This is a genomic window from Prauserella oleivorans (assembly GCF_042685745.1).
Classification (GTDB): Bacteria; Actinomycetota; Actinomycetes; order Mycobacteriales; family Pseudonocardiaceae; genus Prauserella_A; species Prauserella_A oleivorans.
The window spans coordinates 4,836,639-5,061,131 of the sequence record NZ_JBHUNT010000001.1; the positions used below are offsets into that span (position 1 = coordinate 4,836,639).

Sequence of the window (224,493 nt, forward strand, 5' to 3'; positions counted from 1 at the left end):
GCGTCCTGGTCTCTTCGGAGAGCCGCAGCAGACGCAGCAACATGGTCGGGACGAACTGGGCATGCGTGACGCGGTAGCGGTCGATCGCCTCCAGGACCAGCTCCGGATCGAACTTCTCCAGGCACACGACCGTGCCGCCGAGCTGGGTGACCGCGAGGACGAACCGGAACGGTGCCGTGTGGTAGGTCGGCGCCGGGGAGAGGTACACCGTGTCCCCGTCCAGGTCGAACAGCTCGGTGTAGCGCCCGAGGTGCGGCGGCGCGTCAGCTGGGTGGATGTCGCTGCCTGGATGCAGGATGCCCTTCGGCGTGCCGGTGGTGCCGGAGCTGAACATCATGCGGCCACCCAGCCGCTCGCGGGGAAGTGGATCGGCCGGCATGGCCTCGATCGCGGCCTCGTAGTCAGGCAGAGTTCCGTCGCCATCGATCGCCAGCGTCGGTGGTGCCTCGGGCACCCCGCGGAGCGCCGTCTGGCTCGCCGGACCCGCCAGCAGTAGCTCCGCGCCGGACGCCCGCAACACCTCGGAGAGCTCACGCGCGCCGAGATGCCAGTTGACCGGCGCCAGGCATCGCCCCGACCGGGCCGCCGCCCAGATCATCTCCGCCCATTCGAGCCGGTTCTCGCAGGCCACGGCGACGGTCGCGGTCGGCGACAGCCCGTAGGAGTCGAACACCCGGGCCAGCTGAACGGATCGCCGGTCGAGGTCGGCGTAGCTGATGCTCCGGCCCGAACCGGCCATGACCATCGCCTGGTGTGCCGGCTTGTCGACGGCGTGTACTCCGGGATACATCGTCAGACGGCTCGGCCTGCCGCCGCCTCTTCCTCCCGCGTACGCCCGAGCAGGCCGATCAACTCCTCGTGCAGTTCGAACCACACGGTGTGGTAGCTGTCCATGATCGGTCGAGCGACATACTGGTGCTCCCCCGCCCGAATCTGCTCCAGCGCGGCCACGAATCGCGGCGGGTAGTGCGCCAGCCTCGGTGCCTCGGCGACGATCCGGTCGAGCAAGGGCATGAACTCGCTGTGCAAGGCGTCCAGCTTGGCCAGCACGCCGGCGTCGTAATCGGGATCGGAATGGTCGTTGGGTTGGCCGTCATCACGCATCTGCCACGAGGTGATGATCGACTTGAAGCCGGTGTTGTGCCGGTCGAATTCGTGATACAAGCCTTCGAGGCGCTGCTGGTCGATCTGGCCGCGCTCGGCGACGAGCAGCGCGGCCAGCCGCTCCCGCCCCTCCGGCGTGAGCCGGGCACTCGACCCCTTCTGGACACAGAAGCCGGCGGCGACGGCGGAGACCAGCAGGTCGCCACACGCGTCCTCGGTGTGCTGCAGCGAACCCGGCAGGTCATCGGGCTTGACCCTGCCCTTCAACCGGAGAAGCTGCAGCAGCGACAGCTCCAGTTCCTCGGCGCTTCGCGGGATGGACGTGCGCGTCATTGCGTAGCCGCTCCTCACCGTGACATTTGGTCTATTTCACGACTATTGATGGTACGTGTGTTCGTTCCGGGAAGCTAGGCCGGCACGAAGTCGGCCTTGAGCCTGCGCTTGTCGAGCTTGCCCATGGCCGAACGCGGCAGCGACGGGACGAACTCGACGGATCGCGGGCACTTGTAGTGCGCCAGGCGCTCCCGGCAGAAGGTCAGGACGTCCGCGGGGTCCGGCGGCGTCCGTGGGTCACGAGGCACGACCACAGCCTTGAGCTCCTCCCCCATCTCCGGATGGGGGACACCGATGCACGCCACCTCCTCGATCTCCGGGTGCGTGGCAAGCACGAGCTCCGACTCGGCGGGGTAGATGTTGACCCCACCCGACACGATCATGTCCGAGAACCGGTCGGTGATGTAGACGTAGCCGTCCTCGTCGATGTATCCGACCTCCCCGAGAGTGAAGACTCCCGGTTCGAGATGGACACTGCGCTGCTTCTCCGGCGCCTGGTGGTAGACGATCCCACGCCCGGTGGTGTCCCGGAAGTACAAGCGACCTTCGGTACCGGATGGAAGCTCACGACCGTTCTCGTCGACGACCAAGGCCTCGAACGGCGGCACGGGCCTGCCCACGGAACCGACGTGGTCGAGCCATTCGGTCGCACTGATCAGGCAGGTGGTGCCCACCTCACTGGCACCGTAGCTCTCCCAGATGACCTCGCCCCACCACGCGATCATGGACCGCTTCACGTCAGCCGGGCACTTCGAACCGACCTGGAGGACGTAGCGCAGGGACGAGACGTCGTAGCGCTCGCGCACGTCCGACGGAAGCGAGAGCAGCCGGATGAAATGCGTCGGAACCATGACCGTGCTGCCGATCCGGTACCGCTCGATCGAGGTCAGCACCGTCTCGGCGTCGAACCGGCCGAGCACGGTCACCGGCACCCCGGCGACCAGCAGGCGCGTGCTCACTAGCGGCCCACTGTGGTACATCGGCCCCACGACCAGATGCGGACCGTACCCGGCCCACGAGTTCCTGCCCAGTCGCTCGACGTGCTCCGCGATGTCGGCCCCACCGACGAACGAGGTCGGCGGCAACTCGGTGCCCTTGGGCGCGCCGGTGGTACCGGACGTGTAGACGAGCGCAGGCAACGGCGTCCGGTCGACCGGAGGTTCGGAGTCGGCCGCCGAGCCCAGCCAGTCCTCCCACGAGCGCGCGCCCTCGACGACACCGCCGCGGGTGACGACCAAGGAGACCCCGGCGGCGCGGGCTGCGTCGACCGCTCGCTGCGCGGTCGACGCATCCGCCAGCACGACGTCCACTCCGGCATCGGAGAAGATGTACGCCGCCTCGTCCGCCGTGAGGTGGAAATTCACCGGCACCGCCGAGCATCCGGCGAGCGTCGCTGCGACGTAGCACAGCAGGGTTTCGGCGGAGTTCTCCGCGAAGACGGCGACCCGCCGAGCCGGGCGGAACCGCACGTCCAGCAGCCCGTTGATCATTTGCCTGAGCAGCCGATCGACCTCGCTCCAGGTCATTTCCCGGTCGGCCGAACGAAGCGCGATCTCGGCAGGCCGCTGCCGGGCCAGCACCGCGGCGAAGGTCATCCCCAACTCCTCGTTGATCGGAACGGCTCTCCCGCAGATTAGTCTACAACTGAACTATTGTCCATTGGATCTTTTCGTTAGCGGCCGGCGATCACACGCTCGAGCTCGCGCGACTTTCCGGGCCGGCCACGGTCGGCCGAGACCGCGCTGACGCTGATGTATCCGCGCGCCAGGGCCGCGGTGTCGCTGTTCGGACTCAGCCGCGGCGCGGGCTCCACCGCCCCGTAGGCCAGCTGATACGTGTCCGCACCCGACTTGCGGTACGAGAACCGGTCCAGTGCGACCCCGCCGACGTCGGTCCACCGCGGCTCCGGCTCCACACCGGGAACCACATCCGGACCGTTCACGTTGAGCAGCACCTGATCGCGCACGAGGTGCCGGCTCACGCCACCGGCGAGTACCCGCTCCACCAAACCTGTCGCGTAGGTCGCTACCGTTCGGTAGGTGTCCACTGAAGGGACGCTCGTCGCCCGAGTGCCGGCACTCACCGCGATCGCCGGCGCCCCGTGCTCGAGGGCCGCGGTCGCGGCGCCGACGGTCCCCGACAGGTTGACCGACAGGTCGGTGTTGGCCCCGGAGTTGATGCCCGAGAGCACAAGGTCCGGGCCGCCCGACCAGCCGACCCGGTCGGCGAGGAGCGTGCCCAGCGCGAGATCCACGGCATCGGCGGGAGTGACCGACGCCGAGGCTGGCTCACAGGACTCCGCGCCCTGGCAGACGCCGAGCACCACGCCACGACTGGGCGCCGTCGAGCAGTCGGCGGCATACTCGTCCGGCATGTCGGCGGGCGGCGCCACGGTGACCTGCGCCGCGGCCGCCGAAGCCCGGCTTCGACCACTCTGCTGCCCCCACGGGCCGACCACGACCACGTCCGCTCCGGCCCGGCAGAGCGACTTGCGGAGCTCGTACAACCCCCGGCCGTCGGCCCCATCCGGACGGGCCGCCTGCACGGAGTCGTCGTTCGCCAGCAGAATGCGCACGCCGGCCAGTGGCGGGGCGTTCACGTCGCCGTCCACCGCGCCGGCCTGCGGTACCGAGCCGCCTGCCGCCAGCACGCCGGCAAGCGCCGTCGCGAGCAGCGTCTTCCTCGTGTTCATCATGAGCACCGACACTAGTAACTCTAGTTTTAGAGTAGTTGTCGTTCAGGCGAAGAACAGCCGAAGCGCCTGGACGACCGCGCGGCCACTCACGTCCGGGAACGCCGCAGAGTAAACTGTCGAGTAACCGACCACCACCCGAGACAGACCCGACTGGGGGATCAGCGCCCATGGCCACACGCAAGGCGGCCGACACCGCCACACCGGACACGATGACCGACCCTGTGGACTGGGCTCACCACTACTGGCAGGAACACGGGCTCCAGGGGGACGAACAGCGATTCCTGGCCATGTCGTCGCTCCTCCGGTACCAGCGGCTGGTCGTGGACGCGGTGGAGGAGGCCCTGCGGGCCCACAAGCTGAACCTCACCGACTACCTGGTGCTCATGACCCTCCAGCTGTCGGAGAACGGCACCCGGCTGATCAGCAACCTCGCCCGCAGCCTCATGGTGCACGCGACCACCGCGACCCTGGCCACCGACCGCCTGCAGAAGCGGCGACTGATCAGCCGCACCCCCACACCCCACCGACCGACGGGCCACGTGCATCACGATCACGGCCACCGGACGCAAGCTGGTACACAAGGCGACGATCACACTGAGCGAGATCGGCTTCGGCATGGGCGACGCGAAGCCGGAGGCCGTTGAAGGACTGGTCGGCCTGCTGGCCGAGCTCCGGACCGCGGCCGGCGACACCGGGCGCTGAGGACAGCGAGCACAGGCAACAACCCTCTGGCGCATTACTCTAGCTCCAATTACTCTTGCGTTAGAGTAAATTCCGTCGGAGGGAGTGGCCTGTGCACGCAAGGCTTTCTGCGGGACAGGACGCCGTCACCTCGGTCGAACAGGCGCTGGCGGCCGAGCTGGCGGCCGTGCCGGCAGGAAGCGAGCAGGCGGAGGCGGCCGAGGAACTGGGCGCCGCGCTGCTCCGTCGCGCCTCGCTGGACGATCAGGTAGCGCAACGACGGGATCGCCACGCCGCCGAGCTGCACGCCCGAATCGAGGCGGTGCTGCCCGGAGCCACCGGGGCGGTGGACACGCTGCTCGAGGCGCTCAGCAGCAACGCCGACGCGTTGTCCGTCCGAGCGCTCTCGGACCCGGACGTGGCGGAAACGCTCCGCGGCATCGCGTCCGTGCTGGTGGAGACGGAGCTACCGGAGGTCGCACCGCACCGGTCCGGGAACGCGACACGGGACGAGTCGACCGCGTACCGCGCGGCGGCAGCACCGAGCGTGACCGAGGAGCAACTGCTGGCGTGCCTGCGTGCACAGAGCGGGCCAGGCGTCACCATCCACCGGATCACCGGGCTTCGTATGCTGTCGGGAGGCTTCTCGAAGGAGATGCTCGCCGCCACGGTCGAGCACTCCGAGGGCAGCGACGACATCGTCATCCGCAAGGTGGCTGCCGGGCGGACGGCGCACACCCTGGGCGGGGAGTTCGCCGCCCTGGCGTTCGCCTGGCGGGGTGGGGTTCCGGTCGCGGAACCGCTATGGCTGGACGAGCAGGCCTTGGGTACGCCCGCCTTCGCCACCCGGAAGGCGGCCGGGGGGTGCCTGGGCGACGTCTGGGGGCCCACTGGGCCCGTCGACCGGGAAGCGGGAACCGCGATCGCGGCGGCACTGGCGCGGCTGCATTCGCTCGATACCGCCGGTCTGACGGACGCACCGCTGCCGCCGATGGTCACCCGCCGAGAGATCATCGCCGCGATCGAGGAACGACGGGACGTGCTGGATGCCGTCTCCACTCCGTCGACACCCTTCGCCACGATGTTCGCGCTCGTCCTGGGCTGGCTCCGCGCACACGCTCCGGCCGACGTTCGCGACCCGGTTCTGGTCCATGGTGACTTCGGCCTGCACAACCTCCTGCTGGACGGCACCAAGCTCACCGCGGTACTGGACTGGGAACGCGCTCACCTGGGCCACCCCGCCGAGGATCTCACCTACTTGCGTCCGAGCATCGAACCCGTACTCGGCTGGGAGGGGTTCCTGGAGGCTTACCAGGCGGCCGGTGGCAAACCTCCGGATGCCGACCGGCTCACGTTCTACACGGTGTGGCACGACATCTGGCGCGGCATCTCGGCATATCGGATGCGCGCCAAGTTCCTCGCCGACCCCAGCAGGATTTCCGATGCGATGGCCGGTCTGCTCATGTCACCCAGATTCCTGCTGCGCGCGGTCCGTACCGCCTTCCACCTCTGACGGGGGCTCCATGCTGACCGACTTGGACGAGACGCTGTTCCACCAGTTCCCGCAGCCGCTCTCGGTCGTCGCCACAAGCGACCACCGCTTCTTCGACCGGTTCTGGTTCTGCGGAGCGGACCCGGCAGGCGGTGCGGCGTTCTTCGCCGGCTTCGGCCGCTATCCGAACATGGGCACCCGCGACGGTTTCCTGTCCGTGCTGGACGGCGAGACCCAGCACAACCTTCGCGTCTCGACCCAGGCGCCGGCCGCCGACGAGCGGCTGGCCGGGACGGCCGGACCACTCCGGGTCGAGGTTCTGGAGCCGTACCGGCACATCGCCCTGACACTCGACGCGCCGGAGGTGAGGGCGGAGCTGGAGTTCCGCACGTCGCTCGCGCCGCGGTTGGAACGACAGCACACCGAACTGCGCAACGGCCGGGTTCTCCAGGATCAGCAGCGCTACGTCCAGGTCGGCCGATGGAACGGCGTCATCTCCGTGGGCGATCGACGCCATGAGATCGCCGACTGGTGGGGAGACCGTGACCACGCCTGGGGCGTGCGCGTCGACGTCGGCGGTCTGGAGCCACCCGACATGAGCGAGCGGACACGCAGCTTGACAGTGTGGTGCAGCTTCTCCACCGCGTCCTGCCACGGGATGTTCCAGCTTCGTGAGTACGCCGACCGGCGACCGACCTACCTCGACGGCACGCTCTACCGCGATGGTGAACCCGTGGACGTGACGGGCATCGACCACGAGATCGACTTCGTGCCCGGGACGGCGAACTACCGGCGAGCCACCATCCGGCTTCACCTCGCGGACGGCACGACGACCGAGATCGTCGCGGAGCCGCTCACCAAGAGCGCGTGGGCCGGCCGGGGTGGCGGGTACAGCCGCGGGTTCCGTGACGGCAAGGGGTTCGGCGCGCGGCGGGGCGAGGTCGTCGAGTACGACGTGTACGACGTGGGTGACGCCACCCAGGTCTTCCTGGACGGCGCACCGGTCCCAGCGGGCCACCGCGAGCAGATGGCGCGGCTGACCGTCGACGGCGAACCGGGCGTGGGCCATCTCCCGATCATGGACCGGAGCGGCCGGCTTCCGGGGTGAACCGGGAACCCGACCTCGTTCGCTGCGTCGTTCGGTCAGCGGCGTGGGCCGGTGAACGCCTCGACCAGCCACGGTCGCTGACGCTCCAGCTGGTGTCGCAGATACTCCCGCCCGGCCGCGCGGGCGGGGTCGTCGCGGTCCGGCAGCGCCGCGATCAACGTGTCCAGGGCACTCCGCAGGCACCTGGCCTCCGCGCCGAGCCTGCCGACCGTCGTCGGGGCATCCAGCTCCCCTGCCGCACGCAACGCCGCCTCCACCACCCGGCGCGGCTCGTCGGGCAGGGTCGGCGCCCAGGTCTCGAGCAGCGCACGGAGCTCGGAGTTGTCCGCGGCCAGCGCGGGCTCCTCGTGCTCGACCCGGCTTCGCACCATCCGGAGCAGCTGGGCCACGGTGCGGCACAGGCTCGCCGTGTAGCCGTCGTCGTCGGCGCTGACCTTCGGGGCGATGTCCCGCTCGATGGTGGTGATGGTCGCCGCCAGCACCTCCGGAACCGTTGGCTCGATCATGTGGTGGTCCCCGTTTCCGGTGCGAACCCGCAGGCCGCCCCGAGCTTGAGCTGACTGCGGTACTGCACCTCGGTCGCGTTCCACACCAGCCGGATGCTGCTCGCACCCGCGCGGACGCGGTGAGCGCTGTGGTGGGCGTAGCAGAACTGGATCAGTCCGTAGCAGGCCCGGTAGTACGCGAGCCGCTCCGGCGAGATGTCGATGCCCGTCCGCGCCCGGTAGTACTCCAGCGCCTCCGGCCAGCCCCACAGCCTGCGTCCGTCCCGGACGATTTCCGGCACCATTTCCTGCACCTGCGCGAAGTCGTACGCCGGATCGCCGAGCCGCCACAGCTCCCAGTCGCTCATCGCGACGATCCGCCCGTCGTCCGACCAGACCTCCTCGCCGTGCCCGTTCGTGCCCTTGCACAATGCGATGCAGGGGGAATCGGTGGGTGCGCTGTCGCGTAGCTGGGAGAGCGCCTCGGTCACGGCGGGGGACGGCTCTAACCGGAAAGTGGCGAGCCAGGTCTCGATGTCGTCCAGCAGTGCCGTCGCACAATGCTTCACAGACTCGGGCACCGTGCCGATCTCATCGAAACCAAGCGCGCGCCAGTCCGTGGTGTGGACGAGCGCGAGCTTGTCCAGATGTTCCTTGGAAGCAGCGATCTTACGGTCGTCGTCTGCCGGGTCGTCGCTGGACAGAAACGGCAGGTACCAGTTCCCGTCGATCTTGGTGCGGACGTAGGCCGGGCGCCCGTCCGGCTGCCAGCGTGGGTCCTCCTCCATCCACAGCGCTCGGGCCGCCGGCACGGCGCTGCCCGCGAGCCTCCGGTAGACCTCGTACTCCTCGCGAAGCGGCATGGGAATCACGGTACCGTCGGGCAGATCACGTCTGACCACAAACGACATGTCCGATGCGGTGCCGTCCCGGACGACGCGCGCGTCGACGATCCATGTCTCGCGCGACACTCCACGGGAAACGCGGCCGACCCGCTCGATCGACACCTCGTCGACGTCGTCCCGGAGGCGATGGCGAAACCACGTGCCGACGTCGGTCACGTTCTCCAGCCGCATCACAACTGCCGCCGCTGTCCACTCGATGCCGCCTCGAGCACGGCGTCGAGCAACCTGTGCCTGCGGACACCGTGATCGAAGCCGGGCAACGTGGTGCTGCCCTTGTGGAGATCCTCGAGCAGGACCGTGTAGGCGTTGGCGAGATTGGTCGCGGGATCAGCCGGACGCTCCCGGTACGCCGGCACGAGGTGGTACTCGTCCGGGACGGAAAGCTCGACGAGTTCGCGGTCGTCACCCCGCGCGCCGCGCAGGACGACGGGTGCCAGTTGCAGGTGGCCGTGCTCCCCCGTGATGACCAGGTCGCCCTCGGTGCCGTTGATCTCCCAATGGAAATTGGTGCCGCGCGACCGGCCACCCCGGAAGTGCACGGACGCGACGGCACCTCCTTCGAGCACGCCGTGCACGGCGACCTGGTCGTCGGCGGTCTTCTCGACGATCTCGCCGGAGACCCGGTCACGCACACGAGGGCGCCGGTTCGCCAGGACCGCGCCGATTTCGGTGAACTCGCCGAGACAGAGGGTCAGGGCATCGGTCACATGTCCGAACGGGATCGCCAGCATCGTCGAGCCGCCGTCCCGATCGAGCACGTACGCTGTCCGGGAGTCGGCCTTTTCGCCCCACGACATCCCGGACGCCACCACGGTGGTGGACAGCACCTCACCGACCCAACCGGAGGCGAGGATATCTTTGAGGTATCGGATCAGGGGCGCCGACCGAGCTTGCAGACCGACGAAGGCCCGCACACCCTTGTCGCGTGCCGCGGTGGCGAGCGACTCCGCCTCGGCGGCGGATGTCGCGAGCGGCCACTCGCAGTAGACGTCCTTGCCCGCGTCGACCGCCGCGATCACGGCGTCGTAGTGTTTGGCCGCCTGTACGGCCACGACGACGAGATCGACATCGGGGCAGCGGGCGAGGTCCACCGCCGACCCGAAGGTCGACGGTACGCCGTAGCGCTCCCCCGCCGCCTTCGCCGACGCCGCCGAACTTCCCGCCAGCGCGGTCACTTCGTACCCCTCCACAGCGGCCAGCGCCGGCACGTGGGCCTGCGCTGCCCAGCCGCCGGACGCGCTCAATCCCACGAGGCCGACCCGCACGGGCCGCCGTTCCCGGTCGTTCGAATTCTCCGCCATCGCCCCATCCGGCATCGGTTGTCAGCAAAGGGACACTGTCCCGGCCACGGCACAAAACTCGAGTGCCGTCGTTCCGCTCGCCCAAAGCGGCACAATTAGTCTACGATTAGAGTAGATGTTCTCGCAATCAGGCATCCGGCAGGGAAGGGCGGCACGTCGTGGCGGCACGAAAGAACACAGGGTCTGCCGGCGCAACCGACGAGACAGAGACGATCACGGACCCGGTCGAGTGGGCGAACCACTACTGGTCCAAGTTCGATCTCGGCACGCATCAGGAGGCGTTTCTCGCCATGAGCTCGACGCTGCGCCTCCATCGGCTGATGACCGACACCGTGGAAACGGCGCTGCGTGCCTACAGTCTCAACCTGACAGACTACCTGGTGCTCATGACGCTCGAACTGAGCGACAACGGTACCCGGCTGCTCAGCCGCTTGGCCTGGAACCTGCTCGTGCACGCCACCACCATCACGCTCGCCACGGACCGACTGGAGGGCAGGGGACTGCTGTACCGGCACCCGCACCCGACCGACCGGCGCGCAACATGCGTGACGATCACCGACGAAGGGCGGGAGCTCACGCGAAAGGCCACCGACGCACTCCGCGAGGTGAAGTTCGGTCTGACCGGCAGCACCCTTGCCCAGCAGCAGAGGCTGCTCGCCGTGCTCGGCGCATTGCGTTCGGCCGCAGGCGATATCGACCGCGCTCACTGACACCTACCCGGCGGGCTGACCGACGCGGCGTCGCAACCGTGCCGCCTTGCCCGCCATCCCCGCCGCGACAACGGCCACGAGCCTTCCCTCAGCCACACACGTCGCGAGGAAGCGCCGTCCGTCGTCCTCCTCCACAGTGACATCGGCGTCCGGCACGACCTCGCCGAAAACCTGGAGTTTCAAGCCGAATTGATCACTCCACACGTAGGGCAGGAACTCCTCGCCACACGGCATGCCGAGCATGTCCCTGGCCACCACTCGTGCCTGCTCCCCTGCGTTCGTCCAATGCTCCACGCGACGATGGCGGCCGTCCGGCCCGAGCCACGCCGCGACGTCACCCACCGCCCACACGTCCGCGACGGTGGTACGCCCACGCTCGTCGCACAGCACACCGTCGCCGACCTCGATACCGCTGCCCGCCAGCCAGTCCGACTCAGGAACGGAACCAATGCCGACGACCACGACATCGGAGTCGATATCGGCACCATCGGTCAACGTGGCCCGCAGCTTGCGTCCGGACCGCACCAGTTCGGCCACCCCGGTGCCGCACCGCAGGTCGACGCCTGCCTTCCTGTGCCAGCGGGCCACCAGCTCCCCGAGCCTCTCCCCCAGCGCGCCCGCCAACGGGGTCGGCTGGGGCTCGACGAGATGGACCGTCAGCCCCAGCTCGCGCAGACTCGCCGCCACCTCGCACCCGATGAAGCCTGCCCCGACGACGAGCGCGGCGCCTGCTTCGTCCAGCCCTTGCCGCAACGCGAGGCAGTCGTCCAGGGAGCGCAGCGTGTGCACGCCGGGCAGGGACTCGCCGCCCGGGAGAGCGCGAGCGCGCAGTCCGGTCGCGACGACCAGGCGGTCGTAGCGGAGTGTGTCGCCGTCGGCCAGCAGGATGTGCTTTCGCCGCGGCTCCACCGCGGTCACCGCCGAACCCAGGCGGAGGGTGATGTCGTGATCGGCGAAGAACGCGTCGTCCCGCAACCGGATGTCGGCAAGCGAGCGGGTGCCCCTCAGGACCTCCTTCGACAGCGGTGGTCGATCGTAGGGTGGCGTGGATTCCGCCCCGACGAGCACCAGGCCGCCGTCGTATCCGGCTCTGCGCAGCTCTTCGGCGACGCGGACACCGGCGAGGCCGGCACCGACGACGACGACCGTCACCGTGCGGCGCCCGCGTTGAGCGTGCAGCGTCCGTTGGTCAGCACGACCGTGCCGTCGTCCTTGCGGGTCCGGAACACCGCCTCACCGTCACCGGTCCCCCAGATGTCCACGTGGAGGGTGTCGCCGGGCAGGACCGGAGCGGCGAACCGCGCGTCCATGCTCCGCAGGCCCTGAGCGTCCCCGCCGGCCAGGGCATGCAACAGGGCGCGGCCGGTGAAGCCGTACGTGCACAGCCCGTGCAGGATCGGCCGCTCGAAACCGGCGCGGCGCGCGAAGGCCGGATCGGAGTGCAACGGGTTGCGGTCACCCGAGAGCCGGTAGAGCAACGCCTGGTCCGCACGCGTCGAGTAGGTGACGGTGTGGTCGGGCGACCGCTCCGGCGCCTCCCAGGTAGAGCTGGGGCCACGGTCGCCTCCCCAGCCGCCGGCCCCGCCGATGAAGAGCGCGGAACGGGTGCGGAACATCGCCTCGCCGGTGTCCTCGTCGACGGACTCCGACTCGGTCACGACCAAGGCGGCCTTGCCCTTGTCGAACATGTCGGCGATGCGCGTGGTGGTGAGGACGGCACCCTTCGGGGGCAGCGGCCGCAGCACCTCCACGCCCTGCTCGGCGTGTACCAGCTTGGCCCAGTCGAACGTGCCGAACCTCTTGAAGATCCCCGGGTCCATGCTCAGCACCACCGGGTATGTCGGCAGCACCTGCTGCTCGGTGCCCTTGGTGTTCTCGGTGGTGTAGGCCAGCTCGTCGACACCCGCACCGACTCCCAGCGCATACAGGATGCAGTCCTTGCTCTCCCAGGTGGTGCGCCGTGGGCCCGACTCGGCGCCGATCGCGTCCGGATCCAATGCCATCGAAACAGCGTCCCTTCGTGATGTCGTGTCTCAGCCGCGGTTCGGGGGACCGAGGTGGTCGCACTCACCCGGTTCGAGTCGCCGCAGGATTCGCGGGCTCTCCCCCACGTACATGCGTTCACCCTCGATGAGCCCGCCCACATCGATCGGCCACACGATGAGTGCCCGGTACTCGACGAGATACCAGGCCGCGGGTTCGACCTCGTCCTCGGCGGCGAAACCGCGACTCGTCAGCAGCTCGCCCGTATAGGCGTGCCGAAAGATCCCTTCGGTGGCAACGGTGTCATGCTCGACCAGCACGTTCGAGATCTCGAACTCCAGCCGGTTCTTGCCGATCGCGATCGACGCTTCGTAGAACGCCTTCACCTCGTCGTACCCCTTGGGGCCGACCGAGTCGGAGGCACCCCAGACCTCGTAAACGGGTTGCGGGACCAGTGTCTCCATCAGTGCGGGGACGTCACCCCGGACCTCCTCCCGCACATGCCGGGCGACGATCTCCAGATTCGCGCGCTTGCGCGGGTCCGGCTCGGTGCCGGCCCGGTCCGCCAGCAGTTGCCAGCTGCGTTCCGCGGCGGGGCGGAGTTCGGTGATCATCGTTCACCTCACGCGAAACCGTAGGGCCGGAACGGCCCGTCGAGGAACAACTCGGTGTGCCCGGCTCCGGTCCACCGCCGGCCATCCGGGGCGATCGTCTCGACCCGGGACACGTACTCCTTGCCGATCAACCCCGGTACGGGCGTCCCGTTGTACATCCGGAAATCCAGTGGCTGCCGGGAGAAGTCGAACTCGTCCCACTCGACCGCGGGCTGCTCGGGTCCGTGGTAGGTCCGGAACGATCCCCCGTCGCGCCAGCTGCCAGCCTGGTAACCGAGCGTCGCGGTCACCCACGCGGGCGCCGCCGGGCGTACGTGCTGCACCCACTCGCCACCGTCGGCGTCGGTCAGTGTGATGGTGGCCGCGGCCAGAATCCTCGTGTCGCCGACGAATTCCAGCCGGTGTCGTCCGGCGACCAGCTCGACGCCCTTGCCGTCCCAGCCGAAGTCGAACCGCCCCTCGAACGGGGTGCCGAACGTATCGTTCATCGGCACTTGCGCGCCATCCGGCGACTCGTGGATGGCGTAGAAGCCGGACAGTTCACAGGCGCCGAACAACGTCCAGAACCGCAGTGCCCTCGGCACGCCCTCGGGTTCGGCGGGCGGCAACCATCTCGGGTCCGGCGCCAGTGGGGGCCGCTGGTGGTATAGGCCCCACGAGTGGTCGCGATCGGCGTACCAGGACCCTGGTTCCACCTCGATGCGTTCGCCGTCGACCTTCAGCCAGCCTCGCGCGGTACCGCTCTGGGCGTAGCGGGTCTGGTCGGTGATGGGGCGCCCGCCGCGGGTGGCGAAGTGGTGCGCCTCCTCGAAGGCGGGCGCGGACCCCAGCCAATGCAGGTCGAAGCTGAACCCGGACGGGTTGTCGTCCAGCGTCAACCGGATGTCCCGGTACGGCTCCACGATCTCGATCCGGTACGGGCCGATCTCGGTGGCGCAGTGGTCACGCCAGGTCCGGCTGAACCGGACGGTTCGCTGCACCCCGGCGCGGTTGATACCGGCGTACCCGCCGACGAGGTTGGTGTTGGGATTGATCCGCATTCCCTGGAAGCAGAAGATCTGCCGGTCGGGATTGAACACACCGAAGAAGTAGCCGTCGTCGAAGCCGTGGTCGCTGTCCGCTACGCGACTCAGCGGGTAGGGCGTCTGGTGGACCGGAAGCTCGTCATACGGGCTCAGCATCGCTCACCTCGGCAGTGCGGCGTGGACATGGACGGGACTGCTCACGCCGTGAACCGCAACGGCAGCCGCGCGATGCCGTGCTGTGCGAAGCTCGGCAGGTACTCGACGTCCTCGGGGTCGGCCTCGAGGGCGATCTCCTTCGTCCGCCTCAGCCAGGCGGTGATGCCGACCCGTGTCTCCAGGCGCGCGATGGGCGCGCCGAGACAGAAATGCTCGCCCTTGCCGAACGCGAGGTGATTGCCTTCGCTCGCCCGGTCGAACGACAGCCGATCCGGCTCGTGGAAGTTGCGCTCGTCGCGGTTGGCCGACCCGTAGACCAGGTAGATGTTCGACCCCTTCGGGATCGTCACACCACCGATCTCGACGTCCTCGTTCGCGGTCCGGAAGATGCCCTGGACCGGGGACTCCAGCCGGAGCACTTCCTCCACGACCTTCGGCACGAGCGCGTGGTCGGCGCGGACGGCCGTCATGAGCTCGGGGTCGGTGACCAGCTTGTACATCACTGACGTCAGCAGGTTGGTGGTGGTCTCGTTGCCTGCGACGAGGAACTGGACGAGCATCTGCAGCATCTCGTTCTGCGTCAGCGGGGTCTCGCCGTCGATGCGTGCGCCGACGATGGCCGACAGGAGATCGTCGGTCGGTTCCTCGCGGCGCCGCGCGATCTGCTCGGTGAAGTAGTCGTAGAACTCGTCGACCGCGGCGAACAACTCGGCGATGGTGTCGTCGCTCAGGTTCATACTTCCGGTGCCGGCGACGAACGCGTCCGACCAGCGCTTGAACGTCGGGTGCATCTCGGCGGGCACTCCAAGGATGTCGGCGATGACCGTCATCGGCATCAGGATGGAGAACTGGCTCACCATCTCGGCCTTGCCATCGTCGATGAAGGCGTCGATCAACTCGTTCGCCAGCTGCTCGACGGACGGCTCCATCGCGAGGACCCGGCGAGCGGTGAACGCCCGGTTCACGAGCTTGCGCTGCCGGCTGTGCACCGGCGGATCCGCGTTGAGCAGCACCGCCGACTCACTGATCTCGAGCCTGCGTTGGGCCTGCGCCCGCAACGTCGAACTGGTGTCGGGGTCAGCGACGAGCCTCCTGGCCAGTGGGGTGACCGAACCCGGTCCACTGGCCATCACGGACGAGAACTTCTCGGGCGCTCTGAGCACCGCCACGATGTCGTCGTACCGAGTCAGCGCATAGGCCTGAATCCGCTCGATCCATCGAGGCGCCGCCTCCTCCCGCATCGGCCCGTATGCCAGGTGCGGGCAGCGCGCCATCTCGGGCTTCGCGTCGAAAAGATCGCGAACGGGATCGGTCACCTTCACGAGTCATCCTCCTGGAGAACTGCGGCACGGCGGCTTCGCCGCACGCGCCCAGATTAGTCTAGCGATGGACTGTTTACAAGGCGATTGAATCGCGAGGCCGCGACGCGCGATACTCTGGCTGTAGAGTTTTCGTTTCAACCACAGCGGATCGGAGTCGCTCATGCGCGTGGTCACTGACCTCGACAAGTGCTGCGGAAACGGCCAGTGCGTCATGGACGCACCCGACGTGTTCGACCAGAACGACGATGACGGCACCGTCATCGTGCTTCAGGAGTTCCCCGGCGCGGAACAGGCGGATGCGGTCCGAAACGCCGTCCGCAACTGCCCCACCGAGGCGATCACGGTGCTGGACTCATGACCGACCCGTTTCGCCTCGACGGCGAGGTCGCGATCGTGACCGGCGGCAGCCGGGGCATCGGGCACGCCATCGCGCGGTCGCTGGTGGGCGCCGGCGCCGACGTGCTCATCTGCGGCCGCGACGCCGACCAGGGACGGATAGCGCGGGACGAACTGTCCGGTGCCGCGGGCAAGGTCGAGTTCACGCGTGCCGACGTGACGTCCGAGGACGACGTGACGGCGCTCGTCGACTACTGCCTCGACTCGTTCGGACGGCTGTCGATCCTGGTCAACAACGCGGGCCCGACCGACCTCCTGCACAGCCGCGACGTCGATGGCCCGCTCGGCCAGATCTCGCCGCACAACTGGCACCGCGTCCAGGACAGCGCGCTGACCAGCGCGTACCTGACGACGCGCGCCGCGCTGCCACCCATGATGTCGGCGGGCCGCGGTTCGATCGTCAACATCACCTCGATCGCGGCCGCGCTGGCGATGCCCGGTTTCGCGGCGTACACGGCGGGCAAGGCGGGGGTCGAGGCGATGACCAGGGCAGTCGCGGCGGAATACGGACATCTCGGCATTCGCTGCAACGCGATCCGCGTCGGCACGATCGCCGTGGACCACGAACGCGGACGGCCACGACCGAAGGCCGCGCCACCCAAGATCGGGAAGGACTACCGGAGCGAGGACTGGCGCGCGGCCACCCCGCCCCCGGCGGGCGACCCGGACGACGTCGCCAACGCGGTGCGCTACCTCGTCGCCCCGGCAAGCGCCTACGTCACCGGGATCACCCTGCCGGTGGACGGTGGCCTCGGCTGCCGGTCACTCATGCCCTGGCAGACGCCACGCCCGGAGGCCGGAGCCGAGACCACCTGAGCCCGCCAGACGCGGGCGGGAGCGCTACTTCCCGCCCGCGTTCTGCGCCGCCTGCAAGAAGGTCACCGTCGCCTCCGTCAGGCCGCCGTCGACGTAGAGCACCTGCCCGGTGACGTATCGGGCATCCTTCGAGGCGAAGAAGGACACCACGTCGGCGATGTCCTCGGGCAGCGCACGACGCCCGAGCGGAACGAGGTTGTTGAACCGTCCCTCGCGCTCCGGATCGGCCGACACCTGCGCCGTCCCCTCGGTCCGGACGCCCCCGGGAGCGACCGCGTTGAAACGCACGCCGGTGTGTGCGAACTCCACAGCGCAGAGCTTGGTCAGCGAGACGAGCGCGGCCTTGGACGGGGAGTATGCCCCGGTGCCGGGCGTCGGCACCTTCGCCGCCATCGACGCGATGTTCACCACCGAACCACCGCGGGACGACAGCTGGGAGATCAACAGTTGGGTCAGCAGCAGCGGCGCGACCGCGTTGACGTCCATGACCTTCCGAAACTGCTCGGCCGTGATGTCGGTAAGCCTCACAGGCGGAAAGATCCCGGCGTTGTTGACGAGAACGTCGAGCGAGTCCACCGATGCCGCCAACACGCGCAGGGCGTCGGGATCGGCGACATCACAGACCATCGCCCGGCCGTCGACCTCGGCCGCGACCTCTTTCGCCGCCGCCTCGTCGAGGTCCACCACGATGACATCGCAGCCGTCCGCGGCCAGCCGGCGCGCTATGGCCCGTCCGATTCCCCGTCCGGCGCCGGTCACCAGCGCGTTGCCCATGGAACCACCTTTCTCCACACAGCCGAGGGTGAGGGGTGTCGACTACGCGGGTCATCCCTTGTCGAGGACGACGCGCTTGAGCCGGGTCAGTTGCGTCCGGCAGATCTTCCACCGGCCGTCTTCCTTGCGGTATTCCTCGCGGTAGTGCCCGTACCCTGTGTGGGACTGGTACGTGCTGTCCTCCGGAGTCTCGACGAGGTCGAACATCGGCCACACGCCCCGAGCATGGGTCTCGTCGATGATCTCGATCTCGGGCATATGTCCGTGATGGACGGACATCGCCCCGTCGAAATGCCGTCGAGCCGAATCCACGAACTGCTCCCGGGTCATCGGCTTGCTCGTTGATTCCGCGAAGTCGATCTGCAGGTCGGCCGTGAAGAGCTGGGCGAACTCGTCCCACAGTTTGAGGTCGACGGCCCGGAAGTACCTGGCTTTCAGCTGTTTGATCTCCTCGATCGCCACCAGCCGCCGGACCTGTTCCTCGATGGATGCGTCCACTCCGGTCGTCCTCCTCGTTGACGGACTCAGCGCGACGCGGGCGCCGCCTGTCGACACCGCCGCGCTCACCACGTACTCTAACGTCAAATACTCTACTGTCCAAGTTTTTCGGAAGATCATCGAGCGGTTGAGGAGTGAGCCGGGTTCATGGCGCTGGTGACACGCTTCACGGAGCAGTTCGACGTCCGGCATCCCATCGTGTGCGGCGGCATGACCGCGGTGGGCACCGCCGATCTGATCTCGGCGGTGGCGAACAGTGGCGCGCTGGGGTTCCTCACGGCGCTGACGCAACCCAGCCCGGAAGCCCTTGTGAAGGAGATCAGCCGCTGCCGTGATCTGACCGATCAGCCCTTCGGCGTCAACCTGACCATCCTGCCGAGCATCGACCCCATCCCCTACGACGAGTACCGGGACGCCGCCATCGAATCCGGGATCAGGATCATCGAGACCGCGGGACGGAGTCCGGAACCGCACATGCCGGCGTTCCGAGCGGCCGGGGTGAAGGTGATCCACAAGTGCGTCAGCGTGCGGCACGCGATCAAGGCGGAACAGCTCGGCGTCGACGCTGTCAGCATCGACGGCTTCGAGTGTGCCGGGCACCCCGGCGAGGACGACATCGGCGGCCTCGTCCTGATCCCGGCGGCCACCGCCGCGCTCTCGATACCGGTGATAGCCAGCGGGGGCATCGCGGACGCGCGCGGCCTGGTCGCGGCGCTCGCATTGGGTGCCGACGCGGTGAACATGGGGACCAGGTTCGTAGCAACCGAAGAGGCACCGGTGCACGAGAACGTCAAACGGCAGATCGTCGCCAACGACGAACGCTCCACCAACCTGGTGTTCCGCAAGTTCCGCAACACTGCCCGGGTCGCCAAGAACACGATCTCGGATACCGTGATCGACATCGAGTCCCGGCCCGACAGCACCTTCGACGACGTCGCGGAACTCGTGTCCGGCAAGCGAGGGCGCACCCAGGTGCTCGCCCAGGGACGCATGGACGACGGCATGTGGTGGGCGGGGCAGACCCAGGGCCTCATCGACGACGTGCCGAAGTGCGGCGAGCTCGTCGATCGGATCGTCGCCGAGGCGTGCGAGCTGATCGAGCGCCGGCTCGCCCCGGCAGTGCGGACCGAGCCGTCGGCACCAACCGCGCGGACCGCCGGGTGACCGCGGCGGCGAAGGGCATGGAGGCCACGCTCGATACACAGAACGGCGTGCCGCGGTGGTTCTCGGCCGCGCTCGCACACACTCCCGAGGTTCGGCAGCTGACGAGCGCCGACGGCCTCACGATCACGTACCGGGCGTGGGGTGACCGGACGCGGCCCGGGTTGATCCTCATCCACGGCGCGGGAGCCTCGTCGCGGTGGTGGGACCACATCGCGCCGCACCTCCCGGGTCACCGCGTCGTGGCGCTCGATCTGAGTGGCCACGGAGACAGCGGCCACAGGCCCGCCGGTTACGACGTGGCCGAGTGGGCCGCTGAAGTGTCTGCCGTCGCGGTTGCCGAGGCGCTGGACCGTCCGGTCCTCGTCGGCCACAGCCTAGGCGGGCGCGTGGCGGTGGCTGCCGCCATCGCCGCACCCGAGCGGTTCTCTCGTGTCGTACTCGTCGACACGCCGTCGCGGCACAACACCGTCGTCCGGCTCGGCAACCACCGGGTCTACGCGTGCCCCGACGACGCGATTCAGCGCTTCCGGACGCTACCCGAGCAGCCGAACGTCCTCGACTACATCCGGGGCCATATCGCCCGTCATTCGTTGCGCCCGGTCCGTGGTGGGTGGACGTGGAAGTTCGACCCGCGCATCTTCTCGACGCGGCCACCGCTCGCCCAGGACCTGCCGAAGCTGACCACGCCGGTCGCCCTGGTGCGCTGCGAGCACGGGATGGTGCCGCAACACATGGCCGACGAGATGACGCACCTGGTCGGAGACTCGATGCCCGTGATCCGGATTCCGGGAGCCGGGCACCATCCGATGCTCGACCGCCCCCTGGCCCTGGCGGCAGCGCTCCGTCGGCTGCTCCGGTCGTCGGCCGCCTGACGGCCGGCATCAGCGGCCGGCCGTCAGGTCACGATTCTGCCTCCACAAGAGCAGCCAGCTCCGCATCCCAGTCGGCCGCGTTGTCGTCGTACGGATCCAGTTCGGCAGCGACGTCATACGGGAAGTAGGCGCCGACCATGGCCGCGCTCACTTCGCCCATGCTCACCCACCACGACATCCGGCAGCGCCGTTCGCGATCTCGCCTTGTCATGGACGCAGCATCGCCCCGGCCGGCACCTGACGCAATGGACGGAAGATGAATCGATCGCGAACTCGATAGTCTCTCTCACAGCTATCGATCATGTCGGTCACCTCGCCCGCCCTCAGCCACGGCAGAACTCCGGTCGCCCACCCGTGCGCACCAGCACACACACCGGCTCCTTACTCGTCCGCAAAATAGTCTATCGCACGAGTAATAACGGGGGTAGGCTGGTGACAGGCCTTGACCAGGGGCACAGCGTGCACCGATCGTGAGCAGCGGAGGCGAGGATCGACGTGGGCGAGAGAATCGATGTCGGAGACCGGCTGATCTCGTATCAGGACGTACTGCGCCTGGATACCCGAGAGGTTCCCAAGCACATCAGCCAGGAGTCCCGCGGGAGCTTCGACTTCGACGAAGCGCCGATCGACATCTACATCTCGCGGGAGTGGCACGAGCGCGAGAAGCAGAACCTGTGGAAGCGCGTCTGGCAGCTGGCCTGCCGCGAGGAACACATCCCGGAGGTCGGAGACCACTATGTCTATGAGATCGCCGGCCTGTCGTACCTGATCGTCCGGTCGGCTCCCGATGAGATCCGCGCCTTCCCGAACGCGTGCCTGCACCGGGGCCGCCAGCTGAAGGACTACGCGGGCCGGTGCTCGGAGATCCGGTGTCCGTTCCACGCGATGACCTGGGACCTCGACGGCAACCTCAAGCGCATTCCGGCGCCGTGGGAGTTCGAGCACATCGACCCCGAGAGGTTCACGCTTCCCCAGGTCAGCGTCGGCACGTGGGCCGGCTTCGTCTTCCTCAATCCCGATCCGGACGCCGAGCCACTCAGCACGTTCCTGGGCGATCTACCCGAGCACTTCGCCAAGTGGGACTTCGAGAACAGGTACGTCGAGGTTCACGTCTCGAAGCTGCTGCGCTGCAACTGGAAGGTCGCGCAGGAAGCCTTCATGGAGTGCTGGCACGCCGCGGCGACCCACCCGCAAACCGTGCCCTATGCGGCCTTCGGCGTGTGCCAGGTCGACTGCTACGACAACTTCGCGCGGTTCATCACGCCGTCGGAGGTCGTCGGCCCGATGATGCCGTGGGATCCGAGCACCGAGGACATGCTGCGAGCGACCCTGGACGTCCGAGAGGACGAGGAGCTGCCCGTGCAGCTGGAGCCGGGTGAGACCGCGCGGTCCTTCGTCGTGCGCAACACCCGCGAGAAGTGGCGCGGCTTCCTGGGCGACAAGATCGACGAGTGGGCCGACTGCGAACTGGTCGACAACTTCACCTACACCGTGTTCCCGAACATCATGCCGTGGGGCGGCGTGCACAAGATCTGCTACCGCTTTCGCCCCAACGGGGACGACCACCGGACCTGCATCATGGACGTCTTCTACATCGCCCCCTTCACGGGTGAGCGGCCACCGCCCGCGGACGAGGTGAAGCTTGGCTTCGACGACCCGTTCAGCAGCGTGTCCGCCCTCGGCATCGTCGGCAACATCCTGGACCAGGACTGCTTCAACATGGAGAAGGTGCAGTTCGGCCTGGAGACCACGGCGAAGCCCACGGTCACTTTCGCTTCGTACCAGGAAGACAATCTCAAGTGGATGCAGCGGCTGCTGCGGCGGTATGTGGAGGGGCGCTGACCCATGGCCGGTGGACTGAGGCATCCCTATAGCCGTGACCTGTACGAGCTGGACGAGCAAGGCCGCGTGCGGGTCACCTTGCGCAGCGGTGAAGTCGGCTACTACGGCGCCGACGGACGATGGCTGGACGGGGCCAAGTTCGACGCGGACCCGCACCTGTGCGGATGGGTCAGTGCCCCCCGTAACGCGCACCGCATGAACACGGCATCACACTGACCTGAACCCGGCCCTGCCGTGAGCCGGACGTCGCCGCTCCTGCCGGCCGCCTGTGCGCGAGCGGCGCGCCGGGCTCGTGAGGAGCGCACATGAAGATCGGGCTTCGCTACGACATGCGGGCACCAGACCTGGGTCCCGGTTCGGTGCCTGCCGCCGCTCTGTACGCGGCGGCAGTGGAGCAGGTGCGGTGGGCGGACGAGCGCGGTTTCGACGCCGTGTACGTGTCCGAGCACCATGGCGCGGAGGACGGATACTGCCCGTCGCCGATGGTCCTGGCCTCGGCGATCGCCGGCGCGACGAGCTCGATCACGCTGCACTTCTCCGCACTGTGCATCACCATGCACCACCCGCTGCGGCTCGCCGAGGACCTCGCGGTGCTCGACCTCATCGCCGGGCGCGGCCGTGTCCTCGTCACCGCGGGCATGGGTTACCGCCCGCACGAGTTCGCGATGTTCGGTGTCGACTATGCCGACCGGGCGACCGTGTTCGAGTACAACCTCTCGGCCCTGCGGAAGGCGTGGACGGGCGAGGAGTTCGAGTTCGAGGGCCGGACCGTCCGCGTGACGCCCCGGCCTGCCACGCCCGGTGGCCCGACGCTCTACGTCGGTGGAAACGCCAAGCCCTCCGCCCGGCGCGCAGCCCGGCTCGGTCTGGGTTACCGGCCGGCGAGCAAGGAGCTGTACGAGTACTACGAAGCCGAGTGCGCCCGGCTGGGCCTGCCGGCGCCCGAGCCGTTCCCCGAGCACGGTCCGGCGTTCGTCCACGTGACGGAGGATCCCGACAAGGCTCTGGCGCAGCTCGCACCCCATCTCATGCATGCGGGCACCATGTACGCGCGCTGGGCGACCGAGCGCGGTAGCTCGAGCACCAACGGCTACTGGCGGGAGCTGCAGGGCGTCGAGACGATCAAAGCCGACCCGAGCATGTGGATCGTGACCCCCGACGAGCTCGTCCGGCGCTGCCGCGCCCTTCCACCGGACTACGAACTGCGGCTGCACCCGCTGCTCGGCGGCCTGCCGCCCGAGCTGTCCTGGCGCAGCCTCGAACTGCTCGCCGACACGGTGCTGCCACAACTCAACGCCGGGACCGGTCAACTGACCGAGCCCGGATGATCCGGCCCGGCGCGCAGCTCAGCCGACGAGGAGCGAGCGCAGCCGGTCGAGCTGGTCGTCGGACAGCCCGAGGCCCTTGCGCAGGTAGCCCTCCAGGTCCCCGTAGTCTTTTTCCAGTTGAGCCGTGCCGGCCTCCAGATACGCGGCATCGGCGATCATGGCCGGCCGGAAGAAGTCGTCCGCCCGGTCCCCGAAGAACGCACGCGCGACGTCGAGGGTGGCGCCCGTCGCCTGCATCCGCTCGTTCGTCAGCAGGTAGTCGCGGACGATGTCCGCATCCGACACCCCGGCTAACCGCTGCAGCAGCATCGCGATCCAGCCGGTCCGGTCCTTGCCCTCCGCGCAGTGGAAGACCTGGGGTCCGTCCTCGGCGCTGATCGCGGCGAGGGCCGCCCCGATGCCCGCCCGCTTGTGGGGTGCCGAGACGAAGCCCCGGTAGTGCTCGACCATGGCATCCCGAACGTCGGACGGCGTTCGCAGCCCCCGCACCCTGTCCGGGGGCAACCCGGGGACCGCCAGGTGCCGCCAGATCGCTCCAGCGGGTACCGTGTCCGGCCGCCGATCGATCTCGCCCCGGCCGCGAAGGTCGTGGACCGCCACGATGCCGAGCGCGCCGAGCGTCGCGAGGTCCTCCGGCGAGGGGTCGACGGTGCTGGAGCGAAACACCACGCCCCGGCGCATCGGCCCGTGTGGTGTCACATAGCCCTCGGTACCCGCGAGGTCCCGGAAGTTGGGCACCGATGGGAGCGTGTGCACGATGATGGTGCCGTCCGCATCTCCCGCGCGGAGACCAGATCCGGCCCGCCCGTCGTCGGTCGGCGCCGGATCCGGTGCTGCCGGACGCCCCGCTGTGGATGTCATGTCGCTCCCATGATCACTCGTCGAACGAGTCGAAGCCGAGTGTGTAGCTGGGGTCGCCGCCGTCCCGGGTGCCGGGCAGGTTGTAGCGCGCGCGTCCTCCGTCGAGCACCATCGTCGAGGGCCGGCACTGGTTCCACTCCACGGTGATCCGGCGGCGCCAGACCCGCCACACGCCGTCGCGTTTGAGCAGCTTGTCGAGATAGCGGCCGCCGGTGAGGTATTCGTGCTCGCCCTCGAGCGTTCCCTCGGTCTTGGCCCGCTCGGCATAGTCCTCGCCGAAGAACCGGGCGACCGAGTCCCATCCACCGGGCACCCGGTGATAGCCCAGGAGGTACGACTCGGCGATCGCCCGATCACCGTCGACCTCGACGAGCTCGTTGGTGACGTGGTGGACTCCGTAGCTGGTCTGCTCCTTCAGCCGCGGAATCATGAACTCGGCGAACTCGTGCGCGCTGCCGTCGAAGGACCCGTGGGCGTCGGTCGCGTCGTCGTGATAGACGGACTTGAGCAACTCGATGTCGCACCGGTCGATCGCGCGCGCATAGCGGTGCAGGACCTCCACGATCTGCTGCCGGTCGTACACCAGTTGCAGCATCGCGTCACGGTCGGCGGGTTCCGGGCGAGGTGCGAAGAGCATGTCGTCTCCTGTCGTCGTTGCAGTCCGGTTCACGCCAGCGCGGGCAGCACGTACTCGGCTGCCGCTTCGCCCGCCATCCTGCCGAGCCCGGCCGCACTGGCCAGGGAGCTGCCGGAGCCGGAGTAGGTGGGTCCGACGATGCCGCCGGTGCACTCACCCGCCGCGTAGAGACCGGCGATGAGGTGGCCGTCGACGCCGATCACCCGCGCGTGGTCGTCGATCCGCAGGCCGTACCCGGTATGGGCGATGGCCGTCGGCCGGACCTCCACCGCGTAGAACGGCGGCGTGGCGATCGGGTTGAGGAAGCGGGCGGCTTTCCCGAAGTCGGTGTCCTCCCCCGCCTCCACCAGCTGGTTGTACCGGGCGACAGTCCCGCACAGATCCGGTTCCGGTATGCCCGCGGAGGCGGCGAGCTTGTCGAGGGAGCCCGCGATGTGGACGCGGTCGTGGTCCTTGAACTGCTCCATGACGTCCGCGGTGTAGTGCTTGGGCTTGAACTTCGCGTGGTTGGGCCAGATCTGCTTGTAGGCGTCGCCGTACCGCTCGGCGAGCTCGGGGGGCGGCCGCAACGCGGCGTCGTCGAACACGACGTAGCCGACGTTGTCGCGCGCCTTCATCAGGCTGTCGAGAATCCCGTACGGTGCGGTCTCGTCACAGAAGCGATGACCGTTCTTGTCGAGCAGGATCGTCCAGCCGGGCAGGAACGCCTCGTGCATGGTGTCGACCCCGGGGTTGAGCATCCGCAGGCCGCGATTCTCGCCGGTCAGCTGCGCGCCGAGCTGCTCGGCGAACCGGAGGTGGTCACCGCGCGCCCCGTCCGCACCGATGTAGAACGTCTCCCCCGGCACCCAGGCGATCGGGTAGTGCCTGGCGAGGTAGTCGGGGTTGGCGCCGAAACCGCCGGTGGCCACGACAACGGCGCCGGCGGTCAACGTCTCTCCGCCCGCGCGCACACCGGTCACCCCGCCGCCTTCCCGGACCAGCTCGTCCACGCGGTTGCCGAGGGCGAACTCGATCCCGGCTTCCCGGCAGCGCGGCACGAGCGCGTCCACGATGGCTTGCCCGCCACCCTCGACGCAGTGCCCGCGAGGGCGCCGGTCGTCGCCACTGAAGATGAGCCGCTCGTAGAACGGGACACCGTGGTTCTCGAGCCAGTCGATCGTGTCGCCACTGCGCGAGGCCCATCGCTCAACCGGCCCGGCGGAGACGTCCCAGACGTTGATCGCCATGTACTCCTTGAACAGGTCGTCCTCGCCGTCCTCGATACCGGCCGCGCGCTGCAACCGGCTCCGGCTCCCCATGACGACCCCACCGGAGAGCCGGGTGGAGCCGCCGAGGACGCCCTCGGACTCCACGACGAGCACGTCGCGGCAACCGTTCTCCTTGGCCGTCAAGGCGGCTGCGAGGCCTCCGAGGCCGGAACCGATGACGATGACGTCGAAGTCCGGACTGTTCATCTGGAACTCCTGTCGACAGGCGCCCGCCAGGGCAGGCGGAGATGGGACGAATCGTTGAGGCACGTGATCTCGCGCCGGCCACTGCGGCCGGCGAGCACGCCGGTGACTCCGGTGTAGGTGGGGTGGTGGAAGACGAGCCGCCGGGAGCCGAGGAAGCCGCCGACGAACGCGTTGATGACCGTGCCGTGGGTGACGACGACGACGCGCCGGCCGGGATGCGCGGCGATGATGGCCTCGACGGTGTCAACGGCCTTGCGCCGGATCGCGGCGGCATCGGTGCCGTAGGCCGAGAAGTCTTCCCTCCGGAAGGCGGCCATCAGCTCGTTACCCTCCACCAGCAGGTCCTCGAGGTGCAGGTAGGGATGTCCCTGGTCGAATTCGGCCAACCCCTCGTCGGTCCGCGGCTCCAGATCGAGCCGGTCGGCCAGAACCGCCGCCGTGTCCAGCGCGCGACGCTGGGGCGAGGTGTACAGCGCGTCCCAGGGACCGTGCCGCAGCCGGTCGGCCACCGCGTGAGCCTGTTGCCATCCCGTGGAGCTCAGCCCCGGGTCGTGCCGTTGGTGCGGGCTCGCCGACGGGTCAGGATGAGCGTGCCGCACAAGGGCGAGTTCCACCTGGCAGACCTCCGTGTCCTCCGAACCCGACGGACCAACACTACTCTATAAATCAACTATTGAAGAGTGGTTCTTCCGGACGGACAGCGGTCGCGTTGAGCTCCATGGTCGTCCAGCCTTCGTCCGCGCGATACAGGAACCGGTTCAGCGAGCCGTAGGCAGGTTGGAACAACGACACCTGCTCCGAGCCGAGCAACATCGCGAAGAAGTTGTTGATGACCCCGCCATGGGTCACCGCGACCACCCGGCCACCGAGGCTGTCGCGACGCATCCGCTCCACAACCGACCAGATCCGAGCGCGGAACTCGTCGAGTGTCGTCCCCCAGGGCGACAGGTCACCGGCCAAGTACGCCCGGTACGGGCCGGCCCCGTCCTCCCAGTGCAGGTATTGCTGCGCGTCGCGGTCGAACTCGGCGAGATCCTCGTCGATCACAGGCTCGACGCCGGGCACAAGGATCTCGGCACTTTCCCGGGCGCGCCGCAAGGGTGAGCAGTAGACGACGTCGTACCCGTCGGCTTCGACGAGCCTCCCGGCCTCCGCCATGTGCATCCGGCCCATGGCACTCAACGGAGGGTCACCGCGTTCGGCCGCCACGACGTCGCGCTCCGGTTCCCCGTGCCGCACGAGTGTGAGCATCATCCGACTGCCTCCCTGACACGCCGTGGCGGACAACTTACTCTAACACTAGACATCCGGCGTCGATGCCCGGCGACCGGACAACGCGACGGCACACGGTGCCCGCACTCCTCGAATACCTATCTATTGCCAAATAGTTTATCTGTCGAGTTTAATCCGAGGTGTACGTCACATCTCCAGGAGGATCATCATGGTCGATATCTCGCGCCCGTGGATCGTGGACACACCGATCAGCGAACGGTGGCCGGTGTACACGAGGGCGAACGTCGGAGAGGTGTCGCCGAACGTCACGACGCCCCTGATGTGGAGCATGATCGGCGGTCCACCCGCGGAGCGCGAGTGGAAGCAGGCCCTGGTCGAGTTCGGTGCGTTCGACATCGACGAGTTCCGGCCTGATGTCATCGACATCCAGGGAATGATCCACGGCTACATCTATCTCAACCTCTCGAACGCGCGGACGTTCGGTGCGCGCATGCCCGGCGCCAGCCCGGAGCTCATGGACCGCACGTACCTGGGTGAGGTGGAGGCACCGCCGTACGTCCCGCACCCCGACGACAACAAACCCGAGTACACGGAGCGCATCCTCAAGACGGTGCAGCGTGTCCTCAGCGAGAAGGCCCGGCCCGATGTGCAAGAACACAAGGAAGCCGCGGCGCGGCTGCGCGCGGAGCGCCCGGACCTCACGACTCTCTCGGACGCCGAGCTGGTCGCCCGCGAACGCAAGATCATGGAGGACCCGTACGCGCCCGTGCTCAGGACTCACCTGCGCATGGTCTACGAAGGGTCGGTGGTGACGGGCGCCTTCGATCAGGCCGTTGCCGGGCTCGGCGATCCCAGCCTGGCCATTCGCCTGATGGGCGGACTGGGCGACATCGCCTCCGCGGCGCCGAACCAGGCCATGTGGAACCTGAGCAGGATGGTGAAGGCGGACGCTGAGCTCACCGCGGAGTTCGAGCGCGGCATCGCCGGTCTGGACGCCCGTCTCCGCGCGGGCACCAGCGAGGCGGCGAAGGCGTTCGTCACGGAGTTCGACAAGTTCCTCTACGAGTACGGGTCCCGCTCCACCGACGAGTGGTCTGCCGCACCGAAGTCCTGGGAGACCCACCCCTCGATCCCCCTGGGCATGATCGACCGCATGCGCCTGCAGGACGACGACCGTGAGCCCGCACGACAGGCTGCGAGGCTCCGCGCGGAACGTGAGGAGCTCGTCGCGACGGTCCGCGAGCAGCTCGCGGACAACCCGGAGGCGCTGGGCCAGCTCGAGGCCGTGCTGGCGACAGCCGAGCTCTACTCGCGGGCTCGGGAGCAGAGCAAGAGCAACTGCGTCCGCATGCTGCACGAAGCCCGGCTGCCCATCTGGGAACTCGGCCGGCGGTACGTCGCCAACGGCACCCTCGGCCGTCCCGAGGACATCACCATGCTGCTGGAAAGCGAACTCGATCAGTTCATCAAGGACCCGCAGTCGTTCGTCTCGATCATCGCCGAGCGCTGGGAGTGGTACGACGCCCTGGACGAGCTCGAGCCCCCGTTCTTCGTCAACGGCGAGATCCCGCCCGTCACCACGTGGCCCAAGAAGAAGGATCCCGACCACCAGCCCGCGCAGTCCGGGACAGTGCTGGAGGGGCTCGGGGCGTGTCCCGGCACAGCCACGGGAGTCGCTCGTGTCATCACCGACCCCGAAGACGCACCCGACCTGGAGCCCGGCGAGATCCTCGTGGCACCGATGACGGACCCGGGTTGGACGCCGATCTTCACCTCGGCGGCAGCCGTGGTGGTCAATGTCGGTTCACCGATGAGCCACGCCGCCATCGTGAGCCGCGAGCTGGGTATTCCCTGTGTGCTCGGCGTCCGGGGAGCCACCAAGAAGATCAAGGACGGCACGACGCTCACCGTCGACGGCTCCACCGGCAAGGTCACCGTTCACTGAATCGCACGGATGCCGCGCCGGCGGGGAACCCCTCCCCGCCGGCGCGGCATCCGTCCACCGGGAGTTCGTCAGCCCCCGGTCCGCTTACGCCCTCGCCGGAGGGCGGACCCGGGAGATCACGTCGGCTCCATATTCCCGCAGCACGTCGAGCAGCCCGGCGCGCGTGGGCGCCATCGGGTGCAGTACCACCGAGGTCGCTCCCGCGTCGGCCAGCCGCCCGACCATGTCGAGGTGCTCATCGGTGGCGGCACCGGCCCGAATGCGACTGAACGAACCTTTGACCAGCACGTCGATCGCTGCCGGGTCCCGGCCCTCGGCGGCGGTCAGCTCGTGCAGATCGTCGACGGCGCGCCGCAGCCCGGTCAGCGAGCCGATGCCGGCGGTACTCAGCTCGCCGGCAAGCCCGCCGTCGACGAGCAAGGGCGCCCACCCGCCGCCGTAGCGGGCGACGATGCGGCGTGACCGACGGCTGTTGCCGCCCACCCAGAGTGGCGGCCCCGTCCGCTGGACCGGGTGCGGCCGAAGGGCTGTCTCGATCGGTCCGTGCTCCGTCGGCACCACGGCGGCACCGGACCAGGCGGTGACCAGCGCCGCGACAGCGTTCTCGAACCGGTCCGTCCGGTCCTCGAACGGTGTGCCGAGCACCGCGAACTCCTCGCGAAGATAACCGGCACCAATGCCGAGCACGAGCCGCCCGTTCGAGAGCCGGTCGACGGTGGTGGCCGCCTTCGCGGTGAGCAGCGGATGCCGGTAGGGCACCACGGCGAGGTAGGTCAACAGGCGGATCCGCGTCGTCACCGCGGCGCAGTAGGCCAGCGCTGCGAACGGGTCCAGTGATGCGTGACCGTACGCCCCGAAGACCCACTCGGCGGAGGGCGCTGGATGCTCGGTGAACCCGATCGCATCGAAGCCGGAGCTTTCGGCGACGCGGGCAAACTCCGCGACCTGCTCGGCGTCGACCGCCGTGTCGGCGGACTCGGCGTCATCGAGCGGGAACTGAACGGTGAACCGCACCTGGGTGATACCTCCGACCGCCTCAGCTTCCGGCGTGCCCCGACGCCCACTGGAGCGCGTTGGTGAGCAGGCGCCGGAACGCGGGGTTGGCGAAGGCCGCCGGGCTGTCACCGAACTGCAGGTAGACGATCCGGCTGCGGGGATGCTCACGGATCCACGCCACCACTCCCGAGCCGGCCGGGTGCGTCCACCCGTCGTTCGTGTCCCGCCTGCCGAGCACCGCGTTCCAGGTGGACCACACGGTTCGGTCGGTCAGCGTGGCGTCGGTTCTCAGCAGTGGAGTGATCGACTTCTCGTCGACATCGGCCAGGTACACCTCGTCGGTGATGGTGAACCCGTCCTCCAGTCCCGCGACGACCGGATGTTCAGCGACCGCGCTGACCCGCTGCTCCACGGCATGCCGGTACCCCGAGTCCGGGTGCCCGGGCTCCCGGACGAACCGGAACCGGCCGCCGATGACGGACCCGTACTCCGGCCACGTCGGCCACGCGGCGAGCGCGTGATGCACGAACACGAACCCGTGTCCCCGGTCCACCAGCCGCAGGAAATCCGACCGGAAGCCCTGTGGTGGTTCGATGAGATCCGGCGGCGTGTGGTCCGCCTTGAACCGGTAGCCCGGCATGTCGTACATCAGGTAGGCGTCCCACCGGTCCGGCTCCACGCCGCGGAAGTGCCGCTGCGCCGCCGGTTGTTCCACCTGGGTGCACTCGATACCCGGAAGCGAGTCGAGCATGTCGCCGAAGGCGTTGCGATCGTAGGCATGACCCTTGGTCACCGTCAGAACCTGTCGTATTGGTTCCATGGCACTCCTTCGGGCAGGAACCGCGTCTAGTTCTGGACCCTGGTCAGCAGCCCGCCGTCCACGACGAAGTTGACTCCCGTGCTGAACGAGGCACGCGGGCTGGCGAGAAACGCGACCGCGTCGGCGACCTCCCGCGGGTCACCGTAGCGGCCGAGCGGCAGCTTGCTCTTGACCAGGTCGTAGACCTCCGGCCGGTTATGCCGCACCTCGTCCCACGCGCCACCGTCGAACTCGATCGGCCCGGGAGACACGGTGTTGACCCTGATGCCGTCGGGCGCGTAGGCGCGAGCCAGCGCGCTGGCGTGGTGAATGACGGCCGCCTTGATGGCGCCGAACGACGCCGGGCCGGACGGGATGTCGACGTCGAGTGCGCTCGTCGAGCCGATCGCCACGATCGCACCTTGACCGGACGCCGCCAGGTGGGGTTTCGCCGCCCCGGCGAGCACCGCGAAGGCCTGCAACTCACCGCGTGCGCTCTCCACCCACGAGTCGTCACCCTTGAGACTGCCGGGTGAGGCGTTCGAGACGACGATGTCCAGTCCGCCGAGCGCCCGGGCGCCGTCGGCGACGAAGCTGCGCACGGCGGCGGGGTCGGATACGTCGACGGCCGTGGCGAACACGGTGGCTCCGGTGGCTTCGAGCTCCTCCTGCGCGACGGTGAGCTGCTCCTTGCCGCGTGCGCACAACGCCAGCGAGCACCCTTCCCCAGCGAGTACCTCGGCGATGACCCGACCGATTCCGCGGCTGGCACCCGTGATGAGTGCCCTCCGCCCCGTGAGCCCCAGGTCCATACTCCACCGCCCCGAAAGTCGTGTTCCCAACAGTCTAGTTCACAACTATAGTCGCGATCAGTATCGCCGGAGCAACCATGGAGGACGGGCATGACCGCACAGCTCGTGAAGCCGACCATCGACATCGGGATCGTGACCACCAACCAGGACGCGCTGGTGGAGTTCTACGGGAAGGTGGTCGGCTTTCCCGCCCTGGACGACGTGCCCATGGACGGCTTTCTCGTCAAGCGGTTCCAGGTCGGCGACTGCGTGCTCAAGATCGTCGCGTTCGAGCAGGAGCCCCCGCGCCGGGCGGTTCCTGGAGCGCTGGGCGACTCGACCGGGCTGCGGTACTGGACCGTTTCCGTGTCCAATCTCGATGACGTGCTCGCTCGTGTCCAGGATGCGGGCCAGGAGGTCGTCGACGGACCGACCGAGGTCCGGCCGGGAGTCAGTATCGCGCTGGTCACCGACCCCGACGGCAACCTGGTCGAGTTCGTCAACCGGCCCGCCTAGGTGACCTCGATGGATGTCGGCCTCGTTCTCCCCCAGCTCGGCCCGGTCACGGACATGCGCGTCATCAAAGACGTCGCCCGGCTCGCCGAAGAGATGGGCTTCGCCCACCTGTGGGTGCAGGACCACTTCCTGTACGCCCTGGAGCAGCAGGGCGAGTACGGCGGCAGCGCCGCCGCGCAGCCCGAGGTCTACCAGTCGGTCTACGCACCGCTGGAAGTGCTGGCGGCGGTGGCGGCGTGGACCGAGACCATCGGACTTGGCACCAGTGTCCTCGTCGGCGGCAATCACTGGCCGGTGCAGCTCGCCAACGAGCTCGCCACGATCGATCAGCTGAGCCAGGGCCGGCTCACCGCTGTCGGACTCGGTGTGGGCTGGTCACACGAGGAACATCGAGCCGTCGGCGTGGACCCGCGCACTCGCGGGCGCCGCATCGACGAGTTCCTCGAGGTGCTCACCAAGTGCTGGGCCGACGATCCGGTGGAGCACCACGGAGAGTTCTTCGACGTGCCCCGTTCGATCGTGCGGCCGAAGCCGTACCAGCGGCCCCGGCCCAGACTGATGTCGGGCATGTGGTCGAAGAAGGGCCTGCGCCGCACGGCACTGCACTACGACCTGTGGAATCCAGGCTCCATGCCCATCAGCCAGGCGGCGGCGATGCTGGCGGAGATGAACGAGATGCGGCCCGCGAACCTCACTCCGCTGAACGTCGTCTACCGGGCCGCGCTGCAGTCCACCGCGGGCAAAGTGCTGACCGTCGAGGAGATCGCCGACCGCACCATCGAAGCCGCCGAGGCCGGTTTCGAGGCGGTGATCATCGAAACCAATTTCTGCTCGAACATCACCTCACGCCAGGACTGGCTGGACACGGTCACGTCCTTGCAGCCCATCCTGGACGCGGCGGGCAAGGTGACCTGAGGGCCCGGCACGGTGCGATGCCGGTGTCGGCGAAGCCGGCATCGCACCGCGGTCCGGTCAGGACAGCACACCCGTCTCGAACCACCGCTCCAGCCGTTCCCGCTGGCGCTCACTGACGTACTCGATGCGCGTGGCAGTATCGGTCGACGATCGCGCGTAGATCACGGAAATCGAGCCGTCCCGCTGGCGAAAGACGGCGTCGACCGGGTCACCGGCCTCCTCGAGCCGGCGTAACCGCTCGTCCGGGGCCGGCTCCCACACACCGAGGTGGTGCAGCCCATGGTTGTCGGGCGCGTACACGCCCCCGGAGTGGCATTCGATGACCTCGAGCCGGAACGGACCTTCCCTGGTGTAGGTCACGAGCATGTCCAGTGGTCCGGTCACGCCGCTGACCCGGTCCTCCGCCTCGTGCACGCTGAGCTTCGTCGGTTCGTTGAAGGTGTATCCGAGCCTCGAGGACAGGTCGTCGACAGCCACGCGCAAGTCGGACACGACAATCCCCGCGTGGTAAGGCATGAACGTCATCCGAGCTCCCTTGTTCGCCAATGATCTATCGATAGATAGTAGATTCCACGATAATGTCGCGAAGAGCATCCGGGAACACACAGAGCAGGAGAGTCCACCCATGACGGACGCGCCCACCATCACCCCGGTTGACGAAGTGCCGGCCGGTTCTCGCTTCAGTCGCCTGCTCGCGCTCGAGCCGGGCGAAGTGCGCTGCCCCTTCGGCGCGTACGCGGAACTCCGTGAGACCGGCCCCGTGGTGTGGAGTGAACGCCTGAACGCCTTCGTGGTGAGCCGCTACGAGGACATCCGCGACATCTTGCGGGATCCCGTCACCTTTTCCAGCGCTCATGCGAGCGGCTCCAGCTCCGTCACGTCGCTGGCCCAGCGCGTCATGGACAACCCCGACTTCCCCGACGACGTGCGCCGGCAAGCCGCCCGGCGACTGCGGCTGAGCCAGTCCCCCGTCCTGCTCAACGCCGATCCGCCCGTGCACAAGCGGCACCGGGGCCTGGTGAGTCACGCGTTCACTCCCCGGCGCGTGAACCAGATGGAGCCCATGTTCCAGCGCATCACCGACGAGTTGATCGATGCGTTCGCCGGCAAGGGCAGGGCCGAACTGATCTCCGAGTTCGCGCTGCCCCTCCCAATGACGGTCATCGCCGGAATCCTCGGGGTCCCACCCCGCATGATGCGGACCTTCAAGAAGTGGTCGGGGGCCTTCACCCGTGGTGTCGGTGCCCTGGAGCTGCCCCACGAGGAGATCTGCGAGCTGTTCCGGTCGGTGGGAGAGTTCTACGACTACTTCGGCGAGCAACTCGACATCCGGCGCACCGAGCCTGCGGACGACCTGTTGACCGACCTGCTCGAAGCTCGCCTCGACGGTGAACAGCCGCTGACCCAGGACGAGATTCTGCAGATGCTGGTGCAGTTCCTCATCGGCGGCAACGAAACGACGACGAACCTCATCGCCGGTGTCATGACCCACCTGTTGCGGGACGCCGCGCTACTGGAGCGGGTGACGGCCGACCCCGAGCTCATTCCCAATCTCGTCGAGGAGTGCCTGCGCCTGGAAGCGCCGACGCAGGGCATGTTCCGCACGACCACCACCGACACCGAGATCGGCGGGCGCGCCATACCCGAGAACAGCATGGTGTTTCTCCTCTACGCGTCCGGAAACCGGGACGTACGCGAGTTCGCCGATCCGGACACGGTGGAGCTGACCGAGTCGCGCAAGCATCACCTGGCCTTCGGTCGGGGCGAGCACGTCTGCATCGGAGCGAACCTCGCCCGGCGCGAGACGATCGTCGCCGTCCGAACTCTACTGGGGCGGCTTCACGACATCGCACCGGCAGTCGATCTCGACCAGCTGCAGTACCACCCGACGTTCATTCTCCGTGGCCCGAAGGAACTCCGGATCACCTTCAGCGGGTGACACTGCCAGGCATGCGGACAATTGACTCACACAGCACGTGACAGCCTTGTCGCACAGAGCATCCAGCGTGCGACTACCGACGGCACACGACACATGACCGATCATGCCTGTATCGATTACGGCCCGCGGAGCCGGGAAGGCGACGTCGCGGCCGGACCGTCGCCGACTCGAGAGACGCGGACGAGCGGCCCTGGCACGAAACCCCTACCGAGTGCGATCTTTGTCGCATGAGTGCACGTTCAGCGGGGAACCTGCCGGCGGAGCTGACCAGCTTCGTCGGCAGACGCACTGAGCTCATCCAGGTCAAGGGCCTGCTCGCGTCGGCACGGCTGGTCACGCTGACCGGCATGGGCGGGATCGGCAAGACCCGCCTGGCCCGGAGGCTCGCGAGCGAGGTTCGCCGCACGTTCCCCGACGGAGTGTGGCTCGTCGAGCTGGCCGACCTGCATCAGGGAGGGCTGCTGCCACAGACGGTCAGCGCCGCGCTGGGCATTCGCGACGAGTCGAGCGACCCGGTCGGAACCCTGATCGACCACCTTCGGTCCCGGCGGTGCCTCATCGTGCTGGACAACTGCGAGCACCTGACCGAGCCCTGTGCCGCGCTCATCGGTCAGGTGCTCCAGGCCGCGCCCTGGGTCAAAGTCGTCGCCACGAGCAGGCACGTGCTGGGTGTCGAAGGCGAGCAGATCTTCCCCGTCGCCTCACTCACCCACGAGGCCGCCGACGACGGCCCCAGTGAGGCGATGGAGCTCTTCGAGGAACGGGCGTCGTCGGCCGACCCGAACTTCCGGATCGACGCCGGTAATCGCGCGACTGTCGCCGCCATCTGCCGGCGACTCGAGGGACTTCCCCTCGCCGTCGAACTTGCCGCCGCCAACGTCCGCACGTTCCCCCCGGAGGAGATCCTCGACCGGCTCCAAGAGCCCGAACTGCTGACCGCGAGCGAGCAGACGCGCCCTTCCCGCCACCACACTCTGCGTACGGCGGTCGAGTGGAGCTACCGGCTGTGCACCCGGCAGGAACAGCGCACGTGGGAGCAGCTGTCGGTGTTCTCCGGGGGATTCACCGTCGACGCCGCCCAAGACGTGTGCACCACGCGTGACGATGCCTCGACGGTCACGAATGCCTTGAGGGGACTCGTCGACAAGTCCGTCCTCCGCCGCGTCGACGGCCCCGGCGAACCACGCGCTCGTTACCGGATGCTGGAGCCGGTCCGGCAGTTCGCCGCCGAGAAACTCGCGGCCACACCTGATGTGGACGAGGTCCGCAGACGGCATCGCGACTACTTCCTGGCGCTCGCCCGGCGCAGCGTCCATGACTACTGCAGCTCCCGGGACGTCGAGTGGTACGCGACAACCCGAAGGGAACACCCGAACATTCGCCAGGCGCTCGCGTTCAGCCTGTCGGACCCGAAAGAGCCGGACCTCGCGATCGAGATGGCGACGTTGCTCCGGCCGTTCTGGGAACAGGCGGGGTCCGTTCTCGAGGGGTACCGTTGGCTCCGCAGAGCCCTGGAGCACGCCACGGATCCGACACCGCAACGGGCGTCCGGACTCGCTTCGGCCAGCATTCTCGGCTTCCTGCTGGGAGACGACGAGACTGCGCGACAGCTTCGCGTCGAGCACCTCGAACTGGCGGATCACCTGGGTTGGGATGAGCCGCACACCACCGCGCTCTTCGCGTCCGCACTCGAGGCCTTCGCCGACGGGAACGTCGACACGGCATTCGACGAGGCGGAACGCGCGGTGCGGCAGGGCCTCCGGCACGGCGACACCGGTGCCACCGCGGAGGCAATGGCGCTGTCGGCGCTCTACGCCTTCATCCTCCAAAGCGAACAGGCGGAGGAGACGGCGACGCGCTTCCTCACCTACGCCGAGTCACAGGGGGCACACCTGTTGAAGGCGATCGCGCTGTACCCGCTCGGTGCCGTCCGGTGGCTCAAGGGCGACGTCCCCGCCGCGAGATCGGCCATGCGGGAAGCCATCAAGCTGTACCAGCTGTTCGATCACCCCGGCATGGTCGCCGTCTGCGTGGAAGGACTTGCCTGGTCGGCGGCCCGCACGGAAGCCGACCTGGCGGCGAAGCTGCTCGGCGCGGCCCGATCGATCTGGAAGTACAGCCAGATGCGACTCGCGGAGAAAGCCGTGCAGCAGGTCGGCCAGGGGGTCGAGAACCGGCTCCGGCAAGAGCTCGGCGACCTGGCCTTCGAGCAGCAGTACTCCGCAGGCCAGGAACTGTCCTTCGCCGATGCGATCACCCTCGCGCTGGGCGACCCCAAACAGGCCGGCCGCAACCGCAAGGCCCCCGTCCCCGACGCCGGACTCACGCGACGCGAACGGCAGGTCGCCGCGCTGGTCGCCGCCGGCCTGACCAACAAGGAGATCGCCGCCAAGCTGGTCATCTCCCACCGGACCGCCGACGCCCACATCGAACACATTCGCGCCAAGCTCGGGGTCCGCTCGCGCACCCAGATCGCCCGCTGGTTCAGCGAGCACGCCGACGCCGGCCGCTCCGACGAGCCTGCTCACCGCGAGGCGGCCAGGTAGGCAAGCGCCTCCACGCCGGCGGAGGTGAGCGAGAAACCGTCGCAGGTCGCACGCGGTGACCGCGTCACGAGACCCAGCCGCTCCAGCCGCCCCAACGGTTCGGAGACGCCGGACTCGAGACCGTCCTGATGAGGGGCCGGATCGGGGAGGTCGGCCCAGAGGTCGGTGTGAGCGCAACTCGGTGATCCCGATCTTCTCCAGCTCGAGCATGTCAGCAGTGTTCATGTGTGACCTCCTTGTCAACGCCCTCGATGCTGCCGGGTGGCGCGCGACGCCCCCATTCGTCAAACCACCTACATCGGTACCTATGTTGTGGGTCACACGAGCGTCGCCCGGCGAGCCGAGACGGGTGCCGACCACTCGGCTCAGCACGCGCTGAAGCGCGGCAGGCCGGCGTTCGACCACCGGCCTGCCGCGTCGTGACCCGGCCTCACCGAGACGGTGCGGCCTCCACCACCGGTGTGGGCGGCTGCGGAGCAGCCGACCCGCCACTACGGAATTCGTCGTCGGCCGTCGGGACGTAGTCGAAGTCGAAGGGATTGCGGTTCAGCACGAACCGCAGGATGAGCAGGAACGTCACGAACCCGAGGAGGAGCGTCATCAGCCCCAGCGCCTGAGTGACCAACCACGGGTAGTCCGAGTTCACCGCGATCCAGGAGGGCAACGCCGTCGCCCCGTACACGGTCGCCACCGCCATGGGCATGATCACCAGCATCGCCAGCGCGCGCCAGCCCTGGAGCCGCGCGCGGTACCGATACGCCAGCGTGGCGCCGAGCAGCACACCGGCAGGGTTGCAGGCGATCCACCACCACGGCAGTTCCCACAGAAGGACGAGGGGCTGGTTCCCGTAGTAGTGGTAGGTGTCGAATTTGAGCAGAACTTCTTCGAAAACGATGTCACCGGCGACCGCGGCGGCGAAGAAGAGCCAAATCGACTTCGTGCTCGGCCTGTTCGCCAGGAGCAGGTACTCGAAATAGGCGAAGGCACCGTAGCCGAACCATCCGGCCACGATCCACCACGGCATCTCGCGGCCCATGATCGTGTAGGCATGACCGAGCGGTTCGGTGTCACTCCACGGGAAGTAGACACCACCCATGATGTCGAAGAACACCTCGGGGATGCAGATGAACGCGCCGCCGAGCGCCACCATGAGCGGCAGCAGGGTCCGCTTCTTCACGAAGTGGCGCAGCCCGAGCACCACGCCGCTGAGTCCCACCAGGGTCATCGCGATCGTGACGCCGATGTGGTTTCCGGTCAGATAGGGCTCATCGGGCTTGAGCGGAAGCCCGAAGTGCTCATCGAACTCGACAGTGGGTTCACCCTTCAATGCGGTGATCAACAGCGCCACGGCCGAGAACAGGACCGCACCGGTCCAGGCGGCCCTCCTCGCTCTCGGTGACATTCGCCGATCATCCGAAACCGACTGCGATGTCGTCGTTGACATAGCGTCTCCCAAGGGGTTGTGGACGTCGCACAGCGCGCCTAATTTACTCTATAAATCTACTACCAATCGATAGACTTCCTGCGTTACAGTCTTGTGGGTTAACGGCCCGACATCGACATCGGCGCATTGCGGCCAGCACCCGGAAACGGCCGAGCGACGGTAACGTCGCGGTCACAGTGCGGGCGCCACGTGAGGTATCCACGACCGAGCAGAAGGGCAACGGCATGGCCGAGCGCTACACGTCCGTGTTCACCCCGCTGCGTCTCAACGAGGTCACCATTCCGAATCGCATAGTGCGAACGGCCCACACCACACACCAACCGCTGCGCACGGGTTCCGGACTCATCGACTATCACGTGGCTCGCGCACGTGGCGGCGTCGGCCTGTCGATTCTCGGGGCGTCGTCCGTGCACGCCTCCGCGCCGATGGAGATCGCCTCCCATGAGGACAGCGTGGTACCCCAGTACCAGCGGTTCGCGGACGCCTTGGCGCCCTACGACATGGCGGTGATGCAGCAGCTGTGGCACGGCGGTTCCGCGGCCCACCACAATCCCCTGGGTGGCCCGCCCTGGTCGGCCAGTGACATTCCGAACCCGCGGAGCGGCGTGACTCCGGTCCCCATGACCAAAACCATGATCGACGATGTCGTCGCAGGCTTTGCAGCTGCGGCGGGCCGTGTGCGGCGCGGCGGTCTGCACGGGGTGGAAATCCACGCCGGACACAACTACCTGGTGGCGCAGTTCCTCTCGCCGCTGACGAACCACCGCACCGACGACTACGGAGGCAGCCCGGCCAACCGGCTCCGCTTCCTGACCGAGATCCTCGACGCGGTACGGCGCGAGGTCGGCCCGGATTTCCCCGTGGGCGTCCGGTTTTCGGCTGATGAGGACGTCCCCGGCGGCCTCACTCCCGACGACACGTTGCCGATCGCCCGCGCGATCGAGCCCGAGGTCGACTTCATCGACGTCTCCTTCGGCGGCTACTACCGGTTCCACCGGATGATGGCCACCGCTGACGGCTACGGCCTCGGCTACGAACTGCCCAGCTCCACACGTGTCACCAGGCACCTGTCCGTTCCCACCATCGTCAGCGGCCGGATCATGACGATCGAACACGCCGACCGGATCGTCTCCTCCGGTGACGCCGACATGGTCAGCATGGTCCGCGCTCTCATCGCCGATCCGGAGCTCGTGGCCAAGACCCGCCACGGCGCGGAGGAGCGGATACGTCCCTGCATCGGCACGAACGAGGGATGTGTGGCCGCCCGGCGCGGAAACTTCGGCTGCGTGGTGAACCCGGACGCCGGCCGCGAGCACCAGCAGCCCTCGCCCGCACCTCGAACCGACCGGCCGAAGCGCATCCTCATCGGCGGGGGCGGGCCGGCCGGCCTGGAAGCGGCGCGCACGGCCGCGCTCCGCGGCCACACCGTGGTTCTCCACGAACTGACCGGACGGCTCGGCGGGCAGGTCGCCATCGCGGCGAGCGCGCCCTATCGCGCCGACTTCGGCGCCCACGTGCAGTGGCTCGAGCAGGAGGTCCGCCGGCTCGGAGTGGAGGTCAAGCTGCGGACCCCGCTGGAGCCGGACACCGTCGCCGCGGCCCGGCCGGACGTGGTGGTCGTCGCGACGGGCTCCGCGCCACGGACGGACGGATTCACCGTGATGCGCCCACGGCATCGGTTCTCCCCCGAGCAGCGTCGCCTCGTACGGACGTCGTGGGACGTCTTCGGCTTCGGCGGGCGGCTGGGCCCGGCCTCGCGCGCCGTGGTGTACGACGACGCCGGCGACTTCGAGGGAATCTCGGTGGTGGAGAAGCTGCTCGCCGACTCGGCCGAGATCGTCCTGGTGACCCGTCACGACGCGATCGGCGCCGGCATGCCGGAACCGGCATCGACCGCCCAGGCAGCGCGCGAGCGTCTGGCCGGACATCCTCGGCTCACGGTGCACACCCACGCCATCCTCACCGACATCAGCGTCGAGGCGAAGACTGTCGACGTCGAGTGGCTCGGGTCGGGCCGACGCGCGTGTGTCGACGCGGACGTGGTCGTGGCCGTTGGCACAAACCAGCCGAGCGCCGAGGTCGCGGACGCGGTGCGGGACGGTTTCGAGGGCGACGTGCACGTGATCGGTGACGCACTGACACCGGGACGGCTACGGACGGCGATCGAGCAGGGGGCGCTGATCGGTCGCACGCTGTGACGGCTGCGCGCATGCCCTGGCCGGACCGGCGTTGGTCTCCTCCAGGCACGGCGACAACCCTCATCCACGCGGTACGCACCTGTGCTCGGCCGGGACTGAGATGCCGGTCACTACACCAACGCTGCGCGGGAAACTTCGTGGAGCCGAGGTCTGCGCCTGTGTCAGTCTGGTCGGTGGGCGTTCGACGCCGCACGGCCACGCTGACCGAGCTCTTTCTCCCGAGGTGAACACATGGTGGATACTTCCCGCGCTCACGGCGCGGGGGTGGATCAAGCTCACGCGGCACCGAAGGCCACGCTGCTGATCGGCGTGCTGGTGGCCTCGGCGTTCGTGATGATCCTCAACGAGACGATCCTGAGCGTCGCCCTGCGTGATCTGACGGTGGACCTCAATGTCTCCGCCACCACCGCCCAGTGGCTGACCAGTGGCTTCCTGCTGACGATGGCCGTCGTCATTCCGACCACGGGGTTCCTGCTCGAACGGTTCACGCCGCGACAGATCTTCCTGACCTCGCTGACCCTGTTCAGCGCGGGAACGCTGCTGAGCGGGCTCGCGCCCGGGTTCCCCGTGCTGCTCGCGGGCCGCATCGTGCAGGCCTGCGGTACGGCGGTGATGATCCCGCTGCTCATGACGTCCGTGATGCGGCTGGTGCCGCCGCAGCGCCGCGGCGCCACGATGGGCACGATCTCGATCGTCATCGCCGTCGCTCCCGCACTCGGCCCGACCATCGGCGGCGCCGTGCTCTCGTCCCTGGGCTGGCGCTGGATGTTCTGGGTGGTGCTCCCGCTGTCGATCGCCGCGCTCGCCCTCGGCGCGCTCTGGCTACGCCTGGACAGCGAGACCCGGGCCGTCCCGCTCGATGTGCTGTCGGTGGTGCTGTCGGCGATCGGGTTCGGCGGCGTGCTGTTCGGCCTGTCCTCGATCGGTGAGTCCGCGGGCAGCGCGCACCTGGTCCCGCCGTGGCTGCCGATCGTGATCGGCGCGGCCGCGCTGGCGGTGTTCGCGTGGCGCCAGACGAGGCTCCAGCGCCGCGACCGGGCACTGCTGAACCTGCGCCCGTTCACCTACCGCGACTTCCTGGTGGCGCTCGTACTCACGGGCCTGCTGTTCATGTGCCTCATCGGGGTGGCCGCCATCCTGCTGCCGCTGTATCTGCAGACGGTGTTGGGTACGACGACGTTCGAGAGCGGCCTGGCCGTGTTGCCCGGTGGTCTGATGCTCGGCCTGCTGGGACGTCCGGTGGGCGCGCTGTTCGACCGGTTCGGCCCGCGTCCGCTGGTGATCCCCGGCACGCTGGCCATGGCCGGGGCGCTGTGGCTGTTCACCACGCTCGGGCCGGATTCGTCGATGGCCACCGTGATCGTCTACCACATGGTGTTCATGACGGGCCTCGGCCTCATGATGACGCCGCTGATGACCCAGGCGATGGGCACGCTGTCCGACCACCTCCACTCGCACGGCAGCGCGATCCTGGCCACGCTCCAGCAGGTGGCAGGCGCACTCGGCACGGCGGTGTTCGTCACCGTCGCGGCGGTCGGCAGCGCCGCGAACGCGGCCAGCCCCGATGCCGAGGGCCTGCGCGTCGCGTTCGTCACCGCGGGGGGCATCGGTGTGCTGGCGGTTATTTCGTCCCTGTTCGTCCGCCGCTCCGCGGGCACGGCCACCGCGGGCCACGGACACCACTGACCGGACCTCCAGGCTCCCGCCGCGGGCGGGAGCCCGGTTGTCGTCAGCCGCGGTCCGGGGCGCTGGTCAGATATGTCGCGGACATGTCCTTGTCTCCGTGCTCGCGGGCGCCTTCGGCGAACCGGTTCCGGATCGTGCGGACCAGCGGCAGGTCGAGGCCGTGCTGCTCGGCCGCCTCGGCGATCAGGCGCGCGTCCTTCGCCGCGAGCGTGAGCTTCATCGCCGGGTCGAACGAGCGCTCGAGGATGGCGGCGGCCTTCAGCTGCAGGTACGGCAGGTCGAGCGGGCCGCCCGCGACCGCCTCCAGGAACTGCCGCGGGTCGACGTCGAGGCCCTCGGCCAGGGCGACGGTCTCCGCCGTCGCCTCCACCACGGACATCACCCACGCGTTGGCGACCAGCTTGAGCCTGCTGCCCGCGCCGGCCTCGCCGACCCAGAGCGTCTTCTTGCCGATGGCGTCGAACACCGGCTGGATGCGGTCCCGCACCTGCTCGGGTCCCGAGGCCAGCACGACCAGCTGCGCGTTCTCCGCCGGCTGCTTGGTGCCGAGCACCGGCGCGTCGACGAAGGGCACGCCGTGCTCGTCAGCGAGCGCGCGGAGCCGCGCGGTGGCGTCGATGCCCACCGTGCTGGTCTGGATCCACACGGCGCCGTCGGTGGCGCGGCCGAGAGCGCCCTCCACGGTTCCGGCGACCGTGTCGGCGTCCGCGAGCATGGTGACGATCGCGTCGGCGCCGTCGATCGCGTCCGCCGGATCGTCGACGACGGTCACGCCGTCGCCGGACAGGGGCTCCGCCTTCTCCCGCGAGCGGTTCCACGCCCGCACCTGCAAGCCCGCCCTGGCGAGGTTGCGCGCCATCGGAAACCCCATGATCCCGCCCGCACCGAGGACGGCGACAGTGTCGATGTCGGCCACAGGTCCTTCCTTCCGTCGTAGCGTCACCCAGCCCGGTCCACGCTAGATCGGGAACCGCCGCCTGTCGTGCTGAACACTCACCCAGTGGTCGGTGGTGAACTCCTCGATCGCCCACTCACCGCCGAAGCGGCCGATGCCCGACGCCTTCTCCCCTCCGAACGCGGTGTTGGCGTCGTCGTTCACGGGCGAGTCGTTGACGTGGGTCATGCCCGCGTCCACCCGCCGCGCGAACCGCACGCCGCGGTCGACGTCGCGCGTGAACACCGCACTGGACAGGCCGTACTCGGTGTCGTTGGCGATGCGCAGTGCGTCGTCCTCGCCCTCGGCGCGGATCACCGTGATCACCGGCCCGAACACCTCCTCCCGGGCCGTGGCGACGTCGTTGCCGGCGAGCAGCACGTGCGGCGGCAGCAGCAGGCCGGAGGGGCCACCCGGGTCGCCGCCGAGCACCTGCTCGGCGCCCTCATCGCGAGCGCGGGCGAGCTTGTCCTGGATGCCCTCCAGCTGGCTCGAGTTGATCACCGGGCCGATGTCGGTCACCTCGTCGGAGGGGTCGCCCACTACCAGGGAGCGCACCCGCTCGACGAACCGCTCGACGAAGTCGTCGTGCACGGCGGCGTCGACGATCACCCGGTTGGCGATCATGCAGATCTGGCCGGCGTGGAAGAACGAGCCGAACACGGCGGCGTCGACGGCACGATCGAGGTCGGCGTCGTCGAGCACCACGAGTGGCCCGTTGCCACCCAGCTCGAGCGCCACCTTCTTGATCCCGGCCTTCGCGATGATCCCCTCACCGACCGGGGTCGATCCGGTGAAGGACACGACGCGCGCGGCAGGGTGCTGGACGATCGCGTCGCCGATCTCGCTGCCGGAGCCGATCACGACGTTGAGCAGGCCCGGCGGCAGCCCGGCCTCCTCGAGGATCTTCGCGAGCAGCAGGCCGCCGGTCACCGGCGTGTCGCCCGCCGGTTTGAGCACGACACCGTTGCCGACCGCGAGCGCGGGCGCCACCGACCGGTTCGACAGCTGCATCGGGAAGTTCCACGGGCTGATGACGGCCACCACGCCGACAGGCTGCCGGTAGACGCGGTTCTCCTTGCCCGGAACGTCCGAGGGCAGGATCCGCCCCTCGACGTGGTGCGGCATCGACGCCGCCTCCTGCAGTCCGGTCCGGACGAGGCCCCATTCGAGCTCCGCCTTCGCGCGCGTGCCACCGGACTCGTGGACGATCCAGTGCATGACCTCGTCCTTGCGGGCCTCGAGAATCGCGGCGGCCTCGCGCAGCACGCCGGCTCGCTCGGCCGGGGTGGCCGCCGCCCAGCCGCGCTGGGCCTCCTGTGCGGCCCGGTAGGCCTCGTCCAGGTCGTCGGCGCCGGCCAGCGGGATCTCGGTCAGCGTGTCGCCGCTCCACGGATCCAGGTCGGCCTTGGTCTTGCCGCCGCGGCCGGCTCGCCACCGGCCGGCGATCGGCATCACGTCGAAGCCCTCGTAACGCTCGGGCACACGGGTGCGGGAAGCCATCGTCTGCGTCATACCGTCCGGCTACCCCGGCACGCAGGCGACAACTCACCGGCACGCCGTGCTCCCCGGGACGCGACGGGACACGTCCCTGGGATCCGGTGGTGTCAGGCCAGCTCGAAGCCGCGGTAGTGGGCGGTCGTCGAGCGGCAACCCCACGCCGCACCCGTGACGGCGTGGCCGGTCGCAGGACGGGGCGGTCGTCGCTTGGCCCGCCGTCCGGATCGGACGGTCGCCCGGAACCTCAGCCCGGACGCGGGATCAGCATCCGGAGCAGCCGGGCCATGATGTCGCGCAGTTCCTCGGCGGGATGCGTGACCCAGTACTCGTGAGCGGCCAGGGTCGCGGCCAGCACCGCGTGCCCGGCGCCGATGGCCACCAGATCGTCCGGCCCGGTGCCGCGCCGCGTGGCCACGAACTCGGTCGCGATGCGCCGCCACTCCTGATGCCGCGCCGCCGCCTTCCCCTGCACGGCCGGCACGGTCAGGATCAGCTGCGCCCGGCGCAGCGCCCACGTCCGCTCCGCCGGGGAATGGTGCAGCGCCTCGGGCGCCACGCGGCACAACACCGCGTCGTAGCGCTCGTCCGCCGGCGCGGCGGCCAGCAGCGCGCGAAACCGCGCGAGCTCGGCCGGCGACTCCACCCACAGCACGTCGGCCTTGGTGCCGAAGTACCGGAAGAACGTGCGCCTGCTGACCCCGGCGGCCGCGGCGATGTCGTCCACCGACACGTTCTCGAACCCCCGCGCCAGGAACAGGGTCTGCGCGACCTCGGCGAGCTCGTGCGCGCTGGTCAGCGCGGGACGGCCGCCACGGTCGCGGTCAACGGAGCTGGGCACCCGCCCATCGTGGCACGGTCGTCGCCGGCTTCCGCGTCCCTCGACTTACGGCACTGTGTGCCATAACCTGAGCCAGATACCCGGAGTCAACGACGACACGGAGAACATCATGGGCTCACTCGACAGCAAGGTCGCCTTCATCACCGGAGCAGCACGAGGCCAGGGACGCAGCCACGCCGTGCGCCTCGCCCGCGAGGGCGCCGACATCATCGCGATCGACACCACCGCCAAGGTCAACAGCGTTCCCTATCCGCTGGCGACCGCCGACGACCTCGCCGAGACCGTGCGCCAGGTCGAGGCCACCGGCAGGCGGATCGTCGCCCGCGACGCCGACGTCCGCGACTCGGCAGCCCTCGCCGAGGCCGTCAACGCCGGCGTCGAGCAGTTCGGCCGGCTCGACATCGTGCTCGCCAACGCCGGCATCTCCAGCCCCGCCCCGACGCTCGAGATGAGCGACGAGACCTGGCAGGACATGATCGACATCAACCTCACCGGCGTGTGGAAGTCGCTCAAGGCCTCGGTCCCGCACATCATCGCGGGCGGCCGCGGCGGCTCCGTCGTCATCACCAGCTCGCTCGCCGCGATCTACGCCAACGAGAACACCGCCCACTACTCCGCCGCCAAGGCCGGGCTGGTCATGCTGATGAAGGTGATGGCCAAGGAACTCGCCCCGCACAACATCCGCGTCAACACCATCCACCCCACCACCGTCGCCACGGACATGATCCTCAACGACGCCACCTACCAGCTGTTCCGGCCCGACCTCGACAACCCCACCCGCGCCGACTTCGAGGACGCCGCCCGCACCCTCAACCGCCTCCCCGTGGCCGCGCTCGAACCCGAGGACATCACCAACGCCGTCCTGCACCTCGTCACCGACACCGGCAAGTACGTCACCGGCACCACCCACGTCATCGACGCCGGCGGGGCGCTGTAGCGACGATCCGCGGCAGCGGCGTGGCCACAGTGGACTCTCACGTGCGTCGTCTGTGGACGGTCAGCGCTGGGTGGTGAAGCGCTCCGCCCAGCGTTGGACGGCGGCCGGCCCTGTTCCGTGGTCGTCGAGCCAGCCGTGGACGCCGCAGGGGTGGCTGTCCCAGACGTCGAGCACGGTGGTGATCGCTTCGGGCGGGGCACCGTACGCGCTGCCGGCCACGCCGTTGCCGTACCGGCTGTACACATGGCCGGTGCTGCGCAGACGCGCGACGATCGCGTCGAGGTAGCGCCGGGTGAGCATGTAGTCGGCGATGATGTCGGCCCGCGCGACCCCGGCGCACGCGAGCAGCAGCGCCACCACCACGCCGGTGCGGTCCTTGCCTGCCGCGCAATGGACGAGCAACGGCCCGTCCGCGACGGAAGCCAGCTTCACGATGCCGGCCAGCTTCGGCGCCGCCTGGTCGACGAACACCCGGTAGATCGCGGCGAGATCGTCGCGCGGCAACGTGGCCAGCCGCGCGTCGTCGACGAGTGGCACCGAGTGGACCGTGGTTCCGTCCACGCCCAGCGGGTGCGGGGCCGGAAGCTCACCGGGCGCACGCAGATCGACGACGGTGCGGCATGGCCACTCCGGCAATTCCTCCGGCGGCAGGTCGCCGGCCAGTGGAGCGGCACTGCGATACAGCAACCCACTCCGCGTGCACCGGCCGTCCCCAGCGGGCAGCCCACCGAGGTCACGGACGTTCGGCAGCACATTGTGCACGGCAATCCCCGTCATACCAGCTTCTTCCTCACGTGGGCGCTGACCCGGTCGAGCACGACGACGACCACGAGCACCACCAGCACGATGGTCAGCACGCTGCCGTACTCGAACAAGCGCAACTTCTGATTGAGTTCCATTCCGATCCCGCCCGCACCGACCAGGCCGAGCAGCGAGGCCGCGCGCACGTTCGAGTCGAGCACGAGCAACGCGTAACTCGACAACGTCGGCAGGCTCTGCGGCAACAGCACCCAGCTGATGCGCTGCGCCTTGCTCGCCCCGGCGGCCTCGGCCGCCTGCCAGGCGCGCAGGTCCTCCGCCTCGAAGATGTCCGCGAACAGCCGGGCCAGCCCCGCCGCCGAGCCGACCGCGATCGCCAACGTCCCGGCGAGCGGACCGAGGCCGACGGCCGAGACGAACAGCAGTGCCCACATCAGCTCGGGCACCGCACGGACGAGGTTCACACTCGTGCGCGCACTGTGGTGCAGCCACGCCTGCCCGAACACGGTGCGGGCGGCCAGTAGGCTCCACGGCACTGCGACGAGCACACCGAGCACGGTGCCGACGACCGCGATCGCGAGCGTCTGGCCCATGAGCTCGACGGCGGTGCCGAGTTCGGCGGGGTCCGGCGGAAACAGCCTGCCGAGGAAATCCACGACGTTCGGCACGCCGTCGACGAGCGCCGACAACGAGAGCTGACTGCCCTGCCACGACAGCGCGAACACGATCACGACGGCCGCGACCCCGGTCGTGGTGCGCCACGTCGGGCGCCGGTAGCGGGCGAGCGCCTCGACCTCGGGCCGCTCCTGGGTTCGGGTCCCCATCACGCGCCCACCTCGCTCGGTGCGACCTCCGAGTCGGCGTAGATCCGCGCCAGGTGGTCGTCGGTGACGTCGGCGGCAGGCAGGTCGAACAGCACGCGGCCCGCACGCATGCCGACGAGCCGGTCGGCCGTGCGCCGCGCGAGTGCCACATCGTGCAGGTTCAGCACGGCGGTGAGCGACTCCGCCCGCACCAGCTCGACGATGTCGCCCACGACCCCGGCGGCGAGCACCGGGTCGAGGTTGGCGACCGGTTCGTCGGCGAGCAGCACATCCGGCTGCTGCGCCATCGCCCGCGCGATCGCCACCCGCTGCCGCTGCCCACCCGAGAGCGCATCGACGCGCTTGCGCAACAGTTCGCCCAGGCCCAGTCGGGCGGCCGCCGCCACCGCGATCTCCCGATCGGCACGCCGCACCAGGTGCAGCAGGCTCGGCAGCAACGGTTGGTACACGAGCCGTCCGATGAGCACATTGGACAGTACGGTGGCGCGCTCGACGAGCTGGAACTCCTGGAACACCAGGCCGATGCGCTCGGCGCGGGCGCGCCGGGCCCGCCCGCGCAGGCCGGCGTAGGGCTGCCCGTCGTGCCGCACCTCACCGCGCGTCGGTGGATGCAGCCCGGCCAGGCACCGCATCAGCGTCGACTTTCCGGCTCCACTGCGCCCGAGTACGGCCGCGATCTCGCCGGGCGCGACGCGCAAGCTGACCTCGTGCAGCGCGGCTGTCCCGTCGGGATAGCTGAACGACAGACCGTCGGCCTCGAGCCTGGGCAGGGTCACGATGCCGGTCACTGTCGCGACAACTCCTCGAGGTCCACTCCCAGTTCCCGCGCCGCCTCACGGAACAACGTGAAGTCGGCATCGGTCGCCTTGGCGAACGACTTGGCATGGATGACCTCGAGTGCCTTGCCGTTGTCGCCGTTGACAAGCTCGTCGACCACGGCCCGCTCCACCTCGGGGTCGAGTCCCTTACGCGCAATGATGACGAGCGAGACCGGGATCGGTTCCGATTCGGTGATGATCTTCTGCTGGTCGCCGTCGATGACGCCCTTCTCGACCATCTCCTCGTAGCTGGTCCGCGCATCGGCGGCACAGTCGGCGCTGCCCTGCTTCACGGCCAGCTGCGCGGTGTCATGCCCACCCGCGTACGTGGCCTCGATGTCGGTCTCCGGATTGATCCCGGCCCGCTTGAGCAACAGCTTCGGGATGTAGTTGCCGCTGGTGGAGCCGGGGTCGACGAAGGCGACCGTGCGGCCACGCAGATCGTCGATCGAATCGATGCCGCGGTCGGTACGGCACACCAGCACCGACGAGTACGGCGCTCCCTTCGCCACGACGAGCGGTTTCACTCCGGCCACGGACTGTGCCAGCGGGGTCGGGAACGGGCTGAACGCGGCGATGTCGATGAGCTCGGACCGCATGGCCTCCACGATCGCGAGGTAGTCGCTCGTGAGCGTCGTCTCCACGGGCCGGCCCGCGGCCTTGCTGATCAGGTCGCGCAGCGGTGTGAACTGCTCCTGGAACTCCGGGTTCGCCTCGCCGGGCGGCAGCCCCATCTTGAGCGGACCCCCTGATCCGTCCTCTGAGGACGATGTACCACAGGCACCGAGTGCGAGCAGCGCCAGCACGGAGCACGTCGTGGCCGCGGCGCGGCGCCATCGGTGGGTGAACTTCACGGTGGGGACCTTTCGTCGACGCGATGGCAACGGAGTTCAGAGTCATCTAGATGTATGCACCACAGGCCGCCGGGAATGGACGGGCAGGTGAACGTTCGGCGACCGGACTCCGCCGCGGGCCGGACGACGCTTGTCGTGGCCCCGTCGTCCTCTAGATTTCCGGTGTGAGGTTGCACAGGACCGGATCGCTGCCCTTGTACCGACAGGTGCAGCAGGTACTGCAGGAGCGCATCGAAAGCCGCGCGCTTCTCCCTGGAGATCGCCTGCCGACGGAACACGAGCTCGCCCGGGAGCTGGCCGTGAACCGGCTCACCGTGCGCCAGGCCATCTCCGAGCTGGCTCGGGCCGGCCAGCTCGTGGTGCGGCAGGGAATCGGCACCTTCGTGGCCGAGCCACCCGCGCATTTCGTCGTCACGCTCGGCCCCGAACGGTCGATGGCCGCCGTCGAACACACGACACGCACACTCGAGCAGGAGGGCATGCCGGCGCGCGAGGTGTTCCTGTCCAGTGCGATCGAGGACTGCGCCGAGGCGCGTGAGCAGCTGCGGCTCCCCCGGCGGCGCCTGCGCCGCGTCGACACGCAGTTTCTTGTCGACGGCGAACCGTGGTCGGCCAACACGTACTGGTTAGCGGACACGCGCTTCCGCGGCATCACCGACAGGCTGGTCCACGACGGCTCGGTGTTCCGCGCCTGCGCCGAGCACTACGGCACCGACCTGCGCTACGCCTGGCGGTCCTTCGCGGCGGCCGCCGCGTCGCCGAGGGAGGCCGAGCTGCTGGGCGTCGCCGTCGGCACGCCGGTTCTCGTCCGCGAGGGGCTGAACATCGACTCGTCCGGCACGCCTACGGTGTATGTCACCCGTCGGCTGCGCAGCGACCGCATGCGGTTCGTCCTCCGCTACGAGCACGATCCGATTGTGGAGTAGCCAGGCCCGGCGCGGCACGGTCCCGGTGACGGGCTACGCCACCGGGACCACTCCGTCGTCGCGGGGCCGCCGCCCGGGCGGGGTCAGCCCGCCACGGACCGCGCGTGGGCGGCGTCGAGCAGCCGGGCGAACGCGCCCGGCTGCGGGTCCAGCCGGCCGAAGATCGGTTCGGGCCGGCGGATCTTGGACACCATCAGCAGGATCTGCGCGGCGCCGTGGTCCGGCCGGATCGTGCCTCGGGGTAGCTCGACGACACCGTCGAGATGAAGTCCGAACCGGTCGAGATTGGCCATGATCGTCCCCGGGCCGGGGGCATCAGCACACCCGGACCGACGTCGAAACACCCGACCCCGCGTTCGCTCAGCGCAACGCACGCGTCGACGACTGCGACGTTGGCCGGATCGTCGGTGAGCCGGACAGGCCGGCCGTCGGCGCCGAGACGCTCCGTGTGGCGCGGTGCCCAATGCCACGGCGGGAGCCCGATCACCACGTCGGGTGCGCCCGTCACGTGGACCGCCGGGCCGGCGGGATCGGCCACCTGCCAGTCGATGTCCCCCGCCTCGCCGGCCAGCGTGGCCGCCACCTCCGGGGTGGAGCACACACCGACAGCGTGCCCCACCCCGGTTCGGGCTGCCAGTCTGGTCAGCAGTCGGCCGCTGTCCGCCCACAGGTCGACCACGGCATCGACGTGGCCGATCCGGTGGGCGAGGTAGTCCGCGAGGAACTCCGGCACCGGGTCGCAGACCACGCACGGTTCGCTGCGAAACCAGGACTGGGTCATCGCAGCGAGGACCGGCCCTGCCGCCACCGGGCGTCGGCCCAGTCAGTGACCTCGCAGCGCGCGGGATCGGGGATCTGGCCGGCCGCGTGCAGGAGCGTGCGCCAGTCGGACTCCCAGTGCTCGGACACCGGGTCTGCACCTCGTCCGTACAAGGCCACGGTGACCTCGACCCGGCTGACGCTGACCGGCTTCGCCGCCAGCACGGCCCGGCGTGACGGCGAGTCGACGAACACCGCGTTCGGCGCTCCGATGCGCACACTCACACCAGGGTCGTCGTCCAGCACGGCCGCGATCCGGGCGCCGACGTGGCGCCAGTTGCACGGCACCTCGTGCCGCATGTGCCCGGCGAACCGGTACTCCGCCCAGCTTCCGGTGAAAACCTCCGCACATCGGGGCATCTGCTCCGAGACGGTTTCCGGACCGGCACCGGGCATCGCCACGAACAGCAGCGGGCCGTGCCGGCTCAGCGACACGGGTGCGCGCCGCGAGGGCCTGGCGCCGACGACCTGGCGGATGAACCGGTCGTCGTCCGCCCTGCCGGGCCTGAGCACGTCACTGTCCCTACTGTGTCCACAGGAGACATACGCGCACGCGACCTTCGACCCGTTGCCGCACTGCGCCGGGATGTTCCAGCACGACCCCTGCTGGAAGGCGTTGTAGCCCCCGCCCAGTGAGTCGTCCTCGTGCCGCAGCACGTGGACGCCGTGATCACCGATGGTGGCCGGAAGCACGTCTCCGGGTCGGGGGATCATGTCGGCGACCCCGGCGAGCACCCAGCAACGGCTCCAGATCGCCGTGCTCTCCTCAGCGAAGGGCGGCAGGCCGGATGTGACGGCCGGAAGCCCGAGATCGACGGCGGCGGTCACGGCGAGACCTCGACGGGAGCGCCCGCATCGACCCGCACGCGGTTCAGCTCGGGGTCGTAGTCCTTGCGTCCGCGGTGCAGCACGTGCTCCTCCCCCGGCGCGGGGAGTGGCCCGTCCTGGGAGAACCGGTTCAGCACGCTGGCGACGAGGGTCGAGATGTTGTTGTCGTAGTTGTTGTGCGACAACGAGCCGCAGAACGCGATCGAGCTGAAGGCGAAGCAGGCGCCGCCGTTGGGGGTCTCGTGGAAGGCGATGTCCGATCGCACCCGCGGATGATGTGTTCCGTCGATACCGGCCTGGCTGAAGCCGTAATCCTCCATCACCAGCAGCATGCCCTCGGTGTGCCGGCCCGCCGACGTCGCGGCGACGAGCGTGTGCGGCGGCGAGCCGAGGGTGGTGTCGACGATGTCGATTTCCAGGCCGGCCGCGCCGCCCGACACCAGTCCGAAGTCGCCGAGGCGCTCGTTGTAGTCGATGCCCTCGAACGCCCAGGACACGCGCGGGTTGTTCGACTCCGGCGTGCGGGTGTAGTACGTGCCGATGTCGAAGCCTTCCGCCGACATGCCGGTCCCCGCCACCGGGTGCAGGTATCGACCCACGAAGCGCCACATGCCACCGAGGTCGCCCGTCGACTGGTGGTGGTACTCACCCGGGTCCGCGCGCCAGGTGCGGATACCGGACTCGCACCGGCGCATCTCGGTGACCTCGCCTCGGCCGTAGGCCGGGTGGTAGGTGTGGACCCAGTAGAACCCGTCACCGCCCATGTACATGAAGCGGCCGCCGCGCTCCTTGTAGGCGTGGATGTTGTCGAGGTAGTGCCCGCTGTGGTGCTCGGGGTGCGTTCCGGTGAGCAGCACGTTGTAGCCCTCGATGCGCTCGAGCCCGTCGTAGGCGACGTCCTCGTCGGTGATGACGTCGAAGTCGTAGCCCTTCTCGGTGAGCCAGTCGATGAGGTGCAAGTCCGCCGGGAACTGCCAGGGCGCCTGCTCGAGGAAGTGGTCGTAGCGCGGGCGGAACGACAGCACGGGCCGCAGCCTCGACGACAGGCAGATCTCGGAACCATCGGTGTGCGTGTCGTAAATGGACCCGCCGTACTCGCGGTGCTGGGCGAGGAACATGTTCTGCGCCTGCATGATCGGCACCCGGTAGACGAGGAGTTCCGCGCCGCCCGCGTTGGCCGCGAGGTGTTCGTTGGCGTAGGCCATGTAACTGGTGGTCGAAAGGATGACCGCGATCTTGGCGGTCGGCTTTCCCAGCGGCGGGCGGACGACGGACGGCACGTAGTCCTCGTCGCCCTCCGAGCTGGTCAGCTTGACGGCCCAGACGGCGGACCTCATGTCGGCCGGAACGTCGAACGTGAAGTCGACGTCCCATCGCGCGTCGTCGATGTCGTCGTCGTGGAAGTGGATCGCGCCGTACTGCTCCGGAACCCTGGTCCAGTCGGTCTCCTTGCCGGTCCAGTTGTAGCCGGTCATCGCCCTGGTCGGCAGGTTGATGACCTCACCGTGCAGTTTGTACGGTCCGTCGTCGTACGCCGAGCGGGTCGGGATGTCCCTGCCGAAGTCCCAGGACGCTACCAGGCACGAGGCGATGGAGCCGACCGGACCGGGACCACGCCGCTCGTCCTGTCCACTGTCGGCGCTGAGCTTGAGCCGCTCGATATCCAGCCTGGACAGTGCCGCCGACGCGATCCGCGGGCTGTCGATCTTGCCGTTGTAGTGGCTGCCGATGACCAGACCGTTCGGTACCGACGAGGCGCCGTCCGGTCCGTCGTCGAAGCGGTCCGCGCAGGCGCCGATCACCAGGGGCACCGGAGCGTTGGCCAGGGGGTCGGCGAACACGGCTTCCTTCGGCGTGATCTCCGGGTCGAGCGCGTACCGGATCTGCGGTTCGTGGTACAGCACGGCTTTGCCGGTCGCGGCGTCGTAGGTCGCGGCGACGAACGTCCACGCCCGGTCGCGCACCGGCGCACCCGACGACAGCACCTGGCCGTTGACCCGGAGTTCCAGCTCGCCGTGCTCGTTGATGAACAGCCCGTAGCCGACCCCGTCGAGGTACTTGGCGATGATCGCCTGCGGCCCGGGCCGCCAGTAGCCTTCCGGCTTGTGCGGCATGGTGGGCCAGATGTAGGCCTGCACCGTAAAGCTGTCCACATTGAGCGGTGCGCGGTCCGGCACCATCACGTACGAGCCGCTGTTGATGACCTGCTGCCTGCCGGCATGCGTCCCGTTGAACGACGCGTCCGCCGGGATTTCCTTCAGCCCGGGCCCTGCCGGGTCGGTGTTGCCGTTGATCAACTGGACCAGCTGCGCCTGATACTCGGACGGGCCGTCGCAGTTGACGTAGAACTTGATCTGATCACCCTGCTGCACCGACCACTTGTCCGCGTAGGCAGTGATCCGCATCCAGTCCGGCGCGATGGGGTACTCCGAGCGAGGCGCTCGCCGCCGCGACATCGCACTTCGGGACGACCCCCGATCAGTGGCTGACGCTCGAATTGCTCGTCAACAGCGGCGAATCCGGTCTGTCGATGACCCAACTGCGGATGTCCACGGGCCTCGCCGGCGCGACCCTGACCCGCACCGTGGACAAGCTCATCACGGACGCGCTCGCCTACCGGGAGGTCGACCCCGCGGACCGGCGCCGATCGTTGTCTATGCCTCGGCGGACGGACTGGACCTCTACGCACGCTCGAAGGACGCCGTCGACGCGATCGAACAGTCCCTCGCGGGGTCGGAGTTCGCGCTGTTCGAACCCCCGGCTCGTGCCGAGCCGCGCGAGTGGTGAGCGGGTCCGGCCCACGGTGACACGAACCGCGGACACGGCTACCCAGGCGGCAGACACGGCTACGGGAACGGCAGACACGGTGCCGCGTCAGGTGATGCCCGGCCACCGGCCTTCGGCGGCGAGACGCTTGGTCACCTCGACGATGCCCTCCCGGACGGCCACCACCGCCTCGCGGGGCTCGTAGCTCTCCGTAGCGGTGCGAATGGCGATGTGGCGGCGCAGTACCGGGTCCACGATCCGGCGGACCCCCAGCTCGCGCGGATCGCCGTGGTCCCGGACGACAGACAGCGGCAGGATCGTGCAAGCCTCGCCACCGGCGGCGATGCGGATCATCGTGCCGAGCGACTCGACGTCGGCGACGATCGTCGGCGCCAGCCCCTTGGCGGCGAACGCGCGGTCGACGAGGGCCCGCAGGTTGCTCCGGCCGCCCGGGGTGACCAGCGGTACCGCCCGCAGGTCGAGCAGCGACACCTCCTCCGCCGAGCGCGGAGCCGGATCGGGCCTGCCGATCAGGTACAGCTCCTCGGAGTAGAGCGGCACCTCCGCCGCCCTCGGCGCGTCGTCCTCCCGGAACACCGCGGCCAGATCGAGCCTGCCCGCCAGCAGCAGCTCGTGGATGTAGCCGCTCATCGACTCGAACAGCTGCAGGTGGATGCCGGGGTGGTTGGCCTTGACCCACGAGAACAGGGCCGGCGCGAGCGGTGTCGCGACCGTGGTCGGCAGCCCGACCGCGACCGGGCCGTGCAAGCGGTTGCGGCTGTCGGCGACGTCGCGCGAAAGCCGGTCGAACTGCCGCACGAGCTGCTGGGCGTCGCGGTACAGAGTCGTGCCGGCCGGGGTCGGCAGCACGCCCCGCGGGCCGCGTACCAGCAGTCGCACCCCGAGCCGCGCTTCGAGCTGGGCCATGCGCTGGCTCAGCGCCGGTTGTGACACGTGGAGCCGGCCCGCCGCCCTGGACAGACTGCCGGCATCGACGACGGCGATGAAATCACGCAGGTGGGCGATGTCCACGGTGCTGCCTCGGTGCCGCCTCTCTCAGTGCGCCGCGCGTTCGGCCTCCCGGACGATCCGGCGGGCGCGTTCCACAACCGGACGGTCGATCATCTCACCGTCCACCATCGCCGCGCCATCGGACTCGACGGCGAGCACCTTGCGCGCCCACGCCAGCTCCTCCTCGCCGGGCGCGAAGGCCGCGTGCACGAGCCGAACCTGCGACGGGTGGATGCACAGCTTGCCGCCGAAGCCCCAGGCCTTGGCACGCCGCGACTCCCGGGTGACCGTCCCGGCGTCCCGGATCGCCGTGCTGACCCCGTCGACCGGCTGGGGCAACCCGCACGCCGCCGACCAGCGGACCAGATCGGCGCGGGCGGTGTCGAGCGCGGCATCGTCGGTCACCCCGAGATCGAGCGCGAGATCGACGCTGCCGAACAGCAGTCGCACCACGCCGTCAGCGGCGGCGATTCCGGCCAGGCCGACCAGGCCGCGGGCGGACTCGACGAGCGGGAGCACCGGGACACCGCTCGCCTCGGCGGCGGTGTGCACATCTTCGGCGCTCTCCGCTTTGGGCAGCACGACGGCAGCCGGGGCCAGCTCACTGCAGGCGGCGAGGTCGGCGGCGCTCTCGGCGGTACGGACGCCGTTGACGCGGACGACCACCGGCACACCCGCGTCGGTTGGCCAGTCCCGTAGCAGGGTGGCTCTGGCCTCCGTCTTGGCGTCCGCGGCGACGGCGTCCTCGAGGTCGATCACGACGACATCGGCACCACTGGCGCATGCCTTGGCGAAGCGCTCCGGCCGGGACGCGGGCACGAAGAGCCAGCTCACCGCCGTCGACAGCCGGTCGCCGCTCATGCCACGCCCTCGGCCACGAGCTCGTCGATGTCGGCCTCCGTCATCCCGAGCTCGCCGAGGATGGCCCGCGTGTGCTGTCCCAGCTCCGGTACGGGATCCATCCTCGGCTCGGGCGTGGTCAGCCCGGGCAGTGTGAGCGAGCGGACCGGCCCGGCCGGCGTCCCCACCTCGTGCCAGCGGCCGCGTGCGGCCAGCTGCGGGTGCTCCCACACGTCGGCGACCGAGTTGACGTGCGCGTTCGCGACCGGGATGGCGCTGAGCCGGTCCGTGGCCTCGGTGCTGGTCAGCTCGGAGAACCGTTTCGCGATGACCGCGCCCAGCGCCTCCCGGTGGGCGTTGCGATCGGCGTTGGTGGCGTAGTCCGGATGGTCGGCCAGCTCGGGCCTGCCGAGGAAACGCTCGCAGAACAGGCGCCACTCGCGCTCGTTCTGGATCGCCATCATGACGACCTTGCCGTCGCCCGCCGTGAACGGTCCGTACGGGTAGATGGTCGCGTGCGCGGCACCCGCCCGTGGCGGTGGCTCGGCACCGTCGTAGGCGTAGTACATCGGAAAGCCCATCCATTCCACAGTGGACTCAAGCATCGACACGTCGATGTGCGTGCCCTCGCCGGTCCTCCCCCGTTCCAACAGCGCCGCGAGAATCGAGCTGTAGGCGTACATGCCCGCGGCGATGTCCGAGACGGAGATGCCGACCTTGGCCATGTCGTCGGCCGTGCCGGTGACCGACAGCAGCCCGGCCTCGCTCTGCACCATGAGGTCGTAGGCCTTGCTGGTCTCGTACGGACCGGGCGAGCCGTAGCCGGAGATGTCGCACACGATCAGCCGGGGGTTGGCCTCCCGCAGCTGGTCGGCGCCGAGACCGGCGCGTTTCGCCGCGCCCGGCGCCAGATTCTGGATGAACACGTCCGCGTCGTCGATCAGCCGCCGGAGCACGGCCATGCCGCGGGCGTCCTTGATGTCGAGCGTGAGCGACTCCTTGTTGCGGTTGACCCACACGAAGTGTGAGCTGAGGCCGTGCACGCGGGAGTCGTAGGCGCGGGCGAAGTCACCGACACCCGGACGCTCCACTTTGATCACGCGTGCGCCGAGGTCGGCGAGATGCCGGCTGGCGTACGGGGCGGCGATGGCCTGCTCGAGGGAAACGACGGTCACTCCACGCAGGGGTTGCATGTCCTTCTCTCCGGTGCCGGGAACGACGGTCACACCACAACACTGACGCCCATGACCAGGGCCAGCGACACCACCGACGCCAGGGAGGTCACGAACGTGAGGGCCTTCAGCGCTCCCCGGGTGTTGACCCCGAGCAGCGTCTGGAACATCCAGAAGAAGTTGCTGTTCAACTGCAGCGCGAACAGCGCGCCGGAGCCGATCGCCAGCGCGAGCACCTCGGCGGGGATGCCGAGCCCGCCCATGATGGGGGCGAGAATGCCGGCCGCGGCGATGCCGGCCACCGCGATCGACCCGATGGCGAAGTGCAGCACCGCCGCGACGAGCCAGGCGAGCAGGATCGTCACCAGGGCAGGCACTCCCGCGTCGGCGGAGAAGAGGCCGGACAGGACATCGTCCAGATTGGTCTCCCCGATGACCGCGCCGAGCGAGCCGCCGACACCGGTGACCAGCAGGATCTGGCCCGTCGAGTTGAAGCCCTTCGACATCGTGTCGGCGAGCCGGTCGCCGCCCAGCACCCTGCGCGCCAGCACGTACGCACCGACCAGGCCGAGGAACAGGGCGAACACGGGGTCGCCGAGGAAGGCGACGACGTCGGACTTCACCCCGGCGGCCTCGCTGATGGCGCCGCCTGCGATCAGCAGCAGCGGGACCACGATGGGCAGCAGCGATACGGACAGCCGCGGCAGCGCCCGCACCGGCCGTTCGGTGACCGCGACGCCCGAGCCGCCGGCACCGCCCGTGGTCTCCTCGCCCTGGTCGGTGTCGTCCTCGAAAACGGCGCCCTCCACCTCGTCCTTGGCCTTGTTCCAGAACCCGAGCTTGAGCAGGCGGCTGTACACGAGCATGGTCAGCAGTGCCGTCGCCGGGCCGATCACGAAGCCGTACAGCAGCATCGTGCCCAGCGGGACGTCCAGCAGTCCCGCGATCGCCACGGTGCCCAGGCCGGGCACCACGAACACGTAGCCGACCAGGATGCCCGTGGTCAGCGCGCCGCCCATCATGGCGAGGCCGTTGCGGCCCAGGTGCGGGGCGGCCTGCCGGGCCAGCGGTGCGGCGAGCACCAGCTGAACGTCCACATAGATGGAGGGGAAGATGGTGCTCAGCGCCACCGCGAGGGCATACGGGAGCCTGCGCGGTCCGAGCGCGCTGAGCAGCTTCTCGACCACCTTGCGCAAGGCGCCCAGCGCGTGCAGCAGTGAGCCGAGGAGCACACCGAACCCGATCAGCAGCCCCACTTCGGCCATGATGTCGCCGAAGCCCTCGGCGATCGTCGTGATGGTCTTCTCGAAGCCGAGCCCGGCGGCCAGGCCCAGGTAGAGCGAGCCGATGACGAGCGCGATGACAGGCTCTACCCGCATCACCAAAATCAGCACGATCACCGCGGCGATGGCGATCGCCGCATGCAACACGATCACTGTGTCAAGTCCTCTCGCCAGGTCGCGTTGGGTTCGTCACGACAGGTGCCGCGCTGCTCCAATCACGTCCCTACACGTGTCCTGCGATGTGAGTTCACGTGATCGAAACACAGGTGCGGGAAGCCCGGTAGACGGCGATCGCGAAGAGCGATATAAGCGCCGCTTATGGCTGGCGGAGGCGCCCGAGGCCGTGTCTGCCGCTCAGGTAGCCGTGTCCGCCGCTGGCGTAGCCGTGTCCGCCGCTCGCGAAGCGCACGCCCGGCACGTTCATCGCGCGGGTGGCCGCCGGGCGGTCAGGCCTGGCCAGAAGCGCCCGCCCGTGGGCATACGGCGCGGCGGGCCGGTCAGCGGGCGGTCCAGCCTCCGTCGACGTAGAGGGTGCTGCCGGTGACGTAGGACGACGCGTCGCTGGCCAGGAACACGGCCGCACCAGCGAGTTCGGTGGCCTCTCCCACCCGCGCCTGGGGCACGGCGCTCGTGATGACCTCGCCCCACCGACTGCGCAGCAGCCCGTCGGAGAGGTCGGTCGCGAAGTAGCCGGGCGCGAGGGCGTTGACGCGCACCCCACGGTCCGCCCACTCGACGGCGAGGACCCGGGTGAGCGCCTCGACCCCACCCTTGCTGGCGGCGTAGGCGGCGATCCGCTGGAACCCGGTCGTGCCGTGCACCGACGAGACGTTGACGATGCTGCCGCCGCCCTGCTCCAGCATCCGCCTGCCCACGGCGCGACAGCAGAAGAACGTGCCGTCGAGGTTCACCTCGAGCACGCGCCGCCAGTCGTCGTCGGTCACCGATTCGCTGCGTGTGAAGCTCGGACTGATGCCGGCACAGTTGACGAGGACGTCGATGCGCCCGATGCGGTCGGCGCAGTCCTCGACGAACGCGGCGTCGTCGACCGAGCCGGGCAGCACCACGGTGTCGGGTCCGGTTTCCTGCGCCAGCGAGCGCAGGTCCGCGGCCGTGCGCGACGTCACCGCGAGCCGTGCGCCCGCCCGGGCCAGCGCAAGCGCCATCGCCCGGCCGAGTCCCTTCCCCGCTCCGGTGACCCACGCGGTTTTGCCGGTGAGATCGAACTCGCTCACGCGATCACCGGCAGCGTGCGCAGATCCCGCTTCAGCACCTTGCCCGACGGCGTCCGCGGGAGCTCGTCGAGGAAGTGCACCTCGGCGGGCACCTTGAACTTCGCCAGCCGCTCCCGGCAGAACTCCACCAGCCCGGCCGCGTCGAGCGACGACCCCGGCTTGGTTACGACATAGGCCTTCGGCACCTCGCCCCAGCGCTCGTGGGGAATCCCCACCACCGCCGCCTCGACGACGTCCGGGTGCTCGTACAGCACGCGCTCCACCTCGGGAGTGGCGATGTTCTCGCCGCCCGACACGATCATGTCCTTCTTCCGGTCCTCCACGTAGAGGTAGCCGTCCTCGTCGACCCGTCCGACGTCCCCGGTGTGGAACCAGCCGTCCCGCAGCGCCCGTGCCGTCGCCTCCGGATCCCGCCAGTACCCGGCGAACACCTTCGGGCCGGACAGCGTGATCTCGCCCAGCGCGCCCCGAGGCACCTCGTTGCCCTGATCGTCCACGATCCGTACCTGCGTGTGCACCACCGGCCTGCCGACGGATCCGACTTTGGCCAGCATGTGCTCGGCATCGTTGAAGGTGTCGCCGGACACGGTCTCGGTGAGCCCGTAGGCGTCGGAGAACCAGGTGCCCGGGAACGCGGCGAGGATGCGTTCGATCAGCGGCTCAGGCATCTTCTCGCCACCACCGATGATGAACCGCAGCGACGAGGTGTCCCGGTCGGCCGTGTCCGGCAGTTGCAACAGCGCGTTCATCATCGACGGCGCGAGCCAGACGTTCGTCGGCCACTCGCGTTCGATCGTGTCGAGTACCTCGCGGGCGTCGAACTTCCGGAGCACGATGAGGCTGCCACCCGCGTGCAGCGTGCCGAGCCCGGGCAGGTCGAGCCCGCCGACGTGGTACAGCGGGCCGCACACCAGGGTCGTGTCGGCGCTCGTGAGTCCGAACTCGACAATGTGCCCGAGGTTCTTGAACAGCACGTTCCCGTGGGTGATCCGCACACCTTTCGGCCGTGCCGTGGTGCCCGAGGTGTACATCAGCCGCTGCAGGTGGTCGGCGGCGACCGGTTCCACCGGTACCGACGCACCGCTGTGCCGGGCAAGCAGATCCTCATAGGACACCCAGCCGTCCAGCGGTGCCGCCCCGACCAGCAGTCGCCGCCGGGGAGCGATGCCGTTCACGGCGGCGACGAACTCGCGTTCGCTCACGATCGCGGCCGCCTCGGAGTGGGTGAGAATGTACTCCCACTCCGACGGCGACAGGCGGTAGTTCAGCGGCAGGAACGCGGCTCCGATGCGGTTGAGCGCGAACACCGTCTCGATGAACTCGATGTGGTTGTACAGCAGGACAGCGACGATGTCGCCGGACTCGATGCCGAGGTCGCGAAAGCCCGCTGCGAGGGCGTTGACCCGGTCGAGGAACGTCCGGTTGGTGACCCGCCGATCGCCTTGTGCCAGTACCACCTTGTCCGGGTAGCGGCTCGCGTTGTGGTCGGCGATGCTCGCGAAGTTGTACATCAGCCCTCCCGGGTGTGAAAGCTGTGGAGCTCCCCGCCCGCGTTGCCCCAATGGATCGTGCTGATCATGCCGCCGTCCACGACGAGGTCGGTGCCCGTGACGAAGTCGGCGCCCGGCCCGGCCAGGAACGCCACCGCGCGGGCGATGTCGTCCGGCTCTCCGATCCGGCCCAGCGGCGTGTTGCCCACCGTCGCCGACCGGATCGTCTCGTTCGCCAGCGTGTCCCTGTTCAATCCACTGTGGACCCCGCCTGGGCTGACCGAGTTGATCCGGATGCCCTGTTCGGCCAGTTCCGCCGCGAGTTGCCGGGTCAGCGCCAGCACGCCGCCCTTCGCCGCGGTATAGGACGAGAACCCGTAGCCGGTGTGCCCGGCGATCGACGCGATCTGCACGATCGCGCCACCACCTGCCCGCGCCATGGCCGGGACGACATGGCGCAGCATGATGAAGTACCCAGTGAGGTTGACGTCCAGCACGCGCCGCCACTCCTCGACCGAGGATTCGAGCAGCTTCTTGCGGATGATGATCCCGGCCGCGTTCACCAGCGTGCGTGGTGGTTCGGGCAGCTTGCCGACGACGGTGCGCACGGCCTCGTCGTCGGTTACGTCGACGGTGAACTCCACCGCCCGGCCACCGCGTTCCTCCACCAGCTTCCGGGTCTCGCCGGCACCGTTGAGATCCAGGAGGGCGACCACGGACCCGGTCTCGGCGAGTCGCAAGGCGCACGCTCGCCCGATTCCCGACGCGGCTCCCGTGACGACCGCACAACTCTGAGCAGACATCGATTCTCGCCTTTCAACCCATCGCGTAGCCGCCGTTGACGTCCACCACGGTCCCCGTCATATAGCTCGACGCGGGCGAGGCCAGGAACGCCGCGACACGGGCGATCTCCTCGGGACGCGCCAGCCGTCCGAGCGGGCAGTAGCCCGGGTCGTACCCCCGGCCCGCCACCATCTCCGTGTCCACCACACCCGGGGCGAGGCCGTTGGCCCTGATTCCGTTCGAGGCTTCAGTCTTCGCCAGCCACTTCACCAGCGCGTGGACGGCGCCTTTGCTGGCCACGTAGTGCGGACCGGCCAGCACACCGCCGACCTTGCCCGCCACCGAGCCGAGGCACACCACCTGACCGCCACCGTGACGCAGGAGCGGAAGGGCCGCCTGGATCGTCCACAGTGTGCCTTTGACGTTGACACCCAGCACCTGGTCCACTTCGGACTCGGACAACTCGTCGACCGACACCGTGTCGCCGTACACCGCCGCCGAGGTCACCAGCGCGTCCAGGGCAGGCAGGCTGCCGAACGCCGCCGCCACAGCCGCACGGTCGGTGACGTCGAGCCGCTCGCCCCACGCCTGACCGCCCTCGGCCTTGATCGCCCGCACTGTCTCGCCCGGGTCACGCTGGTCGACGACGGTCACCTCGGCGCCTGCTCGCGCCAGTTCCAGCGCGATCTGGGCACCAATGCCCCGGGCCGCACCGGTGACGACCGCGCGTCGGCCGGCCATGCCGGCCGGCCCCCGCGCGTCGAGCACCCCGGTCACGAGCCCTGGCCGTTGCGCTGCTCGTGTGCCGCGAGCTCCTCCATCAGGACCGGAACGCCGAGCGTGCAGGTGTGGATGCCGAGCACGCTCGTGAGCTCGAGGACCTCCATGATCTCCTCTTTGGTCGCGCCGTAGCCGAGCGCGTTGCGGATGTGCTGCCGCAGGCCGGGCTCGTACAGGTGCGTGGTGGACGCGTCGATCGCGGTGTAGATCAGCTCCCGCACCTTCGGCTCCAGCACGCCCTTGCGCCAGGGCACCGACGAGAAGTTGAGGTAGGCCTCGAAGAACTCCTGGTCGAGGCTGAGCAGTCCCTCCCAGAACTGGTTCCAGTAGCCGCGCTCGGACACGAACTTGTCGCGCAGGGCACGCTGTTCCTCGGTCAATTCCACTGCCGGCATGGGGACCTCCCTATCGTGCGGCCATCTCGGCGCGCCGCTTGTTCGTCGCTTCGACGTCGACCTGCAGACCTTCGGGGTCGTTGACCGGATCCCCGACGACGACCACGCCGTAGTCGCGGTAGGCGCCCTCGATGGTCACGTATTCGTCGCGCACGTCGGCCTTGACGCGCTCCGGATCCCGCTCGGTCGGCGAGCCCCAACCGCCGCCACCATTGGTGAGGTAACGGAAGACGGCGCGCGGCTTGGTGTGCCACACCGGGGTGCTCGCGAAGTAGAAGTACTCCCCGTTCGGGTCGACCCGCTTGGTCTGCGGGTCGAGCATCCCGGCCACCGGCGTGGAGCCCGCGTAGACGTCGTCGCCGGTGGAGATGAGGTCCTTGCTCCGGACGACGTCCACATAGTCCGGCGAGAACACCCACGTCGCGCCCAGTGCTCCGCTCTTGCCGCCGTAGACGCCGACCCCGCTGGGACGTTTCGTGTGCAGCGGGCTCGACCAGTGCTCGGCCTCGGTCAGGTACAGCGTGTCCTTCATGACCGCCGCCCCGCCGCGGTTGGTCCCGGCACCGGCGCTGTCGGCCACGTACTCCTTGCGCAGCACCACCGCCGGCAACTCCGACTCGATGGCCTCCGTGGCCGGGTCGAGGTTGTTCGCCTGGTACATCACCGAATAGCTGTCCGCATCGCCCGCTTCGGTGGCGCCCCAAGGCCCGTGCTCGCCACCGCACTGCGCGGTGGTGACCCACGGCGTCCCGTCCTCGAGGACACCGTTGGCGTTGTGGATGTTCAGCGAGCCGTAGTCACCACCCACGGCCTTGCGGCCCAGCGCCTTCTCCAGCGCCCGGAACAACGCGAGCACCACCGGGCCGGTGCTCTCCCAGTACAGGAAGACCGCACCGTCCGGAGGCGTGGCACTGATGAAGGTGCCAGCAGGAAGGACGATGTCGATGTCCCGGTAGGCACCCGAGGTGAAGGGGGTTTCCGGGTCGATGAGGAACTTCAGCGCGACACCGACCGCGGTCTTCGTGTCCAGGATGCCGGCGTTGATGCTGGTGCGCGCCTGCGGGGACGTGCCGCTGAAGTCGAGCTCCATGTGCGGCCCGGCCTTGGTGATCTTCACCTTGAGCCGGTACTCGATCGAGTCGTCGATGCCATCGCAGTCGATGCCCTCCTCTGCCTCGTACACGCCGTCGGGCAGCTCCAGCAGCGCGGTGCGCATCGCCTCCGCCGACACGTCCGTGCTGTACCGGATCGCACCCAGGTACGCCTCGACGCCGTACCGTTGCACGCTCTCGAGGATCAGCTGCTCGCCCAGAAGCAGGTTCGCGTAGATCGTCTTGATGTCGGGCAGCAGCAGCGCGCAGTAGCGGGCGTTGTCGAAGATGAGGTTGAACGCCGACTTCACCGGCTTGTTGTCCTGGTACAGCAGGGTCGGCGCGATGACGAGGCCGTTCTCGTAGACGTTGCGCTTGGTGCCGCTGAAGCCGGCGGGCACCACGCCACCCATGTCGAGCTGGTGCGCGCGCAGGGTGACGAACGAGATCAGCTTCCCCTCGTGGAAGACCGGCCGGATGAAGCAGATGTCGTTCACGTGGTTGCCGGCGCGATACGGGTCGTTGCAGATGACGACGTCGCCCGGACGCAGGTTCTCCGGGCCGTATTCCTCGATGGTGTTGCGCACGGCCTCGGACATGGTCCCGAGGAACATCGCGAGGCTGTTGCTCACCGACGACATCGGGTAGTTCTGCTCCGGCGGCCCGGAGATGGTCGCCGCGAAGTCGTACCAGTCGCGGAGGATGAGCGAGAAGGCGTTGTTCAGCAGTCCGGTGCACATGTGCTGCACGATGTAGCGCATCCGGCTGGACAGCACCGACGCGGTGAACCGGTCCGCGCCGTAGCGTGCGACGAAATCGGCGTCGCTGAGTTCCTTGAGTGTGTCGGTCATCGATCCGTCCCTTCAGCCTTACGGATGCGCAGCTCACCGAACTCGCCCACGGTGGCCACCTGTCCGGGGACCAGGAACGTGGTCGACAACGGCTCGCGAATCACGGCAGGACCGGCGATCCGGTCGCCCGCGCGGAGGTCCTCGCGCTGGTACTCCGCCGCCTCGACCTCGCTGTCGGTGAGGTAGCGGATGGTCAGCGACCGGGTGGGCGTCGGCTGCTCGCCGTCCTCGCGCGCCGGCAGCCGCGGATAGTCCACCTTGTCCGACGTGACGACAGCCTGGACGCGGTAGGTGACCCCCTGCACCGGCAGCGCCTCGAACTTGTTCCCCGACCGCTCGGCGTAGGCCTCGTGGAAGTTCGCGACCATCTGATCGACCTCGGTGGCCGTGATCGTGCCGCCGGGCACCGAGATGAACGGGGTCTCCCAGGTCTGCCCGGCGAGCCGGCCGTCGAAGCTGCGCACGAACGTCACGTTGCCGCGGTCCTTCTCGCGCAGCCGTTCCGACAGTCGCTGTTCCATCGAGCGGTACACCTTGTCGATCGACTCGGCAGCCTCTGCGGTGAGGATCGTGTAGGCACTGCGGCTGTCGGCGTAGACGAGGTCGGAACTGACGAGTCCCAGCGCGGAGAACAGCCCGGGGTGCGGCGGGACGATCACCTCGGCGGCGTGCACCAGGTCCAGCACGGCAGGCAGCAGCATCGGACCCGCGGCGCCGTAGGCGACCAGGCTGTAGTCGCGCGGGTCCACGCCGTGCTGGATGGCGATGTTGACCACGCCCTCGGCGATGTTGTTGATGCCGATGTTGAACGCGTAGCTGACCCGCTGCTCGAAGGAAAGGTTGGTGTCGAGCTCCTCGAACGCCTGCCGGGACAGCGCGGGATCGAGCTTCATCCGACCGCCGGCGAAGCCGTCCGGGTCGATGATGCCCATCAGCAGGCAGGTGTCGGTCATCGTGGGCTGCTTGCCGCCGATGCCGTAGCAGGCCGGTCCGGGGTCGGCTCCCGCACTGCCCGGGCCGACCTTGAGCTCGCCGGCCGGGCTGATGGTGACCAGGCTGCCGCCACCGGCGCCGATGCTGGAGATCTCGTTCGAGAGAGCGTTCACGATGAGGTCGTGTTCCAGCTCGAACGTCGTGTTCACGAACGGGTCGCCGTCGGTGACCATGCTGATGTCGCACGACGTGCCGCCGACATCGGCACACAACAGGTTCTTCGCCCCGATCATGCTTCCGAAGTGGGCACTCGACACGGTACCCGCGGCCGGGCCGGCGAAGACGACGCGGAAGGGGTGCTCCATCGCGACGTCCGAGCGGACGAGCTGAGCCGCGCAGTCGGCGAAGTTGAGGTCACCGGTGAAGCCGAGGTCGCGCAGGCCGGCGTCGAGCCGCGCGGTGTAGTCGCTGTAGATGAGCCTCATGAAGACGTCGATCACGGTGGTCGACGCCCGCGCGAACTCCTTCGCCAGCGGCGACACCTCGCTGGAGATCGACACCGGGATGTCGCCGAGCTCCTCGTGCACGAGCTGCCGCAGCCGCTCCTCGTGGTGGTGGTTGACGTAGGCGTTGAGGAGGCAGATCGCGACTCCCTCCACACCGCACCGGCGCAGCACGGCCAGTTCCGCGCGGGTCTGTTCCTCGTCCAGCGGGATCAGGACCCCGCCGTCGGCGGTCAGGCGCTCGCGGATGCCACGGCGCAGGTAGCGCGGGACGAGCGGCCGGTTCGCGTCGCCGTAGGACCGGCGCCACTTCGGGTTCATCAGCCCCTCGATCGGCCGCCAGGTGCGGCCGACGTCGAGGATGTCGCGGTGACCCATTGTGGTCAGGAACGCGATCTTGGGAAGGCGGCGCGTGATGATGGCGTTCAGGCCGTGGGTGCTGGCGTGGTTGAAGACCTCCGCCGCGGCCACGCCGATCTCCTCGGCACCCTGCAGCACACCGCGTTCGGTGGTGCGAACGTCGGTGGCCACCTTGACTGTCTTGATCTGTCCATTCTCGATCGCCACCACGTCCGTGAACGTGCCGCCGACGTCGACTCCGATCATGATTTCTGCTCCTGTCAGTTAAACGTCGAGACCGGCGGAGGTCAGGGTGATCGGTCCCAGGAGATGCCAGGGCTCCCTGGCGACCGAGACGAGGGTCTTCTGGTGCTTGACCACCAGATACCAGCCGCCCTCCGACAGCACCGGATAGCGGCGGAAGTCCGATGCGGTGGATCCCGGGAAATCGCGGGCGAGGTCGACACCGAGCGAACGCAACTCCTCTTCCGACACCTGCTCCCGAGGAACGGAGATTCCTTGCGGCACGGCGGTTTCTTGATCACTCACGGGGTTCACCTCGTTGTGGTCGCCTGGTGCTGAGTTTCGTGTACCAGTCGGTCTAATAAACCGTGACGGAAAGCACTGTAGGACCCGGAGGCCACCCTGACAAGCCCGGACCGGGTGAGTGGAGAAAAGACGACCGGTGCGTGGGAGGAGCCGTGCTCCGCGGACGCGGGAGAAGCGCATAGGCTACGGAGTCATGCCGAGACCACCAGGCCACGGGCCGGGTTACGAGACCAAGCGTCAGGAGATCATCGACCAGGCGGCCGAACTGTTCGCCAAGCAGGGCTACGCGGCGACCGGGATCGCCGAGCTCGGCCAGGTCACCGGCCTCGCCAAGGGGGCGCTCTACTACTACATCGGGTCGAAAGAGAAGCTCCTGGTGGAGATCCAGGACCGCGTACTGCGGCCGCTGCTGTCGGAGGCCCGGCGCATCGCGGCACTGGACGAGGACCCGGTCCTGCGCCTGCGCCTGCTCTCCGAGACGCTGCTCGAGATCATCCTGCGCCGGCTCGACCACATCTGGGTCTACGAGCACGACTACCGGCACCTGCGCGGGGCCAATCGTGCGCGGCTGCTGCGGCAGCGGCGCGAGTTCGAGAAGATCGTGCAGAACCTGCTGATCGCGGCCATGGAGTCGGGTGCGTTCCGGAAAATGGACCCGCGCCTGGCCATGCTGCAGTTCCTCAACATGCACAACCACACCTACCAGTGGGCCCGGCCGGGCGGCGAGTGGGACGCGGAGTTCCTGGCCCGCGAGTACTGCGCGACGTTGATCTCCGGCTTCCGCAGCCCCGACTACGACGCCGACGACCTCGAGGACCGCGTGCGGCGCTTCCGCGAACGCGAGAGCTGACGACGCGACGCCGCGACCCGCCGGGCCGGCGGGGTCACGGGCCCGACGGGTCGCGGCGACGGCGACGGCGACGGCTCAGTCCAGCACGGACCGGCGCACCGCCCGCGCGATGCGCTCCCGCGTGGGCAGCCACGCCTGCTCGAGAGACGGTGCGTAGGGCGCGGGCGTGTGCTCGGCGCCCACCCGTGCGACCGGTGCGTCCAGCGCCCAGAATCCCTGCTCCGCCGCGACCGCGGCCAGCTCGGCACCGACACCGAACCGCTCGACCGCCTGATGCGCGATCACCAGCCGGTTGGTCTTGGCCAGCGACCGCAGGACGGTCTCGGTGTCCAGCGGGGCGATCGTGCGCAGATCGATCACCTCGACGCTGATGCCCTCCTGCGCCAGTTCCTCCGCCACGGCGGAGCACTCGTGCACGAGCTTCGAGTACGACACGAGTGTGACGTCGGTACCCTCCCGCCGGATCGCCGCACGCCCCAGGGGCACCAGATGGCCGGGCTCCGGCCGGGGACCTTTGCGGCCGTACAGCAACCGGTTCTCCACGAACACCACCGGGTTGGGGTCCCGGATCGCCGCCCGCAACAGACCGTAGGTGTCCGACGGCGTCGACGGCATCACCACGGTCAGTCCCGGAATGTGCGCCAGCAGCGCCTCCAGGCTCTGCGAATGCTGGCTGCCCGATGACCTGCCCGCGCCGAACTGTGTCCGCACCACCATGGGCAGGCTGGCCGCGCCGCCCGTCATGAAGCGGAGCTTGGCCGCCTGGTTCATCAACTGGTCGAGGCACACGCCGATGAAGTCGAAGTACATCAGCTCCACCACCGGGCGCAGGCCCGCCATGGCCGCGCCCACGGCGGTACCGACCACGGCGCTCTCCGAGATCGGGGTGTCGCGGACGCGGCCCGGATACTTCTCGGCCAGTCCGCGGGTGAGCCCGAAGACGTTGCCCCCGGCGCCGACGTCGATGCCGGCCAGGAAGACGTCGCTGTCGGCCGCGAGCTCGTGGTCGAGGGCCTCGCGCACCGCGTCCATCGTGCGGAAGACCTCGCCGGTGGGCTCGGGCGGTTCGGGCACCGGCTCCCGTGGCACGCCGACGTAGTGGTGCAGCGTCTCCGGTGCCGGCTCCTCGGCCGCCTTGGCCTCGGTGACGGCCTTGTCGACGACCTCGTCGATCTCGCGGTCGATGGTCGCCACGACCTCGGGGTCCAGCCGCCGGGCCAGCAGGGTGAGCGGGTCGCGGGCCTTCCACTCCTCGAGCTCGGAGGCGTCCCGGTATCGCTCCGGGTCGCCCTCGTAGTGGCCGTGCCAGCGGTAGGTCTCGGCCTCGAGCAGGACCGGACCGCCACCGTCGCGCAGCTCGCGCACCAGCCCGGAGACCGTCTCGGCGACCGCCACGACGTCGTTGCCGTCGACCCGCGCGAAGTCCACGCCGTAGCCGCGGGCGCGGTCGGCCAGTGTCGCCCGGTGCTGGTCGGTGGCCGGGGAGAACTCGGCGTAATGGTTGTTCTCGCAGCAGAAGATCACCGGGAGCTGCCACACGGCCGCGAGGTTCACCGCCTCGTGGAACATGCCCTGGGCGACGGCGCCGTCGCCGAAGAACGCGAGCACGACACCGCCCTCGGCGCGCAGCTGCGCGGCGGTCGCGGCGCCGACCGCGATCGGCAGGCCCGCCGCCACGATTCCGTTGGCACCGAAGATTCCCTTGCGCGGGTCGGCGATGTGCATCGAACCGCCACGGCCCTGGCAGGTTCCCGTACGCCGCCCCATCAGCTCGGCGAACATGCCGGTCACATCGAGTCCCTTGGCGATGCAATGGCCGTGCCCGCGATGGGTCGACGTCACCACGTCCCGGTCGTCCAGCGGCCAGCAGGCGCCGACCGCGGTCGCCTCCTGACCGATCGAGAGGTGCAGGAAGCCGGGGATCTCGTTGGTGCGATACAGGCGCGAGGCGCGATCCTCGAACTGCCGGATGAGCCGCATTCGCCGGTACATCGCGCAGAGCGTGTCGAGGTCGGCGGAAAGCTCGCTCTCCCGAGTGGAAGTCATCACGATTTGCCCTTGCCTTGGCGTGGGTTCTCCCCGCTCCCCTTGACATCGAGCGAGGAACCATGATTCTTGTACCGACTGTTCGAAAAAACAACTCCACGCTCGAAGGTGGTCGAGATGCACGCCCTGCGCTGGCACGGCCGAGGCGACCTACGCCTCGACGAGGTGCCCGAACCAGACGCGCCCGTGCCCGGCGAGGCGGTGGTCGAAGTCTCCTACTGCGGGATCTGTGGCACCGACCTGCACGAGTACCTGCACGGCCCGAACCTGATCCGCACGGGCCGCCATCCGCTCACGGGCGTGGAGCCGCCGCTCACCCTCGGCCACGAGTTCAGCGGCCGGATCGTGGCTCTGGGCGCTCCGGTGCCGGGCGTGGACGTCGGCACGCGCGTCACGGTCGACCCCTGCCTGCGCTGCGGCACGTGCCGGTGGTGCCGCCAGGGCGAGTACCACATCTGCGCCAAGGGCGGCTCCGTCGGACTGGCCTCGCCAGGTGCGTTCGCGCGGTACGTCACCGTGCCGGCGGACGGGCTCGTGCCGATTCCCGACGGCGTGTCCGACCGGATCGCCGCCCTCGCCGAGCCGCTCGCCGTCGGCCTGCACGCGGTGCGGCGGGCGGCCCTCCAGCCCGGCGACAACGTCCTGCTGCTCGGTGCGGGCCCCATCGGCATCGCCGTCCTCCTGGCGTTGAAGCTGGCCGGCGCGGCCGGGATCTACGTCAGCGAGCCACTGCCGGAACGGGCAGCTCGTGCCGCCGAGATCGGCGCGACCGAGGTGTTCGACCCCACGGCCTGCGACGTGCGCCGCGAGGTGTTCCTGCGCACCGGCCGGGTCGGACCCGACGTCGTGGTGGAGGCGACCGGCCGCCCGGACCTCGTGGAGCTGGCCGTGCGGACGGTCCGCCGCGGCGGCCGGGCCGTGCTCGCGGGCATCAGCGGAGAGGCGGCCTCGCTGCCGATCACCCAGATCGTCCCCTTCGAACGCACGATCCTCGGCTCGCTCGGCTACAACTTCGACATCCCCCGCGTCCTCGACCTCATCGCGACCGAACGACTCGACCCGACGCCGCTGCTGAGCGGGGTGCGCTCGCTGGCGGACGGGCTCTCCGCGTTCGCCGAACTCGACGCCGACCGTGGCAGGCATCTGAAGATCCTGCTCGCCCCCGAGGAGCATTGACATGGATTTCGACCTGCCCGAGGAAACCGTCGCCCTGCAACGGATGTGCCGTGACTTCGCGGCGAAGGAGATCGCCCCGTACGCGGCCGAGTGGTCGGAGCGGGAGCATTTCCCGGCCGAGGTGTTCCACAAACTCGGCGAGCTCGGACTCATGGGAATGCTCGTCGACGAAGCCTACGGCGGCGCGAACGCCGGGTACGTCGCCTATGTCGCGGCCATGGAGGCCCTCGGGGAGGCCGACCAGTCGGTGGCCTCGGCGTGGAACGCGCACTCGACCATCGCGTCCCTGCCGCTGGCGACGTTCGGTACCGAGGAGCAGAAGCAACGCTGGCTCGTGCCCCTCGCGACGGGCCGCAACATCGGCGCCTTCGGGCTCACCGAACCGGCAGCCGGGTCGGACGCCGCCGGTATCCGGACCCAGGCGCGGCGAACGGACGACGGCTGGGTTCTCAACGGCACCAAGATGTTCATCAGCAACGCGGGCACCGAGATGAGCCTCGGCGTCACCGTGCTTGCCGTGACCGGCACGAACGCGGACGGCAAGAAACGCTACGGCACCTTCTTCGTTCCCGACGGCACGCCGGGATACGAGAAGGGGCAACGGCTTCGCAAGCTCGGCTGGCACGCGCTCGACACGCGGGAGCTGGTGTTCAAGGACTGCTGGCTGCCCGACGATCACCTCATCGGCGAGGAGGGCAACGGCCTGCGGCAGTTCCTCGCGGTGCTCGATGCCGGGCGCATCAGCGTCGCCGCGCTCGGGTTGTCACTCGCGCAAGCAGCGCTCGGCCTGGCGGTGAAGCACGCCTCGGAGCGGGAACAGTTCGGGCGTCCGCTGAATGCGTTCCAGGCCGTGGGGCACAAGCTGGCCGACATGGCGACCGAGATCGAAGCCGCGCGGTGCCTCGTGTACCGGGCGGCGTGGCTGGGCGATCAGGGCCGGCCGTTCGGCCAGGCGGCCGCGATGGCCAAGCTGTACGCCTCCGAGGTCGCCAACCGCGCGGCAAGCGCCAGTGTGCAGATCCACGGCGGCTACGGCTACATCCGCGAATCGGAGATCTCGCGCTTCTACGCCGACGCCAAGATCCTCGAGATCGGCGAGGGCACCAGCGAGGTCCAGCGCAACGTGATCGCCAAGTCGCTGCGGGCGAGCTGAGCCGCGGCTTGAAGGGAAGGACTGTCATGACCGACACCGTGCGCGCCGAGCGTCGCGGGCCGCTGCTCGTCGTCACCATCGACCGGCCGGACGTGCGCAACGCCATCAACGCCGAGGTCAGTGAAGGCGTCGCCGCTGCCGTGGACGAGCTCGACGATCACGACGAGCTGGTGCTGGGCATCCTCACAGGTGCGGGCGGCACGTTCAGCGCCGGTATGGACCTCAAGGCGTACCTGCGCGGCGAGAAGGTGGTCCTGCCCGGCCGGGGTCTGGCGGGCATGACGGAACGGCCACCGCGCAAACCGATGATCGCGGCCGTCGAGGGCTACGCGCTGGCCGGCGGGTGTGAGCTCGTGCTCGCCTGCGATCTCGTCGTCGCGGCGGAGAACGCCCAGTTCGGGATTCCCGAGGTCGCCCGCGGTCTCGTCGCCGCGGCGGGCGGCCTGATCCGGTTGCCACAGCGCATTCCGCGGAACCTGGCCATGGAACTCGCGCTGACCGGCGACCGCTTCTCCGCCGTCGACGGCCACCGCTACGGACTGGTCAACCACCTGACCCCGCCGGGCCAGGCCCTGGAGACGGCGATCATGCTGGCCGAGCGGATCGCCGCCAACGCGCCCCTCGCCGTCCGGGCGAGCAAGGAGATCATCACCCGCTCCGCGGACTGGTCGAGTGAGGAGGCGTTCCACCACCAGCGGGCGATCGCCGACCCGGTGTTCGACTCCGACGACGCCCGCGAGGGCGCCCGGGCGTTCGCGGAGAAGCGCCCACCCCGCTGGTCGGGCACGTAGCATGGTCTCCATATCGCTGGCCGGCGCAAGCCGTGATCGAGCACGCTTCCACGCCGGCGATGGCAGAGCGCTGAACGCGCACAGTAACCACATCGGGTCCCTCGAACTGACCAACCGCTTCACCGCTTACGCGAATTCCTGTCGCCGGCAGGTTGCGCTCACGACTCCATTCGTTCCTCGCTGGTGTCAGCGATGGCCATGCCGAGGCCCGCGCAGGCGCGTAGCAGGCGCCGATCGCCGGACACGAACACGAGATCGGGGTCGAGCAGCTGCTCGGCGGAGGCACAGTGCACAGCGTCATACCCACGGAGGGCGCACGAAGCTGCCAACTCTGCCGCCCTGGCGACGACGGGCTCGTCCACCTCGACGATGTCGAGCTCCCGCCACAGCCGCCCGAGCAGGGTCAGCGCGGCGGCACGGTCCGTCGTCGTCAGTCGGCCGAGCCGCTGTGCCTGGGCCAATGCGGCGGCCGCCTCGACGAACAGCAAACGGCTCGTGACGACAGCGTCGGCCTCGTTCCAGATCCGTCTGCATGTCTCGCTGCCGGGCTCCGCGATAACCAGGGGGACGAACCCCGAGGTGTCGAAGTAGGCGATCACCGACGCTGGTCGGCGACCAAGTCGCTGGCCGGCCCGTCGGCCGCGATCGGGTCCGGTGCCGCCTGCCTGGGAGCCCGGGCGCGGGTGACTCTACCTTCGGCGATCAGTCTCTCGAGCGCCGTCGGCTGCTCGACCGGCACGATCCGCGCCACGGGCTTGCCGTGATCGGTGACGGTGACGGTGCGGCCGCTGCGCACCTCGGCGAGGTAATGACTCAGTCCATCGCGCAACGCGCGAACTCCGACTCCCACGGCTCCTCCTGTGGCCACCTTCCGCCCTGCCATTATAGCCACAATGGCGCATTATGCCAGGTGTCAGCGACGATGTGGGAGGTCACCGACGTGACGCACCGCACCGACCTCAAGATGTTGATCTCCGTGCTCGATCCTGACCATCCGCTGATCTCGGAGCCGCGCACGATGCTCGGCCGACTGGCCGGTTGATCGGCCAACGCGCTCGCGACTCGCCGGCCCGCGATTGCTCGGAAAGCCAGGCCCCGACGGGTCGCACGTCCTGGCGAGGGGCGTGCGACCCCAGGACGGTCAGTCGGCCGCCTGCCGCCACGCCTTCGCCAGCGCCACCTTGCCGCCGGTCTGCAGCAGCGAACCCGAGTAGATCCGGCTCGCCAGCAGCGTGATCAGCACGATGGCGCCGAGCAGCACACCGAGCGACACCAGCGCCTCCCACACCAGCGCGTCGCCTGCGAACATCCGCACCGGCATCGCGATCGCGGACGAGAACGGAACATACGACAGCACGGACATCACGGCGGCGTTGTCCGAGAAGAACATCACCGCGAAGTACGGCCCCATCACCAGCGCCATCACCAAGCCCATCGTGGACCCAAGGTCCTCCTGCCTGCTCACGAGCGAACCCGCCACCGCCCACATCGAGGCCAGCAGCACGAATCCGAGGCACAGGAACGGGATGAACCAGCCGAGTGCGGGCAGGATGACGTCGAGCAGTTGCTCGTGCCCACCCAGGCGCAGCGCGACCGGGGTCGCCGCCGCGATAACGATCACCTGCCCAACCGTGAGCACCGTGTGCCCGACGATCTTGCCGGAGAGCAGCGCCCGCACCGGCACGGTCGCCACCAGAATCTCCACGACGCGGGTCTGCTTCTCCGTCACCGTGCTCTGCGCGATGGCCGAACCACCCATGCCGAACATCACGAACAGCAGCGAGAACACCATGATCACGAGTTGCTGCTCGCTCTGGCTGACGTCGGCCGCGTCCAGCAGGTCCACCGGTGGAGTCGTGCCGAGGGCGGCCATGATCTCCGTCGGCGGGTCCGACAGTGCCACCACCCGCACACCGGTCGCCGACTCGCCGGAAGTGTCCGGCACGACCGCGGCCTCGACCTCCTCCGCGCGCACCAGCTCCTCGGCCGCCGCGAGATCGGGCACCTCGCGGACGTCGAGCTCCGTGGCCGCGAGCCCGCGCGACACCTCCGGCCCGACGGCCGCGACGCTCGGCTGTCCCCCACCGAACACCGAGGGCAGCACCGACATCGCGAACAGTCCGGCCACGGTGACGATGAGGCCGATCCAGAATCCCTTCATCTGCAGGAAAGACTTGACCTCGCGCTCGGCGACCAGCCGGGTGGCGGCCGCGAACGACATGCCGCGCTCCTCCTCGCCCGCCTCGACCGCGGGACGGAGCTGAGTCTCCACGCTCATCAGATGGCCTCCTTGAAGATCTCGTCCAGCGTGGGCACGACCGGGGTGAACGCGCGAACCTCGCCCCGCTCGAGCGCGGCCCGCAGGATCCGCTGGCCCAGGCGTTCGCCGTCCGTGCCGGCGAAGCCGTTGCCGAACTCGGGCTCGACGACGGCCCGGGGCCCGTCGAGCGTCGCCACCCGGATGCCGGGCATGTCGCGCAACCAACCGGCGTCGGAGTCCACGACGAGCTCGTAGCGTGGCGTTCCGTACCGCTCACGCAGTTCCTCGCGCCCACCGCTGGCCGTGATCCGACCGCCGGAGATGATGACCAGGTCGTCACACAACCGCTCGACCACGGCCAGCTGGTGACTGGAGAACAGCACCGGTACGCCGTCGGCGGCGCGCTCACGCAACACCCGCAGCACGGTTTCGACGGCGATCGGGTCGAGCCCGGAGAACGGCTCGTCGAGGATCAACAGCGTGGGGTCGTGCACCAGCGCTGCGGCGACCTGGGCGCGCTGCTGGTTGCCGAGCGAGAGCGCTTCCAGCTTGTCGTCGGCGCGTTCGGCGAGCTCCAGCTGCTCGAGCAGTTTCTCCGTGTTGCTCGTCGCCTTGGCCGCACTGAGGCCGTGGAGGCGGCCGAACCACGCGATCTGCTCGGCCACCTTCATCTTGGGGTAGAGCCCGCGTTCCTCCGGCATGTAGCCGAATCGCTGGCGCACGGACTGGGTCACGGGCTTGCCGTTCCACGTTACCGAGCCACTGTCCGGGGCGAGCACGCCGAGGATGATCCTCATCGTGGTGGTCTTGCCCGCACCGTTGGCGCCGAGGAACCCGGTCATGCGGCCGGGCTCGACGTCGAACGACACGTCATCGAGCACCCGGTGGTCACCGAAGCTCCGGCTGATCGTGCTGATCCTCAACATGCGCGGCAGCCTAAGGCGGCAGGCGGCCGCGGCACGTCGGGCGCGCGATCGATTCCCGGTGTCCGCCTCGGGGCTGACTACACCCGGCCCGGCGCGACGATCCCGTTCTCGTAGGCGAACACCACGGCATGGGTGCGGTCACGCAGTTCCAGCTTGGCGAGCACCCGCGACACATGGGTCTTCACGGTCGCCTCGCTGACCACGAGCTGCGCCGCGATCTCGGCGTTGCTGGCACCTCGCGCCAGCAGCACCAGCACCTCGAACTCACGGTCGGTCAGCTCCGCGGGCCTGCGCACCGGAACAGGCGCCCGCGGGGCGGAAAACCGGGCGATCACCCGGCGGGTGACCTCGGGTGAGAGCAGCGCGTCACCCCTGGCGACGATCCGCACCGACTCGACCAGGTCCTCCGGGGAGGCGTTCTTCAACAGAAACCCGCTCGCCCCGGCCTGCAGTGCTTCGAACAGGTAGTCCTCGCGATCGAACGTCGTGAGGATGACGACCTTCACCGGGCAGTCGTGCCCGGCCGCGCCGAGGATGCGGCGGGTGGCCTCGAGCCCGTCGATTCCCGGCATCTGCACGTCCATGAGGACCACGTCCGGCCGCTCGGTCTCGGCGAGCCGGACCGCGGCGAGCCCGTCACCGGCCTCGCCGACCACCTCGATGCCCTCCTCCGCCCCGAGGATGACGCGGAAACCGGCGCGCACCAGGTCCTGGTCGTCGGCGAGGATCACCCGCAGCGGGCACTCCGCGGTCCCCCGGTTCGCGTCCGGCGTCACGATCGCACCCGCTCCTCTTTGGCCCGACTGGCCGCGTCCTGACTGGCCGCGCCCGGTGCCGTGCCGATCGGCAGGCTGACGCGCACCCGGTAGCCACGGTCGTGTTCGCGTGGCCCGGCGTGCAACTCGCCACCGTGCACGGCCACCCGTTCCCGCATGCCGAGCAGGCCGAAGCCACCCTGCCGTGGCGCGGAGGCACGTCCGACCCCGTCGTCGGTGACCTCGATCTCGAGCGTGCTCGCCAGGTACCGCACGCGGACGTCGACCGTGCGGGCTCGCGCGTGCTTGACGACGTTGGTGAGTGCCTCCTGCACGATCCGGTAGGCCGAGAGCGACACAGCCTCCGGTACCGGCCTGGGCTCGCCGTACACGCCGTATGCCGTCTCGATTCCCGCTGCCTCTACTGTGGACACGAGCTCGGGCAGCTGGTCCAGACCCGGCGCGGCCGCGTGCTCGTCGCCGGTATCGCTACCGGGCGCGACTTCCGGCTCGGATTCCGGCTCGGACCGCAACACCCCCAGCAGGGCCCGCAACTCCTCGATGGCGGTGCGGGCGGTGTCCTCCACGGTCCGCAACGCCTGGCCGGCGAGTTCCCGGTCGCGGTCGAGCACCCGCCTGGCCGCGCCCGCCTGGATGCCCATCACGGACACGTGGTGTGCCACGACGTCGTGCAGGTCGCGCGCGATCCGGACCCGTTCCGCGACGATCGCGCCCCGCGTGTTCTGTTCCTGGGAGGCTCGCAGTTGCTCGGCACGCTCCTCCAGTTCCGCCTGCCTGCGTGCGGCGAGCCAGGCCATGTTGCCGAAGAAGTAGGCGGACAGGAAGAACATTGCGTTGAAGCCGAAATTGTAGAGCGCCGAAGCCAGCACCGGGTCGAACGGCCCCACGGCACCGGGGAAATCGTGGTCCGGTCCGGCGAGGAACTCGAGGAAGCCGAACGAGAGCCAGGCGAACATGGCCACGATCACGCCGATCCGCGACCACCGGGCGAGAGTGCGGTTGCGCTCCCACGCGCCGACGCTGTAGCTGGCGAGGAAGAGGCAGAGCGACGGCATCGTGTTGTCGCCGATCTGCCGTGCCTGGGCGGCGATGAACACGGCACTCACGATCAGCAGCACGACCACGGGGTAACGCCTGCGCGCCACGAGCGGCAACGACAGCGCGGCACCCCACGCCAGCTGCTCGGTGATGGGCGGGGCCGACCCGAACGCCAGCAGGCCCATGCTGTTGACGATCAGGATCATCAGGAGGGTGCCGGCGAACACTCCGAGAGCCGTGAGGACGTCCGAGCGTTGAATGCCCGGCTCCGGACGTGGCCTGCGCCACTCGGCCCATCCCGAACCGCGGAGCCCCTCGTGCGCCTCCACCCGTTCCATGCCGGTCAACGTAGCCGATGCCCTGCGTGGGTCCGCCGTCACGCGGGGGCGAAAGGCGCACCGCGCGCCGGACGTCCGCGCCCCGGGTGCGATGGCGCCCGGTCTACTCCTCCGCCAGCCTGCGGTCGATGTGCCTGCCGAGCAGTTCACCGGCGTTGAAGATGTGTGCCCGCATGGCCTCGCGGGCGGCCTCGGCGTCGCGGGCGTGCAGGGCTTCGAGGATCGGGTAGTGGTCGTCGACCGATGCCTGTACCCAGCCACCGATCGTCTCGTAGTACCGGGACGGCGTGTGCTTCACCGCCTGACCCAGGAACCACGTCAGCTTGGGCGAGCGGCCCGCCTTCGCCAGCAGGTGGTGGAACTCGTAGTTGAGGCTCTCGATCTCCTCGACCCGGTTCTCGGCCAGCGCGCTCGCCAGGCCCCGCTGGATCTCGTCGAGCCGCGCGAGGTCGGCGTCGGTGAGCCGCGGCGTCGCGCGCGCCACCAGCTCGCCCTCGAGCTGCGCCTGGACCCAGAACAGGTCGCGGATGTCGTCGCCGGAGAGCGGCGCGACCATGAACCCGCGGCGGGGCTCCAGCTGCAGCAGTCCTTCCGCGCGCAGGGTCAGCAGCCCCTCGCGCACCGGCGTGACGCTGATGTCCAGTTCGTCGGCGATGCGTTCCAGGCGCACGAACTCCGGGAACCGGAGCTGGCCCGACATGATCAGCTCGCGGACGTAGCCGGCGACCTCGTCCGGCAGCGACCGTTTCCGCTCACGCGCACGCGACGACGGACGGCCACCGCGCGTGCGGGACGCCTGAGTCATGGGCCTCGAACCTCGCTGACAGCTCGGGACGCGGCCGTGGGCGGCGCGTCCGGATCCGGGTCGTATCACTGTAGCCAGTGGCCGCGGCCAGGGGCTTTCCAGGATCGTATATTTGGGTTATAAAACATACGACCTTGCTCGCCTGCACCGTCGGAGGTTGAGATGCCCGCCGGGCAAACCCCCACCGCCGCCCCGCCCCGGTGGGTGAGGCTTCCATCCTGGCCCCGGTCTGCCGGTGCCAGGATGCTGGTGGCCGTGGACCGGCGGCACCGGAACGCGGCCGGCCATACGCGGCGGCATGTCGTCGACGACGTCGTGCGAGAAGGACGGATGCCGATGCGACGGCGCGGTGGGCAGGCATGAGCGCGGTGCGCTGGGCGGTCACCGACGGGATCGGCACCGTGACACTCGACCGGCCGGACGTGCGCAACGCCCTCGACGACGAGTCGTGGACGCTGCTGGCCGACGCCGTGGCCGAGCTGCGGGCCGAGCACGCCCGCGCGATGGTACTCACCGGCGGTGACCGGTTCTTCTCCTCGGGCGGCGATGTGTCGTCGATGGGCGGCGCCGGCGGGCGGGTGGCCGCGGCCGCCGACCGGCTGCAACGCGGCCACCACGTGTTCCGGCAACTCGCGGCGGCCGAGTTCCCCGTCGTCGCGGCCGTGGAGCGGTACGCGATCGGCGTCGCGTGGGGACTCGCGCTCGCCTGTGACCTCGTGGTGGCCGCCCGCGACGCGTTCTTCCAGGCCCCGTTCGCCCTGCGCGGCCTGGTCGCGGACGGGGCGAGCGCGTGGACGCTGCCGAGGACCGCCGGACGTCACCGCGCCGCCCGGTACCTGCTGCTCGCCGAGCGCATGCCGGCGACCGAGGCCTACGACCTCGGGCTGGTCACCGAACTCGCCGAGCCCGGCAGCGCCACGGCGGTCGCCACGGAGCTGGCCCGCCGTCTCGCCGCGGGCCCGGCCGACGCGACGGCGCTCACCAAGTCACTGATCCGGCAGGGCGAGAACGTGCCGCTGGAGGCCTTCCTCGAGGCCGAACGCCTCGCTGTCGCGCTGGCCGGGCACAGCAACGACGCCGCCGAGGGCCGCGCGGCGTTCCGGGAGAAGAGGGAGCCACGATTCTCATGACCCAGGGGTCCGGCACACCGCTGGCAGGGCTGCGCATCGTCGAGTGCGCGACGTTCGTGGCGGGACCGTCGGGCGGCATGGCGCTCGCCCAGCTCGGCGCCGACGTCGTCCGGGTCGACCTGCCGCAGGGCGGCGGCGACCGCGGGCGCTGGCCCGTCGACGCCCACGGCAACAGCCTGTACTGGCCCAGCCTCAACAAGGGCAAGCGCTCCCTCGCCCTCGACTTCCGGCGCCCGGAGGGCCGCGAGCTGCTCCTCGCCCTGGCGACCGCGCCGGGACCGGACGCGGGCGTGTACCTCGACAACGTGGCGGGCCGGGCGCGGCTGCGCTACGAAGAGCTGACCGAACGGCGGCCGGACGCCATCCACATCCACGTTCAGGGCATGCCCGGCGGCAAGCCCGCCGTCGACTACACGGTGAACGCCGGCGTGGGCGTCCCCGACATGACGGGGCCGAAGGACCACGGCGCGCCGGTCAACCACGTGCTGCCCGCATGGGACTTCCTGTGCGGCATGACCGCCGCCACCGGGCTGCTCGCCGCGCTGCACCGGCGGGGGCGCACCGGCGAGGGCACGGGCATGGACCTCGCGCTCGCCGACGTGGCGCTGTCGGCGGTCGGCAATCTGGGCTGGCTGGCCGAGGCGCACCTGGCCGGGCACGGTCGCGAACGACACGGCAACCACACCTACGGCAGCTTCGGCGTGGACTTCCCCACGGCCGACGGCCGCCGCGTCATGGTCGTGGCGCTCACGCCCGGGCAGTGGGAGGCGCTGTGCCGGGCCACGGGCACCGGCGAGGTGTTCAAGGCGCTCGAACCGGCACTCGGCGCCGACCTGAGCACCGAGGCCGACCGCTTCCGGCTGCGGGAGACCATCGAGGCGATCCTGCGCCCGTGGTTCGCGACGCGGACGCTGGCCGAGGTCAGCGCACGCCTCGACGAGGCCCACGCCCTGTGGGGCCCGTACCGGGACATGTCCGAGGCGGTCCGGCTGGCGCTGGACGAACCGGACTCCGTCGTCAGCGAGATCGACCAGCCCGGCATCGGGCCCATGGTCGCCTCCGCCGGACCGCTGCGCCTGGGCGGCAGCGCCGTACCGCCCCGGCCGGCACCGTTGCTCGGCGCGGACACCGACTCCGTGCTCAGCGAGGACCTCGGGCTCTCGGCCGGCGAGATCGGACGGCTGCACGACGCGGGGATCGTGGCCGGTCCCGCCTGACCCGCCCCGCGGCCGGGCACAGCCGAGCGAAGGCAGCACGCAAAGGAAACGGGAAGGGAACATGGGTCTACTCGACGGGAAGACCGCCGCGATCACCGGCGGCGCACAGGGACTCGGCTTCGCCATGGCCGAGCGGTTCGTGGCGGAGGGCGCCAAGGTGGTAATCGGCGACCTCGACCTGGACGCGACGAAGGCCGCCGTGGACAAGCTCGGCGGTTCCGGCGTCGCCGCCGCGGTCCGCTGCGACGTGACCGTCTCCTCCGATATGGACACTCTGCTGGCCACCGCGGTGGAGACGTTCGGCGCGCTCGACATCATGGTGAACAACGCGGGCATCACCCGTGACGCGACCATGCGGACGATGACCGAGGAGCAGTTCGACCAGGTCATCGACGTCCATCTCAAGGGCACCTGGCACGGCACCCGCAAGGCGGCGGCCATCATGCGGGAGCAGAAACGCGGTGCGATCGTCAACATCTCGTCGCTGTCGGGCAAGGTCGGCATGGTCGGCCAGACGAACTACTCGGCGGCCAAGGCCGGGATCGTCGGGCTGAGCAAGGCAGCCGCGAAGGAGCTCGCCCACCACGGCGTCCGGATCAACGCCATCCAGCCCGGCCTCATCCGCTCGGCCATGACCGAGGCCATGCCGCAGAAGGCCTGGGATCAGAAGATGGCCGAGATTCCGATGCAGCGGGCCGGCGAGCCGTCCGAAGTGGCCAGTGTCGCCCTGTTCCTGGCCTCCGACCTGTCGTCCTACATGACCGGGACCGTGCTGGAGGTCACCGGTGGGAGGTTCATGTGAGTCGCGAAGCCGTCATCTGCGAACCGGTCCGTACTCCGATCGGCCGGTTCGGCGGAAGCCTGAAACCGCTCGGCGCGGCGGAGCTCGGCGAGATCGCGCTGCGGGGCCTGCTCGAGCGCACCGGCATCGCACCGGAGGCCATCGACGAGGTGATCCTCGGCCACTGCTATCCCAACAGCGACGCACCGGCGATCGGCCGTGTCGTCGCCCTCAACGCCGGCCTGCCCGTCACGGTGTCCGGCATGCAGGTGGACCGCCGGTGCGGGTCCGGACTGCAGTCGGTGCTGCAGGCCGCCATGCAGGTGCAGGCGGGCGCGAGCGAGGTCGTGGTCGCCGGTGGCGCCGAGAGCATGAGCAACGTCGCGTTCTACTCCACCGACATGCGCTGGGGCGTCAAGGGCGCCGGCGTCACGCTGCACGACGGGCTCGCGCGCGGCCGGGTCACCGCCGGGGGGCGTGACTACCCAGTGCCGGGCGGGATGCTGGAGACGGCGGAGAATCTGCGCCGCGACTACTCCATCCCGCGGGAGGAGCAGGACCGGCTCGCGCTGACCTCGCATCAGCGGGCCGTCGCCGCGCAGCGGTCCGGGGTGTTCGCCGAGGAGATCGTTCCGGTCACGGTCCGCACGCGCAAGGGCGAGACCACTGTGGACACCGACGAGCACCCGAGGGCGGACGCGTCACTCGAGGCGCTCGCCGGGCTGAAGCCGGTACTGGACAAGCAGGATCCGGACGCCACCGTCACGGCGGGCAACGCCAGCGGACAGAACGACGCCGCCGCCGTGTGCATCGTCACCCATCCCGACAAGGCCGCCGAGCTGGGCCTGCGGCCGCTGGTGCGGCTCGTGTCGTGGGGCGTGGCGGGTGTCGAGCCGAAGATCATGGGCATCGGTCCCGTATCCGCGAGCCAGGCGGCGCTCGGCAGGGCTGGGCTCACACTGTCCGACATGGACCTGATCGAGCTCAACGAGGCCTTCGCCGCGCAGGTGCTGGCCTGCACGCGCGAGTGGGGCTTCGGCGAGTCCGACTTCGAACGGCTGAACGTCCACGGGTCCGGCATCTCGCTCGGCCACCCGGTCGGCGCCACCGGAACGCGCATCCTGGCCACGCTCGCCAGGGAGATGGATCGCCGCGAGGCCCGCTACGGGCTCGAGACGATGTGCATCGGCGGCGGGCAGGGCCTCGCCGCGGTGTTCGAGCGGGTCGTGTCGTGACCCGCATCGCCCGGATCGTCGTTCGAAGGAGCAACTGACATGGCCCGCTTGGCACAGACGGCCGGGCTCACCGACGTCCAGACCGAGATCCTGGCGACGGTGCGTGCGTTCGTGGACAAGGAGATCATTCCGCACGCCCAGGAACTGGAGCACTCCGACGCCTACCCGGTGGACATCGTCGAGGGCATGAAGGAGATGGGCCTGTTCGGGATCACGATCCCGCAGGAGTACGGCGGCCTGGGCGAGCCGCTGCTCACCTATGCCCTGGCGGTCGAGGAGATCGCCCGCGGCTGGATGAGCGTGTCCGGGGTCATCAACACCCACTTCATCGTGGCGCACATGATCAGCCGGCACGGCACCGAGGAGCAGAAGCGGCATTTCCTGCCGCGGATGGCCACCGGCGAGGTGCGCGGGGCCTTCTCGATGTCCGAGCCGGATCTGGGTTCCGACGTAGCGGCGATCAAGACCCGCGCCCGGCGCGACGGGGACAGCTACGTGATCGACGGCTCCAAGATGTGGCTCACCAACGGCGGCTCCTCGAACCTCGTCGCGCTGCTGGCCCGCACCGACGAGGGCGCGGACAAACCGCACCAGAACCTGACCACGTTCCTGATCGAGAAACCCGAGGGCTACGGCGAGGTCGCGCCGGGTCTGACCATCCCCGGCAAGCTGGACAAGATGGGCTACAAGGGCGTCGACACCACCGAGGCGGTGTTCGACGGCTACCGCATCGGCGCCGACACGGTGCTCGGCGGCGAGCCCGGCCGGGGCTTCTCGTTCATGATGGACGGCATCGAGGTCGGGCGCGTGAACGTGGCCGCGCGCGCGTGCGGGATCGCGATCCGGGCGTTCGAGCTGGCGGTGGAGTACGCGCAGCAGCGCAGGACGTTCGGCAAGCCGATCGCCGAGCACCAGGCAATCGCGTTCAAACTGGCCGAGATGGCGACGAAGATCGAGGCCGCGCACCTGATGATGGTCAACGCGGCCCGGTTGAAGGACTCCGGCGAGCGCAACGACGTCGCCGCGGGCATGGCGAAGATGCTCGCCTCGGAGTACTGCTCGGAGGTCACCCAGGAGGCGTTCCGCATCCACGGCGGCTACGGCTACTCCAAGGAGTACGAGATCGAACGGCTGATGCGCGACGCGCCGTTCCTGCTCATCGGTGAGGGAACCAGCGAGATCCAGAAGACCATCATCAGCCGCGGGCTGCTGCGCGAGTACCGGACGCGCGGCTGACCCACGGTGAGCGGCACCGGCCGTCTCGGACTCGGCGTTCGGGCCGTCGTGCGGCCGGTGCCCCGGGTGGCCGCGCCGCCGGTGACCGGGCGGTGGCGCTCGGTGCTCCTCAGCGGTCGTCGTCCTCGTCGGTGGTCGGCGGCTTCGTCTCCGACGTACCGCCGAGCCCCGGCGTGACGTCGGCCGGGCTGGGCGTCTCGTCGTCGGCGTTCGGACCGCCCTGCGGCGGATCTGGCTCGGGAATGCCGCCGGCGGCCTCGCCCGCGTTGTCCTTCCTGTGCTTCATCGTCGTACCTCCTCGTCCGAGCACAGAAGCTTTCCCGGACTCGGCGACGACCAAACCTCAGTGGTCGGCGGGCAGCAGCACGACGCCGTCGTCGTCGGCGTAGAGCTCATCGCCGGGATGGAACGTCACGCCGCCGAAGCCCACCGGTACGTCGACCGAGCCGGCTCCCGCCTTGCTGCTCTTGCGCGGGTTCGTGCCGAGCGCCTTGATTCCCAGCGGGAGGCCGGCGAGCACGGCACTGTCGCGGACGGCTCCGTTGATGACCAGCCCGGCCCAGCCGTTGTGCACGGCCGCACCCGCGATGAGGTCGCCGGTGAGCGCGGTGTGCAGCGAGCCGCCGCCGTCGACGACGAGCACACAGCCCTCCCCCGGCGAGTTGAGCAGCTGCTTGACCAGGCCGTTGTCCTGGTAGCACGACACGGTGCGGACGCGCCCGGAGAAGGCGCGGTGCGCGCCGAACTGGCGGAACTGCGTGTCGCACACCCGCAGCGCGGCACCGTGCTTGTCGACGAGGTCGGCGGTACTGATCACGTCACTCACGTCGCACATCATGACCGCCGGGGCCCGCGAGGTCCATCGGGCGAAAGCAATGCCACAGCTCCCGCCCGCGCGGACCGGACCACCAGCCTGCGACCGGAGCGGTTGTCCCGGTGCCCTCGCGGGTAACCGAACGCCATGTGGCCACGCGCGATGATGCAGGGTGTGCTCGCCGGGCTGGCGGGTGCCGTGGCGATGACCGCGGTCGAGAAGGCCGAGCAGCGGTTCACCCGGCGCCCTGACTCCCACGTCCCCGCCCGCACGCTGGAACGCCTTCTCGGGCTGCCCGAACGTCCTACCCGCCAGCCGGTGTCGCTCAACCTCGCCATGCACCTCGGCCAGGGCGCGCTGCTGGGCGCGTTGCGCGGGGTGATGGCGACCGCGGGGTTGCGGGGCCCGTGGTCGTCGGCGATGTTCTGGGCCCTCCGGCTGACCAACGACCAGATCTTGGAGAACGCCACCGGCACCGGCGCTCCGCCGTGGACGTGGCCGCGCGACGAACTGGTGGTCGACCTCGCCCACAAGGCCGTCTACGCCGGGGTCACCGGCCTCGTCGCCGACACGCTCGCCGCCCGCCACGGCCCCGGGCCCGGCCAGGTGCACGCGCGGCTCAGGCCGGGCCGGGTGCACGATGTCGGACCGCCGCCCCGCGAGATCTCCCGGAGCCGCTGATGTTTCCGAGCCAGGACTCACTGACGTTCGTCGGTACGGCGACCACACTCGTGCGGCTGGGCCCGTTCAGCCTGCTCACCGACCCCAACTTCCTGCACCGCGGCCAATGGTCGTACTTCGGGCAGGGACTCGCCTCCCGGCGCCGCACCGAGCCCGCCGCCCAGCCGGCCGACCTGCCGCCGCTGGACGCCGTGGTGCTCTCCCACCTGCACGGAGACCACTTCGACCGCATAGCCCGCCGCAAGCTCGCGCCGGACCTGCCGATCGTCACCACGGGCCACGCCGCCAAATGGCTGAGCAAGCGGGGTTTCCGGGAACCGGTCGCGCTGTCCACCTGGTCGCAGCACACCTTGGCCGCCCGCGGCGCCACGCTGACGATCACCGCCGTGCCCGCCCGGCACTCCACCGGCCTGCTGGGCAAGGTGCTGCCGCCGGTGATGGGCAGCGTGTGGGAATACATCGCCGCGCCGGGCGCGCGGCCGCTGCGGATCTACGTCAGCGGCGACACGATCCTGCACGACGAACTGCGCGAGATCGGGGAACGCTTCCCCGAGCTCGATCTCGCCGTGCTGCACCTGGGCGGGACGCGCGTGCTCGGCGCGCTGGTCTCGATGGACGACCGGCAGGGCGGCGCGCTGCTCGAGCTGCTCGATCCGGCACACGCGGTGCCCGTGCACTTCGACGACTACCGCAACTTCACCTCGCCGGTGTCGAACTTCCTCGTCGAGGCGGCGCGGCGGCACCCGGCGACGCGGATCCGGCTGCTGCGGCGTGGCGAGAGCCTGCCGCTCACCGAACTCGCCCGCACCGCCGAGACGCCGTAGAGAGCCGCATGTGGACGGTCGCGGGAGGCTGATGACCGTCCACATCGCACTGGCTCGCGGTCAGGGCGTGGTGTCGTCCTCCTGCGCGCGCTTCGACGCCTCGCGCATCTCGATGAGCTCGGTCAGCCAGTCGCCGGTCTCCTTGGCGATGTCGCGGACCGCGCCCGTCACGATGGTCGCGATGTTGCCGACGTGCGTGGCCGCCGTCTCCGTGAGCACCTGCACAGTGTCCTTGCCGCTTTCGAACCGACCCACCATGTCGCTGATCCCTACGCCGCCTGAAGGTTCCGGTCGCGTTCGAGGGTAGCCGGTGCCGGCGTGGAGTCACCGCTGCCGGGCAGGGCGAACTTGACGATCTTCTTCGCCACCGACCAGAGCTGCTTGCGCAGCGGTCCGGTGTGGTACGGCAGCCCGTACTTCTCGCAGATGGCCCGTACCTCCCCCGCGATCTGCGGGTAGCGGCGCGCGGGAATGTCCGGGAACAGGTGATGCTCGATCTGGTGGGAGAGGTTGCCCGACAGGATGTGGAACAGCTTCCCGCCGGTGATGTTGGCCGAGCCGAGGATCTGCCGCAGGTACCACTGACCCCGGGTCTCGTTCTCGGTCTCCTCCTCGGTGAAGCTCTCGACGTCCGCCGGGAAATGCCCACAGAAGATGATCGAGAACGCCCAGAGGTTGCGCACCAGGTTCGCCGTGGCGTTACCCGCGAGCGTCAGCGGCGCGAGCGGGCCGGTCAGCAGCGGGAACAGAACGTAGTCCTTGCCGATCTGCCGCGAGGCCTTGCGCACGATCCGCCGCCGGACGTCGGCGAACTCGGACCACGTGCGTTCGCCCTTGACCAGGCGGTCGACCTCGAGGTCGTGCAACATCACGCCCCACTGGAACAGCAGGGCCAGCAGCGTCGCGTAGACCGGGTTGCCGAGGTAGTACGGATGCCACTTCTGCGCGGGGTCGATGCGCAGGATGCCGTAGCCGACATCGCGATCCTTGTCGACGATGTTGGTGTAGGTGTGATGGATGTAGTTGTGGGAGTGCCGCCAGTTCTCCGACGGCGCCACGGTGTCCCACTCGAACCGCTGCGAGCTCAGCGCGGGATCACGGGTCCAGTCGTACTGGCCGTGCATCACGTTGTGCCCGATCTCCATGTTGTCGAGGACCTTCGACAACGACAGCGCACCGACGCCCGCGAGCCACGCGGGCGGGAAGAAGCCGGCGAACAGCAGCGCGCGACCGGTGATCTCGAGTCCGCGCTGGGTCTTGATGATGTTCTGGATGTAGTCGACGTCGGCCTGGCCGAGGTCAGCGACGATCCGTTTGCGCAGGTCGTCGAGCTCGCGGCCGAATTCCTCGACCTGCTCGGGGGTCAGTCGGTCCTGTAGTCCGGTCATGGCTGGCTCCTAACAGTCGATCTCGACGTCCCCGACCGGGACGGAGATGCAGAGTTGGATTTCCTCGTCGTCGTCACCGGAGGTCTCGCCCGTCGCTGCGTTGCGCACCGTGCCCTTGGTCTTGAGCTGGGTACACGAGAAGCAGATGCCCATGCGGCAGCCGTGCTCGGGCGTCAGGCCCGCGGCCTCGGCCTGCTCCAGCAGCGGCCTGCCGGTGTTGGCCACCTCCGTGGCGCTGCGGGTGAACCGGATCCGCCCCGTGGCGTCCCCGGCCTCGGTGGCGATGGCGGGCGGCGTGAACTCCTCGGTGAGCAGCCGTTCACTCAATCCGTGCTGGGCGTAGGTGGCGCGCACGGATTCCATGAGAGCGGGCGGCCCGCACAGGTAGGTCCGCGCCTCCCGGAACCACGGCGCCGCATGCTCCAGGTGTTCCTGGCGGAAATGCCCGGCCAGCTCCGCACCCTCGTCCCTGGTGTGCGCGAGGACGATCCGCACACCCCGGCGGCGCCCGAGTTCGACCAGCTCGGCGCCGTACGTCACGTCGGCGGCGCTGCGCGCGTAGTGCAGGAACGCGACCTCGCCGGTGTAGCCCTCGTCGGCGAGCGTGCGCAGCATCGACAGCACCGGCGTGATGCCGCTGCCGCCACTGATGAGCACGATGCGGTGCGGCCGATCCTCGGGGAGCGTGAATGTGCCGTCCGCCGCGGAGAGACCCAGCACCATGCCCGGACGCGCATGGTCGTGCAGGTAGCGGGACACCAGCCCGTTCGGGTCCGCCTTGATGGTGAACTCCAGCTCCCCCGGCCGGTGCTGGGAGCAGGCCGGTGAGTAGCAGCGGGTGCGGCGCACGCCGTCGATGCCCACGGTGACGCGCACGAACTGCCCGGCCGTGAAACCCCGCCACGCCCGGCTGGTCCGCACCGTGAGGGTCACGGTGCAGGCGGTCTGCCTGCGCACCGCGGTGACCTCTCCGCGCAGGTCCCGGCGCACGAGCATCGGGTCGATCAGCTCGAGGTAGCGGTCCATGCCGTGCGGGGTGAGCAGCGACTCCGCCAGCACACCCAGTGCGGCGAGCTTGCCCATCACACCTCCCGGTTCAGTGAACGCTTGTACACTCAATGGTGGGCGGTGTCCGCGAGACCCGCAATGTGAACTGGGCTACACAGAGAACGGACGTAGGCTTGACCGCCATGACGGCTGCATCGGGAACCCGGCACGAGCGCAAGGAGCGCACCCGGCGTGCCCTGCTCGACGCGGCACTGCGGTTGCTCGCCGACCGGGGCTTTGCGGGACTCAGCCTGCGGGAGGTGACCAAGCAGGCGGGCGTGGTGCCCACCGCGTTCTACCGGCATTTCGCGTCGATGGACGACCTCGGCGTCGCGCTCGTCGAGGAGTCGATGCGCACGCTGCGGACCATGATCCGGCAGGCTCGCAGCGCCCCGGACACCTCGACCGGCATGATCCGCACGTCCGTGCGCACCCTGGTGGAGCATGTGCGTGCCCACGAGGATCACTTCTGGTTCCTGGTGCGCGAACGCTACGGCGGTACCGGCGCGGTCCGGCAGACGATCGGCGTCGAGCTCCGGCTGTTGTCCAGCGAGCTCGCCGTCGACCTCGCACGGTTCGACGGCCTGCGAACCTGGACCACCGAGGACCTGCACATGATGGCCGACCTGATCGTGTCGGCCATGCTCGCCACGGTGGTCGACCTGCTGGAGGCGCGGCCGCGCGACCCGGACACCGACGCCCGCATCGTGCGCACGGCGGAGAAGAAGCTCCGGCTCATCCTGCTCGGCGTGCCGAACTGGCGCAGCACGGAGGATTAGGGCCGGGGGTTCGGGGTCGCCGTGTGGGCCGTTCCCGTCGCCGTGTGGGCCGTTCCCGTCGCCGCGTGGGCCGTCCCCGTCGCCGCGTGGGCCGTTCCCGTCGCCGTGTGGGCCGCTCGCGTCGCCCTGGTCGGCTGGCGCGGTAGCTGCCGCACGAGCCGACGGGCCCGGTAGAGGGCTCTGCGAGCGCCGGCCGCCCAGGTTGGCGTGTGCCCCTCCAGTTGCCCTGTCTGTGCTCGCGTAGCCGTGTCTGCCGATTTCGTCGTCGTGTCGGCCGTCCGCGTCGCCGTGTCTGCGCTATGCGTAGCCGTGTCAGCCGTTCCCGTCGCCGTGTCTGCTGCGTCCGTCACCCTGTCGCACGTTCAAGTCACCCGTCGGCCGCTCCGGTCGTCAGGTCCCCCAGCGCGATGTCGGGCAGTCGGCGCAGCTGGTGCTTCTGTCGACTTGTCGGCGGGTCCGGTCGTCGCCAGTTGGTGCTTCGGGTCCCCGTGCCTGCCGGAGCGGTAGCTGCCGCAGGAGTCGACGTGCCCGCTGCAGCCTCGGCGAGCGCCGGCCACCCCGGTTGGCGTGCCGATCGAGTTGCTGCGTCTCCGCTCGCGGAGCCGTGTCGTGCCGTTCCGCAGTTCGCGGAGCCGTGTGGCGCTGTCCGCATCGCCAGCCCGGATTTTGCCTGTGTCCACCGTGCGCATTTTCGTCCGTCGGTGCGTGCATTTCTGCTGGCGGAAATATACCTGTGGCCGCGAGTGGACCATTCGCAGCATTACCCTGACCTTCTTCACATTGGCTGACAGGTCTTGTGGTTGCCGGAGTTGCGTGGGGGTTGGGTTTCAAGCACGCCTTCGGCGCGCCGTGGGAAACTGCCGCTCCACACACCACCTCTCATTGTCTGATCGCTGGCGGCAGTTCCCCACGGAACGGGCATCGTGGTCACGTTCCGTTGTTTTTCGGTTCACTCATATGATTCGGTATTTCCCGGTAGAATCGTGGGCATGGGGGAAAGTTCTCTTGATGACGTCGTTCGACTGGAGCGGGAGATCGCTCGGCTGCAGGCGTCGCAGGTTCGGGCTTTGGCGGAATATTCGGCGTCGCGGGACGATGCTGCCGATGTGGCGTCGGAAGTGGCGCTGGCGTTGGCGATTTCGGAGAATGCGGCGCGAATCAAAATAGGGTTGGCCCGGGATTTGGTGACCCGGCTTCCGGAAACCTTGGGTGCGTTGTCGCGGGGCGAGATCGATCTGTACAAAGCCTCGAAAATCTCGGAACCGACAGCGGTCTTGTCTGATCCGCGGGCGCGCGAGGTGGATGCGCTGGTCTCCGGGCGGTTGGTGGGGCGGGATGCCTCGTCGATTCGGCGAATGGTGAACCGTGCGGTGCAGAAGGTGGATCCGGAGGGTGCCGCGGCGCGGGCGGAGGCGCGGCGGCGGGAACGGCGGGTGGAGTTGCGGCACGGCGACGACGCGATGGCCACGCTGACCGCCGAGCTGCCTGCCGAGGTGGCCTCGGCGGCGTATGCGCGGATCGATCGGTGTGCCCGGGCGCTGCGGAAGGCGGGTGGTGAGCGGACGATGGATCAGCTGCGGGCGGATGTGTTCGCCGATCTCCTGCTCGGTCAGGACTCGGGCGGTGGCTCACCGAAGGCGGAAATCTTCATCCACATCGACCTCGCCTCGCTGGTCGGCCTGTCGACCAACCCGTCCGAGCTCGCGGGGCACGGCCCGCTGCCCGCCTCGATCGCGCGGGCGATCGCGTTCGACCCCAACTCCACCTGGCGACGGATCGTCACCGACCCGCAGACGGGTGCGCCTGTCGATGTCGGCCGCACCCGCTACCGGCCGCCCGCCGTCACCGCCGACCACGTCAAGATCCGCGACCGCGAATGCCGGTTCCCCACCTGCCACCGCCCGGCGCACTACAGCGACCTCGACCACGTCATCCCCCGCCAGCGTTCCGGCGAGACCAACACCGCCAACCTCATCGGGCTGTGCCGACGTCACCACCGCACCAAACACACCCCCGGCTGGCGATTCCACCTCACCGACACCGGCCAACTCCACATCACCACCCCCGCCGGCCACACCTACCGAACGCCGTGACAGCCGCCGACGCTCGGCTCGAAGTGACTCTTATGGATGGACGACCGAGTAGCGCTCATCGGCGACCGTGGCAGGAGCCGCGGAATGCGGGCCCAGTGGCGCTGCGTTCGTGGCCTACCTCCACAGCGGCGCATCGGTCGTACCACGCCCCGGCACGGCGGGCCAGCGGCGGCCGCTGCGGCCGGCCCGGTAGCCTCGCCCGGGGCCAGCCTCGCCCGGGCCGCACCTGCCGGTCCCCGCGGAGGCCCGCGGCGGCCCACTGGGGAAGCCGCCGAACAACCCATAGGCCGCCGCTGCTCACCTGGCGCGCCCAACACCCAGCCCAAGCCCGGATCACCAGGTCATACCGAGGCCACCACCAGCCATCGGTCCCCACGCACTGGCGCCGACCACGCGTGGTGCGCCCAAGTCGTCAAGCGCGCGACCTGCACGGCCCCCCGTGCTCGGGAAGCTCGCGTGTTCGCGCATCACCCTGCCGCCATGGCGCCGAGTCGACCACCGACCCGGCGCCCGCACGGCTCCGATCCCTGCCGGACTGAAGTCACACCGGAACACCGTGACCGCACACCGCCCGATCGACCACCGACTCAGCGCCCGCGGCCACCACGTTCCGACGCTCGACGTACGCGTTCGAACCGCTCACCGGAACGTGCGCAGCCGCAGGCTGTTGCTCACCACGAACACGGAGCTGAACGCCATGGCTGCACCGGCGAGCATGGGGTTGAGCAGCCCCGCCGCGGCCAGGGGCAGCGCCGCCACGTTGTACGCGAACGCCCAGAACAGGTTGCCCTTGATGGTGCGCAACGTGCGCCGCGACAGGCGGATCGCGTCGGCGGCGGCGGTGAGGTCGCCGCGCACGAGCGTCAGGTCGCCCGCCTCGATGGCCACATCGGTTCCGGTGCCCATCGACAGTCCGAGGTCGGCCTGGGCCAGCGCGGCCGCGTCGTTGACACCGTCGCCGACCATCGCGACCACGCGGCCCTGCTCCTGCAGCCGGCGCACAACGTCCACTTTGTCCTTGGGCAGCACCTCGGCGATCACCTCGTCGATGCCGACGTCCGCGGCGACCGACCTGGCGACGGCCTCGTTGTCGCCGGTGAGCAGCACGGGGTGCAGACCGAGCTCGCGCAGGCGGCGCACGGCCTCGGCCGACGTCGGCTTCACCGTGTCGGCCACGACGAGCACCGCGCGGGCCTCACCGTCCCAGCCGACCGCCACCGCCGTGCGACCCTGCCGCTCCGCGTCGGCCTTCACCTCGGCGAGCGCCGCGGGCAGAGGCAGGCTCCACCGCTCGAGCAACGCCTCCCGCCCGGCGACGACGGCGTGTCCGTCGACGATCCCGTGCACGCCGAGACCCTCCACGGCCGCGAACTCCCGCACGGGCGGCAAGCTGCCCACCTTCTCCTCGGCGCCCCGCGCGATGGCCCTCGCGATCGGATGTTCGGATGCGTGCTCGACAGCACCGGCCAGACGAAGCGCGTCGCTCACGTCGACACCGTCGGCGGTGTGCACGTCGACCAGCGCCATCGTTCCCGTCGTGACGGTGCCGGTTTTGTCCAGCACCACGGTGTCGACACGCCGAGTGGACTCCAGCACCTCGGGTCCCTTGATGAGGATGCCGCGCTGCGCACCACGCCCGGTGCCGACGAGTAATGCCGTCGGCGTGGCGAGGCCCAGCGCGCACGGGCAGGCGATGATGAGCACGGCGACCGCGGCGGTGAACGCCGCCGATGCGGAAGCGCCCGCGCCGAGCCAGAACGCCAGCGTGCCCACGGCGAGCGCGATCACGATCGGCACGAACACCGCCGAGATCCGGTCGGCGAGCCGCTGCACGGCTGCCTTGCCGGTCTGGGCGTCCTCGACGAGCTTCGCCATCTGCGCGAGCTGCGTCTGCGACCCGACCCTGGTCGCCCGCACGACGAGCCGGCCGCCGGCGTTGACGGTCGCGCCAACCACCGCGTCCCCCACACCGACCTCGACGGGCACCGACTCGCCCGTCAGCATGCTCTGGTCGACTGCGGAACCGCCCTCCTCGACCACGCCGTCGGTGGCGATCTTCTCGCCGGGGCGCACGACGAACCGATCGCCCACGGCCAGGTGCTCGACGGGAATCCGCGTTTCCCGGCCGCCACGCAGGACGCCGACGTCCTTCGCGCCGAGTTCCAGCAGCGCGCGCAGCGCGGACCCGGCCCGGCGCTTGGCGCGTGCCTCGAAGTACCGGCCCGCGAGGATGAACGTCGTCACGCCCGCTGCGACCTCGAGGTAGATCGTGGCGCTGCCGTCGGTGCGTTCGATGGTCAACTCGAACGGGTGCGTCATGCCCGGTATGCCGGCCTCGCCGAGGAACAGGGCGTAGAGCGACCACAGGTACGCCGCCAGGGTGCCCATCGACACCAGCGTGTCCATCGTCGCCGCGCCGTGCCGGAGGTTGGTCAGCGCCGCACGGTGGAACGGCCACGCCGCCCACACCACCACCGGCGAGGCCAGCACGAGCGAGGCCCACTGCCAGTACTCGAACTGCAGGGGCGGGATCATCGCGAGCGCGATCACCGGCACCGAGAGCACCAGCGAGCCGATCAGCCGCCTGCGCAGCCCGAGGGTCTCGTCGGCGGGCTCGGCCTCGTCGTCCCGCTGCTCGGGCTCCCGGGGGATGCTCGCCCCGTACCCGGCGGCCTCGACCTGCTCGACGAGCCGCTCCGGGGATACCCCCTCGGGGTAGCTCACGCGCGCCTTCTCGGTCGCGTAGTTCACCGTGGCCGTGACGCCGTCGAGCTTGTTCAGCTTGCGCTCGACCCGCATGGCACACGAGGCGCACGTCATCCCGGTGATGGCGAGCTCGATCTCGTGCTCGGTGCTCCGCCGTTCGCTGTGCACGTCGGTGGTCATGCATGTCCTTCCACGGTGAAGCCGGCGGTCCGGACCACGTCGCGGTGCCGGAAGTCGAGGAACAGCCGATAGGTGCCCGCCGAGGGGACCTCGGCATGGAAGGTGATCGCCGGCCCGCCCGCGGAGTCGTCACCGGGGTGGACGTGCAGGTAGGCCAGGTCGCCCGTGCGCAGCGCGACGAGGTGCCCGTCGGCGCCCAGGTAGGGCTGCAGATCGGTGAGCGGGCGGCCGTCCCTGGTGATCGTCAGGGTGAGCTTCGAACTGCGGCCTGCGACGAGGTCGCCGTCGAGGCGGACCGTGTAGCCGTCGACCGTCGCGACGCGGGACGGCTCGTGCGACGCGGGCCGGAACTCCCCGGGCGCGGCGAGGTCGACGCCGAGTGTGGTGGCCTCGCCCCCGGCGGGGACGAAGTCGGCGAATGCCCGGTAGGTACCCGGCATCCCGAGGGTCAGCGGGACCGCCCACGTGCCGTCCGGGCGCAGTTCGGGGTGGAGGTGCTGGAACTCCGCGGTGTCCCGGCGGACCACGATGAGGTGCATGCGCTTCTCGTGCTCGGTCTCGAAGCGGGTGAGCGCGTGCCCGTCGGGGCCGGTGATGCGGAAGGTGAAGGTCTCGGTGGTGCCCGGGGTGAACGTCGTGCGGGTGGGCGTGAACGTGTATCCGCCCCTGGACGACGCGAGTCCCGCGGGCTCCTCGATGTGCTCGGCCTCCGCGACGGTGCCGCCGTGAGGGTCCCCGTGGGCGGCCCGTTCCTGCGCTGGAGCGCCGGCGTCGCCGACGGGGCCGACAGCGCCGCCGAGCACCCACGCGCCACCGGCGACGAGGGCGAGCACCGCACCGTAGGCGCAGAGCTTCGCTGCTGTGTTCATGGTTGGTCACTGACTCCCGGTTCGGGCACGCCGGCGTCGCGCGGGCGACGGCTGGGTCATGCCCTCAGCGTGTATCCGGCTTCCTCGACGGCGGCCCGGACGTCGTCGAGCCCCAGTTCCTTCTGGCTGGCGACGGTGACGGCCCCCGTGGGCAGGTCGACGGTCACGCCCGTGACGCCGTCGAGCGCCTCGACCTCCTCGGTCACCGAGCGCGCGCAGTGCTCGCAGGTCATCCCGCTGACGGTGTAGGTCGTCTCGATCATCGGCACTCCTTCTGGTCGGACAGGCTGGATGGTGGTGCTGAGCGGTCAGGACCGGACGAGCCGGGCGATCGCCTCACTGGCCTCGCGGACCTTCTCCTCGGCGGCCGCACCGCCCTCCGCGATCGCCTCGGCGACACAGTGCTTGAGGTGCTCGTCCATCAGCCCGAGGGATACCGCCTGCAGCGCCTTGGTCGCCGCGGCGATCTGGGTCAGGACGTCGATGCAGTACTCGTCGTTCTCGACCATCCGCTGCAGCCCCCGGATCTGCCCCTCGATGCGGCGTAGCCGCTTGAGGTAAGCCTCCTTGTCACCGGTGTATCCCCGCATGGCTGTTCTCCCTTGTGCTCCGTACCCGCGAGCGTATACCCCCTACCCGTATCGGGCAAACGAAGGGGTCGCGGTCCGCGCGACTCGGGTACCCACATGCCGAAGCCCCCGGCGGGTATGCCGAGGGCTTCGTTCTCCGTGAGGTCCTACGCGATCACACCAGCGAGCGGTACAACCGCAGGTGGGCGTCGGCCGCGGCCCGCCACGTGTAGCGCGCGGCGAGTGCGCGCCCGGCGGCACGGCGCTCCGGATCGTCACCGGTGAGAGCGGCGCGCAGCTCGGCGGCGAAGCCCTCCGGCGTGGAGGAGAACCGGGCCACGTCGCCGAAGACCTCCCGCAGCACGGGCAGTTCCCGCGTCACCAGGGGGACCCCTGCGGCCAGTGCCTCCATCGCCGCGAGGCCGAAGCCCTCCTTGGTGGACGGGAACGCGAACGCCCCGGCGCCGGCCACCAGGGCGGGCAGCTCGTCGTGGGGCACCGGGCCCAGCACCACCGGGTCGGCGCCCAGCTCGGCCGCCCGCTTGTCGAACCGTTCCCGGTAGTCGCGGTAGTCGAACAGGGTCTCGCCACCCGCGATCACCAGCCGCAACTCCGGGTCCGTGTCCCGCAGCCGGGCGTAGGCCTCCAGCAGGTCGAGGGTGCCCTTGCGCGGTTCGATCCCGCCGACCGCGAGCACGTACCGGCCGAGCCGGTCCCGCCAGCGCGCGATCGCCGCGGTGTCGGCGGCCGCGCGGGCGAACCGGTCCGCGTCGACGCCGTTGGGAATCACCGTGGGGCGAATCCCCCAGCCTCGCTCCACCTCCTCGGCCACCGCCGCCGACACGCACACGTGCGCGTACGGCCGCACGATCGCGCGCTCGTGGCAGGCGGCGAGTTCGGGCGTGGTGAACGTGTCGAGGTGGTGCACGGTCCGGACGCACCGCTCGACGGCGTTGGCGCTGATGCAGTCCTGGGCGTGCACGATGTCGTACTCGCCCGGGGTGAAGGCATCCCGCAGCACGGCGATCGACCGCAGGATGCGCGGCCCCACGCCTTCGCCGTCGCGGCCGGGCAACGGCACGATCGACAGCCGCACGCGCGGGTCGACGGGGCGGAAGAACGCCGCGTCGCCGCCGCGGCCCAGGGTCCACACCGTCACGTCCTGCCCGGCCTCGGCGAGCGCCTCGGCCAGCGCAAGCGTGTGCACCACTCCCCCGCGCGGTTTCGTGGAGTAGCTCAGCAGCGCGATCCTCATCGGTAACTCCCCGGCTTGCGTTCGGCGAGGTGGCTCAGCACCCGCCTGGCGGTGGCGATCTCGGACCGGACGTCGACTTCGGCAACGGCGATTCCCGCCTTCGACCACGTGCGCGCGAGGATGTCGCCACCGGGACCGACGACCTTCGCCTGTCCCAGGAAGCGCATGCCGCCCAGCGCGCCGGTCTGGTTGGACGAGGCGAGCACCACCTGGTTCTCCGCGGCGCGTGCCTGGTCGTAGAGGTCGAACAGGCGCGCCTGCCGGTCCTGGGTCATCCGCGGGGCGCGGTTGGTGATGCTGGTGGGCCACGCCGACAGGCACGCCAGGATCTCCGCGCCGTCGAGCGCGAGGCTGCGGGCCGACTCGGGGAACGTCTTGTCGTAGTCGATCAGCATGCCGATCCGCCCGACCGGCGTGTCGAACGCCGAGAACTCCTCCCCCGCGGCGTAGGCCACCGTCTCGCCCGGCGGCTGGTGCACCTTGCGATACCTGCCGAGCACGCCGTCGCCGCTGACACAGGCGGCAGCGTTGTAGCGGACGTCGCCGGCGTCCTCGCAGTAGCCGACGCACACCACCATGTCGCCCGCCAGCTCGCCGATCTTGGTGAGATACGGGCTGTCGGGTGGCAGCGCGGGCGGCAGCGTGTCCGGGTCCGGGTGCCGCAGGTCGGCGAGGTAGCCGCCCAGCGCGGCGTCCGGCAGGACCAGCAGCGCCGCCCCGGAACCGCGGGCGTGCTCGATGAGCGTGCCGATGCGCTGCATGTCGAAGTCGAGGTCGCGGCCGAAGTGCGCCGCCACCGCCGCGATGCGGAGCGTGCCCATCAGCCCGTCCGCAAGGGTCCGTAGGCCTCGGGCCGGCGGTCGCGGAGGTGACCCATCGACCGGCGCGCGGTGGCCAGCAGGTGCGGCACGTCGAGGTCGGCGATCGCCATCCCCTCGGCCACACCGGTGTCCGCGACGACGTCCCCGCCGGGGTCGACGATCTTCGCGCTGGCGACGAACCGCAGGTCCCCGAACGTGCCGGACTGGTTGGCCGAGAGCCACACGATCTGGTTCTCCAGCGCTCGTGCCCGGTCGAACAGGTCGAACCGGCGCTTCCACCGGTCCTCGGCGAGGTCGGGCGCGGCGTTGGTGCGGCTGCCCGGCCATGCCGAGACGCACACGACGATCTCGGCACCGTCCAGCGCCAGCGCCCGCGCCGACTCGGGGAACGCCTTGTCGTAGCAGATGAGCATGCCGAGCCTGCCCACCGGCGTGTCGAACGCCGCGAAGCGATCGCCCGCCCGGTAGGTGCTGTCCTCCGACAGCGGCTGATGCACCTTGCGGTGGTTGCCGAGCACGCCGTCGCCGGTGACGCACACGGCGCTGTTGTAGTAGTGGCCGCCCGCGTCCTCGCAGTAGCCGGCGACCACCACCATGTCGCCGGCGAGTTCGGCCAGCCGCGCGATCTCGGGGCCGTCCTGCCGCAGCGGCGGGGGCCCGTCGGCACCTCCGTCCAAATTGGCCAAGTAGCCGCCGAGCGCCGCCTCCGGCAGCGCGAGCAGTCCGACGCCCTCCGCGCGGGCCTTGCCGATCAGGTCGGCGATCCGGGCGAAGTCGGCCTCCAGGTCGCGGTCGAACGGCGCCGCCGTGACCGCCATCCGCAGTGGACTCACGATGTCCCCAATCCGGTAACCCCCGACTCGATGACTGTGGTGAGCTCCCCGTCCGGCCAGCGCAGCCGGACGCCGGAGCCCTCGACGAGCTCGCCGCACGCCGCGCTCGTCGCCGGCCCCGCCCGCAGCGGCCCGTCGCCCGCGGTGAGCATGGCGAAGCCGGGGAAGCAGGTGAGCCAGTCGCCGACGCTCGCCTGGGCCGGACGGGGCACGGCGGCGACGTCGAGGACGGCGCCGCACCCGCTCGCCTCGGCCAGCATGCCGAGCGTCCCGGCGATGCCGGCCATCGACACGTCCTTGGCCGCGTCCGGTCGCGCCCGCGCCACCGAGGAGAGCATCGCGCGCAGCTCGGGTGTGCGCCGCCGGCTCGTCGAATCCCATTGCCTGCCCGCGTATCCGGGTCGCCAGCCGCCGTCGAGGTCCGCGGTGAGCCACACCCGCCGGCCCGGGCGTCCACCGCCACCGGGGACGGGCACCGCACAGCGGCCGAGCGCGGTCACCGCCAGTGCCGCCGGCACGCCGAGCTGCGTGTGGCCGCCGAGCACGGGCACCCCGTAGGCCTGCGAGGCCCGGCGCACCCCGGCCAGCACGCGGCTGGCGAAGGAGCGATCCCGTGCCCCGAGCGCGTCCAGCAACCCGATCGGGGTGGCGCCCATCGCGGCGAGGTCGTTGACGTTGACGAGCACCGAGCACCAGCCCGACCACTCCGGATCCCGTTCCACCATCGAGGGCAGGATCGCGTCGCACGCGGCGACGACGTCGCTACCCGGAACGGGAACACCGTCGTCGCCGACGAATCCGGGCACGCCGGTCATCCCGTCCAGCAACGGCCCGAGGTCGCTCTTGGTGCCCTGCGCCAGCGCGGCGACGCGGCCGATCGGCCACCGCATGAGCACGTGCGGCCTGCCCGCGACGGTCACCTCGCGGACGCTCTGCCAGCCGATCCTGCTGAACAGACGCTCGTTGCGGGTCTGCACGGTCGCCTCGAACCGCAGCACCCCGGCTCCCTCGGCGTACGCGCACGCGGCCCGGACGAGCGCGGGCCCGACACCGCCCCGGCTCGCGGGGTGGACGACGAGCCTGCCGCCCGCCCACCAGCCGAGGTCGGGGCCGTCGGTCACCGGACCGAGCCGCACGCCGCCGATCACCGTGCCGTCGCGATCGCGGGCCACGAGCACCACGGTGCGCGGGTCCTCGTCCCGCTCGTCGAGGTCGTTCCCGCGGAACAGGCCCTGCTCGTGCACGAACACCGCCGCGCGCAGCGCCCGGTACGCCGCGAGGGCGGCCGCGTCGTCCGCGCGCTCGATGAGGAACGGTGGCCTGCGTGCGAGGCTGGTGGCGTCACCGAGCACCACCAGCACGTCGGCCACCGAGGTCGCGGCGGTCATGCGCCCGCCGCCGGCAACGTGCTGCACGCGCCGCAGGCCGCGCACCCGGCCTCCTGGTCCGCGCCGGTCATGCCGGCCGCCCGCAGCAGCGCCGCGACCTCCTCGGTGATCTGCCGGACCAGCGCGGGAGAGGGCGCGGTGGCCCCGTCACGGCGGGCGAGCGTGCCCGCCATCGGCCGCATCGGCACCACGAACGGGTACACGCCCCGCTCGATGAGCCGCGACGCCCCGGCGACGAGCTCGTCCGGGTCCTCGCCGAGCCCGATGAGCAGGTACGTCGAGACCTTGTTGCGGCCGAACACCCGCACCGCCTCGTCCCACGCCGCCTCGTACTCCGCCAGCGGCACCGTCGACTTGCCCGGCATCCAGCGCCTGCGCACGTCGTCGTCGAGCGCTTCGACGTGGATGCCGATCGAGGTCGCACCCGCCTCGTGCAGGTCGGTGAGCACGCCCAGGTCACCGGGCGGCTCGATCTGCACCTGGATCGGCAGACCCGGCACCGCCTCGAGCACGGCCCGCACGCACCGGACGAGGTGCCGCGCGCCGCGGTCCGGGCCCGCGGTGGTGCCGGTGGTCATCACCATCTGGCGCACCCCGTCGAGCCGGACCGCGGCCTCGGCGACCTCCGCGAGCTGGGCCGGCGTCTTGGCCGCGATCGTCGACCCCGAACGCAACGACTCCTCGATGGTGCAGAACCGGCACCGCTGGTCCTCGGCGTAGCGAATGCAGGTCTGCACCACCGTGGTGGCGAGCACGTCCTTGCCGTGCAGCAACGCGATCTTGCGGTACGGCACACCGTCCTCAGTGGACAGATCGTAGAACTTCGGCCTCGCGACGGGCTCCACGGTGAGGCCGAGGTCCAGTGTTCCACGCACGACCCGGCCGTCGCGCACCGTGTACGGGCTCTCGGGGTTGATCGGCAGCGCCGCGTTGGCGCCGTCGAGCACCAGGTGCCCGTCGTCACTGGGGCCCGCTCCCTTGCTGCGCCGCACGGGCGCATCCAGCCGTACCCCGTGTACGGCGAGGTCCGCCCTGGTCTGCATCGTCGACTCGCCGACAGAGGCGCTCATGGCAACACCGATTCCCTTCCCGACAGCGCCGGCACGATCACGTGGAGGGCCTGAGCAGGCCGGGTTCCGTCACCACATGTAGGTGGAGTTGATGATGGCTCCCTTGCGGGCGTAGTGGATCAGCGCGTCCTGCACATCCAGCGGGTGCGTGGGGATGACGCCCTCGATGAGGTCCTCCTCGCGCAGACCGTGCAGCGAGAGGCCGAACCGGCAGCAGTAGACCTTGCCGCCTTCCTTGATGAACGTCTTGAGCTGATCGTTGATGTTGTGCTCACCGGGGAACGCGGAGTTGCCCGTGGTCGGGAAACCACGCGTGGCCATGCAGTTCATCGAGCCGGGGCCGTAGAAGTAGATCGCCGACTCGAAGCCCTTCCGCAGGGCGCGGGTGGCCTGCAGGATCGCCACGAAGCTCACCGACGACTCGTGCGCGATGCCGTGCACCAGCGTGAAGTAGGACTGGCCGGGCTCGGCCTGGTAGTCGGGGAAGACCTTGGTGCCGCCGTAGATGTTGGAGCCCTCGGGCAGCGAGGGGTGCGGGATCTCGTTGAGGCTCTGCTGCTCGGTCTCGGTCAACTCGGGCACGTCATCTCCTTGGGGTTGTGCGGTGAAAACCACGGGCGGGATTACCCGTAGAGCTTGTCGAAGGTGCCGCGGAACGCCAGCTCCGCGAGCTCGCCGTCCCCGGCCGCGGCGGTGAACCGGGCGTGCTCGCCCACGTGGTCGCCCCACGGCTCGTCGCTGGCGAACAGGATCCGGTCGTGGCCGATGCCCCGCCGGGACACCTCCTCGGCGAGCCAGCGCGGCGCGAAGCCGATGGCCCACGACAGGTCCGTGTAGACCTGCTTGCCCGCCTGGATCCAGTCGAAGAACCGGTGACCGGCGAGCTTGATGTGGCCGCTCATTCCGCCTCCGAAGTGGACCAGGTGCACGGCGACCTCGTCGCCGTACCACTCGACGAGGTTGCCGACCTCGTCGATGTCGGAGGCCGCGCCGGGCGAGGTGTGCACGTGCACCACGAGGCCGTGGGCGCGGGCGACGGCGAAGATCTCGTCCAGCAGCGGGCGGCAGTCCGGATCGGTCGGCCGGCCGCCGAGCAGGAAGCTCAGCTTCAGTGCCCGCACGCCGGGTTCGCCTGCGAGGGCAAAGGCCGCCCGGGTGCGCTCGGCGTCCCGCGGCAGCGGCGACACCCACAGCGCCGCGCGGATGCGGTCGTCCACTGTGGTCGCCTCGACGCAGAGTTCGTTGAACGAGAACGCGATCTCCGGGTCGGGCACGCCGTAGTTGGGGATCACGAGCGCGCGCTCGACACCCTGGGCGTCAAGGTCGGCGACGAGCTCGGCGATGGTCGCCCTGGCACCGGTCGCGGGGGCCACGGACGGGCCGCCGTAGAACGGGAAGCCGGGCAGCACGCCGAGGTGCCGGTGGGCGTCGCAGTGCCACGCGAGCCGCATCACGCCACCGTCCTCGGAACGAGCAGGAACTCGTCGGCCGGGTAGGTGCTCTCCGGCGTACCGGCGATCCAGCGGACGTCCGGTGAGCGGCCGGACGCCGCGAACTCGGCGATCTTCGTCGCCAGGTACGCCGCGTCGTCGGCGACTCCGCCGAACCGGCCCGAGCCCCACGTGTACTGCCAGGGCAGGCCGAGGAAGTACAACCCGGGGCAGCTGGTGACCCCGCGCTCGTGGGCGGGGTAGCCGCGCCCGTCGAACACGGGGATCTGCACCCAGCGGTAGTCGCGGCCGAAGCCGGTGCTCCACACGACCGCCGAGAGCCGGTCGGCGGCGAGCTCGGACTCCCCGTCCGGCGGTTGCCACACCGGTGTGTAACGCGGCTCGGTGGGAGCATCGATGCCGCGGGCGGCGATATAGGAGTCGATGGAGTCCTTGATGCCTTCCGACACCGCGTCGGCGTTGTCGAGGTTGTGCCGCAGGTCGCCGGCAAAGCGCAGCCTGCCGCCGGTGACGCCGGAAAGCCGTCCGTGCAGCCGCATTCCGTCGCGTGCGAACGCGCGGAGGTCGATGTCGCGGCCGCCGTCGCGGCCGGTGACGTAGTGGTTGGCACGCAGGCGCACCGCGTCGGCGTCGGCGAACTCGTCGATGCCGCGCCGGTAGTAGCCCATGTCGTCGAGCCAGTCCACGACGTCGCGGCCGCGGTAGAAGCGGGCGACCCGCGGGGCGCTGCCCACGGCCAGGTGGACCGTACGCCCGGCGAGGAACAAATCCTCGGCGATCTGGCAGCCCGACTGGCCCGTGCCCACGACGAGCACCTCCCCGTCGGGCAGCTGCGCGGGGTTGCGGTACTCGGAGGAATGGATCTGCAGGATGTGCTCGGGCAGCCGTTCGGCCATGCGCGGCACGAGCGGCACCTGGTACGGCCCGGTCGCCAGCACGACCTGCCCGGCCCGGATCTGGCCCTCGGCGGTCTCCACCGTGAAGCCGCCGTGCTCCTGCCGGAGCCGGGTGACCTCGACACCGTCGATCAGCGGGCAGTCGAACGACGCGGCATACCGCTCGAGGTAGTCGACCACCTCGTCCCGGAGCATGAAGCCGTGCGGATCGTCGCCGTCGTAGGGAAAGCCGGGAAGCCGGCACTGCCAGTTGGGCGTGACCAGGCAGAACGAGTCCCACCGGCGCTCGCGCCATTCGTGCCCGGGTCGATCGCGCTCGAGGACGACGTGGTCGATGCCCGCCTCGGTGAGGCAATAGCTCATCGACAATCCGGCCTGGCCGCCACCGATCACGGCTACGGAACGTTGCTGTTGTGCCACACTGGAAGTAGATCCCCGCGGCATTGCCGGACCGTTTCACTCGGAAATACGGTGCGTTACTGCCTGTGCCCCAGTGTTACCGGACGACAGGCTCGCCGTTAACGCGGTCGAATAGGCCCGCTGCACCTGGGTATCTCAGGAGCATGGCCGAGTTCGAACACCAGCGACGTATTTCCGCCGACCCCGCACTCGTCTTCGACGTCGCGAGCGGCACGGACAACCTGAACGCCTGGAGCCCCGAGGGCGTCGACCTCCAGCCGGAGGGCCGCGACACCGTGCACGCCTGGGTGTCGAGTGGAAGCGAGGTGCGCGACGCCACCGGCTTCGTCGACGTCGATCGCGAGCAGCGCAGGCTCACCTGGGGCGGCACCCACGGCGAGAACTACACCGGCTGGCTCCAGCTGGAGCCGGATCCCGCCGGCGGCAGCCTCGCGACCATGCACCTGACCTTCGCGGGCGAACAGCCCGAGGCCGCCGAAGGTGAGCTCGGCGAGGAGGCCGACCGGAGAATCGGCGAGGCACTCGATCGCCTGAACGCGCTCGTGATGGAGCGGAGCTCGTGATGACCACGGGCCTGCGGGTGGTCGTCACCGGCGCGACCGGCAACCTCGGCACGAGCGTCATCGAAGCGCTCGACGAGGACCCGCGGATCGGCTCGATCACCGGCGTCGCGCGCCGGGCGCCGGAGTGGTCGACCCCGAAACTGCACATGGAGACGCTCGACCTCACGCAGGCCGCGGAGGCGGAACTGGACCGCGTGCTCACGGGCGCCGATGTGGTGATCCACCTGGCGTGGGCGTTTCAGCCCACCCGCGACCCCGTCACGACCTGGCGGGTCAACGTGCTCGGCGCCATCCGGGTGTTCGAAGCGGTTGCCCGGTGTGAGGTACCCGCGCTGCTGTACTCGTCGTCGGTCGGCGCGTACTCGCCGGGTCCGAAGGACCGCACCGTCGACGAACACTGGCCGACCCACGGCTGGCCGAGTGCCGCCTACACGCGGGAGAAGTCCTACCTGGAACGGTTCCTGGACGCGTTCGGCCGCTCGAACCCGCAGACGCGGATCGTGCGGATCCGGCCCGCGTTCGTGTTCAAGCGGGAGGCGGCCTCGGAGCAGCGCCGGATCTTCGCGGGTCCCCTGCTGCCCACCGGTCTCATTCGGCCCGGGTTGGTGCCCGTGGTGCCCGACATCCCGGGGCTGCGGGTGCAGGCCGTGCATTCCGCCGATGTCGGCGAGGCGTTCCGGCTCGCCACGCTGAACCCGGTGCGGGGGCCGTTCAACATCGCGGCCGAGCCGGTGGTGGACGCGGCACTGCTCGCGGAGCTGCTCGGCGCCCGCACGGTGCCCGTGCCGCGCTGGGCCGTCCGGCCGGCGCTTGCCGCCGCCTGGCAACTGCGCGCGGTGCCCGCCTCGGCGGAGCTGTTCGACGCGGTCGTGCGGCTTCCGTTGATGGACACCATGCGCGCCAAGACCGATCTCGCGTGGACACCGCGCTACACCGCCGCCGACGCGATCGGCGAGTTCCTCACCGGGCTGCGCGAGCAGAGCGGGATGGCGACGCCACGACTGCGCTCCCGCCGGCCCGGCGGACGGCTCGGCGAGCTGGCGTCCGGCGTGGGCGGCGAAACCTGAGCGGATACCCCCGAACCCCGCAGGAGGAACCATGACCGACGCCGACACTCCACAGGACACGCCGAGCCTGCAGGAAATGAGCATGGCCGAGCTCGGCGACATCGCCTTGCACGAAGGGATTCCCACGGTCCAGCACATGAGCAAGCAGGAGCTCATCGAGGCGATCGAGCAACAGCGCGAGACCAACGACGTGTTGCGGGCGGAAGGCGAGACCCTGCCGCGTAGCGTGCAGCCGCCCGAACCGCAGGTCTGAGAGCGCGAAAGCCGGGCACGGTCGGTGGGCTCGTGCCCGGATTCGCGCAGGGCATTTCTGCGAAGGCAGGCAGGAACTACTGCTTGATGAGGTCGCGGCTCGCCGTCTGAGCCGCCTGCAGTTCGCGGCCGAGCTGGGCGCTCATGCGATGGGCTCGCGCCAGCGCGGCGGCGACCTCGAAGGTCGACTTGGTGAGTTCGTCGTAGGACATGTCCTCGTCGTCGCCGAGCTGTCCTGCCCACAGCTGATGTTCCAGCCACGTACTCAATTCGGGCAGGTACCGGGCCAGGTTCTCGGCCAGCAGCTTCAGCGATCCGAGTACCTCGTGGATCGCGGGGTGGCCGTCCGCGCCGTCCTGCTCCGCCCCTACGGACGTCTGCTCGTACAGCAAGCGGGCGGCTTCCTCGGCGCGGGCGGCCAACACGGTGGGGTTGTTGTCCTCGTCTGGAGTGCCGGGTACGTCCATGACAGGGGTCCTCTGGATGGGGTGGGTGACTCGTACCAGAGAACTACCCGCGATCCGGGGGACTAACCGCGTTCACCCCCCGTTCACCGATTTTGTGGCGTAGCTCAACTTCCGCGGTTCTCGCCGAGCTCGTCGACGATCGGATTGCCGGGAACGTCCTTTTCGCTCTGAGCGAGGCCGGGCTTGTCGTGCGTCCGACGCTGTGCCGCCTCGTCGGCCGGGTCCTGGCCCTGCTCCAGCGGCACGGACTGCAGCACCTCGCCGAGGTTGTCGTAGGTCTCCGCGGGCATCGCGCCGAGCGCCTTGATCGTGTCGCCGTCCGCCCGCGCCTGTTCGGCACAGTGAACCAGTTGGTCCTTGTCCGCCGGGAAGTCCGCGGCGGACAGCGCCTCGCGGACACGCTCGGATGTCGTCCTGGTCGCCATGACGGTCACCTCCCGAGGCTGGCGTACCCCCGCCGGCGGGCTCCGAAACTGACGTCTACTGTGGACGGACAGTCACCTGATCGCGGCGGCGTCGTCGCCGGGTTCGGTGTGGGCCAGCCGAGCCAGCACGCCCACGGTTCCGTCGCCGATCCAGCGGGTCGCCGCACCGACCGCGAACCCGGCAGCCGCCCCCGGACCACAGCGCGGGCTGGACGTAGGACGTAGACGGCGCCGCACCGGCGCGGTCTCCACGGCGCCGGGCGTGATCTCCGGACAACCCGCGCCGCCGCGGAGGCTGCGAAGGCTGCGAAGGCTAAGAGCATGTCTCATTTCGCGAGTTTCTTGAAGCAGGTGAGGGCTGCGGCGAGAGTGAGGAAGGCGCAGAAGTGGTTGGCGTAGCGCTCGTAGCGTATGGTCAATCGTCGGTATCCGAACAGCCACGCGATACATCGTTCGATGACCCAGCGGTGCTTGCCGAGTTTCTGGCTGGATTCGATGCCTTTGCGGGCGATGCGCACGGTGATTCCTTGCTTGCGTACCCAGTCTCGGAGTTCGGCCTGGTCGTAGGCTTTGTCGGCGTGGAGCTTGTCCGGCTTGCGCCGGCGGGGCCCCCGCCGGGAGTTCACGGCGGGGATGGCCAGAATCAGCGGTTTGAGGGCGTGCGCGTCGTTGGTGTTCGCGGCCGAGATCGCGACCGCCAGCGGCAGTCCCGCCCGGTCGGACAGTGCATGGATCTTCGAGCCGGGTTTCCCGCGGTCCACAGGACTGGGACCGGTCAGAGATCCCCCCTTTTGGCCCTGACGGAGGCTCCGTCCAGGACCGCGCGGGACCAGTCGATCATTCCCTGGCTGCCGAGTTCATCGAGTACCGCGCGATGCAACCTGCGCCATAATCCGGCTTTCGTCCACTCGGTGAAGCGACGATGCGCGGTCGGGACCTTCACTCCGAAGCTGGGTGGCAGGTGTCGCCAAGCGCACCCGCTTGTCAGCACGAACACGATCGCGGTGAACACAGCACGATCATCCACGCGCGACCGTCCGCCTCCCTGCGGACGAACCTGATGCGCAGGGACCAGCGGTTCGACCAGTGCCCACAGCTCATCAGGCACCAACCGCCGCGACAACTCATCAACCACGAACCAAGATCATGCCCGCAACCCAACCAAGATCCAAACGAGACACGCTCTAAGGTACTACCGCTTCGCCGACCTTCCCGCCCGAAAGGCTCGCTCCGGTGTCCGACGACGTTTCGGTGACGCGGTTGTCCGACGGCAGGACCGACCGGGTACCACCGCCGCCGCGGTCGCGCCTGCGGCTGGTCGCCGTGATGGGTGCCGTGGTGGTCGGCTGCGGTGTGGCGGCGTTCGCGGTGAGCGTGACCGGGCCACAGCCGCGGCAGCCCGATCCCGACGACGCCATGGTGATCGGGCCACCGACTCACTCACCCGGCAGCGCGGCGCCGGTCACCACGAGCCCGAGCGGCGGCCCGCCGGCCACGCGGACCGGTTCCGGCCGTGCCGATCCTCCCGGCACGTCGACGCCCGCCCCCACCACCACGGCGCCGACCACCACCGGCGTCCCGACGACGACCGACGGCGCGAGCACCAGCACCGTGCCGCCCGAGGACCCGGTGACGCCGTCGGACCAACCACCGGACCCGCCGTCAGCCCCGGTGCCGAGCACACCGGCACCGACCACACCGGCTCCGACCACCACGACGACCGAGCCGGAGGACGACTGCCCGTGGTGGTGGGCGTTCTGCTGAGCCGGCTCAGGCCGCCACAGGCCGCCGCCGGACCGGCCGGTACGGGCCCGCGTTCGCCGTGAACCACAGCGCGCCTCGCACGACGGCCTCCTTGTAACGCGCGGCCGCCCGCCCGGTCAGCACCATCCGGTGTGGACTGTCGTCGGCGGCGACGAACTGGATGAGACCGTCCCGCCTGCCCAGGCTGACGCACTGGTTGAAGAACCGGAAGCGCAACCGCCCGGGCTCGCGTCCGGTCAGTCGCGCCGCGATGGCATTGCCCGCGACCGTGGCCATCGGCAGCCCCGTGGCGCACGCCATCCGGAGCTCCTGCCCGCTCGGCATGGTCACGACCGCGGCGTCGCCCACCGCATAGACGTCCGGATGCGACACCGAGCGCAACGTCGCGTCCACGCGGACGCGGCCGCCACCGTCCACCGTGAGGCCGGCGTCGCGCGCCAGTCCGGGCACCGTGAACCCGGTGCACGCCACCACGAGACCCGCCCCGACGGTCCGGCCACCGGCGAGCACCACGGCACCGTCTCGCACGTCGGACACCGGAGCACCGGCGACGACCTCGATGCCCAGCCGGTCGAACACCCGTCGCACGTGCGCCTGCCCACGCGGGGAGAGCCACGCACCGGGATCGGCCTCGCTCACCATCCGCACCCGCAACCCCGGGTGACTCTCGGCGAACTCCGTCGCCGCCTCGATACCGGTCAGCCCGCCCCCGACGACGGCGAGCACCCCGCGTTCGGCCGCGAGGTCCGCGACCCGCTTCGCCGCGTCCTGCGCGGCCTCCCACGTCGCCAGCGTGAGCGCCTCGTCCGGAGCCTGCGCCGCCCGGCTGCCCAGCGCGTAGACGAGGGTGTCGTACCGCAGGCGCTCGTGACCGAGGTCGATCTCGTGCCCGTCGAGGTCCAGTCCACGCGCCCGCCCCACGACCAGCCGCGCGCCGTTGCGGAGCCGGTTGGCGAGTGGGTACTCGGCGGCCTCCTGCCCGGCGGCCACCTGGTGCAGCCGCACGCGTTCGACGAACCGCTCCCGCTCGTTGACGACCACCACGTCGGCTCCCTCGACCCTGCGTGCGACCCGGTTGGCCACCGCCATCCCCGCGTAGCCACCACCGAGCACCACGATGCGATGAGTCACGACCGTCTCCTTCCCATGTCTTCCCATGTCGATGTCACTCACCGCCTGAACCGGTCGGGTGCGCCGGAGCTGACAGCTTCCGGCGTGGCGTCGCTCACAGCTGAGTGGCGAGGAAGGCGAGCTTGTCGGGGTTGGCGACCAGGTGCAGGGCGACGATCTTGCCGTCGGCGATGTCGAGCAGCGCGGTGAGCACCACGGCGCCGTCCACGGTCGCGACGATGCCCGGCTGGCCGTTGACCTCCAGGACGCGGACCGCCAGGCCCGTGATGTCGCGGCTCATCCAGCCCAGGTACCGCGCGACCTTGTCGCCGCCGACGACCGGCTTGCGCGCAGCCGTCGTCTTGCCTCCGCCGTCGGCCCACGACACGACGTCGTCGGCCAGGAGCTGCCGCAGCCCTTCCAGGTCACCACCACGCGCAGCCTCCAGGAACCGCTGGGTGATGCGCAGCCGCTCCTCGGCCGACGGCAGGAACCGCGGCCGCCCGGCGTCCACGCGTTGCCGCGCGCGCCGGTAGAGCTGCTGGCAGTGGGCCTCGGTGAGGTCGAGGATGCCGGCGATCTCGGTGTGGCGGTAGCCGAACGCCTCCCGCAGCACGAACACCGCCCGCTCCGGCGGCGTGAGCCGTTCCAGGAGCACGAGCATCGCCATGGACACCGACTCGCGCCGCTCGGCGGTGTCGAGCGGGCCGAGCGTGTCGTCGGCGGTGGCGACGGGTTCGGGCAGCCACGGGCCGACGTAGCGCTCCCGGCGTACCCGGGCGGACACCAGCCGGGTCAGGCACAGGTTGGTCAGGACCTTCGTCAGCCAGGCGGCGGGGGTGCGCACCTCGGCGTGGTCGGCGGTGCTCCAGCGCAGGAACGTGTCCTGCACCGCGTCCTCGGCGTCGCCGGCCGAACCCAGCATCCGGTAGGCGATGGCGAACAGGCGGGGACGCGCGTCCTCGAACTCCCGCACGTGTTCGGGGGCGATCGGCACGGCCCCGAGAATACGTGCCGGTGCGCGGCGGGCGCAGCGATTAGGCTCGGCGGGCATGACGGACGCCTACCGCCCGCCGGGGCACGTCGTGGTGGTCGGGGCCGGCATCGTCGGCCTGTCCACCGCGCATTTCCTGCGCAGGCACGACGTCGCGGTGACGGTGCTCGAACGTCGCCAGGTGGCCTCGGGCGCGTCGTGGGGCAACGCGGGCTGGCTCTCCCCCGCCCTCGCCGTTCCGCTGCCGGAGCCGGCGACGCTGCGGGCCGGGTTGTCCGGGTTCATGACCCCGTCGGCGCCGCTGTACGTACCGCCCGATCCCCGGCTCGTGCCGTTCCTGACGAGCCTCGCGCGGCACAGCACGCGGCGACACTGGCAGGCCTCGCTGGCCGCCCTGACACCGCTCAACCGCGCGGCACTCGACGCGCACGCGGCGCTGGCGGCGGAGGGGGTGACCAGCGAGCCGATGGAGCCGTGCCTGATCGCCACCCGCGCCCCGGAGCAACGAGAGTCCATCGTGGACGAGCTGCGGCACGTCCACGCGGCGGGGCAGCCGGTCGAGTTCGAGCTGCTGGACGGCGCCGCGGCGCGGGAGGCCGTGCCGCTGCTGTCCGAGGAGGTCGGCTATGCGTTGCAGGTGCACGGGCAGCGCTACATCGATCCGGGCCGCTACGTCGGGGCGCTGGGGGCTGCGGTGCGGCGGGCGGGCGTCCGGATCGAGGAAGGTGCCGAGGTCAGGAGCGTGCACGACACGGGTACGGGTGTCGAGCTGCGGATGCGCGCCGGCGACGCCGTCCGCGCCGACGCGGTAGTGCTGGCGCCGGGCGCGTCGCTCGACCGGCTCGCCCGGCCGTTCGGCGTGCACAGGCGGGTCCAGGCCGGTCGCGGCTACAGCTTCAGCGTGGTGCCCGAGCGGATGCCGCCGGGGCCGGTGTACTTCCCCGCCGAGAAGGTGGTGTTCACGCCGCTCGGCGAGCGGCTGCGCGTGTCCGGGATGATGGAGTTCCGCCCCGCCGACGCGCCGCTGAGCCGCAGCCGGATCGCGAGCATCGTGCACGCGGCGCGCCCGTTGGTGCGGGGGATCGACTGGGCGTCGCGCGCCGACGAGTGGGTCGGGGCGCGGCCGTGCACCGCCGACGGCCTGCCGCTGATCGGCCCCACGCTCTCGCCGCGCGTCCACGTCGCGGGCGGGCACGGCATGTGGGGCGTCACGCAGGGACCGGCGACCGGTCTGCTGCTGGCGGAGACCATCGCGACCGGCGTACCGCGACCCGAGTTGGCAGCGCTGCACCCGCTGCGCTGACCGGTGCGGCACGTGCCGACGTGTGCGCGCGGCGCCGTCCGGGTAACCGGTGTCCGTGCAGACGACGACACGTGACGTGGCAGTGCTTCCCCTGCCACGCGGCCCGTTCTCCGAGGTCATCGTGACCGCGCTCCGCAGCGACCCGCGCATGCCGCCGAGCCTGCCGGCGCACGCGGGCAAGGCGGACCCGTTCGGCGACGATCTCCACCTGGCCTTGCAGCTGTGCTACGAGCTGCATTACCGCGGCTTCGACGGTGTCGACCCGGAGTGGGAGTGGCAGCCCGACCTGCTGCGGACGCGGGACGCGCTGGAGCGCCAGTTCCTGGCCGGGCTGCGGGCCGAGGTCAACGGGGGCGACACCGTGGCCGACGTCGAGGCCGCGCTGGACGAGCTGCTCGTCGAGCCGGTTGACGGCAACGGGCTGTCGCACTGGCTGCGCGACCACGGCACCTGGGAGCACATGCGCGAGTACCTGGTGCTGCGTTCGATCTACCACCTCAAGGAGGCCGACCCGCACGCGTTCGCGATCCCGCGGCTGCGCGGGCAGGCCAAGGCGGCGCTCGTGGCAGTGGAGTTCGACGAGTACGGCGGCGGCCGGTTCGAGCGGATGCACTCGCGGCTCTACGCCGACCTCCTCGACGGCGCCGGCCTGGACTCGGGCTACCTGCACTACGTCGAGCACGCGCCCGCGCAAGCGTTCGCGCCCGTGAACCTCATGTCGATGTTCAGCCTGCACCGGGGACGCCGTGGCGCGCTCGTGGGACATTTCGCGGCGGCCGAGATCACCACGGCCCCGAGCGCGCGGCGCATGGCCGAGGCGCTGCGCAGGCTCGATGCCGACGAGCGGTGCGTGCACTTCTTCGCCGAGCACGTCGAGGCCGACGCCGTGCACGAGCAGGTGATGCGCCGCGAGGTCATCGGCGACCTGCTCGAGCACGAGCCGGGACTCGCCGCCGACGTGGTGTTCGGCATCAAGGCCACGGGTGTCGTGGAGGACCACCTCGCCGACTACGTCCTGCGCCGCTGGGAGGCGGGCGAGTCGGCACTGCGCCTGCCGCTCGATTGAGGTGCGCCTGACGCTCGGTAGGGGCGCCGGGGCCAGCGGTGTTGATCGGCAGGCGGCCCCGCGATGGCCCTGACGGCTGGCGGGTCCCACGGGTTCTGATCAGCCCGCGGCCCACGGGTTCTGCCGGCCAGCAGGCCAGGAGTCTCGGTCAGCCCCCGCCCCCATGGGTTCTGAGCGGATGACGGCCTCACCGGTGCTGCTCGATTGGCGAACCCACGGGCTCTGCCCGGCTACCGAGCCACGGGTGCTGGTCGATTGGTGGGTCCCGGTGCTGGGCGGCCGCAAGCACGGTCGCCCCCGCCCGCCACCCCGCACGCGGGGCCGCTGCCGGTTCGCCGCCGGTGCGCTCGACGCCCATCGTCCCGGGCCGTCCGGCCCGGTCGGCGTAGCTGAACCACCCGCACCAAACACACCCCCGGCTGGCGATTCCACCTCACCGACACCGAAAGCCTGCACATCACCACCCCCACCGGCCACACCTACCGGTCCTGACAACCCCGGGCACGGCTTCCCGCGGGTACTCCTCGACCCGGCGCCCGCGAGACGTGGCCATGAGCCAGTGCTACGCCATGCGGCTGCGATGCACGCCGACCACCAAGGCAGCATTGCCGGCCCCGCGAGCAACAGCAGCGGGCAACGGCGCAACGGGCAACAGTCGCGAGTAACAGCTCACCGCCGCTTGCGGTGGCTCGCGTCGCAGAACGGGTAAACGCGGCTACGGCGGCACGCGCACACGGCCACCTGGAACCGGTCGGACACCACTGTCCGCCCGTCGTCGAGCCGGAGTTCGACGGGACCCTCGACGAGGATCGGTCCGCCCGGCACGACGGTCACCCGGCGCGGCTCATTCCCGGGATTCGGTGCGGTCTGCACGGATCACCACCAATTCCTCGTCCTTCCGGCCCGGGTCGAGCAGACCGCGCTCCCGCAGGAAGTCCACGCGGCCGCGCAGCACCGGACCGAACGGAATGCGCTGCCGGGCCACGATCGACGTCTTCAGCCCCGATCGCCTCAGCGCCGCGATGCTCTCGTCCACACCGCTCAGTTCCGACTGCACCAGCAGCAGAAACCCCTGGTCGGTCAGCAGATCGGGCGCCATCGTACACAGTGGATCAAGGACGGAACGGCCGTCCGCGCCGCCGTCCCATTTGGGCACCAGGTCGCGCTCGCTCGGCACGTACGGCGGATTCGCGATCACCACGTCGAATCGGCCCAGTGCGCACCGGGTGACGTCACCGCGACGCACCGTGACCGGCAGCCGCCGGATGCGCGCGTTGAACCACGTCGCGAACAGCGCCCGGCGGGAGAGGTCGATCGCCGTCACCTCGCCCGCCCCTGCCCGCGCGGCCGCCAGAGCCAGCGCGCCGGTGCCGGTGCACACGTCGAGCACCCGGGCACCCCGGGGAAGCGAGGCGGTACGGATGGCGCCCGCGAGCAGAAAAGTGTCCTCCTGGGGGCGATACACCCCGGGAGGTCTCAACAGCCACATCGGACTACTCGTCGCCAGGCCAGGCGCCGGTGGCCTTCTCGTAGCCCGCCGCGCCCGCCCGGTCGACCGCGGCCTTGACGGCGCCGAAGATCGCGCCCTGCACGGCCGCGGCCACCACGACCTGCCACATCGCGTACTTGCGGTCGGTCGCGTTGGGAGCGTCCGGCCGACCGCTGACGCGCTTCCAGACCTGGGCGAACACGGTGCTTGCCAGCATGCCGCCCGCTGTTCCGACGAGCAGGCTCAACGGTTTGTAGAGGGCTTTCATCGCTTGACTCTCCACAGGATCAGGCCGCCGAGGGCGAGGACGGCGAGCGCCCCGGCGACCACGGCCGGCTTCGGGTTCTTCTCCACGGACGCCCGTACCCGGACGCTCCCGTCGTGCAGCTGCGACCTCGCCTGGGTCGTCCGCTGCTGAAGTTGCGACCTCACCGCGGTGGTGCGCTGCCGCAGCTGCGTGCGCGCCACCTCGGCGCGATGTTGTGCGGACTCGCGGGCTCGCGCCGGGATGTTCAGCTTGTGCGCGAGCGCCTGCGCGGTCTCCCCCAGTTCCTTGCGGGTGAGCTCGATGTCCAGCCGCGCCTCTTCCGGGTTCGTCGGGAAGGTCTCGTCCTCGCGTTTGTTCATCGGCGCATCGACTCCCTCACGCTGGCGACGTCGGCGCGCACGCTCTCCGTGGCCTCCCTCGGCACAGGCGGGCTCCCCTGCTCCACCTGCTTCTTCCCGGCCAGGGCGAGGATTCCGGCCACCAGCAGCAGCGCGACTCCGACAATGAGCGCGGCCGCCCATCCGGGCAGCACCAGCGCCAGCGCGAGCACCGCGGCCGCGACCAGCGCGCCCAGGCCGAACCACGCGAGCACGGCGGCGGCACCGCCGAGTCCGGCGCCCACGCCGTAATGTTTGCCCTTGCTCTGCATTTCCGCGACGGCGAGCTTCATCTCGTCCCGGACAAGCCTGCTGGTCTGCGCCGAGAGGTCGTTGACCAGCTGCGCCACCGAGCGTTCGTCCGTTGTGACATCGCGGTGATCGTCGTAGACCATGGCTACCTCCATCCCGTGCGGTGCCGCGCTCGACGCTGCGCAAGGGTTTGCCCGCGGTCGCCAATCGACAAACATCGGGTGATCGCCAGCGGAGGGTGTCGGGCGGCTACTACCGGGTATTCAGACGGCACGATGCACCGACACGAACTGGCTCACTGGTGGGGTCCGGGCTCGTCGGGACCCGTCGAGTTGCGGATTCCGGCCGAGGCGAAGCACCTGCCGATGGTCCGGGCGATGGCCCACAGCTTCTGCCGGGTCGAGGGCTTCACCCGCGACGAGGTCACCGACGTCGTGCTGGCCGTCGACGAGGCGGCGGAGATCCTCACCCGGTATTCGGCACCCGGTGCCATCCTGCACTGCCGCTGCGCGATGGCGTTCGGCAGGTTGCAGGCCATCGTCTCCACGACCACGGTGGCCGGCGAGCTGCCCGGCGAGCTCGCCCACGGCTGGCGGGTGCTCACCACGGTCACCGACTCGTTCACGGCGTATCGCTACGAACACGACCGGCAACGCAGCATCGACCGCGTCGTGCACATCGAGTTCGCGAAGTCGTTTGCCCGCCGTAGCCCCGGGTAGCCGATCGGCGAATCGGACTTGTGGAGGTGTCAGCCCCGTGTACCGCTCTCCACTGCCCCGGTCGGCGTCCGACTGGCCCCGGACCGCGATCGTCACCGGATCGGACTCCGGCATCGGCCGCGCGGTCGCCGTGGCGCTCGCCAGCGGTGGCCTCGACGTCGGCATCACCTACAACACCGACGAGGCCGGCGCCCGCGACACCGCGCAGGAAGTGAAGGACCGGGGCGCCGGCGCGGCCGTCCGCAGGCTCGACCTGCGTGACCTCCCCGCGCAGGCCGCCGTCGTCGACGACCTCGCCGACGAGCTCGGCTCGGTGGACGTCCTGGTCAACTGTGCGGGCACCGGGGAGAAGACGCCGGTCGTCGACCTCGACTTCGAGTCGTGGCGCCAGGTCGTGTCCGTCGACCTCGACGGCGCGTTCCTGTGCGCGCAGCGGGCGGCCCGCCGCATGATCGACGCGGGCCGCGGCGGCCGGATCATCAACATCACCAGCGTGCACGAGCACTACCCGAAGGTCGGCGCGGCGCCGTACTGCGTGGCCAAGGCGGGGCTCGGGGGGCTGACCAAGGTGCTGGCGCTGGAGCTGGCCGAGTACGGCATCACCGTGAACTCCGTGGCGCCCGGCGAGATCTCCACCCCCATGACTGGCCAGGACAACACCGACCCCACCACCGAGGCGCGTCCCGGCGTGCCGCTGCGCAGGCCAGGACACGCCCACGAGGTCGCGGCCGTGGTCGCGTTCCTCGCCACCCCGGCCGCCGGGTACGTCACGGGTGCCTCCTGGGTGGTGGACGGCGGCATGTCCCAGATGGGACCGCAGGGGAGCTCCGCACTGACCGACGACGAATGGCGGCACGTATGACCGAACCGTCCTCGACGTCCGTGTCCCGGCGAGGCCTGACGATCACGGCGACCACGGCCCGGATCGTGGTCGCGGTCGTCGGCGTGGTCTACCTCGTGCTCGGCATCGTCGGGTTCTTCACCGGCGAGGGCATGGGACCCGACGCGAGCCGGACCGTGTGGATCGTCGGCATCAGCACACTGCTGAACGTGGTGCACACCGCGGTCGGCGTGGTCGGCGTGGTCGGCGTGGTCACTGCGCGCTCGGCTGCCACGGCGAAGGCGTACGGCTGGGGTCTGTTCTTCGGCTTCCTCGGGCTCACCGCGTACAGCGTGTTCGGCACGCTGCTCGACCGGCTCGGCGACCTGGCCAACGTCCAGGCGGGCAACGTCTTTCTCTACGCCGCCACGGCACTGATCGGGCTGGGGATGAGCCTGGTGCGGTTCCGCGAGGACCGGGAGGGCGAGCGCACCCGCTGAACTGCTGCCTTCAGCGTCCTGTTTAGTACTCGTGACACGCGGGCAACTACTGGCCATGAGGTTGCTCGTGTGGCACGTTCATGGCTCCTGGAGCACGGCGTTCGTCCAGGGCGGGCACACCTATCTGTTACCCACTGTGGACGGTGGCGGCGAATGGGGCCGGGGCCGTTGCGGCCGAGACTGGCCGGAATCCGCCGTCGAGGTCCCGGCCGACCGGCTGCGGGACGAGGACGTCGACGCGGTCGTGCTGCAACGCCCGGAAGAGCTCGAACTCACCGAGCGCTGGCTCGGCAGGCGCCCCGGTGTGGACGTTGCCGCCGTGTACGTCGAGCACAACACCCCGCGTGAGCACGCCGCGACGACCCGGCATCCGCTGGCCGACCGCGACGACATCCTGCTCGTCCACGTCACGCCGTTCAACGAACTGATGTGGGACAACGGGATCGCGCCCACCGCGGTGATCCAGCACGGCATCGTCGACCCCGGCTACCGCTACACCGGCGAGCTGCGGCGCGCCGCCGTGCTCATCAACGAACCGGTGCGCCGGAACCGGATCGTCGGCACCGACCTGTTGCCCGTCTTCGCCCGGACCGCTCCGATCGACCTGTACGGCATGGGACTCGACGGCCTCGACCTGGAGGGCGTGACACCCGTCGGCGACCTCGGCCAGGAAAAACTGCACCGGGAGATGGCCCGGCGCCGGGTCTACGTGCACACGGCCCGCTGGACGTCGCTCGGGCTGTCGCTCATCGAGGCGATGCAGCTGGGCATGCCGGTGGTTGCGCTGGCGACCACCGAGGCCACGGCGGCGGTACCGCCGGAAGCCGGGTTCGTGTCCACCGACGTCACGGCGCTGGCGGAGGGGGTGAGGCGATTGCTCGACGACCCCGAACTGGCCGTCCACATGGGCAAGTCGGCGCGGGAGCACGCGCTGGCCCGTTACGGACTCGACGCGTTCCTGCGCAACTGGGACGTGCTGCTCGAGCGCGTGCTGTCCTGATCGCTACCGGGAGGAAACGTGAAGATCGCGATGGTCTCCGAGCACGCCAATCCACTGGCGGCACTGGGCGAGGTCGACGCGGGCGGGCAGAACGTCCATGTCGCCGAGCTCTCCGCGGGATTGGTGCGCGCGGGTCACGACGTGACCGTCTACACGCGACACGAGTCCGGGGACCAGCCCAGGGAGGTCACCACCCCCGGCGGTTATCGCGTCGTCCACGTCCCCGCCGGTCCGGCACGGCACGTCCCGAAGGACGAGCTGCTGCCCTACATGGGCGAGTTCGCCCGGTTTCTCGAACAGGAGTGGCGGTTTCAGCGGCCCGACGTCGCGCACGGGCACTTCTGGATGTCCGGGCTCGCCGCCGCCCTGGCCGCACGCGAAGTGGACATCCCGTTGGTGCAGACCTTTCACGCGCTCGGTGTGGTGAAGCGGCGTTACCAGGGCACCCAGGACACGAGCCCGCCCGAGCGGATCCGGCTCGAGCGGATCGTCGGGCGCAGCGCCGCGCGGGTGGCCGCCACGTGTACCGACGAGGTGTTCGAGCTCGTGCGGATGGGGCTGCCGCGCTCGCGAATGTCCGTGGTGCCGTGCGGTGTGGACCTGACGCGGTTCACCCCGCACGGCGAGAGCGCTCCGCGCTCCGGCAGGCACCGGCTGCTCGCGGTCGGCAGGCTGGTGCCGCGCAAGGGCTTCGACGTGGCCATCGCGGCATTGCGATCGCTGCCCGACACCGAACTCGTGATCGCCGGCGGCCCACAGCAGGGACGGCTCGCCGAGGACGCCGAGGCGTGCCGGCTGCGAGCCGTCGCCGAGGACCTCGGCGTGGCCGACCGCGTGGACTTCCGCGGCCAGGTGGCGCGCGACGACATGCCTGCGCTGATCCGGTCGGCCGACGTGGTGGTGTGCACGCCGTGGTACGAGCCGTTCGGGATCGTGCCGCTGGAGGCCATGGCGTGCGGTGTGCCCGTGGTGGCCTCCGCGGTCGGCGGCCTGACCGACACGGTCGTGGACGGTGTCACCGGGATGCTGGTGCCACCGAAGCGACCGGAGGCCGTGGCGAGCGCCGTGCGCAGGCTGCTGTCGGACAAGGCGATGTGCGACGCGTTCGGCATCGCCGGCGCCGACCGCGCCCGCTGCCGGTACTCGTGGGACCGCGTCGCTACCGACACCTACCGCATCTACGAAAGCGTGGTACCCGCGTTCACGGCGACGGAGTCGATCGGCTGACCCCTGCGGCGCGTGTGTCTGCCGTGCCCGTCACCGTGTGTGCGGCTCCGGTAGCCGTGTCTGCCGTTCCGGTAGCCGTGTCTGCCGTTCCCGTCACCGTGTCTGCTGCTCGCGTCACCGTGCCGGCCCGCGCCATCCGGCACCGTGGCCGGCAAACACAACGACACAGGACGCAAACACGGCGACCCAGGCGGCAGACACAACGACCCAGACGGCAGACACAACGACCCAGACGGCAGACACGCCGGTCTCGGCTCACGTCACTCCGACGGCGCGCACGTGAGCGGCCGGGCGAGGTCGTGCTCCTCCTTGATCGCGCGCAGGTGACTCCACGACTCGACCGAGCGCACGCCCGGCAGGTCCCGCAGACGCTCCAGGGTCGCGAACACGCTGTCGTAGGTGGTCGCGCGGATGGTGCCGATGCCGTTGCACCAGCCGATGCCGGTCGCGAAGCAGTCGACCTCCTCGAAACCGGCCACCTCGCGGGCCACCGGTGCGGTCTCGCCGCTGAGCGTCAGGGCGAAGCCGATCGTATGGATGCGGCTGAGCTGGTTGAGCCGCACGAGGGCGCCGACGTGCACCACCCCGGCCTCCAGCAGCCGCAGCACCCGCGCCCGCGTCGCACCCGGCGAGAGGCCGCTGACGCTCGCCAGGTCGGCGAACGACGCGCGCCCGTCGATCCGCAGGTGCTCGAGCAACGCGTGGTCGGAGGAATCGAGGTCGATGTCGCCGAGCGGGCCGGGGCTCTCCAGCGGGCCGGGCGGGAAGTAGGGGTCCTTCCAGATCTGCAGGAACGTCATCGCCTGGACCGAACGCACCCCGGGCACGGCCTGCACCTTGGCCAGCCCCTCGGAAAACGTCGCGAGATCCTTGGTGCGCAGCTCCGCGGTCACCGCGAAGCGACCAGCCGTCGTGGTGACGAACGACGTCTCGGCGAGCTCGGCCAGCCGCTCGGCCACCGGTCCGGCCGGGCCGTCGACCTCGACGATGACGTGCCCGAGCTGATTGAGGCCGAGCGCGGCGGGGTGGATGGCGGCGATCAGGCGCAGGCCGCAGTCGTCGATCAGCCGCCGCACCCTGGCCTTGGTGGTCGAGCGCGCCAGCCCGACCAGTTTGGCCAGCGCCTCGTAGGAGGCTCGCCCGTCCTCCTGCAGGGCGCGGACGAGGCGCTCGTCGACGTCGTCCAGATCCACCTACGTCCCTTCGCCGGCTCTCGGTGCCGTCAACCTAGCGCATCCACAGCGACCAACCGATGCCCGTCGAATAATCCGACGAGTCTCGGGCAGTGAGAATGTTTCGGCTGCAATAACTCTCAGATGCCGACGAATCATCTATTGTTCCGACCCTTGTGTGGATGTATCGTCTGCGCTCATCTACCGGCCGACCGCGGCTTCGCGGTCGGCCGTCCACTGTCTTTCCGGAGGTGAAACGTGGGCGTGCCAGGCACTCCGCGCGTTGCGGGAACAGCCTCGGACCGGGCGTTCTTCGGACACCCGCGTGGCCTCGTCGGCCTGTTCTTCACCGAGGCGTGGGAGCGATTCTCCTACTACGGGATGCGCGCCCTGCTGCTCTACTACATGTACGACCAGGTGGCGAACGGCGGCCTCGGGATCCCCGACGACACCGCCAAGTCGCTCGTCGCGGTGTACGGCTCGGCCACCTACATGGCCGCGATCCTCGGCGGCTGGGTCAGCGACCGGCTGCTCGGCGATCGGCGCGCGACCCTCGTCGGCGGCGTGCTCATCATGGTCGGGCACATCTGCCTGGCCCTTCCGGCGGGTGCCGGGGCGCTGTTCGCCTCGATGGTGTTCATCGCCGGAGGCACCGGCCTGCTCAAGCCCACCATCTCCGCGTCCGTCGGCGACCTGTACGCCCCGAACGACCCGCGCCGCGACTCCGGCTTCAGCATCTACTACATGGGCATCAGCGTGGGTGCGGTGGCTGCTCCGCTCGTGGTCGGCACCGTGGGCCAGACCTACGACTACCACCTCGGTTTCGGCATCGCCGCGGTCGGGATGGCACTCGGGCTGGCGGTGTACCTGTGGACCCAACGTCATCTCAGCGAGGCCGGTAGCAGGCCGAAGAATCCCCTCCGGCTGAGCGAGGTGTCCCGGTCCCGGGCGAGCCTGGTGGGCCTCGGCGTCGCGTGTCTCGTGGCGGTCGTCGCGGTGTCCGCGGTGACGGGTCTGCTGAGCATCGGCGCGACCGTGAACCTGATCAGCGTGCTGGCGATGGCGCTGCCGGTCGTCTACTTCACCGTGATGCTGCGGAGCAAGCGCACGACCGCGGCCGAGCGGGCCCGGCTGCGCGGCTACATTCCCTTGTTCGTCGCGGCGGTGTTCTTCTGGGTCATCCAGGAACAGGGTGCGACCGTCATCGCGCAGTACGCCGACGAGAGCACCGACCTCGACGCGTTCGGCTTCACCATCCCGGCATCGTGGTTCCAGTCGGTCGGCTCGTTCGTCCTGATCGTTCTCACCCCGCTGTTCGCGCTGCTGTGGCTCCGGCTCGACCGGTCGCCGCGCGCACCGTCCACAGCGCACAAGTTCGGCTTCGCCCTGGCCATCGCGGGCGTCTCGTACCTGGTGCTCGTCCTGCCGGCCTCGCAGGGCGGCCTGAGCAGTCCACTGTGGCTGGTCGGTAGCCTGGCGTTGGTCACCATCGGCGAGATGTGCCTGTCTCCGATCGGATTGTCGGCCACCACGCGGCTGGCCCCGGCCGCGTTCGCCACCCAGACGATGGGGCTGTGGCTCACCGCAGGCGCCGCGGGGCAGGGCATCGCCGCCCAGCTGGTCAAGTTCTACGAGCCGGACAGCGCCGGGACCTATTTCGGCGCGGTCGGTGCCGGGACCGTCGTTCTCGGACTCGTCCTCTTCGCTCTCTCCCCGCTCCTTCGCAGGCAGACGGAAGCCGCGGACAGCCTCGTCGACCACCACGAGGACGCCCTCGACGTGACCGGAGTCCACCGATGACCCGCACCGTGTTCCGGGGCGCGACGCTCTACGACGCGACGAGCCGCTCGGCCGACGCGGCCGATGTCGCCGTCGAGAACGGCTGGATCACCGACGTGGGCACCGGGCTCGACGGTGACGCCGAAGTCGATTGCGCGGGCCGCGCGATCCTGCCCGGTCTCTTCGACTGCCATGTCCACCTCACCATGAGCAGCGTCGACCTGCTGGATGCCGTGCAGCAGCCGTTCTCGCTCCAGTTCTACGAGGCCGCGGGCCACATGGCGAGGACGCTGGCCACCGGCGTCACCACGGTGCGCGATGCGGGTGGCGCCGACCTCGGCATGCGGGTCGCGCAAGAACGTGGGCTGGTGCCGGGGCCGCGCATGCAGGTCTCGCTCAACATGCTCAGCCAGACGGGCGGGCACGGCGACCCGTGGTGGCCGTCCACGTGTGCGCTGGACCTGCTGCCACCGCATCCGGGGCGGCCACCGGTGATCGTGGACGGTCCGGAGGAGATCCGCCGCAAGATCAGGGAACTGGTGCGGGCGGGTGCCGATGTCATCAAGGTCGCCACGAGTGGCGGGGTGGTGTCGAGCGGTCCCGGGCCGGAGCTCGTCCACTTCCGCGACGACGAGATCGCCATGATGGTCACCGAGGCCGCGGCCGCGGGCCGGTTCGTCATGGCACACGCCCACGGCGCGGGGGCGAAAGCGGCCGTGCGCCACGGAGTCCGCTCCATCGAGCACGGCAACCAGCTCGACGACGAGACGCTCGAGTGGATGGCCGAGCGCCGGATCTGGCTGGTCCCCACCCTCAGCGCCGGGCTCGGCCTGCGGCAGTCGCTCGAGGACGGGTCCACTGTGTACCCGAGCGAGATCCGGGACAAGATCGAGCAGTCTCACGGCGACGACACCGTCCGGCGGGCCGTGGCGGCAGGCGTGCCGATCGCGATGGGCACCGACGCGCCGATCTACCCCCGCGGCGAGAACCTGCTGGAGCTGGAACTGCTGGTCGACAAGGGGCTCAGCCCGGCCGACGCGCTCCATGCGGCGACGCTGTCGGCTGCCGAACTCATGGGACTCGATGCCACGCTCGGCTCGATCGAACCCGGCAAACGCGCCGATCTGGTCGTGGTCGACGGGGACCCGCTGGACGTCGTCGGACTGGGCAAGCGGGTCCGTGCCGTCTACCAGGACGGGCGAGCCGTCCACGTCCGCGACGACTGACCCGCCTCCGGGGCCTGGCCGGGAGCAGACACGGCTACCTGGACGGCACACACGGCGACGCGAATCGCAGACACGGCTACCTGGACGGCAGACACGACGCGGGGTGGCCCCGGATCGGGACCACCCCGCGCGGCACCGCGCTCGTCAGACGGGAGCCGGCTGGGTGACGTGGAAGCTGAGGGCGCCGTCCTCGACGCCGATCTGCACCCGCGCACCGGCCGCCAGCTCGCCGTTGAGGAGCATCCGCGAGAGCACGTTGTCCACCTCGCGCTGGATGGTGCGCCGCAGCGGGCGCGCACCGTACTCGGGCTGGTACCCGGCTTCGGCGAGCCACCGCACGGCGTCCTCGCGCACCTCGACGTCGACGTCCTGGGCGTGCGCCTTGCGCCGCGTGTCCTCCAGCAGCAACGACGTGACCTGCTGCAATTGCTCCGCCGACAGCTTGCGGAACACGATGATCTCGTCGATGCGGTTGAGGAACTCCGGCCGGAAGTTGTCGCGGAGCCTGCGCATCAACCGTTCCCGCAGCGGCTGCTCGGTGTCCTCCTCGCGGCCCGGCGTGAACCCGAGCGCTCCCTGCATGCCGCTCAGCACGAGCTCCGAGCCGATGTTGCTGGTCATGATCAGCACGGTGTTGGTGAAGTTGACGGTCCGGCCGCGGCCGTCGGTGAGCCTGCCGTCGTCCAGCACCTGGAGCAGCACGTTGAACACCTCGGGATGCGCCTTCTCGATCTCGTCCAGCAGCACCACCGAGTAGGGCCGCCGCCGCACCGCCTCGGTCAGCTGCCCCGCCTCCTCGTAGCCAACGTAGCCGGGCGGGGCGCCGATCAGCCGCGACACCGTGTGCCGCTCGCCGTACTCGGACATGTCGATGCGCACCATGCGGTCCTCACCGCCGAACAGCGCCTCCGCGAGCGCCCGCGCCAGCTCCGTCTTGCCGACGCCGGTCGGCCCCAGGAACAGGAAGCTGCCGGACGGCCGGTCGGGTTCGGCCAGGCCCGCCCGCGTGCGGCGCACGGCCTCCGCGACCGCCTGGACGGCCTCGTCCTGCCCGACGACCCGGCCGTGCAGGTGCTCCTCCAGGTGCAGGAGCCGCTCGCGCTCCTCCTGCGTCAGTTGCGACACCGGGATCCCGGTGAGCCGGGAGACGATCTCCGCGATGTCCTGGGCGCCGACCTCCGGGCTCCCGGGCGAGCGTTCCTCGGAACGAAGCTCGGCGATCCGCCTCCGCAGCTCGTTGATCTCGTCGCGCAGGGAGGAGGCGCGCTCGTAGTGCTCCTCGCTGACGGCCTGGTCGCGGTCGCGGCACAGCTGCTCGAGCCGGTCCTGCATCTCGCGCAGCCCCTCCGGGCGGCGCGCGGTGCGCATCCGCACCCGCGCGCCCGCCTGGTCGACCAGATCGATGGCCTTGTCCGGCAGGTAGCGGTCGTTGATGTAGCGGTCGGACATCGTCACGGCCGCGTTCAGCGCCTCGTCGGTGAACCGCACCTGGTGGTGTGCCTCGTACTGGTCGCGCAGCCCGTGCAGGATCTGCAGCGCGTCGTCGACGTCCGGCTCGGGAACCAGGATCGGCTGGAACCGGCGTTCGAAGGCGGGATCGGTCTCGATGTTCTGCCGGTACTCGTCGAGTGTCGTCGCGCCGACGATATGCAGTTCACCGCGGGCCAGCGCGGGCTTGAGCATGTTGCCGGCCCCCATCGAGCCCTCGGACGAGCCGGCACCGACCACGGTGTGCAGCTCGTCGATGAAGACGACTAGCTCGTCGCGGTGGTCGCGGATCTCGCCGAGGAGCTTGGTCATCCGCTCCTCGAAGTCGCCCCGGTAGCGCGTGCCCGCGACCATCGCGGTGACGTCGAGCTGGATCACCCGGCGGTCGCCGAGCACGTCCGGCACCTGACCCTCCGCGATGCGCTGCGCGAGGCCCTCGACGATGGCGGTCTTGCCGACGCCGGCCTCCCCGATGAGCACCGGGTTGTTCTTGGTGCGCCGCGACAGCACCTCGATGGTCTGCTCGATCTCCGTCTCGCGGCCGACGACGGGGTCGAGTTCACCGTCGCGGGCCAGCGCGGTGAGGTCGCGGCCGAACTCGTCGAGCGTCGGGGTGCCGCTGCTGCCGGAGGATCCGCCGCCGCTGCGTGCCGGGCCGCCGCCGGAGGACGAGGACGCCGTTCCCGAGGCGGGCCGGGCGATGGCCTGGCGGATCGATTCGGGGGTGACGCCCTCCTCGCCGAGCAGCCTGCCCGCGGCGGAGTCCTGGTGGGCCACGAGGGCGAGCAGCACGTGTTCCGGGCCGATGTAGCTGGACCGCAGCTGGCGGGAGATCTGGTGGGCGTCCATCAGCGTGCGCTTGGCGCCCGGCGTGAGCATGGGTGCGGTGCCCGACCGCGGCGGCCCGTGGTCGACGTGCTGCTCGACGCGCTGGGCGAGCGCGTCGGGGTCGCCGCCCGCACGCTGGATCAGCTCCCGGCTCCCGGGCACCTTGGTCGAGCCCCAGAGCAGGTGCATCGAGTCGAGTTCGGCGCCGCCCCATTCGCCGACCTGCTGCGCCGCCGCCGACACGAGCGCGAGCGCCTGCTCGCTCATGAGGCGCGTGATGCCGACCGGTTGCGGACGCCTGCCGGGCATCGCGCTGCCGAAGAACTGGGCGAGCAGCTGATCGAACGGGCTGGGTCCGGGCTCACCGAAGAAGCCGGTCATGGACGAGCCTCCTTTGGACGGCAGGGGTGTCGCCCCGTGGCCTACCCGGTGCGGCGGACCGTCAACCCACGTACCGGCGGGCGACGGAGTGGCGCTGCGCATCCTCCAGCAACAGCAGGCCTTCCTCGACATGCCGGGGCACGACCCGGCGTTCGCGCAGCACCCACGGCAGCCCGCGCACGGCCTCCCACACGGCCGAGACGGTCGCGCGGTCGGCGGGTGCCGAGCGCAGCACGTCCACGCTGCGCCGGGCGGCACTGCGCACGGGTCTGCGCAACCACAGCGTCCACAGCGTGTTGCGGATGCCGAGCTGCCGCCGGCGGCGGGGGTCGCGCTGCACCGACGGGGCGTGGTGGATGACGACGTCCTCCGCCCAGCACATCCACCAGCCATGGGCGGCGAGGTCGAGGGCGAGCAGTTCCTCCTCGCCGCCGAGCCACATGCGCGGCGAGAACCCGCCGACCTCGCGGAACGCGCTCACCCGGAACGTCGTCAGCCCGGCCATCACGCCGAGCAGCGCGGGCCCGGGCAGCCAGTCCGGCCCGGGGACCGGCGAGTACCGCAGCTCCGGCGTGATCGGGTCTTCGGCGAGGCCGGGTTCGACGAGGCAGCGTCCCGTGACCGACGCGAGGCCGGGGTGCTCGTCGAGCAGGTCGGCCGCGCGCAGCAGCGACCCCGGCTGCCAGCGCGTGTCGTCGTCGCAGAACGCCACGTAGGGCGTGCGGACGTGCCGGACGGCGAGGTTGCGCGCGAGCGCGCCGAGGTTGCGGTCGCAGCACAGCAGCTCCACGTCGGGGAACGTTCGCGACACCGCCTCGGCGGTGCCGTCGGTGGAGGCGTTGTCGGCCACGATGATCGGCGCCCCGTCCGGGAGCGCCGTCATGTGGGCCAGCGTGCGCAGTACCTCGTCGCGCCGGTTGTACGTGATCACCACGACGGTCACGCGGGGATCGGTCATGCCAGCTCCCGGATCTGGTGCTCGACGTCACGCGGCAGCGGCCGCCGGTCGGCGAGTGCCCGCGGCAGCCTGCGCAGCACGGCACCGGCCGTGGCCGGGTCCCGCAGCAGCGGCAACGCGGCGCGCGCACACTCCCGCCACGGCCTGCGCATGGCCGCGATGAGCGCGTTGTTCCGTTTCTCCTGCCGGTCCCGCCAGGCCTGCGGCGGCCGGGTGGCGGACGGGTGGTGGTGGGCCACGACCCGGTCGACGTAGCACAGTCCCCACCCGAGCGCGGCGAGGTCGTAGGCGAGCAGCTTCTCCTCCGCACCGAAATGCAGCAGCGGGCTGAACCCACCCGCCTGGAGGAACGCCTCGCGGCGCACGATCGCCGAGCAGGCGAGGAAACCGAGCACGCACGGTCCCGGCAGGTCCGGTGCGGTGCCGAGCGGGCTGTCGGCCATCAGCGCGCACACCGGGTCGGACTTCTCCCCGGGACCGACGAGGGTGTGGGCGGCGAGCAGGCCGAGCCGAGGATAGGCGTCGAAGAGGATCTCGGCCTGCGGCAGGGCCTCCGGTGCCCACCACGAGTCGTCGTCGCTGAACGCCACGAGCGGAGTCTCGGCCGCCTCGACCCCGACGTTGCGGGCGGCGGCGCCGGCGTTGCCGGGCAAGGCGATCAGCCGGGCGGCCGGGTAATCGCGGCGGATTCGATGCGCGGTGTCGTCGGTGGAGGCGTTGTCGACCACGATCACCGGCGGTGCGGGCCGCAACGCGAGAATGTGGTCGAGCGTGCGGGCCAGTTCGGCGGCCCGGTTGCGGGTCGCGATGACGACGGTGGTTCTCATGCCCGCACCTCGTCCAGCAGTGCGTCCACCAGCGACGACCCGGGATCGTGCGCGGCGGTGGCGTGGGCGCGGGCATGCTCCGACAGGCACCACCGCCACCAGTGGCCGAGTGCCTCGTCGCCGAGGTCCTCGGCCGGCAGCAGCGCGGGCCAGCCGAGCGCGCGGGCCTGCGCGGTCACCTTGCCGCCTCCGGCGATCGGGTCGACGGCGAGCGCGGGCACCCCGGTCCGGACCGCGAGCACCAATCCGTGCAGCCGGGTGGTCACCACGACGTCGAACCGGGCCAGTGCGGAGACGAACTGGTCGCCGGTGGCGCAGTGCCGCCAGTCGGAGGTGTCCAGCCGGGTGTCGAGCGGCACGCGCGCGCAGTCCTGCCTGACCAGCCACTCCTGCAGGGTCTTGTGCACCTGCTCGTGCCTGCGCCGGGTGCCGTACTCGTGTTGCCCGGGAGCGAGGATCACCGCGACCACCGGCACGCGCGAGGTCTCCGCCGACGCCGCGAGATCCTGCCGCTGCTGCCCGGCACCGTCGCGGGCGAGCACCCGGTGGAACCCGGTGACGGCGGGGTCGTGCTCGTCGATCACCGACACCCCGACGGCGATGCGCGTACACGCCGGAAAGCGCTCGTGCAGCCCGCGGACCTGCTCGCCGTGCGCGGGACCGCAGGCGAAGACGAGATGGCTGTACCGACCCGGGTCGGCGTCGTCGAGGTGCAGCTCGCCCGGGCGGAAGCCGGGGCTCCAGGCCACGTCGCAGGCGATGCCGGCCTCGGTGAGCGCGGCGACGACGCGACGCATGCTGAGCACGTCACCTGCGGTCGCCTCGCCGTGCAGGAAGCTCGGCCAGCCGGTGACGAGGACATGCATGATCACGCTGTACCCACTCGCCCTGCGTTTCACACTGACTCGCCCGGGTAACCGGCCGCCATGGTCGCTGCTCCCGGACACGCCCTGGTCACCGGCGGTGCCGGCTTCCTCGGTTCACACCTGTGCGAACTCCTGCTCCGAAACGGATTCCGGGTGTCCTGTGTGGACAGCTTCGCCACCGGTACCGCCACCAACGTCGATCACCTGCGCGAGGATCCGCGCTTCCGGCTGATCGAGCACGACGTCACCGCGCCGTTCCCCGACGTCGGCGACCCGACGCTGGTGGCACACCTGGCCTCGGCCGCGTCGCCCCGCGACTACCAGCGGTTGCCCATCGAGACGCTCCACGCGGGTGCGCTGGGCACAATGCACGCGCTGGAGGTGGCCGAACGCGCGGGAGCACGGTTCCTGCTGACGTCCACCAGCGAGGTCTACGGCGATCCGCTGGAGCATCCGCAGCGGGAATCCTATTGGGGCAACGTCAATCCGATCGGTCCGCGCAGTGTCTACGACGAGGCCAAGCGCTACGCCGAGGCGCTCACGATGGCGCACTTGCGTCAGCGCGGCACCGATGTCGCGATCGCCCGCATCTTCAACACCTACGGACCGCGCATGCGTGCCGACGACGGACGCATGATTCCGAACTTCATCACGCAGGCGATCGCGGGAGCCCCGCTGACCGTCGCCGGTTCGGGCACCCAGACCCGCTCGGTGTGCTACGTCGACGACACGGTGGCCGGGCTCTATGCCCTCGTCCGCAGCACACTCACCGGACCGGTCAACATCGGCAACCCGCGCGAGCTCTCGGTGCGCCGGATCGCCGAGGAGATCCGGGATCTCGTCGGCAGCGCGTCGGTGATCGAGTCCGTGCCCGGCGCGGTGGACGACCCGCAGCGCCGTTGTCCGGACATCTCCCTGGCCCGGCGGGAGCTCGGCTGGGAGCCGCAGGTGACGCTGCGCGACGGTCTGCGGCGGACCGTCGACTGGTTCGCCGGACACCGACCCGACGCCGCCGCCTGAGCACTCTCCGTAGCGACGTCCTGGGCTTTTGCGGCTGCGACCGTTTAGACGTCGCTGCAACGGGTAGCGACTTAGTACAGGTTCCGCGAGCGAGTGCTCACCCGCCAGGAGGAGAACACGTGCGCATTCTCGGTATCAACGCCGTTTTCCACGATCCAGCGGCCGCCCTGGTCGTGGACGGCGAAGTGGTGGCGGCGGCCGAGGAGGAACGGTTCAGCAGGCGGAAACACGGCAAATCCCCGGTTCCCTTTGCCGCATGGGAATTGCCGGAACAGGCGGCCCGGTGGTGTCTCGACCACGCCGGCATCGCACCGGCCGACCTCGACGCCGTCGGCTACTCCTACGACCCGGGGCTGGCGCGGCACGAGCTCGGCGGAATCGACGAGGGCGGCTGGGAGAAACTGCGCACCCTCTATGCCCAGCGCGCACCGCTGTTTCTGAAAACGGCCCTGCCCGGTCTGGACCCCGGCATCGTCCGGTTCGTGCGGCATCACGTCGCGCACGCCGCGTCGGCGGCGCTCGCGGCCCCGTTCGCCGACTGCGCGGTCCTGACCTCCGACGGGCGGGGTGAGGCCGAGTCCTACCTCGCCGGTGAGTATCGCGACGGCAAGCTCGAGGAGCTGGCGCACCAGCCGCTGCCGCACTCGCTGGGCCTGACGTACGAGTCGGCGACCGCGCACCTGGGGTTCCAGCGGTCGAACGACGAGTACAAGGTGATGGCACTGGCGTCCTACGGCACGCCGCGATTCCTGAACACGCTGCGCGAGCGCATCCGCCCGACCGGTGACGGCGGCTTCCGCACCGAGCCCATCGACTGGAGCGAGTTCGCCCCGGCCCGCACCGCCGAGGACGAACTCCTGCCCGAACACGCCGACCTCGCAGCCAGTGTCCAGCGCGCCGTCGAGGACGTGCTGCTCGAGCTCGCCCGCTGGCTGTACGACCGCACCGGCAACCCGAATCTGGCGCTCGCGGGCGGGACGGCGCTCAACTGCGTCGCCAACACCCGGCTGCACGCCGAGAGCCCGTTCGAGCACGTGTGGGTACAGCCCGCGGCCGGGGATGCGGGCACCGCGCTGGGGGCGGCGCTGCAACTGGCCGCCGACTTCGGCGAGCGCGCGACGCCGATGCGTGGTGCGGACCTCGGCCGTGGCTGGTCCGACGACGAGATCGAGGGGTGGCTCACCCGGGCGAACGTGCGGTACGAGCGGCCCGCCGACATCGCCGAGACGGTCGCCGAGGCGCTGGCCGCCGACCAGGTGGTCGCGTGGTTCCAGGGGCGCGCCGAGTTCGGACCGCGCGCGCTCGGTCACCGCTCGCTGCTGGCGCACCCCGGGCGTGCGGAGAACCTGGAGCGGCTCAACGACGTCAAGGGCCGTGAGCAGTTCCGCCCGGTGGCGCCGATGGTGCTGGCCGAGCGGGCGCCCGAGGTGTTCGGCCGCGGCCCGATCCCCAGCCCGTACATGCTGTTCGTCCACGACGTCGCACCGCACTGGCGGGAGCGCATCCCGGCGGTGACGCATGTGGACGGAACCGCCCGGATCCAGACCGTCGACGACGACGCCGAGCCGCTCGTCGCGCGGATGCTGCGGGCGTTCGAGGCCCGCACCGGGCTGCCGACCGTGGTCAACACCAGCCTCAACACCGCGGGCAGGCCGATGGTCGACGACCCCCGCGACGCGCTCGAGTGCTTCGGCTCCGCCCCCGTCGACCTGCTCGCGATCGGACCGTTCGCGGTGCGGAGGAACGCATGAGCCGCGACGTCTGGCACCTCGGCACCGCACAGGCACTGCAGTCGCTGAGCTACTCCATCGTGATCCCGACGACCGGGCGCCCCAACCTGAGCACGTTGCTGCGGGCGCTCGACGCCTCCCGCGGCCCGCACCCGGCCGAGGTGATCGTGGTCGACGACAGGCCCGCCGGCGAGCCGCTGGAGCTGCCGCGCATCCGGTATCCGACGCGGCAGCTGCGCTCGGGCGGGCGCGGGCCCGCCGCGGCCCGCAACACCGGGTGGCGCGCCGCGCACACCGAGTGGGTGGCCTTCCTCGACGACGACGTCATCACCGGCGAGGACTGGACCCAGCGGCTGTCGGAGGACCTCGACGGCCTCGGTCCGGGAGTGGCGGCATCGGTGGCGCGGATCGTCGTGCCGCTGCCCGAGGACCGGGCCGCGACCGACGACGAGCGTGACACCCAAGCACTCATGGGTGCGAAGTGGATCACCGCCGACATGGCATACCGGCGGTGCGCGCTCGTGGAGGTCGGCGGTTTCGACGAACGGTTCCCACGGGCGTTCCGCGAGGACGCCGACCTCGCGCTGCGGGTCTGCAAAGCCGGTTACCGCATCGCCGACGGCCGCCGCGTCACCACCCACCCGGCCCGCAACGGCGGCTTCCTCGCCAGCGTCCGCAGGCAGCGCGGCAACGCCGACAACGCCCTCATGCGCGCCAAGCACGGCAGGCACTGGCGGCAGCTCACCGGGGAGGGTCCGGGCAGGCTGCGCAGGCACGCGCTGACGACGGCGACCGGCGGGCTCGCCCTCGGTGCCCTGGCCGCGGGACGGCGCGTCACGGCGGCACTCGCCGCCGCCGCATGGGCCGGGCTGACCGGCGAGTTCGCGTGGAAGCGCATCGAGCCGGGACCGCGCACGCCGGCGGAGATTACGCGCATGGCCGTCACCAGTGCGCTCATCCCGCCCGCCGCGTGTGCCCACCGGGTGCGCGGCGAACTGCGGGTGCGCACGCCGAGCGCGGTGCTGTTCGACCGCGACGACACGCTCATCGAGGACGTGCCGTACCTGGCCGATCCGGAGAAGGTGCGGCCCATGCCCGGCGCGGCCGAGGCGCTCGCCCGGCTGCGCTCGCGCGGCGTGCAGCTCGGCATCGTGAGCAACCAGTCCGGCCTCGCCCGCGGCTACTTCACCACCGAGGACCTGCAGGCCGTCAACGCGCGGGTCGACGAGCTGCTGGGCCCCTTCCACACCTGGCAGGTGTGCCCGCACGCGCCGGACGAGCTGTGCCAGTGCCGCAAACCCAAGCCCGGCCTCGTGCTGCGGGCGGCCGAGCTGCTGCGGGTACCGGTGCACCGGTGTGTCGTCATCGGGGACATCGGTGCCGACATCGACGCCGCGAAGGCCGCCGGCGCCAAGGGCATTCTCGTGCCGACCCGGCGCACCCTGCCCGAGGAGGTGGAGCGCGCCCGCCGGGACGCGGCGGTGGCGCCGGACATCTCGGCCGCCGCGCGCCTGGCGTTGGAGGTCCTATGAGGACATTGGTGGCGCGGCTCGACAACGTCGGGGACGTGCTCCTCGCCGGGCCGTGCGTGCGGGCCGTGGCAGCGCACTCCGACTCGGTGGTGCTGCTGGCGGGCCCCCGCGGACGCGCAGGCGCGGACCTCCTACCGGGAGTGACCGAGGTCGTCGAGTGGTGTGCGCCGTGGATCGACCCCGAACCACCGGAGGTCACCGCGGACTCCATCGACGCATTCGTGAAGCAGCTGCGGGATCTGCGGGTCGACAAGGCGTTGATCCTGACCTCGTTCCACCAGTCGCCGCTGCCGCTCGCGCTGGTGCTGCGGATGGCGGGCGTGCCGTGGATCGGGGCGATCAGCGAGGACTACCCCGGTTCGCTGCTGGATCTGCGCCACCGCGTCGACGGTGACCCGCCCGAGGCCGAACGCGCCCTGTCCCTGGCGGCCGCGGCTGGGTTCGGTCTCCCGCCGGGCGACGACGGCAGGCTCGCCGTCCGCGGGCCGTTGCCGGACACCAGTGCCTTGACCGGGCAACCCGGCTACATCGTCGTCCACCCGGCGGCGTCGGTGCCCGCACGCCAGCCCACGACCGCCCGGACCGCGGCGATCGTGCACGCCCTGGCCGAGGCGGGCCACCGCGTGCTCGTCACCGGGGCGCCGGGCGAACGAGAACTCACCGCGGAGGTCGCCGGCGACGTCGCGACCGACCTCGGCGGCCGCACCGGCCTCGCCGAACTGGCGTCGGTGCTCGACGGCGCCCGCGCCGTCGTCGCCCCCAACACGGGGCCCGCCCATCTGGCCGCGGCCGTGGGCACCCCGGTGGTCTCGCTGTTCGCGCCCGTCGTACCTGCCGCGCGCTGGGCTCCGTACGGCGTGCCCACCGTCCTGCTGGGCGACCAGCACGCGCCGTGCCGGGACACGCGGGCCCGGCAATGCCCCGTCGAGGGGCACCCGTGCCTCGCGATCGACCCGGCCGATGTCGTGTCGGCCGTCCACGACCTGACTGGAGGTGTGTTGTGATCGAAGAGCACTTCGCCGCCCTGTGCGGCGCGCTCGACCGCGCCGCGGGCGCGGCTCCCACGATCCGCGACTGGGGATCCCGGCTGGCGGAGGTCCTCGGCGCCGGTGGCAGGCTACTGGCCTGCGGAAACGGTGGGAGCGCGGCCGAGGCGCAGCACCTCACCGGCGAGCTCGTCGGCAAGTTCCTCAACGACCGGCAGCCGCTGTCGGCGATCGCGCTGCACGCCGAGACGTCGGCGGCCACGGCCATCGTCAACGACTACGGAGAGCACGAGCTCTACGCCCGGCAGGTCCGGGCGCACGGCAGGCCGGGCGACGTCCTCATCACGCTGTCCACCAGCGGCCGCAGCCAGAACGTGGTGGCGGCGGCGAAGGTCGCGCACGAGCTCGGTCTCACGACGTGGGCGCTCACCGGCCCGGCGCCGAACCCCCTCACCGCGCTGTGCGACGACGCCATCGCCGTGGACGCGCCGAGCGTCGCCACCGTGCAGGAGGTGCATCTGGCCGTCGTGCACGCCCTGTGCGCCACGATCGACGAGTCGCTGGGGGCGTTGACGTGAAGCCGCTCGTGGTGATCGGTGACGCGCTGCTCGACGTCGACATCGAGGGCACCGCGGAGCGGCTGTGCCCGGAGGCGCCCGTACCGGTGGTGGACGTGACCGGCGAGTGGGTGCGGCCGGGCGGCGCGGGACTCGCCGCGGCACTGCTCGCCACCCGCACCGCGCCGGAGGTCGTGCTCGTCACCGCGCTCGGCGACGACGAGCCGGGGCGCAGGCTGGCGGAGCTGCTCGGCACCGACGTCCAGGTGGTGCGGATCCCGCTCGACGGGCGCACCGTGCGCAAGACCCGGGTGCGGGCAGGCGGTCAGTCGCTCGTGCGGGTGGACACCGGTGGCGGGCGCGCGGGCGAGGCGGCCCTGCCGCCGCGGGCCGTCTCCGCGATCCGCTCGGCGGGCGCCGTGCTGGTGTCCGACTACGGGCGCGGCGTCGCCGCGCACCCGGAGATCCGCGACCTGCTCGCGGAGGCGGTGACGCGCGTTCCGGTGGTGTGGGACCCGCATCCCCGCGGACCCGAGCCGGTTCCCGGGGTCACGCTCACGACTCCGAACGAGAAGGAGGCGCTCGCGGTCGCCCCGGGTCGCGATCCCGGCGACGCCGCGGTGCGCCTGCGTGACCTCTGGTCCTGCTCGGCCACAGCGGTCACGGTCGGCGCGCAGGGCGCGCTGCTGTCGGGGCCGGGCGACGACGGTGCCGTGCTGCCTTTCCCGGTGTCCGGCACGGCCACACTGGCCGGGGCCACCCGCCCCGACACGTGCGGCGCGGGCGACCGGTTCGCCAGCGCCGCCGCGGCGGCCCTGCTGGAGGGCGCCGACGTCCCGGGGGCGGTGCGGGCGGCCGTCGACGCGGCGGCCCGGTTCGTCGCGGCCGGAGGCGCCGCCGCCTTGTCCGTGGACGGCGGCCCCGCGCCGCGGCCCGCAGGCTCGGCGTTCTCGCTCGCCGAGCGGATCCGGCGGCAGGGCGGGCGGCTCGTCGCGACGGGCGGCTGCTTCGACCTGCTGCATCCCGGCCACGTCACGCTGCTGGAGCAGGCGCGGGCACTCGGTGACGCGCTCGTCGTCTGCGTGAACTCCGACGAGTCGGTGCGCCGGCTCAAGGGAGCGGGCAGGCCGATCATGCCCGCCGAGGACCGCGTCCGGCTGCTGCAGGCGCTCGCGTGCGTCGACGCCGTCGTGGTGTTCGACGAACCCTCCCCGTCCACAGTGCTCAGCCGGCTCCGCCCCGACGTGTGGGTCAAGGGTGGCGACTACGCCGGCGCCGAGCTTCCCGAGGCCCCGGTCGTGCGCCGCCACGGCGGCGAGGTCGTGCTGGTGCCCACCGTCGAGGGCTACTCGACGACCCGACTCGTACAGGAGGCGATGTCTCGATGAAGGTCCTGATCACCGGGGGTGCGTCCGGGCTGGGCGCGGCCACCGTCACCGCGCTTGCCGAGCAGGGCGACACCCCGCTCGTGCTCGATCGCGCCGCGCCCGCGGACGGCGTCGACCACGAGATCGTGGACCTGGCCGACTCGGCCGCCACCGAGAACGCCGTACACGCGATCGCCGACCGCGCCGGAGGAATCGACGCGGTGTTCACGGCGGCCGGCATCGACGTGCCCGGCAAGCTGACCGACATCCCCACCAAGGAGTGGGAGCGCGTGGTGCAGGTCAACCTGCTCGGCACCGCCGCCGTCGTCCGGGCGGCACTGCCCTACCTGGAGGCCACCCACGGCAAGGTGGTGACGGTCGCCTCGACGCTGGCGCTGCGCTCGGTGAGCGATGCGACCGCCTACTGCGCGTCCAAGGCCGGCGTCGCGGCGTTCACCCGGGCGCTGGCGGCCGAGCTGGCGGGCCGTGTGGGCGTGACGCTGCTCGTGCCCGGCGGCATGGCGACTCACTTCTTCGACAACCGCGACGAGCAGTACAAGCCGCCACCCGGCGCGAAGCTGAACAAGGCCGAGAACGTCGCGCAGTCGGTGCTGCACGCCCTGCGCCAGCCCGCGGGCTGCGAGGTCCGCGAGATGGTGGTGTGCCATTCGGAAGAGGGCTCATGGCCGTGACGCTCGCGCTGCGGGCGCTCGGCCTGGGCGACCTGCTCACCGCCGTCCCGGCGTTGCGTGCCCTGCGCGCGGCCCGGCCGGACGACCGGCTCGTGCTCGCCGCACCGGAGGCGCTCCGCCCCCTCGTCGACACCATCGACGCGGTGGACGAGTTGCTGCCCACCGAGGGGCTCGGCCGGCTCGACTGGCGAGGCGAGCGGCCCGCCCTCGCGGTCAACCTGCACGGCAGCGGCCCGGAGAGCATCACCGACCTGCTGGCCACCGACCCTGCCGAACTCGTCACGCACCGGCACCCCGGCCACCCCGACGTGCCGGGGCCGCCGTGGCGGGAGGACGAGCACGAGGTCGATCGCTGGTGTGTGCTGCTCGAGCAGGCCGGCATCCCGGCCGACCCGGCGGATCTCGCGCTCCCGCCGCCCGCGGTGCCCAGCCCCGCCCCCGGTGCCGTGGTGATCCATCCGGGCGCGGCGTACCCGGCCCGCCGCTGGCCCGCCGAGCGGTTCGCGTCCGTGGCGCGCGACTTGTCCCCGCACCGGGTGGTGATCACGGGCAGTGCCGCCGAGGAGGAGCTCGCCCACGAGGTGGCCCGGGCGGCGGGACTCGACGACGACGCGGTGCTGGCCGGCCGCACCGGCCTCGACGAGCTCGCCGCCGTCGTCGCCGGCGCGGAGCTGGTGATCTGCGGCGACACCGGTGTCGGCCACCTGGCGACGGCGCTGCACACGCCGTCGGTGCTGCTGTTCGGCCCCACGCCGCCGAGCCGGTGGGGCCCACCGCTCGGGCGCGGCTCGCACGTCGTGCTGTGGGCCGGGCACACCGGTGACCCGTTCGGCGACAAGCCCGATCCCGGCCTGCTGGAACTCACCGAGGACCAGGTGCTCCTGGCCGCGAGCGAGCTGGTAGCGGAGGGAATTCATGCCTGAGAGCTTGCGGGTCGGCGTGGTCGGCGCCGGGTACGTCGGGCTGACCAGCGCGGCGTGCCTCGCGGAGCTCGGCCACGCCGTGAGCTGCGTCGACGTGGACGAGACCAAGATCGCAATGCTGCGGGCGGGCGAGGTCCCGATCAGCGAACCGCGCCTGCCCGAGCTCGTGGCCGGGCATCAGGAGGCGGGCAGGCTGACGTTCGGCACCGATCTCGCCTCGCTCGCCGACGCCGAGCTGGTGCTGCTGTGTCTGCCCACGCCCACGGGCCGCGGCGGCACGGCCGACCTCGGCGCCTTCGACAGCGCCCTCGGCACCCTGCGGCACGTGCTGGCGCCGGACTGCGTGGTGGCGATCAAGTCCACGGTCCCGGTGGGCACGGGCGACCGCGCCGCCCGCGTGCTCGGCCTGCCCGTGGTGAGCAACCCGGAGTTCCTGCGCGAGGGCCACGCCGTGGCCGACTTCCTGCACCCCGACCGCATCGTCATCGGCGCGCACGAGGAGCGGGCGGCCGCCCGGGTCGAGGCCCTGTACGCGCGGCTCGACGGGCCGCGGCTGCGCACCGATCCCGCCAGCGCCGAGCTGGCGAAGTACGCCAGCAATGCCTTCCTCGCGCTCAAGGTCTCCTACGTCAACGAACTCGCCGAGCTGTGTGAGCGGGTGGGCGCCGACGTCACCGACGTGGTCGGGACGATGGGCCTGGACGACCGCATCGGCGCGGCGTTCCTCTCCCCCGGTCCCGGCTGGGGCGGCTCGTGCCTGCCGAAGGACACCCGGGCCCTGCTGCACACCGCCGAGGAGACGGGCATGGACTTCGCCGTGCTCGCCGACGCCGTCGCCGCCAACGCCCGCCAGCGCGACCGCGTCGTCGCGAAGATCCGGCACGCCGCGACGGGCTCGCGCGGTGGATCACTCGCCGGGGTCCGCATCGGCCTGCTCGGGCTGACGTTCAAGGCCGGCACCGACGACCTGCGCGACTCGCCCGCCCTCGCCGTGGCCGCCGCGCTGGCGGCCGAGGGCGCCCTGCTCACCGGATACGATCCGGGCCTCGCTCGAGGCGCCGACCTCGCCGACGTCCAGCTCGTCGACGACCCCGCGCTGGCCGCCAAGGACGCCGCCGCTCTGGTGCTGCTGACCGAGTGGCCGCAGTTCCGTGAGCTGAACTGGAGCCAGCTGGCGCAGCTCACCGAGCGGGCCTGCCTGGTGGACTGCCGCAACTTGCTGCACCCCGCCGAGGTGGCCGACGCGGGGTTCACCTATTGGGGTCTCGGCAGGTAACCCGCTCGCGCGCCATTCCGGTCACGGGCACGGCCCAGGCCTTGCACTTGCAGATTGCAGGATTAGGCTCTGGGCACCATGTCGGCAACGACATGCGGTCACCCGGTCGCCCTGTGGACACGGCGGGAGGGATTGTGTCCGAGGTTCCGCCGCCCGGCCCCATGCTGGGCATCGCTGATCAACGACGCGGTTCCAGCGTCGTGGTGACGGTGGAGGGCGACATCGACCTGTGCACCGGCCCGGACCTCGACCGGCACCTCCGCGACGTCGTTCGCACCGCCCGGTCGCCGCATCCGATCATCGTGGACCTCTCCGAGGTCGCCTTCCTCGGCTCGTGCGGGTTGTCGGTGCTGCTGCGCGCCCACCAGGCGGCCGAGGACAACGGCACGCCGTTGCGGATCGTCGCGCGGCAACGCGCCATCCTTCGCCCCGTGCAGGCGGTCGGCCTGGATACCGTGCTTCGCGTGCATCCGTGCGTGGAGGAGGCGCTGGCACAGGGCGGCTGACCTGCCAGGAGCCATGCCACCTCGGCGATTAGTCCGAAACGGACACGGGTACCTCTCTGGAGTGACCACGCACAACCGCCGCTTCGCCGCCCAGGTACGCCAGGAGGCGTGCACCGTGGGCGACCCGGCGCGAGCCTGTGAGAAGCACGTGCCCAGCCTCGACGGCGTTATCGCCTCCGGGTTCAAGCTCAGCGGCAGGCTGCATGCCGTGTGGCCGCTGCTCGGCGTGTACCGCGGCAACACGCGAGCCCGGGTCGCGCATGGCAGCCTCGAGATCCGGTTCGGGCACTGGTGGTTCGAGACCCCGCTGTCCAACATCTCCACCGTGACGGCACAGGACGACGGCACGGTGTGCATCACCTTCAAGGAGCCCGTGCACGGGCACGAGCCGGTGGGCGTGCACCACCACGACTTCCGGCTGCAGATCGACAATCCCCGGGGGTTCGCCGCCGCTCTGCGGTCCCGCATGGCCGGCTGACGGCCGATCCGTTCAAGACAGCGCACGGCCCGTCCCGCGACACTGGCCCCATGGCTGTCGACCTCACCGCCGCCGGGCGGTTTCTGACCACACACGGACGCCTGCTCGACCGGCACCGCTTCCGGTTCCTCGTCGGCGAGGGCGATCCGGAGCCCACGCTCGCCGCGCTGGCGGCCTACCGCAACGCCGACGGCGGATACGGCCGCGGGCTCGAGCCGGACCTGCGTAGCCCGGAGAGCCAGCCCGGACCGGCGCTGCACGCCTTCGAGGTGTTCGCCGACGTCGCCCCGGTCACGAGCCCGCACGCCACGCGGCTGTGCGACTGGCTGGAGTCGGTGACCCTGCCGGACGGCGGGCTGCCGTTCGCGCTGCCGACGACGGACCCCACCGGGTGCGCCCCGTTCTGGGTGCAGACCGATCCGCACATCTCGTCACTGCAGATCACCGCCATCGTGGCCGCCAACGCCCTCGAGGTCGCGCGGCACGACGCGGCAGTGGCCGGGCACCCGTGGCTCGACCGGGCGAGCCGGTACTGCCTGGCCGCTGTCCGGGGACTCGACACCCGCCCGCACGCCCTGGTGCTCGCCTTCGCGGTCCGCTTCCTCGACGTCGCCTGCGAGCGTTATCCCGAGGCGAAGCAGCTACTGGGGCGGCTTCGCCGGTTCGTGCCCGCGGACGGTCTCGTGCACGTCGACGGCGGCGCCGACGACGAGTACATGCGCCCGCTCGACTTCGCGCCGATGCCCGGACGCCCGGCCCGCGAGCTGCTCGACCCCGACGTGGTGGCGGCCGATCTTCGTCGCCTCGCCGGCGAGCAGCAGCCGGACGGCGGCTGGCGCGTCGACTTCCACAGCTACTCCCCGGCGGCCGAGCTCGAATGGCGGGGCTACACCACGGTGCGGGCCGTGCAGGTCCTCCAGCGCAACGGCCTGCTTTCGGTCTGACGCAGGCAGGGGCGGGTCCGGGGTGGAGGCTCGGCGACCGCTACGGGCCCGCCGCGAACGGCACCGGGGTCCAGCGAGCGTTGTCGGCGGCACTGCGCTGCACCGCGTCCAGGACCCGCTGCACGCGCAGGCCGTCGGTGAACCCTGGTTCGGGATCCTCGCCCGCGCCGATGGCGGTGAGCAGGTCGGCGATCTCGTGCGTGAACGTGTGCTCGTAGCCGAGCCCGTGCCCCGGCGGCCACCACGCGGCGAGGTAGGGGTGTTCCGGCTCTGTCACGACGATCCGGCGGAAACCGGCGGTCGCGGAGGGCTCGTCGCCGTCGTGGAACCACAGCTCGTTCATGGACTCGAAGTCGAACGCCAGGCTGCCGCGGGAGCCGTTGACCTCGATCCGCAATCCGTTCTTGCGGCCCAGCGCGTACCTGGTCGCCTCGAACGTCGCGACGGCGCCGGAGGAGAGCCGGGCCGTGAACACCGCGCAGTCGTCGACGGTCACGTCCTCCTCGGCGCCGTCCTGGCCGCGGCGACGGGGCACAAATGTCTCGGTGAACCCGGACACGCCCGTGATGTGCGCGCCGGTGACGAACTGCGCGGCGTCGACGATGTGCGCGCCGAGGTCGCCGAGCGCGCCCGAGCCTGCCTGCTCCCGCCGCAGCCGCCACGTCATCGGCGCGGCGGCGTCGGAGAGCCAGTCCTGCAGGTACACGGCACGGACGTGGCGTACCTGCCCCAGCCTGCCGGTCGCGACGAGCCGACGGGCCAGCGCCAGCGCGGGCACCCGGCGGTAGTTGAACGCCACCATCGACCGGACCCCGTGGGCCCGCGCGCGCTCGGCCGCCTCGGCCATACGTTCGGCCTCGGCCACGGTGTTGGCGAGCGGCTTCTCGCACAGCACATGCTTGCCCGCGGCCAGGGCGGCGAGGGCGATCGGGGCGTGCGTGTCCCCCGGCGTGCAGATGTCGACCAGATCGACGTCGTCGCGTTCGACGACGGCGCGCCAGTCGGTCTCCACGTCGGCCCAGCCGAACCGGTCCGCGGCCTCCCTCGTCCGGCGCTCGTCGCGGCCGCCCAGGACGACCAGGCGCGGCGTCAGCGGCACGTCGAAGAACCGGTGCGCGGTGCGCCATGCCTGCGAGTGGATGGCGCCCATGAACGCGTGCCCGATGAGGGCGACGCCGAGCGTTCCGGCTCGCCCGCGGTCGGTCACGAGGCGCGTCCGAGGTCCGCGAATGACTGACCGACACGCCTTGGACGCACACTTTGTTCCACGACCGACCCACTTTCTCCTCGCGTGAGCAAAAGTACCTGCCGGGTCAAGGAACCGACCAACCGGTCACCACGAGAAAGGCATGTGCCGGAACGCCGGCCACAGCTCCGCCCACGAGCCGGCCCGGCCCTCGCACAGCCAGATCGGCTTGCCCTGGCTGACGTTGCGGATGTCGTGGCCGTTGTCGACCACGCCCACCGGGCGGACCGAGGCGAAGTACTCGCGCAGTCGCGTGTCCGTCGACCCGACGAAGAGCACGTCGGTCGCGCTCTCCGGGGGCGCGCCGAAGTACCAGTAGCCGCGGCTGCCGCTGTAGGGACTCGGCACGTCGGGGGCGAACTTCTCGACGGCGGCGGCCATCCAGTACGTCTCGGTGACGACGGCCGTGCGCGCCTGCTGCTCCGGCGGCAGCGACCGGTAGACGGCCGACACGCTGGCGGCGACGCCGGGCCAGCCGAACTCCTCCAGCGCCATGTTCATGGGGCTGTACGGCTTGCCGGCGTAGTCCGAGATCGGGGTGACCGGCAGCCAGCTGAGGGCGACCGCGGCCGAGAGCGCGTAGGCGAGCAGGACGACCGGACGCCAGCGCTCGGCGAGGAGCCGGTCGAGTTCCACCGCCGCCGCGGCGAAACACAGCGCGAACAGTCCACCGACGTAGTACGGCCGGCCGGCGGTCAGCCAGAACACCGCGGTCACGCCGAGCACCGTCAGGCCGAGGAAGAGGTACGGCCGCAGGCGCGGCGACGTGAGCAGCCACCACACGCCCAGCACCGTCAGCACCGCACCCACGCCGATGCCCGCCTGCTCCAGCGCCATGGGCAGGAACGTCGCCCGGCCACCCGCGAAGGACACCTCACCGGCGACGATGTCGTTCATCTCCAGCTGCGGCCACCCGTTGCGGTGCTGCCACAGCAGGGTGGGCACGCACGAGAGCACCGCGAGGGCGGCGCCTGCCCACAGCAGCGGGCGGCGCAGCAGGTCGCGGGGCCCGACCACGAGCGCGGCCAGTCCCGCCACGACCCAGAACACCGGGATCAGGAACTTCACCTGGAGGGCGAGCGCGGTCACCAGCGCCGCCGCGAACAGCAACCGGTCGTCACGCACCCGCACCCAGCGGACGACGAGCCAGACGGTGACCGTCCACAGGAACGCGTCCAGCATGTGCGTGGCGAGGATGTGCCCGGCGCCGGCGAGCAGGAACGGTGAGCACGCGTAGGCACCCGCGGCCATGAACTGCGCACGCCTGCCGCCACCCAGCTCGCGCGCCGTCAGACCGGCGACCACCACCCCCAGGCCCGTGCACAGGACCGCCGGGAGCCGGAATCCCACCACCGAGCCCGGGAACAGCGTGTCCATGAGCCGGGCCAGCAGCGGCAGCATCGGTGGCTGGTCGGCGTAACCCCAGGCGAGGTTGCGGCCCGCGGCGATGAAGTACAGCTCGTCGCCGTGGTAGCCGTACCGGCCTGCGAACGCCAGCAGGATCGCCATCGCCGCGGCGGCCGTCCCCAGAACCGGAAGCCGAGCGAACGCGGGCACGCCGGCCGGCAGCGTGGGCGGTGGTGCTGTGCCGGCGGTGGACGGCGGCGGCTGCGTTGGCGGTGCTGGCGTGGACGGCGTGGCCGTGGACGCCGGTGCCGGCGTCGTGGAGGTGTGCGGCGGCGTGGGCGTGTCCTGCGACGGCGCGCGCCGATCCGGCAGGTCGGGGCCGCCCACCGGCGAGAGTCGCCGAGCCGGCTGCTGTTCGACCATGCCCGCGACCCTAGGCGACCAGGTCGGGGCCGGGACGAGGGGTGGGGACCGCCAGAAGGCCCGGCGACCTGGGCCGTCGCGACGTGCAGTGGGCGCGCCTGCGTGCTTGGACGGCAGGGCATGAGCCGCGCCACACCGTGAACCACCCGGTGGTGGGGACATTCGGCGGCTCGCGCGTGGCCGTCCGTGGGGGCTGCGGCAGGCCTGTCATCACGATTGACCGGGCCCGGCGGCGACGCTCATCGCGGAAGGTGCGGGCGAACTCGCCGTGCTTCGCCGGATTGAACATCTCCGCACTCGGCCGAGAGACCTCGATGCCTCCGGTTCCGGATCGCCGGAGGCGCTCCCGGCGCTACCACGCCCGCCGGCTCGACACGGCGACGGAAACGGCGGACACAGCTACGCAAACGGCACACACGCCGACACAGACGGCAGACACGGCTACCCAAACGGCAGACACGGCGGGAGACGGCAACGCCTCCCTGCGACCCGGAAACACCACCGGGCCGTAGGGACACGCGAACTACATGTTGATCATGTGACCGGCGAGGCCGTGGATGGCTTCCTTGACGGCTTCGCCGAGCGTCGGGTGGGCATGGACGTTGCGGGCCACCTCGTGCACGGTCAGGTCCCACTGCTGGGCCAGCGTCAGCTCCGGCAGCAGTTCGGTGACCTCCGGGCCGATGAGGTGGGCGCCCAGCAGCTCCCCGTACTTGCCGTCACTGATGATCTTGGCGAACCCGACGGTGTCGGCGAGCCCGTGTGCCTTGCCGTTGGCCGTGAACGGGAACTTCGCGACCTGCACGTCGTAACCCTGTTCGCGGGCCTGCTCCTCGGTGAGGCCGAAGCTCGCGACCTGGGGCTGGCAGTACGTGGCCCGCGGGATCATGCGGTAGTCGAGCTCCATCGTCTCGGCGTCGGCGATGGTCTCGGCCGCGATGATGCCCATCGACTCGGCGGCGTGGGCGAGCATGAGCTTCGCCGTCACGTCCCCGATCGCGAAGATGTGTGGAACGTTCGTGCGGCAGCGTCCGTCCACTTCGATCGCTCCGCGCTCGGTGAGCCGGACGCCGGTGTTCTCCAGACCGTAGCCGTCCACATTGGGCTGGAAGCCCATGGCCTGCAACACCTTGCCGGCCTCGATGGTCTGCTGCTGGCCGTCCTTGGACACGGTGACCCGCACGCGGTTGCCGTCGTCCTCAATGGACTCGACCTTGGTGGACGTGAGGACGTCGATGCCGAGTCGCCGGTACCGGCGGGCCAGCTCGGCCGACACCTCCTCGTCCTCATTGGGCACCATGCGGTCGAGGAACTCGACGATGGTGACCTTCACGCCGTAGTTGTGCAGCACGTACGCGAACTCGACGCCGATGGCGCCCGCGCCCGCGATCACGATGCTGTCCGGCAGCTCCGAGGAGAGGATCTGCTCCTCGTAGGTCACCACCCGCTCGCTCAGCGACGTGCCCGGCAGCAGCTTCGGCCGTGCACCGGTCGCGACAATGCAGTGGTCGAAGGTGACGGTCTCGGTCTCACCGTCCTCGCGCCGCACCTCGATCGCGTGGTCGCTGGTGAACGTGCCACGGCCGGTGAACTGCGTGATGGCATTCTTCTTCATCAGATAGTGAATGCCCTTGACGCGCCCGTCGGCGACCTTGCGGCTGCGCTGGAACGCGGCCTGGTAGTCGAAGGTGACCTCGCCGTCGACCTGGATGCCGAACGTGCGCGCCTCCGTGGTGAACAGGTGCGCCAGCTCGGCGTTCCGGAGCAACGCCTTCGACGGGATGCAGCCGACGTTCAGGCACACCCCACCCCAGTAACGTTCCTCGATGACGGCGGTGTCGTACCCGAGCTGAGCCGCGCGGACGGCGGCGGTGTACCCGCCGGGGCCGGCACCCAGCACCACAACGTCGAAGTGTTCGCTCATGATCGCGATTATGCCTTTACGGTTTCGATGACAGGTCCGCCCCGAGCACCAACGTGACCGGGGTCAACGGTTCGAGTCGGCTTCCTTCGGCCAGCCCGCGACGTCGCGCACGATGCGCTGGGCGCGCACCAGGCCCGGCACCTCGGCCGGGTCCAGCTCCCCGCGGTCGGCCTCCTCCTGGGCCTCGGCGAGCTTGGCCAGCAGGTCCGCCACGTCGACGGTCGAGGAGTGCGCCATGCTCGTCCCTTTCCGCGGGCTCAGGACAGCCGCTCGAGCACGACCACGGGAATGTCGCGGTCGGTCTTCTTCTGGTAGTCGTCGTAGGAGGGCCACACGGCCACCATCTTCGGCCACAGCACGGCCTTCTCGGCCTTGTCCGCGGTGCGCGCCTTCGCGGCGAACCGGTCCCCCTTGACCTGCACCCGCACGTTCGGGTCGGCGAGCAGGTTCTTGTACCAGCCGGGGTGGTCGTCGGCGCCGCCCTTGGAGGCGACCACGACGTAGGCCCCGTCGTGTTCCTGGTAGATCAGCGCCGACTTGCGTGGCTGCCCGCTCGTGCGGCCGGTGGTGGTGAGAACCAGCGTCGGCACGCCGTCCTGCCAGTCGTGCCCGACCTCGCCGTCCGTCTCCTCGTACCGCCTGACGTGCTCGTCACCGAACAACATGGACCCGGAATCCCTTCGTCGCCTACCGCAACCCTAACTGTCCCGGCGCAGCACATCGGCCAGCAGCGTGCGCTCGACGTTGCCTCCGGAGACCACGACGACGGTCCGGCCGCGAGGCAGTTCGTCCGCCCGGTTCAGGTAGGCGGCCAGCGGTACGGCGCCGCTCGGCTCGGCGACGAGCCGCCCCTTGGTGGCCAGCACCGCCATGGCCGCACGGATCTCGTCCTCGCCGACGGCGACGATGCCGTCGAGCACGCTGCGCAGGTGCGCGAAGGTGAGCTCGGAGGGCTGGGAGCGCAAGCCGTCGGCGATGGTGCGGGCACGCCGCTCGATGGGCCAGTCCACGAGCGAGCCCGCACGCAGGCTCTCGGCGGCGTCGGCGGCCAGTTCGGGTTCGACGCCGAACACCGCCGCATTCGGGCACAGCGCCTTGACGGCGGTCCCGATGCCGGACGCGAGTCCTCCGCCGCTCACCGGCATGAGCACCAGCTCGACGTCCGGGAGGTCGGTACCGATCTCGAGCCCGATGGTGCCCTGCCCGGCGATGATGTCCGGGTGGTCGAACGGCGGCACGAGCACCGCCCCCAGTTTCTCCACCAGCTCGTAGGCCGCCGATTCCCGCTCGCCGATGGGCACGAGCACCACCTCGGCACCGTAGGCGCGGGTGTTGTCGACCTTCACCTGCGGCGTCACGTCCGGCATCACGATGTGGGCGGGCACGCCGAATTCGCGCGCCGCGTACGCCACCGCCTGCGCGTGATTGCCGCTGGAGTAGGTCACGACGCCGCGGGCCCGGGTCTTGTCGTCCAGCGCCGCGAGCGCGTTGTGCGCGCCACGCAGCTTGAACGCGCCGATCGGCTGGAGGCTCTCCGGCTTGAGCCACAGCGGGCGTTCCGGGTCCGCCCACGGGCAGGGCAGCAGGGGCGTGCGCACGACCGCGTCGCGGATGCGCTCCGCTGCGGTACGGATGTCGTCGATAGTCACCAGGTCCACCGCTCCAGTGTGCCTGAACCACCGACGGAAACTTCGGGAAAGAAGGTTTGTCGACCCGCGTACCCGGGTAGCCAGCTCACTACGCTCTTGCCCCCGGGAGGCCGGATGGCCCAGGAAGACGCACTCGACCGCCTGCTCAGGGCGTGGCGGGACGACATCGACGAAGAGCCCTTCCCGGTCATCGTCGATGTCGTGCTGCCACGGCAGGTACGCAGACGCATGGCCGGTGACCGGGACGAACCGTCGGACCCGCCGGGCCCCCGCCGCACCACGTTCCACTGACTCCGACAACCTCGACCAAGCTCGAAGTCGGGGTAGTGTTGCGGCGTGACGACCAAGCTTGCCGACCAGTTGACCATCGGACAGGTAGCGGAACGCAGCGGCGTGCCGCACACGGCGTTGCGGTTCTACGAGGAACGCGGGCTCATCAGTTCGGAGCGCTCGGCCGGCAACCAGCGCAGGTATCGCCGTGCCGTCCTTCGGCGGATCGCGTTCATCCGGGCGGCCCAGCGGGTGGGCCTGAGCCTGGAGGAGATCGGCGAGGCGCTCGCCACGCTGCCGCGCGACCACGCGCCGACCAAGGCCGACTGGGCACGGCTGTCGCGAAACTGGCGCGACGAGCTGGACGCCCGCATCGACGCCCTGCAACGGCTTCGCGACCAGCTCACCGGGTGCGTGGGCTGCGGGTGCCTGTCCCTGCGCACGTGCGGACTGCACAACGTCGACGATCGTCTGTCCCGCTTCGGCCCGGGCGCGCCGTTGCTCAAGCCGGCCGCCGACGGGGGCATCTGACCTCGACCGGACGCTCTACTGACGGCGGCGAGGGCGGCCGAGCAGGCGCCTGCCCGCCTCGATGAGGTGCTCCCGCAACGTCTCGTCGTCGAGCTCGGCCATGTCGGGGGCGCCCGCGGCCAGGCCGAGTCCGGCAAGCAGCACGTGGGTGAGCACACGCTCGCGGATGTCGGGGTCGGGCCCGGAGATCAGGGCCAGCAACCGGGTGGTGAACGGCTCGCGGCCGGAGGGGCGCAACGACCGGTCGATCGCCCGCAGGATCCCGGGATCGCTGGGCAGCAGGGCGGCGAGCGTGCGGTGGCGTACGAGCAGGTCGACGAATCCCGCCAGGGCGTGGTCGATGCGCGCACCCCGGGTGCGGCGGGTGCTCGCCTCGTCGACGAGCTGGTCGAGTTCCCGTAGCGCGGGAGCCACGACGGCGTCGGCGATCTCGTCCTTGGTCTTGAAGTGGTAGTACACCGCCGCCTTGGTGACGCCCAGCTCGGCGGCGATCATCTGCAGCGACGTGCCCTCGACGCCGTGCTCGCTGAACAACCTCAGCGCCGTGGCCAGCAAGCGTGTCCGCGTGTTCTCCACCGCGGTGCCGACGGTCCCGGCAGTCATGCATCCTCCTCGACAAACGCGCCGACCGTACCTCGAATGCCGGACCATCGCCACTCGGCTCGCTTGCCGATCGACTAGTGACCTACTAGCTGTTCGGCAAGTCACAACCGCGGCCCACGGGTTGCGTCTCCTAGCCGTTCGGCTAGCGTCGGAAGCACCGATCGTGTGACGCGCACCGCCGAAGGGAGCATGGCGTGGCCCTGCTGTTGTCCCGTCTCGGACGCTTCTCCTTCCGCCGCCGCCGGCTCGTGGCCGGCCTGTGGGTGGTGGTGCTCGCCGCCTTCGGCGTCGGCGCCGCGACCCTGTCCACCTCGATGACCAACACGGTGTCCATTCCCGGCACCGAGTCGCAACAGGCGCTGAACCAGCTGCAGGAGCGGTTCCCGGAGGCGGGCGCCGGCGGCGCGACCGCCCGGGTCGCCATCGCGGCGCCGGAGGGCAGCAGGCTCGAACCCGCGGTCGTCGGCGAGGTCGTGCGAGCGCTCAACGCCGCGCCGAAGGTCGCCGGCGCGGCCGACCCGTTCCGGACAGGGTCGGTGTCACCTGACGGCCGCGTCGCGATGGTGCAGGTGAAGTACGCGGTGCCGCCGTTCGACATCACCGACGCCGACCGCGAGGCCCTGCAGGCCGCGGCCGACCCGGGCCGGGAACAGGGACTCGCCGTGGAGTTCGGCGGTGACGCGTTCGGCATGGTGGTCGAGACGGGCGCCACGGAGGTCGTCGGCGTGCTCGTGGCCGCCGTGGTCCTGATCGTCACGTTCGGCTCGCTCGTGGCCGCGGGCCTGCCGTTGCTGACGGCGCTGGTGGGCGTCGGCGTCGGCATGGCGGGCATCATGCTGTCGACGAGTTTTCTCGACCTCAACGCGAACACGCCGATCCTGGCCCTCATGCTGGGGCTCGCCGTCGGCATCGACTACGCGCTGTTCATCATGTCGCGTTATCGCAGCGAACTCCGCGGGGGCACCCCGCCGGAGGAGGCGGCCGGGCGTGCGGTCGGCACCGCTGGTTCCGCCGTCGTGTTCGCCGGCCTCACCGTCATGATCGCGCTCGCCGGCCTGACGGTGGTGGGCATCCCGATCCTCGGCGAGATGGGCATCGCCGCGTCGGCGACCGTCGCCATCGCGGTGCTCGTCGCGGTGACGCTGCTGCCTGCCGTGCTCGGCTTCGCCGGCTCGAAGGTGCTCGGTGGGCGGATCCCGGGGCTGCGCACCGTCGGCACCGGCGAGGGGGTGACCGCCGGGCAGCGCTGGGCGACGTTCGTGGCCCGGCACCGGGTTCCCGTGCTGCTGGTCTCCGTCGCCGCGCTCCTCGTCGTGGCCATCCCGGGCATGTCGATGCGCCTGGGCCTGCCGGGCGACGACACGGCTTCCCCCGACAGCACGCAGCGCAAGGCGTACGAGCTGATCAGCTCCGGCTTCGGTGAGGGCATGAACAGCCCGCTGCTCGTGGTCGCCGACACCCACGGCGGCGACCCGCGGCAGGTGGGCGGCGCGATCGCGCGGCAACTGAGCGGGCTGGACGACGTCGCGATGGTCACGCCGCCACAGGCCAACGCCGAGGGGAACACCGCGCTGCTCACCGTCATCCCACGGAGCGGACCGAGCAGCGAGGAGACCGAACGGCTCGTCGCCGACATCCGCGACCAGCGTGGCGCCATCGAGGAGCGCACCGGCGCGACCCTCTCCGTCACCGGCGCCACGGCGATGAACATCGACGTCTCCCAGAAGATGTCGCAGGCGCTGCTGCCCTACCTGTCACTGATCGTGGGGCTCGCGTTCATCCTGCTCATGCTGGTGTTCCGGTCGGTCGTCGTGCCGCTGAAGGCCACGCTCGGCTTCCTCGGCTCGGTGATCGCCTCGTTCGGTGCCGTCGTGGCGGTGTTCCAGTGGGGCTGGCTGGCCGACGTGCTCGGCGTGGATTCCGTCGGCCCGATCATGAGCATGCTGCCGATCCTGCTGATCGGCATCCTGTTCGGGCTCGCGATGGACTATCAGGTGTTCCTCGTGACGCGCATGCGGGAGGAGTACGTGCACGGCGCCGAACCCGCGCGGGCGATGGTCACCGGGTACAAGCACGGCGCCAGGGTGGTCACCGCGGCGGCCCTGATCATGACGAGCGTGTTCGCGGGCTTCGTGTTCGCCGACGCGGCGCTGATCCAATCCATCGGGTTCGCGCTCGCGTTCGGTGTGCTCGTGGACGCGTTCGTGGTGCGGATGACGATCGTGCCCGCGGTGATGTCGCTGCTGGGCAAGCACGCGTGGTGGCTGCCGCGGTGGCTCGACCGGATCCTGCCCAATGTGGACATCGAGGGCGAGAAGCTGCGCATCGGCAGGCCGCCGGAGGGCGGTCAGGGCACCGACCGCACACTCGAGCCGGTGTAGCCGGAGGGGTCAGACCAGCCAGGCGACGGCGCCGCCCAGCGCGAGCGCCGTCGCCACGCCGAGCGCCACCGCGAGGCCGCGCGAACCGTTCCTCCACGTGCTGTAGACGCCACCGGCGAGAAAGCCGGCGAGGCCGAGCAGCAGGAGCGGGACCCACTGCTGGGACATCTAGAGCACGCCCTTCGTGGACGGGATGCCGCCCGCCCTCGGGTCGCTCTCCGTCGCCGCCCGCAGCGCGCGTGCCACGGCCTTGTACTGCGCCTCGGCGATGTGGTGCGGATCCCGGCCGTGGATGACGCGGACATGCAGGGCGATCTGCGCGTGGAAGGACAGCGAGTCGAAGACATGCCGGGTCAGCACGAACGGGTAGTTGCCGCCGATCGTGAAGGTGTTGAACTGCTCCGGCTCCCCCGTGTGCACGCAGTACGGGCGGCCGGACACGTCGATCGCGGCGTGCGCGAGCGTCTCGTCCATCGGAATCCAGGCGTCACCGAAGCGGCGGATGCCCTTCTTGTCGCCCAGCGCCTCCCGGATGGCCTGGCCGAGCACGATCGCGGTGTCCTCCACCGTGTGGTGGGCGTCGATGTGCACGTCGCCCTCGGCCTCGACCTTCAGGTCCAGCGAGCCGTGCACGCCGAACGAGTGGAGCATGTGGTCGTAGAACGGCACGCCCGTCGACACCTCGACCTGGCCGGTGCCGTCGAGGTCGAGCTCGACCCGGATCGACGACTCCTTGGTGGTGCGCTCGACCTTGCCTGCGCGGCTCACCGCGGGACCTCCTTGCTCGCCTCCAGAAAGGCGTCGTTCTCTTCAGGCGTGCCGATGGTGACGCGCAGGTGTCCCTCGATCCCGACGTCGCGGATCAGCACTCCCCTGTCCACATAGGCCTGCCAGCTGGCGGTCGCGTCGGCGAACCGTCCGAAGAGGATGAAGTTCGCGTCGCTGGGAACCGGCGAGAATCCGAGGCCCTGCAACGCCTCGGCGACGCGGTCGCGCTCGGCGGCGAGCTTCGCCACCGAGGCCAGCGTCTGGTCGGCGTGCCGCAACGCCGCGCGCGCGGCGGCCTGGGTCAGCAGCGACAGGTGGTACGGCAGCCGGACGAGCTGGAGCGCGTCCACCACGGCGGGCGCGGCGGCCAGGTAGCCGAGCCTGCCTCCGGCGAAGGCGAACGCCTTGCTCATCGTGCGCGACACGATGAGCTTCGCCGGGTAGGCGTCCAGCAGGTTGACCGCGCTGAGCTGCGAGGAGAACTCCGCGTACGCCTCGTCGACCACCACGATCCCGGGAGCCGCCCGCAGCACCGTCTCCAGCTCGTCCAGTGGGATCGAGCCGCCGGTGGGGTTGTTCGGGCTGGTCACGAACACCACGTCCGGACGCCGGTCGGCGACTATCCGGGCCGCCCGCTCCGTGTCGAGCGTGAAGTCGTCGCGGCGCGGGGTCGGCACCCAGTCGGTACGCGTGCCCGCGGCGATGATCGGATGCATCGAGTAGGACGGCTCGAACCCGAGTGCCGAGCGACCGGGACCCCCGAAGGCCTGCAGGATCTGCTGCAGCACCTCGTTCGACCCGTTGGCGGCCCACACGTGCCGTTCGGTGAGCGGCACCCGCGTCGACACCGACAGGTAGGCCGCGAGGTCGCGGCGCAGCGCGACCGCGTCGCGGTCGGGGTAGCGATGCAGACCGGCGGCCACCTCACGCACGGCGGCGGTCACGTCCTCCACCAGTTCCGGCGGTGGCGGGTACGGGTTCTCGTTGGTGTTCAGCCGGATCGGCACGTCCAGCTGCGGAGCGCCGTACGGGCTGCGGCCGCGCAGGTCCTCGCGCAGCGGCAACTGGTCGAGGGTGACGGTGTCGGTGCCGCGTGTCTCGTCGGTGCTCGATGCCTCCTCGACGGGAAAGCGTGTCTCGTCGGTGCTCGATGCCTCCTCGACGGGAAAGCGTGTCTCGTCGGTGCTGCTCACCGTGTGCCCTCCGGGAATCGCGCCGTGACCGCCTCGCCGTGGGCGGGCAGGTCCTCCGCGTTGGCCAGCGCCACGACCTTGCCCGCGACCTCGGCCAGTGCCTGCTCGCTGTAGTCGATGACGTGGATGCCTCGGAGGAAGGTCTGCACCGAGAGCCCCGACGAGTGACGCGCGAAGCCGCCGGTCGGCAGCACGTGGTTGGAGCCCGCACAGTAGTCGCCGAGCGACACCGGCGCGTACGGGCCGACGAACACCGCGCCCGCGTTGCGGACCCGCGCGGCCACCTCGCGGGCGTTCGCGGTCTGGATCTCCAGGTGCTCGGCGGCGTAGGCGTCCACCACGCGCAGCCCCTCCTCGACCGAGGAGACGAGCACCGTGCCGGACTGCTTGCCGCGCAGCGCCTGCTCGACACGCTCACTGTGCTTGGTAGCGGCGACGCGGCGTTCCAGTTCGGCGTCGACGGCGTCGGCCAGCGCCTCCGAGGTGGTGACGAGCACGCTCGCGGCAAGTGTGTCGTGCTCGGCCTGGCTGACCAGGTCGGCGGCGACGTGCGCGGGGTCGGCGGTCTCGTCGGCGAGGATGGCGATCTCGGTGGGCCCGGCCTCGGAGTCGATGCCGATGAGGCCGCGCAGCATGCGCTTGGCGGCGGTCAGGTAGATGTTGCCGGGGCCGGTCACCATGTCGACCGGCGCCAGCACGGTGCCGTCGGTGTCGGTGGCACCGTAGGCGAGCAGCGCCACCGCCTGAGCACCGCCGACCGCCCACACCTCGTCGACGCCGAGCAGCGCGGCGGCCGCCAGCGTGGTCGGGTGCGGCAGCCCGCCGAACTCGGCCTGCGGCGGCGAGCACAGCACGACCGAGTTCACACCCGCCTCCTGCGCCGGCACGGTGTTCATCACCACGCTCGACGGGTAGACGGCCAGCCCGCCCGGCGCGTACAGCCCGACACGCCCTACCGGCACCCACCGTTCGGTGACCGTGCCACCGTCGGCCACCCGCGTGGTGACGTCCTCGCGGCGCTGGTCGGCGTGCACGGCGCGGGCGCGCGCGATGGATTCCTCCAGCGCGTCCCGGACGTCCGGGTCGAGCTCGGCGAGCGCGCGGTCGAGCTCGGCGGCCGGTACGCGGACGGTGCGGGGCCGGACATGGTCGAACCGTTCCGTGTACTCCAGCACGGCCTCGACACCACGGTCGCGGACCGCCTCGACCACCGGTCGCACCTGATGCAGTGCCGCGTCCACGTCCATCTCGGCGCGCGGAAGCCGCGCGCGGAGCTCCACCGGGGACGGGACACGACCTCGCAGGTCGGTGCGGTTCAACATGCCTCCCAGGGTACGAGGTGAGGCCGCGCACCCGGCTCACGGGCCGGGCGCCCGCGCGTCCGGTCGCGGCGGCCGACTCGCCGCTTCGCGGCATGAGCGCTGGCATACTCCGGGTGGACACCGAGCGCGTGCGAAGGAGGCCCGCCCATGGACTCGATGCTGCGGATCGCGCTGTGCCAGCTCACCTCGACGGCCGATCCCGGGCACAACCTCGGGCTCGTGCGGGACTGGGTGGCCAAGGCCGCGGGCGAGGGAGCACGCGTGGTGGTGTTCCCGGAGGCGATGATGGCGCACTTCGGCGTCAAGCTGGCCCCGCTGGCCGAGCCGCTGGACGGGCCCTGGGCGAGTGCCGTCGGCGAGATCGCCGCCGAACACGACGTGCTCGTCGTCGCCGGCATGTTCACGCCCGAGGGCGAGCGGGTGCGCAACACCCTGCTGATCACCGGCCTCGGCGAGCACCGCGGCTACGACAAGATCCACCTCTACGACGCGTTCGGCTTCCGGGAGTCCGACACCGTCGCCGGCGGTGACGAGCTCGTCACGGTGGACGTCGACGGCGTGCGGCTCGGCGTGGCCACCTGCTACGACATCCGGTTCCCCGCGTTGTTCCAGGCGCTCGCCGAGGCCGGCACGAGCGCGGTGGCGGTGCCGACGTCGTGGGGTGCGGGCGCGGGCAAGCGCGATCAGTGGGAGGTGCTCGTGCGGGCGCGGGCGCTCGACTCCGGCAACTGGATCCTCGGCTGCGGGCAGGCGGACCCGGCCGCCGCGGGCGTGGACGTGAACCCGAAGGCGCCCACCGGCATCGGCTACTCGACCGTGGCCGACCCGTTCGGCGGCGTGCACGCCCAGCTCGGCCCGGCACCGGAACTGCTCGTCACCGAAATCGACCCGTCGGTAGCCGACAAATCGCGCACAGCGACCGGCGCACTGGCGAACAGACAGATTCGTTAGTCCATTCGGGTAATCGTCACGCGAAATCGGTTGCCTTCTCGTACACATACGGTCGTACAGTCGTCCGAATCGGGCACCGTGTGCCCGGGAACACTGGGGAATCTGGGGGAATCCGACGCGTACGGCGTATCGGTGCGGCGCGCCCGGAAAACCCCCACACGAGGGGGACATCGTGACGGAAATGATCACCCGGCCGATGACGACGCCGGCCGAAATCCACTTCGGACTGACGAAATTCCGTGATCCATTACGGATACCGCCGTTGATCCGGCCGCATTCCTGGTGGCACCAGGACGAGATCACCGTCCAGGCCGTCCGGACGCGGGTCAAGCTGCATTCCGAACTGCCCGAGACCACCGTCTGGGCCTACGACGGGCAGTTCCCGGGCCCGACCATCGAGGTGCACAGCGGCAAGCGGCTGCGCGTGTCGTGGACCAACGCCATCGAGGGAAATCTGCCGCTGACCGGTGTCCGGGCACCGCTGGATCTCGCCGGGCCGCCCGAGGCGAACCCGACCGTCCGGCCCGGCTACCGCGGCCCCGACGGGACGCTGCCCGAGGGCGTCGAGATCATCGAGGGCGTCGACGAGGTTCCGGCATGGACGGTGACACACCTGCACGGCGCCGACTGCAACGGCGGCAACGACGGCTGGGCGCACAACGCCGTGCTGTACGGCCATTCCCAGCTCACCGAGTACCCGAACCGCCAGCGGGCGGCCACCTACTGGTACCACGACCACGCGATGGCCATCACCCGGTTCACCGTCTACTCCGGACTCGCGGGCATGTACCTGATCCGCGACGAGGAGGAGGGCTCACTCGACCTGCCGGCCGACGAGTACGAGATCCCGCTCATGCTCTGCGACCGCAACCTCGACACCACTCCCGACGGCGCGCTCAGCGGCGACCTGCTGTTCAAGATCCCGTACCTCCGGCAGGGCGAGGAGCAAGTTCCGGTTCCGGTCGCGGGACCGTTCAATCTCGTCAACGGGGTGATCTGGCCGCATCTCGACGTCGACGCGCGCTGGTACCGCTTCCGCGTGGTGAACGTGTCCAACTCCCGCTTCTACCGGCTGAACCTGGTCGACGAGGCGGGGGCGAACCACAACGGCCTCGTGCGCCAGATCGGCACGGACGGCGGGCTGCTGCCGGAACCGGCGACGTTGCCGGAGGGCGGCCTCGTCCTCGCCCCGGCCGAGCGGGCCGATCTGCTCGTGGATTTCGGCGCCGACGTCGTGCGCGGCCGGCGGCTCCGGCTGACCGACTCGAGCGTGCCGAGGCACTCCGTCACCGGAGCGCCCGTCACGGAGCCGGACCTCCTGGAGTTCCGCGTGGAGAACCGCAACCGGCACGACCGGTTCGTCCCGCCCGCGAGGCTCGCCGAGTCCTACGTGCGGCTCGAACACGGCACGACCGTGCCGGACGACCATGATCACCTGTTCGTCGCGCTGGTGCCACCGGGCAGCGCAGGCGACGGGCACCCGCAGATGTGGGACCTGCACGAGATCACCGACCCGACGCGGGTTCCCGGCGCGCTGCCGCAGGAAGGCATCGTCCAGCTCAGGGATCCGGAGACCGGCGCTGTGCGGACGTTCGAGCGAGTGGCGACCGTCTTCGACGACACGGTGGCCTTCTTCATCGACCAGAACCGCTGGGCGGTGTGGAACTTCATCCACCTCGACACCGACCCGCCGGAGCACCCGATGCACATCCATCTCGTGCAGTTCCAGGCGTTGTTCCGCCGGACGTTCACGCCGAAGTTCGACATCGGCGTCGGCGGCACCATCGAGCCGGCCGACGGGTTCACCGACGTGCCGCTGGAGGACGGCGAGAAGGGCTGGAAGGACACGATCGTCGTGCGCCCCGGCGAGTGGGTGTCGGTGGCGGGCCGGTTCGGCGAGTCGACCGGCGAGTTCATGTACCACTGCCACATCCTCGATCACGAGGACGAGGGCATGATGCGGCCGTTCGTCGTGCATCCGCCCGCGGTGTCCCGGTTCCACCACCCGGGCGGCCACAGCGGGCACTGAGACTCGGACCCACCGCCCGGATCGCGGGGATGCGGGCGGTGGGTCCGGCCATGCGCGCGCCGGATGTGACCTGCAGCACTCGGTGTCACAAAACCTGATCACGCGGTGCCCTGTGGGCGAACCCATGCCTACGAAAGGGCGCCTCATGAATCTCGCACTGTGGATCGCCGCCACGCTGCTGGCCGTGGTCGCGCTGGCCGGCGGCATCACCAAGACGTTCATGCCCAAGGAGAAGCTGGCCACCAACCCGGGCGCGGAGTGGACGCAGCACGCGAGCGCCGGTTTCGTCAAGACACTCGGTGTGCTCGAACTGCTCGCCGCGGTGGGGCTGATCCTGCCTGCCGTGCTCGGCATCGCACCCGTGCTGGTGCCCGTGACCGCCTCTTGCTGGGTGCTGTTGATGATCGGCGCCATGATCGCGCACGTCCGGTACGGCCCCAGCAGGTTCGCCCTGCTGAACGTGGTCTATCTCGCTGTCGCGGCCTTCATCGTCTGGGGCAGGTTCGGGCCCGAGTCGTTCACCGCCTGACCGGATTTCGTCGAGCGGGCGCGGCTGGTGGCTGCCGCTGCGCCCGCGAACGGCGTGCTGGGGCCGCGGGGCGGCGCCGCACGCGGAGGAGAAGGATCAGGACATGGACGACAGCGTCACCGACGCGGCGACCGAGGCGTTCGTCGCGCACCGCAACCTGCTCTTCACCGTCGCCTACGAGATGCTGGGCTCGGCGGCGGACGCCGAGGACGTGCTGCGGGAAACCTGGCTGCGGTGGACGAAGGTCGACCTGGCGCAGGTTCGCGACCAGCGGGCTTACCTGGTGCGGATCGTGACCCGGCAGGCGCTCAACCGGCTGCGCACGATGCAGCGCCGCAAGGAGTCCTACGTCGGGCCGTGGCTGCCCGACCCGCTGCTCACGGCACCGGACGTGGCCGAGGACATCGAGCTCGCCGAGAGTGTGTCGATGGCGATCATGCTCGTGCTCGAGACGCTCTCGCCGACCGAACGCGCCGTCTTCGTCCTGCGCGAGGCCTTCGACGTCGGCTACGACGAGATCGCCGCCGCTGTCGGCAAGACTCCGGCCGCCGTCCGCCAGATCGCGCACCGCGCCCGCCAGCACGTGGACGCCCGCCGTCCTCGGGAGGTGGTCTCCGCGCGGACCGCCCAGGCGGCTCTCGAGTCGTTCCGGCATGCCCTCGACACGGGCGACCTGCAAAGCCTGCTCGACATCCTCGCCCCCGACGTCGTGCTGGTGAGCGACGGCGGTGGCGTCAAGCAGGCCGCCCTACGCCCGATCACCGGCGCCGAGAGGGTGGTCCGGATGTTCGCGGGCGGCCTGGCCAAGGTCGAGGGCACGCTCACCGGCGAGCCCACCGTGGTCAACGGCAACCCGGCCTTGCTGATCCGCCTGAACGGTGAGATCGACGGTGTGCTGGCGATCCGGGTCGAGGGAGGCCGCATCACCGGCCTCTACTACGTCCGCAACCCGGAGAAGCTTTCCCGGCTGGAGTCCGAGACCCCGCTCACCCTGCGCTGACCGCCCTCACGGGTGCGGCCGGCTCCGCAGGAGAGCCGGCCGCACGCGAACCGCTACGCCGAGACCCGACGGGCTCCCGGGGCGGGCGCCCCGATCTCGGCGAGGCCGGTGAGCGCGTGGGGCAGCGGCCCCTTGTGCAGAACGCCGAGGCGCTGGGTGGCGCGGGTGAGCGCGACGTAGAGCTCGGCCGCGCCGCGGGGCCCGTCGGCGAGGATCCGTTCCGGCTCCACGACCAGGACGGCGTCGAACTCCAGGCCCTTCGTCTCCGACGGCGGCACCGCGCCCGGCACCCCCGGCGGACCGATGACGACGCTGGTGCCCTCGCGGCCGGCTTCGTCCCGCACGAATTCCTCGATGGCAACGGAGAGCTCGGCGTCGCCGACCTGCCGGGACCACGGCCGGATTCCGCAGGAGCGGACCGACTCCGGCGGCTGCAGCCCGGGTGCGAACTCGGCGAGCAGCGAGGCGGCGACGGCCATGATCTCCGCGGGGGTGCGGTAGTTCACCGACAGGGACCGGTAGACCCAGCGGCCGGGCACATACGGCTCCAGCATCGCGCCCCACGAACTCGCTCCGGCCGCCGACCGGCGCTGGGCGAGATCGCCGACCACCGTGAAGGAACGGCCGGGGCAGCGCCGCATCAGCACCCGCCAGTCCATGTCGGACAGCTCTTGGGCCTCGTCGACGACCACGTGCCGGTACGTCCAGTCCCGGTCCGCGGCGGCCCGTTCGGCGAGTTCACGGGAGTCCCGCTCGACGAACCGGCCGGCCAGGTCCTCGGCGTTGAGCACGTTCTCGGCGGCCAGCTGGATGTCCTCGTCGAGCTCCTCCCGGTCCAGATTCATGACGTCCAGCACCCCGGCGGCATAGGCGGCCTCGGCCTTCCGCTGCCGCTCGGCGGCTCGGTCGGCAGCCTTGTCGGCGGCCGGGTCGCGACCCAGCAGGTCCACCAGCTCGTCCAGAAGCGGCACGTCCGACACCGTCCACGCGGTGCCGTCGGCGCGCCACAACGCCGGGTCCGCACCGGCCGCCCGCAGCCGTTCCGGAGACTCGTACAGCGAGGCCAGCAGCGTCTCCGGCGTCAGGATCGGCCAGAGTGCGTCGAGCGCGGCAGTGAACTCGTCGTGCTCCGCGAGCTCGGCGAGCAGGTCCGTCCGCAGGTCCTGCCAGGCCTGGCGGTCCTCGCGGGTCAGCCAGCCCCGGCCGATTCTCACGATCGCCCGTTCGGTGAGCACGTACGTGACGATCTCCGTGAAGACGGCACGCGCCTCGTTGTGCGGCAGCCCGCTCGCACGCGCCTCCTCGATGGCCCACTCGGCGGTTCCGGCGTCGATGCGCACCGTGACGTCCCGCAGCTCGATCGGGACCGGCTCCTCCGGCACCCGTTGCCGGTCGGCGACGGCCGCCGCCAGCACGTCGAGGATCGCCAGGGAGCCCTTGAACCGCGCGACGTCCGGCGCGTCCTCGGCGGTGACGTGCAAGCCGGGCACGAGATCGCCCGGCGTCATGAAGACGACGTCGGACTCGCCCAGCGATGGCAGGACGCGGCTGATGTGGTTCAGGAACGCGGGGTTGGGGCCGACCACGAGCACGCCGTGGCGTTCCATGCGCTCCCGCTGGGTGTAGAGCAGGTAGGCCACCCGGTGCAGGGCAACCACCGTCTTCCCCGTGCCCGGGCCGCCCTCGATCACCAGCACCCCGGGGTGGTCGAGCCGGATGATCTCGTCCTGCTCGGCCTGGATCGTCGCCACGATGTCGCGCATCCCCTCACCGCGTGGCGCGTTCACCGCCGCGAGCAGGGCCGCGTCCCCGCGGCCACCTCGCTCCGTGCCGTCAGGACGGCCGAGCACCTCGTCGGTGAAATCGACCAGCCTGCGCCCGCGGGTGTGGAACTGGCGGCGCCTGCGCATGTTCTCCGGGTTCACGGCGGTGGCGATGTAGAAGGCGCGCGACGCCGGGGCGCGCCAATCCAGCAAGACCGGTTCGTAGGAATTCTCCTCGTCGAAAAGGCCGATCCGGCCGATGTAAAGGCGCTCTCCCGACACGCTGTCCAACCGGCCGAAACACAGACCGTCGTCCGTCACGTCCAGCCGCTTCATCTCCTCGGCCCGCGCCCGTACCTCGACGTCGCGTTCCATCGGTGTCTCGCCGTTGCCCCGCAATGCCGCGTCGTACTCGGCCTTCGCTCGCCCCCGCTCGGCGTCGAGGCGCGCGTAGAGGCCCGCCACGTAGCTCCGCTCGGACCGCAGTTCCTCGTCGTACCCCTGATTTGACACGTGCCCCTCACAGCGGCTAAACTGACATTAGATTCGGCGGGTATTCCATTTGTTGTGGAGCACACGCCGATTTTTTATTGTCCGATGCCTGTCAAGTCCGCTCGTGGAAAAAAGGCGGAAATCGACCCGGCGGCGAGACGCCACCGGGTCGAACACGGATCAGTGAGCCGTGCCCTACGCACACCGGCGCGCCGCGACGCCGGCCTCTGCTCAGCGCAGGTCCATCCCCAGGTCGAGTGCCTTGGAGGAGTGGGTGAGCGCACCGACCGCCAGATAGTCCACACCGGACTCCGCGTAGGCGCGCGCGTTCTCCAGCCGGAGCCCGCCGGAGGACTCCAGCCGCGTCTTCGGGCTGCGCTCGTCGCGCAGACGCACCGCCCGGGCGCAGGCGTGCGGGCTGAAGTTGTCGAGCAGGACCTCGTCCGCGCCCGCGGCGAGGGCCTCGGCGAGCTGGTCGAGCGTGTCGACCTCCACCTCGCACGGCAGGCCGTCCGCGTGCTGCCGCGCGAGCCGCAAGGCCTCCGTGACCGACCCCGCGGCCACGACGTGGTTGTCCTTGATGAGCACCGCGTCACCGAGTCCCATCCGGTGGTTCACCCCACCGCCGCAGCGCACGGCGTACTTCTCCAGCAACCGCAGCCCCGGCAGCGTCTTGCGGGAGTCCCGGATGGCGCAGCCGGTGCCCTGCACCGCGCTCACCCATGCAGCGGTCGCGGTGGCGATCCCGGAGAGGTGGCACAGCAGGTTCAGCGCGGTGCGCTCCGCCGTGAGCAGACCACGCACGGTGCCGCGCACGACGAGCGCGGGCTGCCCCGCATCCAGGCGCGTGCCGTCCTCGACGCGGTCCAGCACCTCGTAGGCGTCGCCGAGCACCTCGTCGAACACGGCCAGCGCCGCGGGGACACCGGCGATGACGCCGGCTGTGCGCGGGGTGAGCTCGGCCGTCGCGGTCGCCGCGGCGGGCACGGTGGCCGCAGTGGTGGCGTCGGGGCCGTACCGCAGGTCCTCCGCGAGCGCGGTGGTGACGACACGGCGCAGGTCGTCGCGGTCCAGCTCGCTCATGTGTCCTCCCAGGTCGCGCCGTCCGCGTGCGCCGGTCATGCCACACCTTCCAGGACGGGGTCGGCGAGTACCGGCTGCCCGGACGGGCTCAGCCGGATCAGCTGGCTGCGCTGCCACATCACGTCGTCCCGCTCGGGGAAGTCGGTCCGCACATGGCTGCCGCGGGACTCAGTGCGCCGGGCCGCCGCGGCCACCAGCGCCTGGGCCAGCAGCGTCAGCGCCGCGTCCTCGACATCCTCGCTGGTCCACAACGGACTGTCCTGTGCGGAGAGATCGAGCACCGAGCCGGCCACCGCGAGCCCCTCGGCGTCGCGGCCGATGCCGGCGTAGCGGCTCATCACGCGCTGCAGCGCGTCCCGTGGGACGACGGCCACGCCGCCGGTCTCGGGCAGACGGCCGTGCCGCGGGTTCGCCAGCGCACCGGCGGCCAGGTCAGCGGCGACGGCCTCGGCCGCTCGCCTGCCCACGACGAGCCCCTCGAGCAGGCTGTTGGACGCCAGCCGGTTCGCGCCGTGCAGCCCGGTGCGCGCGACCTCCCCCGCCGCGTAGAGCCCGGTGACACCCGTGCGGCCGTCGGTGCCCGCCACCACGCCGCCGCAGGAGAAGTGCGCGGCCGGGGTGACGGGGATCGGTTCGCGGGTGGGGTCGACGCCCGCCGCGGCACACGCGGCGTGCACGGTCGGGAATCGGGTGGCGAAGCCGTCGATGCCGGTGGCGTCGAGGAACACGTGGTCGTCGACGCCGCCCGGCGCCTGCGCCATGCGCCGGGTGATGGCCGCCGAGACGACGTCGCGTGGCGCCAGGTCGCCCAACGGATGGACGCCGCGCATCACGCGGGCTCCGGTCGCGTCGACGAGCACGGCGCCTTCGCCGCGCACGGCCTCGGTGACCAGTGGGCACCGTCCGCGCGCACCCGGCGTGTAGAGCACGGTCGGGTGGAACTGCACGAACTCGATGTCGGCCAGCACCGCACCGGCCCGCAACGCGAGCGCGAGCCCGTCACCGGTGGCGATCTCGGGGTTCGACGTCGCCTGGTAGAGCTGGCCGAGGCCACCGGTCGCGACCAGCACCGCGGGGGCGCGCAGCACGCCGGGCACCCCGTCGGCGTCGAGCACGGTGACGCCCGCGACGTGACCGAGCGGCGTGCGCAGCGCGTCGACGGCGACGTGCCGTTCCAGCACGGGAACGCCCTGCCCGGTCGCAGCGGCGACGAGCGTGCGCTCCACCTCGGCGCCGGTCGCGTCCCCGCCGGCGTGGATTACGCGAAACGCGCTGTGCCCGCCCTCCCGGGTCCGGGAGAACCCGGTCGCGCCCATGTCGAAGCGCGCCCCGAGCGCCCGCAGCGCGGTGACCGCCGACGACCCGGCCCCGACGACGTCGGCCACGGCATGCGGGTCGCACAGGCCGGCGCCCGCGGTGACGGTGTCGGCCGCGTGTGCCGCGACGGTGTCACCCTCGTCGTGCTCGCCGTCCAGCACCACGGCGACGCCGCCCTGCGCCCAGCGCGTGTTGCCGTCGGCGACGCCCGCCTTGGTCACCACGAGCACCCGCAGCCCGAGCTCGCGGGCCCGCAGCGCCGCCGTCAGCCCGGCCACGCCGCTGCCGAGGATCACGAGGTCCGCGCGCGCCTCCCACCGGGGCGTCCGACCAGTTTTCGACTCACGGTCGGTAACCTGCCGGTTCATTCCCCGCCGCCCGGCTTGCCGATCTCGATCATCCGCTGCACCGAGGCGCGGGCCCGGGCGGCGACGTCCGGGTCGACGTCCACCTCGTCGGCGCCCTCACGCAGCGACCGCAGGAGCGCGGCCGGCGTGATCATCTTCATGTACCGGCAGGACGCGCGGTCGTTCACCGCACGGAAGTCGATCTCGGGCGCGGCCTTGCGCAGCTGGTGCAGCATCCCCACCTCGGTGGCGACCAGCACCGACGTCGCCCTGGTCTGCCGGGCCGCGGTGAGCATGTCACCGGTCGAGAGGATCTTGACGCGCTCCGCCTCCACGGCACCCTCGCCCGCGAGGTAGAGCGCCGACGTGGCACAGCCGCACTCGGGGTGGATAAACAGGTCGGCCTCCGGCGAGGCCGCCGCGCGCTCGGCTAGCTCGGGACCGTTGATGCCCGCGTGCACATGGCACTCCCCCACCCAGACGTGCAGGTTCTCCCGTCCGGTGACCCGCTTGACGTGCGCGCCGAGGAACTGGTCGGGGCAGAACAGGACATCGCGGTCCTCCGGGATCGAGGCCACCACGTCGACCGCGTTCGACGACGTGCAGCAGATGTCGGTCTCCGCCTTCACCTCGGCGGTCGTGTTGACGTACGAGACGACGACCGCGCCCGGATGCTCGGCCTTCCAGGCCCGCAGCTGTTCCCCGGTGATCGAGTCGGCCAGCGAGCAACCCGCGCGCGCGTCCGGGATCAGCACCGTCTTGTCCGGCGAGAGGATCTTGGCGGTCTCGGCCATGAAGTGGACGCCGCAAAAGACGATCGTGGACGCCTCGCTGGCGGCCGCGATCCGACTCAGCGCGAGCGAGTCGCCGGTGTGGTCGGCGATCTCCTGGATCTCGGGGAGCTGGTAGTTGTGCGCGAGCAGCACCGCGTCCCGCTCCTTCGCGAGCCTGCGGACCTCGTCCGCCCAGGCCGCGTCCGCCTCGACGCCCCCGTAGGGAGCGAGCGGGTCCGCCTGCACCGCCGTATCCAGCCTCGACATGTCGAGCCTCCGGTTGCCTCCGGTGGTTTTCGCCTTATAATCGAAAACCGTGCGCTCACATATTAACAGCACGAACCCCCTGGCACACGAGGTCCTTGCGGCGGTATTACAAGTGCGTTACACCACACCGACGGCCGGTGGGCAGCCGTCGTTGCAGGTCCTGCTGTGGCGCCGCGCCCTCGATCCGCACGTCGGGCGCTGGTCGTTGCCCGGTGGCCGGCTGCGCCCCGACGAGGACGTCGAGACCTCGATCCGCCGTCAGCTCGCCGAGAAGGTCGACATCAAGCAGCTCACCCACGTCGAGCAGCTCGCCGTGTTCAGCGACCCGCACCGCGTGCCCGGGCCACGCGTCGTCGCCACCGCGTTCCTCGGCCTGGTCCCCTCGGACGTCGACCCGGAGGTGCCCGAGGACACGGCCTGGCACCCCGTCGACGAGCTGCCGCGCACGGCGTTCGACCACGAGGCCATCGTGCTGCGCGCCCGCGACCGGCTCCGGGCGAAGCTCAGCTACACCAATGTCGGGTTCGCGCTCGCACCGAGGGAGTTCACGATCTCCGCCCTGCGCGATCACTACTCCGCCGCGCTCGGCTACCGCGTCTCGGCGACCAACCTGCAACGGGTGCTCTCCCGGCGCGGGCTGCTCGTGGCCACTGGTTCGACCGCACCCTCCGGCCGCGCCGGCGGGCGACCAGCAGCGCTGTACTCCTTCGCGCACGACGACATGCAGGTCACCGACCCGTTCGCGGTGTTCAAACCACCGGCCCGCACGACGGGCGCCCGTGCGCGAACGCGCGCGCCCCGCCGCGACGCCGTAACGTGAACGCGTGGCCGACACGAGACCGGACAGCAAGCGGACGACACTCCCGCTGTTCCCGCTGCAGACCGTGCTCCTCCCCGGCACGCACCTGCCGCTGCACATCTTCGAGCCGCGCTACCGCCAGTTGACCGTCGACCTGGTCACCGAAACGGTGCCCGACCGGCTCTTCGGCGTGATCGCGATCCGCACGGCACTGGTGCAGGAGGTCGAGGAGCTGGAGCACGTCCAGCACATCGGGTGCGCGGCCAGGCTGCAGCAGGCCAAGCGGTTGCCGGACGGGCGGTTCGACATCACCACCACCGGGCACCGGCGGTTCCGTCTGCTCGACCTCGACCTGCATTCGGCTCCCTACCTCGTCGGGACTGTCGAATGGCTCGACGACCACGCGTTGCCCCCGGAGAGCGAGGACGTCGCGTGGCGGCTTGCCGACCTGGCGCGCGCCGCCCACCGGCGGTACTGCGAATCGGCCTGGGAGCAGGAGAGCACGCGGGCGCCGGCACCGGACACCGATCCGGCCGACCTCGCCTACCTGCTGGCCGCCGACTGCCTGCTGCCCCTCGCCGACCGGCAGGCGTTGCTGGAGGAACGGCAACCCCTGCGCCGCCTGCGGACCGTCTGCGGGCTGCTCAACCGCGAGGCCGGGTTCCTGTCGAAGCTGCACGCCGTGCCGGCGCCCCTGGCCGAGATGGACAAGACGGTCAAGCCCAGCCTGAACTGACCCCGAGCCGCCTCAGCGGTAAGGGTCGGTGATCTCGCAGAGTTTCGTCAACGTGTCGCGCAGCTGCGTCAGGCGACGCCTGCCCACGTGCTGCTCCCACTCGGCCTCGATGCGCGTGATCTCCGCCTCGGCGAACGGCGCCGCCGCGCGCGCCTTGTCCGTGCCCCGGACGAGCCGAGCCCGGCCGTCGGTCGGATCCGGTACACGCTCCACATAGCCGGCCTTCTCCAGCTGGTCGACCAGAAAGCCGGCGGTCTGCTTGGTCACCTGCGCCGCCTCGGCCAGCTCGGTCAACCGGCTGCCGTCCGGATCGAGCCGCTGCAGCAGCCGGGCCTGCGCGAGCGTGACGTCGAACCCGGCGGCGCGGATCGCGTCCATGACCCGGTTCTCCAGGTGCCGGTACGGGATGTAGAGGAGCAGTCCGGTGTTCAACGCGGCCCCCTTGACGATAGTCAGATGCTCTGATTAAAGTAGTCAGTCTATCTTACCATTTTTGGGCGAGGTTCCCATGGACCACAACGACAAGTGGCTGGCGATCGACGCAGAACGCGCGCGCCTTGCCGACCTGCTCGAGACCCTGACCGACCACGAGTGGGCCCAGCCGTCCCTGTGCGCGGGATGGACGGTCCATCACGTCGCGACGCATGTCGCGCTCGCGCCCTACGTCTCGTTTGGCACCGTCCTCGCCGTGGCGATCAGGGCGCGAGGCGACTTCAACCGCATGGTCGACATGCTCACCCGGCGAGAGGCGGCGAAACGGACGCCCGCGGAGGTGATGGAACTGCTCCGGCGAGCGGTCGGCCTGCGCCGCCTCGCGCCGCGGCAGACACTCGACAACGCACTGATGGACGTGCACGTCCACACACAGGACATCGCGATGCCGCTGGGCCGCGCGCTGCCGATGCCGACGGAGGCGGCAGTCGCATCGGCCGAGCACCTGTGGGAGGTCGGGTTCCCCTTCCACGCCCGCCGGCGCCTCGCCGGACACCGTCTCATCGCGACGGACGCCGATTGGAGCGCCGGTGCGGGCACGGACATCCGCGGCCCGATCCAGGCGCTGGTCATGCTGCTGGCCGGCCGCACGGCCACTCTGCCGCAGCTCAGCAGCATCGAGGGCGTCCCGACGTCGTGGGCACCGGCGAGACCCCGCTACCCGAGCCTGCGGCCGAGGTCGTCGCGACTGTTCCAGGTCGCGAGGAAGCCGTACGCCAGCACCGTCGTGAACGGCTGAGCCACCAGCGCCCACGCGCTTTCCAGCCGTGGCGCCCGCTCCACGACGTCACCGAGCGCGGGCGGGCTGTCGATCGCGTACCGGCTCTCGGCGAACGCCAGCCCCAGCCGCATGGCCAGCCACGCCGACAGCAGCGAGCCGAGCGCGGCGGCGATCAGCACCACCGGGCCACGCCGTTCCCGCAACAGCCACACGGCAACGCCGACGAGGATTCCGGTGGCGAGCCCGATCAGCAGGAAGATCGCGAGGTCGTCGAACCGGTGCCAGCTCTCCAGCTGCAGCGGGACGGGCTCGGCACCGGCCCGGACGACGCGTTCGCGCTGCGGGGGCGCGAGCACCGCCCACAGCAGCCCGAGCGGGATGCCCAGCAGGCCCACGAAGGAGACCACGCTGACGGCGGGCAGCAGGTCGGCCTTGACGACCACTCGCGGTCGCTGCGCTCGCGCGACCGCGAAGGTCTGCGCCCGCCACGCGGATTCAGCCTGCTGCTCGGGCACTCCCGCCTCCTCGTTCTCAGCTCAGGCCCGTTGTCCGGGCGAGCCTAGCCCGTCGCCGTGCCCGCGGGCGCGGCGGAGGTGCGTCAGTGCTGCGCGTCCACGTGCCGGGCGAAGCTGTCCGGGTCGAACCGGCCACCGAACCACGGCGAGAGCCCCCGGCGCGCCTCCTCCAGGAACTCCTCCCGGCCGGCGGCGTCGAGTCCTTCCGGCAGCACCCCGAGCAGCGGCGCACCCGCGGCGACCGGCAGGTCCGCGAGGTTGGTGCGGTGCGCCAGGGACGGGCGCGCGGGCCAGGAACCGACGACGACGCCGAGGACGTCGATGCCGCGGCGGGTGGCCACCTCCGCCGTGAGCGCCGTGACGTTGAGCGTGCCGAGCGCGGCGTCGGTGACGATCAGCACCGGTCCGCCGATCGCCCATGCGACGTCGGCGACCGTGCCGCCGTCCCCGTCGAACCGGGTGAGCAGGCCGCCGGTGCCCTCGACGAGCACGGTCTCGTGCGCGGCGTGCAGCTCGCTCGCCGCACGTGCGGCCTCCGCCGGGGTCACCGGCGGAAGGCCGCGACGACGGGCCGCGGCTTCCGGGGACAGCCGATCCGGATAACGGCTCAGCTCCCTCGTCGGTACGTCGCCGGCGAGGCGCCGCACGCGGGCGAGGTCACCCGGTTGTTCCGGGGCCACTCCCGTCTGTGCGGGCTTCAGCACGGCGACGCCGGCGCCGCGGTCCTGGGCGAGCGCGGCTATGGCCGCGGCCACCACTGTCTTGCCGACGCCGGCTCTCGTTCCGGAGATCACCAGCACCGTCACGGGACCCGACAGTAGTACCGCCGGACCGGCGAGCGTCAGCCGGTCTTGGCCGCCCGTCGCACACCGGCGGGCACGAACCCGCGCGTCTCCGGATCGAGCAGATACACCTGAGCGTTGCCGACGTCGAAGTACATGCCGGTGAGCCGCAGCTCGCCGCGGGCCTCCGCCTCGGCGACCAGCGGGTCCCGGCGCAGGTGCTCCAGCTGCTGCAGCACGTTGTGCAGCGCCAGCGCGTCGCCCGGCGTCTCCGGTTCGCGGCCGTCGACCGCCACCGGCGGCTCGGACTCGCTGCGGCGCAGGCTCGGCTCGCCGTGCTCCAGCCAGCGCGCGAGCGACTCCAGCCCCTCGGGTGCCTCGCTCACCAGCGCCCGCATCGCGCCGCACGACGAGTGCCCGCACACCACGATCTCGCGCACGCCCAGCACGCTCACCGCGTACTCGATCGACGACCACACCGACGCGCCGTCGGCGGAGTCGCCGCCCCGATCGGGCACGAGGTTGCCGACGTTGCGCACGGTGAACAGGTCGCCGGGACCGCTCGTCGTGATGACGTTCGGCACGATCCGCGCATCGGCGCAGGTGATGAACAGCGTGTGCGGCTCCTGACCCGCGGCGAGCCTGCTCAGCGTCTCCTGCACGAGCGGCGCGGTCCGCGTCTGGAACTCGGACGTACCGCGGTACAGCGGTTCGGAGCGCTGGTCCGGGATCTCCACACCGAAGTCCTTGGCCATCCATTCCGACCACGGCGCGAGCCAGCGCGGCACCGGCGGCTTGGCCCGGTCCCTGCGCACGATCGGGGTCTCTGCCTTGCCGCTGGCGAACCACGGGTGGCCGAGCTCGTCGACGATCACCGTGCCGCCGGCGCGTTCGTGCGCCTGCTGCCAGCTGGACAGGCAGTCGAAGGCCGCGTGGTCGAGGTAGTCGACGACGAGCTCGAGCGTGACGGTGCTGCGTGCGGGCAACCCGTTGAGCACAGTGGACAGTCGCGGCACCGACAGGAACGTCAGCGCACCTTCCACGACGACCCGCCACTGGTCCCCGTCGCCCTCGGCGTGGATGCCGGACCACATCGTGCGCCGCAACATGAGCACGAGCGCGAACGCGATCCCGATGAGCACGCCGGTGAGCAGGTCGATCACGACGACGCCGGCGACCGTCACCAGGTACACGGGCAGGTCGCCGTGGCGGAGCACCTGCTTGATGTTGTCGATGTCGACCAGCTTCGCGCCGACATGCACGAGCAGCCCGGCCAGCGCGGCGAGCGGGATGCTCTCGACCACCCCGGCCAGCGCCACCACGAACACCAGGATCCACACGCCGTGCAGGATCGCCGAGGCGCGGGTACGCGCACCGGCGCGGACGTTGGTGGAGCTGCGCACGATGACGCCGGTGACCGGCAGCCCGCCGAGGCCGCCGGAGGCCATGTTCGCCAGTCCCTGACCGAGGAGCTCGCGGTTGAGGTTGGCCCGGGGGCCGGTGTGCATCTTGTCGACCGCGACGGCGGAGAGCAGCGTCTCCACGCTCGCGATCAGCGCGATCGTCAGCGCCGCCAGTCCGAACTGGAACCAGCCCCCGTCCGGCAGCTCGGGCACGAGATCGATCGCGAGGACCTGGCTCGGCAGGTCGACGCGCTCGGCCGAGAGGTTCAGCACGGCGGCGAGCACGGTGACCAGCGTGATGGCCGCGAGCGGTGCCGGGATGACGCGGACCGCCTGAGGCAGCTTGGTCCAGACCAGAAGAATCGCGATGGTCGTCAGGCCGAGGAAGGCCGCGGTGTCGTGATGGCCGACGATCTGCCCCGGCAGCTCGGTGATGTTGGCGATGGCGTTGCTCTGCGGCGAGCCGCCCAGCACGACGTGCAGCTGACCGAGCACGATCGTCACACCGATGCCCGCGAGCATGCCGTGCACGATGGCCGGCGAGATCGCCAGTGCCGCTCGCGCGACCCTGCTCAGTCCGAAAAGGACCTGCAGCAGACCGGCGACGACGGTGATCGCGCACGTCACCACCCAGCCGAACTCCTGGATGGTCTCCGCCATCACCACGGTGAGCCCGGCGGCAGGCCCGCTGACCTGCAGCGGCGAGCCACCGAAGAACCCGACGACCACGCCACCGATCACGGCGGCGATGAGCCCGGCGACGATGGGCGCCCCGGAGGCGAGCGCGATGCCCAGCGACAACGGGACGGCGACGAGGAAGACCACCAATGAGGCAGGCACGTCGTAGCGCAGCACCGTACGCAGGGACAGTCTGCCTGCCCCGTGCCTCCGGTCGCCTACCTGACCGATTCCATGCGTCATGACATCGCCCTCCCGGGTGTGTTTGTCGTGCGGACTCCGTGCCGCAACGGCAGTGATGGCGCTCGAGGTCGTCGGCGACCGCGGGCCTCGGCCCGCGCGCTCACGTTGGCACCTTCACCAGGTACCAGAACTGTGCGTGAATTGTCCGCTATGGAAAGAAATTCTCATGTTTCCGTCATCGGCTGGTCACTACACTTCGGACACTGGAGGTGAGCACGAAGCCCCAGTCGTGCACTGAGTCTCACTCGATTACGACACCGTTGGCCGGAAACATCACGTCGAGTGAGATTCGCCGACACGGTCGTTGGGTCCAGCACCGGAACAGGTGATCTTGCGGGTCCATGGCGTTGCGAATGGGACATCGCCTCCACGCAGGCGCCCGGACGCGGGCGCTCGGCGCCACCGCATAGGGTGCGACCATGCGAGACAGCGGCGTGCGGTACCGGCCGATCTCGCCGGAGCGGCTCGTCGGCGAACTCGCCGACCGGATCGCGAGCCTGCCCGCCGATCGGTGGTCGCGCGTCGCCGTCGACGGCTCCGGGACCGCGGCCGACCCCGCGGGACTGGCCGACTCGCTCGTCGAACCGCTCCGCGTCCGCGGCCGCGAGGTGCTGCGGGTGTCCGCGTGGGACTTCCTGCGTCCGGCGTCACTGCGGTTCGAGCGCGGGCGGACCGACCCGGACGTGCGCTACGAGGACTGGCTGGACACCGGCGCCCTGCGGCGTGAGGTGCTCGGTCCGCTGGAACCGGGTGGTTCCGGCGAGGTGCTGCCGGCCCTGTGGGACCGCGAACGCGACCGCGCGCACCGGCTGCCGCGCACCACCCTGCCCGCCGGTGCGGTGCTCCTGCTCGACGGGGAACTGCTGCTGGGCCACGGTTTGCGGTTCGACCTCACGGTGCATCTGTGGCTCTCCCCCGCCGCACTCGAACGGCGGACGCCACCCGAGTCACATTGGGCGCTGCCCGCGTACGCCCGGTACGAGCGCGACGTGCAGCCCGCGCTCACGGCCGACGTCGTGGTGCGGATGGACCGCCCGCACCATCCGGCCGTCCGGGAACCGTGACCGTCAGCCGACGACCCGGAACCACAAGTTGGACGCGAGCGCGGCCTCGCTCAGGCCGATCCGTTCCAGCTTCACGTTCGTCCCGCCGGGCACGTCGAACAGGCGCACGCCGTCCCCCAGCAGCACCGGCACGACGCACACGAGGACCTCGTCGAGCCATCCCGCCGCCAGGCACTGGCGCGCGATGTCGGCGCCGAGGATGCTCACGTACTTCTCGCCCGCGGCCTCCCTGGCGGCGGCGACCCCGCCGGCCAGATCACCGGCGAACGTCACGCCCGGCACCGGCTCGTCCGGGACATGGTGGGTGACGACGATCTGCGGGCCCTCCCACGCTCCCCCGTACGCGCCCTCGTTCTCGGTTCCCTTGTTCGGGTCGTCGCCACGGAACGTGCGGTTGCCGATCAACAGCGCACCGATGTCACCGACCAGCCCGTCGATGGGCGGGTTGGGTGCCATGTACTCGCTGAGCCACGACATGTCACCACCAGGGCCCGCGATGAAGCCGTCGAGCGACATGCTGGCCGAGTACAGAAGCTTCGCCATGGGGACCTCCACGATCGCCGGACACGGTCACCAGATCAGACCGGGCCCGGGCCGGGAAGTCATCGCCGCCTGCGCGCCGCGGACGCGGGAACGCCGTCGAGCATCGCCTGCAGCCGGCGCGCGAGCATGTCCCACCGCCAGTGCTCGCTGACCCACCGGCGTCCCGCCTCCCCCATGGCGCGGGCACGCACGGGGTCGGCCAGCAGCGCGGCGACGGTGTCGATCAGCTGGTCGAGCCTGCGCCCGTCGACGACGTGCCCGGTCACCTCGTCGAGCACGGTCTCCGGCGCGCCACCCGAGTTGCCCGCCACGACGGGCAGTCCGGCGGCCGACGCCTCGAGGTAGACGATGCCCAGCCCCTCCACGTCGAGGCCCTTGCCGCGGGTGCGGGCGGGCATGGCGAACACGTCGCCGGCGGTGTAGTGCGCGGGCAGTTCCTCCCATGGCACCGATCCGGTCAGGACCACGTGCTCGGCCACGCCTTCCTGTTCGGCGAGCGCCGCGAGACGTTTGCGGTACGGGCCGCCGCCGACCAGCAGCAGCGCGGCATCGCGCACGCGCTTGCGCAGCTCCGGCAGGGCGCGGATGAGCATGTCCTGGCCCTTGCGCGGGACCAGCCGGGACACGCAGACCACGGTCGGCCGGTCGTCGAGCCCGTACCGTTTGCGCAGCTCCGCCCGTGCGGCGTCGTCGGGCCGGAAGACGTCCGGATCGACACCGGAGGGCAGGTGTTCGAGGCCGGCCATCGGCCCGAACGCGGAGGCGAACCGGCGTCGTGTGTAGTCGCTGACGTAGGTGATGACGTCGGTGGTCTCGCCGATGCGGCGCAGCGCCTGCCGGGCCCCCGGGAGCATCGACCAGCCGACCTCGTGGCCGTGGGTGCAGGCCACCACCCGGCGCGCGCCGGCAGTCCGCAATGGACTGCCGAGCAGCGCGAGCGGGGCAGCCGCACCGAACCACACGGTCTCGCAGTCCCGCGACCGCAGCAAGGACTTCGCCTGCCGCAGCACGTCCGGCGTCGGCAGCATCAGCGACGTGGGATGCCGGACGACCTCGAACGGCGCTTCCGCGTCGAACGCACGCGACGAGCCCGAACCGCGTTCCCAGGTCGGCGCGTAGACGACGAGGTCGTCCGCGGGCAACCGGGTCGCGAGGGCGTGCAGGTACGACTGGATGCCGCCGGGCCGGGGCGGGAAGTCGTTCGTCACCAAGAGGGTGCGGCGCATGGTGTAAAGCTATCCCGCCCCGGAGCGGGCTCGCGGGGTCAGGCGACCCGGCGAGCCCCGCTGTACTCGTCCTGCAGCGGCGACACCTTCACGACGTCACCCTCCGTCGGAGCGTGCACCATCATGCCGTTGCCGATGTAGATGCCGACGTGCGAGACGGGCGAGTAGAAGAACACGAGGTCACCCGGCTGCAGCTGGTCGCGCGACACCGCGGTGCCGTACGTGGACTGGGCGCTGCTCGTGCGCGGGATGCTGATGCCCGCCTGCTGGTAGGCCCACTGGGTGAGGCCGGAGCAGTCGAACGAGTCCGGACCGGTGTCGCCCCAGCCGTAGGGGCTGCCGCGCTTCGACAGCGCCGCGTCGACCGCGACCTGGGCCGCCGCGCCGGGCGCGGTGACGTTCCCGACGTCGGGACCAGTGTCCTGCTGCGCGGCCTGGTCCTCGTCGCTGAGCAGTCCGGCCTGCTCCTTGAGCTCCTCGAGCTGGGCGTCGAGGCGTTCCTTGCGCGCCTCGATGTCGGCCGTGAGCCGCGCGGCGGCGTCCTTGGCGTTCTGCGCCCTGCGCTGGGCGTCGGCGGCCTGCCGCTTCGCCGCCTCGGCGGCGTCGACGGCGCCCTTGAGCTTGCGCAGCGCCTCGTTCTTGTCGGTCGCCAGCACGTCGAGCGCCGAGGAACGCTCGAGGAAGTCCTGCGCGGAGTCGCCGGTCAGCAGCGCCGACAGCTTGTTCATCTGCGCGCCGGTGGTGAACGACGCGCCCGCGAACCGGTCGACCTCGACGCGGTAGCGGGCCTCGTCGGCGGCCGCCTGCCGCTGGGCCTGGCCTGCGTTCTCGAGTTCGGTGTTGGCCCGCTCGAGCTCGCCTTCCCGAGCCTTCAGGTCTTCCTGGGCCTGGAGGTATTCCTCGTTGAGCTTCTCGGCCTCGGCGGCGAGTTCGCGGTACCTCGCCAGCGCGTCCGAGGTGCTCGGCTGCTGCAGGGCGATCGGGGGTGTCTGGGGGGCGGGGGCAGGGGAAGCGGTGGCCGGTGACTGGGTGAAGGTGACGACCGCGATCACGGCGGAGGCCGCCAGCGCGCCCGAAACCACGCGCTTCACGGGATGCGACTGCACGTCGCGACTGTCTCCTTTGCTCTCCAGCCGCCTACCGGTCACGGACCACGGCCGAGGTCGGGGGCCCTCGTCGTGTTCCGCCGCGCCCAGGCACGGGAGTACCGCAGGTACCCACCTTTGCTGGTGTCGCGCGTTGTGTCCGGCACAGCTCCCCGACACAAGCTGTTACGGCGGCGATCCCGCGTCGCCGACTCTTGAGGAACGGCTGCCTGGCGCGAGATCTCGGCCAGGTTACGAAACGTCAGCGCCGGCGTCCACCAGCGGGGGGTCGTGATTCGTTCGCCGCACCAGGCACCCCGTTCGGACCAGCGGTTAGTCGCCGGCTGTGATTGACCTAACACAGCGAGGCTGTATTACCGCCGACCGTTCACCTGATCGGATGGACCGTTCGGCGCACGGTCCTCGTCAGCCCGCCCGCCGCCGAGCCGGCGTCCCGGGCACGAGCCGTAGCTTCGGCACCATCCCCGCCTCCGCGAGCACGTCCACGGCGCGCTGCTCGGCACTGTCCCACTCCACCTCCGGCGGCGCCCCCAGCAGGACGCTCACGACGCAGTCGGAGCAGGCATCCCCACGAACCTGGCAACGGTCACAGTCGATGACCAGCGTGTCCTCGTCGAAGAAGTCCATACCGGCACGCTAAGTCGGCCCACCGACATTTTCCGTGCCGCACGCCCTCAGATCGTGCCGGCGTACTCCCAGTGCCACGGCTCCTCGCGCCCGCCGCCCTGCCGCGCCCAGCCCGGGTTGACCCAGCCGAACGCCGCGGCGTGCTCGGTCAGCCACCGGTGCTGCGGCGTGCCGAACGACTCCGCCCCACCGCACAGGTCCACGGCAAGTCCCCAGCCGTGGTTGCTCGTGCCCGGGACGGCGGCGAGGGCGGGCTTGCGGCGGTAGAGGTCCACCTGCGCGTCGAACGTGCGGTAGGAGTCGGTGAGGCACAACGGCCGCCCGAACGTCGCGGCGTAGGCCTGCGACATCGCCTGGAAGGCCTGCGCGGCGTCACAGCGCAGGACGTGCGCGGCCACCCCGATCCGGCACAACGCCGCGGCGGGGATCAGGCCGTTCGGATAGCCGCCCCACGCACCGGCGGCCTCGTCCGCGGCGGCCTGCCGCACGGGCACCTCCACACCACCGCAACGCCACGTCAGCGCGTCCTCCGCCCGCTGGGGCACCGGCGCGGGGGCCCGGGTGCCGAGCGCTGGCCGCACCACGCCGAGCAGGCTGTCCCCCGCGGGCATGTCCGTGACGACCACCCCGGCGAGCCGGGCGTCCGCGGCGAGCATCGTCCGACCGTCGAGCACCACGCCGACCGACTGCACGCCGTACCTGGCCGGGCCCACGAACACGAGGTCGCCGGGCGCGGCGTCGCCGACCGGCACCGGACGTCCCGTGGCGAACTGGCGGTCGGCGCCCTCGGGCAGCGGGAGACCGGCCCTGCTGAACACCGACCTGGTGAGCCCGTCACAGGAGTAGGCCACCGGGCCCTCGCCCTTCTCCCTCGGCACGTACGGCTTGCCGAGCGCGCCGACCGCCGCGGACACCGCGTCCACCGTCTCCCTCGGCAGCACCAGCAGCCGCTGCCCGTTCACGCCGATCTGCGCCACGCCGGCCTGCGGTCGGCCGTCCCGCCCGGGCAGCGGACGCAATCCGGCCGGGAGCCGCGCCGGGTCGCGCAAGGCCGCCGCCGGAGGCGGTTGGATGCCCGCGTCGGCCAGCCTGCGCAGGTACGTCCGCCAGTTCGCGGCGGTCTTCTGGTTGCGTTGTTGCTGGGCCTTCTGCCGGGCCACCACCGCGTCGTTGGCGGCGGCGATGGAGTCGCGCAGCTCGGCCGATACGGCGTCGGCGCGGTTGGTGGCGTCACCGCTGCGGCGGTCGAGCTCGGCCTTGCGAGCCGCGGCGGCCTGCTCGTCGCCCACGGCCACCCGTTCGGCCTCCACGGCCCGGCGCTTCCGCTCCAGCGCCCCGAGCAGCCGCTGATCCTGCTCGGCGCGGAGCCGGCCCAGCAACGACGATCCGCCGAGCAGCTCCTCGGGGTTGGCCGCGGTGACGAGCAGGCGGAACTCGTCGGCGCGGCCCATGGCGGTGAACACCGACCGGGAGAAGGCGTCGACCTCCCGCTGCTGTGCCGCCACGGCCTCCTCCGCGGCTCGCCGCTCGGACCGCGCCCGCTCCAGCCGCGAGCGCGCCTGGTCGAGCTCGGCACGGGCGGCGTGGATCCGGGCCGACAGGTCACCGAGCTCGCGCTGCACCTCGTTCGCGGCACGCTGCAGGTCGGCGATCACCGGGTCGGCGAAGGCCTCACCCGGCCGGCGGTCGGGGACGGGCGTGCCCGGCGCGACCCCGGCCTCGATCCGCACGTCACCCGAGTCGGGCGGTGGCTCCTGCGCCGCGGCCGGTGGCGGAGCGCCGAGCATCGAACCGGCCAGCACCACCACGGCCAGCACCCCGGCCACCCGCATCCACGCCTCCGCGTCCCTCGCAGTGATCACTCATTCGAGCACAACGACGCGGGAGCCGGTTCGTCACGCCGGGTCAGACCCGGCCCAGCCGGGCCAGCAGTACAGCCGACGGCACCGCGTGGGCGCCGCCTGCCCGCACCGACGTCACGACCGCCTGATCGGAGGTCACCACGATCAGCGGGCGACCCGGCGGCTCGGACGCCACCAGTTCGCGGATCACGTCGTCGGCGAGCACGCCGGGGTCGGAGAACAGCACCCGGACGCCACGGGGGTTGGCGGCCGGGATGGACGTCACGCCCGCCCCGTCGAACACGACGGTCACCTCCGCGTGGGTGCGCGCGTGGAGCGCGGCGAGCTGGCCGATGAGCCGCCTGCGTTGCTCGGCCAGCGTCAGCTCGGGATATCCGGTCTTGGTCACGTTGTAGCCGTCGACGACCACGTGGGCCTTCGGCAGCGCCAGCAGCCGGTCGAGGGTCTCGGCGTCCGACACCCGGTCGCCGGTGCGCCTGCCGGCACTCGCCCCGCGCACGGTGTCGGCAGGGCTGCGCCGGGTGACGCCGACGGAGAGCTCCCGGCGCAGGCCGTCGACGGCCCCGCCGAGCGTGTCCAGCAGCAGCCCGAGCCGGACCTCGTCGGCGTCGCGGGCCTCCCTGGCCGACTGCCGGGCCACCTCGGCCTCGGCGACCGCCCGCTCGGCCCGGGCGCGCTCCGCGGCCGCCCGCTGGCGTTCCCGCTCGAGCTGGGCCGTCAGCCGTTCGATCTCCCCGGCACGATCGGCACCCGCACGGGCGGCCTCGGCCTTCGCCTCGTCGGCGGCGTCGCGCGCCTGCCGCAGCGCGACACCCTGTTCCCGCAACCTGCCACGCAGTTTGTCCAGCTCCGCCTCCCGCTCGCTGCGGGCCTGCTCCGCCTCGGCGCGGGCCTGACGCAGCTCATCCCGGACGCTCGCGAGCTCGGTCTCCAGCTTCCGCACCCGCGCCAGCGCGGCATCGCGTTCGGCCCGCAGCGTCGTCTCCTCCGCGTGCTTCGCGACGAGCCGGACCCGGGACGACGCGCTCGACTCCCCCAGGAGCACGGCGGCCGCGGCGGAGGCGACGGAGTCCCCGGCGTTCGGGTCCAGCGCGTCGTGCCGGTGTTCGCGGAGCCACTCGAGCACGGCGGTGCGAAACCGCGGCGAGTCCTTCAAGCCGGTGAGCAGGGCGTTGCCACCGACCCGGGCACGTTTGGCGGGCGCGAACCGGGCCACCGGGCGCAGCTGGCGCGGGACGTCGTCGGGCGGCAGCTTGCCCAGTGCGGCGGCGGCCAGCGTGGCGATGCGGTCCCGGACCGACTCGGGCAGGGCGAGCCAGTCAAGCTCCCGCTCCTCGTCGTCGTCGGGCACGCCGCTGCCCGGCCCGGGAGCGCTCTCCTCGGGCTCGTCGGGGTGTGCGGACGACGGCAGCATCCATTCAGCTTAGGCCGCCCGAGCGCGCCCTGCGCCCCGCGTCGATCAGCGGGCGGGCTCCACCACCACGCGAGCGGCCACGGGCAGGTGGTCCGACGCACCCGGGTCCGTCGTGAGCACGCGGGTCCACACCGGACGCACGCCCTCGCCGACGTAGACGTAGTCGATCCGCCGGTCCGCGTCCTCGGCCGGATAGGTCGCCCCCGAGCCCGTGCCCGCCGCCGTCCAGGCGTCGGTGAACGTCTCGTCCAGGGTGGCGATCTCCGGAGCGTCCGGCAGCGCGTTCAGATCGCCCACCAGGACGGCCGGCCGCGTGTCTCCGATCAGCTCGACGAGCTGGCGGGTCTGCGCGATCCGGTCGGTCTGCGAGCTGGCGGCCAGGTGGGTGTCGTAGACGTGCACCGGCACGCCCCGCACGTCCAGCTCGGCGTGCAGCAGCCCGCGCTGTTCCTGATCGGGCGAGCGGGCGAGGTAGGTGTTGTCCCAGTCCCGGATCGGGTAGCGGGACAGGATCGCCGTGCCGTACTGCACCCGCGGCTTGCCCGGCTCCGGCGGTTCCCGGTCGATGTTGGCACCGAACACCACGTGGTAGCCGAGCCTGCGCGCCAGCTCGCCGGCCTGGTCTGCCCAGTCACTGCGGCCGGAGTAGTGCCGGTCCACCTCCTGCAGTCCGGCGACGTCCGCGCCGCTCTCCCGGATCACGCGGGCGATGCGGTCGAGGTCGAGCGTGCCGTCCGTGCCCTGTGCGTGGTGGATGTTGAACGAGAGCACCGTGAACGGTCGTGCCCCACTCGCCGACGCCGGTGTCGTACTCGTCACCGTCATCACCCCGCACACCGCCATCAGTGCCGCCAGCCACCGCCGTACCCGCATCCGGACCTCCCGTCCACGTCGTCGCGGTGATCGTTCCGGCCGGACACGGCCACGGGGTGATCCCGGGATGAACGGGGGTGGACGGGCGCCGGAGGATTGTCGGTCCCCCTGCTTAAGGTCCCGATCATGCAGCTCGCCTTCGACGAATTGGGAACACCGTTGCGGGACACCACCTTCGTCGTCGTCGATCTGGAGACCACGGGCGCACCGCCGGGCCCGGACGGCATCACGGAGATCGGGGCCGTGAAAGTGCGTGGCGGCGAGGTGCTGGGCGAGTTCGCCACGCTCGTCGACCCGCGAGCCCCGATCCCGCCGCAGATCGTCGCGCTCACCGGCATCACCACGGCGATGGTCCAGGCCGCTCCCCGTATCGAACGTGTCCTGCCCGCCTTCCTGGAGTTCGCCGCAGGGTCTGTGCTGGTGGCCCACAACGCCGGATTCGACGTCGGGTTCCTCCGCGCGGCCTGCCAGGGCCACGGCTACACCTGGCCCCGGCCGCCCGTGGTCTGCACCCTCAAGCTCGCCCGACGGGTGCTGTCCGGACAGGACTCGCCGCGCAAGCAGAGCCACCGGCTCTCCGCGCTGGCCGAGCTGCTCGGCGCGCGCACCAAGCCGACCCACCGTGCGCTCGACGACGCCCGCGCCACCGTGGACGTCCTGCACGCTCTGCTCGAGCGGGTCGGGTCGATCGGCGTGCAGTCCCTCGAGGAGCTGCTCGACTACCTGCCGGACGTCACGCCCGCCCAGCGCCGCAAGCGGGGCATGGCGGCTCACCTGCCCGAGCGACCGGGTGTGTACCTCTTTCGCGGCCCCGGCGACGAGGTGCTTTACGTCGGCACCGCGAGCAACCTGCGGCGACGGGTGCGCCAGTACTTCACCGGGTCGGACAGCCGCGGCCGGATCCGGGAGATGGTCGGCCTCGCGGAGCGGGTGGACGGCATCGAGTGCGCCCACGCACTGGAGGCGCAGGTCCGGGAGCTGCGGTTGCTCGCCGCGCACCGGCCCGCCTACAACCGCCGGTCGAAGAACCCGCGGAAGGCATGGTGGGTGGTGCTCACCGACGAGGCGTTCCCGAGGCTGTCGGTGGTCAGGCAGGAACGCGACGGCGCGCTCGGCCCGTTCGGCTCGCAGGCGCGCGCGAAGATCGCCGCGGACGCCCTGGCCGGTGCGGCCGGGCTGCGCACGTGCACGCAGCGCATCCCGGCCCGCGATCCCCGGGGCACTCCGTGTGTGCTCGCCGAACTCGGCAAGTGCGGTGCCCCGTGCGCGGGCAGGCAGAGCGTGCGGGAGTACGAGCCGGCCGTGCGGCTGGTCACCGACCTCGTCGCGGGCACCGGCAACGACGCGCTGCACGCCGCCCGCGCCCACGTCGACGCCCTCGCCGACGCCGAGCACTTCGAGCAGGCCGCCCGGCGCCGCGACGCGCTGGTGACCCTGCTGCGCGGCGTCGACCGCGGACACCGGCTGGCCGCGCTGGCCGCCATCCCCGAGCTGGTGGCCGCGGCTCCGGACGGGGCGCGCGGCTGGGAGTTCGCGGTGATCCGCCACGGACGGCTCGCCTCGGCCGGCGTGGCCCGGCGCGGGGTGCCGCCGATGCCCGTGGTCGACGCACTGGTGGCGTCCGCCGAAACGGTGCTGCCCGGCCCCGGTCCTCTGCGCGGGGCGGCCGCCGAGGAGGTCGGCCTGATCCTGCGCTGGCTCACGCGGCCGGGCGTCCGGCTCGTCCGCGCGGCGACGCCGTGGGCCGAGCCCGCCCACGGCGCGGGTAAGTGGCAGCCCTGGCTCGACCGGGCGGCCACCGCCACGACGCTCGAGAACGTCGGGTGAGCCGAGACTACGATCACGGCAGAACCGCGCACGTCTTCCAGGAGGCCATCTTGATCACCGCGATCGTCCTTATCAACGCAGCGGCGGACAGCATTCCCGAGACCGCACAGGCGATCGCGGACATCGACGGGGTGTCCGAGGTCTACTCGTGCGCGGGTGATGTCGACCTGATCGCCATGGTCCGCGTGCCGACGCACGAGGACCTCGCGGCCCTCGTGCCGACGAAGATCAGCAAGGTCCCCGGTGTGCTCGACACCGACACGCACATCGCGTTCCGGTCGTACTCCAGCGCCGACACCGAGTCGGCCTTCGAGATCGGCATCGAATCCGACTGACGCCGGGCAGCCCTCGCACACCGCGGGCGCCAGGTGACCCCGGACACGAAACGGGGCTCCCGGTCACCTCGACCGGGAGCCCCGTTTCGTGCGTGTCGGACTTACTCGCCGCGCGGCGTGGAGAGCGTTCCCGAGGTGGCCTCCTCGGGCTCCGGCGCCTCCAGCTGGCCCGCGCCGCCGTAGTCGTGCTGGCGGGCCCGGGCCGCCTCGAGCGCGGCCGTCTCCTCCGGCGGGTCCGGCGACAGCAGGCCACCGGCGACGGGCTGACCCGCGGTACCGAGCTTGTTCATCTTCTTCGGCACCGGCGCGCCCTGGTACTCGAGCGGCACCGGGTGGCCGTGGTCGTCCACCGGGCCAAGCGGCTGGTGGATCTCGATGAACTCACCGTGCGGAAGCCGCTTGATGATGCCGGTCTCCACACCGTGCTCGAGCACCTCGCGGTCGGACCGCTGCAGGCCCAGGCAGATGCGATACGTGACGAAGTACGCCAGCGGCGGCAGCAACAGGATGCCGATCCGGCCCATCCACGTCGTCGCGTTCAGGGAGATGTCGAAGGTGAACGCGATGATGTCGTTGAACCCGGACAGCTCCAGCACCATGAAGAAGGTGATCGCCATGACGCCGAGGCTCGTCCTCACCGGTGCGTCACGCGGCCGTTGCAGCAGGTTGTGGTGCGCGGTGTCCTTGGACAGCTTCCGTTCGATGAACGGATACGCGATCAGCACCGTGAACAGGATGCCCATGCCGATGGCACCGGCGAAGAACACCGGCGGCACCGTGTAGTTGCCGATGTAGAGCTCCCACGCCGGCCAGATGCGCAGGATGCCGTCCGCCCAGGCCAGATACCAGTCGGGTTGGGACCCCGCCGAGACCTGGGACGGGTTGTACGGCCCGATGTGCCACACGGCGTTGATCTGGAACAGACCCGACATCAGCGCGATGAACCCGGTGACGACCGCGAAGAACGCGCCCGCCTTCACGGCGAACACCGGCATGATCCGGACGCCGACGACGTTGGTCTCCTTGCGCCGCACACCCGGGAACTGGGTGTGTTTCTGGTACCAGACCAGGGCCAGGTGCACGGCGACCAGCGCCAGCATGATGCCAGGGATGATCAGGATGTGCAGGGCGTACATGCGCGGCACGATCACGGTGCCGGGGAACTCCCCGCCGAACAACGCCCAGTGCAACCACGTACCGATCACCGGGACCGAGAGCACGATGCCCGACAGGGTCGCGCGGATACCGGTACCGGAGAGCAGGTCGTCCGGCAGCGAGTATCCGAAGAAGCCCTCGAACATGCCCAGGATCAGCAGCAGCGCGCCGATGACCCAGTTGGCCTCACGCGGCCTGCGGAACGCTCCGGTGAAGAACACCCGGAACATGTGCACCATCATCGCCGCGACGAAGATCAGCGCCGCCCAGTGGTGCATCTGCCGCACGAAGAGCCCGCCCCGGACCTCGAACGAGATCTCCAGGGTGCTCTCCAGCGCGCGGGACATCTCGATGCCCTGCAGGTTCGTGTACGGGCCGTTGTAGACGACCTCCTCCATCGAGGGGTCGAAGAACAACGTCAGGTAGATGCCCGACACGATCAGGATGATGAAGCTGTAGAGCGCGATCTCCCCGAGCAGGAACGACCAGTGCGTCGGGAAGACCTTGTTCATCTGGTGCCGCAGGCCCTTGGACAGCATGTACCGCTGGTCGGCGTTGTTCGCCGCCTCAGCGGCATGCCGCTGGAGAGCACTGGAGCCCTTGGTCGGTGTGGTGAGTGAGCTCATGACTTGCGCTCCCAGAAACCGGGTCCGATCGGCTCGATGAAGTCGTGCCGGGCGATGAGATACCCATCACTGTGCACCGTGATGGGCAGTTGCGCCAGGGCGCGGGTGGCAGGCCCGAACACGGGCTTGGCGTACTGCAACGCATCGAACTGCGACTGGTGGCACGGGCAGAGAATCCGGTTGGTCTGCTGCTCGTACAGCGAGGTCGGGCATCCGACGTGGCTGCAGATCTTCGTGTAGGCGAAGTAGTCGCCGTAGTTGAAGTCCTCCTGGCCCTTCCGCTTCACGACGCGGGCGGCGTCCTCGGGGCGCAGGCGGATCAGCATGACGGGGTTGTCCGAGCGCTTGAGCGCGTGCGCGAGGGCCTCGTGGTCACCACGCTCGGACTCCCGGAACGGGAACACGGTCTCCATGCCCCCCGCGTCGAGGTCCTCCGGGCGCACGAGCGAGACCTCGCCCGGGTCGCCGGTGTGCCTGCGCAGGTAGACGATCTCGCCCGGGTACTGCGGCTGCCAGCCCGTGTGGGCCAGCGAGTCCTTGCCGTTGGGGTGCTTCCAGGGGTTCTCGATGAACGAGGCCACCGGGAGCGCCACCGCCCCGAGACCGAGCACGCCCGCGCCCAGGCCGGCGCTGCGCTTGATCATCGACCGGCGGCCGATGGTGCTGCGATCAGCCGTGTCCGAGAGGTGCGCGACGATCGTCTTGCGGTCGATCTCGGGCGATCCCTCGCCCATGTTGTCCGTGCGCTCCTGCACCGCCAGCTCGGCGGGGATGAACTTCTTGCTGTACAGCAGCACACCGATCGCGAGGCCGAGCACCGCGATACCCAACGTCACGCCGAGCACGGGCGTGTACAGGCTGTACCAGAAGTGCGCCGTCTCGTTGGACCGCGGCTCGTACTGCCACGGCCACCAGATCAGGGCGACGAGGAACGCCACCCCGGCCAGCGCCGCGATCAGGAACCACAGCGCGATGCCACGCTCGGCGCGCTTCTCCGCCTTGGTGCCCTTGACCGGCCACGGCTCCGGGTAGTTGACGATCTCGACGCCGTCCAGCTTGCCGCCCAGGCGCAGGAGCTCGTCGCGGTCCATCGCCGCGAGCTCCTCGTCCGTGGGCCGCGGTCCTGGCTCGTTGCCGCTACTCATGCTCTATGCCCTCGATCCAATCCACAGGGTCGCGCCGATGAGGGCGCCGATCCCCACGACCCACGCGATGACACCTTCGGACGCCGGCCCGAGGCCGCCCAGCGGGTGGCCACCCGGGGCGTTGCCCTCGTCGGCCACCGACTTGACGTAGGCGACGATGTCCCGCTTCTCCTCCGGGGACAGCTGCCGGTCGGAGAACTTCGGCATGTTCTGCGGGCCGGTGAGCATCGCGGTGTAAATCTGCTCCTCGTTCGCCGGCTCCAGCTCCGGCGCGTACTTACCGGCGGAGAGCGCACCGCCCTGGCCGGTGAAGTTGTGGCACGACGCGCAGTTCAGGCGAAACAGCTCACCGCCGCGCGCGGGGTTGGAACCCTGCAGCGCCTCACCGGTCTGCTCGGGCCGCTGCGGGCCGCCGCCGTGCGCTTGCACGTAGGCGCCCAGCGCGTCGATCTCCTCGGGCGAGTACTTCGCCGGCTTGCGGGACGCCTGCGCCTCCTGCCGCACCATCGGCATGCGGCCGCTCGAGACCTGGAAGTAGACGGCGGCCTCGCCGACGCCGATCAGGCTCGGGCCCTTGTCCTCGACGCCCTCGAGGTTCGCGCCGTGGCACGAGATGCAGCTGTTGTTGTAGATCTGCTCGCCCTTGCGGAGCAGCGCCGGGTCGGTCTGCGCCTCGGCGGTCTGCGGCTCCGGAGCGAAGACGGCGTAGAGCCCTCCGGCCGCGACCAGCGCCACACCGAGCGCGAGCAGGCCGGCCAACCGCCGACGGAACTTCGTGCGGCGACCCGCTCGCCGCTCGCCCGCGGTGGCGGGCTTCTTGCTGGTGGTCATCTTCTGCGGCAACCCTTGCTGTCAGTTCGGCCGATGTGTTCCGAGGTGGTCAGGGGATGATGTAGATCACCGCGAACAGGCCGATCCACACGATGTCGACGAAGTGCCAGTAGTACGAGACGACGATGGCCGACGTCGCCTGCGCCGGTGTGAACTTGCTCAACTTGGTTCGGATGAGCAGGAACACGAACGCGATCAGACCACCGATGACGTGCAGTCCGTGGAAGCCGGTGGTGAGGTAGAAGACCGTGCCGTAGGCACCCGAGGGGATGGTCACACCCTCGCTGATGAGCGTGACGTACTCGCCTGCCTGGCCGAGCACGAAGACCGTGCCCATGATCAGCGTGATCAGGTACCAGCGGCGCAGGCCGAAGACATCACCGCGCTCGGCGGCGAACACGCCGAACTGGCAGGTGAACGACGACGCCACCAGGATGATCGTGAACGGCAGCGCGTACGGGATGTCCAGGTGGATCGGCTCGCCCGTCGCCGGATTGGGTGGCGGCCAGTGCCCGGAGTCGTTCTGCGCCTTGACCGTGAAGAACATCGCGAACAGCCCAGCGAAGAACATGAGCTCGCTGGACAGCCAGACGATGGTGCCGACGCTGACCATGTTCGGCCTGTTCAGCGAGTGCACTCGCTGGCTGATGGAGGGAGCTGCCGTTGTCACGGTTCGCATTATGTCCTCTCACCCGACGGGGTCGCAGAGCGGGTCCTACGGAGAGTCGTGGAAACCGCGTCACCCTCTGGGTCAATCGCGGCCCGGCCAGATAGCATCGGCTCGACCAACACCGCGGGCACGGAGGACGCACCATGACGGAGCAGGCAGCGCAGGCCCTGAGGATCCTCGTTTTCAGCCACCGGCCCGAGGTGCGGGAGTCGATCGTCAACGCCATCGGCCGCAGGCCCGCTCCTGATCTCGGCAAGGTGCGCTACGTCGAGGCCTCCGCGGTGGCCGACGTGCTGGTCGAGATGGACTCCGGTGAGATCGATCTCGCCATTCTCGACGGCGAAGCCCAGCCGACCGGCGGCATCGGCCTGTGCAGGCAGCTCAAGCACGAGATCGACGACTGCCCTCCGATCGTGGTCGCGGTGCGGCGACGGGACGACCGATGGCTTGCGACGTGGTCGCAGGCGGATGCCGTGCTCGTGCATCCGCTCGACCCGCTCGCCGCCGCCGAAACCGTCGCCGAGGTGCTGCGCGCGCAGCGCCTGCCCGTTGTCCAAGGTTGATCACGATGCCCCAGCAACACACCTGGCCTGCCGTGCTCGGCAGGCTCATCGACCGTGGCGATCTCACCGAGGCCGAGACCGCCTGGGCGATGGACCAGATCATGTCCGGCGCCGCCACGCCTGCCCAGATCGGCGGGTTCGCCGTCGCGTTGCGCGCGAAGGGCGAGACCGCTGCGGAGATCTCCGGCATGGCCTCAGCGATGCTCGCCCACTCCCGCCGGCTGGAGATCGGCGTCAAGGCCGTCGACATCGTCGGCACCGGCGGCGACAGGTCAGGCTCGGTGAACATCTCCACGATGTCGGCCCTGGTGGTGGCGGCCTCCGGTGCTCCGGTCGTCAAGCACGGCAGCCGCGCGGCGTCGTCGAAGTCCGGTGCGGCCGACGTGCTCGAGGCACTCGGTGTGGCGATCACCATGTCGCCGGAGAACGTGCGCCGCTGTGTCACCGAGCTCGGCATCGGCTTCTGCTTCGCGCCGGCGTTCCATCCGGCACTCAAGTACGCCGGGGCGCCCCGCCGCGAGCTGGGTGTGCCGACCACGTTCAACATGCTCGGGCCCCTGACCAACCCGGCTCAGCCCTCGGCAGGTCTCATCGGGTGCGCCTACGAGGACAAGACCCGCGTGCTCGCGGAGGTCTACGCGCGGCGCGGCCACGACGTCCTGCTGGTGCGGGGTGACGACGGTCTCGACGAGATCACCAGCACCACCACCACGGCGGCGTGGGTGATCTCGGGCGGAGAGGTCCGCGAGGACCGGATCGACCCGAAGGCGCTGGGCATCCCGCTGGGCACGGCGGCCGACCTCAAGGGTGGATCGCCGGAGGTCAACGCCAGGGTGGTGCAGGAACTGGTCGACGGCAAAGCCGGTCCGGTTCGCGACGCCGTGCTGCTCAACGCGGCCGGTGCACTGGCCGCGTACAACGGCTTCTCCGGCGACCTGACCGCCGACCTGGCCGCCAATCTCGAGCGGGCCGCCAACACCATCGATTCCGGCGCCGCCGCCACGCTGTTGCAGCGCTGGGTGGCGTTCTCCAAGACCGCGGACTGAGCGCGACGGGGCGGCGGCTACCCCGCGCTTCGACCCACATGCTTGCCGCACGCGCCGGGTGGTCCACCACGGCGTGTGCGGTGGTGCTGGCCTCTCAGCTCTGCTCACGGCGCGCGGCGGCGTCCTCGTCGGACCGTGCTCACTGGTACCCGCGCTCACGGCAATCCATCAAGCCACGCCGCGGCCCTCCCAGTCCAACGTCGGCGCCGTGCCCACCCGTCCCGCCTGCCACGCCCGCGATGCCGCGCGCAGCGGCGACTCCCAGCCTGCGACACGACCATGTCGGCCCGCCGAGCAGCCCCCGAACACACGGGTCCCCCCCGCCGCGCACAAGCACGACGGGGGGACCCGAGAAAGGTTCTCAGTGGTGGCTCGGCCCGGTGTGGTACTCGAAGACGAGCCCGCCGACGGCGATGAGCAGCGCGATGATCGCGAACACCAGCAGCCAGATCTGGAAGAACGCCAGCGCCACACCGCCCAGGGCCGCCGACGCGGCGAGGCCCACCGGCCAGTAGCTGCCCGGGCTGAAGAAGCCCAGCTCGCCGGCGCCGTCGCTGATCTCGGCGTCCTCCCGGTCCTCCGGGCGCGGCTCGATGCGGCGCGCCACGAACCGGAAGTAGCTGCCGACCAGCAGCGCCAGCGCGCCGGTGAGGATCAGGGCGACCGTGCCGATCGGCTCGACGCCGTCGGCGGTCATGTAGCCGGTCATCACCGCGTAGACGATCGCTACGAGGAAAGCGAAGACCGTGACGATGTCAAAGAGCCGGGCTTCGACCTTCATTGCCGTGTCCTTACTGAGTCGCTCGGGATACTTCGCGGGGTGGTGCCGGCGAGTCAGCCGGACGCGGTGCGCAGCGTGCGGTCGGTGGCGAACGGCTTGGTGGTGGTGGCCGTCGGGCTGCAGAGCTCGCCACAGCCCTCACCCTGCATGATGCTCAGCGCCTCGGCAGCGGTGTACGGCTGGCCGGTCTCCTGGTTCACCTGCGTGCGGAGCTGAATGTAGCGGTCGTACTTGTCCGGCGACAGCGCCCGCACCTCGAAGTTCATCATCGCGTGATAGGTGCCGCACAGCTCGGCGCAGCGGCCGACGAACGCGCCCTCACGGTCGATGGTGTTCTGGAAGGAGTTGTCCTGGTTGTTCTTCTCCGGGAACGGCATCACGTCCCGCTTGAAGTTGAACTCCGGCACCCAGAACGAGTGGATGACGTCGGTCGAGCGGAGGTTGTACTGGATCTTCCGGTCGGTGGGGAGCACCAGCAGCGGGATCTCCGTCGAGCTGCCGACCGTGGAGATCGGCTGACCCTCGGGCGTGCGCTGCTCCTCCGGGTAGGAGAACTCCCAGTTCCACTGGAAGGCCGTGACGTCGACCGTCACGTCGGGGTCGTCCTCCTTGGCCAGCACGACGCTCTCGGTCGTGGCCGTGAAGAAGAACAGCACGCAGACGAGCACGATCGGCACGCCGACGCAGAACAGCTCGAGCGGCACGTTGTACTGGAACTGCCGGGGCAGCTCCTCCACGGTGCCCTTCTTCTTGCGGAAGAAGGCGACGCTCCAGAAGATGAGGCCCCAGACGATCACGCCGACGACCAGCGCCGCGATGACGGTCCAGGTCCAGAAGGTGCGCATCCGGTCCGCCTCGGGCGTCACACCTTCGGGCCACCCGAACCGGAGGATCTCCTCACCGGAACATCCCGTCGCCAGGATGGCCACAAGCCCGGCGAGCACGGCAACCTTGGCGACCTTGCCCAGTCGTGTCCCCCGGGTGCGCTCTGGAACGCCCACTGCGCGATGCCTCCTACGCCCAATCACTCTGACGTAGAGGGACTTTAGCCGAGATATCCGGGCTCGCCGCCCAGGGGTCGCGCACCACCCGGCACGGCGGCGGCGCGCCGGCAACCGGCATACTGACGACTTCGAACGCGGTGACGAGCAAAAGGTGTGTGAAGAGGCGTGTGCGGCCTGCTTGGACTGGTGTGTCCCAGTGAGAACGACGCGGCGGAAGCCCGGCCCGCGGTGGGTCAGGCGCTGCGTTGCCAGCGGCATCGCGGCCCCGACGAGACCGAGACCTGGGCCGACGGCGAGGTCGTCTACGGCTTCAACCGGCTGGCGATCATCGACGTCGACCACTCGCACCAGCCGCTGACCTGGGGCCCGCCGGAGAACCCGACCCGGTACACGATCAACTTCAACGGCGAGATCTACAACTACCTCGAGCTGCGCGAGGAGCTGGCGACCGAGCACGGTGCGAAGTTCGCCACAGAGGGCGACACCGAGGCGATCGTCGCGGCGTACCACCACCTGGGCCCGGCCGCCGTCGGCAAGCTGCGCGGGATGTTCGCGTTCCTGATCTGGGACTCCGAGCGCAAGGTCGTCTTCGGTGCGCGCGACCCGTTCGGCATCAAGCCGCTGTTCTACTCGGCGGGCCCGCGCGGCATCGCCTTCGCGAGCGAGAAGAAGAGCCTGCTGGAGCTCTCCGGCACCCTCGGGGTCGAGGAGAAGCTCGACCGCACCGCGCTGCAGCACTACCTGGTGCTGCAGTACGTGCCCGAACCCGAGTCGCTGCATGCGGGCATCCGGCGCATCGAGTCGGGCACCTCGTTCACGGTCACGCCGGGCGGCGAGCTCCGCGCCGAGCGGTACTTCTCCCCCGAGTTCCGTGCCACGCCCGTCTCCGGCCCCGCCCGGGTGGCGGCGTTGCACGAGGAGATCGCCGAGGTCATGCGCGACTCGGTGGCCAAGCACATGCGCGCCGACGTCACGGTGGGCGCGTTCCTGTCCGGCGGCATCGACTCCACGGCCATCGCCGCGCTGGCCAAGGAGCACAACCCGAACCTGATCACGTTCACCACCGGCTTCGAGCGCGAGGGCTACTCCGAGGTCGACGTCGCCGCCGAGTCGGCCGCGGCCATCGGTGTGAAGCACGTCGTCCGCACCGTCTCCCCCGACGAGATGATGGAGACGCTGCCGCTGATCGTCTGGTACCTCGACGACCCCGTGGCCGACCCCGCGCTGGTGCCGCTGTGGTTCATCGCGCGCGAGGCGCGCAAACACGTCAAGGTGGTGCTCTCCGGCGAGGGCTCGGACGAGCTGTTCGGCGGCTACACCATCTACCGCGAGCCACTGTCGCTGGCACCGTTCGAGAAGATGCCGGGCGCGCTGCGACGGTTCCTCGGCTCGGTGTCGAAGGCCATCCCGGAGGGCACGCGCGGCAAGGACCTGCTGCGGCGCGGGGCGCTGTCGCTTGAGGAGCGCTACTACGGCAACGCGCGGATCTTCCGCGACGACCAGCTGCGCGAGGTGCTGCGAACGTTCACCGAGGGCGTCGGCCACCGCGACGTCACGGGCCCGTGGTACGACCTGTCGCGCGGCTGGGATCCGGTGGCACGCATGCAGCACGTCGACCTGTTCACGTGGCTGCGGGGCGACATCCTGGTCAAGGCGGACAAGGTCACCATGGCCAACTCGCTGGAGCTGCGGGTGCCGTTCCTGGACACCGAGGTGTTCCGCGTCGCGTCGTCGATCCCGCTCGATCAGAAGATCACCCGCGAGACCACGAAGTTCGCCTTGCGGCGCGCCCTCGACGGCATCGTGCCCGCACACGTGCTCAACCGCCGCAAGCTGGGCTTCCCGGTGCCGATCCGGCTCTGGCTGCGCGACGAGATGTACGACTGGGCACGCGGCATCATCGCCGACTCCCGCACCGACGATCTGCTCGACAAGGCCGCCGTGCAGGCGCTGCTCGACGAACACCGGGCGGGCACGCTCGACCACAGCAGGCGACTCTGGGCACTGCTCGTCTTCATGATCTGGCACGGCATCTTCGTCGAGCACCGGATCAAGCCCGAGGTCCCCGAGCCGCAGTACCCCGTCCGGCTGTGATCTTGCGGGGGCGGCGCTGACCCTTGCGGCGGCGACCCCGCAGGCCCACGGTGCGGGCTCCTTCCGACCCGGCGTGGGCACGGTGGTGAAGGACCAGCAGCCCCTGCGGTTCGGTGAGGGACGGGCTGCGGGGAGACGGGCGCTGCCTGCCGGAACGGGCCAGTGGATAGGCCAACCGGCCTGGCAGGGGTCCGGTCCGGGGCGCGGGGACACCGCCACCCGGACCAAGACCGGTGGCGTCAGCGGGCGTCGGCCAGCTGCTCCCCCTCGCGGTAGGGCAGCACGTTGTGCCAGCGGTTGAAGACGTTGTCCGGATCGAACTCGGCCTTGATCCGCGCCAGCGTGCGGTAGTTCTCCTCGCCGTAGCCGGCCACGACCCGGTTGGGCCCCTCGTCGCCGATGAAGTTGAGGTAGACGTCACCGCTCGCCCACGGCCGGACGTCGGCACACACGTTGCGGGCCCACCTGACGGCACGCTCGTCGTCGGCCGGGTCCTCCCACAGGCCGAGCGGGTGGACGGCCCAGACCGCGGACCGGTCGAAGCCCGGCCAGTCCCGGCCTCGCGAGACCGCCCCGCCCCACGGGAAGAACGCCTGCTGCGACGGCGACGGCACGACCATGTCCCGGGCCCGTGCGGCGAACCGGTCCAGCACCTCGTCGGGTACCTCCTCCAGGTGCTCGTCGGACCAATAGTTCCGGTAGCCGGGCGGGTCGTCGAGCATGGACTGCAGGTCCGCGTACGGAATGTCGGTGACGACCTGCCCGGGCGGCTCGAGAGCGAGCAGCGGCGCGATCAGGTCGCGCAGTTCCCCGACACCGCCGACGTAGGTGGCCAGCACCGCGCAGCACAGCGTTCCGTGCAGATGTTGCGGCACGAACTCCTCGGGCGGCCCGGTCAGGTACAGCACTCCCCCGCCCAGCTCGTCCGGTCCGTGCGCCGCCAGATCGCGGTACGTGCCGAGCACCTCGCGGCCCCGCTCACCCGGCCACAGCAGCAGGGCGATGGAGAACTCCGGGAGCGGGTGCAGCCGGAAGGTCAGTGACGTCGCGACCCCGAAGTTGCCGCCGCCACCGTGCAGGGCCCAGAACAGATCGGGGTGCTCGTGCTCGTTGGCGGTCACCTCGCGACCGTCGGCGGTCACCAGATCGGCCGAGAGCAGGTTGTCGCAGGAGAGCCCGAACTTGCGCTCGAGCCAGCCGGACCCGCCACCGAGCGTGAGCCCCGCGATGCCGGTCGTCGACACCCGCCCGCCGGTGGTCGCGAGCCCGTGCGGCTGGGTCGCCCGGTCCAAATCCGCCCAGCAGGCGCCACCCCCGACGCGCGCCGTGCCCTGCTGAGGATCCACCGCGACGTCGTTCATCGGCCGGACGTCGATCACCAGGCCGCCGTCGACCAGGCAGGACCCCGCGACGCTGTGCCCGCCGCTGCGCACGGCGACCGGCAACGCCTGCTCCCGCGCGAACGCGAGGGCGTCCGCGACGTCCTGCGGGGTGCCGCATCTGGCGATCACCTGGGGCCGGGCCGTCAGCATCGCGTTGAACACCGAGCGGACGTCCTCGTAGTCACCGTCGCCAGGCGTGACGATGCCGCCGCCGAAGCGGCCGCGCAGCTCATCCACGGCCGCCGGGTCGAGTGGGTTGCGGGTCATGATGATGTGCCTCCTCGCCATCCCCCTGTAGGAGGCGGTCGCACAGCCATGCCCGGCGTTACGGAAAGTGAAATCTAGGCGGGCAGCACGGCGCCGATCTCGTCGGCGGCGTCCGCGCCGTACGCACCGGCGAGCCGGGCGAGGGCGCTGTCGCGCTGAAGCGTCCACTCCTGCGTGCCCACCGTCTCCAGCGCGAGCACGGCGACCAGCGAGCCGAGCTGCGCCGAGCGTTCCAGGCCGAGGTCGTGGTGACGGCCGGCGAGGAACCCGGCCCGGAAGGCGTCGCCGACGCCGGTGGGATCCACCTTGGCCGTCTCGGGCACGGCCCCGACCTGCAGCGCCGTACCGTCCGCGGCGACGATCTCCACGCCCTTCGCACCCTGCGTGGTGACGCGCATGCCGACCCGGGAGAGCACGTCCTGCTCGGTCCAGCCAGTCTTGCGGAGCAGCAACTCCCACTCGTAGTCGTTGCTGAACAGGTAGTCGGCGCCGGCGATGAACTCGCGGGCCTGTGCCCCGTCCATCCGCGCGAGCTGCTGGGACGGGTCGGCGGCGAACGGGTAGGACCGCTGCCTGCATTCCTCCGCGTGCCGCAGCATCGCCTCGGGGTCGTCCGGGCTGATCAGGACGAGGCTCAGCCCGCCGGCGCGTTCGGCGACGGGTGTGAGCTCGATGTTGCGGGCCTCGGCCATCGCGCCCGCGTAGAAGGTCGCGATCTGGCACAGGTCCTCGTCGGTGGTGCACACGAATCGCGCGGTGTGGGCGACCTCGGAGACGTGCACACCGGACGTGTCGACACCGTGCCGCTCCAGCCAGGCGCGGTAGTCGGCGAAGTCGTCACCGACCGCGCCGACGAGCACGGGCGACACCCCGAGCACACCGAGCCCGAAGGCGATGTTGGCCCCGATCCCGCCCCGGCGGACGACCAGGTCGTCGGCGAGAAAGCTCAGCGAGATCCGGTGCAGTTGCTCGGGAACGAGCTGCTCGGCGAACCGGCCCGGGAAGTGCATGAGGTGGTCGGTCGCGATGCTTCCCGACACCGCGATACGCGCCTTCGCTGCCACCGGTCCTCCAGTCGGGTAGTGGTACGACCCGCGAGCGAGACTACCGAGCGGTAAGGGTGTTGCGCACGCCACAGGCGACCTACCTTGGCCGCATGGAGATCGTCACCGAACCCGAGACGCTGGCCGAGTTGATCGCGGACTGCGCCGAGATCCCGCGACCCGACGTGCCGGCCGTCCGGGAGGGGACGAGCGCCGAGTCGTGGACCGTCAGTGACGCCTGCCATGCCCAAGTGGCGGATTTGGACGCGTACCGCTGACCCGCATACTCACAGGGGCCGTGATCAACGGCGATCGCGGCCCCTGTGGTCTGTCCGGACACGTCTCGGCAGGTGAACAACGACAACGGGCGCCGGCCACGCGTGGTGGCCGGCGCCCGTTTCGTCGACTGTGCCTCAGTGGAACGAGTCGCCGCAGGCGCAGGAGCCGCCCGCGTTCGGGTTGTCGATGGTGAAGCCCTGCTTCTCGATCGTGTCGACGAAGTCGATCTGTGCTCCGTCCACGTAGGGCGCGCTCATGCGGTCGACGGCCACACGCAGCCCGTTGAACTCGCGGAACAGGTCACCGTCGAGCGTGCGCTCGTCGAAGAACAGCTGGTACCGCAGCCCCGCGCAGCCACCGGGCTGCACGGCGATACGCAGGTGCATGTCGTCGCGGCCCTCTTGATCGAGCAGCGCCTTGGCCTTGGCGGCCGCGGCTTCGGTCAAGATGACGCCGTGCGTGGCCTCCTCGGCGGTGGTGTTGCCGGTCTGCTCAGCGGTCGTCATGACTCTCCCTCAAGGTCTCTTCGCAGGGCGGGCACTCGAGTCAACAACTCCAGCGTCCGTCTTGTTCCCCACGTTCCATGGTGACACATCTTTCGACCGGCTGAACATCGACCGTGAGCGCTGCAATACCCTGGTGACGTGAGGTTCCTGCGCCGCAACAGCACCCAAGAGACCGAATCGGGCGACGACGCCCAGGCCACCGCTGTCGAGGTCGACTCCGGCGGTGAGTCCCGCGTGCGCAAGGGCTACACGCCTGGCAAGGGCAGGCCGACGCCGAAGCGCAGCGAGGCCGAGGGCAAGCGCCGTGGCCCGGTCGCGCCGCCGCCGCGGACGACGCGCGAGGCGATCCGGCGCAACCGCGAGCTGCGCAAGCAGAACCCGGTGAGCAAGGAAGAGCGCCGCGCGGCGGCCAGGGAGCGCCGCGAGCGCATGCTGGCGGGCGACGAGCGCTACCTGCTGCCCCGGGACCGCGGCCCGGTGAAGGCGTACGTGCGTGACCTGGTCGATTCGCGGCGCAATGTGCTCGGCCTGTTCATGCCACTGGCCATTGTGGTCTTCGTCACACTACTGGTGCCGGTGCCGGCCGTGCAGCAGTACGCCACGCTGGTGACCACGGTCCTGCTGCTCGGCATGCTCGTCGAGGGCTTCCTCAACGGCAGGCGGATCAGCAAGGCCGTCCGGCTGCGGTTCCCGGACGAGCACGTGCGCGGCGCCTCCCTCGGCTGGTACGCGTTCGTCCGCGCCAGCCAGCTGCGCAGGCTCCGGGTCCCGAAGCCGCGGCTGAAGCCGGGCGACCCCATCCCGTAACCCCGCGGGCGCGTTCGCGGCCACGGCGCCAGGTCGTTAGCCATGCAAAGCATCCGGGTAGGGTTGACCGCATGGAGTTCCGACGTCTTGGCCGCAGTGGCCTTTCGGTCAGCGAAATCTCGTACGGCAACTGGCTCACCCACGGTTCCCAGGTGGAGGAGGACCAGGCCCAGGCGTGCATCAAGGCCGCTCTCGACGCGGGCATCACGACCTTCGACACCGCCGACGTCTACGCGAACACGGCCGCTGAGTCGGTGCTCGGGCGCGGCCTGAAGGGACAGCGCCGCGAGAGCCTGGAGATCTTCACGAAGGTGTTCTGGCCGACCGGCCCGAAGGGCCCGAACGACAAAGGTCTCGGCCGCAAGCACATCATGGAGTCGGCCCACGCCTCGCTGAAGCGGCTCGGCACCGACTACGTCGACCTGTACCAGGCACACCGGTTCGACCACACCGTCCCGCTCGAGGAGACGATGCTCGCCTTCGCCGATCTGGTGCGGCAGGGCAAGGTGCTTTACGTGGGCGTCTCGGAGTGGACCGCCGAGCAGATCACGCGCGGCGCCGCGCTGGCGCGTGAGCTGAAGATCCCGTTCGTCTCCAACCAGCCGCAGTACAACATGCTGTGGCGGGTCATCGAGGACCAGGTGATTCCCGCCTGTGAGCGCGAGGGCATGAGCCAGATCGTGTGGTCGCCGATCGCGCAGGGCGTGCTCACCGGCAAGTACAAGCCGGGCCAGCCGCCGCCCGCGGGATCCCGCGCCACCGACGACAAGGGCGGCGCGACCATGGTTCAGCGGTTCCTGCGCGACGAGGTGCTCGAGCGCGTCGAGAAGCTGCGCCCGCTGGCCGACCAGGCCGGCCTCACGCTCGCCCAGCTGGCCGTGGCGTGGGTGCTGCAGAACCCGAACGTGGCCTCGGCGATCATCGGCGCCTCCCGCCCGGAGCAGGTGCACGAGAACGTCAAGGCCGCGGGCGTGAAGCTCGACGCCGACCTCATGACGGCCATCGACACGGCGCTGCTCGGCGTCGTGGAGACCGACCCGCGGCACACGAAGAGCCCGGAGTCGATCTGAAGTCTCACACCCGGCGGCGCCCGTCGTCCTGGCGACGGCGGGCGTCGGCGGCGGCCGTCCACACCAGACGGATCTCGTCCAGCAGTTCCCACGGCTTGAGCACGGTGGTGCGCGGCAGCGACCCGGCGAAGCTCACGGGGTGCCTGCGGAAGCGGCGCAGCATGCGGCCGGGTTTGCTCGTCACGCGGTGCCGCAGGTCTCGCAGGTAGCGCTCGCGGACGTCTCGTTCGATGCTGTTGCCGCACCGCGTGCAGGTGGTGACCACGAGCAGCCGGCCTGCGTAGGCGAGCTGATGCTGGGTTTCCAGGCCGCAGTCGTGGCAGGCCAGGGTGGCGTACTCGACAGTGCCCATCGTGCCCACCATGTCCCTCTCATCCGTCCTCGTCGACGTCATGTCTGGTAGTCCGCCGCGGCGAGCACCTGCTCGGCGATCACGAGATCGTGCGGATAGGTGATCTTGAAGTTCTGTTGCTCGCCGCGCACCCAGTGCACCGGCAGGTCGGAGTAGCGCTCCATGCAGGACGCCGTGTCCGTGCCGAGGAACTCCTCCCGCGCGGCCTGCTCGTAGGCGGCCAGCAGCGGCGCGGCCCGGAACCCCTGCGGCGTCTGGGCGCGGATGATCGGCCCCGGCGCGTGCTCGGCCAGCGTGCTGCCGTCGTCCCCGACCGCCACGATGTCCTCGGCGGGCAAGCCGGGGATGGCGCCGCCGTGTTCGCGCGCCTCGTGCAGCACGCCGGCGATGAGCGCGGGGCTGACCAGCGGGCGGGCGGCGTCGTGCAGCAGCACGGTGTCGATACTGCCCTCGTCGATGCGGCTGGCCAGATGGCGCAGCGCCTTGAGTTCCGACTCCTGCCGGGTCTCCCCGCCGTAGACCACCTCCACCGCTGCCTCGATCTCCCGGTCGAGCACCCACTCGACGAGCTCGCCGTCCTCCGGCCGCGCCACGAGCACGAGCACCCCGATCTCGGGCACACGGGCGAACGCGCCCAGCGACCAGGAGACGAGCCGGCGTCCGGCGAGCGGCAGGTAGACCTTGTTGATGCCGGCCCCGACCCGCGTTCCCGCGCCGCTGGCCAGCACGACACCGGCCGCATACGGCACCCGTCGGCCGCGCCCGCGCCGGGCTTTCCGTTCCGCCACACCGGGATCATACGAGCTCGCCGTCCAGCAGCTCCTGGATCGTGCCGAGCAGCCGGGCGCCCGCGACGCCGTCGGCGACCCGGTGGTCGACGCTGAGACCGAGCGTGCAGCGCAGCCGGACGCCGACGCCACCGGGCACGGGCACCACCTTCGGCTCGACGGTGCCGACCGCCAGCGCGGTGGGCTGCGGCGGGGTCAGCAGCGCCTGGAAACCGCCCACCCCGGACCCACCGAGGTTGGACAGCGTGCTCGACGCGGGCGCGGTCAGCTCCGCCAGCCCGAGCCTGCCGCCGCGGGCCCGCGCCACCACATCGTCGATGCGGTCCGCCAGCACGTCGAGTGCGTCCCGGTCCGGGTCGGTGAGCACGGGCGCGAGCAGACCGCGCGGGGTGTCCACGGCGAGCGCGACGGCGACGTGCTCGTGCGGGACGGGTGCGCCGTCGCCCCAGGAGGCGTTGAGGCCGGGATGCCTGCGCAACGCCGTCGCCAGGACCTTGGTGAACACCACCGTCCAGCTCGCGCTCCCGCGCCGGCTCGCTGCGGCCTCCAGGTCGACGTCGCGGTACAGCACGAACTGCGGTACCTGCGCGCTCGCCGACATCCGGCGGGCGATGGCGGCGCGGCCGTTGCGCGGCCGGGCGCCGCCTGCCGCGGGCAGGTCGGCGAGCCGGATGGTCCGCCACGGTCCGGTCGGGGTGACGCTGGCGAGATCGATGCCGCGTTCGGCGGCGAGCCGCCGAGCGGCGGGAACGGCGGCGATGCCGGGTACGGCACGCGGGCCGGCCCCGTTGCGGGACACGGGTTCGGCCTTGCGGGACACGGGTTCGCCGTTGCGCGACACGGGCTCGGCGTTGCCGGACACGGGCTCGGCGTCGTGGGACACGGGCTCGCCGTTGCGGACATCCGGCTCGGCCGCCGGGTCACGCGGGCCCGGGTCCGGTGCGGGGCCGTCGAAGAGGCCGTCCAGCAGGTCGTCGGCCTCCGAGGAGACGTAGGCGATCGGCTCGCCGACGGCGATGACGTCCTCGGGCTCGGCGACGAGCCGGGTCAGCACGCCGTCGACGGTCGCCTCCACCTCCATGTCGACCTTGTCGGTGGTCACCTCGCACACGACCTCGCCCTGCCGCACCGGCTCGCCCTCGGTCTTGCGCCAGGCCACGAACACGCCCTCGGTCATGGTCATCGACATCTTCGGCATGACCAGAGGGATCTCCCTGGCTACCACCGCCGCACCAGCTCCCCCACCTCGCGCACGATGTCCTCCACCTGCGGCACGGCGGCGCGTTCCAGCTGCGGCGCGTACGGGATCGGCACGTCGAGCCCGCACAGCCGCGCCACCGGGGCGCGCAGGTGCCCGAACGCGGGCGACTCCACGATCCGTGCGGCGATCTCGGCCATGAAACCGCCGGTCTTCGGCGCCTCCTGGACCAGCAGCGCCCGGCCGGTGGCGATCACGCTGTCCACAATGGTCTGCGCGTCGAGCGGGCGGAGCGTGCGCGGGTCGAGCACGCTCGCGTCGATGCCCTCGGCCGCCAGCCGCTCGGCCGCCTCCAGCGCGCGGGACACCATCACGCCGGTGGCGACAATCGTGATGTCCGTGCCGGTGCGGCGGACCGCCGTCTCGCCGAGCCGCACGCGGGTGGCGTCCTCCGGCACGGGACCGCTCTGCTTGTAGAGCAGCTTGTGCTCGAGCACGATCACCGGGTTCGGGTCGTCGATGGCCGCGAGCAGCAGGCCCTTGGCGTCGGCGGGCGTGCTCGGCATGACCACCTTGAGTCCGGGGACATGTGCGAACCACGCCTCGAGGCTCTGCGAGTGCTGAGCGGCGGCGCCGGTGCCCGAGCCGCCGGGCGCCCGCAGCACCATCGGCACGGTCGCGGCGCCGCCCAGCATGAAGTGGATCTTCGCCGCCTGGTTGACGATCTGGTCCATGGCCTGTGCGGTGAAGTCGGAGAACTGGATCTCCACCACCGGTCGCATGCCCGCCAGCGCCGCGCCCACCGCGGCACCCACGATGCCCAGCTCGCTGATCGGGGTGTCGCGCACCCGGTCGGGCCCGAAGCGGTGCACGAGGTCGCCGGTGACGCCGAAGGCGCCGCCGTAGGTGCCCACGTCCTCGCCGAGCAGGAACACCCGCTCGTCGGCGGTCATGGCCTGGTCCAGTGCCTCCCGGACGGCTTCGGCATAGGTGAGCGTCCGGACACCGATGGGTTGCTCCACGGTGGTGGTCATGCGCCTGCTCCCGGGGAGACGGCCGCGTAGACGGCATCGGTCAGGGATTCCGCGTCGGCGTCCGGTGCCGCGTTGGCGACGCGGATCGCCTCGCGCACCCGGTCGCGGGCCTCTGCCCGGCACGCCTCGATGTCCGATTCGGACAGTGTGCCCGCCACCGCCTGTTCGAAGCGGGTGATCGGGTCCCGCTCGCGCCAGGACTCGATCTCCTCGCGCGTGCGGTAGAGGTTCTTGTCGCTCTTGGAGTGACCCTTCCAGCGGTAGGTCACCGCTTCCACGAACGACGGTCCGCGCCCGGCCCGCGCCCGGTGCACGGCATCGGAGACGGCGTCGTGCACGGCCTGCGGGTCGTTGCCGTCCACGGTCACGCCCGGGATGCCGTACGCCGCGGCCCGGTCGGCCAGCCGGTTCACCTTGAACGCGCGCTCGACCGGCATCGACATGCCGTAGTGGTTGTTCTCGCACACGAACACCACGGGCAGGTCCCAGATCGCGGCGAGGTTCACGCCCTCGTGCCAGGCGCCCTCGTTGACCGCGCCGTCGCCGAAGAAGCTCACCACCACCTCGTCGCCGCCCCGCATGGCCACGGCCAGCCCGGCACCGGCGGCGATCGGCACTCCCCCGGCGACGATGCCGTTGGCGCCGAGGTTGCCCGTCGCCACGTCGGCGATGTGCATGGAGCCGCCCCGGCCGCGGCAGTACCCCGTCTCCTTGGCCAGCAGTTCGGCCATCATCGCGTCGAGGCGAGCCCCTTTCGCGATGCAGTGCCCGTGACCGCGGTGGGTGGACGTGATGTAGTCGCCGTCGGACAGCGCGAGGCACGCGCCGGTCGGAACGGCTTCCTGCCCGATGGACAAGTGCATGGTGCCGTGCATGAGCCCGCGGGCGAACAGGTCGTCCACCGCCTCCTCGAACCGGCGGATCGTCCACATTGTCGTGAGCGTCCGCCGGGCGGCCGTCGCGTCCTTCGTCAGATCCATGCCTCCGTCACCTCCTCCCCGGCGAGCAGGCGGTCCTGGAGCCTGCGCAGCGTGGCGATCGTGGTGGTCTCGTCCACGGCGATGTCCGCCGAGGTCAGCACGGTGCCCGCGGGCACGTCCCGGCGTACGCGGGCGCCCGCGGCCAGCCCGAGCGGGACGTGGTCGCCCGCGCGGGCGTTCTCAGCGCTGTCGGTGACGCCGTACACGGTGTGGCCACCGATGCCGTCCACGGTCTCGCCTTCGCGGAGATCGCGCTTGGCGACGGCGAGCACCTCGGCGTTCCACGCCGACGGCGCGAGGCTCGGCGTGCGGTCGAGCACCGTCTGGGCCACCGACAGCGGCGCCTCCACGCTGGCGAGGTGGTACGGCCGGTAGAAGGCGTAGTACGGCCCCTTGCCCATGCCCAGGTAGGCCATCTCGCCCACGACGGCCGGGTGGTCGCTGCGGCCGATCACGAACACGCCCGGCGCCACCGGACCCGTGCAGTAGTCGACCACACCGGCTTCCGGGAGCACTCCCCCGTCGGCGGCGGGGCGGAACGTCTCCGCGAGTCCCTCCACTGTGCAATGTGGACCCGTCAGGCCACGGGCGGGCACCCGCAGCCCCGTGCCGTTGGCCAGTGCAGCCATCTCGATCATGGTCTTGGAACCGTCGACGAAGCTCGCCAGCATGTGCGGGTTCATGCCCTTGGCCGCGGCCTGCTCGGCCACCGAGTCCGGGTTGGCGGAGGGGTCGAGCGGGTTGTTCTTGCCTTTGCCCGCGCAGACCACCTCGAAGCCGATGTCACGCACGTAGTCGACGAGGGCCTTGCACTCCACCGGTTCATCGCCCCGGCAGACGGTGTAGACGCGGCCGGTGCGCTCGGCGAGGCGGGCGAGCAGGTAACCCACGGTGACGTCGCACTCGACGTTGAGCATCGCGATGTCCTTGCCCGCGAGCAGTCCGGCGAACGCGACCTGCGCGCCGACCTCGGGGACTCCGCTCGCATCGACGAGGACGTCCACCGGCAGCGCGGTGAGCATCGTCGCGTCAGCCGTCACGACGGGCGTCCCGGCCTCGACGGCCCGGGCGAGTTCGGCCCGGTCCTCGCTCGCCACGACGTCACCGCGGCCAGCCTCGGCGAAGGCCCGCTTGCCGCGTTCGGGGGCGATGTCGGCGATGGCCGCGACCTCCATTCCTGCGATGCGGCTCGCCTGGACGACGAAGCCGAGGCCCATCTGCCCGGCACCGACCAGTCCGATACGGACCGGACGGCCCCGTTCCCGCTCGCGTGCTCGCAGCCGATCGACATAACTCATCCGCACCCCTCCGGTCCGCACCCTTGCGCGGTTTGCACGTTTGTGCACTACGTGTGCACCTTGGTTCTTCTTTGGTAGCACGGGAAATCAACGGCACACAAGCCCACGAGCTGTGCACATCCGTGCAAACCGCGGACATGGCGAAGGCCGCTTTCCCGCCTGTGACAGGAAAGCGGCCTTCACCGTGGTTGTCAGGCGGCCCGGGACCTCGTGGACCGGAGAGCACCCGCGTTCAGCCGCCCGGCCATGCCCAGCGCCTCGTGGACGGCCTTGGCCAGCGCCTTCGACCCGGCGCGCTCCTCGGCACCCTCGACCGGACCGGCCAGCTCCGGACGTTCGGAGAAGCGGGCGAACACCGAGGCGCCCTCCATGGCCCGCGCGCGGGTCACCGTGCCGCGCCTGCGGTCGATCACCAGCAGCACGACCGCACCCCGCAGCCGTCCCTTGGACCGCCCGCTGACGAGCAGCATGCCGCTGCGGTTCTCCTCCGCGGCCAGCTCGTTGACCGCGCGCTGGTAGCCGAGGTGCTGGCGATAGCTCAGCACGCCCGCGACCACGAACGCGGCGAGCAGCACGAGCACCGCCTGCCAGGTCATGTCGCCGTCCCCCGCAACGCGACGCGGGCGCCGGCCTGCGGAATCGACACCGTGCCCTTGCCGTGCACCGCGCCCGGCAGCAACGACGTGCCCTCGCCCGGGTTGAGGTACACGACGATGTGGCCGAGGGTGCGCAGGTTCTCGTGGGCCCGGTCGCCGACCGCGACGAGCTCCACCTGCTCGTCGCCGATGCAGAACACGTCGCCCGGACGGATCTCCCGCTCCGGGCCCTTGGCCGGGCTGTGCACGACGCTGACGCTCTCCAGCGCGTCCGGAATCGGGTCGGCGTACAGGATGACGACGCCACCCTCCACCATGTCGCCGGCCTCCGCGCCGGCGCGCAGCACAGTGCTTTCGTAGTACACGCTCATGGTTTTCCTCCTAGAGCCCGAAGCTTGCGGCCCAGGCGATGACGACCGCAAGCGGCGAGGTGATCATGCGGCTGATGAGTACGGCAGGCGTGCCGACGGCGACCGTCTCCGGTTTCGCCTCGCCGAGCGCGAGGCCCACCGGCACGAAGTCGCAGCCCACCTGGCCGTTGATGGCGAACAGCGTCGGCAGCGCGTACTGCACCGGCAGGGCCCCGATCGCGATCTGGCTGCCCATGAGCGTGCCGATGACCTGCGCGATCGCCGCACCCGGACCGAGCACGGGCGACAGGAACGGCAACGCCACCACGAAGCTGATCGCGATGAGACCGACCGGGTTGCTCGCGATGGGCGAGAGCACCTCGCCCATCCACTGCGCGACGCCGGTGTAGGTGACGATGCCGAGCAGCAGGCTCACGTAGGCCATGAACGGCAGGATGGTCTTCAGCGTCAGGTCGACCGTCTGCCTGCCCGCGGCCAGCATCGTGTTGACGAACGAGCCGACCGCGGAACCGAACCGGACGAACACGCCGGTGATCGAGTTGAACGCCTGCCCGACGCGACCGCCCCCCGTGACCGTTCCCGCCACGTCCACGGCGGACGGTCGCTCCTCCCGCGCGGGGACGTCCGGTGCCGGCGCCCCGGACGCCTTCGCTGCCTCCGATGTGGACGGCTCGATCTCGCCCACACCGACGGCGGAGACGAACAGCTCCTCGGTGATGAACTTCGCCAGCGGCCCGCCCGGCGCGCCCGGGTAGACGTCCACCGTGGGGATCCCCTTGCGCGGATAGACGCCGATGCGCGCCGTGCCACCGCAGTTGATGACCGCGGCCACCACCTCCTCGTCCGGCACGCTCGTGGTGAACCCGTCGACGGCCTCGCCGCCGATCAGCTCCGCGATCCTCGCCGCCACGGGATGGATGCCGCCACCGGTCACCGACAGCACCTTGGTGCGGCTGCCCTCCGTGCGCAGCGTCAGCCCGCGCCCCCAGCCGCCCGCGCCGGGCCGGACGAACACCGCCTGACCCACGTGGGTCTCCATCTCACTCATGCCCGCGCACCCGCCTTCGCAGCCTCGAATTCACGGTCGAAGTCGGCGAACACCTCGGTACGGCCGGTCCGCTTGATCATGAACGCGGTGAGCTTCTCCGTGACGATGCCGCGAATGAAGATCACCACGATGCCGACGAGGAAGTACCGCAGCGCCACCGGCACGGTCGACTCGCCCAGCTGCGTGATGCCGTTGGCGATGCCCAGCCAGACGAAGAGCTCGCCCGCGTTGGCGTAGGGGAAGAACGTGGTGACGGGGTGCACGAAGGACACCGCCGAGTCGTAGAACGCCGGCTTGTGCCGCTCGGGCAGGAACCGGCCGAACGAGTAGCACATCGGGTTGGTCAGCATCAGCACCGCGATCACCGGCATGACCGTGTACCGGGTGATCCACCAGCGGGCCGACCACTGCACCGCCCTCGTCACGCGCTGCTCCCCGATGAACGTGGTGAGCGCGTACATGAAGGTGAGCAGCACGATCAACGTCGGCAGGATGCCGGTCACCAGCCCGACGAACTGCTCGCCCGACTCCTCGAACAATCCGATGAAGTGGGTGCCCAGCCACTCGAAGACGCCCAGCACGCCACCGCTCGATTCGCCCGCGGGCTGATCCGGTTGCTGCTGCGCCATTACAGCAAGCACTTGCATTCCCTGGCCTCCTTCTCGGCCCCCCACCTGCGGCATTATGCACATTTGTGCGTACGTTCTTCACGTTTGCCAGTGACGTGTGTAACATGCGGCTCAACCGCCGACAAGACCCCGAAGCAAAGGAGCTCGCATGCCAGAGATCCGGGTGAAGATAGCGTCCTCGGTGGGCCTGCACGCCAGGCCGGCAAGTCTGTTCGTCAAGGCCGCAAGCGGCCAGCCGGGCGACGTGCGCATCGGCAGGCCCGGAACCGAACTCGTGGACGCGCGAAGCATGCTGTCCGTCCTGAGCCTCGCCATCGGGCACGGCGAGGAGGTGGTGCTGCGCGCCGAAGGCGACCAGGCCGACCAGGCACTGACCGAACTCTCCCGGTTGCTCACGTCCGATTTGGACGCGTGAGGCACATGCCCGCACCACGCGATCAGCAACTACTCGTGAAGGCGGCCCGCCTGTACTACGAGGAGGGCCGGTCGCAACACGAGATCGCCACCACGCTGCAGGTGAGCCGCTCCAGCGTCTCGCGAATGCTCACCGCGGCGCGCGAACGGGGCATCGTGCGCATTCAGATCAACGACCCGACCGGTCGCGACATGCAGCTCGAGGCCGAACTCACGGCGCGGTTCGGGTTGCGCGACTGCCGGGTGGCGGAGATCCACAGCGGCGACCGTCCACTGTCGAGGGTCGGCGACCTCGGCGCCCGCTGGTTGCTCGAGGTGACCCAGTCCGGGCAGCAGATCGGGGTGTCCTGGGGACACAGCGTGCAAGCCGTGGTGCAGGCCATTCCGGACGAGGGCGGCCTGGATGTCGAGGTCGTCCCGCTGGTGGGCGGACTGTCCGCTGTGGACACGGCCATCAGTGGCGAGGAGCTCGTCCGCGACCTCGCGGGCAGGCTCGGCGGCAGGTACCAGCGGCTGCACGCACCGGCCCTGCTGACGTCCAAGGCGGGCCGCGACGTGCTGCTCGCCGAGCCCGCCGTGCAGGCCACCCTGGACGCCGCCCGACGGGTCCAGGTGGCCCTCGTCGGCGTCGGCAGTGTCGGCCACGGGTCGTCTGCGGCGCTGGTCACCGCGATGAACCTCAGCGACCAGGAGCGGGCGGGCTTCGAGGCCGCAAGCCCCGCGGGCGACGTCTGCGCGCGGTTCTTCGACGCCGAGGGCAAGGCCGTCACCGGACCGACCGACGACCGCGTGCTCGCAGTGTCACTCGCCGACCTGGCGGCCATCCCGACCGTCGCTGGGGTGGCCGCCGGCCCCGAGAAGGCACGTGGCGTGCTCGGCGCGTTGCGGACCACCGTGCTCGACGTGCTGATCTGTGACAGCTCCCTGGCCAGGGCTCTGCTCGCCCGCGCCACCCGGTAGCTTGGGCGCGTGCGCATCGAGTTCGCGACCGTTCCCCATCCCGACGAGATCGCCCGGGCCGAGGCGTACCGGCGCCAGGCCGCGCTGCTGAAACCCGCCCGATCGCTGGGCAAGCTCGAGGACCTGGGCGCCTGGATCGCCGCGTGCCAGGGCCAGTCACCGCCCCGGCCGCTGCGCCGGATGCGGATCGTGGTGTTCGCCGCCGACCACGGCATCGCGGCCAAGGGCGTCTCGGCCAACGACCCGGAACTGACCCGCGAGCTGCTCGCCGCCGTGGAGTCGGGCGGCGCGGCTGTCAACGTCCTGGCCGCCGCGGCCGGTGCCGGGGTGCGCGTGGTGGACGTCGGCGTGGACCGGGCCGAGGCCTCGGAGTTCACGGTGCGGCGCGGGTCCGGTTCCATCGACGTCGAGGACGCCCTCACCGACGAGGAGACCGAGGCCGCGGTGCGGGCCGGCATGCGGATCGCCGACGCCGAGGTGGACGAGGGCGCGGACCTTCTCGTGCCCGCCGAGCTCGGCGTCGGCAGCACGACGCCGGCCTCCGCAGTCGTGGCCGCGCTCACCGGGGTCGAACCGGTGGCCGTGATCGGGCGCGGTTCCGGCATCGACGACAACGGCTGGATGCGCAAGGCCGCCGCCGTGCGCGACGCGCTCCGGCGGGCGCGGCCGATGGTCGGGGACCCACTCGCCCTGCTGCGCACGGCCGGGGGCGCCGACCTCGCCGCGATGGCGGGTTTCCTGGCGCAGGCGGCGATCCGGCGCACACCGGCGGTGCTCGACGGCCTGCCCGCGGCCGCGGCCGCGCTCGTGGCGGAGGAGCTGGCACCAGGCGCGCGGGCGTGGTGGCTCGCCGCTCACCGAGCCGACGAGCCGGCTCAAGTCATGGCACTCGAGCACCTGGATCTGGAGCCGGTCGTCGACCTCGGTATCCGGCTTGGCGGCGGCGCCGGCGCCGCGACCGTGCTGCCCGCGCTGGCCTCGTCGGTCCGCCTGCTCGCCGACCTGCCCACGAAGGATCCCGAGCCCGGTCTCGACGTGACCTGATCCGGGTCGTCGTCGGGGACCGGGCCGGTCGACCGGGGCGCCCTGTCTGCGTCCTGTGTCGCCGTGTCTGCCGTTGGCGTCACCGTGTCTGCGTCCTGAGTCGCCGTGTCTGCCGTTGGCGTCACGGTGTGGGCAGCCGGCGTCGTAGGCGGAGCGCCTCGTGCACGTCGACTCGGGGTTTACCCGGACTCACCGAGGGGCCCGGCTGCGCTGGTCGCCGCCGACGGCCGACACAGCGACGTGGACGGCCGACACAGCGACGTGGACGGCAAACACCACGGCCCCGCCAGGCAGACGCGCCAGACGGGGCCGGGCCGGGCCAAAACGCTCACGCCAGCTTGTGCATCCAGCCGTGCGGGTCGGGGCGGGTGCCTTCCTGGATGCCGACGAGCTCCTCGCGGAGCTTCATCGTCAGCTCGCCGGGCTCGCCGCCGCGGATGGTGTACCCGCCCTTCGCGTGCTTGACCCGGCCGACCGGCGTGATGACCGCCGCCGTGCCGCACGCGAACACCTCGGTGAGCTCGCCGGAGGCCGCCGCCTTCTCGCACTCGTCGGTGGAGATGCGCCGCTCCTCGACGCGGTACCCGTGGTCGGCCGCGAGGCGCAGCAGCGAGTCCCGCGTGATCCCGGGCAGCAGCGACCCGCTGAGCTCGGGCGTCACCACCTTCGCGTCGGCACCGGAACCGAAGACGAAGAACAGGTTCATCCCGCCCATCTCCTCGATCCACCTGCGCTCCACGGCGTCGAGCCACACCACCTGGTCACAGCCCTGCTCGACGGCCTGCGCCTGCGCGAGGAACGACGCGGCGTAGTTGCCCGCGCACTTCGCCTCGCCGGTGCCGCCCGGGGCGGCGCGCACGTACTCCGTGGACAGCCACACGCTCACCGGCTTCACGCCGCCGTCGAAGTACGCACCGGCGGGCGAGGCGATGAGCAGGTACAGGTACTCGGCGGCCGGCCGGTTCACGCCGAGACCCTCGCTCGTCGCGATCATGAACGGGCGCAGGTACAGAGCATCGCCCTGCCTGGTCGGGACCCACCGCTCGTCGACGGCGATGAGCTCCTGGATCGAGCCGATGAACAGCTCGTCCGGCAGCTCCGGCATCGCGAGCCTGCGCGCGGAGTTGCGGAACCGCGCGGCGTTGGCGTCCGGGCGGAACGCGGCGACGGTGCCGTCCGGCTGCCGGTAGGCCTTGAGTCCCTCGAAGATCGCCTGGCCGTAGTGGAGCACCGCCGTCGCGGGGTCGAAGGTCAGCGGCTCGTACGCACGCACCTCCGCGTCGTGCCAGCCACGCTCCTCGCTCCACTTGATCGTCACCATGTGATCGGTGAAGTGGATGCCGAATCCCGGCTTCGCCAGTACCTCCGCTACACGCTCCGCGGAAGCGGCGTGCGTGCTCAGAGTACGGGTGAAGGGGATCGTCGTCGTCATGCCGCCGAGCATATCTGGTTGGTCGGACGTCGGAACGTTCCCCGGCCTCTACCATGGCGGTGTGAGCATGCACCCTCAGCAGTCCGCAGTCCCCGGCAAGGTCAACAAGGTCTCCGCGGGCACGGCGTCAGACGTCAAGACGCTCGTGGCCGCAGCCCTCATGACGTTCGCGGCGGGCATGCTCGTGCTGATCGGCTACCTCATGGTCGGCGTCTTCGGCGGGATCCTCGCCATCATCGGCGCGGTGCTCGCCATCGGCTGGTGGTCGGGCATCCACGGCAAGGTCTTCCCACGCGACCTTCCCGGCAAGTCGCTGGCCGGGCTCACCGCCGTGGCCGGCGTGCTGTTCCTGCTGGCCTACGCCATGAGCTGACCGGCCCTACAGGTCGCACACCAGCTCCGCGGGCAGCTCGGGAACAGGCCACGCCGGGTCGGGGCGGAACGTCGTCCACGTGCCGTCGAACGGGAACGCTCCCCGCTCGGCCAGCGCCGCGCAGCGCAGCCCCTCCGCACGGAGCCGGTCGAGCTGCTCGCCCGTGAGCCTCCCCGCGCGCACCGCGGCCTGCGCCTCGTCCTCGTCCTTCCACTCCCACCGGCCGTCCGGCCGGACGAGGAGATCCAGCACCCCGTCGATCCGTTCCGGACCGAACCGGTTCCGGCCACACGGGATCTCGAGGTTGACGTACCAGCCGGTGAAGGCTCCGCCCGCGGCGAAGAACCACCACACCGACGACCACGCCGACTCGCCGATCAGCCGCAGGGTGGAGCTCGTGTGCCAGGCGTCGCGCACGCGGACGCGCGGCACCGTGAACCGCTCCTCGAGCGGCGCGTCCCGCATCCGCCTGCCGTCGGCGAGCCTGCTGCCGACGATCGGCGTCCCGGCGGGAAGCCAGCCGAGCATGCGCTCGCCGTCGTCGGAGAGCACGCGCAGCGGGTGCTGCTGCCCGACGCTGGTGTCCGGCCGGACGAACGTCAGCACCGCCGTCTCCCCCGGCGCCCAGATCCGGCCGCTCACAGCCCCGTCACCAGACCGCCGAACAACGCCACGGCCAGCACCGCGGTGGCGACGTCGCGCGGCCGCCTCGATCCTCTGACGAACACCCCCGCGACGATCTCGCCGAGCGCGAGGGCCGCCGCGACGAGCAGTGCCCCCAGTGGGCTCAACACCGCGGCGAGCAGCGCGGCCACCACCGCCGGCACGACCGCGCGGGCCACCCGCGCCCGGGAGGCCAGACCCGCCCGCGCGCCACTGAACGCCACGAGGGCCGCGGGCACGGTCGCCAGCACGACGACGGCGCCGAGCGCCGGTTCGACGGCACGGGCGTCGGCGGCGGCGAACACATCACGCAGCGAGGTCGGCGACAACCCCAGGCGGAGCGCGCCCAGCTGGTACAGCGCCGCGCCGGTGACCGCCAGGGCGAGCGCGGCGCCCGCGGCCAGCCGCCGTCCCGACAGGCCGGCGAACCACGGCACGAACACGGCGGCGGCGAGCAGCACCCCGGGCACCGGGGGTGCCGCCACGGGATCGTGCTCCACCGCGGGCGCGATCCCGAGACACAGCGCCACGAACGCGATCGCCGCGGCGGTGAGCAGGCCGCCGACCCATCGGCGCCAGTACGCGTCCAGCCGCACCCCGGCGATGTCGGCGAGCGCGACCACCACGACGACCACCACGGCCACGGCGGCCCGGTGCCCCGGCGCGAGGTAGGCCGCGCACGTCGTCGCGGCGACCACCACGGCGGCCAGACGCACCGCCGCGCTCAGCCCGCCGAGCAGCCGCGCCCGCCTGCCGCCCAGCTCCGGGGCCGCCGGACCGGTGCCGTCCGGATCCGCGGCCGGGCGGGCAAGGAAGGCGATCACCGCCGCGAGCACGATCCCGGCGGGCGCCCACCAGCCCGCCGCCGAGGCGGCCACGGCGAGCGCGCCGAGGACACCCACAGCCACCAGCACGCTCCGTACCTACCTCTCACCGGTCCCGACGACGTCAATAGCATGGCCGAGGAGATCCAAGCACTCGAACGAGGAGCCCGACGTGACCGTGCCGAAGCTTGCCCTGACCGAGTTGTCCGAGGCCTCGCTGGGGAAGACCCGGGCGGAGGCCGTCGTGATCGGCACCCTCAAGGGTCCGGACGGGCTGGAACTCGCGCCCGGCGCGGACATCGTGGACGCCGCCCTCGGCGGCACCCTCACCGACGTCCTCGCCACGCTGGGTGCCACGGGCGCGGCCGAGGAGGTCGTGAAGCTGCCGACGCTCGGCAAGCTGCCTGCCGGCGTGGTGCTGGCCGTCGGGCTCGGCACGCCCGACCCGACGCCGGAGCAGGTGCGCCGCGCCGCGGGCGCGGCCGGGCGCGCCCTCGCCGGCACCAAGCGGGCGCTCACCACACTGTCGGTTGTGGACCTGCAGGCCGCCGTCGAGGGCACCGTCCTCGGCGCGTACGCCTTCACCGAGTACAAGTCGGATCCGGGTGAGAAGCCGGTGTCCACCGTGGACGTCGCGAGCCCCGCCGACGGCACGACCCGGGAACACCGCGCCAAGCTCAAGGCGTCCACCGCGATCGCCGAGGCGGTGTGCACCGCCCGCGACCTCATCAACACCCCGCCGAACGACCTCTTCCCCGCCTCGTTCGCCGACCGCGCGAGCAAGCTGGCCGCGGACGCCGGGCTCGAGATCGAGGTGCTCGACGAGAAGGCCCTCAAGCGGCAGGGCTACGGCGGCATCCTCGGCGTCGGCGGCGGCTCCTCCCGCCCGCCGCGGCTCGTGCGCGTCGCCTACCGCGGCGCCAAGGCGAAGCAGAAGGTCGCGCTCGTCGGCAAAGGCATCACGTTCGACACGGGCGGCATCTCGCTCAAGCCCGCCGCCAACATGGACCACATGACCTCGGACATGTCCGGGGCCGCGGCCGTGCTGGCGTCGGTGGTGCTGGCGGCCAAGCTCAAGTACCCGCTGGAGGTCACCGCCTACATCCCGCTCGCGGAGAACATGCCGTCGGGCACGTCGTACCGGCCGGGGGACGTGCTGACCATGTACGGCGGCAAGACCGTCGAGGTGCTCAACACCGACGCCGAGGGCAGGCTGGTGCTCGCCGACGCCATCGTGCGCGCGGCCGAGGACGACCCCGACTACCTCATCGAGACGTCCACGCTCACCGGCGCGCAGATGGTGGCGCTGGGCAACCGGACCCCGGGCATCATGGGCTCCGACGAGTTCCGGGACCGGGTCGCGGCGATCGCGCAGGCCACGGGCGAGAACGGCTGGCCGATGCCGCTGCCGGAGGAGCTGCGCTCCGATCTTGACTCCAAGCTCGCCGACCTCGCCAACGTCACCGGCTCGCGCTGGGGCGGCATGCTCGCCGCGGGCATCTTCCTGCGCGAGTTCGTGGCCGACGGCCTGCCGTGGGCGCACATCGACATCGCGGGCCCGGCGTACAACACCGGCGGAGCGTGGGGCTACACGCCCAAGGGCGGCACCGGCGTGCCGGTCCGGACCATCGCCGCGGTGCTCGCCGACATCGCCGACAACGGGTGACCCGCGCCGCCGGCGGCTACCCGGAGGGCGCCGTGCGGGCGGTGCTGACGGCCACCGACGAGGGTGTCGACGCGACCGTGGCGCACGAGGCGCTGTTGCTGGCGTGCGCGGGAGCGACTCGTGAGTCCGATCGGCTGGTGCGGCACTGGCGGTCGGCCACCGGCCGCCCGGCGACCCGGCTCGCCTCCGACGCGGTGACCGCGCGGGCGTGGGCGATGCTGTTCGCCGCCCGCGACGAGCGCCCGGACTGGGCCGGGGAACTGCCACCCCTCGATCTCGACGCGGAGGCCGAAGCGCATCGCGAGGTGCTCGCCAAACGCACACCGGGACCCCGAGCGCAGACGCTGCGCGAGCACGCCGCGGCGGCCGAGCAGGCGGCCGCGGCAGGCGACACCGGGGCCGCGCTGGCCGCCCTCGCCCGGTGGGCCGAGGTGGCGCGGGAGCTGCCACGACCGGACGTCGCCACGCTCGCCGCGTGCCGGCACGTGGCACCGCTGCTGGTGCGCGGCGCGCTCGCCGTCGACCCCGACTGGGCGTGGAACTACGCCGGTGCCCTGATCGCCGCGCTCACCACGCGGTATCGGTCCGAACGCGACCGGCGCGACTGGCGTGACCTGATCGCGGAGATCATGCGGCTGCGAGGCGAGCCGGGTGTGGTGCCACCACCCGCGTCACCCGCCGCGATCGCCGATGCCGAGCGCAGGCTCGGCGTGCGCCTGCCCGCCGAGTACCGCCAATTCCTGCTGACCTGCGACGGCCTGCGCGCCGACGTGGTGTTCCCCCGGCTGCTCGGGGTGTCCGAACTCGCCGGCACCGGGTCCGCCGTCACGATCAGCGACCCACCCGTGATCGTGCTGCGGCCCGGCACCGGCGAGGTCGCCGAGTGGGACGAACTCTTCGGCACCACCGTGCACTCCGGAATCCGCGCCCTGCTGGAGGAACACCTCCGCCTGCTGGAGGCCAGCGCGGAGCCGTAAACCCGGCTACGCCTGCTGGACCCCGGGCCTGCCGTTCTCGACGACGAACCCGGCCAGCGTGTGCACCGGCGCGTCCGGGCGCGTGATGTAGGGCAGCACGCGGTAGTCGGCGCGGTAGGTGTCGCGGTCCACCGCGCATCGGACGTAGCCGCGGCGCTGGTTGTAGAACTTCATGTGCGGGTTGGAGCTCAGCCATTCCCGGCCACGCGTGTCCAGATCGGCGCCGTCGCCGCCCGAGCTGATCGACGTCCCCAGGAACTCGGCGCCCACGGTCCGCGAGCCGGGATCGGCGAAGTTCTGCTTGAGATCGGCGACCATACTGCAGTGGGCGTCGCCGGTGATGACCACCATGTTCTCGACCCCGCGCTCGACGACACCGTCGAACAACCGCTGCCGCGCGGGCTCGTAGCCGTTCCAGTTGTCCATCGGCAGTTCCAGGCCGGGGCCGGGGTCACGGTCGGCACGGGCCAGCACGGTCTGCTGGGCGAGGATGTTCCAGCGTGCGGTCGAGGCGCCCAGGCCGTCGAGCAACCAGCGTTCCTGCTCGGCGCCGAGCATGCTCCGCTCCGGGTCACGGGCCTCGGGCGAGTCCTGTTGCACCTGGTCACTGCGGTACTGCCGGCCGTCGAGCACGTTGAACTCGGCGAGCCGGCCGTAGCGCAGCCGCCGGTACAGGCGCAGGTCCGGGCCGTTCGGCACGGACGTGCGGCGCAGCGGCAGGTGCTCGTAGTAGGCCTGGTACGCCGCGGCGCGGCGAGCGAGGAACGTCTCGGGCGAGACGTCGAGGTGCTCGGAGATCTCGTCGGCGTAGTTGTTGTCCACCTCGTGGTCGTCCCAGGTCACGATCCACGGGAAGCTCGCGTGGGCCCGCTGGAGGTCGGCGTCGGTCTTGTACTGGGCGTGCCGGACGCGGTAGTCGGCCAGCGAGAAGATCTCGGTGGTCGGCAGGTGTCCCCGGCCGAGGCTGCCCTGACCGGGGCCCTCGTAGATGTAGTCGCCGAGGTGGAATACGGCGTGCAGGTCCTCCTCGGCGAGGTGCCGGTAGGCGGTGTAGTACCCGGCCGGGTAGTTCTGGCACGACACGAACGCGAACGCCAGCTCGCGCATGTCCGCACCCGCCTCGGGCGCGGTGCGGGTGCGCCCGGTCGCGCTGATCTTGTTGCCGACGCGGAACCGGTAGAAGTACTCGCGGTCGGGCCGCAGCGTGTCGACCTCGGCGTGCACGGAGTAGCCGAGCTCGGGGGTGGCCCGTTCGACGCCGTGCGCGACGCGCTTGGCGAACCGCTCGTCCTCGGCGACCTCCCACTGCACCGGCACGACCCCGCGGCCCGCCATGCCGCCGGAGCCGTCGGCGGCCAGCGGGTCGGGAGCGACGCGGGTCCACAGCACGACCCCGCTGGGCAGCGGGTCGCCCGATGCCACGCCGAGGGAGAAGGGATCGCCGGCGAACCGGGACCGCGCCGCCGGCGTCGCCGACGACGCGGTGGAGAAGCCGCTCATCGCGAGTGCCGCTCCGGCGCCTGCCGCGCCGGCCAGCCCGAGGAATCTGCGCCGATCGAATTTGTTCATCGTTGACCTCCGCCTGTCCGGGAACCAGGCGTAGAGGCCATCAGTCCGGGTTGAGCACCAGGTGGCCGATTGCCGTCGGCCATGTGGAAGGCGGTGGGCTTGCGGCTGAACTCAGGAATCGCGTTCGGTTTGGCGCCGCCGCTCGAGGATCTTCTGCCGCTCCGTGTACTCGCGCATCCGCCTCGGGTAGCCGGTCTTCGCGACCTCGTACACGGGGATCGCTCGCTTGCGGCCGAAGTCCTGCGCGGCCGCGAGGCTGCCGATGCGCCGCCGGGTCCACTCGCCGTCGTGTGCGACGAGCACCACTGTGGTGTCGGTGACAGTCGTCCGTGGTTCCACGAAGGCCTCGACGCCCCGCCGGGCCGCCGCCCACTGTTCCAGATGCTCGGTGTCGGCCCGGGTGGCGCTGCGGAGGGTGCCCGGCTTGCCCCGGCGTCCGCGCCTCCTGCGCAGCGAGTCGAACAGCCCCACGTCGACCACCTCTCCTCTCCGGTGCTCCACGATCATTATCCCGCGCGTACCCCGCCCGCCGGCCGCACGGGAGCACTAGGTCGCAAGCTTGTCAGGCGAGGTGACAAGATGAGGTGTGATGAGCGCACCCGGCGCCCGTGTACACCTACGACACTGCCTGCCGAGGGAGTTTGAGAAGTGAGCGACGCTGAAGCCGACCTGGTGATCCTGGGTGGCGGTTCCGGTGGCTACGCCGCGGCGTTCCGAGCCGCCGAGCTGGGCCTGTCCGTCACCTTGATCGAGAAGGACAAACTGGGCGGCACCTGCTTGCATCGAGGGTGCATCCCGACCAAGGCGCTGCTGCATGCCGCCGAGGTCGCCGACTCGGCCCGCGACGGCGAGCAGTTCGGCGTCAAGACGGCCCTCGAGGGCGTCGACATGGCCGGAGTCCACAAGTACAAGGACTCGGTCATCACGCGCCTCTACAAGGGACTGCAGGGACTCGCCAAGGCCCACAAGATCAACTACGTCGAGGGTACCGGCACGTTCGCGGGCGGTACCTCGGTGGACGTCGACGGCACCCGCTACACCGGCAAGAACGTCATCCTGGCCACCGGCTCCTACTCCAAGTCGCTGCCCGGCCTCGAACTCGGCGGCCGCATCATCGCCAGCGAGGACGCGCTCAAGCTGGACTACGTGCCCAAGAAGGCCGTGGTGCTCGGCGGCGGCGTCATCGGTGTCGAGTTCGCGAGTGTCTGGGCCTCGTTCGGGGTGGACGTCACCATCGTCGAGGCGCTCCCCCGGCTCGTGCCCAATGAGGACGAGTTCGCGTCGAAGCAGCTCGAGCGGGCCTTCCGCCGCCGCAAGATCGGCTTCAAGACCGGCGTGAAGTTCACCGGCGCCAAGCAGGACGACAACGGCGTGAGCGTGTCGCTGGAATCCGGCGAGACGCTGGAGGCGGACGTGCTGCTGGTCGCCGTCGGCCGCGGCCCCAACACCGCGGGCCACGGCTACGACGAGGCCGGCGTGCGCATGGAGCGCGGGTTCGTCCTCACCGACGAGCGGCTGCGCACCAACCTGCCGAACGTCTACGCCGTCGGCGACATCGTCCCCGGCCTGCAGCTGGCGCACCGCGGCTTCCAGCAGGGCGTGTTCGTCGCGGAGGAGATCGCCGGGCTGAACCCGAAGCCGATCGACGAGGCGGGCATCCCGCGCGTCACCTACTCCCACCCGGAGGTCGCGTCGGTCGGGCTGACCGAGTCGGCCGCCAGGGAGAAGTACGGCTCGGACATCACGACCTTCACCTACGACCTGGCGGGCAACGGCAAGAGCCAGATTCTCAAGACCTCCGGCGCGGTCAAGCTGGTCAAGGCGCCGGACGGGCCGGTCGTCGGCCTGCACCTCGTGGGCGACCGGGTCGGCGAGCTGATCGGCGAGGCCCAGCTGATCTACAACTGGGAGGCCTTCCCGGAGGACGTCGCGCCGCTGATCCACGCGCACCCGACCCAGACCGAGGCCCTCGGCGAGGCGCACCTCGCGCTGGCGGGCAAGCCGTTGCACGTCCACGGCTGACGGCACCGCATCCAGACCACACCAGAACAACTCAAGGGAGTCAGCGAACGATGGCGTACTCCGTCACATTGCCGGAGCTCGGGGAAAGTGTCACGGAGGGCACCGTCACCCGGTGGTTGAAGCAGGAGGGTGACACGGTCGAGGTCGACGAGCCGCTACTGGAGATCTCCACGGACAAGGTCGACACCGAGGTGCCCTCGCCCGTGGCGGGCACAGTGCAGAAGATCGTCGCCCAGGAGGACGAGACGGTCGAGGTCGGCGCCGAGCTGGCCGTGATCGACGACGGCTCCGGTGGTGCGGCGGCCCCCGCCGCGGCGCCCGCGCAACCCGCCGCCGAACCCGCCCAGGCCGAGCCGGAGCCCGCACAGCAGGAGGCGGCCCCGGCCGCCCGGCAGGAGGCGGCGCCCGCGGCCCAGCCCGCCCCATCCGGTGGCCAGGCCTCCGGTACCCCGGTGACCCTGCCCGAGCTCGGGGAGAGCGTCACCGAGGGCACCGTGACCCGGTGGCTCAAGCAGGTCGGCGACACGGTCGAGGTCGACGAGCCGCTGCTCGAGATCTCCACGGACAAGGTCGACACCGAGGTGCCCTCGCCGGTCGCCGGCACGCTGCTGGAGATCTCCGTCGGCGAGGACGAGACCGTCGAGGTCGGCGCCCAGCTCGCGGTCATCGGTTCCGCCGACGCCGCGCCTGCCGCTCCGGCCCAGCCGAAGCAGCCCGAGCCCGAGCCGGCCCCGGAGCCCAAGCAGGAGGCCGCTCCCGCGCCGGAGGCGAAGCCCGAGCCGAAGCCGGAACCCACGCCCGAGCCGAAGCCCGCGCCCGCTCCGGCGCCCCAGCAGGAGAGCCGCCCGGCACCTGCCCAGGCCGCGCCCGCCGCTCCGGCAGCGGGTCGTGACGGCGCCGGCGCGCCGTACGTCACGCCACTGGTGCGCAAGCTCGCGGCCGAGCACGACATCGACCTCGCCGGCCTGACCGGCACGGGGGTCGGCGGGCGCATCCGCAAGCAGGACGTGCTCGCCGCCGTCGAGGCCAAGCAGAAGCAGGCCCCGGCACCGGAGCAGCCTGCCGCGGCCGCTCCCTCCGCCCCGGCGTCCCGCCCGGCCCCGGTGTCCGACGCCGAGAAGGCGGCGCTGCGCGGCACCGTGCAGAAGGCCAGCCGGATCCGGCAGATCACGGCGACCAAGACCAAGGAGTCGCTGCAGGTCTCGGCCCAGCTGACGCAGGTGCACGAGGTCGACGTCACCAAGATCGCCAAGCTGCGCCAGCGCGCGAAGGCCGCGTTCCGCGAGCGGGAGGGTGTGAACCTCACCTTCCTGCCGTTCTTCGCCAAGGCGACCGTCGAGGCGCTCAAGCAGCACCCGAACGTCAACGCCTCCTACAACGAGGAGACGAAGGAGATCACCTACCACGGTGCGATCAACCTCGGGATCGCCGTGGACACCGAGCGCGGCCTGCTCTCGGTGGTGATTCACGACGCGGGTGAGCTGAGCCTGGCCGGTCTCGCGCACCGCATCGCCGACCTGGCGGAGCGTGCCCGCAGCAACAAGGTGACGCCGGACGAGCTCACCGGCGGCACGTTCACCATCACCAACATCGGCAGCAACGGCGCCCTGTTCGACACGCCGATCATCGTGCAGCCGCAGTCGGGCATGCTCGGCACGGGCGCGGTCGTCAAGCGCCCGGTGGTGGTGACCGACGCCGACGGCAACGACACCATCGCCATCCGGTCGATGGCGTACCTGCCGCTCACCTACGACCACCGCCTGATCGACGGAGCCGACGCCGGCCGGTTCCTCACGACGATCAAGCAGCGGCTCGAGGAAGGCAACTTCGAGGACGAGCTCGGCCTGTAGGAATGCGAGAACGGTGAAGGGGCGTCCGCACTGAGTGGGCGCCCCTTCGCCGTGTCTCTCTAAGGTGGACGGTATGCGAGTTCTCGTCGCCGGTTCGAGCGGTCTCATCGGCAGCGCCCTCGTACCCCGGCTGCGCACGGCCGGGCACGACGTCGTCAGGCTGGTCCGGCGGCCGGTGCGCGCCGCGGACGAGCGCTCGTGGGATCCCCCGGCGGACCGGATCGACGAGGGCGCGTTCGACGGTGTGGACGCCGTGGTGAACCTGTGTGGCGTCCCACTGGGCGCAGGCCGGTGGAGCGGGGAACGCAAGCAGCTGATCGCCGACAGCCGCATCGAGTCCACCGAGGTGCTCGCGGAGGCCGTCGCCGGGCACGGCGTTTCCGTGCTCGTGAACGCCTCCGGGATCCACTACTACGGCGACGCCCGGGAGCGTGAGGTCGACGAGTCGGCGCCCGCGGGCAGCGGATTCCTCGCCGAGCTGTGCACCTCGTGGGAAGCGGCCTGCGCACCCGCCGCACGCGCCGGCGCACGGGTCGTCCTGCTGCGGACGGCGCCCGTGCTGTCCCGTCAGGGCGGCCTGCTCGCGCCACTCAAGCCGCTGTTCCGGCTGGGGCTCGGCGGCAGGCTCGGCGACGGCAGGCAGTACCTGCCGTGGATCAGTCTCGATGACCACGTCGATGCCGTCCGGTTCGTGCTCGAGAACCCGGACGTCTCCGGTCCGGTGAACCTGGTCGCGCCCCAGCCGGTGACCAACGCCGACTTCACCCGCGCCCTGGGGCGTGCCCTGCGCCGGCCCGCACCGTGGTGGGTTCCGCGACCGGCTCTGCGGGCGGTCCTGGGCGAGGCCGCCGACGAGATGATCCTGACCGGGCCGAGGGCGGTGCCCCGCCGCCTGCTCGACGCCGGGTTCACCTTCCGCCACACCGACCTGGACGACGCGCTCGCGGCGGTGGTGTGAGCACGTGCGCCCGGGCGTGATCGTGGGTGTGCTGTCCCTGGTAGCCTTCGCGGCACTG

225 protein-coding genes and 1 pseudogene (2 of these 226 running past the window's edge) are annotated in these 224,493 nt (G+C 70.7%); 87 read left to right on the forward strand and 139 right to left on the reverse strand.

Annotated features, from left to right (window positions below; genetic code table 11):
- From ACFSZT_RS23785 to surE, 4 genes are all read right to left on the reverse strand, one after another.
- On the reverse strand, positions 1-790 hold the 5' portion of the coding sequence (locus ACFSZT_RS23785; protein WP_377383804.1) for an AMP-binding protein. 719 nt of this gene lie to the left of the window's left edge; the window shows 790 of its 1,509 coding nt (coding positions 1-790); the start codon lies at positions 788-790; its stop codon lies off the left edge, out of view.
- Between the two features lie 2 nt (positions 791-792).
- Positions 793-1,437 carry a hypothetical protein gene (locus ACFSZT_RS23790; protein ID WP_377383801.1) on the reverse strand — a complete coding sequence of 215 codons (645 nt, stop codon included), beginning with the start codon at positions 1,435-1,437 and terminating at the stop codon, positions 793-795.
- 74 nt (positions 1,438-1,511) lie between these two features.
- Positions 1,512-3,032, reverse strand: a complete 1,521-nt coding sequence (locus ACFSZT_RS23795) for an AMP-binding protein (RefSeq protein WP_377383798.1) — start codon at positions 3,030-3,032, stop codon at positions 1,512-1,514.
- A gap of 77 nt (positions 3,033-3,109) precedes the next feature.
- Positions 3,110-4,132, reverse strand: coding sequence for a 5'/3'-nucleotidase SurE (gene surE, locus ACFSZT_RS23800; RefSeq protein ID WP_377383796.1), 1,023 nt, complete (start codon positions 4,130-4,132; stop codon positions 3,110-3,112).
- A 167-nt stretch (positions 4,133-4,299) separates the two neighbouring features.
- On the opposite strand from surE, the gene ACFSZT_RS23805 reads away from it, so the two are divergent.
- From ACFSZT_RS23805 to ACFSZT_RS23815, 3 genes are all read left to right on the forward strand, one after another.
- A complete protein-coding gene (locus tag ACFSZT_RS23805) occupies positions 4,300-4,776 on the forward strand; it encodes a MarR family transcriptional regulator (RefSeq protein WP_377478350.1) in 477 nt (158 codons plus the stop codon).
- 149 nt (positions 4,777-4,925) lie between these two features.
- Complete coding sequence (locus ACFSZT_RS23810; RefSeq protein WP_377383790.1) at positions 4,926-6,326, forward strand: phosphotransferase family protein; 1,401 nt, start codon at positions 4,926-4,928, stop codon at positions 6,324-6,326.
- A gap of 10 nt (positions 6,327-6,336) precedes the next feature.
- A complete protein-coding gene (locus tag ACFSZT_RS23815) occupies positions 6,337-7,413 on the forward strand; it encodes a hypothetical protein (protein WP_377383787.1) in 1,077 nt (358 codons plus the stop codon).
- Positions 7,414-7,448: 35 nt separating this feature from the next.
- On the opposite strand, the gene ACFSZT_RS23820 is transcribed toward ACFSZT_RS23815, so the two are convergent.
- The 3 genes from ACFSZT_RS23820 to ACFSZT_RS23830 are packed head-to-tail and all read right to left on the reverse strand — an operon-like array spanning position 7,449 to position 10,104.
- Positions 7,449-7,919: a hypothetical protein gene (locus ACFSZT_RS23820; RefSeq protein ID WP_377383785.1), complete on the reverse strand. Its 471-nt coding sequence runs from the start codon at positions 7,917-7,919 to the stop codon at positions 7,449-7,451.
- Complete coding sequence (locus ACFSZT_RS23825) at positions 7,916-8,974, reverse strand: phosphotransferase family protein (RefSeq protein ID WP_377383782.1); 1,059 nt, start codon at positions 8,972-8,974, stop codon at positions 7,916-7,918. The genes ACFSZT_RS23820 and ACFSZT_RS23825 overlap by 4 nt, the downstream gene beginning before the upstream one ends.
- Positions 8,974-10,104: a Gfo/Idh/MocA family protein gene (locus ACFSZT_RS23830; RefSeq protein ID WP_377383779.1), complete on the reverse strand. Its 1,131-nt coding sequence runs from the start codon at positions 10,102-10,104 to the stop codon at positions 8,974-8,976. The genes ACFSZT_RS23825 and ACFSZT_RS23830 overlap by 1 nt, the downstream gene beginning before the upstream one ends.
- A 158-nt stretch (positions 10,105-10,262) precedes the next feature.
- Between ACFSZT_RS23830 and ACFSZT_RS23835 the strand changes: the two genes are divergently transcribed.
- Complete coding sequence (locus ACFSZT_RS23835) at positions 10,263-10,814, forward strand: MarR family winged helix-turn-helix transcriptional regulator (protein ID WP_377383777.1); 552 nt, start codon at positions 10,263-10,265, stop codon at positions 10,812-10,814.
- Between the two features lie 3 nt (positions 10,815-10,817).
- Here the strand turns inward: ACFSZT_RS23835 and ACFSZT_RS23840 are convergent, their stop codons facing one another.
- Genes ACFSZT_RS23840 through ACFSZT_RS23860 form a run of 5 tightly spaced genes read right to left on the reverse strand, consistent with a single transcriptional unit; the run spans position 10,818 to position 15,908 of the window.
- Positions 10,818-11,966, reverse strand: coding sequence for an NAD(P)/FAD-dependent oxidoreductase (locus tag ACFSZT_RS23840; protein ID WP_377383775.1), 1,149 nt, complete (start codon positions 11,964-11,966; stop codon positions 10,818-10,820).
- The gene (locus ACFSZT_RS23845) at positions 11,963-12,817 is read right to left on the reverse strand and encodes a MaoC/PaaZ C-terminal domain-containing protein (protein ID WP_377383772.1); all 855 of its coding nucleotides are present in this window, start codon (positions 12,815-12,817) and stop codon (positions 11,963-11,965) included. The genes ACFSZT_RS23840 and ACFSZT_RS23845 overlap by 4 nt, the downstream gene beginning before the upstream one ends.
- Positions 12,818-12,847: 30 nt before the next feature.
- Positions 12,848-13,411, reverse strand: a complete 564-nt coding sequence (locus tag ACFSZT_RS23850; RefSeq protein WP_377383770.1) for a nuclear transport factor 2 family protein — start codon at positions 13,409-13,411, stop codon at positions 12,848-12,850.
- 8 nt (positions 13,412-13,419) lie between these two features.
- Positions 13,420-14,592: a hypothetical protein gene (locus ACFSZT_RS23855; protein WP_377383768.1), complete on the reverse strand. Its 1,173-nt coding sequence runs from the start codon at positions 14,590-14,592 to the stop codon at positions 13,420-13,422.
- A 41-nt stretch (positions 14,593-14,633) separates the two neighbouring features.
- Positions 14,634-15,908 carry a cytochrome P450 gene (locus tag ACFSZT_RS23860; protein ID WP_377383765.1) on the reverse strand — a complete coding sequence of 425 codons (1,275 nt, stop codon included), beginning with the start codon at positions 15,906-15,908 and terminating at the stop codon, positions 14,634-14,636.
- Positions 15,909-16,074: 166 nt separating this feature from the next.
- Between ACFSZT_RS23860 and ACFSZT_RS23865 the strand changes: the two genes are divergently transcribed.
- Positions 16,075-16,272 carry a ferredoxin gene (locus ACFSZT_RS23865; RefSeq protein ID WP_377383762.1) on the forward strand — a complete coding sequence of 66 codons (198 nt, stop codon included), beginning with the start codon at positions 16,075-16,077 and terminating at the stop codon, positions 16,270-16,272.
- Positions 16,269-17,126 carry an SDR family NAD(P)-dependent oxidoreductase gene (locus ACFSZT_RS23870; RefSeq protein ID WP_377383759.1) on the forward strand — a complete coding sequence of 286 codons (858 nt, stop codon included), beginning with the start codon at positions 16,269-16,271 and terminating at the stop codon, positions 17,124-17,126. Before ACFSZT_RS23865 ends, ACFSZT_RS23870 begins: the two co-directional genes overlap by 4 nt.
- Before the next feature lie 24 nt (positions 17,127-17,150).
- Here the strand turns inward: ACFSZT_RS23870 and ACFSZT_RS23875 are convergent, their stop codons facing one another.
- Positions 17,151-17,900, reverse strand: a complete 750-nt coding sequence (locus ACFSZT_RS23875) for an SDR family NAD(P)-dependent oxidoreductase (protein WP_377383757.1) — start codon at positions 17,898-17,900, stop codon at positions 17,151-17,153.
- Between the two features lie 51 nt (positions 17,901-17,951).
- Positions 17,952-18,398: a nuclear transport factor 2 family protein gene (locus ACFSZT_RS23880; RefSeq protein WP_377383754.1), complete on the reverse strand. Its 447-nt coding sequence runs from the start codon at positions 18,396-18,398 to the stop codon at positions 17,952-17,954.
- A gap of 147 nt (positions 18,399-18,545) precedes the next feature.
- On the opposite strand from ACFSZT_RS23880, the gene ACFSZT_RS23885 reads away from it, so the two are divergent.
- Both ACFSZT_RS23885 and ACFSZT_RS23890 read left to right on the forward strand, forming a co-directional pair.
- On the forward strand, positions 18,546-19,562 hold the full coding sequence (locus tag ACFSZT_RS23885) for an NAD(P)H-dependent flavin oxidoreductase (RefSeq protein WP_377383753.1): 1,017 nt from the start codon (positions 18,546-18,548) through the stop codon (positions 19,560-19,562).
- Positions 19,559-20,434 carry an alpha/beta fold hydrolase gene (locus ACFSZT_RS23890; protein ID WP_377383751.1) on the forward strand — a complete coding sequence of 292 codons (876 nt, stop codon included), beginning with the start codon at positions 19,559-19,561 and terminating at the stop codon, positions 20,432-20,434. Before ACFSZT_RS23885 ends, ACFSZT_RS23890 begins: the two co-directional genes overlap by 4 nt.
- A 28-nt stretch (positions 20,435-20,462) precedes the next feature.
- On the opposite strand, the gene ACFSZT_RS23895 is transcribed toward ACFSZT_RS23890, so the two are convergent.
- Positions 20,463-20,645 carry a hypothetical protein gene (locus ACFSZT_RS23895; RefSeq protein WP_377383749.1) on the reverse strand — a complete coding sequence of 61 codons (183 nt, stop codon included), beginning with the start codon at positions 20,643-20,645 and terminating at the stop codon, positions 20,463-20,465.
- Positions 20,646-20,929: 284 nt separating this feature from the next.
- Between ACFSZT_RS23895 and ACFSZT_RS23900 the strand changes: the two genes are divergently transcribed.
- Both ACFSZT_RS23900 and ACFSZT_RS23905 read left to right on the forward strand, forming a co-directional pair.
- The gene (locus tag ACFSZT_RS23900) at positions 20,930-22,276 is read left to right on the forward strand and encodes an aromatic ring-hydroxylating oxygenase subunit alpha (RefSeq protein WP_377383747.1); all 1,347 of its coding nucleotides are present in this window, start codon (positions 20,930-20,932) and stop codon (positions 22,274-22,276) included.
- 305 nt (positions 22,277-22,581) lie between these two features.
- Positions 22,582-23,604 carry an LLM class flavin-dependent oxidoreductase gene (locus tag ACFSZT_RS23905; RefSeq protein ID WP_377383744.1) on the forward strand — a complete coding sequence of 341 codons (1,023 nt, stop codon included), beginning with the start codon at positions 22,582-22,584 and terminating at the stop codon, positions 23,602-23,604.
- A gap of 18 nt (positions 23,605-23,622) precedes the next feature.
- On the opposite strand, the gene ACFSZT_RS23910 is transcribed toward ACFSZT_RS23905, so the two are convergent.
- The 5 genes from ACFSZT_RS23910 to ACFSZT_RS23930 form a co-directional block, all read right to left on the reverse strand.
- Positions 23,623-24,342 (reverse strand): tyrosine-protein phosphatase, encoded by a 720-nt coding sequence (locus ACFSZT_RS23910; protein ID WP_377478352.1) that lies wholly within the window; start codon positions 24,340-24,342, stop codon positions 23,623-23,625.
- A 136-nt stretch (positions 24,343-24,478) separates the two neighbouring features.
- Positions 24,479-25,102: a nuclear transport factor 2 family protein gene (locus ACFSZT_RS23915; RefSeq protein WP_377383739.1), complete on the reverse strand. Its 624-nt coding sequence runs from the start codon at positions 25,100-25,102 to the stop codon at positions 24,479-24,481.
- Positions 25,103-25,131: 29 nt separating this feature from the next.
- A complete protein-coding gene (locus ACFSZT_RS23920) occupies positions 25,132-26,559 on the reverse strand; it encodes an FAD-dependent oxidoreductase (protein WP_377383737.1) in 1,428 nt (475 codons plus the stop codon).
- A complete protein-coding gene (locus tag ACFSZT_RS23925; RefSeq protein WP_377383735.1) occupies positions 26,556-27,173 on the reverse strand; it encodes a histidine phosphatase family protein in 618 nt (205 codons plus the stop codon). Before ACFSZT_RS23925 ends, ACFSZT_RS23920 begins: the two co-directional genes overlap by 4 nt.
- A gap of 52 nt (positions 27,174-27,225) precedes the next feature.
- Complete coding sequence (locus ACFSZT_RS23930) at positions 27,226-27,813, reverse strand: histidine phosphatase family protein (RefSeq protein WP_377383733.1); 588 nt, start codon at positions 27,811-27,813, stop codon at positions 27,226-27,228.
- A gap of 187 nt (positions 27,814-28,000) precedes the next feature.
- Between ACFSZT_RS23930 and ACFSZT_RS23935 the strand changes: the two genes are divergently transcribed.
- Positions 28,001-29,737: a PEP-utilizing enzyme gene (locus ACFSZT_RS23935; protein ID WP_377383730.1), complete on the forward strand. Its 1,737-nt coding sequence runs from the start codon at positions 28,001-28,003 to the stop codon at positions 29,735-29,737.
- Positions 29,738-29,821: 84 nt separating this feature from the next.
- Here the strand turns inward: ACFSZT_RS23935 and ACFSZT_RS23940 are convergent, their stop codons facing one another.
- The 3 genes from ACFSZT_RS23940 to ACFSZT_RS23950 are packed head-to-tail and all read right to left on the reverse strand — an operon-like array spanning position 29,822 to position 32,344.
- The gene (locus ACFSZT_RS23940) at positions 29,822-30,751 is read right to left on the reverse strand and encodes a TIGR03619 family F420-dependent LLM class oxidoreductase (RefSeq protein ID WP_377383728.1); all 930 of its coding nucleotides are present in this window, start codon (positions 30,749-30,751) and stop codon (positions 29,822-29,824) included.
- 22 nt (positions 30,752-30,773) lie between these two features.
- Entirely contained in the window at positions 30,774-31,553 is a 780-nt protein-coding gene (locus ACFSZT_RS23945; protein ID WP_377383725.1) for a ThuA domain-containing protein, read from the reverse strand.
- Positions 31,554-31,579: 26 nt separating this feature from the next.
- Positions 31,580-32,344, reverse strand: a complete 765-nt coding sequence (locus ACFSZT_RS23950; RefSeq protein ID WP_377383722.1) for an SDR family NAD(P)-dependent oxidoreductase — start codon at positions 32,342-32,344, stop codon at positions 31,580-31,582.
- A 90-nt stretch (positions 32,345-32,434) separates the two neighbouring features.
- Here ACFSZT_RS23950 and ACFSZT_RS23955 point away from each other — a divergent pair, with 90 nt between their 5' ends.
- Both ACFSZT_RS23955 and ACFSZT_RS23960 read left to right on the forward strand, forming a co-directional pair.
- Positions 32,435-32,839: a VOC family protein gene (locus ACFSZT_RS23955; RefSeq protein WP_377383719.1), complete on the forward strand. Its 405-nt coding sequence runs from the start codon at positions 32,435-32,437 to the stop codon at positions 32,837-32,839.
- Between the two features lie 9 nt (positions 32,840-32,848).
- On the forward strand, positions 32,849-33,754 hold the full coding sequence (locus ACFSZT_RS23960) for a TIGR03619 family F420-dependent LLM class oxidoreductase (RefSeq protein ID WP_377383717.1): 906 nt from the start codon (positions 32,849-32,851) through the stop codon (positions 33,752-33,754).
- Between the two features lie 57 nt (positions 33,755-33,811).
- Here the strand turns inward: ACFSZT_RS23960 and ACFSZT_RS23965 are convergent, their stop codons facing one another.
- Positions 33,812-34,279: a VOC family protein gene (locus tag ACFSZT_RS23965; RefSeq protein ID WP_377383715.1), complete on the reverse strand. Its 468-nt coding sequence runs from the start codon at positions 34,277-34,279 to the stop codon at positions 33,812-33,814.
- A gap of 100 nt (positions 34,280-34,379) precedes the next feature.
- Here ACFSZT_RS23965 and ACFSZT_RS23970 point away from each other — a divergent pair, with 100 nt between their 5' ends.
- Both ACFSZT_RS23970 and ACFSZT_RS23975 read left to right on the forward strand, forming a co-directional pair.
- Positions 34,380-35,693, forward strand: a complete 1,314-nt coding sequence (locus ACFSZT_RS23970) for a cytochrome P450 (protein WP_377383712.1) — start codon at positions 34,380-34,382, stop codon at positions 35,691-35,693.
- A gap of 227 nt (positions 35,694-35,920) precedes the next feature.
- A complete protein-coding gene (locus tag ACFSZT_RS23975) occupies positions 35,921-38,239 on the forward strand; it encodes an ATP-binding protein (protein WP_377383709.1) in 2,319 nt (772 codons plus the stop codon).
- 430 nt (positions 38,240-38,669) lie between these two features.
- Here the strand turns inward: ACFSZT_RS23975 and ACFSZT_RS23980 are convergent, their stop codons facing one another.
- Positions 38,670-39,641, reverse strand: coding sequence for a hypothetical protein (locus tag ACFSZT_RS23980; RefSeq protein ID WP_377383707.1), 972 nt, complete (start codon positions 39,639-39,641; stop codon positions 38,670-38,672).
- Positions 39,642-39,859: 218 nt separating this feature from the next.
- On the opposite strand from ACFSZT_RS23980, the gene ACFSZT_RS23985 reads away from it, so the two are divergent.
- Positions 39,860-41,881: an oxidoreductase gene (locus tag ACFSZT_RS23985; RefSeq protein WP_377383704.1), complete on the forward strand. Its 2,022-nt coding sequence runs from the start codon at positions 39,860-39,862 to the stop codon at positions 41,879-41,881.
- 231 nt (positions 41,882-42,112) lie between these two features.
- Positions 42,113-43,567 carry an MDR family MFS transporter gene (locus ACFSZT_RS23990; protein WP_377383701.1) on the forward strand — a complete coding sequence of 485 codons (1,455 nt, stop codon included), beginning with the start codon at positions 42,113-42,115 and terminating at the stop codon, positions 43,565-43,567.
- Between the two features lie 43 nt (positions 43,568-43,610).
- Here ACFSZT_RS23990 and ACFSZT_RS23995 read toward each other — a convergent pair whose 3' ends face one another.
- The 3 genes from ACFSZT_RS23995 to ACFSZT_RS24005 form a co-directional block, all read right to left on the reverse strand.
- Complete coding sequence (locus tag ACFSZT_RS23995) at positions 43,611-44,483, reverse strand: NAD(P)-dependent oxidoreductase (protein ID WP_377383698.1); 873 nt, start codon at positions 44,481-44,483, stop codon at positions 43,611-43,613.
- 42 nt (positions 44,484-44,525) lie between these two features.
- Positions 44,526-46,004 (reverse strand): aldehyde dehydrogenase family protein, encoded by a 1,479-nt coding sequence (locus ACFSZT_RS24000; protein ID WP_377383695.1) that lies wholly within the window; start codon positions 46,002-46,004, stop codon positions 44,526-44,528.
- A gap of 241 nt (positions 46,005-46,245) precedes the next feature.
- Positions 46,246-46,839 carry an acyl-CoA-like ligand-binding transcription factor gene (locus ACFSZT_RS24005; RefSeq protein WP_377478354.1) on the reverse strand — a complete coding sequence of 198 codons (594 nt, stop codon included), beginning with the start codon at positions 46,837-46,839 and terminating at the stop codon, positions 46,246-46,248.
- A 109-nt stretch (positions 46,840-46,948) separates the two neighbouring features.
- Between ACFSZT_RS24005 and ACFSZT_RS24010 the strand changes: the two genes are divergently transcribed.
- On the forward strand, positions 46,949-47,776 hold the full coding sequence (locus ACFSZT_RS24010; RefSeq protein ID WP_377383689.1) for a mycofactocin-coupled SDR family oxidoreductase: 828 nt from the start codon (positions 46,949-46,951) through the stop codon (positions 47,774-47,776).
- 60 nt (positions 47,777-47,836) lie between these two features.
- Here the strand turns inward: ACFSZT_RS24010 and ACFSZT_RS24015 are convergent, their stop codons facing one another.
- From ACFSZT_RS24015 to ACFSZT_RS24030, 4 genes are read right to left on the reverse strand one after another with little or no spacing between them, the layout of a single operon-like run.
- Complete coding sequence (locus tag ACFSZT_RS24015; RefSeq protein ID WP_377383686.1) at positions 47,837-48,553, reverse strand: tyrosine-protein phosphatase; 717 nt, start codon at positions 48,551-48,553, stop codon at positions 47,837-47,839.
- Positions 48,550-49,359, reverse strand: coding sequence for a phosphonate ABC transporter, permease protein PhnE (gene phnE, locus ACFSZT_RS24020; protein ID WP_377383682.1), 810 nt, complete (start codon positions 49,357-49,359; stop codon positions 48,550-48,552). The genes ACFSZT_RS24015 and phnE overlap by 4 nt, the downstream gene beginning before the upstream one ends.
- A complete protein-coding gene (locus ACFSZT_RS24025; protein WP_377383679.1) occupies positions 49,359-50,147 on the reverse strand; it encodes a phosphonate ABC transporter ATP-binding protein in 789 nt (262 codons plus the stop codon). Before ACFSZT_RS24025 ends, phnE begins: the two co-directional genes overlap by 1 nt.
- A complete protein-coding gene (locus ACFSZT_RS24030; RefSeq protein WP_377383676.1) occupies positions 50,144-51,031 on the reverse strand; it encodes a phosphate/phosphite/phosphonate ABC transporter substrate-binding protein in 888 nt (295 codons plus the stop codon). The genes ACFSZT_RS24025 and ACFSZT_RS24030 overlap by 4 nt, the downstream gene beginning before the upstream one ends.
- 164 nt (positions 51,032-51,195) lie before the next feature.
- Between ACFSZT_RS24030 and ACFSZT_RS24035 the strand changes: the two genes are divergently transcribed.
- Positions 51,196-51,957, forward strand: coding sequence for a GntR family transcriptional regulator (locus tag ACFSZT_RS24035; RefSeq protein WP_377383673.1), 762 nt, complete (start codon positions 51,196-51,198; stop codon positions 51,955-51,957).
- 193 nt (positions 51,958-52,150) lie between these two features.
- Here the strand turns inward: ACFSZT_RS24035 and ACFSZT_RS24040 are convergent, their stop codons facing one another.
- The 3 genes from ACFSZT_RS24040 to ACFSZT_RS24050 are packed head-to-tail and all read right to left on the reverse strand — an operon-like array spanning position 52,151 to position 56,009.
- Complete coding sequence (locus ACFSZT_RS24040; protein WP_377383670.1) at positions 52,151-52,738, reverse strand: hypothetical protein; 588 nt, start codon at positions 52,736-52,738, stop codon at positions 52,151-52,153.
- Entirely contained in the window at positions 52,735-53,604 is an 870-nt protein-coding gene (locus ACFSZT_RS24045) for a hypothetical protein (protein WP_377383669.1), read from the reverse strand. Before ACFSZT_RS24045 ends, ACFSZT_RS24040 begins: the two co-directional genes overlap by 4 nt.
- Entirely contained in the window at positions 53,601-56,009 is a 2,409-nt protein-coding gene (locus ACFSZT_RS24050; RefSeq protein ID WP_377383667.1) for a N,N-dimethylformamidase beta subunit family domain-containing protein, read from the reverse strand. The genes ACFSZT_RS24045 and ACFSZT_RS24050 overlap by 4 nt, the downstream gene beginning before the upstream one ends.
- 71 nt (positions 56,010-56,080) lie before the next feature.
- Between ACFSZT_RS24050 and ACFSZT_RS24055 the strand changes: the two are divergent.
- Positions 56,081-56,575 (forward strand): annotated as a pseudogene (locus ACFSZT_RS24055) (MarR family transcriptional regulator); the annotation flags it as partial.
- Here ACFSZT_RS24055 and ACFSZT_RS24060 read toward each other — a convergent pair.
- The 12 genes from ACFSZT_RS24060 to ACFSZT_RS24115 form a co-directional block, all read right to left on the reverse strand.
- The gene (locus ACFSZT_RS24060) at positions 56,479-57,402 is read right to left on the reverse strand and encodes a LysR substrate-binding domain-containing protein (protein WP_377383664.1); all 924 of its coding nucleotides are present in this window, start codon (positions 57,400-57,402) and stop codon (positions 56,479-56,481) included. The pseudogene ACFSZT_RS24055 and the gene ACFSZT_RS24060 overlap by 97 nt on opposite strands.
- 24 nt (positions 57,403-57,426) lie before the next feature.
- Positions 57,427-58,242 carry an HpcH/HpaI aldolase/citrate lyase family protein gene (locus tag ACFSZT_RS24065; protein ID WP_377383661.1) on the reverse strand — a complete coding sequence of 272 codons (816 nt, stop codon included), beginning with the start codon at positions 58,240-58,242 and terminating at the stop codon, positions 57,427-57,429.
- Positions 58,239-59,447: a CaiB/BaiF CoA transferase family protein gene (locus tag ACFSZT_RS24070; RefSeq protein ID WP_449301418.1), complete on the reverse strand. Its 1,209-nt coding sequence runs from the start codon at positions 59,445-59,447 to the stop codon at positions 58,239-58,241. Before ACFSZT_RS24070 ends, ACFSZT_RS24065 begins: the two co-directional genes overlap by 4 nt.
- Positions 59,444-60,829, reverse strand: a complete 1,386-nt coding sequence (locus ACFSZT_RS24075) for a GntP family permease (protein ID WP_377383659.1) — start codon at positions 60,827-60,829, stop codon at positions 59,444-59,446. Before ACFSZT_RS24075 ends, ACFSZT_RS24070 begins: the two co-directional genes overlap by 4 nt.
- Before the next feature lie 344 nt (positions 60,830-61,173).
- A complete protein-coding gene (locus ACFSZT_RS24080; protein ID WP_377383656.1) occupies positions 61,174-61,911 on the reverse strand; it encodes an SDR family NAD(P)-dependent oxidoreductase in 738 nt (245 codons plus the stop codon).
- Positions 61,908-63,422 carry an acyl-CoA synthetase gene (locus ACFSZT_RS24085; protein ID WP_377383653.1) on the reverse strand — a complete coding sequence of 505 codons (1,515 nt, stop codon included), beginning with the start codon at positions 63,420-63,422 and terminating at the stop codon, positions 61,908-61,910. The genes ACFSZT_RS24080 and ACFSZT_RS24085 overlap by 4 nt, the downstream gene beginning before the upstream one ends.
- On the reverse strand, positions 63,422-64,204 hold the full coding sequence (locus ACFSZT_RS24090; protein ID WP_377383650.1) for an SDR family NAD(P)-dependent oxidoreductase: 783 nt from the start codon (positions 64,202-64,204) through the stop codon (positions 63,422-63,424). The genes ACFSZT_RS24085 and ACFSZT_RS24090 overlap by 1 nt, the downstream gene beginning before the upstream one ends.
- 13 nt (positions 64,205-64,217) lie before the next feature.
- Entirely contained in the window at positions 64,218-64,961 is a 744-nt protein-coding gene (locus tag ACFSZT_RS24095; protein WP_377383647.1) for an SDR family NAD(P)-dependent oxidoreductase, read from the reverse strand.
- Positions 64,958-65,359, reverse strand: a complete 402-nt coding sequence (locus ACFSZT_RS24100) for a carboxymuconolactone decarboxylase family protein (RefSeq protein ID WP_377383644.1) — start codon at positions 65,357-65,359, stop codon at positions 64,958-64,960. The genes ACFSZT_RS24095 and ACFSZT_RS24100 overlap by 4 nt, the downstream gene beginning before the upstream one ends.
- A 10-nt stretch (positions 65,360-65,369) precedes the next feature.
- On the reverse strand, positions 65,370-67,301 hold the full coding sequence (locus tag ACFSZT_RS24105) for a hydantoinase B/oxoprolinase family protein (protein WP_377383642.1): 1,932 nt from the start codon (positions 67,299-67,301) through the stop codon (positions 65,370-65,372).
- Positions 67,298-69,343, reverse strand: a complete 2,046-nt coding sequence (locus ACFSZT_RS24110; RefSeq protein WP_377383639.1) for a hydantoinase/oxoprolinase family protein — start codon at positions 69,341-69,343, stop codon at positions 67,298-67,300. Before ACFSZT_RS24110 ends, ACFSZT_RS24105 begins: the two co-directional genes overlap by 4 nt.
- Positions 69,344-69,361: 18 nt before the next feature.
- Positions 69,362-69,625, reverse strand: a complete 264-nt coding sequence (locus ACFSZT_RS24115) for a hypothetical protein (protein WP_377383636.1) — start codon at positions 69,623-69,625, stop codon at positions 69,362-69,364.
- A gap of 193 nt (positions 69,626-69,818) precedes the next feature.
- On the opposite strand from ACFSZT_RS24115, the gene ACFSZT_RS24120 reads away from it, so the two are divergent.
- Positions 69,819-70,475, forward strand: coding sequence for a TetR family transcriptional regulator (locus ACFSZT_RS24120; protein WP_377383634.1), 657 nt, complete (start codon positions 69,819-69,821; stop codon positions 70,473-70,475).
- Between the two features lie 75 nt (positions 70,476-70,550).
- Here the strand turns inward: ACFSZT_RS24120 and ACFSZT_RS24125 are convergent, their stop codons facing one another.
- Entirely contained in the window at positions 70,551-72,521 is a 1,971-nt protein-coding gene (locus tag ACFSZT_RS24125) for an alpha-ketoacid dehydrogenase subunit alpha/beta (protein WP_377384176.1), read from the reverse strand.
- 117 nt (positions 72,522-72,638) lie between these two features.
- On the opposite strand from ACFSZT_RS24125, the gene ACFSZT_RS24130 reads away from it, so the two are divergent.
- The 3 genes from ACFSZT_RS24130 to ACFSZT_RS24140 are packed head-to-tail and all read left to right on the forward strand — an operon-like array spanning position 72,639 to position 75,641.
- Positions 72,639-73,697: an alcohol dehydrogenase catalytic domain-containing protein gene (locus ACFSZT_RS24130; RefSeq protein WP_377383631.1), complete on the forward strand. Its 1,059-nt coding sequence runs from the start codon at positions 72,639-72,641 to the stop codon at positions 73,695-73,697.
- Between the two features lies 1 nt (position 73,698).
- Positions 73,699-74,850 (forward strand): acyl-CoA dehydrogenase family protein, encoded by a 1,152-nt coding sequence (locus ACFSZT_RS24135; RefSeq protein WP_377383628.1) that lies wholly within the window; start codon positions 73,699-73,701, stop codon positions 74,848-74,850.
- Positions 74,851-74,876: 26 nt separating this feature from the next.
- Positions 74,877-75,641, forward strand: a complete 765-nt coding sequence (locus ACFSZT_RS24140) for a crotonase/enoyl-CoA hydratase family protein (RefSeq protein WP_377383625.1) — start codon at positions 74,877-74,879, stop codon at positions 75,639-75,641.
- 158 nt (positions 75,642-75,799) lie between these two features.
- Here the strand turns inward: ACFSZT_RS24140 and ACFSZT_RS24145 are convergent, their stop codons facing one another.
- On the reverse strand, positions 75,800-76,240 hold the full coding sequence (locus tag ACFSZT_RS24145) for a type II toxin-antitoxin system VapC family toxin (protein ID WP_377383622.1): 441 nt from the start codon (positions 76,238-76,240) through the stop codon (positions 75,800-75,802).
- Positions 76,237-76,491: a type II toxin-antitoxin system Phd/YefM family antitoxin gene (locus ACFSZT_RS24150; protein ID WP_377383619.1), complete on the reverse strand. Its 255-nt coding sequence runs from the start codon at positions 76,489-76,491 to the stop codon at positions 76,237-76,239. Before ACFSZT_RS24150 ends, ACFSZT_RS24145 begins: the two co-directional genes overlap by 4 nt.
- 60 nt (positions 76,492-76,551) lie before the next feature.
- Here ACFSZT_RS24150 and ACFSZT_RS24155 point away from each other — a divergent pair, with 60 nt between their 5' ends.
- Positions 76,552-76,683 (forward strand): hypothetical protein, encoded by a 132-nt coding sequence (locus ACFSZT_RS24155; RefSeq protein WP_377383616.1) that lies wholly within the window; start codon positions 76,552-76,554, stop codon positions 76,681-76,683.
- A 99-nt stretch (positions 76,684-76,782) separates the two neighbouring features.
- Here the strand turns inward: ACFSZT_RS24155 and ACFSZT_RS24160 are convergent, their stop codons facing one another.
- From ACFSZT_RS24160 to ACFSZT_RS24180, 5 genes are all read right to left on the reverse strand, one after another.
- Positions 76,783-77,919: an ABC transporter permease gene (locus tag ACFSZT_RS24160; RefSeq protein ID WP_377383613.1), complete on the reverse strand. Its 1,137-nt coding sequence runs from the start codon at positions 77,917-77,919 to the stop codon at positions 76,783-76,785.
- On the reverse strand, positions 77,919-78,827 hold the full coding sequence (locus tag ACFSZT_RS24165) for an ABC transporter ATP-binding protein (RefSeq protein WP_377383610.1): 909 nt from the start codon (positions 78,825-78,827) through the stop codon (positions 77,919-77,921). The genes ACFSZT_RS24160 and ACFSZT_RS24165 overlap by 1 nt, the downstream gene beginning before the upstream one ends.
- A 77-nt stretch (positions 78,828-78,904) precedes the next feature.
- Positions 78,905-79,603 carry a response regulator gene (locus tag ACFSZT_RS24170; protein ID WP_377383607.1) on the reverse strand — a complete coding sequence of 233 codons (699 nt, stop codon included), beginning with the start codon at positions 79,601-79,603 and terminating at the stop codon, positions 78,905-78,907.
- The gene (locus ACFSZT_RS24175) at positions 79,600-80,979 is read right to left on the reverse strand and encodes a sensor histidine kinase (protein WP_377383604.1); all 1,380 of its coding nucleotides are present in this window, start codon (positions 80,977-80,979) and stop codon (positions 79,600-79,602) included. The genes ACFSZT_RS24170 and ACFSZT_RS24175 overlap by 4 nt, the downstream gene beginning before the upstream one ends.
- 103 nt (positions 80,980-81,082) lie before the next feature.
- Positions 81,083-81,784: a GntR family transcriptional regulator gene (locus ACFSZT_RS24180; protein ID WP_377383602.1), complete on the reverse strand. Its 702-nt coding sequence runs from the start codon at positions 81,782-81,784 to the stop codon at positions 81,083-81,085.
- A 359-nt stretch (positions 81,785-82,143) separates the two neighbouring features.
- Between ACFSZT_RS24180 and ACFSZT_RS24185 the strand changes: the two genes are divergently transcribed.
- The 5 genes from ACFSZT_RS24185 to ACFSZT_RS24205 all read left to right on the forward strand — a co-directional run bounded on the left by ACFSZT_RS24185 (position 82,144) and on the right by ACFSZT_RS24205 (position 87,383).
- Entirely contained in the window at positions 82,144-82,914 is a 771-nt protein-coding gene (locus tag ACFSZT_RS24185) for an enoyl-CoA hydratase/isomerase family protein (protein ID WP_377383599.1), read from the forward strand.
- Complete coding sequence (locus ACFSZT_RS24190; RefSeq protein WP_377383596.1) at positions 82,911-84,131, forward strand: CoA transferase; 1,221 nt, start codon at positions 82,911-82,913, stop codon at positions 84,129-84,131. The genes ACFSZT_RS24185 and ACFSZT_RS24190 overlap by 4 nt, the downstream gene beginning before the upstream one ends.
- Positions 84,132-84,192: 61 nt before the next feature.
- Positions 84,193-84,933, forward strand: a complete 741-nt coding sequence (gene fabG, locus ACFSZT_RS24195; RefSeq protein ID WP_377383593.1) for a 3-oxoacyl-ACP reductase FabG — start codon at positions 84,193-84,195, stop codon at positions 84,931-84,933.
- Entirely contained in the window at positions 84,930-86,147 is a 1,218-nt protein-coding gene (locus tag ACFSZT_RS24200; RefSeq protein ID WP_377383590.1) for an acetyl-CoA C-acetyltransferase, read from the forward strand. Before fabG ends, ACFSZT_RS24200 begins: the two co-directional genes overlap by 4 nt.
- 39 nt (positions 86,148-86,186) lie before the next feature.
- The gene (locus ACFSZT_RS24205; RefSeq protein ID WP_377383588.1) at positions 86,187-87,383 is read left to right on the forward strand and encodes an acyl-CoA dehydrogenase family protein; all 1,197 of its coding nucleotides are present in this window, start codon (positions 86,187-86,189) and stop codon (positions 87,381-87,383) included.
- A gap of 109 nt (positions 87,384-87,492) precedes the next feature.
- Here ACFSZT_RS24205 and ACFSZT_RS24210 read toward each other — a convergent pair whose 3' ends face one another.
- Positions 87,493-87,669, reverse strand: coding sequence for a hypothetical protein (locus ACFSZT_RS24210; protein ID WP_377383586.1), 177 nt, complete (start codon positions 87,667-87,669; stop codon positions 87,493-87,495).
- 57 nt (positions 87,670-87,726) lie between these two features.
- Positions 87,727-88,209 (reverse strand): ribonuclease E activity regulator RraA, encoded by a 483-nt coding sequence (rraA, locus tag ACFSZT_RS24215; protein ID WP_377383583.1) that lies wholly within the window; start codon positions 88,207-88,209, stop codon positions 87,727-87,729.
- Between the two features lie 135 nt (positions 88,210-88,344).
- On the opposite strand from rraA, the gene ACFSZT_RS24220 reads away from it, so the two are divergent.
- Positions 88,345-88,878: a hypothetical protein gene (locus tag ACFSZT_RS24220; RefSeq protein WP_377383580.1), complete on the forward strand. Its 534-nt coding sequence runs from the start codon at positions 88,345-88,347 to the stop codon at positions 88,876-88,878.
- Complete coding sequence (locus ACFSZT_RS24225) at positions 88,878-89,702, forward strand: MBL fold metallo-hydrolase (RefSeq protein WP_377383577.1); 825 nt, start codon at positions 88,878-88,880, stop codon at positions 89,700-89,702. The genes ACFSZT_RS24220 and ACFSZT_RS24225 overlap by 1 nt, the downstream gene beginning before the upstream one ends.
- Before the next feature lie 60 nt (positions 89,703-89,762).
- Here ACFSZT_RS24225 and ACFSZT_RS24230 read toward each other — a convergent pair whose 3' ends face one another.
- The 3 genes from ACFSZT_RS24230 to ACFSZT_RS24240 are packed head-to-tail and all read right to left on the reverse strand — an operon-like array spanning position 89,763 to position 92,173.
- A complete protein-coding gene (locus ACFSZT_RS24230) occupies positions 89,763-89,960 on the reverse strand; it encodes a hypothetical protein (protein ID WP_377383574.1) in 198 nt (65 codons plus the stop codon).
- A gap of 11 nt (positions 89,961-89,971) precedes the next feature.
- Positions 89,972-91,090, reverse strand: coding sequence for a fatty acid desaturase family protein (locus ACFSZT_RS24235; RefSeq protein WP_377383571.1), 1,119 nt, complete (start codon positions 91,088-91,090; stop codon positions 89,972-89,974).
- A gap of 9 nt (positions 91,091-91,099) precedes the next feature.
- Positions 91,100-92,173 carry a ferredoxin reductase gene (locus ACFSZT_RS24240; protein WP_377383568.1) on the reverse strand — a complete coding sequence of 358 codons (1,074 nt, stop codon included), beginning with the start codon at positions 92,171-92,173 and terminating at the stop codon, positions 91,100-91,102.
- Between the two features lie 107 nt (positions 92,174-92,280).
- On the opposite strand from ACFSZT_RS24240, the gene ACFSZT_RS24245 reads away from it, so the two are divergent.
- Together ACFSZT_RS24245 and ACFSZT_RS24250 are read left to right on the forward strand one after the other, a co-directional pair.
- Positions 92,281-92,916 (forward strand): TetR family transcriptional regulator, encoded by a 636-nt coding sequence (locus ACFSZT_RS24245; protein ID WP_377383565.1) that lies wholly within the window; start codon positions 92,281-92,283, stop codon positions 92,914-92,916.
- A 989-nt stretch (positions 92,917-93,905) separates the two neighbouring features.
- Positions 93,906-95,009, forward strand: a complete 1,104-nt coding sequence (locus ACFSZT_RS24250; protein ID WP_377383562.1) for an HNH endonuclease signature motif containing protein — start codon at positions 93,906-93,908, stop codon at positions 95,007-95,009.
- A 639-nt stretch (positions 95,010-95,648) separates the two neighbouring features.
- On the opposite strand, the gene ACFSZT_RS24255 is transcribed toward ACFSZT_RS24250, so the two are convergent.
- The 12 genes from ACFSZT_RS24255 to ACFSZT_RS24310 all read right to left on the reverse strand — a co-directional run bounded on the left by ACFSZT_RS24255 (position 95,649) and on the right by ACFSZT_RS24310 (position 107,467).
- Complete coding sequence (locus ACFSZT_RS24255; RefSeq protein ID WP_377383559.1) at positions 95,649-97,895, reverse strand: heavy metal translocating P-type ATPase; 2,247 nt, start codon at positions 97,893-97,895, stop codon at positions 95,649-95,651.
- Positions 97,892-98,764 carry a hypothetical protein gene (locus ACFSZT_RS24260; RefSeq protein ID WP_377383556.1) on the reverse strand — a complete coding sequence of 291 codons (873 nt, stop codon included), beginning with the start codon at positions 98,762-98,764 and terminating at the stop codon, positions 97,892-97,894. The genes ACFSZT_RS24255 and ACFSZT_RS24260 overlap by 4 nt, the downstream gene beginning before the upstream one ends.
- A 56-nt stretch (positions 98,765-98,820) precedes the next feature.
- Positions 98,821-99,027: a heavy-metal-associated domain-containing protein gene (locus ACFSZT_RS24265; RefSeq protein ID WP_377383554.1), complete on the reverse strand. Its 207-nt coding sequence runs from the start codon at positions 99,025-99,027 to the stop codon at positions 98,821-98,823.
- 45 nt (positions 99,028-99,072) lie between these two features.
- Entirely contained in the window at positions 99,073-99,354 is a 282-nt protein-coding gene (locus ACFSZT_RS24270) for a metal-sensitive transcriptional regulator (protein WP_377383552.1), read from the reverse strand.
- Between the two features lie 154 nt (positions 99,355-99,508).
- Positions 99,509-100,588: an MSMEG_0565 family glycosyltransferase gene (locus ACFSZT_RS24275; protein WP_377383549.1), complete on the reverse strand. Its 1,080-nt coding sequence runs from the start codon at positions 100,586-100,588 to the stop codon at positions 99,509-99,511.
- Positions 100,585-101,409 (reverse strand): carbon-nitrogen hydrolase family protein, encoded by an 825-nt coding sequence (locus ACFSZT_RS24280; RefSeq protein WP_377383547.1) that lies wholly within the window; start codon positions 101,407-101,409, stop codon positions 100,585-100,587. Before ACFSZT_RS24280 ends, ACFSZT_RS24275 begins: the two co-directional genes overlap by 4 nt.
- Positions 101,409-102,242, reverse strand: coding sequence for a carbon-nitrogen hydrolase family protein (locus ACFSZT_RS24285; RefSeq protein WP_377383544.1), 834 nt, complete (start codon positions 102,240-102,242; stop codon positions 101,409-101,411). Before ACFSZT_RS24285 ends, ACFSZT_RS24280 begins: the two co-directional genes overlap by 1 nt.
- Positions 102,239-103,630, reverse strand: coding sequence for an MSMEG_0567/sll0787 family protein (locus ACFSZT_RS24290; protein WP_377383542.1), 1,392 nt, complete (start codon positions 103,628-103,630; stop codon positions 102,239-102,241). The genes ACFSZT_RS24285 and ACFSZT_RS24290 overlap by 4 nt, the downstream gene beginning before the upstream one ends.
- Positions 103,627-104,700: an MSMEG_0568 family radical SAM protein gene (locus ACFSZT_RS24295; protein ID WP_377383539.1), complete on the reverse strand. Its 1,074-nt coding sequence runs from the start codon at positions 104,698-104,700 to the stop codon at positions 103,627-103,629. The genes ACFSZT_RS24290 and ACFSZT_RS24295 overlap by 4 nt, the downstream gene beginning before the upstream one ends.
- A gap of 69 nt (positions 104,701-104,769) precedes the next feature.
- Complete coding sequence (locus tag ACFSZT_RS24300; protein ID WP_377383536.1) at positions 104,770-105,282, reverse strand: MSMEG_0572/Sll0783 family nitrogen starvation response protein; 513 nt, start codon at positions 105,280-105,282, stop codon at positions 104,770-104,772.
- A 41-nt stretch (positions 105,283-105,323) separates the two neighbouring features.
- Positions 105,324-106,151: an amidohydrolase family protein gene (locus ACFSZT_RS24305; RefSeq protein WP_377383533.1), complete on the reverse strand. Its 828-nt coding sequence runs from the start codon at positions 106,149-106,151 to the stop codon at positions 105,324-105,326.
- Positions 106,151-107,467 carry an MSMEG_0569 family flavin-dependent oxidoreductase gene (locus ACFSZT_RS24310; RefSeq protein ID WP_449301419.1) on the reverse strand — a complete coding sequence of 439 codons (1,317 nt, stop codon included), beginning with the start codon at positions 107,465-107,467 and terminating at the stop codon, positions 106,151-106,153. Before ACFSZT_RS24310 ends, ACFSZT_RS24305 begins: the two co-directional genes overlap by 1 nt.
- 143 nt (positions 107,468-107,610) lie before the next feature.
- On the opposite strand from ACFSZT_RS24310, the gene ACFSZT_RS24315 reads away from it, so the two are divergent.
- From ACFSZT_RS24315 to ACFSZT_RS24325, 3 genes are read left to right on the forward strand one after another with little or no spacing between them, the layout of a single operon-like run.
- Positions 107,611-108,030 carry an SRPBCC family protein gene (locus ACFSZT_RS24315; RefSeq protein ID WP_377383527.1) on the forward strand — a complete coding sequence of 140 codons (420 nt, stop codon included), beginning with the start codon at positions 107,611-107,613 and terminating at the stop codon, positions 108,028-108,030.
- Entirely contained in the window at positions 108,030-109,097 is a 1,068-nt protein-coding gene (locus ACFSZT_RS24320; RefSeq protein ID WP_377383524.1) for an NAD-dependent epimerase/dehydratase family protein, read from the forward strand. Before ACFSZT_RS24315 ends, ACFSZT_RS24320 begins: the two co-directional genes overlap by 1 nt.
- A 31-nt stretch (positions 109,098-109,128) precedes the next feature.
- Entirely contained in the window at positions 109,129-109,350 is a 222-nt protein-coding gene (locus tag ACFSZT_RS24325) for a Rho termination factor N-terminal domain-containing protein (RefSeq protein ID WP_377383523.1), read from the forward strand.
- Between the two features lie 76 nt (positions 109,351-109,426).
- Here ACFSZT_RS24325 and ACFSZT_RS24330 read toward each other — a convergent pair whose 3' ends face one another.
- The 7 genes from ACFSZT_RS24330 to ACFSZT_RS24360 all read right to left on the reverse strand — a co-directional run bounded on the left by ACFSZT_RS24330 (position 109,427) and on the right by ACFSZT_RS24360 (position 114,106).
- A complete protein-coding gene (locus tag ACFSZT_RS24330; RefSeq protein WP_377383520.1) occupies positions 109,427-109,816 on the reverse strand; it encodes a hypothetical protein in 390 nt (129 codons plus the stop codon).
- 104 nt (positions 109,817-109,920) lie between these two features.
- Positions 109,921-110,241 (reverse strand): DUF2795 domain-containing protein, encoded by a 321-nt coding sequence (locus tag ACFSZT_RS24335; protein ID WP_377383517.1) that lies wholly within the window; start codon positions 110,239-110,241, stop codon positions 109,921-109,923.
- Positions 110,242-110,313: 72 nt separating this feature from the next.
- Complete coding sequence (locus tag ACFSZT_RS24340) at positions 110,314-110,493, reverse strand: hypothetical protein (RefSeq protein ID WP_377383514.1); 180 nt, start codon at positions 110,491-110,493, stop codon at positions 110,314-110,316.
- 74 nt (positions 110,494-110,567) lie between these two features.
- A protein-coding gene (locus tag ACFSZT_RS24345) for an IS5 family transposase (RefSeq protein ID WP_377478151.1) occupies positions 110,568-111,376 on the reverse strand; the annotation gives its coding sequence in 2 pieces (ribosomal slippage) (positions 110,568-111,034 and positions 111,034-111,376; 810 coding nt in all).
- Between the two features lie 301 nt (positions 111,377-111,677).
- Positions 111,678-111,956: a hypothetical protein gene (locus ACFSZT_RS24350; protein WP_377478357.1), complete on the reverse strand. Its 279-nt coding sequence runs from the start codon at positions 111,954-111,956 to the stop codon at positions 111,678-111,680.
- A 55-nt stretch (positions 111,957-112,011) separates the two neighbouring features.
- A complete protein-coding gene (locus ACFSZT_RS24355; RefSeq protein ID WP_377385237.1) occupies positions 112,012-113,136 on the reverse strand; it encodes an NAD(P)/FAD-dependent oxidoreductase in 1,125 nt (374 codons plus the stop codon).
- A 94-nt stretch (positions 113,137-113,230) separates the two neighbouring features.
- The gene (locus ACFSZT_RS24360) at positions 113,231-114,106 is read right to left on the reverse strand and encodes an RNA polymerase sigma-70 factor (protein ID WP_377385271.1); all 876 of its coding nucleotides are present in this window, start codon (positions 114,104-114,106) and stop codon (positions 113,231-113,233) included.
- Positions 114,107-114,167: 61 nt separating this feature from the next.
- Between ACFSZT_RS24360 and ACFSZT_RS24365 the strand changes: the two genes are divergently transcribed.
- Both ACFSZT_RS24365 and ACFSZT_RS24370 read left to right on the forward strand, forming a co-directional pair.
- Entirely contained in the window at positions 114,168-115,412 is a 1,245-nt protein-coding gene (locus ACFSZT_RS24365) for an NAD(P)/FAD-dependent oxidoreductase (RefSeq protein WP_377385235.1), read from the forward strand.
- A 76-nt stretch (positions 115,413-115,488) separates the two neighbouring features.
- A complete protein-coding gene (locus ACFSZT_RS24370; RefSeq protein WP_377385234.1) occupies positions 115,489-116,478 on the forward strand; it encodes an iron-containing redox enzyme family protein in 990 nt (329 codons plus the stop codon).
- A 669-nt stretch (positions 116,479-117,147) separates the two neighbouring features.
- Here ACFSZT_RS24370 and ACFSZT_RS24375 read toward each other — a convergent pair.
- The 5 genes from ACFSZT_RS24375 to ACFSZT_RS24395 are packed head-to-tail and all read right to left on the reverse strand — an operon-like array spanning position 117,148 to position 119,007.
- Positions 117,148-117,351 carry a CDGSH iron-sulfur domain-containing protein gene (locus ACFSZT_RS24375; RefSeq protein ID WP_377385232.1) on the reverse strand — a complete coding sequence of 68 codons (204 nt, stop codon included), beginning with the start codon at positions 117,349-117,351 and terminating at the stop codon, positions 117,148-117,150.
- Positions 117,323-117,967 (reverse strand): HemK2/MTQ2 family protein methyltransferase, encoded by a 645-nt coding sequence (locus ACFSZT_RS24380; RefSeq protein ID WP_377385231.1) that lies wholly within the window; start codon positions 117,965-117,967, stop codon positions 117,323-117,325. Before ACFSZT_RS24380 ends, ACFSZT_RS24375 begins: the two co-directional genes overlap by 29 nt.
- A 4-nt stretch (positions 117,968-117,971) precedes the next feature.
- Positions 117,972-118,235, reverse strand: a complete 264-nt coding sequence (locus tag ACFSZT_RS24385) for a DUF4235 domain-containing protein (protein ID WP_377385229.1) — start codon at positions 118,233-118,235, stop codon at positions 117,972-117,974.
- The gene (locus ACFSZT_RS24390; RefSeq protein ID WP_377385228.1) at positions 118,232-118,594 is read right to left on the reverse strand and encodes a DUF3618 domain-containing protein; all 363 of its coding nucleotides are present in this window, start codon (positions 118,592-118,594) and stop codon (positions 118,232-118,234) included. The genes ACFSZT_RS24385 and ACFSZT_RS24390 overlap by 4 nt, the downstream gene beginning before the upstream one ends.
- Positions 118,591-119,007 (reverse strand): phage holin family protein, encoded by a 417-nt coding sequence (locus tag ACFSZT_RS24395; RefSeq protein ID WP_377385227.1) that lies wholly within the window; start codon positions 119,005-119,007, stop codon positions 118,591-118,593. Before ACFSZT_RS24395 ends, ACFSZT_RS24390 begins: the two co-directional genes overlap by 4 nt.
- 132 nt (positions 119,008-119,139) lie before the next feature.
- Here ACFSZT_RS24395 and ACFSZT_RS24400 point away from each other — a divergent pair, with 132 nt between their 5' ends.
- Genes ACFSZT_RS24400 through ACFSZT_RS24420 form a run of 5 tightly spaced genes read left to right on the forward strand, consistent with a single transcriptional unit; the run spans position 119,140 to position 123,130 of the window.
- The gene (locus ACFSZT_RS24400; protein WP_377385225.1) at positions 119,140-119,583 is read left to right on the forward strand and encodes an ATP-binding protein; all 444 of its coding nucleotides are present in this window, start codon (positions 119,140-119,142) and stop codon (positions 119,581-119,583) included.
- A 37-nt stretch (positions 119,584-119,620) separates the two neighbouring features.
- A complete protein-coding gene (locus ACFSZT_RS24405; RefSeq protein ID WP_377385224.1) occupies positions 119,621-120,445 on the forward strand; it encodes an SDR family oxidoreductase in 825 nt (274 codons plus the stop codon).
- Positions 120,442-120,903, forward strand: coding sequence for a DUF4383 domain-containing protein (locus ACFSZT_RS24410; RefSeq protein ID WP_377385221.1), 462 nt, complete (start codon positions 120,442-120,444; stop codon positions 120,901-120,903). Before ACFSZT_RS24405 ends, ACFSZT_RS24410 begins: the two co-directional genes overlap by 4 nt.
- A gap of 55 nt (positions 120,904-120,958) precedes the next feature.
- Positions 120,959-121,903 (forward strand): glycosyltransferase, encoded by a 945-nt coding sequence (locus tag ACFSZT_RS24415; protein WP_377385219.1) that lies wholly within the window; start codon positions 120,959-120,961, stop codon positions 121,901-121,903.
- A gap of 18 nt (positions 121,904-121,921) precedes the next feature.
- Positions 121,922-123,130, forward strand: a complete 1,209-nt coding sequence (locus ACFSZT_RS24420) for a glycosyltransferase (RefSeq protein WP_377385218.1) — start codon at positions 121,922-121,924, stop codon at positions 123,128-123,130.
- A 260-nt stretch (positions 123,131-123,390) separates the two neighbouring features.
- Here ACFSZT_RS24420 and ACFSZT_RS24425 read toward each other — a convergent pair whose 3' ends face one another.
- Positions 123,391-124,323 (reverse strand): Lrp/AsnC family transcriptional regulator, encoded by a 933-nt coding sequence (locus ACFSZT_RS24425; RefSeq protein ID WP_377385216.1) that lies wholly within the window; start codon positions 124,321-124,323, stop codon positions 123,391-123,393.
- A gap of 243 nt (positions 124,324-124,566) precedes the next feature.
- Here ACFSZT_RS24425 and ACFSZT_RS24430 point away from each other — a divergent pair, with 243 nt between their 5' ends.
- A complete protein-coding gene (locus ACFSZT_RS24430) occupies positions 124,567-126,102 on the forward strand; it encodes a peptide MFS transporter (protein WP_377385214.1) in 1,536 nt (511 codons plus the stop codon).
- The gene (locus ACFSZT_RS24435) at positions 126,099-127,307 is read left to right on the forward strand and encodes a metal-dependent hydrolase family protein (protein ID WP_377385212.1); all 1,209 of its coding nucleotides are present in this window, start codon (positions 126,099-126,101) and stop codon (positions 127,305-127,307) included. The genes ACFSZT_RS24430 and ACFSZT_RS24435 overlap by 4 nt, the downstream gene beginning before the upstream one ends.
- Before the next feature lie 144 nt (positions 127,308-127,451).
- Here ACFSZT_RS24435 and ACFSZT_RS24440 read toward each other — a convergent pair whose 3' ends face one another.
- From ACFSZT_RS24440 to ACFSZT_RS24455, 4 genes are all read right to left on the reverse strand, one after another.
- Positions 127,452-130,004, reverse strand: a complete 2,553-nt coding sequence (locus tag ACFSZT_RS24440; RefSeq protein ID WP_377385210.1) for an ATP-dependent Clp protease ATP-binding subunit — start codon at positions 130,002-130,004, stop codon at positions 127,452-127,454.
- A 61-nt stretch (positions 130,005-130,065) separates the two neighbouring features.
- Positions 130,066-130,962 carry a glycosyltransferase family 2 protein gene (locus ACFSZT_RS24445; protein ID WP_377385209.1) on the reverse strand — a complete coding sequence of 299 codons (897 nt, stop codon included), beginning with the start codon at positions 130,960-130,962 and terminating at the stop codon, positions 130,066-130,068.
- Entirely contained in the window at positions 130,959-131,789 is an 831-nt protein-coding gene (locus ACFSZT_RS24450) for a glycosyltransferase family 2 protein (protein ID WP_377385208.1), read from the reverse strand. The genes ACFSZT_RS24445 and ACFSZT_RS24450 overlap by 4 nt, the downstream gene beginning before the upstream one ends.
- Complete coding sequence (locus ACFSZT_RS24455) at positions 131,786-132,655, reverse strand: polysaccharide pyruvyl transferase family protein (protein ID WP_377385206.1); 870 nt, start codon at positions 132,653-132,655, stop codon at positions 131,786-131,788. The genes ACFSZT_RS24450 and ACFSZT_RS24455 overlap by 4 nt, the downstream gene beginning before the upstream one ends.
- A 60-nt stretch (positions 132,656-132,715) precedes the next feature.
- Here ACFSZT_RS24455 and ACFSZT_RS24460 point away from each other — a divergent pair, with 60 nt between their 5' ends.
- The 12 genes from ACFSZT_RS24460 to ACFSZT_RS24515 all read left to right on the forward strand — a co-directional run bounded on the left by ACFSZT_RS24460 (position 132,716) and on the right by ACFSZT_RS24515 (position 144,666).
- On the forward strand, positions 132,716-133,675 hold the full coding sequence (locus ACFSZT_RS24460; RefSeq protein WP_377385204.1) for a UDP-glucuronic acid decarboxylase family protein: 960 nt from the start codon (positions 132,716-132,718) through the stop codon (positions 133,673-133,675).
- A gap of 119 nt (positions 133,676-133,794) precedes the next feature.
- Complete coding sequence (locus ACFSZT_RS24465; protein ID WP_377385202.1) at positions 133,795-135,426, forward strand: carbamoyltransferase family protein; 1,632 nt, start codon at positions 133,795-133,797, stop codon at positions 135,424-135,426.
- On the forward strand, positions 135,423-136,937 hold the full coding sequence (locus ACFSZT_RS24470; protein WP_377385201.1) for an HAD-IIIA family hydrolase: 1,515 nt from the start codon (positions 135,423-135,425) through the stop codon (positions 136,935-136,937). Before ACFSZT_RS24465 ends, ACFSZT_RS24470 begins: the two co-directional genes overlap by 4 nt.
- A complete protein-coding gene (locus ACFSZT_RS24475) occupies positions 136,934-137,941 on the forward strand; it encodes a glycosyltransferase family 9 protein (RefSeq protein WP_377385199.1) in 1,008 nt (335 codons plus the stop codon). Before ACFSZT_RS24470 ends, ACFSZT_RS24475 begins: the two co-directional genes overlap by 4 nt.
- The gene (locus ACFSZT_RS24480; RefSeq protein WP_377385198.1) at positions 137,938-138,501 is read left to right on the forward strand and encodes a D-sedoheptulose-7-phosphate isomerase; all 564 of its coding nucleotides are present in this window, start codon (positions 137,938-137,940) and stop codon (positions 138,499-138,501) included. The genes ACFSZT_RS24475 and ACFSZT_RS24480 overlap by 4 nt, the downstream gene beginning before the upstream one ends.
- Complete coding sequence (gene rfaE2, locus ACFSZT_RS24485) at positions 138,498-139,868, forward strand: D-glycero-beta-D-manno-heptose 1-phosphate adenylyltransferase (RefSeq protein ID WP_377478359.1); 1,371 nt, start codon at positions 138,498-138,500, stop codon at positions 139,866-139,868. The genes ACFSZT_RS24480 and rfaE2 overlap by 4 nt, the downstream gene beginning before the upstream one ends.
- Positions 139,865-140,539 carry an SDR family oxidoreductase gene (locus ACFSZT_RS24490; protein WP_377385196.1) on the forward strand — a complete coding sequence of 225 codons (675 nt, stop codon included), beginning with the start codon at positions 139,865-139,867 and terminating at the stop codon, positions 140,537-140,539. Before rfaE2 ends, ACFSZT_RS24490 begins: the two co-directional genes overlap by 4 nt.
- Entirely contained in the window at positions 140,530-141,462 is a 933-nt protein-coding gene (locus ACFSZT_RS24495; protein ID WP_377385195.1) for a glycosyltransferase family 9 protein, read from the forward strand. The genes ACFSZT_RS24490 and ACFSZT_RS24495 overlap by 10 nt, the downstream gene beginning before the upstream one ends.
- The gene (locus ACFSZT_RS24500; protein ID WP_377385193.1) at positions 141,455-142,738 is read left to right on the forward strand and encodes a UDP-glucose dehydrogenase family protein; all 1,284 of its coding nucleotides are present in this window, start codon (positions 141,455-141,457) and stop codon (positions 142,736-142,738) included. The genes ACFSZT_RS24495 and ACFSZT_RS24500 overlap by 8 nt, the downstream gene beginning before the upstream one ends.
- A gap of 134 nt (positions 142,739-142,872) precedes the next feature.
- Positions 142,873-143,244, forward strand: a complete 372-nt coding sequence (locus tag ACFSZT_RS24505) for an STAS domain-containing protein (RefSeq protein WP_377385191.1) — start codon at positions 142,873-142,875, stop codon at positions 143,242-143,244.
- Between the two features lie 61 nt (positions 143,245-143,305).
- Positions 143,306-143,722, forward strand: coding sequence for a hypothetical protein (locus ACFSZT_RS24510; RefSeq protein WP_377385189.1), 417 nt, complete (start codon positions 143,306-143,308; stop codon positions 143,720-143,722).
- A 50-nt stretch (positions 143,723-143,772) separates the two neighbouring features.
- On the forward strand, positions 143,773-144,666 hold the full coding sequence (locus ACFSZT_RS24515; protein WP_377385187.1) for a hypothetical protein: 894 nt from the start codon (positions 143,773-143,775) through the stop codon (positions 144,664-144,666).
- Between the two features lie 40 nt (positions 144,667-144,706).
- Here ACFSZT_RS24515 and ACFSZT_RS24520 read toward each other — a convergent pair whose 3' ends face one another.
- From ACFSZT_RS24520 to ACFSZT_RS24545, 6 genes are all read right to left on the reverse strand, one after another.
- Positions 144,707-145,873 (reverse strand): Gfo/Idh/MocA family protein, encoded by a 1,167-nt coding sequence (locus tag ACFSZT_RS24520; RefSeq protein ID WP_377385186.1) that lies wholly within the window; start codon positions 145,871-145,873, stop codon positions 144,707-144,709.
- A 126-nt stretch (positions 145,874-145,999) separates the two neighbouring features.
- On the reverse strand, positions 146,000-147,421 hold the full coding sequence (locus ACFSZT_RS24525) for a glycosyltransferase family 39 protein (protein ID WP_377385269.1): 1,422 nt from the start codon (positions 147,419-147,421) through the stop codon (positions 146,000-146,002).
- A 784-nt stretch (positions 147,422-148,205) separates the two neighbouring features.
- Positions 148,206-149,606, reverse strand: a complete 1,401-nt coding sequence (gene lpdA / locus ACFSZT_RS24530; RefSeq protein WP_377385184.1) for a dihydrolipoyl dehydrogenase — start codon at positions 149,604-149,606, stop codon at positions 148,206-148,208.
- Between the two features lie 63 nt (positions 149,607-149,669).
- The gene (locus tag ACFSZT_RS24535) at positions 149,670-149,843 is read right to left on the reverse strand and encodes a hypothetical protein (protein WP_377385182.1); all 174 of its coding nucleotides are present in this window, start codon (positions 149,841-149,843) and stop codon (positions 149,670-149,672) included.
- Positions 149,844-149,863: 20 nt separating this feature from the next.
- Positions 149,864-150,271, reverse strand: coding sequence for a nitroreductase family deazaflavin-dependent oxidoreductase (locus tag ACFSZT_RS24540; RefSeq protein WP_377385180.1), 408 nt, complete (start codon positions 150,269-150,271; stop codon positions 149,864-149,866).
- Between the two features lie 33 nt (positions 150,272-150,304).
- Positions 150,305-151,264 carry a threonine ammonia-lyase gene (locus ACFSZT_RS24545; protein ID WP_377385178.1) on the reverse strand — a complete coding sequence of 320 codons (960 nt, stop codon included), beginning with the start codon at positions 151,262-151,264 and terminating at the stop codon, positions 150,305-150,307.
- Between the two features lie 105 nt (positions 151,265-151,369).
- Here ACFSZT_RS24545 and ACFSZT_RS24550 point away from each other — a divergent pair, with 105 nt between their 5' ends.
- Together ACFSZT_RS24550 and soxR are read left to right on the forward strand one after the other, a co-directional pair.
- Positions 151,370-151,546 carry a hypothetical protein gene (locus tag ACFSZT_RS24550; RefSeq protein WP_377385176.1) on the forward strand — a complete coding sequence of 59 codons (177 nt, stop codon included), beginning with the start codon at positions 151,370-151,372 and terminating at the stop codon, positions 151,544-151,546.
- Positions 151,547-151,591: 45 nt separating this feature from the next.
- Positions 151,592-152,056: a redox-sensitive transcriptional activator SoxR gene (soxR, locus tag ACFSZT_RS24555; RefSeq protein WP_377385174.1), complete on the forward strand. Its 465-nt coding sequence runs from the start codon at positions 151,592-151,594 to the stop codon at positions 152,054-152,056.
- A gap of 15 nt (positions 152,057-152,071) precedes the next feature.
- Here soxR and ACFSZT_RS24560 read toward each other — a convergent pair whose 3' ends face one another.
- Positions 152,072-152,659 (reverse strand): TetR/AcrR family transcriptional regulator, encoded by a 588-nt coding sequence (locus ACFSZT_RS24560; protein WP_377385172.1) that lies wholly within the window; start codon positions 152,657-152,659, stop codon positions 152,072-152,074.
- A gap of 194 nt (positions 152,660-152,853) precedes the next feature.
- On the opposite strand from ACFSZT_RS24560, the gene ACFSZT_RS24565 reads away from it, so the two are divergent.
- Entirely contained in the window at positions 152,854-155,040 is a 2,187-nt protein-coding gene (locus ACFSZT_RS24565) for an MMPL family transporter (RefSeq protein WP_377385170.1), read from the forward strand.
- A gap of 9 nt (positions 155,041-155,049) precedes the next feature.
- Here ACFSZT_RS24565 and ACFSZT_RS24570 read toward each other — a convergent pair whose 3' ends face one another.
- The 4 genes from ACFSZT_RS24570 to hisD are packed head-to-tail and all read right to left on the reverse strand — an operon-like array spanning position 155,050 to position 158,323.
- Complete coding sequence (locus tag ACFSZT_RS24570) at positions 155,050-155,208, reverse strand: hypothetical protein (protein WP_377385168.1); 159 nt, start codon at positions 155,206-155,208, stop codon at positions 155,050-155,052.
- On the reverse strand, positions 155,209-155,808 hold the full coding sequence (hisB, locus tag ACFSZT_RS24575; RefSeq protein ID WP_377385166.1) for an imidazoleglycerol-phosphate dehydratase HisB: 600 nt from the start codon (positions 155,806-155,808) through the stop codon (positions 155,209-155,211).
- Positions 155,805-157,001: a histidinol-phosphate transaminase gene (locus tag ACFSZT_RS24580; protein ID WP_377385164.1), complete on the reverse strand. Its 1,197-nt coding sequence runs from the start codon at positions 156,999-157,001 to the stop codon at positions 155,805-155,807. The genes hisB and ACFSZT_RS24580 overlap by 4 nt, the downstream gene beginning before the upstream one ends.
- The gene (gene hisD, locus ACFSZT_RS24585) at positions 156,998-158,323 is read right to left on the reverse strand and encodes a histidinol dehydrogenase (protein WP_377385162.1); all 1,326 of its coding nucleotides are present in this window, start codon (positions 158,321-158,323) and stop codon (positions 156,998-157,000) included. Before hisD ends, ACFSZT_RS24580 begins: the two co-directional genes overlap by 4 nt.
- A gap of 156 nt (positions 158,324-158,479) precedes the next feature.
- On the opposite strand from hisD, the gene ACFSZT_RS24590 reads away from it, so the two are divergent.
- The 4 genes from ACFSZT_RS24590 to ACFSZT_RS24605 all read left to right on the forward strand — a co-directional run bounded on the left by ACFSZT_RS24590 (position 158,480) and on the right by ACFSZT_RS24605 (position 162,832).
- Positions 158,480-159,274, forward strand: a complete 795-nt coding sequence (locus tag ACFSZT_RS24590) for a carbon-nitrogen hydrolase family protein (protein ID WP_377385267.1) — start codon at positions 158,480-158,482, stop codon at positions 159,272-159,274.
- A 181-nt stretch (positions 159,275-159,455) separates the two neighbouring features.
- Positions 159,456-161,303 carry a multicopper oxidase family protein gene (locus ACFSZT_RS24595; protein WP_377385265.1) on the forward strand — a complete coding sequence of 616 codons (1,848 nt, stop codon included), beginning with the start codon at positions 159,456-159,458 and terminating at the stop codon, positions 161,301-161,303.
- A gap of 145 nt (positions 161,304-161,448) precedes the next feature.
- Positions 161,449-161,832: a DoxX family protein gene (locus ACFSZT_RS24600; RefSeq protein ID WP_377385160.1), complete on the forward strand. Its 384-nt coding sequence runs from the start codon at positions 161,449-161,451 to the stop codon at positions 161,830-161,832.
- 103 nt (positions 161,833-161,935) lie between these two features.
- Positions 161,936-162,832: an RNA polymerase sigma-70 factor gene (locus ACFSZT_RS24605; protein ID WP_377385158.1), complete on the forward strand. Its 897-nt coding sequence runs from the start codon at positions 161,936-161,938 to the stop codon at positions 162,830-162,832.
- A gap of 53 nt (positions 162,833-162,885) precedes the next feature.
- On the opposite strand, the gene helR is transcribed toward ACFSZT_RS24605, so the two are convergent.
- The 4 genes from helR to nadA form a co-directional block, all read right to left on the reverse strand.
- Positions 162,886-165,108: an RNA polymerase recycling motor ATPase HelR gene (helR, locus tag ACFSZT_RS24610; protein ID WP_377385156.1), complete on the reverse strand. Its 2,223-nt coding sequence runs from the start codon at positions 165,106-165,108 to the stop codon at positions 162,886-162,888.
- Positions 165,109-165,318: 210 nt separating this feature from the next.
- Entirely contained in the window at positions 165,319-166,170 is an 852-nt protein-coding gene (nadC, locus tag ACFSZT_RS24615) for a carboxylating nicotinate-nucleotide diphosphorylase (protein ID WP_377385154.1), read from the reverse strand.
- A gap of 35 nt (positions 166,171-166,205) precedes the next feature.
- On the reverse strand, positions 166,206-167,855 hold the full coding sequence (locus tag ACFSZT_RS24620) for an L-aspartate oxidase (RefSeq protein WP_377385152.1): 1,650 nt from the start codon (positions 167,853-167,855) through the stop codon (positions 166,206-166,208).
- Positions 167,852-168,874, reverse strand: coding sequence for a quinolinate synthase NadA (nadA, locus tag ACFSZT_RS24625; protein WP_377385151.1), 1,023 nt, complete (start codon positions 168,872-168,874; stop codon positions 167,852-167,854). The genes ACFSZT_RS24620 and nadA overlap by 4 nt, the downstream gene beginning before the upstream one ends.
- A gap of 112 nt (positions 168,875-168,986) precedes the next feature.
- Here nadA and ACFSZT_RS24630 point away from each other — a divergent pair, with 112 nt between their 5' ends.
- Positions 168,987-169,694 carry an NUDIX hydrolase gene (locus tag ACFSZT_RS24630; RefSeq protein WP_377385149.1) on the forward strand — a complete coding sequence of 236 codons (708 nt, stop codon included), beginning with the start codon at positions 168,987-168,989 and terminating at the stop codon, positions 169,692-169,694.
- Positions 169,695-169,698: 4 nt separating this feature from the next.
- Positions 169,699-170,409 (forward strand): LON peptidase substrate-binding domain-containing protein, encoded by a 711-nt coding sequence (locus ACFSZT_RS24635; protein ID WP_377385147.1) that lies wholly within the window; start codon positions 169,699-169,701, stop codon positions 170,407-170,409.
- Positions 170,410-170,421: 12 nt separating this feature from the next.
- Here the strand turns inward: ACFSZT_RS24635 and ACFSZT_RS24640 are convergent, their stop codons facing one another.
- Complete coding sequence (locus ACFSZT_RS24640; RefSeq protein WP_377385145.1) at positions 170,422-170,841, reverse strand: MarR family winged helix-turn-helix transcriptional regulator; 420 nt, start codon at positions 170,839-170,841, stop codon at positions 170,422-170,424.
- A 61-nt stretch (positions 170,842-170,902) separates the two neighbouring features.
- Here ACFSZT_RS24640 and ACFSZT_RS24645 point away from each other — a divergent pair, with 61 nt between their 5' ends.
- Complete coding sequence (locus ACFSZT_RS24645; RefSeq protein ID WP_377385143.1) at positions 170,903-171,640, forward strand: maleylpyruvate isomerase family mycothiol-dependent enzyme; 738 nt, start codon at positions 170,903-170,905, stop codon at positions 171,638-171,640.
- Here ACFSZT_RS24645 and ACFSZT_RS24650 read toward each other — a convergent pair.
- The 3 genes from ACFSZT_RS24650 to ACFSZT_RS24660 form a co-directional block, all read right to left on the reverse strand.
- The gene (locus ACFSZT_RS24650; protein ID WP_377385141.1) at positions 171,559-172,137 is read right to left on the reverse strand and encodes a DUF2567 domain-containing protein; all 579 of its coding nucleotides are present in this window, start codon (positions 172,135-172,137) and stop codon (positions 171,559-171,561) included. The genes ACFSZT_RS24645 and ACFSZT_RS24650 overlap by 82 nt on opposite strands.
- Before the next feature lie 83 nt (positions 172,138-172,220).
- The gene (bioD, locus tag ACFSZT_RS24655; RefSeq protein WP_377385139.1) at positions 172,221-172,943 is read right to left on the reverse strand and encodes a dethiobiotin synthase; all 723 of its coding nucleotides are present in this window, start codon (positions 172,941-172,943) and stop codon (positions 172,221-172,223) included.
- Between the two features lie 35 nt (positions 172,944-172,978).
- Positions 172,979-175,243, reverse strand: coding sequence for a SulP family inorganic anion transporter (locus tag ACFSZT_RS24660; protein WP_377385137.1), 2,265 nt, complete (start codon positions 175,241-175,243; stop codon positions 172,979-172,981).
- A gap of 419 nt (positions 175,244-175,662) precedes the next feature.
- Here ACFSZT_RS24660 and ACFSZT_RS24665 point away from each other — a divergent pair, with 419 nt between their 5' ends.
- Positions 175,663-176,307, forward strand: a complete 645-nt coding sequence (locus tag ACFSZT_RS24665; RefSeq protein ID WP_377385135.1) for a uridine kinase — start codon at positions 175,663-175,665, stop codon at positions 176,305-176,307.
- A 3-nt stretch (positions 176,308-176,310) separates the two neighbouring features.
- On the opposite strand, the gene ACFSZT_RS24670 is transcribed toward ACFSZT_RS24665, so the two are convergent.
- The 7 genes from ACFSZT_RS24670 to ACFSZT_RS24700 form a co-directional block, all read right to left on the reverse strand.
- The gene (locus ACFSZT_RS24670) at positions 176,311-176,850 is read right to left on the reverse strand and encodes a dihydrofolate reductase family protein (protein WP_377385133.1); all 540 of its coding nucleotides are present in this window, start codon (positions 176,848-176,850) and stop codon (positions 176,311-176,313) included.
- Between the two features lie 59 nt (positions 176,851-176,909).
- On the reverse strand, positions 176,910-178,076 hold the full coding sequence (locus ACFSZT_RS24675; protein WP_377385131.1) for a glycosyltransferase family 4 protein: 1,167 nt from the start codon (positions 178,074-178,076) through the stop codon (positions 176,910-176,912).
- Positions 178,077-178,114: 38 nt separating this feature from the next.
- Entirely contained in the window at positions 178,115-179,182 is a 1,068-nt protein-coding gene (locus tag ACFSZT_RS24680) for a C40 family peptidase (RefSeq protein WP_377385129.1), read from the reverse strand.
- A 405-nt stretch (positions 179,183-179,587) separates the two neighbouring features.
- On the reverse strand, positions 179,588-179,809 hold the full coding sequence (locus ACFSZT_RS24685; RefSeq protein WP_377385128.1) for a hypothetical protein: 222 nt from the start codon (positions 179,807-179,809) through the stop codon (positions 179,588-179,590).
- 47 nt (positions 179,810-179,856) lie between these two features.
- A complete protein-coding gene (locus tag ACFSZT_RS24690; RefSeq protein ID WP_377385126.1) occupies positions 179,857-181,671 on the reverse strand; it encodes a D-alanyl-D-alanine carboxypeptidase family protein in 1,815 nt (604 codons plus the stop codon).
- Between the two features lie 43 nt (positions 181,672-181,714).
- Positions 181,715-183,085, reverse strand: a complete 1,371-nt coding sequence (locus ACFSZT_RS24695; protein WP_377385124.1) for an NYN domain-containing protein — start codon at positions 183,083-183,085, stop codon at positions 181,715-181,717.
- Positions 183,086-183,130: 45 nt separating this feature from the next.
- Complete coding sequence (locus tag ACFSZT_RS24700) at positions 183,131-183,958, reverse strand: endonuclease/exonuclease/phosphatase family protein (protein WP_377385123.1); 828 nt, start codon at positions 183,956-183,958, stop codon at positions 183,131-183,133.
- Positions 183,959-184,084: 126 nt separating this feature from the next.
- On the opposite strand from ACFSZT_RS24700, the gene ACFSZT_RS24705 reads away from it, so the two are divergent.
- Positions 184,085-185,785 carry a DEDD exonuclease domain-containing protein gene (locus tag ACFSZT_RS24705; protein WP_377385121.1) on the forward strand — a complete coding sequence of 567 codons (1,701 nt, stop codon included), beginning with the start codon at positions 184,085-184,087 and terminating at the stop codon, positions 185,783-185,785.
- Positions 185,786-185,835: 50 nt separating this feature from the next.
- On the forward strand, positions 185,836-186,120 hold the full coding sequence (locus ACFSZT_RS24710) for an Lrp/AsnC family transcriptional regulator (RefSeq protein WP_377385119.1): 285 nt from the start codon (positions 185,836-185,838) through the stop codon (positions 186,118-186,120).
- Between the two features lie 101 nt (positions 186,121-186,221).
- On the opposite strand, the gene qcrB is transcribed toward ACFSZT_RS24710, so the two are convergent.
- From qcrB to ctaE, 4 genes are read right to left on the reverse strand one after another with little or no spacing between them, the layout of a single operon-like run.
- Positions 186,222-187,901 (reverse strand): cytochrome bc1 complex cytochrome b subunit, encoded by a 1,680-nt coding sequence (gene qcrB, locus ACFSZT_RS24715; protein ID WP_377385117.1) that lies wholly within the window; start codon positions 187,899-187,901, stop codon positions 186,222-186,224.
- Positions 187,898-189,046 (reverse strand): cytochrome bc1 complex Rieske iron-sulfur subunit, encoded by a 1,149-nt coding sequence (gene qcrA, locus ACFSZT_RS24720; protein WP_377385116.1) that lies wholly within the window; start codon positions 189,044-189,046, stop codon positions 187,898-187,900. Before qcrA ends, qcrB begins: the two co-directional genes overlap by 4 nt.
- 3 nt (positions 189,047-189,049) lie before the next feature.
- Positions 189,050-189,877 (reverse strand): cytochrome bc1 complex diheme cytochrome c subunit, encoded by an 828-nt coding sequence (gene qcrC / locus ACFSZT_RS24725; RefSeq protein WP_377385114.1) that lies wholly within the window; start codon positions 189,875-189,877, stop codon positions 189,050-189,052.
- Between the two features lie 49 nt (positions 189,878-189,926).
- Positions 189,927-190,556 (reverse strand): aa3-type cytochrome oxidase subunit III, encoded by a 630-nt coding sequence (gene ctaE / locus ACFSZT_RS24730; RefSeq protein ID WP_377385113.1) that lies wholly within the window; start codon positions 190,554-190,556, stop codon positions 189,927-189,929.
- A 134-nt stretch (positions 190,557-190,690) separates the two neighbouring features.
- On the opposite strand from ctaE, the gene ACFSZT_RS24735 reads away from it, so the two are divergent.
- Together ACFSZT_RS24735 and trpD are read left to right on the forward strand one after the other, a co-directional pair.
- Positions 190,691-191,110: a hypothetical protein gene (locus tag ACFSZT_RS24735; RefSeq protein ID WP_377385111.1), complete on the forward strand. Its 420-nt coding sequence runs from the start codon at positions 190,691-190,693 to the stop codon at positions 191,108-191,110.
- Positions 191,111-191,115: 5 nt separating this feature from the next.
- Positions 191,116-192,156: an anthranilate phosphoribosyltransferase gene (gene trpD / locus ACFSZT_RS24740; protein ID WP_377385109.1), complete on the forward strand. Its 1,041-nt coding sequence runs from the start codon at positions 191,116-191,118 to the stop codon at positions 192,154-192,156.
- 361 nt (positions 192,157-192,517) lie between these two features.
- Here the strand turns inward: trpD and ACFSZT_RS24745 are convergent, their stop codons facing one another.
- Together ACFSZT_RS24745 and ctaC are read right to left on the reverse strand one after the other, a co-directional pair.
- Positions 192,518-192,937 carry a cytochrome c oxidase subunit 4 gene (locus ACFSZT_RS24745; protein WP_377385108.1) on the reverse strand — a complete coding sequence of 140 codons (420 nt, stop codon included), beginning with the start codon at positions 192,935-192,937 and terminating at the stop codon, positions 192,518-192,520.
- Between the two features lie 53 nt (positions 192,938-192,990).
- The gene (gene ctaC, locus ACFSZT_RS24750; RefSeq protein WP_377385106.1) at positions 192,991-193,938 is read right to left on the reverse strand and encodes an aa3-type cytochrome oxidase subunit II; all 948 of its coding nucleotides are present in this window, start codon (positions 193,936-193,938) and stop codon (positions 192,991-192,993) included.
- Positions 193,939-194,106: 168 nt separating this feature from the next.
- Between ctaC and asnB the strand changes: the two genes are divergently transcribed.
- On the forward strand, positions 194,107-196,035 hold the full coding sequence (gene asnB, locus ACFSZT_RS24755) for an asparagine synthase (glutamine-hydrolyzing) (RefSeq protein WP_377385104.1): 1,929 nt from the start codon (positions 194,107-194,109) through the stop codon (positions 196,033-196,035).
- Positions 196,036-196,274: 239 nt separating this feature from the next.
- Here asnB and ACFSZT_RS24760 read toward each other — a convergent pair whose 3' ends face one another.
- Positions 196,275-197,684 (reverse strand): FAD-binding oxidoreductase, encoded by a 1,410-nt coding sequence (locus ACFSZT_RS24760; RefSeq protein WP_377385102.1) that lies wholly within the window; start codon positions 197,682-197,684, stop codon positions 196,275-196,277.
- Positions 197,685-197,758: 74 nt separating this feature from the next.
- Positions 197,759-198,748: a carbohydrate kinase family protein gene (locus ACFSZT_RS24765; protein WP_377385100.1), complete on the reverse strand. Its 990-nt coding sequence runs from the start codon at positions 198,746-198,748 to the stop codon at positions 197,759-197,761.
- A gap of 92 nt (positions 198,749-198,840) precedes the next feature.
- Between ACFSZT_RS24765 and ACFSZT_RS24770 the strand changes: the two genes are divergently transcribed.
- Positions 198,841-199,005 (forward strand): hypothetical protein, encoded by a 165-nt coding sequence (locus tag ACFSZT_RS24770; RefSeq protein WP_377385098.1) that lies wholly within the window; start codon positions 198,841-198,843, stop codon positions 199,003-199,005.
- 135 nt (positions 199,006-199,140) lie between these two features.
- On the opposite strand, the gene ACFSZT_RS24775 is transcribed toward ACFSZT_RS24770, so the two are convergent.
- Positions 199,141-199,512, reverse strand: coding sequence for a HesB/IscA family protein (locus ACFSZT_RS24775; RefSeq protein WP_377385097.1), 372 nt, complete (start codon positions 199,510-199,512; stop codon positions 199,141-199,143).
- Positions 199,513-199,650: 138 nt separating this feature from the next.
- On the opposite strand from ACFSZT_RS24775, the gene ACFSZT_RS24780 reads away from it, so the two are divergent.
- A complete protein-coding gene (locus ACFSZT_RS24780) occupies positions 199,651-200,319 on the forward strand; it encodes a DUF3043 domain-containing protein (RefSeq protein ID WP_377385095.1) in 669 nt (222 codons plus the stop codon).
- A gap of 71 nt (positions 200,320-200,390) precedes the next feature.
- Positions 200,391-201,389 carry an aldo/keto reductase family protein gene (locus ACFSZT_RS24785; RefSeq protein WP_377385094.1) on the forward strand — a complete coding sequence of 333 codons (999 nt, stop codon included), beginning with the start codon at positions 200,391-200,393 and terminating at the stop codon, positions 201,387-201,389.
- A gap of 4 nt (positions 201,390-201,393) precedes the next feature.
- Here the strand turns inward: ACFSZT_RS24785 and ACFSZT_RS24790 are convergent, their stop codons facing one another.
- The 10 genes from ACFSZT_RS24790 to srlA all read right to left on the reverse strand — a co-directional run bounded on the left by ACFSZT_RS24790 (position 201,394) and on the right by srlA (position 209,701).
- Entirely contained in the window at positions 201,394-201,741 is a 348-nt protein-coding gene (locus tag ACFSZT_RS24790; RefSeq protein WP_377385092.1) for a hypothetical protein, read from the reverse strand.
- A gap of 38 nt (positions 201,742-201,779) precedes the next feature.
- Positions 201,780-202,529, reverse strand: coding sequence for an IspD/TarI family cytidylyltransferase (locus ACFSZT_RS24795; RefSeq protein WP_377385091.1), 750 nt, complete (start codon positions 202,527-202,529; stop codon positions 201,780-201,782).
- 7 nt (positions 202,530-202,536) lie between these two features.
- Positions 202,537-203,727, reverse strand: a complete 1,191-nt coding sequence (locus ACFSZT_RS24800; protein WP_377385089.1) for a dihydrolipoamide acetyltransferase family protein — start codon at positions 203,725-203,727, stop codon at positions 202,537-202,539.
- A gap of 20 nt (positions 203,728-203,747) precedes the next feature.
- Positions 203,748-204,761 carry an alpha-ketoacid dehydrogenase subunit beta gene (locus ACFSZT_RS24805; protein WP_377385087.1) on the reverse strand — a complete coding sequence of 338 codons (1,014 nt, stop codon included), beginning with the start codon at positions 204,759-204,761 and terminating at the stop codon, positions 203,748-203,750.
- The gene (locus ACFSZT_RS24810; RefSeq protein WP_377385085.1) at positions 204,758-205,741 is read right to left on the reverse strand and encodes a thiamine pyrophosphate-dependent dehydrogenase E1 component subunit alpha; all 984 of its coding nucleotides are present in this window, start codon (positions 205,739-205,741) and stop codon (positions 204,758-204,760) included. The genes ACFSZT_RS24805 and ACFSZT_RS24810 overlap by 4 nt, the downstream gene beginning before the upstream one ends.
- A complete protein-coding gene (locus ACFSZT_RS24815) occupies positions 205,732-207,039 on the reverse strand; it encodes an NAD(P)H-dependent oxidoreductase (RefSeq protein ID WP_377385083.1) in 1,308 nt (435 codons plus the stop codon). The genes ACFSZT_RS24810 and ACFSZT_RS24815 overlap by 10 nt, the downstream gene beginning before the upstream one ends.
- Before the next feature lie 191 nt (positions 207,040-207,230).
- Positions 207,231-207,635 (reverse strand): transcriptional regulator GutM, encoded by a 405-nt coding sequence (locus ACFSZT_RS24820; protein WP_377385081.1) that lies wholly within the window; start codon positions 207,633-207,635, stop codon positions 207,231-207,233.
- On the reverse strand, positions 207,632-208,006 hold the full coding sequence (locus tag ACFSZT_RS24825; protein WP_377385079.1) for a PTS glucitol/sorbitol transporter subunit IIA: 375 nt from the start codon (positions 208,004-208,006) through the stop codon (positions 207,632-207,634). The genes ACFSZT_RS24820 and ACFSZT_RS24825 overlap by 4 nt, the downstream gene beginning before the upstream one ends.
- A 10-nt stretch (positions 208,007-208,016) precedes the next feature.
- On the reverse strand, positions 208,017-209,054 hold the full coding sequence (srlE, locus tag ACFSZT_RS24830; RefSeq protein WP_377385077.1) for a PTS glucitol/sorbitol transporter subunit IIB: 1,038 nt from the start codon (positions 209,052-209,054) through the stop codon (positions 208,017-208,019).
- On the reverse strand, positions 209,051-209,701 hold the full coding sequence (gene srlA / locus ACFSZT_RS24835; protein WP_377385075.1) for a PTS glucitol/sorbitol transporter subunit IIC: 651 nt from the start codon (positions 209,699-209,701) through the stop codon (positions 209,051-209,053). The genes srlE and srlA overlap by 4 nt, the downstream gene beginning before the upstream one ends.
- A 130-nt stretch (positions 209,702-209,831) precedes the next feature.
- Between srlA and ACFSZT_RS24840 the strand changes: the two genes are divergently transcribed.
- From ACFSZT_RS24840 to cobT, 3 genes are read left to right on the forward strand one after another with little or no spacing between them, the layout of a single operon-like run.
- Positions 209,832-210,098, forward strand: a complete 267-nt coding sequence (locus ACFSZT_RS24840; protein WP_377385074.1) for an HPr family phosphocarrier protein — start codon at positions 209,832-209,834, stop codon at positions 210,096-210,098.
- Between the two features lie 5 nt (positions 210,099-210,103).
- Positions 210,104-211,057, forward strand: coding sequence for a sugar-binding transcriptional regulator (locus tag ACFSZT_RS24845; protein ID WP_377385072.1), 954 nt, complete (start codon positions 210,104-210,106; stop codon positions 211,055-211,057).
- A 9-nt stretch (positions 211,058-211,066) separates the two neighbouring features.
- The gene (gene cobT, locus ACFSZT_RS24850) at positions 211,067-212,101 is read left to right on the forward strand and encodes a nicotinate-nucleotide--dimethylbenzimidazole phosphoribosyltransferase (RefSeq protein WP_377385070.1); all 1,035 of its coding nucleotides are present in this window, start codon (positions 211,067-211,069) and stop codon (positions 212,099-212,101) included.
- A 328-nt stretch (positions 212,102-212,429) separates the two neighbouring features.
- On the opposite strand, the gene ACFSZT_RS24855 is transcribed toward cobT, so the two are convergent.
- Entirely contained in the window at positions 212,430-213,533 is a 1,104-nt protein-coding gene (locus tag ACFSZT_RS24855) for a branched-chain amino acid aminotransferase (protein WP_377385069.1), read from the reverse strand.
- A 67-nt stretch (positions 213,534-213,600) separates the two neighbouring features.
- Here ACFSZT_RS24855 and ACFSZT_RS24860 point away from each other — a divergent pair, with 67 nt between their 5' ends.
- Positions 213,601-213,906 carry a hypothetical protein gene (locus tag ACFSZT_RS24860; RefSeq protein ID WP_377385264.1) on the forward strand — a complete coding sequence of 102 codons (306 nt, stop codon included), beginning with the start codon at positions 213,601-213,603 and terminating at the stop codon, positions 213,904-213,906.
- 6 nt (positions 213,907-213,912) lie between these two features.
- Here the strand turns inward: ACFSZT_RS24860 and ACFSZT_RS24865 are convergent, their stop codons facing one another.
- Both ACFSZT_RS24865 and ACFSZT_RS24870 read right to left on the reverse strand, forming a co-directional pair.
- Positions 213,913-214,548 (reverse strand): DUF402 domain-containing protein, encoded by a 636-nt coding sequence (locus ACFSZT_RS24865; RefSeq protein WP_377385067.1) that lies wholly within the window; start codon positions 214,546-214,548, stop codon positions 213,913-213,915.
- The gene (locus ACFSZT_RS24870; protein ID WP_377385065.1) at positions 214,545-215,477 is read right to left on the reverse strand and encodes a hypothetical protein; all 933 of its coding nucleotides are present in this window, start codon (positions 215,475-215,477) and stop codon (positions 214,545-214,547) included. The genes ACFSZT_RS24865 and ACFSZT_RS24870 overlap by 4 nt, the downstream gene beginning before the upstream one ends.
- A gap of 88 nt (positions 215,478-215,565) precedes the next feature.
- On the opposite strand from ACFSZT_RS24870, the gene ACFSZT_RS24875 reads away from it, so the two are divergent.
- On the forward strand, positions 215,566-217,059 hold the full coding sequence (locus ACFSZT_RS24875; RefSeq protein ID WP_377385063.1) for a leucyl aminopeptidase: 1,494 nt from the start codon (positions 215,566-215,568) through the stop codon (positions 217,057-217,059).
- The gene (locus ACFSZT_RS24880) at positions 217,056-218,036 is read left to right on the forward strand and encodes an SMI1/KNR4 family protein (protein WP_377385061.1); all 981 of its coding nucleotides are present in this window, start codon (positions 217,056-217,058) and stop codon (positions 218,034-218,036) included. The genes ACFSZT_RS24875 and ACFSZT_RS24880 overlap by 4 nt, the downstream gene beginning before the upstream one ends.
- Positions 218,037-218,042: 6 nt before the next feature.
- Here ACFSZT_RS24880 and ACFSZT_RS24885 read toward each other — a convergent pair whose 3' ends face one another.
- Both ACFSZT_RS24885 and ACFSZT_RS24890 read right to left on the reverse strand, forming a co-directional pair.
- Positions 218,043-219,605 (reverse strand): alkaline phosphatase D family protein, encoded by a 1,563-nt coding sequence (locus ACFSZT_RS24885; protein WP_377385059.1) that lies wholly within the window; start codon positions 219,603-219,605, stop codon positions 218,043-218,045.
- A 111-nt stretch (positions 219,606-219,716) separates the two neighbouring features.
- Entirely contained in the window at positions 219,717-220,076 is a 360-nt protein-coding gene (locus ACFSZT_RS24890; RefSeq protein ID WP_377385057.1) for an oxidoreductase, read from the reverse strand.
- Between the two features lie 177 nt (positions 220,077-220,253).
- Between ACFSZT_RS24890 and lpdA (ACFSZT_RS24895) the strand changes: the two genes are divergently transcribed.
- From lpdA (ACFSZT_RS24895) to ACFSZT_RS24910, 4 genes are all read left to right on the forward strand, one after another.
- Positions 220,254-221,627 (forward strand): dihydrolipoyl dehydrogenase, encoded by a 1,374-nt coding sequence (gene lpdA / locus ACFSZT_RS24895; protein ID WP_377385055.1) that lies wholly within the window; start codon positions 220,254-220,256, stop codon positions 221,625-221,627.
- A 50-nt stretch (positions 221,628-221,677) separates the two neighbouring features.
- Positions 221,678-223,477: a 2-oxoglutarate dehydrogenase, E2 component, dihydrolipoamide succinyltransferase gene (gene sucB / locus ACFSZT_RS24900; RefSeq protein ID WP_377385053.1), complete on the forward strand. Its 1,800-nt coding sequence runs from the start codon at positions 221,678-221,680 to the stop codon at positions 223,475-223,477.
- A 73-nt stretch (positions 223,478-223,550) separates the two neighbouring features.
- Entirely contained in the window at positions 223,551-224,435 is an 885-nt protein-coding gene (locus ACFSZT_RS24905; protein WP_377385051.1) for a TIGR01777 family oxidoreductase, read from the forward strand.
- Positions 224,436-224,439: 4 nt separating this feature from the next.
- On the forward strand, positions 224,440-224,493 hold the 5' portion of the coding sequence (locus ACFSZT_RS24910; RefSeq protein ID WP_377385049.1) for a phosphatase PAP2 family protein. Its footprint extends 576 nt past the window's final position; 54 of the gene's 630 nt are visible here — the first part of the coding sequence; its start codon is at positions 224,440-224,442; its stop codon lies off the right edge, out of view.

Bases quoted from the DNA above. Each gene is read 5' to 3' on its own strand.
- ACFSZT_RS24470 (WP_377385201.1), top strand. From the start codon at position 135,423: ATGAGCCGCGACGTCTGGCACCTCGGCACCGCACAGGCACTGCAGTCG.
- ACFSZT_RS24775 (WP_377385097.1), bottom strand. From the start codon at position 199,512: ATGACGACCGCTGAGCAGACCGGCAACACCACCGCCGAGGAGGCCACG.
- ACFSZT_RS24090 (WP_377383650.1), bottom strand. From the start codon at position 64,204: ATGTCTGCTCAGAGTTGTGCGGTCGTCACGGGAGCCGCGTCGGGAATC.
- ACFSZT_RS23805 (WP_377478350.1), top strand. From the start codon at position 4,300: ATGGCCACACGCAAGGCGGCCGACACCGCCACACCGGACACGATGACC.
- ACFSZT_RS24605 (WP_377385158.1), top strand. From the start codon at position 161,936: ATGGACGACAGCGTCACCGACGCGGCGACCGAGGCGTTCGTCGCGCAC.
- ACFSZT_RS24885 (WP_377385059.1), bottom strand. From the start codon at position 219,605: ATGAACAAATTCGATCGGCGCAGATTCCTCGGGCTGGCCGGCGCGGCA.
- ACFSZT_RS23990 (WP_377383701.1), top strand. From the start codon at position 42,113: ATGGTGGATACTTCCCGCGCTCACGGCGCGGGGGTGGATCAAGCTCAC.
- ACFSZT_RS24840 (WP_377385074.1), top strand. From the start codon at position 209,832: ATGCCAGAGATCCGGGTGAAGATAGCGTCCTCGGTGGGCCTGCACGCC.
- ACFSZT_RS24525 (WP_377385269.1), bottom strand. From the start codon at position 147,421: ATGGCGATCCTGCTGGCGTTCGCAGGCCGGTACGGCTACCACGGCGAC.
- ACFSZT_RS24860 (WP_377385264.1), top strand. From the start codon at position 213,601: ATGCACCCTCAGCAGTCCGCAGTCCCCGGCAAGGTCAACAAGGTCTCC.
- ACFSZT_RS24705 (WP_377385121.1), top strand. From the start codon at position 184,085: ATGCAGCTCGCCTTCGACGAATTGGGAACACCGTTGCGGGACACCACC.
- ACFSZT_RS24110 (WP_377383639.1), bottom strand. From the start codon at position 69,343: ATGATCGGAGTCGACGTCGGCGGCACGTTCACGGACGTGGTGGCGATC.
- ACFSZT_RS24600 (WP_377385160.1), top strand. From the start codon at position 161,449: ATGAATCTCGCACTGTGGATCGCCGCCACGCTGCTGGCCGTGGTCGCG.
- ACFSZT_RS24415 (WP_377385219.1), top strand. From the start codon at position 120,959: ATGAGGTTGCTCGTGTGGCACGTTCATGGCTCCTGGAGCACGGCGTTC.
- hisD (WP_377385162.1), bottom strand. From the start codon at position 158,323: ATGTTGAACCGCACCGACCTGCGAGGTCGTGTCCCGTCCCCGGTGGAG.
- ACFSZT_RS24235 (WP_377383571.1), bottom strand. From the start codon at position 91,090: ATGACCGGACTACAGGACCGACTGACCCCCGAGCAGGTCGAGGAATTC.
- ACFSZT_RS24085 (WP_377383653.1), bottom strand. From the start codon at position 63,422: ATGTACAACTTCGCGAGCATCGCCGACCACAACGCGAGCCGCTACCCG.
- ACFSZT_RS24770 (WP_377385098.1), top strand. From the start codon at position 198,841: ATGGAGATCGTCACCGAACCCGAGACGCTGGCCGAGTTGATCGCGGAC.
- ACFSZT_RS24010 (WP_377383689.1), top strand. From the start codon at position 46,949: ATGGGCTCACTCGACAGCAAGGTCGCCTTCATCACCGGAGCAGCACGA.
- ACFSZT_RS23930 (WP_377383733.1), bottom strand. From the start codon at position 27,813: ATGATGCTCACACTCGTGCGGCACGGGGAACCGGAGCGCGACGTCGTG.
- ACFSZT_RS24380 (WP_377385231.1), bottom strand. From the start codon at position 117,967: ATGTGGCTGTTGAGACCTCCCGGGGTGTATCGCCCCCAGGAGGACACT.
- ACFSZT_RS24160 (WP_377383613.1), bottom strand. From the start codon at position 77,919: ATGAGCGTGGAGACTCAGCTCCGTCCCGCGGTCGAGGCGGGCGAGGAG.
- ACFSZT_RS24335 (WP_377383517.1), bottom strand. From the start codon at position 110,241: ATGGCGACCAGGACGACATCCGAGCGTGTCCGCGAGGCGCTGTCCGCC.
- ACFSZT_RS24410 (WP_377385221.1), top strand. From the start codon at position 120,442: ATGACCGAACCGTCCTCGACGTCCGTGTCCCGGCGAGGCCTGACGATC.
- ACFSZT_RS23870 (WP_377383759.1), top strand. From the start codon at position 16,269: ATGACCGACCCGTTTCGCCTCGACGGCGAGGTCGCGATCGTGACCGGC.
- ACFSZT_RS23905 (WP_377383744.1), top strand. From the start codon at position 22,582: ATGAAGATCGGGCTTCGCTACGACATGCGGGCACCAGACCTGGGTCCC.
- ACFSZT_RS24065 (WP_377383661.1), bottom strand. From the start codon at position 58,242: ATGAGCGGCGACCGGCTGTCGACGGCGGTGAGCTGGCTCTTCGTGCCC.
- ACFSZT_RS24785 (WP_377385094.1), top strand. From the start codon at position 200,391: ATGGAGTTCCGACGTCTTGGCCGCAGTGGCCTTTCGGTCAGCGAAATC.
- ACFSZT_RS24695 (WP_377385124.1), bottom strand. From the start codon at position 183,085: ATGCTGCCGTCGTCCGCACACCCCGACGAGCCCGAGGAGAGCGCTCCC.
- ACFSZT_RS24140 (WP_377383625.1), top strand. From the start codon at position 74,877: ATGACCGACACCGTGCGCGCCGAGCGTCGCGGGCCGCTGCTCGTCGTC.
- nadA (WP_377385151.1), bottom strand. From the start codon at position 168,874: ATGTCGAGGCTGGATACGGCGGTGCAGGCGGACCCGCTCGCTCCCTAC.
- ACFSZT_RS24490 (WP_377385196.1), top strand. From the start codon at position 139,865: ATGAAGGTCCTGATCACCGGGGGTGCGTCCGGGCTGGGCGCGGCCACC.
- ACFSZT_RS23815 (WP_377383787.1), top strand. From the start codon at position 6,337: ATGCTGACCGACTTGGACGAGACGCTGTTCCACCAGTTCCCGCAGCCG.
- ACFSZT_RS24290 (WP_377383542.1), bottom strand. From the start codon at position 103,630: ATGACCGCCGCGACCTCGGTGGCCGACGTGCTGGTGGTGCTCGGTGAC.
- ACFSZT_RS24620 (WP_377385152.1), bottom strand. From the start codon at position 167,855: ATGAACCGGCAGGTTACCGACCGTGAGTCGAAAACTGGTCGGACGCCC.
- ACFSZT_RS23945 (WP_377383725.1), bottom strand. From the start codon at position 31,553: ATGGAACCAATACGACAGGTTCTGACGGTGACCAAGGGTCATGCCTAC.
- ACFSZT_RS24000 (WP_377383695.1), bottom strand. From the start codon at position 46,004: ATGGCTTCCCGCACCCGTGTGCCCGAGCGTTACGAGGGCTTCGACGTG.
- ACFSZT_RS24535 (WP_377385182.1), bottom strand. From the start codon at position 149,843: ATGGCGCACTCCTCGACCGTCGACGTGGCGGACCTGCTGGCCAAGCTC.
- ACFSZT_RS24130 (WP_377383631.1), top strand. From the start codon at position 72,639: ATGCACGCCCTGCGCTGGCACGGCCGAGGCGACCTACGCCTCGACGAG.
- ACFSZT_RS24230 (WP_377383574.1), bottom strand. From the start codon at position 89,960: ATGGTGGGTCGGTTCGAAAGCGGCAAGGACACTGTGCAGGTGCTCACG.
- qcrB (WP_377385117.1), bottom strand. From the start codon at position 187,901: ATGAGCTCACTCACCACACCGACCAAGGGCTCCAGTGCTCTCCAGCGG.
- ACFSZT_RS23980 (WP_377383707.1), bottom strand. From the start codon at position 39,641: ATGTCACCGAGAGCGAGGAGGGCCGCCTGGACCGGTGCGGTCCTGTTC.
- ACFSZT_RS24190 (WP_377383596.1), top strand. From the start codon at position 82,911: ATGACCCAGGGGTCCGGCACACCGCTGGCAGGGCTGCGCATCGTCGAG.
- ACFSZT_RS24820 (WP_377385081.1), bottom strand. From the start codon at position 207,635: ATGACCTGGCAGGCGGTGCTCGTGCTGCTCGCCGCGTTCGTGGTCGCG.
- ACFSZT_RS24260 (WP_377383556.1), bottom strand. From the start codon at position 98,764: ATGAACACAGCAGCGAAGCTCTGCGCCTACGGTGCGGTGCTCGCCCTC.
- ACFSZT_RS24800 (WP_377385089.1), bottom strand. From the start codon at position 203,727: ATGCCGAAGATGTCGATGACCATGACCGAGGGCGTGTTCGTGGCCTGG.
- ACFSZT_RS23875 (WP_377383757.1), bottom strand. From the start codon at position 17,900: ATGGGCAACGCGCTGGTGACCGGCGCCGGACGGGGAATCGGACGGGCC.
- ACFSZT_RS24515 (WP_377385187.1), top strand. From the start codon at position 143,773: ATGGCTGTCGACCTCACCGCCGCCGGGCGGTTTCTGACCACACACGGA.
- ACFSZT_RS24660 (WP_377385137.1), bottom strand. From the start codon at position 175,243: ATGACGCATGGAATCGGTCAGGTAGGCGACCGGAGGCACGGGGCAGGC.
- qcrA (WP_377385116.1), bottom strand. From the start codon at position 189,046: ATGAGTAGCGGCAACGAGCCAGGACCGCGGCCCACGGACGAGGAGCTC.
- ACFSZT_RS24735 (WP_377385111.1), top strand. From the start codon at position 190,691: ATGACGGAGCAGGCAGCGCAGGCCCTGAGGATCCTCGTTTTCAGCCAC.
- ACFSZT_RS24125 (WP_377384176.1), bottom strand. From the start codon at position 72,521: ATGACTTCCACTCGGGAGAGCGAGCTTTCCGCCGACCTCGACACGCTC.
- ACFSZT_RS24120 (WP_377383634.1), top strand. From the start codon at position 69,819: ATGCCGAGACCACCAGGCCACGGGCCGGGTTACGAGACCAAGCGTCAG.
- ACFSZT_RS24255 (WP_377383559.1), bottom strand. From the start codon at position 97,895: ATGACCACCGACGTGCACAGCGAACGGCGGAGCACCGAGCACGAGATC.
- ACFSZT_RS24390 (WP_377385228.1), bottom strand. From the start codon at position 118,594: ATGAACAAACGCGAGGACGAGACCTTCCCGACGAACCCGGAAGAGGCG.
- ACFSZT_RS23885 (WP_377383753.1), top strand. From the start codon at position 18,546: ATGGCGCTGGTGACACGCTTCACGGAGCAGTTCGACGTCCGGCATCCC.
- ACFSZT_RS24460 (WP_377385204.1), top strand. From the start codon at position 132,716: ATGGTCGCTGCTCCCGGACACGCCCTGGTCACCGGCGGTGCCGGCTTC.
- ACFSZT_RS24495 (WP_377385195.1), top strand. From the start codon at position 140,530: ATGGCCGTGACGCTCGCGCTGCGGGCGCTCGGCCTGGGCGACCTGCTC.
- ACFSZT_RS24295 (WP_377383539.1), bottom strand. From the start codon at position 104,700: ATGAGCGCCTCTGTCGGCGAGTCGACGATGCAGACCAGGGCGGACCTC.
- ACFSZT_RS24440 (WP_377385210.1), bottom strand. From the start codon at position 130,004: ATGACCGGCTTCTTCGGTGAGCCCGGACCCAGCCCGTTCGATCAGCTG.
- ACFSZT_RS24550 (WP_377385176.1), top strand. From the start codon at position 151,370: ATGGCCCAGGAAGACGCACTCGACCGCCTGCTCAGGGCGTGGCGGGAC.
- ACFSZT_RS24435 (WP_377385212.1), top strand. From the start codon at position 126,099: ATGACCCGCACCGTGTTCCGGGGCGCGACGCTCTACGACGCGACGAGC.
- ACFSZT_RS24205 (WP_377383588.1), top strand. From the start codon at position 86,187: ATGGCCCGCTTGGCACAGACGGCCGGGCTCACCGACGTCCAGACCGAG.
- ACFSZT_RS24685 (WP_377385128.1), bottom strand. From the start codon at position 179,809: ATGGACTTCTTCGACGAGGACACGCTGGTCATCGACTGTGACCGTTGC.
- ACFSZT_RS24500 (WP_377385193.1), top strand. From the start codon at position 141,455: ATGCCTGAGAGCTTGCGGGTCGGCGTGGTCGGCGCCGGGTACGTCGGG.
- ACFSZT_RS24040 (WP_377383670.1), bottom strand. From the start codon at position 52,738: ATGACCCAGTCCTGGTTTCGCAGCGAACCGTGCGTGGTCTGCGACCCG.
- nadC (WP_377385154.1), bottom strand. From the start codon at position 166,170: ATGAGCGAGCTGGACCGCGACGACCTGCGCCGTGTCGTCACCACCGCG.
- ctaE (WP_377385113.1), bottom strand. From the start codon at position 190,556: ATGCGAACCGTGACAACGGCAGCTCCCTCCATCAGCCAGCGAGTGCAC.
- ACFSZT_RS24180 (WP_377383602.1), bottom strand. From the start codon at position 81,784: ATGACTCAGGCGTCCCGCACGCGCGGTGGCCGTCCGTCGTCGCGTGCG.
- ACFSZT_RS24540 (WP_377385180.1), bottom strand. From the start codon at position 150,271: ATGTTGTTCGGTGACGAGCACGTCAGGCGGTACGAGGAGACGGACGGC.
- ACFSZT_RS23970 (WP_377383712.1), top strand. From the start codon at position 34,380: ATGACGGACGCGCCCACCATCACCCCGGTTGACGAAGTGCCGGCCGGT.
- ACFSZT_RS24665 (WP_377385135.1), top strand. From the start codon at position 175,663: ATGCGAGACAGCGGCGTGCGGTACCGGCCGATCTCGCCGGAGCGGCTC.
- trpD (WP_377385109.1), top strand. From the start codon at position 191,116: ATGCCCCAGCAACACACCTGGCCTGCCGTGCTCGGCAGGCTCATCGAC.
- ACFSZT_RS24560 (WP_377385172.1), bottom strand. From the start codon at position 152,659: ATGACTGCCGGGACCGTCGGCACCGCGGTGGAGAACACGCGGACACGC.
- ACFSZT_RS24590 (WP_377385267.1), top strand. From the start codon at position 158,480: ATGCTGCGGATCGCGCTGTGCCAGCTCACCTCGACGGCCGATCCCGGG.
- ACFSZT_RS24385 (WP_377385229.1), bottom strand. From the start codon at position 118,235: ATGAAAGCCCTCTACAAACCGTTGAGCCTGCTCGTCGGAACAGCGGGC.
- sucB (WP_377385053.1), top strand. From the start codon at position 221,678: ATGGCGTACTCCGTCACATTGCCGGAGCTCGGGGAAAGTGTCACGGAG.
- qcrC (WP_377385114.1), bottom strand. From the start codon at position 189,877: ATGACCACCAGCAAGAAGCCCGCCACCGCGGGCGAGCGGCGAGCGGGT.
- ACFSZT_RS23935 (WP_377383730.1), top strand. From the start codon at position 28,001: ATGGTCGATATCTCGCGCCCGTGGATCGTGGACACACCGATCAGCGAA.
- ACFSZT_RS24595 (WP_377385265.1), top strand. From the start codon at position 159,456: ATGATCACCCGGCCGATGACGACGCCGGCCGAAATCCACTTCGGACTG.
- ACFSZT_RS24905 (WP_377385051.1), top strand. From the start codon at position 223,551: ATGCGAGTTCTCGTCGCCGGTTCGAGCGGTCTCATCGGCAGCGCCCTC.
- ACFSZT_RS24700 (WP_377385123.1), bottom strand. From the start codon at position 183,958: ATGCGGGTACGGCGGTGGCTGGCGGCACTGATGGCGGTGTGCGGGGTG.
- ACFSZT_RS24245 (WP_377383565.1), top strand. From the start codon at position 92,281: ATGACGGCTGCATCGGGAACCCGGCACGAGCGCAAGGAGCGCACCCGG.
- ACFSZT_RS24105 (WP_377383642.1), bottom strand. From the start codon at position 67,301: ATGACCGACACACTCAAGGAACTCAGCGACGCCGATTTCGTCGCACGC.
- ACFSZT_RS24450 (WP_377385208.1), bottom strand. From the start codon at position 131,789: ATGAGAACCACCGTCGTCATCGCGACCCGCAACCGGGCCGCCGAACTG.
- ACFSZT_RS24265 (WP_377383554.1), bottom strand. From the start codon at position 99,027: ATGATCGAGACGACCTACACCGTCAGCGGGATGACCTGCGAGCACTGC.
- ACFSZT_RS24270 (WP_377383552.1), bottom strand. From the start codon at position 99,354: ATGCGGGGATACACCGGTGACAAGGAGGCTTACCTCAAGCGGCTACGC.
- ACFSZT_RS24810 (WP_377385085.1), bottom strand. From the start codon at position 205,741: ATGGATCTGACGAAGGACGCGACGGCCGCCCGGCGGACGCTCACGACA.
- ACFSZT_RS24135 (WP_377383628.1), top strand. From the start codon at position 73,699: ATGGATTTCGACCTGCCCGAGGAAACCGTCGCCCTGCAACGGATGTGC.
- ACFSZT_RS24280 (WP_377383547.1), bottom strand. From the start codon at position 101,409: ATGGGCACGCTCCGCATCGCGGCGGTGGCGGCGCACTTCGGCCGCGAC.
- ACFSZT_RS23820 (WP_377383785.1), bottom strand. From the start codon at position 7,919: ATGATCGAGCCAACGGTTCCGGAGGTGCTGGCGGCGACCATCACCACC.
- ACFSZT_RS24100 (WP_377383644.1), bottom strand. From the start codon at position 65,359: ATGCCGGCAGTGGAATTGACCGAGGAACAGCGTGCCCTGCGCGACAAG.
- ACFSZT_RS23855 (WP_377383768.1), bottom strand. From the start codon at position 14,592: ATGCTGAGCCCGTATGACGAGCTTCCGGTCCACCAGACGCCCTACCCG.
- ACFSZT_RS23850 (WP_377383770.1), bottom strand. From the start codon at position 13,411: ATGATCACCGAACTCCGCCCCGCCGCGGAACGCAGCTGGCAACTGCTG.
- ACFSZT_RS24760 (WP_377385102.1), bottom strand. From the start codon at position 197,684: ATGACCCGCAACCCACTCGACCCGGCGGCCGTGGATGAGCTGCGCGGC.
- phnE (WP_377383682.1), bottom strand. From the start codon at position 49,359: ATGGGGACCCGAACCCAGGAGCGGCCCGAGGTCGAGGCGCTCGCCCGC.
- ACFSZT_RS24475 (WP_377385199.1), top strand. From the start codon at position 136,934: ATGAGGACATTGGTGGCGCGGCTCGACAACGTCGGGGACGTGCTCCTC.
- ACFSZT_RS24165 (WP_377383610.1), bottom strand. From the start codon at position 78,827: ATGTTGAGGATCAGCACGATCAGCCGGAGCTTCGGTGACCACCGGGTG.
- ACFSZT_RS24015 (WP_377383686.1), bottom strand. From the start codon at position 48,553: ATGACGGGGATTGCCGTGCACAATGTGCTGCCGAACGTCCGTGACCTC.
- lpdA (WP_377385184.1), bottom strand. From the start codon at position 149,606: ATGAGCGAACACTTCGACGTTGTGGTGCTGGGTGCCGGCCCCGGCGGG.
- ACFSZT_RS23965 (WP_377383715.1), bottom strand. From the start codon at position 34,279: ATGACGTTCATGCCTTACCACGCGGGGATTGTCGTGTCCGACTTGCGC.
- ACFSZT_RS24320 (WP_377383524.1), top strand. From the start codon at position 108,030: ATGACCACGGGCCTGCGGGTGGTCGTCACCGGCGCGACCGGCAACCTC.
- ACFSZT_RS24815 (WP_377385083.1), bottom strand. From the start codon at position 207,039: ATGAGTTATGTCGATCGGCTGCGAGCACGCGAGCGGGAACGGGGCCGT.
- surE (WP_377383796.1), bottom strand. From the start codon at position 4,132: ATGATGAACACGAGGAAGACGCTGCTCGCGACGGCGCTTGCCGGCGTG.
- ACFSZT_RS23865 (WP_377383762.1), top strand. From the start codon at position 16,075: ATGCGCGTGGTCACTGACCTCGACAAGTGCTGCGGAAACGGCCAGTGC.
- ACFSZT_RS24175 (WP_377383604.1), bottom strand. From the start codon at position 80,979: ATGGAACGGGTGGAGGCGCACGAGGGGCTCCGCGGTTCGGGATGGGCC.
- ACFSZT_RS24315 (WP_377383527.1), top strand. From the start codon at position 107,611: ATGGCCGAGTTCGAACACCAGCGACGTATTTCCGCCGACCCCGCACTC.
- ACFSZT_RS24050 (WP_377383667.1), bottom strand. From the start codon at position 56,009: ATGCGGATCACTGCCTACGCGGACAAGTGGTCGGTGCAGCAGGGTGAT.
- ACFSZT_RS23845 (WP_377383772.1), bottom strand. From the start codon at position 12,817: ATGGCATTGGATCCGGACGCGATCGGCGCCGAGTCGGGCCCACGGCGC.
- ACFSZT_RS23825 (WP_377383782.1), bottom strand. From the start codon at position 8,974: ATGCGGCTGGAGAACGTGACCGACGTCGGCACGTGGTTTCGCCATCGC.
- ACFSZT_RS23830 (WP_377383779.1), bottom strand. From the start codon at position 10,104: ATGGCGGAGAATTCGAACGACCGGGAACGGCGGCCCGTGCGGGTCGGC.
- ACFSZT_RS24805 (WP_377385087.1), bottom strand. From the start codon at position 204,761: ATGACCACCACCGTGGAGCAACCCATCGGTGTCCGGACGCTCACCTAT.
- ACFSZT_RS24275 (WP_377383549.1), bottom strand. From the start codon at position 100,588: ATGAGGATCGCGCTGCTGAGCTACTCCACGAAACCGCGCGGGGGAGTG.
- fabG (WP_377383593.1), top strand. From the start codon at position 84,193: ATGGGTCTACTCGACGGGAAGACCGCCGCGATCACCGGCGGCGCACAG.
- ACFSZT_RS24210 (WP_377383586.1), bottom strand. From the start codon at position 87,669: ATGAAGCACAGGAAGGACAACGCGGGCGAGGCCGCCGGCGGCATTCCC.
- ACFSZT_RS24855 (WP_377385069.1), bottom strand. From the start codon at position 213,533: ATGACGACGACGATCCCCTTCACCCGTACTCTGAGCACGCACGCCGCT.
- ACFSZT_RS24825 (WP_377385079.1), bottom strand. From the start codon at position 208,006: ATGAGCGTGTACTACGAAAGCACTGTGCTGCGCGCCGGCGCGGAGGCC.
- ACFSZT_RS24240 (WP_377383568.1), bottom strand. From the start codon at position 92,173: ATGGGCAAGCTCGCCGCACTGGGTGTGCTGGCGGAGTCGCTGCTCACC.
- ACFSZT_RS23920 (WP_377383737.1), bottom strand. From the start codon at position 26,559: ATGAACAGTCCGGACTTCGACGTCATCGTCATCGGTTCCGGCCTCGGA.
- ACFSZT_RS24675 (WP_377385131.1), bottom strand. From the start codon at position 178,076: ATGCGCCGCACCCTCTTGGTGACGAACGACTTCCCGCCCCGGCCCGGC.
- ACFSZT_RS23955 (WP_377383719.1), top strand. From the start codon at position 32,435: ATGACCGCACAGCTCGTGAAGCCGACCATCGACATCGGGATCGTGACC.
- ACFSZT_RS24220 (WP_377383580.1), top strand. From the start codon at position 88,345: ATGTGGCCACGCGCGATGATGCAGGGTGTGCTCGCCGGGCTGGCGGGT.
- ACFSZT_RS24670 (WP_377385133.1), bottom strand. From the start codon at position 176,850: ATGGCGAAGCTTCTGTACTCGGCCAGCATGTCGCTCGACGGCTTCATC.
- ACFSZT_RS23915 (WP_377383739.1), bottom strand. From the start codon at position 25,102: ATGCTCTTCGCACCTCGCCCGGAACCCGCCGACCGTGACGCGATGCTG.
- ACFSZT_RS24445 (WP_377385209.1), bottom strand. From the start codon at position 130,962: ATGACCGATCCCCGCGTGACCGTCGTGGTGATCACGTACAACCGGCGC.
- ACFSZT_RS24365 (WP_377385235.1), top strand. From the start codon at position 114,168: ATGACGGACGCCTACCGCCCGCCGGGGCACGTCGTGGTGGTCGGGGCC.
- ACFSZT_RS24250 (WP_377383562.1), top strand. From the start codon at position 93,906: ATGGGGGAAAGTTCTCTTGATGACGTCGTTCGACTGGAGCGGGAGATC.
- ACFSZT_RS24745 (WP_377385108.1), bottom strand. From the start codon at position 192,937: ATGAAGGTCGAAGCCCGGCTCTTTGACATCGTCACGGTCTTCGCTTTC.
- ACFSZT_RS24845 (WP_377385072.1), top strand. From the start codon at position 210,104: ATGCCCGCACCACGCGATCAGCAACTACTCGTGAAGGCGGCCCGCCTG.
- ACFSZT_RS24395 (WP_377385227.1), bottom strand. From the start codon at position 119,007: ATGGTCTACGACGATCACCGCGATGTCACAACGGACGAACGCTCGGTG.
- ACFSZT_RS24305 (WP_377383533.1), bottom strand. From the start codon at position 106,151: ATGCGGCTCGCGTGGCACTGCGACGCCCACCGGCACCTCGGCGTGCTG.
- ACFSZT_RS24325 (WP_377383523.1), top strand. From the start codon at position 109,129: ATGACCGACGCCGACACTCCACAGGACACGCCGAGCCTGCAGGAAATG.
- ACFSZT_RS24330 (WP_377383520.1), bottom strand. From the start codon at position 109,816: ATGGACGTACCCGGCACTCCAGACGAGGACAACAACCCCACCGTGTTG.
- ACFSZT_RS24790 (WP_377385092.1), bottom strand. From the start codon at position 201,741: ATGGGCACTGTCGAGTACGCCACCCTGGCCTGCCACGACTGCGGCCTG.
- ACFSZT_RS23895 (WP_377383749.1), bottom strand. From the start codon at position 20,645: ATGACAAGGCGAGATCGCGAACGGCGCTGCCGGATGTCGTGGTGGGTG.
- srlE (WP_377385077.1), bottom strand. From the start codon at position 209,054: ATGAGTGAGATGGAGACCCACGTGGGTCAGGCGGTGTTCGTCCGGCCC.
- ACFSZT_RS23950 (WP_377383722.1), bottom strand. From the start codon at position 32,344: ATGGACCTGGGGCTCACGGGGCGGAGGGCACTCATCACGGGTGCCAGC.
- ACFSZT_RS24400 (WP_377385225.1), top strand. From the start codon at position 119,140: ATGCACCGACACGAACTGGCTCACTGGTGGGGTCCGGGCTCGTCGGGA.
- ACFSZT_RS23960 (WP_377383717.1), top strand. From the start codon at position 32,849: ATGGATGTCGGCCTCGTTCTCCCCCAGCTCGGCCCGGTCACGGACATG.
- ACFSZT_RS24455 (WP_377385206.1), bottom strand. From the start codon at position 132,655: ATGCATGTCCTCGTCACCGGCTGGCCGAGCTTCCTGCACGGCGAGGCG.
- ACFSZT_RS24185 (WP_377383599.1), top strand. From the start codon at position 82,144: ATGAGCGCGGTGCGCTGGGCGGTCACCGACGGGATCGGCACCGTGACA.
- ACFSZT_RS24225 (WP_377383577.1), top strand. From the start codon at position 88,878: ATGTTTCCGAGCCAGGACTCACTGACGTTCGTCGGTACGGCGACCACA.
- ACFSZT_RS23795 (WP_377383798.1), bottom strand. From the start codon at position 3,032: ATGACCTTCGCCGCGGTGCTGGCCCGGCAGCGGCCTGCCGAGATCGCG.
- ACFSZT_RS23975 (WP_377383709.1), top strand. From the start codon at position 35,921: ATGAGTGCACGTTCAGCGGGGAACCTGCCGGCGGAGCTGACCAGCTTC.
- ACFSZT_RS24570 (WP_377385168.1), bottom strand. From the start codon at position 155,208: ATGTCCCAGCAGTGGGTCCCGCTCCTGCTGCTCGGCCTCGCCGGCTTT.
- ACFSZT_RS23790 (WP_377383801.1), bottom strand. From the start codon at position 1,437: ATGACGCGCACGTCCATCCCGCGAAGCGCCGAGGAACTGGAGCTGTCG.
- srlA (WP_377385075.1), bottom strand. From the start codon at position 209,701: ATGCAAGTGCTTGCTGTAATGGCGCAGCAGCAACCGGATCAGCCCGCG.